This window comes from Streptosporangium sp. NPDC053982 (assembly GCF_055585205.1).
Genome location: NZ_JBVJKQ010000018.1, coordinates 1 through 220,332, shown reverse-complemented (window position 1 = coordinate 220,332; position 220,332 = coordinate 1). Strand labels below are relative to the sequence as shown.

Here is a 220,332-nt window from a genome sequence, read left to right as displayed (position 1 = left end):
GGTCTCCCGGAACGGCAGGGGGGGAGGTGCCCCCCGCGGGGGGCCAGCCGCCCCCCACCCCCCCCCCCCCGGGGCCCCCCCCGGGGGGCCCCCCCCCCCCCGGGGGGGGGGCCCCCCCCCCGCCCCCCCCCCCCCCCCCCCCCCCCCCCCCCCCCCCCCCCCCCCCCCCACCCCGGGCCTCCCGGCTCCCCATGAAAGCGGAATCCCAAAAGCCATGGAATATCTCTGATACCGGTATAAGCGGCCTGGAAAGCATCGAGCGGCAAAAGTAAAACCTGTGTGATCCTTCCCCAGGAAATGGGGTGTGATGTGTGGCGACGGCCCGATTTGTTGTTCACTGCGGCAGTGAGCCCAACCCAAGTGATGACAGTCCCCTTCAACCGGACGTATATCTCAGAAAACGAGTTCGACTATCTCGCGGAGGCCGTGCGCGGGGGATCGACCTCCGGAGACGGGCCGTTCACCCGCCTGGCCGCCGGCCTCCTGGAGAAGCTGACCGGGTCAGGCCGTGCGCTGCTGACCACCTCCTGCACGCACGCGCTGGAGCTGTCGGCGATCCTGCTGGACCTGCGGCCCGGCGACGAGGTGATCATGCCGTCGTTCACCTTCGTGTCGACGGCCAACGCCTACGCCCTGCGCGGGGCCGTACCGGTGTTCGTCGACTGCAGGCCCGACACCCTGAACCTCGACGAACGCCTGGTCGAGGCCGCGATCACCGACCGCACGCGGGCCGTGGTGGCCGTCCACTACGCGGGTGTCGGCTGCGCGATGGAGGTCATCGGCGGGCTCGCGGAACGCCACGGCCTGGCTCTCGTCGAGGACAACGCCCACGGGCTGGGCGGGTCCTACCGGGGCCGACCCCTCGGGTCGTTCGGGAGCATGTCGGCGCAGAGCTTCCACGAGACGAAGAACGTCCAGTGCGGGGAGGGCGGCGCGCTGCTCCTGAACGACGCCGGCCTCGTCGCGCGGGCCGAGATCGTCCGGGAGAAGGGGACGGATCGCAGCCGGTTCTTCCGCGGCCAGGTGGACAGGTACCGGTGGGTCGACATCGGTTCGAGCTATCTGTCGTCCGACGTCCTCGCCGCGCTGCTGACCTCCCAGCTGGAGTCCTTCGAGGAGATCCAGTCCCGGCGGCACGCCGTGTGGCGGAGGTACCACGAGGAGCTGGCGGACTGGGCGGCGGAGAACGGGGTCTCCCAGCCGATGGTCCCGGACGGCTGTGCGCATCCCGCGCACCTGTACTACCTGCTGCTGCCGGACCTGGACGACCGCCAGGCGTTCATCGCCCACCTTTCGGGCAGGGGCGTGCAGGCGGCGTTCCACTACCAGCCGCTGCACACCGCCCCCGCGGGCGTGCGGTACGGGCGGGTGGCGCCGGGCGGCTGCCCGGTCACCGAGGACGTCGCGGACCGTCTCGTACGGCTGCCGCTGTTCGCCGGCCTGGACGAGGCCGGCGTGACCCACGTGATCGACGCCGTCCGGGCCCACCGGGTGCGCTGATCCCGCTCCCGTCTCCCGACCACCGTTCGGAGTGACCGCCGTATGGTCGAAACCGCAAGTCAGCAAGCCCGCGACGGGACCGCGCGTCCCGGACGGCGGGCTCCGATCCCCGCGCTCGGGGGACGTCGCGCCGGATATCTGGCGGCCGGCGCGATGACGGCCGTGATCTATCACGTCCTCCTCGGCCTGGAGTTGCTCGCCACCGACGGCGCGGTTCCCTACGTGGTCCTGCTCATGACCGGCCACCTGGCCACCTCGTTGATCGTCTATCCCTGGTACAGGCTGGTGGTCTTCCGGGCCTCCGGAAGCTCGTGGGTCATCGGTTACCTGCGGTTCTACGCGGTGGGGCTGGGTTTCCTGGCGGCATCCGTCGTCGGCGTCCCGCTCCTGGTCGAGCTCGCCGGCGCCCCGGTCCTGGTGGCGCAGGGCCTGATCCTGATCGCGAGCCCGCCGCTGGGCTACGTCGTCCACCGGACCTGGACCTTCTCCGGTGGCGGGGAGGCCCGGCCCTGGAAACGCATCCCATGCTCTTCGACGGAACGCAGGGCGTCGTCGAGCCGTCTGCCGGAACCGCACGGACATCCGGACGGGCGGACCGTCCTGCGCCCAGGAATCCCTCACGGAAGGACCCAAGGATCATGAAGGCGCTCGTTCTGGCGGGCGGAAAGGGATCGAGGCTGCGTCCGCTGACCTATACCTCGGCGAAGCAGTTGGTCCCCGTCGCCAACAAACCGGTGCTCTACTACGGGCTCGAAGCGATACGGGACGCGGGCATCCACAGCGTCGGCATCGTCGTCGGCGACACGGCTCACGAGATCCGGGAATCGGTCGGGGACGGCTCGCGGTTCGGCCTCGACGTGACCTACATTCCCCAGGAGGCCCCCCTGGGCCTCGCCCACTGCGTCCTGATCGCCCGGGAGTTCCTCGGCGACGAGCCGTTCGTGATGTATCTGGGGGACAACTTCCTGGTGGACGGCATCGCCGGCCTGGTGGATGCCTTCCGCGGGTCGGGCAACGACGCCCAGATCCTGCTCACCAAGGTCGCCGAACCGCAGTTCTACGGGGTCGCGGAGCTCGGGCCGGACGGTGAGATCATCGGGCTGGAGGAGAAGCCGGAGCACCCGCGCAGCGACCTCGCGATCGTGGGGGTCTACACCTTCTCCCCCGCCGTCCACGAGGCGGTCCGGGCGATCACGCCTTCCGCCCGCGGCGAGCTGGAGATCACGGACGCGATCAAGTGGCTCATGGACAACGGCGGCCGCGTCCGCTCACACTTCGTCAGCGGATACTGGAAGGACATCGGGCGCCTGCAGGACATGCTGGAGTGCAACCGCATCGTCCTTGAGGCGATCGAACCGAACGTCCGGGGAACCGTGGACGGGTTCTCGGAGATATCGGGACGCGTCCTCATCGAGCCGGGGGCACTGGTGGAGAACTCGGTGATCCGGGGGCCCGCGGTCGTCGGGGCCGACAGCAAGATCATCAGCTCGTACATCGGCCCCTACACCTCGATCGGCGCGAGGTGCGTGCTGGAGAACGCCGACGTGCAGTACAGCATAGTTCTGGAGGACTCCGCCATCAGAGGCGTCCCGGGGCTCACCTACTCCCTGATCGGCCGGAACGTCGAGGTCAGCCGGGCCAGGGGGGTTCCCAACACACATCAGCTCATGGTCGGCGACCACAGCAGAATCCAGGTGCGGGCATGAAGATCCTCGTTTCGGGCGGCGCCGGATTCATCGGCTCCCACTACGTGCGCTCACTGCTGTCCGGCGAATACCCCGGCTACGAGAACGTCCAGGTGACGGTGCTGGACAAGCTCACGTACGCGGGCAACCCGGCGAACCTGCACCCGGTCGCCGGGCATCCGCGCTTCACGTTCGTCAGGGGGGACATCACCGACGTCGGGCTGCTCGCCGACGTGGTGCCCGGCCACCACGTGATCGTCAACTTCGCGGCCGAGACGCACGTCGACCGCTCGATAACCGGCCCCGAGGACTTCGTGGTCACCAACGTCCACGGCACGCAGCGGCTCCTGCAGGCGGCGCTCGACACCGGCGTGCGCACGGTCGTCCAGGTCTCCACCGACGAGGTGTACGGGTCCATCGCCGAGGGGTCCTGGACCGAGTCCGAGCCCCTGCTGCCCAACTCCCCCTACGCGGCCTCGAAGGCGGGAGCCGACCTGCTGTGCCGCGCCTACCACCGGACCTACGGGCTCGACGTACGGGTGACCCGCTGTTGCAACAACTACGGCCCCCACCAGTACCCGGAGAAGCTCATCCCGCTCTTCGTCACCAACCTGATCGACGGGCGGCGGGTGCCCCTGTACGGCGACGGCCGGCACATCCGTGAATGGCTGCACGTCGACGACCACTGCCGGGGCATCCAGCTCGTGCTGGACAAGGGTTCGGGCGGCGAGATCTACAACATCGGCGGCGGCGTCGAACTGACCAACCGCGAGCTCACGGAACGCCTGCTGGCCGCCTTCGGCGTGGGCTGGGAGATGGTCGAGCCGGTGCCGGACAGGCTCGGGCACGACCGGCGCTACGCCCTGGACAGCGGCAAGATCGAGCAGATCGGCTACGCGCCCCTCGTCGGCTTCGACGAGGGACTCGCCCGGACCGTGCGGTGGTACCGCGACCACCAGGAATGGTGGCGCCCGCTGAAGAGGGCCGACTGACGGCCGCCGGGCCACCCCGGCGGCCCCGATGCCCCGGTCACGTCTCCCGGGTCCGCCGCGCCCCGGGTACCCAGGCGCGCCTGGCAAGGCCGCGGCTACCTGTCGTCTGTACGGTTCCCGGAAAGGTGTGGGTCATGGAGGCCACTCAGATTCGCCGCACGGTCGAGGTGGAGGACCGGCACTGGTGGTATCGCGAGCGACGCGCCATCCTCGCGCGCGAGCTCCGCCGGATCGGCGTGCCCGGCAGGGCGCTCGACATCGGCGCGGCCGGGGGCGGCAACACCCGCGTGCTCGTCGGGCACGGGTGGGACGCGCTGGCCGCGGACTACTCGGAGACCGCGGTGGAGCTCGCCCGCGCGCGCGGTCTGCAGGCGGTCCACGCCGACGCCCGGGACCTGCCGCTGCCCGACACGCGGTTCGATCTCGTCCTGGCGTTCGACGTGCTGGAGCACATCAGGGAGGACCGTGAGGCCGTCCGCGAGATCGTGCGCGTGCTCCGGCCGGGAGGGACCGCGCTGATCACGGTTCCGTGTGACATGGCCCTGTGGTCGGCGCACGATGTCGCCTCCTCCCACGTCCGCCGGTACACCCGGGAGGGCCTGAACACCCTGCTGACCGGGGAGGGCCTGGTCATCGACCGCCTGTGGAGCTGGAACGTCCTGCTGAGACCGGTCGTCGCCTGGCGCAGGAAGCGCCTCACCGGATCCGACGTCACTGAGACGTCGCACCTGGTCAACATGAGTCTCGGCGCCGTCGTCATGGCCGAGAGGTACCTGCCGGTCAAGTCGCTTCCCGGGGTCTCCCTCATCGCGAGGGCGCACCGTCCCCGGACGGCCGCGGGACACCCGCCCCGCTGACGCCTCCCCGGCCGGCTCCGCGTCACCGGGTGCCGCCGCGTGGCGGCACCCGGTGACGCGGAGCCCCCGGGCTCACCGGTCCGGGCGCAGCACCGAGTAGAGGGCCTGGTCGTGCCAGCGGCCGTCCCGCCACTGGGCACGGCGCAGGATCCCCTCGCACTCGAATCCCGCCTTCTCCAGGGCGCGCCGCTCGCCGTGGTTGGCGACGTCGGTGAACGCCTGGACGCGCTCGGCCCGGGTGTGGGCGAACAGGTAGTCCACGAGCTCGCCCTGGGCCCGGGTGCCGACCCCCTTGCCGCGGAAGCCGGAGAAGACGCAGATGCCCAGCGCCCAGCACCAGCAGGTGGAGTCGGGCCCCCAGCTGGTCATCCACCACACCACCCAGCCGGCCGGGTCGCCGTTGACGTCGATGGTGAGGCGCCCGGAGCCGGAGCCGAGGAGTCCGTTCTCGGCGAACTCCCGGCGTAGCGCGTGCGGGGAACGGTGCCCGTACCACTGGAACTCGCCCCTGAGCTCCGGGGTGGCCCGTTCCGTCTCGAAGGCGTCCAGGTCCTCCTCGCGGACCGGCCGCAACATGATCTCCATGACCTTCCTCTCAGGGACGAGCCGGTGCCCGCTGCGGCGTGCCCGGCGGAGCGGTCTTCAGGTGCTCGGCGGCCTTCGGCCCGGTGTTGAGGATGAGGTCGAGGACGCTCACCTGGTGGTCGAACGGCGGATGGAGTTGCGGGTACTCGGGGTAGCCCGAGTAGTCGAACCACCGGACGCCGATTCCCGCTCTCCGGAAGAGGTCCTCGTCGAGGTAGGCCCGCGCGGCCGGGCCGGTGACGTACTGGGTGGCGCCCGCCTTGCGGCACAGGTCGACGAGGCGCTCGGTCCTGGTCCCCACCGCGCGGTAGTCGGCGGACCGGCGCAGTTCGGTGCCGATGCCGAGGATCGAGCAGATCCCCTCCAGGAAGTGCCGGTTCACCTCGGACAGCCGGTCGCCTCCGCATTCGAGGTAGAGCCTTTCCAGGACCGGGGCGAACTCGTCGAAGCAGGGAGCCTTCCGGTAGCTCTGCGCGAGAATCCGCCAGTGCGCGGCGTTCCAGCCCGGGTCGGCGACCGTCATCTCGCTGATCAGCCGGCCGCGGGGGCCGCTCCTGAGCGGGATCGAGAGCCACCGGGGACCCGTCGCCGTCTTTATGCGGTTACGGTTGCGCCAGTCCCGGTCGGTGTACTGCACGTCGTCGAGGAGGATGAACTCGTCGACGCCGGCGATCAGATCGAAGTACCCCTTCCACGGGATGTAGTTCGACTGCACTATCGCGACGCGTTTCATGCGCTCCACCCCTCCGGCCCGTCCGGGCACCGCGTTCGTCCCCGCCGGGGTCACCGGGCGGGTCCCAGCGTCCGTGAGTGCCGGCCCCCGGGTGGGCTGAGGTGCCTCCCGTCGGCGTCGGAGGTCATCGACAGACCGGGGCCGTGACTTTCGGATCGTTCGCGGATGATGTACGTCGGGCGTCCCATCCGCTCCGCGTGGATTCGGCCGAGGTACTCCCCGATCACGCCGAGGGCGACCATCTGGGCGGAGGCGAACAGCGAGATCATGGTCGCCGTCGAGGTGAACCCCTTGACCGTGGTGTCCCCGCACCAGTAGCTCCAGAGGAAGACCGCGAGAAGGACGGTGCCGAGCGCCCCCGTCAGCAGCCCGCAGTAGGTGACCAGGCGGAGGGGGATGCTGCTGTAGGCGACCAGGACGCCGATCGCGTGCCGGACGAGCATCGGAACGGTGTAGTTGGAGTGCCCGACGGACCGGTGCTCCACGTTCACCCGGACGGTCCCGATCCGCGTGGTCGCCCACGAGAACGCGATGTCGATCTGGGTGTACGGTCCCGTGACCCCGTCCAGCGCCTCCCGGAGAAAGCTGCGGAAGGCGCGGAACGAGCAGATGTCCCCGCTGTTCTCCCCGCCGAACCGCCCGGAGAGCCCGATCTTGAGGGATCTGGAGGCGAGGTCGCGCAGGAGTCCGTGGGTTCCGGAGCGCGGGACCGCGTAGACGAGGTCGAGGTCGGGCCGGAGGGCCGCCAGGAGCCGGGGGACCTCCTCCGGCGGATGCTGGAGATCGTCGTCCATGGTCACCACGACGTCGTAACGGACGCTGCGGATACCGGCGACGAGGGCGTTGTGCTGCCCGTAGTTCCGGGCCAGCAGCAGCGCACGGACCGTTTCATGCCGGTCGGCGAGCTCTTGGGCCGCTTCCCACGTGTTGTCCGGCGAGCCGTCGACGACGAGCACCACCTCGAACGCGGAGGTCACGTCCGGCAGAACGGCGAGGAGGCGGCCGACCAGTGCCGGAAGCGTCTGCGCCGATCGATAACACGGGATCACGACGGATACGCGGGTCATGGCGGCAGTCTCACGAATGTCGGACCGGCTTACCGGGAGCGCAGGTTCGGATTTACCTTATATTGGCGAAGCCCGGGATGAATCCGAGTTGTTTCACATCACCGGAAAGGCGGGCTGGGGGCCGCGACGAACCGGGGTCTTCTGGTGATCGCCGCTCCAGAGGAATTTCACGTCAGATGTCCGTCGAATATGGGAATCGCCGCTTCTACCAGTAATACCGGCCAGAGGGTGATCTCGTTATTTTTCGCTTACCGGCCTCACCGGTGAAGGCCCATCCAGGTACGCGAGCGGGGGTTGCACATGCGGGACGACGAGAAGAGACGCGGCGCGAGACGGCGGTGGACGGTTCCGGCCGCCGTACTGGTCCTCGGCGTCTGCGTCGCGGTCGCGATCGGCCTGCCCCAGGCCGCCTGGGCGCAGTCCCGCACCCCGGGCGCCGAGCGGGGCGCCGACCGGGGCACGGCGAGGGCCGACTGCCCCCCGACCTCCGAGATCTGCCTGGAGAACAGCCTCCCCGGCAACCCCTACAGCGAGTGGAACGTGCCCGGGGCCGGCAGCAGCAACATCCAGGGCTACCCGGTCCAGATGAGCGTCAACAAGGGGGAGACCGCGCAGTTCAAGGTGAGCACCCCCGCGACCGCCTACCGCATGGACATCTACCGCGTCGGATACTACGGCGGCATGGGGGCGCGGAAGATCACCACGATCAGGCCCTCCGTGCCGCTGCCCCAGCAGCAGCCGGCCTGCCTGAGCGACGCGGCGACCGGGCTGATCGACTGCGGCAACTGGAGCGTGTCCGCCTCCTGGGCGGTGCCGGGTGACGCCGTCTCCGGGGTCTACCTCGCCAACATGGTCAGGGAGGACGGGGTGAGCGGCGTCAGCCAGCTCATATTCATCGTCCGGGACGACTCGGGCGGCTCGGACCTGCTGGTCCAGACCGCCGACGCGACCTGGCAGGCGTACAACACCTACGGCGGAAACAGCCTGTACGTGGGCAGTCCCGCCGGCCGCGCCTTCAAGGTCAGCTACAACCGCCCGGTCATCACCCGCGCCAAGTGGCCGGAGACCTACTTCTTCGACTCCGAGTACCCGATGGTCCGGTGGCTTGAGGCCAACGCCTACGACGTGAGCTACACCTCCAGCATCGACACCGCCTCACGGGGCGCGGAGCTGCTGGAGCACAAGGTGTTCTTCGCCATGGGCCACGCCGAGTACTGGTCCAACGACATGCGGGACAACGTGCAGAACGCCCGGGACGCGGGTATCAACCTCGCCTTCTTCACCGGAAACGACATCTTCTGGAAGACGAGGTGGGAGAACGGCATCGACAGCAGCGGCACGCCGTTCCGCACGCTCGTCTGCTATAAGGAGACCCTGGCCAACGCCAAGATCGACCCGAGCCCCCAGTGGACCGGCACGTGGCGGGACCCCCGTTTCTCCCCGCCCTCGAACGGCGGCAGACCGGAGAACGCCGTCACCGGCACCCTGTACCGGGTCAACGGCAACGTCAGCGACTCGATAGTCGTCCCCGCCGAGTACGGCCCCATGCGTCTCTGGCGCAACACGTCGATCGCGACCCTCCAGCCGGGTGAGCAGGCGGTGTTCCCCGCCGGAACGCTGGGGTACGAGTGGAACGAGACACCGGAGGACGCGTTCACCCCGCAGGGGCCGGTGAAGTTCTCCGAGACGACGCTGGCCAACCCCACCAAGATCCTGCTCGACTTCGGCGGCACGTACGGCGCCGGAGTGGCCACCCACCACCTGACGCTCTACAGGGTCACGAGCGGCGCGCTCGTCTTCGGCGCGGGGACCATCCAGTGGTCGTGGGGCCTGGACGCCAACCACGACCGGGGAGCCGGAACCCCCACGGACATCCGGATGCAGCAGGCGACGGTCAACCTGCTCGCCGACATGCGGGCCCAACCGGCGTCCCTCCAGGCGGGCCTGGTCCCGGCGGTCCCGTCGACGGACGTCACCCCCCCGACCTCGGCCATCACCTCCCCGTCGAGCGGCGCCTCGGTGGCGGGCCAGACACCCGTCTCGATCCAGGGGACGGCGGTCGACGCCGGAGGCGGCGTCGTGGCGGGCGTCGAGGTCTCGGTCGACGGCGGCAGCACGTGGCAGCAGGCGACAGGCCGCGCGAACTGGAGGTTCGACTGGACGACCGGCGCCCCCGGCCCGGTGACGATCCTGTCCCGGGCGGTCGACGACATCGGCAACGTGCAGAAGACCCCGACCGTCCTGAACGTCACCGTCAACGCGGGATGCCCCTGCACCATCTGGCCGCCGGACGCCACGCCCGCCGAAGCCTCGAAGAACGACCCCAAGGGGATCGAGATCGGGGTCAGGTTCCGCTCGGCGAGCGAGGGCTTCATCACGGGGATCAGGTTCTACAAGGGCCCGACCAACACCGGAACGCACATCGGCAGCCTCTGGACCAACACGGGGACGCTCCTGGCGACCGCGACGTTCACCGACGAGACGGCGGACGGCTGGCAGCAGGTGAACTTCCCGACGCCCGTCCCGGTACGCGCCGGCACCACCTACGTCGCCTCCTACTTCGCGCCCGCGGGGAACTACGCGGTGACGAGGGACTACTTCAACAAGGCCTACTCGAACGGCCTGCTCACCGCGCTCGCGAACGGCACGGACGGCGGCAACGGCGTGTACACCTACAGCAATGTGAGCACCTTCCCGACCAGCACCTACAGAGCGACCAACGCGTGGGTCGACGTGGTGTTCACCGCGTCGAGCAGCCTCTGGGACGACACGACGGTGCCGGCCGTCCCGTCCCAGCCCGATTCAAAGGCGGTCGCCCTCGGCCTGAAGTTCCAGGCGTCGGTGCCGGGCTTCATCAGGGGGATCAGGTTCTACAAGGGCCCGCAGAACACCGGGCTCCACACCGGAAGCCTGTGGACCCTCGACGGCCAGCTGCTCGGGAGCGTCACCTTCACCGGCGAGACCGCGTCCGGGTGGCAGCAGGCGATCTTCCCCACGCCCATCCCGATCGACGCGAGCACCACCTACGTGATCTCCTACCACACGACGTCGGGGTACTACTCGGTCACGAGACCGTATTTCACCACGCAGTACTCGCGCGGCCGGCTCACCGCCCTCGCCGACGGCGCGGCCGGAGGAAACGGCGTGTACACCTACAGCGGGACGAACGTCTTCCCGACCAGCACCTACAAGGCCGCCAACTACTGGGTCGACGTGCTCTTCGACGGCACCCAGACCCCGGCCGCCGCCGCGGCGGCCGCGGCCGCGCGCCGGAGTTCCGCCCCGGACCCCGCGGGGCCGTCCGCGGCGGGCGTCGGCGGCTCCCGCGACGCCGCGCCGGAGAGCGGCCGGCCCTCGCCGCGGAGGGCCGGCGGACCGTCCGCCGCCCGCCTCGCGTGACCGGATCGGAGTGCGCGCATGAGAATAGTCCGGGTGAGCTACCGGGTGCCGCCCGAGCGGGGCGGCAAGGAGCGGCACGTCGACTGCCTCACCCGGGAACAGCTGGGTCGCGGCCACGAGGTGACGCTCGCCTTCCGGCGCGGGAGCACCGTGCCGGAGGGGGCGGCCGTGCTGCCGCTCCGGCCGACCGTGCTGTCCCGGGCGCTCGCGGCGAGGTCCGACGTCCTCGCGTTCGCGGCGGAGGTGACGCACGCGCTGCGGCACGCCGGTCGGGCCGACCTGGTGCACCTGCACGGGGACCACATCGAGGCGGCCGTCCTGGGGCCGTTCTGCCGGCGACGCGGCGTGCCGCTGATGCTCACCGTGCACGGCGCCCTCTCCCGGCGCCACCACCGGGCGGCGCGCATGGCGCTGGGCACGGTCGACGCGTTCATCGCCCTGGGGTCCCGGCCGGCGCGCGACCTGGTCGAGCTCGGCGCCGACCCGCGCCGCGTCCTGACCATGTCGAGCGGACTGGACCTCGCGGGCATGCCGTGCCCCGGGCCCCCGGCGGCGCGGGAGCCGGGCCTGGTGGTCAGCGTCGGTTCCCTGGACCCGGTGAAGAACCACGATCTCGTGATCGAGGCGGTGCGCCTCGTCCGCCGTACCAGGCCGGAGGTCCGCCTGGTCATCGCCGGTGACGGCCCGGAGCGGAGCAGGCTGTCGCGGCTCTCGGAGGCGGGCGGCCCGATCGAGCTGGCCGGCCCGCTCTCCCGGGACGAGGTGTACGGGCTGCTCCGGCGGGCGCAGGTCTTCGTCCTCGCCTCGCGCCGCCTTCCCGGCAAGGGAGAGGGGGTACCGACCGCGGCGCTGGAGGCGCTGGCCCTCGGCACCCCCGTGATCCTCTCGTCCGAGGCGTCCCTCGACCCGGTCGTCCAGGACGGCGGAGCCTACCGCACGTTCGGATCCGGCTCGCTGGACGGGCTGGTCTCGGCCCTCGGCGCGGTGCTCGACGACGAGGAGGAACGCGACCGGATGAGCGCGCGCGGGCCGCGGGCGGTGGCGGGCCTGGGCTGGCCGGCGGTCGCGGACCGGGTCGAGGAGTGGTACCGCGTCGCCCTGGACGTCGCCCTGGACACGGCGCGGCCGGGCGGCGGGCGGTGAGGCCCGCCGCCGGTCACGGCCGCCGTGCGAGCGCCGTCCGGACGCCGCGCCCGGCACAGGAGAGCAACGAGATCACGGAACGCAGGTCGGAGAGCCGGGGCAGCAGGTCCCGCGCACCGGCTCCGGCCGTCCGGGCGAACCACAGGACCTCGATCACCGCCATGGCGGTGTAGCTCACGCTGGAGGCCAGCGCGGCCCCGGCGGCGCCGTACCGCGGTATCAGCACGGCGTTCATCCCGAGGTTCGCCGCGAGGGCGCCCACGGCGACGGAGGCCATCGCCATGGGGCGGCGCAGCCGTACCAGGTACTGCTCGACCGGCCGGAGAAGCGACCACGCGACCATCCCCGGGGCGAGGACGAGCAGCGGCGTCACGCTCCCCGCGAAGGGGGCGCCGTACAGCAGGGGGATCAGCGTCGGCGAGGCGATCGCCAGCGCGCCGACGCCGGCCGAGGAGAGCAGCAGGTTGAGGCGGATCGTGCGCAGGGTGGCCCCCTGGGCGGACGGTTCGTCCTCGACCGCCTGGTGGGGCAGCGTGACCTGTGCCATCGCGTCCGTCGGGATCCTCGCGAGGGACAGGAACGCCATCGCGGTGGTGTACAGGCCCACCTCGGCCGGTGACACGAAGGCGTTCAGCAGCAGCACGTCGATGGTCAGCAGCAGGTGGAAGGCGACCGGCCCTATGTGGTAGCGGCCGGACAGCGAGAGCTGCTCGCGGGCGAGCGCCGCCTCCCCGCGTACGGCGGAGCGGCCGAGCGACCGGACGAACAGCGCGAAGGGCACGACCGTGGAGGCCGACCAGCAGACGACCACGATCGGAAGGTTGAGTTGCCCGATGACCGCGAGCGTCAGGATCGGGATGTACAGGACGAGCGCCGCCATGACCACCGATCGATTGACCAGCCCGTTCTGGGACCGCAGGAGCAGGATTCCCTTGAGGTTGACCGCCGCGACCCCGAACGGCACCGTGACCAGGGCCATGATCATGAGGTGCGGCGCCGGGAGGGGGATGAGGGCGAGCACGACCCCGAGGGCGACCAGGCCGGCCGCGAGGCCGAGGGCCAGCCCGAGGATCAGGGCGTTGCCCGCGAGGAACCGGCGGCGTTCGCGGACCGGCCAGAGCACCATCTGGGACCTTCCCACCGAGAGGTGGCCCAGGGCGATCGCTATCCCGGCGGTGGTCGTGATCGTCGCGTAGACACCCCGGCCCTCGGGCTGCAGGGCACGTGCCAGGAAGACCCCCGCCATCGCCGCCAGGGCGAGCGGCAGCGCCTGGCTGACCATGGTCTGGACGACCCTCGCGAGGTGGTCCTCGTTCATGACCGGGGCGGGGAGGACGGGCCGCCCGGGGTCGCGTGTCCGGCTACCGCCCACGGCCGGCCCTCAGGAGCCTGCGGTACAGGCCGATGTGCTCCTCGGCGACGACGTCCATGTCGAGGTTCTTCCGCGCCCAGGCGCGTGCCGCGTTCCCCAGCGACACGGCGAGTCCGGGGTCGTCGAGCAGCCGGACGACGCCCTCCGCCAGGGCCGCCGGATCCGCGGGCGGCACGAGGACGCCGCGGCTCTCCAGCAGTTCGGGGGTGCCGCCCACCGCGGTCGCGACGACCGGCCGGCCCGCGGCCATCGCCTCCATGACCGCGTTGCTCAACCCCTCGGAGACCGACGGGAGGACCACCACGTCGGCGCGCGCCAGGAGTCCCCCGGTGTCCGCGCGGAATCCCAGGAACCGGACGTCCACCCCGAGCGCGCTCGCCTGCTCCTCAAGACGCCGGCGCTCGGCGCCGTCCCCGACGAGCACGAACGTGCACGGGCGGCCGCTCCGGGAGAGCAGCGCGGCGGCGTCGATGAGGAACCGGTGGCCCTTGTTCCCGCTGAGCCGCGCCACGCACAGGACCACGGGGAGCGCCGTGTCGACGTGTTCCGGCTCGACCGGATCGAACGCCGGGGCCGGAAGCCCGTTGTAGATCACGCTCACCTTGCGGGCCGGTACGCCCTCGACCTCCCGGGTGCCCTTCGCGATGGCCACCGCGTTGGCGACGACCTGGTCCGTGATGGCCGTCACGGCTCTTTCGAGGGCGACGCGCCCCGGGTGCCGCGGCTTGAGGTAGCCCTGCGTGCGCCGCCCCGCGACCACGACCGGAACCCGCGCCGGCCGCGCGGCGAGGGCCCCCAGGACGTAACCCTCGTAGAGGAACCCGTGCAGGACGTCGGGTCTGAGCCGTCTCAGCAGCCTGACGAGACCGAGGAACGCCCACAGGTTCCGGGCGAGGCCCGGCGGGCCGGGCGAGCGGCGGGAGAAGCCGAGACGGTGCACCGCGATCCCCTCGGCGAGGAGGGCCGCCTCACGCGGCCCGCCCTTCGACAGGACGAACACGTGCGTCTCGACGCCCCTGCGGTGCAGCTCCCCCGCGAGCAAGACCAGTTGTTTCTCCGCGCCTCCCAGCCCCAGGTGCCCGGTGACGAGTACGACACGCTGGACCTCGGTTGCGTCTTCCACCGCCATGACAGGACCTTCGCTCGGAACGACATCGACCTTCGCTTCTTTCGCGGGAGGCGCCGTCGCGTCCCGCGACGAGCCCGGGGCGGGGCTCATCTCCGTGAACCCGGGACGGCGGACGCCGCCGCGTCCGCGGCCGGGGCGGGAGGATCGTCCTCCCGGAACGGCGTCCTGGTCCACGCGATCGCGGACAGCAGGCTCGTGACCATCACGATGGGCATGCGCTGGCGGAAGATGAGACCTATGTTCGACATGGTGGTCGCGTACGCGACCGTGCCCGGAATGATGAAGAGCATGATGATCAGCAGCATTCTCCGGTCGTGGCGCCACAGCCGGCGGAAACCTTCGGCCGCGCAGTAGAGGAGGTAGTACCAGAGCACGGTGTCCACCTTCCCGAACTGCAGCGTCGGGCTGCCGGACATCCAGGGGAACGGGGCCAGGACCGTGTAGGCGATCTTCGGGCCGAGCGCGTTCCAGGCGTCGCCGCCGTCTTCGAAGACCACCCCCGAGCCGCCCTCCGCGTTGGCGGACCGGACCTGTGCCGACTGGCCGCGCTCCAGTTGCTCCTGCAGGATCTCGGCGGCGGGAAGCTCGCCGGTGCCCTGGATGGCGACCAGGGCGGGCACGGCGAGCGCGGCCACGACGAGAAGGGTCCGTGGGGAGACGGCGCGCCTGATCCGGGCGACGCCGAGGAGCAGCGGGAGGCCGCACATGAACACCATGTACGGGCGCACGTGCCAGAGCGCCCACAGCAGCGGGGTGAGCAGCAACAGCTTGCGCATGCCGAAACGCTGCATGTTCGAGGCGGCGAGGGCGAGGCAGGCCAGGACGAGGAACGCGTTGAGACCGTCCTTGAACGTGTCGGACGTGTGCAGCAGGAATCCCGGGAGGAAGGCCGTGATGACGAGCAGCCGGAACGCCGCGCGCTCGTCGGCGCCGACGAGCCGCGCGAACCTGTACATGACGACGCACAGCCCGCAGGCGATGAGCGCGACGACGGCCGTGCACGCCAGCGGTGCCCGCCCACCGCACAGGTACACGACGATCGCGAAGAGGTGGCAGGGCACCGAGATGGAATATATGGGGCCGACCTGCTCGGAACCGACGAACTGTACCCCGTAGTGTCTCCAGTACTCGGCGATCTCCACGGCCTTGGCCTCGTAGTAGAGGTTGTCCCCGCCGTAGTCGATGAGGCCGGACCGCGTCACCATGACGTTGACGGCCAGCCGGACGACGAAGGCGGCCATCAGCACGGAGAGGATCCTCCCTGCCAGCCGCGCCTCGAAGCTCGCGTGGACCATGAGAATGAGCGTCACCGCGACGACGGCGACGACGATGTACTCCATGACGGATCACCTGGTATTCGTCGGCTCGCTGGGCGCGGTCCCGGCCGGGGACATCCGGTTCCGGGACCCGAGGCGATTCGGGTGGCGGACCGGGAGGGTCGCGTAAGGCTCACGACGGACGCCGCGGCGTCCCGGCGCGCGGCCGGCGGTCACGAGCAGACCTCGTCGTACAGCCTGTCGAACCATTCCGCCGCCCGGCCGATGTCCATGAGCCCGGCGCTGTCGCGGGCGCCCTCGCGAAGACGCGCGTGGACTTCGGGGCGCATCGCCCGCAGGATGCCCGCGGCGAGGGCGTCCGGGTCCCCGGGCCGGGTGAGCAGGCCGTTCCGCTCGTGCTCCACCAGGTCGGGCACTCCGCCGACGGCGGTGGACACCACGGGCACCCCCGCGGCGAGGGCCTCCATGACGACGACCGGGAGGCCCTCGTAGTCGGAGCTGAGCACGAGGAGGTCGGCGGCGGCGACCAGGTGACCGGCCTCCGCCACGTGTCCCACGAGTCGCACGCCGTCCAGTCCCAGTTCGGCGACGCGCCGGGCCGTCGGCGCGTGCAGCGGGCCGGACCCGGCGAGCAGGAACATCGCGCGCGGCTCCCGGGCGATCACCTTCGCCGCGGCCTCGACGAGCAGCGCGTGGTTCTTCTGCGGGCGGAGATTGGCCGCGTGCACGATGAGGAAGGCCCCCTCGGGAACGTCCCACTCCCTCCTGGTCCGTTCCGCCTGCAGCGCCCGGCGGCGCTGTTCCTCGACCCGGACGCCGTGCACGCGGATGGACAGGTTCCGCGCGCGGGCGCTGGTGCGCGCCGCGGCGACCTGCGGAGAGACCGCCACGGTCCGGCTGTCCAGCCATGCGGTCGCCTGGTGGAGCACCATCGTCAGGGGCCGGTACCGGACGTTGTGGACGGTCGAGATCAGAACCGGGCGGGTCCTCCACAGCCGGGACGACGGCCGGAGCAGCGACGCCGGAAGGGGAGAGTGGATGTTGAGCACGCCGGGCTCCAGCCGTCTGACCTCCCGTATGAGGTGAACGGGGCGGAGCAGGCGGGGGCGGGAAGTGAGGTCGACGACACGGATGCCCGCCGCCCACAGCCGCCCGATCAGCTCCGCGGTGGCCGCCGTCATGCACACGACGGTGTAGCGCCTGCCCGAGGGAGGCGTGGCGAGCAGCCGCTCCACGAGCAGGACCTCGGCGCCGCCCACATTGAGTGTTTTGATCACCTCGCAGACGTGTGCGCCGCTCACCGCGCCGCCCCGGGTGGGCGGGTCTTCTCTCTGCTCTCTCATGTCTCGAACAACCTCTCCGTGTGGCCGCGGCCGCGGGCCAAAGGTCTCCTGGTCAGGTTCCACGCCGTCCCGCGGCCGCGGAGGGGTGGCGCACCGCCTCGGGCGCCGTCCATGTCCCCCGCCGCGTCCCCCGCGGACGCCGGGACGGTCACGCGCCGGAGCCGTCCGGCAGCGAGTAGACGGCATAGGCGCCGGAACGGAACCGGAGCCGCGCGAAGTCCCCGATCCGGGACCCCGGGTCCAGGCCGCTCTCGTCCGCGAAGAGCCAGCGCACTCCGTAGCGGTCGCGCAGTGACCGGATCGCGGCCTCCGACGGGGTCCGGAAGGCCGCGTCGTTCGACCGGATCCGGTCGGCGTCCCAGAACGGGAGGTTCTGGGAGCGCTGCCCCGGGTGCCAGCGGCCCAGGTTCGTCGTCGTGTACGCCCATCCCTCGACCAGCACGCGCCGTTCGGTCAGCGCGCTCACCCAGAAGTGGCGGCTGTCGCACGGACTCTCGTACCCCCAGCGGCAGTGCGCGTTGGTGGCGACCAGGTCGTCCGGGTCCGAGTGGTCGCGCAGCCACCGCCCCGCGACCAGGGCGCCCGGCGGGACCGCGCTGACCGGCACCCAGCGGCCCGCCTGCCGGTCGACGCCCTCCACGCCGCCGGCGGTGGAGAGCGCGCGGGCGCCCCAGGCGGCGGGCATGCCCGCGGCGGAGACCGCGAAGATCACGAACGCCCAGACGCGGACTCCGCGCCGTCCGATGGCGAACAGGACCGCCACCGCGAGGGCGACAGCGGCCAGCAGCGCGAGGTAGGGCCGGTACAGGGCGGTGTACGGCAGGCCGGAGGCCAGGGGAACCCGGACGCCGCAGAGAACACGGATCAGCCAGGCGGCCGACAGCCCGGCGGCGACCGCGGCGGCCACCCGACCGGGGGACGTCCGCGCCCGTCTCCCGATCACGACGAGTCCGTAGGCGGCGACGGCCGTCAGGTAGGGGTAGGCCCCGCCGAGGAAGTAGACCTGGCTCATGGAGCAGTGCCCGAACACGAAGAGCACGCCGATCCCGGCGGCGCCCATGCCGAGCATGAGGACCACTCCCGGCTCGGCGAGCGTGCGCCGCCTGCCCAGCAGCCCCAGGACCCCGCACCAGATGACGGCCCAGCACATCAGGTACAGGAGCGCGACGCCCAGCACCGAGGTCCACGCCGGCTCGGCGGTCTCCCCCAGGCCGGTCAGCTCGCGCCAGGTGACGCGCATCAGGGCGAAGGGGTCGACCACCATTCCCTGCCGTGCCTGACCGAACAGCACGAAGCCGGCGTAGAGGGAACACACCGCGGTCATCCCCAGCGCGGCGAGCGTGGGCCAGGGCGGCCGGCGCCGCCTGATCGCCTCGACCGTGCCCGCCGCCACCAGTCCCGCGGCGAGCAGGGGAAGGTATATGGCCTTGGCCCCCATGACGGCCACGAGGAAGAGGCCCAGCAGCAGCCACCTGCCGGCGCCCCGCCGTCGGCGCCCCAGGAGGTCGAGCAGGAGAAGGACGACCGGGGCGAACAGCAGCGCCCCGAACGTCTGGGACGGGCTCGTCCACGACTGGACCTTCCAGGTGAACACCCCGACGCTCGGGCCGAGGTAGAGGTCGGGGGCCGTCACGAAGAACGTTCCCGTGACGGTCAGCAGGGCCCCGGCCCACGATCCCGTGACACGCCTTCCGATCATCCCCAGGATGACCGCGAGTGCGGCCAGCATGGGCAGCATGGCCAGCCGGAACAGCAGCACCAGCGGCTCCGTCCCGGTCACCCAGCTCGCCGCCGCGAGGTGGGCGTAGACGAACCAGTGGTAGAGGAGGGGTTCCCCGGCGACCATCGGCGCCGTGGGCGGCATGTGGTGCTTCACCTCGCCGACGAGGGCCAGGTGGAACGGCAGGTCGGTGTTGGATCCGCCGATCCGCGGCCAGGTGAGGCCGTACTTGAAGAAGGTGAGGGCGCTCCAGGCGAGCAGGGACGCGAGGATCATCGAGAGGGACCACGACCACCAGAGCGGCGTACGGATCCGGGGCGCGCCGGTCCAGTGTCTCCGCAGCCGGGGGACCGCGAGGAAGACCGCGTAGGTGGTGACCGGCCACGCCAGGACGAGCAGCGGCGCGCCCAGGGAGCGGGCGGCGATGTAGGCGGGCACCTCCACGGCGTAGCCGAGCGTCACGCCCAGGGCGATCTCCTCCGCCGCCGTACGGCGGCCTCTGTACAGCGCCCGGAGCAGCAGTACCCCGGGAAGCGCAAGACACAGCGCGATATAGACCCCGAAAAACGCGATGTCCCGGACGGAGACTCCGTAAATCCACAGCACGGCCACCGTGCAGGCGGTCAGCAGCACGGCCGGCAGAAACGCCGAAACCCGCCCCGGCGTCCGACGCCATGGAGAACGCCGCTTTTCCGGAGGAATCCTGCTCGTTCGAGCTTCTTCCAGCGATTCGCGCGGCGCGGATGTGAAACCCTGAGGCGGCGAAGCGTTGACCATGGGGGCAATCCTCGCGGTCCGCCCTTGTCCGGAGCACCGGGAACACTCGCGTACGGAATGTCCTTGCCACTCCTTTATGCGGAGCCGCCGGTCCGGCCCTCGCCGGGGGCGGGGCCGTCGGATCGGCCGGCCACCTGCCGGAAAGACCGGGGTGCGGCCTCCGCGGCGGGCCCGCGCCCGATCGGCCGGGACGGACAGGGCAATACACATGAAGCGCAAGAAAGACCCAGAAAGAATCAATAAATAACTATGTCCCTTTTTTCGCCCTTCGCATGCTTTGCAGGGAAAGGCTAAGAGCTAACCGCCCTGATCATGCACAGGTAGGGAATGTGGAAACTTTTCGTCGCCAGCGCGACACGAGCGGCGAACGGATCAAACATCGAGCTAGCTTCTTCGGGTGACCCAGGTCCACCACTGAGGAGCCCGCATGAAGCCGGACGCTCGAATTCGTGTCATGGAAATCATCGCGCGCATGAATGTCGGCGGCCCGGCCACCCAGGTCGTGGGACTGTGCGAGCGGCTGAACGCCGAGGAGTTCGACCACCGCCTCTACACCGGTCACACCGACGGCGGTGAGAGCGACCATCTCCGGCTGCGGGACGTCGCGGTGCCGGTGCACCAGGTTCCGGGCCTGGGCCGGTCCATCAGGCCGTCCGACGACTACCACGCGCTGATCCACCTGGTTAGGGCCATGCGGGCGTTCCGCCCGCACATCGTGCACACCCGGACGGCCAAAGCCGGCGCCCTCGGGCGCACCGCCGCCGGCCTGGCACGCGTCGGCTCGGCCCGGGTGCACGTGTTCCACGGCCACCTCCTGCACGGCTACTTCTCCCCCGCCCGGCGCCGCCTCTACGTGCAGGCGGAACGGTTCCTGGCGTCCAGGTCCGACCGGCTGGTGACCGTCGGAGCCCGGGTCCGCGACGACCTGCTCGCCGCCGGGATCGGCCGCCCGGAGCAGTACACCGTGATCGCGCCGGGAGTGCGGCTGGGGCCGGTCCCCACCCGTGAGGCCGCCCGCGCCACCCTGGGGCTCCCGCAGGACACGCCCGTCGTCGCGTACGTGGGCCGGCTCACCCGGGTGAAACGGCCCGACCGCTTCCTCGCCGTGGCCGGCGAGGTGCTCCGGCGCCTCCCCGACTGCCGGTTCGTCGTCTGCGGAGGCGGCGAACTCAGGAAGGACGTCGAGCAGGGCATCGAGCCCATACGGGACTCCGTCCGCCTCCTGGGATGGAGGAGGGACGTGGAGACGGTCTACGCCGCGGCCGACGTGGTCCTGCTGACCTCCGACAACGAGGGCACTCCACTGAGCCTCATCGAGGCGGGGATGGCGGCGACCCCCGTCGTCTCCACCCGTGTGGGGAGCGTCGACGAGGTCGTCCGGGACGGGCACACCGGCCTGCTCGCCACGACCGACGCCGGCGAACTGGCCGCGCACACCGTCCGGCTGCTCTCCGACCGGGCGCTCGCACACCGGATGGGCGAGTCGGCCCACCGGTGGACGACGGCCTCGTTCGGAGTGGAACGCCTGGTCGCGGACACCGAAGCCCTTTACCGGTCGCTGCGCGGCGCGCCCCGGTACCGCCATACCTCGAAGGGGACGAACAGATGAGAATCCTGGTCACGGGCGGCGCCGGCTTCATCGGCGCGAACACATGCCGGGCGTTCACCGCCCGGCCGGAGGTCGAACGCGTCACGGTGCTGGACGACCTGAGCAGCGGAGACCTCGCCAACCTGGACGGCGTCGGGGTGGAGTTCGTGAAGGGCAGCATCCTGGACCGGGACCTCCTGGCCGACCTCGCCGCCGACGCCACCACGGTGATCCATCTGGCCGCGCGGCCCTCGGTGCCCCGGTCCCTGACCGATCCCGTGGCCTCGCACACCGTCAACGCCACGGGCACCCTCAACGTCCTGGAGGCGTGCCGCGAGACGGCGCCACAGGTGATCCTCGCCTCGTCGTCCTCGGTGTACGGGAACCGGCCGGAGCCGTACAAGCACGAGGACCTCCCCACCCGGCCGCTCAGCCCGTACGGCGCGAGCAAGCTCGCCGCCGAGGCCTACGCCCTGGCGTACGCGGAAAGCTACGGCCTGCCGGTCCTGCCGTTCCGGTTCTTCAACGTCTACGGCCCCATGCAGACCGCGGACCACGCCTACGCGGCCGTCATCCCGGCGTTCGTCTCCGCGGCCCTGCGCGGCCGTCCGGTGCCGATCCACGGTGACGGGAACCAGGCGCGGGACTTCACCTACGTGGGGTCGGTGACCGACGTCCTCGTCGACGCGGCCGTCCGCCGGGTCACGAGCCGGAGGCCGGTGAACCTCGCCTTCGGGACCCGGGTCTCCCTGCTGTACCTGAGGCGGCTCCTCTCCGAGGTCCTGGACAGGCCGATCGAAGCGGACTTCCTGCCGCCCAGGACGGGCGACATCCGGGAGTCCCAGGCCTCCCCCGACCTGCTGCGCGACCTGTTCCCCGATGTGCGGCCGGTGCCGCTCGAAGACGGGCTCCGCCTGACGGCGGCCTGGTTCGAGCCGGCGGCGGTCCCGCCCACCGGGACATGACCCGGCGCACGCACCTGATCCACCCTTCTCCCCCCGGCCATAGAAATCTCCAGCGCGTAATAGGGGAAGCCGTGAGCAAGCTAACAGGGAGCACCTATCTGATAACGGGCGGCAGCGGGTTCGTGGGATCGCATCTCACCGACGCGCTGCTCGCCCGCGGTGACTCCGTCATGATCCTGGACAACCTGTCGACCGGGCGGCTGGACAACCTCCGGCCGCATCCCCGCCTGCACTTCGTGCAGGGGTCGGTGCTGGACGAACTCGTGGTCGACGAGCTGGTCCACCGCTGCGACGTCGTGGTCCACCTGGCGGCCGCGGTCGGCGTCAAGTTGATCGTCGAGCAGCCGCTGAGATGCCTGACGACGAACATCCGCGGCTCGGAGAACGTCATCGAGGCCGCGCACCGGTACCGGAAGAAGATCATGATCACCAGTACGAGTGAGATCTACGGCAAGAACTCCGGCGGGCCGCTCCACGAGCTCTCCGACCGCATCCTGGGCAGCCCGGCGGTGGTCAGATGGGCCTACAGCACGGCCAAGGCCGTCGACGAGATCCTGGCCAACGCCTACCACAGGGAGCGCGACCTCCCGACGGTCATCGTCAGGCTGTTCAACACGGTGGGGCCGCGGCAGAGCCCGGCCTACGGCATGGTCATCCCCCGCCTCGTCAGGCAGGCGCTCAGCGGCGCGCCGCTCACGGTCTTCGGCGACGGCACCCAGACCCGGTGCTTCGCCCACGTCAAGGACGTGGTCGACGCGCTGCTCCGGCTCCTCGACCACGAGGACGCGATCGGCCAGACCTTCAACGTCGGCGCCAGCGACGAGGTGAGCATCCTGGAACTCGCCAAGCTGATCATCGAGTTCACCGGGACCACGTCCGGGATCGACCTCATCCCGTACGCCGAGGCGTACGAGGCGGGCTTCGAGGACATGGCACGCCGGGTCCCCGACACCACGAGGCTCCGCGCGCTCACCGGGTGGGTGCCCCGGCTGTCACTGGACGACATCCTCGCGGACACCGTCGCCGAGGCCCGCGCTGATCTGGCGACGTCGCCGCGGTGAACGGCGTCACCGTCCTCGGCTCCGGGGTGGCGGCCTTCCTGCTGACCGCCGTGTCCACCCGGCCGCTGGGGCGTCTCGCACTGCGCTGGGGCATCACCGACCGCCCGGGGGGCTACAAGACGCACGAGCGGCCGATCCCCTACCTGGGCGGTGTGGCGATCATGCTGGGCACGATCGTCCCGTTCGCCGCCGTGGCGGGCCTGGACGACGTCCGGGTCACCGCGCTCGTGCTCGCGGCCGCCGCCGTGGCGTTTCTGGGCCTGGTCGACGACTTCTCGCCGCTCTCGCTGCTCGTCCGGCTGGCCGTCGAGGTGGTGGCCGCCGCCGGGGTCGTGGTGGGCGGGGTCCAGGCGTCGCTGACCGAGACGTGGGCGGACGGGCCGCTCACCGTGCTGTGGATCGTTGTGATCACCAACTCGTTCAACCTGCTCGACAACATGGACGGCGCCCTCGGCGCCATCTCGGCGGCCGGCGCGGCCTGCCTGGCGGGGACGGCCTTCGTGTGCGCCCAACCGGCGGCCGGGGTGCTGCTGGTGGCCCTGGCCCTGGCCAGCCTGGGATTCCTGCCGCACAACTGGGCGCCGGCGCAGGTGTTCATGGGGGACTCCGGGTCGTTGTTCATCGGATTCGTCTTCGCCTGCTCATCCGCCCTGCTGGTCACCGGGAAGGGGGCGGGCGCGGTGATAGCGGGCCTGCTGCTGTCGACCTTCGTCGCGACCGTCGACACCGGGGTCGTGCTCCTGTCACGCCAGCTGGCCGGCCGCCCGCTGCTCCAGGGCGGCAACGACCACATGTCCCACCGCCTGCGCCGGATCGGCCTCGGCACGAGGGCGACGGCCGCCGTCCTCGCCCTCGTGACGGCTCTCACCGGCGTGCTCGGCCTGGCGACGGCCCTGAACTGGATCTCGCCGCTCACCGTGGCCGTCGCCGTCGCCGGGGCCGTCCTCATCCTCATCGGCCTGCCGCAACGAGTGCGGGTCTACTCCTCCGACCGGGCGCGCAGCCGCCCGGCGACCATCCTGGAAAGGCGGCGATAGACCGGTGGAACTGCTCTACTACGTACGGCTCGCACGCAGGAACTGGACGCTCATCCTGCTGGCACTGGTCATCGCGGTCCCTGCGGCTCTCGCCGTGACCGCGAACACCCCGCCCAGGTACACGGCGACGATCTCCATGATGGTCTACAGCGAGGACCGGGAGGGCAGCCTCTCCACCGCCTACCAGGCGGGGATGCTGTCCCAGCAGCGGGTGCAGTCGTACGCCCGGCTGCTGACCAGCCGCCGCATGATCGGCAGGATCGCCGAAGGCGGTGACGTCCGGCGCCTCCAGGAGAACATCACCGCGGAGTCCATCCCCGCCACGGTGCTCATCCGGGCCACGGTCGCCGACACCGACCCCGCGCGCGCCGCGCGGCTGGCCAACGCCCTGGGAACCGGCTTCCCCAAGCTGATCAGCGAGATCGAGCGGCCGATCTCCCCCGGGCGTCCCGTCGTCAGGGTGACCATGGTGGACCCGGCGGACGTCCCCACGGAGCCGGTCAGCCCCAGGCCGCTGGTCAACCTGGCGCTCGCCCTGGTGGCCGCGCTGTTCCTCTCCGTCGGCTCGATCATCCTGCGTGACCGCCTGGACACGACCGTCAAGACACACGAGGTGCTGCGGCTGGCGTCGAAGAGCTCGATCCTCGGGACCATCGGCTACGAGCGGAACGCGCGGCGCCAGCCGCTCATCGTCCGCGACCGCGGCCGTTCGTCCAGGGCCGAGGCGTTCCGCTCGTTGCGCACCAACCTGCAGTTCATCGGCGTCGACCGGCAGCCCCGGTCGCTGGTGGTCACCAGTTGCCTGCCGGGTGAGGGGAAGTCCTCGATCGCCACCAACCTGTCGATCGCACTCGCGCAGGCCGGCTGGCGGGTGATCCTGGTGGACGGCGACCTGCGCCGCCCGCGCGTCCCGCACTACCTCGGCATCGAGGGCGCGGTCGGCCTCACGGACGTGCTGATCGGGAAGATGGCGCTACGGGACGTCGTCCAGACCTGGGGGGAGCCGGGCCTGTCGGTCCTGCCGAGCGGTCGGATCCCGCCGAACCCGAGCGAGCTGCTCGCCTCGCAGGCGATGCGCACGCTGCTCGGCCAGCTCATGGAGAGCCACGACATGGTGATCATCGACGCGCCGCCGCTGCTGCCCGTGACCGACGCCGCGGCGCTCGCGGCGATCTGTGACGGCGCGCTGCTCATCGCGCGGTACGGCAGGACCCGGCGGGAGCACCTCGTCCGCGCCGTGGAACTGCTGTCGTCGATCAACGCCCGCCTGGTGGGAGCCGTCCTGAACTTCGTCCCGGTCAGGAGGAGCAACTACCACGGTTACGGCTACGGTTACGGCTACGAACCCGAGACGAACACCGAGGTCAAGACTCCCGCGGGTGTGTGAGCAGCCGGAGCGGGACGGCGAGCGCCTCGGCGATCATCCGGCTCACCGTCCTGTGGGCCCGCCGGGAGCCGCCGTGGGGGTCGGGGATGTCGGGCCGCTCCACCGGGACCAGCCCACGCAGGGCCCGCGCCTCGGCGACCAGCGTGTGCGCCCGCCGCACGAGGTCCCGGTGGCGGAGGGCCGTCCCGGGCGGCACGGCCCGGGACAGGACCCCGAACTCGGCGATGGTGAAGGCCCGCGTGGCACTCGCGGGCAGCAACTGCACCGCCCGGGCGCGATGCTCTGAGGCGGCCGTCAGCACGAGATCGGCGGCGGCCACCAGCTCGGGGGTGAGCGGCCGGGCGGCGAAGCCGCCCGGATCACCGCCGAGCCGGACCAGTGACTCCCGCGCGCGTTCGGCCATCCGGCCTCCCGGCTCGGCGTGGGTTCCCGCGCTGCTCACCCGGATCGGTGAGGCCGGTCCCAGGATCGACCTGGCCAGCCGCTCCGCCACCGGGGAGCGGCAGATGTTGCCCGTGCACACGAACAGGATGTGGAACCCGGCGTCGTCCCGCGACATCGTCACCGCTCGCACGTCCCTCCACCGTCATGAGGAGCAGCCCCGCCGGTCCTCGGTGATCCGGGTGCGCTGCGGATGGACCAGCGGCTGCACCGGGACCACGGGAGGCTCGGCGGAGACGGGTTCGGCCAGTTCGAACTCCAGCGTCCTCGTCTGCCGGGGGGCGAGCTCCACCAGGGCGGAGTAGACCGGGTGGGACCGCTCCTCGTTCCGGGTGACCGGTATGCGCTCGCCGTCGAGCCGCACCGCCCTGACCTTCGTGCCGACCGCCGCGTAGAGCGACACCCATGACAGGTTGGTCCCGGGGGTGTACCGGTCCCGCGTGGAGTCCAGGCGGTCGGTGACGTAGGGGGGCAGTTCTCCCCCCGGCACGTCGTTGGTGAGCCGGACCCGCACCTCGCTGAGGCGCAGCCCGATCTCGCCCAGGCAGCGTCCCAGCTCGTAGCCGACGGAGCGCTTCAGGTAGTAGTCGAGCTTGCCGCCGGCCGAGTTGTTGACCACCAGCCCGGCGAAGGGTCCCGGCCGGCGCGGCAGCACGCCGCCGACCGGCGTCGCGGCCAGCAGCCGCTGCTCGTCGTCCCGGCGGCTCCACACCTGGATCCGCCGCTCCCGCACCATCCGGGTCATGACCGGCAGCAGTCTCACCGGGTCGGTGAACGCGGCGGGCAGCCTACGGCCGACGGCGGCGGCGATCCCGAGGAGGAACCGCTTGCGCGCCGCCGGGTCGGGATAGCGGGCGTAGGCCTGCCGCTCGGTGAGGTCGACGACGTTGGCGGCGGTCACCGTCTCGCCGCCGGGCAGGGCGACCGGGCCGATGAGTCCCAGCAGGTGGGACAGGCCGACCGGGTCGGTCGCGACGGCGCCGTCCAGCCGCTGGTGATGCCGCCGTTCCCACAGACCGGTCCAGGCGGCCGCGGCGTAGGGGAAGTGGGGGGAGAGGTTGGAGACGGACAGCAGCTTCGTTGCGTACGGCCCGTAGTGCGCCTGGAACCGCGCTCCGTGCTCGACGACGGGGACGGGGCTCGCGATGGTTCCCGTCTGGGCGGAGAACCGGCCGGCGCGGACCTCGCCCGCGTCGGCCGTCAGGATGCCGAACGCGCCGACCATGCCTCCGGTGCCCCGCGCCTCGGCGTTGGTCTGGAAGGCCAGGAAGTAACGCCGCGGGCCGTGGCCGCCCAGCAGCGGGGGCAGCAGGGCGGCCGCCGTCGCGGCGTCGCCGAGACCGTCACGCAGCCGGTCGATCTCCCGCAGGGCGGTGCTCCGCGCCCGGTCCAGTTCGTCGACTCCGGTGTCGGCCGGGGTCGCCGCCAGGCGGGCGCCCGCCCGTCCGAGCCGGGTGACCGAGTCGTCCAGGACCGGCGCCGCCCCGTCGAGCGCCGTCAGCAGACGTCCCGTGTCACCCGTGCGGGTCCCGGCCGTGAGGACCGCGGCGCCCGCCTGCCGCACGTCCGCCAGGACGTCGGTCAGCTCCACCGCGCTCTCGGCCAGTCCCCGCACGGTCGTCGCGATCCCCCCCACCACCGGGGCGTGCGCGATCAGCGACCAGTCCGGGCCGCCGGTGAGCCGGTCCGCCTCGGCGGCGTGCCATCGGGCGTCCCGCAGCGGCCCGGCCGTCAGTTCCAGGTCGCCCGACGCCGCCACCGCGCGCAACCGGAGAAGCGCGTTCCTCGCCGCCTCCAGATGGTCCCGGGCGCCCAGTCCGAGATGAGCCGCCCAGCCTCCGGCGGGCACGGTGACGGCGGTGAGAGCCAGCAGGCTCATCACGGCTGTCCGGCGGTGTCTCCTATCCGGCATCGGAGGATCGGCGGCGCCTCACGGAGAGCAGGACGCCCGCCGCTCCGGCGGCCAGCAGGCCGCCGCCCGCGGCGGCGATGAGCCCCACGGGCGCTCCGGTGAACGGCAGTTCCGCGGCCTGGTTGCTCACCTCTTTCCGCGCCTCGCATCCCGGGCCGCACCCGCCGCCCCCGCAGCCCCCGCCGCAGTCGTCGTCATCGTCATCGTCGTCGTCATCGCCGCCGAGACCGCGGGTGGGATCCCATCCGGTTCCCTGCGGGGCGTCGTCCGCGTCCTCCGTCGGCCTGACCAGCAGGTTCAACGGATCATCGTCATCGTCGTCGTCATCGTCCCTTTCGTCCGCGTTCGCCAGCGCGTTCAGCAGCGCCGCGTCCGCCAGGTCGTCGAAGAAGTCCCCCGGCCCGAAAGGACGCGGCGGGTAAGGCTTCATCTCATCGCCGGGCGACTGTGCCGCCGAGGCGGCGGCGGCCACCGCGCCGACGGTCCCTAAGACGGGCGCGCCCGCGAGGGCGGCCGCCAGCAGGATGGGCACGGCGTGTCTTCTGGTCATTCCGAATTCCCCCGTATCGTCGATCCAGGCCCCGGTTCCACCGTCGGAACACGAGCGACATGTCCCCGCAACCCGTTATATTCGCCCAGACATCACACGAACGGCGCGGCTCACGGCGCTTGCCGAACGATCGGCGGTTGTTCTCCGTTATTTGACGGTCGGCGGGACCACGCATCGACCCGGAAGGCGGCGCGCTCCGGCCGGACGGGACGCGCGGCGGCGTGATCTCTAGACTGCGTGCATGCCCACCGCACTGATCACCGGCGCGACGGCCGGCATCGGCGCCGCGTTCGCCCGCCGCCTGGCCGCCGACGGCTTCTCACTCGTCCTGGTCGCCCGCGACGAGGAGCGCCTGAGCGCCTCCGCCGAGACCCTCCACCGCCGCTACGGCGTCAAGACCGAGACGCTGCCCGCCGACCTCGCCGTCGACGAGGACATCGCGAAGGTCGAGGAACGACTGCGCGAGGGGGTGGACCTGCTCGTCAACAACGCCGGATTCGGCCACCCCGGCTCCTTCCTCGACGTCCCGGTGGCCGACGAGGTGCGGATGCTGAAGGTGCACTGCGAGGCGGTGCTGCGGCTGACGCTGGCCGCGCTGCCGGGCATGCGCGAGCGCGACCGCGGCGCGGTGGTCAACGTGGCGTCGGTGGCGGCGTTCTTCACCCGTGGCACCTACAGCGCGTCCAAGGCGTGGGTCGTGAACTTCAGCGAGTCCGCCGCCGCGGAGCTGACCGGCACCCGCGTGCGGGTGATGGCGCTGTGCCCGGGGTTCGTGCGCACCGAGTTCCACGACCGCGCCTCGATGGACACCTCCGGCATCCCCGGTTTCCTGTGGCTGTCGGCGGACAAGGTGGTGGCCGCGGCCATGCGCGACCTCGCCCTCGGAGCGCGGGTGAGCGTCCCGGACATCCGCTACAAGGTGATCGTGGGGGCGGGCAGGCTGATCCCCCGCGGCCTGGCCGGCCAGGTCTCCCGCCGCCTCGGCCGCCGCTAGTCTCCGCGGGTCTCCGCGGGCCGGCCGTGCCCGGCGTGTTGCCGGGATGATCTCCGGGGGCCGCCCGCTAACGTTCCGTCAATGGGCGACCACCCCGCGGGCGACGTGATCTGGCTGTTCGGCGTCGCCCCGGCCGCCTTCACGGTGACGCTGGCGCTGTCGGCCCCCCTGGGGTGGCTGGCGCTGCGCTGCGGGCTGACCGACCGCCGCCGCAGCCGGGGCGCCCACGGGCGGCCCACCCCCTATCTGGGCGGGGTCGCCGTCGCCCTCGGCACGCTCGTCGCCGCGCCGTGGGTGCTGCGCGACCCCGTGAGCGGCGTGGTGCTCGCCGGGGCGCTGACGCTGGCCGTGGCCGGTCTGGTGGACGACATCGCCCCGCTGCCCCCGGCGCTGCGCCTGGCGGTCGCGGGGGTCGCCTCCGCCGCGGTGGCCGCGTGCGGGGTGCGGGTCACGGTGACCGGCGGGTGGCTCGACCTCGCGATCACGGTGGCCTGGCTGACGGTGACGACCCGCTCGTTCAGCCTGCTCGACAACGCCGACGGCGCGCTGGCCGCGATGGCGGTGGTCGCCGGGACGGGACTGGCGATGGCGGCGTTCCTCACCGGGCGGGCCGTCCCCGGGGTCCTGCTCATCGCCGTGGCGGCGGCGGGGCTGGGGTTCCTCTGGCACAACTGGGCGCCGGCCAGGGTGCTCATGGGCAGCGCCGGTTCCCTGTTCACCGGGTTCCTGCTCACCGCCTCGGCGGCTCTCCTGGTGACCGGCCGTCCCGCGCCGCACGCCGCGGCGGGCCTGGTCCTGCCGTCCCTCGTCGCGCTCGCCGACACCGCCGTGGTGCTGACGGCCCGCCTGGGCGGTCGGCCGGCGCGGGACGCCGCCGGCCACTTCTCCCACCGCCTGCGCCGGATCGGGCTGCGTCCGTGGGCCGTCGCCGCGCTGCCGGCGAGCCTGACCGCGGTGACGTGCTCGCTGAACCTGGCCGTGGCGACGGGCGTCGCCGAGCCGTTCACCGCGGTCGTGGCCGGAGCGGGCACGTGCCTCGTCCTGACCTGCGGGCTGCTGCTGGCCGGCCCCGCGCCGCGTCCCGCCCCGCCGCGTCCCGCCCCCCCGCGTCCCGCCCCGCCGCGCGCCTGAACGGGCGCGGGCAGGCGAAAGGGCCCGCGCCACGGGAGGGGGTCGTGGCACGGGCCCTTTCGGTCTATCCGGGGTGGCCGGATTCGGCCCGCCGGGGGTCAGACGCGGGCGTGGGCCGGGTGCCCGATCGCCAGGCCGGAGGACGGGTCGAAGAAGTGCAGGTTGTGGGTGTCGACGACCAGCTCGATGTTCTGGCCGGGACGGACGTGGCTGCGGGAGTTGACCCGGGCGGTCCACAGCGACTTGTCGCCCACCAGCGGCAGCGTCGCCTCCTCGTCGTCGCCCGCGTCGGCGGCGGCGACGGTGTCCTGGTGCTGGACCGGCGGGGCGTCGATGAGGAACAGGACGTTGATCTCCGAGCCCAGCTCCTCGGTGACCTCGGCGCGGACCGGAAGCCGGGCCCAGCCTCCGGCCTGGCCGTTGGCGACGACGGAGTCGTCGAAGTCGGAGGGGCGGATGCCCAGGATGAGCTTCTTGCCGATGTACTGGTCCAGGCCGGGCTTCTCGGTGAAGGTCTCCTGCGGCACCGGGAGGTTGAAGCCGGCGAAGGCGACCGAGGCGCCGCCGTCGCCGCGCACCAGCTCGGCGTTGACGAAGTTCATCGACGGGGAGCCCATGAAGCCCGCGACGAACAGGTTGACCGGGTTGTCGAAGAGGTTCTGCGGGGTGTCGACCTGCTGGAGCAGGCCGTCGCGCAGGACGCAGACGCGGTCGCCGAGGGTCATGGCCTCGACCTGGTCGTGGGTGACGTAGACGGTCGTCACGCCGAGCCGCTCGTGCAGGGTGTTGAGGGAGGCGCGCATGGAGACGCGGAGCTTGGCGTCCAGGTTGGACAGCGGCTCGTCCATGAGGAATGCCTGCGGCTCACGCACGATGGCGCGGCCCATCGCGACACGCTGGCGCTGACCGCCGGACAGGGCGGCGGGCTTGCGCTTGAGGTACTGCTCCAGGCCGAGCATCTTGGCGGCCTCGTTGACCCGCTTGGAGATCTCCGCCTTGGGCATCTTGCGGAGCTTCAGACCGAAGGCGAGGTTCTCCTCGACGGTCATGTGCGGGTAGAGCGCGTAGTTCTGGAAGACCATGGCGATGTCGCGGTCCTTCGGCGGCAGGTGGTTGACCACCCGGTCGCCGATGACGATCTCGCCGCCGCTGATGTCCTCGAGCCCGGCGATCATGCGCAGCGCGGTCGACTTGCCGCAGCCGGAGGGGCCGACCAGCACCATGAACTCGCCGTCCTTGATCTCAAGGTTGAGGCTGTTCACGGCTTTCACGCCACCCGCGTAGATCTTGTCGACGTTCCTGAGAACGATGGATGCCATCACAGTCCTTCGCGCCTCGGGCCAACCCCGCGTTCACCCGATGTGGATACGTTTTCATGCATCTCACCGGAACCGGACATCCCTGTCAAGGGTTTGCCCGATTTCAGCTTGTCCGGCGGCCTGAAGGTGTCGCTCCGCACTGGATCGGATACGGAAAACATGATGGAATCGTTTCCATGAGTATGCGTCGCACGACCATCAAGGACGTCGCCGGGGCGGCGGGGGTCGGGGTGGCCACCGTGTCGCGGGTCCTGTCCGGCGGCTCGGCCAGCCCGGAGACCAGGGAGCGGGTGCTGGCCGCCGCGACCCAGCTCGACTACCGTCCCAGCGCGCTCGGCCGCAACCTGCGCCAGCAGCGCTCCGGAGGGATCGGCCTGCTGGTGCCCGACATCACCGACAGCTTCCACGGCCGTCTGGCCGACGGCGTGCTGGCCTGCGCCCGCTCGGCCGGTGAGCCGGTGATCCTGGGCGCCACCGGCGACGACCCCGAGCGCGAGGCCGAGATGGTCGGCATGCTGCTGGAACAGGGCGTGGGCCGGATGATCGCGGTCCCCTCCGGGAGCGGGGAGATCTGGGAGCCCACCCTGCGCACCGGGCTGACCACGGTGTTCGCCCACCGGGTTCCGGCCGGGCGCGGCGACGTGCCCGCCGTCCTGGCCGACGACCGGGCGGGCGTGCGGACCGCGGTGGACTACCTGACGGGGCTGGGCCACCGCCGCATCGCCTATCTGGGCGGCCCGGGGCAGGAGCAACGGGTGGCGGCCTTCCGAGAGGCGCTCGGCCCCCTGGTGGACGAGGACCTCCTCGTCTTCGCCCGCGGCAGCCGCGACTCCGCCTACGCCGCCGCGGCCGGGCTCCTCCAGCACCGCCCCGACCTCACCGCCGTGCTCGCCGGGGGCAACCTGCTGGGCGAGGCGGCCGTGCTCGCCGCCCGGGAGCTGGACCTGCGGGTGCCCAGGGACCTGTCGCTGATCATGTTCGACGACGTTCCCTGGGCCGAGCTGTGCGCTCCCCCGCTGACCGTGATCGCCCAGCCGGCCCAGGACATCGGGTACCGGGCGGCCGAGCTGGTGCTGCGCGGGGACGGCCGGCGCCCTCGCGGCGTGCTGCTGCCGACCGAGCTGGTCGTGCGGGGCAGCTGCGCCCCTAAAGGGACTTCTCGATCGCCGCGATGACGGCGGGGTCCCCGGGCTCGACGCGGGGCCGGAACCTCGCCAGCACCTCCCCCTCCTTCGAGACCAGGAACTTCTCGAAGTTCCACTGCACGTCCCCGGCCTCGCCGTCGGCGTCGGCGGCCGTGGTCAGCGCGGCGTAGAGCGGGTGGCGGTCCTCGCCGTTGACGTCGGCCTTGGCCAGCAGCGGGAAGTCCACGCCGTAGGTGACCGAGCAGAACTCCTGGATCTCCTCCGCGCTCCCCGGCTCCTGGCCCATGAACTGGTTGCACGGCACCCCGACGACGGTCAGGCCCCGCTCGCGGTAGGCGCGCTGGATCTCGACGAGACCGGCGTACTGGGGGGTGAGGCCGCACCGGGAGGCCACGTTCACGACGAGGGCGGGCCCGTCGCCGGCCAGCTCGCCGAGCGTGGTGGAGGCGTCATCGAGCGTACGGACGGAAATATCACGAATACTCATGATCTGCAGCCTATTCCTGCTGTCACATCCGAGAGTTATGACGCCCGCTTTGGGAAATGTGACACAGCTCATAGGCGGTGCGCCCACCCCCTCGCCGATATCTTGATCGAACTCTAACCGATCTTTGACATGGATCTTGACTTCCCCTGTCGGCTTGGTCCGTCCCGGGGTGACTGCGGCATCGTGTCGGAGTCCCCCAGCCAGACGAACCAGACGAAAGGGATATGCCTATGCCGACGCTCCGCCGTACCGGTGTCCTGCTGGCCTCCTCCGCCCTGGCCCTCAGCGCCGGGGTCGCCACCCAGTCATCCCCCGCCCTCGCCTCCGCCTCCCGCACCTCGGCGCAGGCCAACAAGGCCATCGGCGCCTCCATGGTCGCCGCGCGGGGATGGAGCAGGACGCAGTTCGGCTGCCTGAGCCTGCTCTGGGCGAGGGAGAGCGGCTGGAACCACCGGGCCCACAACCGCTACTCCGGCGCCTACGGAATCCCCCAGGCCCTCCCCGGAGGGAAGATGGCCGGCGCCGGCCGCGACTGGCGGACCAACCCCAGGACCCAGATCAAATGGGGCCTTTCGTACATCAAGCAGCGTTACGGCACGCCGTGTGGCGCGTGGGGCCACTTCCGCTCCCACGGTTGGTACTGATCGAAACCCCATCCCGGGCTGATCTTCATTCCTTCCCCTCGCACAGCGGAACGGCGTCCGGCAAGGAAGCCGTCGCCGAACCGCCCGGGTACCGGTAAGAACCCGCAAACATCTTTCCTCCGCGCGCCGCAGTCGGCGACCGGCGCTCTTCGCGCGTACTAGAAAGCGCCGTAGAGAGATCGCCGCGGGCCTCATGCCGGAATCGGGCCGGCGAGACCGCGCGGGCTTCCGCATCCGAGCCACGGGTGCCGGAACGCCGAGCGGCGAGGGAGCACCGTCTCCCCCGCCGCCTCCCGCACGCGGCCAGCGAAGAAGGACGGATGTGGACAGTTATCGCGTTCTGCGTAACGCAGTTGTGACCATGCTCGCCACCTCGACCATGGTCGGCCCGGCGGCGATCGGGTGGGCCGAGGAGCTCGCGGAGCCCGTCCTGCGCAAGCAGGCCGGGGCGATGATGCACCGCGGCACCTGGTTCACCCGGGCCAGGCCGGTCAGACTCGCCGTGAGGACGGCCAGCAGCAGGAACAGGGCGATCGCCTTCCGCCTGCTGGCCCGGCGCGCGTGGTCATACGACCAGTTCCGATGTCTCGACAGCCTGTGGACGAGGGAGAGCGGCTGGAACCACCAGGCCCACAACCCCGCCTCGGGCGCCTACGGCATTCCCCAGGCGCTGCCGGGCTCGAAGATGAGCGGCAGCGGCGGGGACTGGCGGTCGAACCCCGCGACCCAGATCCACTGGGGTCTGGGCTACATCAAGAACCGCTACGGCACGCCGTGCGGCGCATGGGGTCACTTCCAGGCGAGCAACTGGTACTGACGCGGGCGAGGAGTGCCCAGGGGAAGGGAGCACTCCCGCCGGAGCCGGACCACCGGCGCCCGGGGCTCACGAGGCCCCGGGCGTCACCCCGCCGACGACCTCAGCCGCACGGCGACGGCCTGGATGAGCATCTCCAGGCCGAACTCGAACTCCGCCTCGTGGTCGCAGTCGGCCAGCGGCCCCGCCAGCTCGCTCACCTGGGGGAACAGCAGCGGATCCGCGTCGGCCACCGCGATGTCGGGCCGGTGCACCGGCGCGAACGTCGGGGTGACGCCGACCTCGCGCAGCAGCGAGCCCACGATGTAGGCGATGAACACCCGCAGGACGCGCACGGCCTCCCGCCCGCCGAACCCGGCGTCGCGCAGCGTGGACAGCGCCCGCTCCACCGGCAGCAGTCCGGCGGCCGAGCTCAGCTGGCGGCTGACCACCACCATCGTGCAGCGCGGGTAGTGGTGGGCGATCTGCCGGAACGCCCGCGCCTGCATCCGCACCCGGTCGGTCCACTCGGCGTCCGGGTCGTCGGCGAACTCGATCTGCGAGAGCACCGCCTCGGCCACGCCGTCCAGCAGGGCCGACTTGCTGGGCACGTGGTTGTAGAGCGACATCACGCCCACGCCCAGGTCCGCGGCGATCCTGCGCATGGACACGGCGTCGGCGCCCTCGCGCTCGATCAGGTCGACGGCGGCGGCGACGATGCGCGGGCGGGACAGCGGCTGGGCGGGCATGGCGCCATTGTCTCCTTCTCCTGGTTCTCCCGGCGCACGCGTCTCTTCGTCTCTTGACGCGCGCGCGGCACGGGTGCCAGTCTCGCAGTGTACGTACGGTGTACGTCCCTGGAGGCCAGATGTCGACGCACGACCTGTACGCGATCCCCGCCGAGCTTTCCACGTGGGACGTCGAGGCGGCCGGAGCCGCCCGCTTCACGTGGGAGTACGACGAGGGCCGGGACCGCATGCTCGCCCTCTACCAGAAGGGCAAGGACAAGCAGTGGGACTCCGTCAAGCGCATCGACTGGGACCTCGAGGTCGATCCGTACGACGTGCTCGGCGTCCCCGACACCACCATCGCCATCTACGGCACGCCGCTGTGGGACAGGATGGGCGAGCAGCAGCGCAAGGACGTGCGCCTGCACAACGCCTCGTGGCAGTTCTCCCAGTTCCTGCACGGTGAGCAGGGCGCGATGATCTGCTCGGCGCGGATCGTCGAGTCCGTCCCCGACCTCGACTCGAAGTTCTACGCCGCCACCCAGACCATGGACGAGGCCCGGCACGCCGAGACCTACGCCCGCTTCCTGCAGGAGAAGGTCGGCCACGCCTACCCCATCAACCCCCACCTGAAGTCGCTGCTGGACAGCACGCTGAGCGACTCCCGCTGGGACATGCCCTACCTCGGCATGCAGGTGCTCATCGAGGGCCTGGCGCTGGCGGCCTTCGGGGTGATGCGCGACATCACCACCAAGCCGCTGCCCAAGCAGATCCTCGCCTACGTGATGCAGGACGAGGCCCGGCACGTGGCCTTCGGCCGGATGGCGCTGCGCGACTACTACCGCCAGCTCAGCGAGAGCGAGCTGCGTGAGCGCGAGGAGTTCGTCATCGAGGGCTGCTACCTCATGCGCGACCGGCTGCGCGGCCGGGAGACGTGGGAGACCATCGGCCTGAACAAGGCCGAGGTCGCCCAGGCCATGGAGTCCGTGGACCAGTCGGAGTACATGAAGCTGTTCCGCTCCCTGCTGTTCAGCCGCATCGTCCCCTGCGTCAAGGACATCGGGCTGTGGAGCCCGCGCCTGCAGCAGGCCTACGCCGACATGGGCGTCCTGGACATGGCGGGCCAGAGCCTGGACGCGCTCATGAAGCAGGACGAGGACATCGCCGAGCGGCTCGACGCCGAACGGTTCGCCGCCGAGGAGGCCGAGCGCCACGACGAGGTGGCCGAGACGGTGGCCCTCGGCGGCTCCTCCTGACCTCTCCCGTACGGTGCCCGCCCCGCCTCCCCTGCCGGGAGGCGGGGCCGTCGCGCTCGGCCGCCGCCTCCCGCCGGGCGAGGCCGGCTGTGCCCGGCCCCGCCCGGTTCCGTCCGGCCCCGCCCGGTCAGGCGGGCAGGGCCGGGTAGTCGGTGTATCCGGCCGCGCCGCCGCCGTAGAAGGTGGCCGGGTCGGCGGTGTTGAGGGGGGAGCCGGTCGCCAGCCGGCGGGGCAGGTCGGGGTTGGCGAGGAAGAGCCGTCCGAAGGCGATCAGGTCGGCGGTCCCGTCCTGGATCAGCGCGAGTTCCTCAGGGCCGGTCGGACGGTCGCCGGTGTACGGGTTGAGGATGAACGCGCCGGGGAAACTCCGGCGCATGGCGTGCGTCAGGTCCCGGTGACCGGCCTCCATGACGTGCAGGTACGCCAGGTCCAGGGTGGCTACCCGCTCGACGAGCGCCTGGTAGACGGGGTGCGGGTCGGGCTCGTGGATGTCATTGCTCGTTCCTCCCGGCGAGAGGCGCAGGCCGGTGCGGTCGCCGCCGATCGCGGCGGCGACCGCGGAGACGGCCTCCACGGCGAACCGGATGCGTCCCGCGACCGAGCCTCCCCAGCCGTCGGTGCGCCGGTTGGTGCCGGGGGCGAGGAACTGGTGGATCAGATAGCCGTTGGCGCCGTGCAGTTCCACCCCGTCGAAGCCCGCCTCGACGGCGTTGCGGGCGGCGCTCGCGTGGTCGGCGACGATCTGCTCGATCTCGGCGGCCTCCAGCTCGCGCGGGGTGACGAAGTCCTTCATGCCGTCGGGGGTGAACAGCCGTCCCCGCGCGGCGACCGGTGACGGCGCCACCGGGACCAGGCCGCCGGGCAGCAGGACGGGGTGGCCGATCCGGCCGGTGTGCAGCAGCTGGGCGAAGATCTTTCCGCCCTCCGCGTGCACCGCGTCGGTCACCTTGCGCCAGGCGGAGACCTGCTCGGCGGAGTGCAGGCCGGGGGTGAACGGATACCCCTGGCCGGTCACCGACGGCTGGGCGCCCTCGGTGATGATCAGTCCCGCGGAGGCGCGCTGGACGTAGTACTCCGCGGTCAGTTCCGTCACCAGTCCGCCGGGGGCGCGGCTGCGGGTCATCGGCGCCATGACCACCCGGTTGGCGAGTCGCGTGCCGCCGACGGTGATCGGATCGAATGCGCTGGTCATGCTGTCTCCTCTTCGCCGGCCGGCCTGTCGGCCGACCCATCAGCCGATCCGCCGGGCACGGGCCGGCGGGTCGTACGTACGGGTGTCATACGGGGTCGTACGGGGGTCGTACGGAGGTCACGGTGAGCGGCGTCGCCGCGTCGCGGGCGACCGGCCTCATCGGCGCCGCGGCAGGAGCAGACCGGCCGCCGCGATGGCCAGGCCGAGCCCGGCCGCCAGAAGGAAGACCAGGGCGTAGCCGGAGGCGAGGGCGGTCACCGGGCCGCTGCCGGCCTCGGAGGCGGCTCTGGCGCCGGCGGCCGTCGCGAGCACCGCCAGGCCGATCGACCCGCCCACCTGACCGGCGGTCTGGGCCAGGCCGCCGACGATCCCCGCGTCGCCTTCGGGGGCGTCGGCGGTCGACGCGGCCATGAGGGTGGGGAAGGTCAGCCCGATGCCGGCCGCGACGAGCAGCATGGGCCCGAGCACGCCGGTGAGATAACCGCTGCCGGTGTGGGCCTGGGCGAGCCACCCGAAACCGGCCAGGAGGAAGGCGCCGCCGGCCATCACGGGAAGGCGTGCCCCGAACCGGGGCAGCAGGACGGCCGCCCATCGCGTGACCAGCAGGAACGTCACCGCCGCGGGTGTCTGGGCGAGCCCGGCCTGGAGCGCGCTGAAGCCGAGGACGTTCTGCAGGAAGAGCGACGTGAAGTACCACATCGCGATGGTGATCCCGCCGAACAGCAGCAGCGTGCCGCTGCCGGCGGCGACCCCCCGGATCCTGAACAGCCGCAGGGGCACCATGGGCCGGTCGGCGAGACGCGCCTCCACGACCGTGAAGACGACGAGCAGGAGCAGTCCCGCGGCGATCGGCCCGGCGACCGGTACGGACGCCCAGTCGCCGTCGGCGCCCCGCATGACCCCGTAGACCAGCGCGGCCAGCCCCGCCGTCCCGGTGACCGCGCCGGTGAGGTCGAGCGATCCGCGCCGGCCGGTCCGCGTGCCGGCGAGCGACATCACGGCCGCGCCGATCAGCACCGCGCCGATCGGCACGTTGATGAGGAAGACCCACCGCCATGAGACGCCGGTCGTGATGGCGCCGCCGGCGACCGCGCCGACCGTCCCGCCCACACCGCCCGAGGCCGACCACGCGCCGAACGCCCTGGCTCGCGCGCCCGGCTCGGTGAACGAGGTGTTGATCACGGCCAGCGTCGCCGGGGCCATCATGGCGGCTCCGGCACCCTGCGCGACCCGGGCCGCCACCAGCACCTCCGCGGTGGCCGCCAGGCCGGCGGCCAGGCCGGCGACCGAGAACAGGAGCAGCCCGGCGACCAGCATCCGGCGCGGGCCGAACAGGTCGGCGGCGCGCCCGCCCGGCAGCATGAAACCGGCGAAGGTGAGCAGGTAGCCGTTCACGACCCAGGCCAGGCCGACGGGGGTGAAGCCGAGGTCCTCGCGGACCGAGGGCAGGGCGACGTTGATGATGGCCGAGTCCAGGATGACCATGAACTGGCAGGCGCACGCCAGCGGCAGGACCAGCCAGGTCGCGTACGGCCTGGCCCGTGGGGTCGTGGTGCGGGTGCTCGTCATGGGTTCTTCTCCCTTGCCGTCCCGCCGCTCACGCGGACGGGGAGATCGTCGCGGTCCCGGCTCCACAGGCGGCCCGGCCGCGGTTCCGCAGGCGGCCCGGTTCCGGCTCCGCGGACGGTCCGGTTCCGGCTCCGCGGACGGTCCGGTTCCGGCTCCGCGGACGGTCCGGTCGTGGGCGGACGCGCAGGCCCCCGGCGTCACAGCGGATGCGCCGGTCCCTCGGTGTCGAGTAGGATTAGTTAAGCAGATAAATATTATGCGCATAACTAATATGTCAAGGAGGGCCCATGGACTTCGAGGAAGCGGACGCGCTCAACCAGGCCATCCGCCTGCTGAGCCTGCGTCACCGTGCCAGGGCAGCGGCGCTGCTCGCCCCGCTCGGCCTGCACCCCGGGCAGGAGGCGCTCCTGCTCGAACTCGCCCGGACCGGCCCGAGAATCCAGGCCCAGCTCAGCGAGGCACTCGGCTGCGAGCCGCCCAGCGTCACGCTCATGACCCGCAAGCTCGAAGCCGCCGGCCACATCCGCCGCACGCCCGACCCCGCCGACAGGCGCGCCAGCGTCGTCGAACTCACCGACAGCGGCAGAGCCCTGGCCGACCGGATCAAACTGCTGTGGTGCGCCCTGGCTGAGGAAACCGTGACCGGTCTGCCCGTCCGGACCGTGACGGAACTGCCCGGCGTCCTCCGGACGCTGACCGACAACGTCGACGCCAGACGCCCCCGCCCCCACGGCCCGGACGCCGGATCATGAGAGGCCGGGCACGCCGGCCGGGGCGTGACGCAGGGCGGTGGACGCGCATCCGGACCATGTCGGCCACCGGCGCGGGACCGGCCGTCACGCGGGCCCTCCCCACACGGGCCCTCCCCACATGAGCCCTCACACGCGGGCCCTCCCCACACGGTCCCTCTAACGGACGAGGACGAAGCCGATCGCGCCGGCGGCGACGGCCATCGTGCCGAGCCAGGCGATGACAGCGTCGGCGCGGTCGTCGAGGGGGCGGCCCTCGTGCAGGGCCCGCTGCACGCGCCGGTAGCGGACGCCGACGCGGGACAGCAGCAGCGCCCCGCAGAGGGCGGCCAGGACGAAGGGGATCGCGACGACCGGCCGGATACCGGTGCGCAGGACGATCCCCCCGGCGCCCAGGCCGCCGACGGCGAGCGTGGCGGCGGTGCGCATCCAGGCCAGCCGGGTGCGCTCGTTCTGCAGGCCCTCGTCCCACAGCTGGTTCATCGGGTCACCTCCGGCGCGGGCTCCGGCCTCCGGTGCGGCGGGCACCGGGTCAGCGGCCCAGCAGGATGAGGATCAGGGCGAGCGCCGCCACGGCGGCCACGCCGTACCCCAGGACGGGGGCGAGGGCCGGCGCCGGGAGCGGGGAGGCGTTGCGCAGCGCGTGCTGCACGCGACGCCAGCGCGGGTAGGCCATCGCGGCCGACACCGCCGACAGGAACACCAGGAGGACGGCGAGGGCCGTCCGCATCCAGGGCACGAACACGTCCTCGGGTACCGCGGCCATGGCGACGCCGCCCGCGCTCAGCGCCAGCGAGGTGCTGAGCCAGGTCAGGAAGGTGCGTTCGTTCGCGAGTGTGAACCGGGGATCCGGTTCGTGACCAGGGGCGCTCATGCAATCGACGGTATTTCCCCGATATTTCCCATAGAGAACCCGGGATCCCGTTGGAGCCCGGCTCGGGGGTTTCCTCGCGCGGACCGGCCTCCTCATCGACGGATCGCGGGCACCGTGAGAAGCCGGGATCTCCGCCACGCGGACCGGACGTTTCCGCCCGGCCCGCCGGACCCCGGGCAGCGGACCGGCGGGCAGCGGACCGGCGGGCTTTCGCGCGGCAGGCCGGGAAAGGCGGGTCAGGAGCAGGCGGAGCCCAGCTGCTCGATCCAGCGCACCGAGTCGGTCGCGGTCTTCTGCGCCGCGTCGACGGCGCTGTTGGCGTCGGTGACGTTCACCTTCCGCAGGTCGGCGGCCACCCCGTCGGCGGCCTCCTTCAGCGTGGTGTTGGCGGCCTGGTCGGCGAGGCCGCTGAGCTTCGAGGCGCCGTCGTTCAGCGCCTTCTCCAAGGCGGCGGGGTCGTCGGTCAGGCCGGAGATCTTGCTCACCGTCTCGGTGACGATGCCGGTGGCCTGCAGGCACTGCTGCGCCTTGTCGACGCCCTGGCTCACCTCCTGCAGTTCGGAGCATCCCGTGGCGAACAGGGCGGCGGCCAGCGCGGCGGCGGCGAGAGCGGGGACACGTCGCGTAAGGGGTCGCATGCGAAAGACCCTACCCGGCGGACCCGTACGGCGAGCGGTGCCGCCGGGACGCATGTCCCGCCGGGGCGGCCGGTCCGGCGGCGGGGACCGTACGATCGGTCCCCTCGGCGGGGCCGGCCGGTCACCGCCGGACCGCCCCGGCGGTGGCCGCGTGGCCGCCGCCGGACGTCCCGGGCGGTGACCGTACGATCTCCGTGAGGCGTCTTCGACCAAGGGGGAACACATGACCACCTGCGAACACCTGACCAAGGCCGGGGATCCGTCCCCTCGCACCCCCGAGGGGTGCGAGGAGTGCCTGAAGACCGGAATGCGCTGGGTCCACCTGCGCAGGTGCCTGGACTGCGGGCACATCGGCTGCTGCGACTCCTCGCCCGGCCGGCACGCCACCGCCCACTTCCGGGACGAGGGCCACCCGGTCATCGCCTCGTTCGAGCCGGGCGAGACCTGGCGGTGGTGCTTCGTCGACGAGACGCTCGGTTAGGTCCCGTCCTGCGGATCCCCGCCACGGAGAGGATCCGCGAAGGAGAACCAGGTCCCGTTCCGCGGTTCCCCGCGGCAGGCGGGACGGTCCGCGAGAACGGGACCCGGGGGCGCGCCCCCGGGTCCCGGAGGCCCGGGGCCGGGGGCGCGCCGTCAGGCGTCCTGCGGAGCCCCCTCCTCCAGCAGGCGGCCTTCGGCGAGCCGCAGCCGGCGGTTCACCCCGATCTCGGCGAGGAACCGCTCGTCGTGACTGACCACCACGAACGCCCCCCGGTACGCCTGAAGCGCGCTCTCCAGCCGGCCGACGCTCACCAGGTCCAGGTTGTTGGTGGGCTCGTCCAGCAGCAGCAGCTGGGGCGCCGGCTCGGCGTACAGGACGCAGGCCAGCGTGGCGCGCAGCCGCTCGCCGCCGGAGAGCGCCCCGACCGCGAGGTGGGCGCGGGGGCCGCGGAACAGGAAGCGGGCCAGCAGGTTCATCCGTTCGGCCTGCGGCATCGCGGGCGCGAACGCCGCGAGGTTCTCCGCCACGGTGCGGTCGAGGTCGAGCAGGTCCAGCCGCTGGGACAGGTAGGCGACGCGGCCCGCGGCCCGCGTGACCCGGCCGCCCTCCGGCTCCACGTCGCCGCCGAGCACGCGGAGCAGGGTGGTCTTGCCGGCTCCGTTGGGCCCGGTCAGCGCGATGCGTTCGGGGCCCCGGACGGTCAGGTCGATCCCCTGCCCGGCGAAGATCGGCCGGTCGCCGCGGCGGACCCGCACGTGCTCGCCGTGGAAGACCGTGCGCCCGGCCGGCACCTCGGTCCCCGGCAGGTCCAGCGCGATCCGCTGGTCGTCGCGCAGGGCCCGGCTCGCCTCGTCGAGGCGTGTCCTGGCGTCCTCGACCCGCGTGGCGTGCGCCTGCCCCGCCCGGCCCGCCGACTCCTGCGCGCCGCGCTTCATGTTCCCGGCGAAGATGCGCGGCAGGCCGGCGTTCTTCAGGTTGCGGGCGGCGTTGCCCGCCCGGCGTTCGGCCCGCTCACGGGCCTGCTGCATCTCCCGCTTCTCCCGCTTCAGCTCCTGCTCGGCGCTGCGGACGGTCCGCTCGGCGGCCTCCCGCTCCGCGCGCACCGCCTCCTCGTACGCGGTGAAGTTCCCCCCGTAGGAGCGCAGTTCCCCCCGGTCGAGCTCGGCGATGCGGTCCATCCGGTCGAGCAGCGCCCGGTCGTGGCTGACCAGCAGCAGGCAGCCGGTCCAGTCGTCGAGCACGCCGTGCAGCCTGCGGCGGGCGTCGAGGTCGAGGTTGTTGGTCGGCTCGTCGAGCAGGAGCACGTCGGGCCGTCGCAGCAGCTGTGCGGCGAGTCCCAGGGAGACGGCCTGACCGCCGCTGAGCGTGCGCAGGCGGCGGCCGAAGTCGAGGCCGGCGAGACCGAGCCGGTCGAGCTGGGCGCGGGTGCGCTCCTCGACGTCCCAGTCGTCGCCGATCACGGTGAAGTGCTCCTCGGCGGCGTCGCCGGACTCGATGGCGTCCAGGGCCGCGATCACCGGGGCGATCCCGAGGACCTCGGCCACGGTCAGGTCGCCGGACAGGGGGAGGCTCTGCGGCAGATAGCCGAGCACGCCCCCGACGGTGACGCCGCCGCCGGTCGGCCGGTACTCGCCGGCGATGAGTTTGAGCAGGGTGGTCTTCCCGGCGCCGTTGGGGGCCACCAGGCCGGTACGGCCGGGGCCCGCGGTGAAGGACAGCCCCCGGAAGACCGGGGTGCCGTCGGGCCAGGAGAAGGACAGGTCGGAGCAGACGACGGAAGCGTCGGACATGAGAGATGACCTCGTACGGAAGCGGGCGCGTCAGCGGACGCCCGGCGGACGGCAGGGATCGATGAGACGACGACATGGCCCCGGCGGCGGCGGATGTCACACGCCTGCCGCGGGCCGGCCACTTCCGGTGTCACCCGGAGATGTCGAGGTCCCCTGCCATTCCCGGTCTCCTCATCGATCGCGATCACGGGTCCCGTCCACGATAGCACCCGCGTACGGAAGCCGTCCGGGCTCCGGAGCCGTGCGGCCTCGTACGGCACGCCGGCGGCCTCCGGGAACGGGCCCCTACTCGCGCTCCAGGTTGGCCTCCTCGAAGTCGAGTTCCCTGATGACCCGGTGCAGCACCTCGTCGTCGAGGCGGCCCTCGTCGCGGAGCCGTACGAGCACGTCGCGTTCGACCGCCAGCATCTCCCGGCGCAGCCGCCGGTAGAGCCCGCTGGGCGTCTCCTCGCCCTCCTGGCCGGTCCCGCCGCCGAGCCGCTCCCAGGCGGCGAGCGGCTGGTGCTCGGTCCGCTTCCTGAGCAGCCGCACCACGTGCTCGCCGGACTCGGGGACCCCCTCTCCGACCAGCTCCTCCAGCCGGGCGAGCGAGGCGGTGGCGGCCTGCTGCTTGGCTCCGGCCTCGGCGAGGTTGTCGGCGAAGATCTCCTGCTCGTTGGAGACCCGCAGCCGGCTGATGAGCGCCGGGAACGACAGGCCCTGGATCAGCAGCGTGCCGATCACCACCGTGAACGTGAGGAAGAGGATGGTGGGCCGGCCGGGGAAGTCCTCGGGCAGGGCGAAGGCCGCGGCGAGCGAGACCACCCCGCGCATGCCGGCCCAGCTCACGATGAGCGTCGCCGGCCAGGACGGCGGCTTCGGCTCGTTCCGCCGGATCCGGGCCGACAGCCTCCTCGGCAGGTGGAGGCCGGGTACGACCCACACGGCCCTGGCCAGCACCGTCGCCACGAAGACGGCCAGCGCCATCCCGGCGAGCCTCAACGGGTCCTCCCCGCCCAGCGCGCTCATGATCGGCCACAGCTGCAGGCCGATCAGCATGAACACGATGGTCTCCAGGAAGAACCCCATGACCCGCCACACCGCGCCGGACAGCAGCCGGGTGCCGAAGCCCGCCGAGGGCATCCTGTGCCCGATGGACAACCCGACGATCACCACGGCGACCACCCCGGAGGTGTGGGCGACCTCGGCCGCCAGGTAGACCCCGAACGGGATGAGCAGCATGACGGTGTTCTCGGTGAGCGGGTCGCGCAGCAGCCGCAGCAGCCGGTTCAGCAGCCAGGAGAGCGCGACGCCGATCACCACGCCGCCCACCGCGGCGTACAGGAACCTGCCCACCGCCTCCGGCCAGGTGATCCCGGCGCCCAGCGCGGCGGAGACGGCCACCCGGTAGACGGTGAGCGCGGTGGCGTCGTTGAACAGGCTCTCCCCCACCAGGATGGAGACGATCTTGCGGGGCAGCCCGAGCCTGCGGGCCACCGCGACCGCGGCGACCGCGTCGGGCGGCGCCACGATCGCGCCCAGCGCGAAGGCCGCCGCCACCGGAAGCTCGGGCAGCAGCAGGTGGGTCACCCAGCCGACGACCAGGGTGGTGAACAGCACCAGCCCGACCGACAGCAGCCCGATCGGCCTGCGGACGGCCTTGAGCCTGGTGTAGGAGCTGTCGATCGCGGCGGAGTAGAGCAGCGGGGGCAGGAACACCAGCAGGATCAGCTCGGGATCCAGCTGGTAGCCGGGCACCAGCGGCGAGAGCACCAGCCCGGCCAGCACCAGCAGCAGCGGCGCGGACCACTCGCGCCGCCTGGCGACGGCGGCCACCGCGATGGCGATGACCGGAACGAGCAGCAGCTGGAGTACGGACTCCTGACTCATGGCTCCCCCGAGCGCGGTGATCCCGAATGTCCTTCCCGGGATCACCAGTCGTGACGGTCGTCCCGCTCGTCGCGGCGGTGCTCCTCGTACCCCTGGTCGGGGCGGAGCCGCTCACCGGTGGAGTGCGGCGGGTCCGGGACGTACGGGCGCGACATCCGCGGATCCTGCCGGCCGTGCAGGCCCAGCGGGTCGGGGTCGGGCTGCCGGCCGCGCAGGCCGAGCGGGTCGGACGGGTCCACCCCCTGCTGGTATCCGGCGGGCGGCGAGCCGTACAGGTCGCGCAGGTCGGCGGGGTGGCCGGCCGTACCCGGCTGCGGGGCGCCCGGGACGCCGCCGGCGTACGGGTCGGACTGCGGCGCGGGGTGGCCGTAGGGGTCGGACAGCTCGGGCGGGCCGGCCTCGTAGGCCGGCTGCCGCTGCTGCGCCTGCTGTGCCTGCTGCGCCGCGAAGCCGAACGGGTCGGTGGAGTGCTGCCCCTGGGACGCCGCGTCCGGGGAGGCGTAGTGGTCGGAATGCCCGGAACGGGATGGGTACCGCTCGTCGTGCGGGGCGTACTCGTCGTGCGGGGCGTGGGAGCCGGGCCGCCGGCGGGGCGCTGGGGAGTCGTACGGGCCGGGCTGCGTGGACGGCCCGCCGTAGAGGTCGGGCTCGGGCGCCGCGCCGTACGCGTCGGATCCGGCGGGCGGGACGGCGAAGGGGTCCGGCTGCCGGGGCTCGTAGCGGTCGCCGCCGGGCAACTGGTAGGCGGGGTCGCCGGAGGCCGGGCCCAGCGGGTCGGCGGGATACCCGCCGTACGACAGCGAGTCGCCCACGATCATGTTCTCCCGGGGTACCGCGTCGCCGGAGCCGTACTCGTAGTCGGCGGCGCGGGCCGCGGGACGGTCCGGCGGCGCCGGCACGGCTCCGCGGGCCACCAGCACGTCGTTGGGTCCGTGGGCGGGCACCGGGCGCTCGTCCGGCGGCTCGGGCTGGGCGGCGGCGTCGGGGTACCGCCGATCCGGGTCGGGATACGGCCGGTCGGGGTCGGGGTACGGGTGCGGCTGGGCGTACTCCTCGGGGCGGGGACGGGCGTACTGCCCCGTGCCCGGCAGCTCGCCGGCCGCCGGGAACTCTCCGGAGACGGGGAAGCCCCCGGGATCGCCGTGCCCGGCGGGCGTGGCCGGGACCTCCTGGCCGGTCCGGGCCGCCGGGGGCGCGGCCTGCCGCTGGTCGTCCACCTCGTCGGGGTACTGGCCCCCGGCCTGGATGAACCCCTCGTCGAGGGCGTCCACCAGGCGGCCGACGTCGTTCAGCGGCATGCGGAAACTGGCGGTGCACATCTCTCCGCGCCACAGGCTCAGGACCAGCGTGCCTTCGTGCCAGGTGACCCGTAGAACCCGCTCCTGGCCACGCTCGTCAAAGAACACCTCGCCGAATGACGGCAACGGGACAACTTCCGACATGGAGGACATCGTGCTTCAACCAGCCTTTATTCGTCCACTCGACCCCGGGAAACTCTACCGAACCGGTCCTTCCGTCCCCATCTTTCGCCCCGGTGACACCGAAACGGACGATCTCCTTTCGACCGAGGACGTTCCGGCGGCCGGGTGCCGGTGCCAGTCTGCCACGCGACATGGGACATGGCTTCCGGAATGCCGGGACGGGCCCGCGCGCTCCCCGCCCGGAGCGGCGGCGGCCGTCGCGAGGCTCGCCGCCCGGAACCGCCCGGAGCGGCGGCGATCGTCGTGGGGACCGAGTACGGTTGGCTGTCGTGCCGACCGACTCCATCGCCCACGCCGAAGCCGACGACGACTCCTCGCAGGAGCTCCTGCCGCCCGTCGAGGAGTTGCTGAGCACCGCCGTCAAGGCGGTCGGAGGGGTCGAGCGGCCCGGCCAGCTCACGATGGCGCGGGCCGTCCAGCGGGCCATCGACAAGGGTGAGCACCTGGCCGTCCAGGCCGGCACCGGCACCGGCAAGTCCCTCGCCTACCTGATCCCCTCGGTCCGGCACGCGATGACCTCCGACGGCGCCGTGGTGGTCTCCACCGCCACCATCGCGCTCCAGCGCCAGCTCGTCGACCGCGACCTGCCCCGGCTGGCCGACGCGCTCGCCCCGCACCTGCCGCACGAGCCCGCGTTCGCGATCCTCAAGGGCCGCCGCAACTACCTGTGCCGGTACAAGGCCACCGCGGGGTGGCCCGAGGACGAGCAGGACCAGCTCTTCGACCCGCGTGAGGTGAGCGCGACCGGGCGGATGGTCCAGCGCATCCAGGAGTGGGCCGAGGAGACCGAGACCGGCGACCGCGACGAGCTGGTGCCCGGCGTCAACGAGCAGGCCTGGCGGCAGTTCTCGGTGAGCGCCAGGGAGTGCCTGGGCGCCACCCGCTGCCCCAGCGGGGCCGAGTGCTTCGCCGAGCTGGCCCGCGCCCGCGCCGGGGAGTCCGACATCGTCGTCACCAACCACGCGCTGCTGGCGATCGACGCGATGGAGGACTTCCCGCTGCTGCCCGAGCACGAGGTGGTCGTGGTGGACGAGGCCCACGAGCTGGTCGACAGGGTCACCTCCGTGGTCAGCGGCGAGCTGTCGGAGACGATGGTCACGGCTGCCGTGCGGCGGGTGGGGCGGCTGATCGACCAGCCGACCTCCGACCGCCTCATGGAGGCGGGCGAGGACCTCAAGGCCCTGCTGGCCGCCGCGCCGCCCGGCCGGCTCGACGAGCTGCCCCAGGTGCTCGGTATGACCCTCGCCCTGGTCCGCGACGCGGCATGGGCGTGCATCACCTCCCTGGGCCCGCGCCAGGGCGGCGACAAGGACGACCCCGAGGGCGCGGGGCTGCGCAAGGCGGCCTTCACCGCCCTGGACGAGGTCCACGACACCGCCCAGCGGATGCTCGACGCCTTCGGCCACGCCGAGGAGATCGACCGGGCCGAGGTCGTCTGGCTGGACGCCGGCACCGACCGCCGCCCGCCCATGCTGCGGATCGCCCCGCTGACCGTGGCGGGGATGCTGCGCGACAAGCTCTTCGGCGACCGTACGGTGATCCTGACCTCCGCGACGCTCGCGCTGGGCGGCGCGTTCGACGGCCTGGCCCGCCAGTGGGGCCTGGGCACCGGCGACCGCTCCAAGGACGACGCCGAGGGCGACTCCGGGGAGGGCGCCGGCGGGGCGGACAAGATCGCCGGGAAAGCCGCCGGGAAGCCGGACAAGAAGGGCGGGAAGCGTGCGAAGGGCTGGACCGGCCTCGACGTCGGCTCGCCGTTCGACCACCCGCGCAGCGGCATCCTCTACGTCGCCAGGCACCTGCCCCAGCCGGGCCGCGACGGCCTGCCCGAGGCGTACCTGGAGGAGATCACCGAGCTGATCGAGGCGGCCGGCGGCCGGACCCTCGGCCTGTTCTCCTCGATGCGCGCCGCCAAGGCCGCCACCGAGGCCCTGCGCGACCGGCTGAGCGTGCCGCTGCTGTGCCAGGGCGACGACTCCACCATGCTGCTGGTCAAGCAGTTCGCCGAGGACGAGCCGACCTGCCTGTTCGGCACCCTGTCGCTGTGGCAGGGGGTGGACGTGCCGGGGCCGTCGCTGCGGCTGGTCATCATCGACCGCATCCCGTTCCCCCGGCCGGACGACCCGCTGACCTCCGCCCGCCAGCGCCACGTGGCGGCCAAGGGCGGCAACGGCTTCATGGCGGTCGCCGCCACCCACGCCGCCCTGCTGCTCGCGCAGGGGGCGGGCCGCCTGCTGCGCAGCCAGCACGACAAGGGCGTGGTCGCGGTCCTCGACCCCCGGCTGGCCACCGCCCGCTACGCCGGCTTCCTGCGTGACTCCCTGCCGCCGTTCTGGCCCACCAACGACCCGGAGAAGGTCCGCCAGGCGCTGCGACGGCTCGCGGCCCCCTGACGACCCGCCCCCGGCCCCGAGTACGGCGAGCGCTGACGGCCCGTGCTCAGCCCCGGGTACGGCGGGCGCCGCGCCCCGGTCCCGTCACGGTCCCGCGCCGGGCCGTACCGGCGGGCGGCCCCTCAGCCGCGGAGGATCAGCGGAACGGCTCCAGACCGGGGCGCTTGGGGTCGAGTCCGTCGCCGGATGAACGCCCGCGGATCCGGCGGACCACCCACGGGCCGAAGTGCTCGCGCAGCCACTGGACGTCCTCGCGGCGCTTGGCCGCCGGATCGACGCGGCCGAGCGGCGGCCAGGTCTTCCGCCAGTCGTCGTCGCAGTCGATCCCGAGCACCTCGCACACCTTGGCGGCCACCATCCGGTGGCCCTCCTCGTTCATGTGCAGGCGGTCCGCGCTCCAGGCACGCCAGTCGCGCAGCCCCTGCATCGACCACTGGTCCACCAGGTGGCAGCCGTGCAGGTCGGCGATGGACCGGAGGTGCATGAAGAAGATCGCGAAGGTGCCGCGGGCGCGGCGCATGATCGGGGTGTCGCGCGGGTCCACGCCGGTGAACAGCAGGACCTCGGCGCCGGTGGCCCGCAGCTCGCGCACCGCCCCCGCGACCTTCTTGGCCATCCGGTCGGGGTCGCTGCCCGGCCGCAGCAGGTCGTTGCCTCCGGCGCAGAAGCTGACCAGGTCGGGGCACATCTCGATCGCCCGGGGCAGCTGCTCGGCGATGATCTGGTCGATGAGCTTGCCGCGGACGGCCAGGTTGGCGTAGCGGAACTCCGGGTCGAGCACGGCGAGCCGCTCGGCCACCCGGTCGGCCCAGCCGCGGAAGGCCCCGCCGGTCCCGGGGTCGTTCATGCCCTCGGTGAAGCTGTCGCCGACGGCGACGAAGGAACGGTAGCCCATCACGCCTCCTCGGTGATCTCGGCGACGGCCCGCAGCGCGAGCACGTAGGACCGCAGGCCGAAGCCCGCGACGGTTCCGGTGGCCACCGCCGCGACGACCGAGTTGTGGCGGAACTCCTCCCGCGCGGCCGGGTTGGAGATGTGCACCTCGACGAGGGGCGCGGTGCGCTGGGCGATGGCGTCGCGCAACGCGTAGGAGTAGTGGGTGAACGCCGCCGGGTTCAGCACCACCGGGGTCCGCGAGTCGGCCGCCTCATGCAGCCAGCCCACCAGCTCGGCCTCGTCGTCGGTCTGCCGGACCTCCACCGACAGGCCCAGCTCCCGGCCGGCCTCCCGGCAGAGCTCCACCAGGTCCTCGAAGGTCTCCGCGCCGTAGACGTCGGGCTCTCTCGTGCCGAGCCGCGCCAGGTTGGGGCCGTTGAACACGTAGACGGATCTCATGAGGTCGCTCACCGGGAGATCTCGTGGTAGGCGGCCTCGAGCAGCTCCTCGGGCGGATCCTCCAGCGGGGACACCTCAGCCAGGTCGTCCAGGACGACGAAACGCAGCCTGGCGCCGCGGTTCTTCTTGTCCAGCCGCATGTGGTCGCGCAGCTCCGGCCAGGCATCCCGGCGGTAGGTCGTGGGCAGTCCGACCGACGTCAGGATCGAGCGGGTCCGTTCCACGATCGCCGTGCCGATCCGGCCGTCCAGCCGGGACAGCTCGGCGGCGTAGACCATGCCGACGGCCACGGCCTCGCCGTGGCGCATCCGGTAGTCCTCGACCCGCTCGATGGCGTGGGCGAGGGTGTGGCCGTAGTTGAGGATCTCCCGCAGGCCGCTCTCGCGCAGGTCGGCGCCGACGACGTCGGCCTTGACCCGCACCTTGCGCTCGATCAGCTCGCGGGTGTGCCGCCCCTCCGGACGCCGGGCCCCCTCGGGGTCGTCCTCGACGAGCGCCAGGATCTCCGGGTCGGCGATGAAGCCGCCCTTGATGACCTCGGCGAGGCCCGCGACGTAGTCGTCACGGGGCACCGAGGCCAGCGTGGTGAGGTCGCACAGGACGCCGGCCGGCGGGTGGAAGGAGCCGACGAGGTTCTTGCCCTCGGGGGTGTTGATCCCGGTCTTGCCGCCGACCGCCGCGTCGACCATGCCGAGCAGGGTGGTCGGCACCTGCACGACCTTGACGCCGCGCAGCCACGTCGCGGCGGCGAACCCCGCGAGGTCGGTGGTCGCTCCCCCGCCGACGCCGACCACGGCGTCGGACCGGGTCATGCCGTGCCGGCCGAACTCCGACCACAGGGCGGCGGCCGTCTCGGCCGTCTTGGCCCGCTCGCCGTCGGGCACCGGCAGTGCGACGACCTCGTACCCGGCCGACTCCAGGGCGTCGCGGACCGGGCTCGCGATCTCCGGCAGGCCCACGGGGTGGACCACCGCGACGGTGCGGACCCCCGCGCCGAGCAGGCCGCTCAGCTCGCCGAGCACGCCGGCGCCGATGACGACGTCGTACGGGGCCGCCCCGCCGACCCTGATCCTGGAGGCGGTCACGGCTCCAGTCCCTTCGCGATCTCGTCGGCCACCTCGGCCGGCTCGCGGTCGTCGGTGGCCACGACGACGCCTGCCAGGCCCTCGTAGACCGGGCGGCGCTCGTCCATGAGCTTCTTCAGCCGGCTGCGCGGGTTCAGCACGAGCAGCGGCCGCGCCGAGGCGAGGCCCACCCGCTGGACCGCCTGCGACAGGCCGACCTCCAGGTAGACCACCGGGTGGCCGGCCAGCAGCTCCCGCGTCTCCCCGGCCAGGACCGCGCCGCCGCCGAGGGCCAGCACGCCGTCGTGCTCAGCGAGGGCCCGCCGTACGGCCTCGGCCTCCAGCTCGCGGAAGCGCTCCTCGCCGTCCTCGACGAAGATGTCGCCGACGGGCTTGCCCGCCACGGCCTCGACGTCGGCGTCGGTGTCGCGGAAGGCGACGCCGAGCCGCCCTGCGAGCAGCCTGCCGACGGTCGACTTGCCCGCTCCCGGGGGGCCGATCAGAACTGCGCGGGGACTCACCGTGCCTCCTTCTCCGTGGCCGTCTCCCTGCTCATCTCCATGGTCATCTCCACGGTCTCCCTTCGGGCCTTCCGCGTGGCCCCGTGAGCGGCCTCCGCGGCGCGGCGGGCCGTCCCGTGCGCGGCGGTCCGTCCGGTCACTTGATCACCAGCGAGGACAGGTAGCCGGCGAGGTTGCGGGCGACCTCCTCGACCGAGTCGCCGCCGAACTTCTCCAGCGCGGCGTCGGCCAGGACCAGCGCGACCATCGCCTCGGCGACGATCGCGGCGGCCGGCACGGCGCACACGTCGGACCGCTCGTGGTGGGCCTTGGCCGCCTCGCCGGTCAGCACGTCGATCGTGGCCAGCGCCCGGGGGACGGTGGAGATCGGCTTCATCGCCGCGCTGACCCGCAGCGGCTCGCCGTTGGTCATGCCGCCCTCGACGCCGCCGGCGCGGTTGGTGATCCGGCGGACCCCGCCGGAGGTGTTCTCGATCTCGTCGTGGGCCCGGGAGCCGGGGCGGCGGGCGGTCTCGAAGCCGTCGCCGAGGGCGACGCCCTTGATCGCCTGGATGCCCATCAGCGCGGCGGCGAGGCGGGCGTCGAGGCGGCGGTCCCAGTGGGTGTAGCTGCCCAGGCCCGGCGGCAGGCCGTAGGCGACGACCTCGACGACGCCGCCGAGGGTGTCGCCGTCCTTGTGGGCCCGGTCGATCTCGGCGACCATGGCGGCGCTGCCGGCCGGGTCGGCGCAGCGCACCGGGTCGGCGTCGACCCTCGCCAGGTCCTCCGGGCCGGGCAGGACGTCGGAGTCCGTGCCGGCCCCGCCGATCGACAGGACGTGGCTGACGATGTCGACGCCGAGGGCCTGCTTGAGGAACTTCTTCGCGACCTGGCCGAGGGCGACCCGGGCCGCGGTCTCGCGGGCGCTGGCGCGGTCGAGGACCGGGCGGGCGTCGTCGAAGCCGTACTTCTGCATGCCCGCCAGGTCGGCGTGACCGGGGCGCGGGCGCGAGCGCGGCGCGTTGCGGGCCTGGCCCTCCAGCACCGCCGGGTCCACCGGGTCGGCCGCCATGACCGTCTCCCACTTGGGCCACTCGGTGTTGCCCACGCGGACGGCGACGGGGCTGCCGAGTGTGCGGCCGTGCCGTACGCCGCCGGCGATCGTCACCACGTCCTGCTCGAACTTCATCCGGGCGCCGCGGCCGTAGCCGAGGCGGCGTCTGGCCAGCGCCTCGTCGATGTCGGCCGTGGTCACCTCGACCCCGGCGGGCAGGCCTTCGAGGATCGCGACGAGCTCGGGGCCGTGGGACTCTCCTGCGGTCAACCAGCGCAACATGACGACAAGTCTTCCATGTGCCGCCCACTGGAATGGCCGCAGCTCACCAGGTGAGACATCGGCCCCGTACAGCGGGCCGCGCCGTACGGACCTCCGCGCGTGGAACGTCCGGTTCCGGCACACGGCCGGCGATCCGGGCGGGGCCGCTCGCGGTCCGGCGGAGGAAGGTGCTCACCCACCGGCGGCTCCAGGCGCCGGGGCCGCCGGTGGGACCGGCCCGGCGTCTCCCGTCAGGTGGATCTCCCCCGGAGGGGCGGAGCGGCGAGGCCGCCGCGAACGTCAGAGGAGCGGCGCGGCGAGGATCGCCGCGAACGTGCCGAGGACCATGAACGGGCCGAACGGGATCTCGCTCCGGCGGCCCGCGCGGCGCGTGACCAGCAGGGCGACGCCGTAGACGCCTCCCGCCAGGAAGCCGAGGAACGTGCCGCCGACGAGGACGCCCCAGCCGAGCCAGCCGAGCGCGACGCCGAGGCCCGCGGCGAGCTTGACGTCGCCCAGCCCCATCCCCGCCGGGTTGACCAGGAAGAGCAGCAGGTAGAAGGCGGTCAGCGCGAGCCCGCCGAGCCCGGCTCGCAGCAGGTCGTCCCACCGGTCCCCGGCCGCGGCGGCCACCGTCAGCAGGGCGCCGGTGCCGAGGCCGGAGGCGAGCGTGAGCCGGTCGGGCAGCCGGCGGACGGCCGCGTCGACGAAGGCCAGCACGACGCAGACCCCGGCCAGCCAGCAGAGCGCGAGGAACTCGGCGGCCTGGGCGGCGGCCGGTGCGCCGCCGCTCCATGCGCCGCCGGTCCACAGGCCGGCGGTCCACGGGGGTCCCGGAGTGCCCGTACGGCCGGCGGGGCCGGCGGGGCCGGGCGTGACGGCCCGCCAGGCGAGCGCGGCGAGGACCAGCCCGGTGACGGCCTCCACGGTGAACGGCGGCGGCCCGGACCGGGCGGAGCACCTGCGGCACCGGCCGCCGAAGGCCGCACGCGGGCCGGGGTCGCACAGGCCGGGGTCGCACGGGCCGGGGTCGCACGGGCCGGGTGGCGAGGCGGCGCACCCGTGGCGATCACGCCGGGGAGGTTCCCCCTCGGGAACGGAGTGCCGTACGACCAGGACGCGCGACCACAGCCCGATCAGCGCTCCGGCGAGGGCCGCGGCGGCGGGGAGGAGGACCACCGCTCGACCATAGTCCGGACGAGCCGGCCACGCCCGCCGTACGCCGAGGTCGGGGCCGGGGGCAGGCCCGCCGTGTCCGCCAGGCGGTCGCGGCCCACCGCGCGCTGCGCCCGGTGCCCGGCCTGTGCGGCCCACCGGCCGGACGGTCGCACGCCGGAGTCCGGGGGCCCGGCGTGCGGCCGGGGTCAGGCGCGTCTGCGCCAGGGCAGGCCGAACCGCCCGCGCCCGGACGCCCCGGCGATCCGCACGGGTTCGCGGGCCTCGGACGACTCGGGCGCTTCGGAGGCCTCGGGGGCCTCGGGCGTATCGGGGGCGGAAGGGACGTCCGCCATCCGGGCCACGGTGACCTCCGGGCCCAGCCCGCCGACGTCGCCCGACGCGACCGCGGCGAGGGCCCGCAGAACCGCTCCCTCGACCACGAACGGCACGGGCCCCGCCACGTCGAGCACCACCGCGGCGGCCCCCTCGTGGACCGCGGCCTGGCAGACCAGCGGGGCGGTGGTCTGGATGGGCCGGGCGTCCGGGCGCCAGAGACGGAGCGGCTCGGCCCCGGTGAAGGCCGGCACGGCCTCCCGTCCGTCCTTGCCGACGAGCTTCGGCAGGGCCATCTCGCTCTCCTTCTCCTGGCGCAGCCCGTGCTCGCCGACCTCGGAGGAGGTCAGCAGGGCCACCACCGGGACGAGCAGCCGCGCGCCGGACAACGCCGTCACCACCGCGCCGGCGTCGGCGGCGCCGGACGCGAACGCGGCGAGCGCGGACGCCAGGGCGGCGTCGGCGGCGCCGTCGTCGTCGGGGACCAGGGGCTGCGGGATGCTCGGCACGAACCCGGAGCCTACCCGCGCCCCCGGCCGGCCAGGACGGCGGGCGGCACCGGCCACCCGGGCCTCCAGGGCCGCCCGCCTGGACCACCTGGGCCGCTTAGGCCGCTTGGGCCACCCGCCTGGGTCGCTTGGGCCGTCCGAACCGCCGGGCCTCCGGCCACCGGGCCATTGGACCTCCGGGTCACCCGGCCGTGACCGGGCGGCGCGCCGGATCCGGGCGACGCGGCCGTGACCGGAGCTATCCCAGGTCCGCGATGGCCGCCACCGGGCCGCCACCGCTCGGACCCTGGTGGACCGCGGCGACCGAGACGAAGACGGCAGGGTCGCCGGTGACGGAGGCTGCGACGCCTCCGACCGCCGCCTTGATCTGGCGGTGCCAGTGGACGTCGGAGTCGTCCAGCATGATGTTGCGGCGTCCCCGCACCCTGCCCGACGGGTCGGCCTCGCACTTCATGAACACGTTGACCAGCCTGCCGCCCAGGTCGGACGGATGCGGGCGCTCGGGCAGCTCGATGCCACTGGACCGGATGGCCGCCCAGATGCCGTCGGCGTCGAGGGCGTCCCTCATGACGGAGTGGCCGACGCGGTAGCGGCCGCCGATGCCGCGCACGTTGCCGACGACCACGATCTGCGCGCGGTCCAGCTCGACGCCGGAGGAGCAGGAGGCGACGGAGGAGTACAGCGACAGGTCGCGGTGGATCCGGTCGGCGGAGGGCATCTCGATCTCACCGAGGGCGACCGCCACGCCGAGCGCGGTGGTGGAGTTGGAGATGTCCATCGACGCGCCGGTGTCGTCGGTGACCACCTCCTTGCCGCGGGAACGGGCGTCCTCGATGGTGGCCAGGGTCAGCAGGGGGGTCTTGGTCTGCACGTAGTGGACGTCGGCCGGGTCGTCGATCCCGGCGGTCTTCATCGCCTCCCGCACGCCGGCGGCGACCTTCTCGATCATGGCCGGGCGGCCGATGTCCTCGGGGAGGATGACGTCGCTCATCGCGACGCCGACGCTGAGGCGTGGCTCGTCGCCCGGTTCGGCGTCGGCCGTGGTGGCGAAGACGGTGGCGTGCGGGCTGAGCACGCCGTCGGTTCCGCCGGACCACACCAGCGGCACGCTCTCGGGCGAGGGGTGGCCCTTGGCCGCCAGGACCTCGCGGAAGGCTCGGTCGGCCAGGATGCGGGTGTAGTCGTTCACCCCTCCGTTTCCCTCGGTCTTGCCGATCACCGCGAGCACCCGGTGGGCCTCGATCACCCCGTCGTCGATGAGCCGGGCCAGCCCGGAGGCGTCGGTGACGCTCTCGATGGCGACCTTCCGCACTTCGATGGGTTCCGGCATCCCTGCCGCCTTTCCGTCGGGTCGTGTCCGCGTCCGTGCCGCGACTTCCATGCTGCCCCCGGCGGCCCGGCCGCGGTGCGCGCCACGCGCGGCCGGGCGCGGCGGGGATCGCCCGGCCGGGGCCGGCGGGGGTTCGCCTCCGCCGGACCGTCCGCCCACACCGCGACGCTAACGGCCGGTACGGCCAGGCTCATGGGCACTCCTTGCCCAAGGCGGGACCGCTCTTCGACAGAACTCACCGAGGCTCACCGGGGTCGTCCGCGGGTCGGCCGGGTTCTCCGTCCCGGCCGCCCCTGCTCCACAAACACCCATATACCGGGTTAAACACCTCATATCAGGGCAAAACGGGTAATACGGTCGCACAGCGGAGGGGAGCCAGGAGCGATGACGACACCGGGACCCGCCCCCTCGACGGGTGATGTTCACTGAGGTCGGCCACTGGCTGGAGGCCCGTACGAGCCTGTCGGGCGGCTGGCCCCCCGAGGCGGTGACGGCGGCCAAGGGGCGGCACCGGGTGAGCGTCGTCCTGCCCGCCCGGAACGAGGAGCGCACCGTCGGGGAGATCGTCGGACTGATCCGGCGTGACCTGCAGGAACGCCTTCCGCTGGTCGACGAGCTCGTGGTGGTGGACTCCCACTCGCACGACGCGACCGCGCGGAGGGCCGCGGACGCGGGGGCCCGCGTCGTCTTCCAGAACGCCCCGCTGCCCCGCTACGGCGCCATGACCGGCAAGGGCGACGCCCTCTGGAAGGCGCTCGCCGTCACGACCGGCGACGTGGTCGTCTTCGTGGACGCCGACCTGCGCGGCTTCTCCTCGCACTTCGTCACCGGGCTGCTCGGCCCGCTGCTGTCGGACCCCTCGGTGGCCTACGTCAAGGGCTGCTACGACCGGCCGCTCACCGAGGGCGAGGCCCTCCGGCCGCACGCGGGCGGGAGGGTCACCGAGCTGGTCGCCCGGCCGCTGATCAACCTGCACTGGCCCGAGCTGGCCGGTTTTCGCCAGCCGCTGGCGGGCGAGTACGCGGGCCGGCGCGCCGTGCTGGAGCGGATCCCCTTCGTCACCGGGTACGGCGTCGAACTGGGCCTGCTCATCGACCTGCTCGGCCTGGTGGGGCTGGACGCGCTCGCACAGGTGGATCTCGGTGTGCGGGCCCACTCCCACCAGCCGCTCGACGCGCTGGGGCGGATGGCCGCGCACATCATGCTCACCGCCTGGACGCGGCTGGAACGCCAGGGGCGGGTGTCCGCGGCTCCGCCGTACCACGAGATCCTGCAGTTCCCTACGGCGGGCGACGACCGGTGGCCGCGGGTGAGCGACGTGAGCGTGCACGAGCGACCGCCGCTGATCACCGTGCCCGAGTACACCGGGAGCCTCCACCCGAACCCGAACCCGAACCCGAACCCGAACCCGAACCCGAACCCGAACCCGGAACCGGAGCCGGGGTGAGGGCGGAACCCGGAACCGGGGCCGGGGCGAGGGGCCGCGTCCGGAACCGGGGCGAAGGCGGGGCCGGGGGCTGAGGGGGCCGCGCCGGACACCGCCCGTCCACCGGCGGTCCGGCCCTTGTCCGGCTCTTGCCCGGCCCGGCGTGGTTTCATAATTTCTGAGCAACTGTTCAAGTGTTGACGAGACGGGTCTTGGAATGGGTCACGGACACGGTCACGGCCACAGCGCCGGCTCGGACCGCCGCCTGCTGACGGCGGCGCTGGTGCTGCTCGTCGTCTTCATGGCGGCGGAGGTCGTCGTGGGCGTCATCGCCAACTCCATCGCGCTGATCTCGGACGCCGGGCACATGCTCACCGACGCCGCCTCCATCGCGCTCGCCCTGTTCGCGATGCGCCTGGCCGCCCGCCCGGCCAGCGGCGCCTACACCTTCGGCTGGAAGCGCGCGGAGATCCTGTCGGCGGCGGCCAACGGGCTGACGTTCGTGCTGCTCGTCGCCTACTTCGTCTACGAGGCGGTGCGGCGGCTCATCGAGCCGCCACAGGTGGCGGCCCCCCTGGTGGTCGGCACGGCCCTGACCGGGATCGCGGTCAACGCGGTGGCCACCTGGCTCATCTCCCGGGCCGACCGGACCAGCCTGAACGTCGAGGGCGCCTTCCAGCACATCCTCAACGACATGTACGCCTTCATCGCGACCGTGGTGGCGGGCGTCGTCGTCTGGGTCACCGGGTGGTCCCGGGCCGACGCGGTCGCCGCACTGGTGGTGGCGGCGCTGATGGCCAAGGCCGCGTACGGCCTGCTGCGCGAGGCCGGCCGCGTGCTGTTCGAGGCCGCGCCCTCGGGTGCGCCCCCGGCCGAGGTCGGCGCCGCGATCTGCGGCCACCCCGACGTCACTGGGGTGGAGGACCTGCACGTGTGGACGGTGACCAGCGGCTTCCCCGCGCTGTCGGCCCACGTGTCGGTACGGCCCGGCGGCGACTGCCACCGGGTCCGGCGCGAGCTCGCCGAGCTGCTGCACGAGCGCTTCCAGATCGACCACACCACGTTGCAGGTCGACCACGTCCCCGGCACCACCTGCCGGATCGCCGGGGCCAGGCCGTAACGGTCCCGCCCGGACGGCGGAGGACCGGGCCGCGGAGAACCGGGCCGCGGAGAACCGGGCCGCAGGGAGCCGGGCCCGCGCCGCAACGGACCGGGCCCGCGCCGTGACGGACCGGCCCTGAGCCGCGACGAACCGGATCCGGGCCGCGGCCGGCCGGGGTCAGGGCGCCAGGCACGCCTCGAAGACGGCGGTGAGCCGCCCGACCACGGCCTCCCGGTCCGGCGTCTCCAGCTCGCCCTTGCCGTAGAGCTGGCTCAGCATGCTCACCCCGGTGATCATCGCGGTGGCGGCGGTCGCCCGGAAGGCCGCGTCGCCGCCGGGCAGCCGCGCGGCCAGCGGCTCCAGGATCGCCGAGCCGACCCGGTCGCGGATGATCTCGTGGGTCTCGGTGCAGCCCGACGACCTGACGAGCGCCGACATGATCAGGCTGCCCTGGTCCGACCTGAGCCGGTCGGCGACGTACTCCGCCAGGCGGCGGGGAAGCTCCGCGGGCGGCACCTCCAGCACACCTGGGAAGCGTCCCTGCATGGCCAGAACCTCGGCGAACAGCTCCCGCTTGCTGCCGAAGTAGCGGTTGATCAGCGCGATGTTGGCATCGGCCTCGGCGGCGATCAGCCGCATCGTCACCTGGTCGTAGCCGAGTTCGGTGAACAGCCGGCGGGCGGCGTCGAGGATGCGCCGCCGGGTGCCCTCCCGGTCTCGCTGCCGTGTCTCGTCCACCTCGGGTCCTTCCGATTTGACCAGTAAACAAGCGTCTACTAACTTCATATGTATCGTACATACATTGGGGGCTGCTTCATGCTGACTGGACAACAGGTCCAGGCCGAGACCGCACCGCACTTCACACACAAACAGGTGCTGGAAATTCTGGCCGGGCTGATGCTCGCCATGCTGACGTCGATGATCTCGACCTCCGTGGTGGGAACCGCGCTGCCGACCATCGTCGGCAAGCTCGGCGGTCAGGAGCAGCTCTCCTGGGTCGCCAGTGCGACCCTGCTGACCATGACGGCGTCCACCCCGCTGTGGGGCAAGCTGTCCGACCTGTACGGGCGCAAGTTCATGTTCCAGGCCGCCCTGCTGGTCTTCCTGTTCTCCTCGGTGGCCGCGGGCTTCTCCCAGGACATGGGACAGCTCATCGCGGCCCGTGCCGTACAGGGTATCGGCGCCGGCGGCCTGGCCGCGCTGCCGCAGATCATCCTCGGCGACGTGGTGGAGCCCCGCGAGCGGGGCCGCTACTCCGGGTACATCGGCGCCGTCTTCGGCGTCTCCACCGTGGCCGGGCCGCTGCTCGGCGGCTTCATCGTCGACAACATGTCCTGGCGCTGGACGTTCTGGATCTGCGTGCCGCTGGCCGTGGTGGCGTTCGTCGTCATCCAGAAGGTGCTCAAACTGCCGTTCGTCCGCCGCGACACCAAGGTCGACTGGTGGGGCGCCACCTTCATCACCGGCGGCACCACCGCCCTGATGCTGCTGCTGTCCCTCGGCGGCAAGGAGTTCGCCTGGAACTCCGGCTGGACCTACGCCCTGGGCGGGCTCAGCCTGGTCATGTTCGTGGTCGCCGTCTTCGCCGAGCGCCGGGCCGCCGACCCCATCCTGCCGCCGCACCTGTTCCGCAACCGCACCTTCGTGCTCACCAGCGTCACCTCCCTGCTGGTCGGCGCCGCCATGTTCGGCGCGCTGATGTTCCTGCCGCAGTACCTGCAGATCGTCAAGGGCATGAGCCCCACCGGCTCGGGCCTGATGACCCTGCCCATGGTGCTCGGCCTGCTGACCGCCTCGATCTCGACCGGCCGGGTCGTCACCCGGACCGGCAGGTGGAAGATCTTCCCGATCCTCGGCATGCTGCTGGTCGCGGCCGGCCTGTTCATGCTCTCCCGCCTGCACGTGGACAGCTCGCTGGTGGTCGTCGGCGTCGACGTGGCGGTGCTCGGCATCGGCCTGGGCGCGACGATGCAGATCCTGATCCTGGCCGCGCAGAACTCCGTCCCCCGCCGCGACATGGCCTCCACCACCTCGGGCGTGACGTTCTTCCGCTCCCTCGGCGGCGCGGTCGGCGTGGCGGCCTTCGGCGCCATCCTGACCAACCGGCTCAGCGCAGAGATCGTCGCGCTGGCGCGTGAGGCGCACCTGCGCCTCACCGGCGGCGCCACGCCCAACCTCGGCGCTCCCGCCGACATCCGCAGGCTGCCCGCCCCCGTGCTGGACGTCATCCTGGAGGCCTTCACCCGGGCCATGCAGATGGTCTTCCTGGTCGGCGTGCCGATCGCCCTGGTCGCCGTGGTGACCGCCCTGCTGCTGAAGGAGGTGCCGCTGCGCTCGGCCCGGGGCCCCCGCCCCGACACCGCCGACCCCTCGGCTCCCCCGGTCACGGTGGAGTGACCCGCGTCTGACCCGCGTCCCGTGAGACGCGAAAGGGCGGGCGTCCTTCGAAAGGACGCCCGCCCTTCCCGCGTGCGGGAGGAGGACCTCAGACGGCGGCCAGGGCCGCCTCGGTCTCCAGCGTCGCGGCGACGGCGTTGACCACCGCGGCGATCCGGATCGCCTCCTGGATCTGCTCGCGGGGCATGCCGGACTGGCGCAGCACCTGCTCGTGCGACTCCAGGCACCGGCCGCAGCCGCCGATGGCGGAGACCGCGAGCGACCACAGCTCGAAGTCGATCTTCTCCACGCCGGGGTTGCCGATGATCGTCATCCGCAGCCTGGCCGGCATGGTGGCGTACGTCTCGTCACCGATCAGGTGCGTCGACCGGTAGTAGACGTTGTTCATCGCCATGATCGCGGCGGCGCCCTTGGCCGCCGTGAACGCCTCGGCCGACAGGGCGCCGGCCGCCTCGGAGGCGATCTCGGCGATCACCCGCTGGGACCGGGTGGCCGCCGCGCAGGCGAGCAGCGTCCCCCAGAGCTGCTGCTCGGTCAGCGAGGAGGTCGTGACCAGCGACCCGAGGTTGAGCTTGACGTCCTTGGCGTAGGCCGGCAGGGCGTCCTTCAGGTTGTCGATCGGCATCAGGCGCCGGCCATCAGCTTCTTGGCGTCGAGGCCCGACTCGCCCTTGTTCCAGTTGCAGGGGCACAGCTCGTCCGACTGCAGCGCGTCGAGGACCCGCAGGACCTCCTTGACGTTGCGGCCGACCGAACCCGCGGTCACCATGACGAACTGGATCTCGTTGTTCGGGTCCACGATGAAGGTGGCGCGCTGGGCGACGCCGTCCTCGCCCAGGATGCCCAGGGACTCCGACAGCTCCCGCTTGATGTCGGACATCATCGGGAAGGGCAGGTCACGCAGGTCCGGGTGGTCCTTGCGCCAGGCGTGGTGGACGAACTCCGAGTCCACGGAGAAGCCCAGGACCTGGGCGTCGCGGTCGGCGAACTCGCCCTCCAGCCGGCCGAACTCGGCGATCTCGGTCGGGCAGACGAAGGTGAAGTCCTTCGGCCACGCGAAGTAGACCTTCCACTTGCCCTCGTAGGACTTGTGGTTGATATCGGCGAACGCGTTGTCGGCGTCCAGGGAGACGCACGCGGTCAGTTCGAACTCAGGGAAGTGGTCACCGATGGTGAGCAAGTCCGGATCTCCTTTGAAGACGACTTCGTTGTCGGGGCCCTACCCTGCCGCATCTAGCATTGATCCGTGAAATCGAACGGCTGGACCAATCCGAGAGGTGTTTCCTATCAGTGATCCCGCCCCCACCCTCGCCCAGCTGCGCGCCTTCCTCGCCGTGGCCGACCATCTGCACTTCCGGGAGGCCGCCGCGTCGCTCCGGATGAGCCAGCCCGCTTTGTCGGGGGCCGTCTCGGCGCTGGAGGAGACTTTGCAGGCCCGGCTGCTGGAGCGCACCACCAGGAAGGTGCTGCTGACCCCGGCCGGCGAGCGGGTGGCCGAGCACGCCGCGAGGGTCATGGCGGCGGTGGAGGGCCTGATGGCGGAGGTGGCGCAGACCCGGGAGCCGTTCCGCGGCCCGGCGCACCTCGGGGTGATCCCCACGGTCGCGCCGTACGTGCTGCCCGTGCTGCTGCCGATGTTCGCCAGGGAGTTCCCCCGGCTCAAGCTGACCGTGCACGAGGCCAGGACCGAGACCATCCTGGAGGAACTGCGCGAGGGCCGCCTCGACATGGTGCTGCTCGCGCTGCCGGCCGACGCCGCGGGACTGGTCGAGGAGCCCCTCTACGAGGAGGACTTCCTGCTCGCCGTGCCCGCGGACCACCCGCTGGCCGGGGGGTCGGGACCGGTGGACCGCGAGACGCTCAAAGGGCTGGACATCGTTCTGCTCAACCAGGGCCACTGCCTGCGCGAGCAGGCCATCGACGTCTGCCGCGAGGTCGGTGCCCGCGCCACCGCCACGACGTACGCGACCAGCCTGCCGACGCTGGTGCAACTCGTGACGGGCGGGCTCGGGGTGACCCTGCTGCCGGAGTCGGCGGTCCAGGTGGAGACGGGCAGGCGCTCACGGCTCGCGCTGCGCCGCTTCCGCGACCCGGCTCCGGGCCGCACCATCGGCCTGGCCTACCGCGCCAGCTCCGCCCGCACCGCCGAGTACGCCCGGATCGCCGCCGCCGTCCGCGCGGCCCTCCGCTCCCGCCGCCTGCCCATCCGCATCACCCCCTGACCACCCGGCCGGATGAGCTACCTCGCGAAGCTCCGGATCGCCTCGGCGATCTCATTGATCTCGGTGAGCTTGCCTGAGGCGATCTCGATCACGAAGTCATAGGCTGCGTCGTCGTCCTCCGGGTCGACCTCGACGCCGTTCTTGGCGCAGAAGGCATACATGGTGAGCCATGCCGCGCGCTTGTTACCGTCGACGAACGGATGATTGGTGACGATCGAGTGGAGCAGCGCCGCCGCTTTGGAGAACAGATCGGGATACGCGTCCTGACCGAACAGAGAGGTCTGCGGACGAAGCAACGCCGCCTCAAGAAGCCCGATATCACGGACCTGGATCGGCCCTCCGACCGACCGACGTGCGATCCGCAGCCCCTGTTCCAGGGTGATGAAGACCGTCATTCCCCGAGCCTGCGCAATAGGTCTGCAAAGCGACGGGCCCCCCGCTCTGCGATCTCGTCGGTGAGGTCGTCGTCGGCCGCCCGCGCGAGGTACTCCTCAATGGCATGCAGTGCCACCTGCTGCATGCTCCGTCCTTCCTTGTCCGCTCGCCGCCGGAGAGCTTCAGCCTGGTCGTCCGAGAGTCGCAAGGTCATAGCCATGCCTCCCATCGTAAAACGTGCCTGGTATCAGTGCGATACCAGGCACGGAAAGTATAATCACGATTACCCATCGTCGCCTTCGGTTTTGCCGAGGCGGGTGAGGCGGTGGACGGCCTCGTCGATGACCTCGTCCTTCTTGCAGAAGGCGAAGCGCACGAAGTGGGCGCCCCGTTCCTGGCGGGTGTAGAAGACCTGGGTGGGGACGGCCACCACCCCGGCCAGCGACGGCAGCTCGCGGGTGAGGGCCAGGCCGTCGGAGAAGCCGAGCGGGCGGATGTCGGCCTGGACGAAGTAGGTCCCGGCCGGGCGGTAGACGTCGAACCCGGCGGCGGCCAGCCCGGCGGCCAGCCGGTCGCGCTTGGCCTGCAGCCCGTCGCGCAGCGCGGCGACCCACTCCATCTCGTGGCGCAGGCCGTGGGCCACGGCGAGCTGCCAGGGGGCGGCGGCGGTGAAGGTGAGGAACTGCTTGACGGTCTGCACGGCACGGACCAGCTCCGGCGGCGCGCACACCCAGCCGGTCTTCCAGCCGGTCACCGAGAAGGTCTTGCCCGCCGAGGAGATCGTCACGGTGCGCTCGCGCATGCCGGGGAGGGTGGCGAGGGGGACGTGCTCGACGCCGTCGAAGGTGAGGTGCTCGTAGACCTCGTCGGTGACGGCGACCAGGTCGCGTTCCCGGCACAGTCCGGCGATCTCTTCCAGCTCCGCGCGGGTGAGGACCGTGCCGGTCGGGTTGTGCGGGGAGTTGACCAGGATCACCCGGGTACGGGGACCCACGGCGGCGCGCAGCTCGGCCGGATCGAAGGTGAAGCGCCCGCGGTCCGGGCGCAGCGTGACCGGCCGCAGCACGGCCCCGGCCAGGGAGATCGCGGCGGCGTAGGAGTCGTAGCAGGGCTCGAAGGCGATCACCTCGTCGCCGGGCTCGCACAGCGCCAGGACCGAAGCGGCGACCGCCTCGGTGGCCCCGACGGTCACCAGGATCTCCCCGTCGGGGTCGTAGGCGAGGCCGTAGTGCTCCTTGCGGTGCTCGGAGACGGCCTGGCGCAGCTCGGGGACGCCCGGACCGGGCGGGTACTGGTTGTGCCCCTCCCGGATCGCCGACGCCGCCCGTTCCAGCATCGCCGCCGGGCCGTCGGTGTCGGGGAAGCCCTGCCCGAGGTTGATCGAACCGGTCCGTACGGCCAGCGCCGACATCTCCGCGAAGATCGTCGTGCCGAACCCGCGCATCCGCGCCACCAGGGGATCGTTCATCCGCCCAGGGTAACCGGCGCCGGATCCGCCGATCGAGTACGAACCGGTCCCCGGGCCCCGGTACGGTCACCACATGATCATTTGGCTGAACGGCACCTTCGGCGCGGGCAAGACGACCACCGCCGGAGAGCTCGTCAAGATCGTCCCGGACGCGCGGGTCTTCGACCCCGAGGTGGTCGGTTTCATGCTCCGGTACCTCAAGGTCCTGCCCGAGGTGCCGGACTTCCAGCAGTGGCCCGCCTGGCGCGACCTGGTCGTGGAGACCGCCGTCCGGCTGCTCGACCACGTCGGCGGGGTGCTCGTCGCCCCGCAGACGGTCCTGGTCGAGGGGTACTGGGCGGAGATCCGCGACGGCCTGGGGAAGGCCGGCGTCCCCGTCCGCCACTTCCTGCTCCACACCGACGAGGACACCCTCACCCACCGGATCGAGACCGACCTCGTGGAGACCGGTGCCCTGCGGTGGCGCCTGGACCACCTCCCCCGCTACCGCGACGCCCTGCCCTGGCTGCGGCGGGCGGCGGAGGTCGTCGACACGACCGGGATCGCGCCGGAGCGGGTCGCCCGCCTGGTCGCCTCCGCGGCGGGGTACCGGTGACCGGCGCCGGCCGCACCCGGACGCGGACTCGGGGCTTCCACCCGGATGCGAGACCCCTTGGGCGCCCTCGGGCGGTCCCCCCGGGCGCGGACCCCGTCCGGGACGGGGAGGCTCAGGCGCGGCCGGCGATGACGTCGCGGTACCAGCGGTAGCTGGCCTTGGGCGTGCGGGCCTGGGTGGCGTAGTCGACGTGCACCAGGCCGAACCGGGCGGCGTATCCCCGGGCCCACTCGAAGTTGTCCAGCAGCGACCAGCAGAAGTACCCCCGCACGTCCACCCCCTCGTCGAGGGCGGCGCGGGTGGCGTCCAGGTGCGCGGCGAGGTAGGCGACGCGGCCGGTGTCGTCGAGGTCGCCGTCGTCGCCGTAGCCGTTCTCGGTGACGAAGACCGGCGGCAGGCGGGGGAAGCGGGCGGCGAGGCCGGTGAGGGTGTCGCGCAGGCCGTCCGGCTCGATCCGCCAGCCCAGCCCGGTGACCGGCGGCCCGTCCGGTGTGACCGTGCGGACGCCGATGTCGAAGGCGGGGCGCAGCGCCGGGTCGGGCTGGTCGTACGGCGCGGCGGCGGCGTGGATCGGGTAGTAGTAGTTGACCCCGAGGAAGTCCAGCGGCGCCGAGATCACCGCGAGGTCGCCGTCGCGGCGGAAGGAGAAGTCGCTGATCTCCCCGTAGACCTCGGCCATGTCCCCGGGGTAGACGCCGCCGAGCAGCGGCTCGGTGAACTGCCGGTTGACCATCAGGTCCATCCGGCGCGCGGCGGCCGCGTCCTCGGCCGACGGGCTCGCCGGCACGGCGGGCGACATGTTGAGCGTGATGCCGATCCGCTCCCCCGGGCGGGCCCGCTCCCGCAGCCGGGCGGCCGCCAGGCCGTGCCCGAGCAGCAGGTGGTGCGCCGCCGCCAGGGCCCCGTGCCCCTCGCGGGCGCCGGGCGCGTGGCGGCCCTCGGCGTATCCGGTGACGGCGGAGCAGTAGGGCTCGTTCAGCGTGGTCCAGTACGGCACGCCCTCCAGCGCCTCGTGCACGACGGCGGCGTAGTCGGCGAACCGCTCGGCGGTGTCGCGGGCCCGCCAGCCGCCCCGCTCCTCCAGCGCCTGGGGCAGGTCCCAGTGGTAGAGGGTGACGAACGGCGTGATGCCGCGCTCGCGGAGCGCGCCGACGAGGCGGCGGTAGAAGTCGAGGCCGCGCCGTTCGGGACGGCCGCCTCCCTCGGGGAGGATCCTCGGCCAGGCCACCGACAGCCGGTAGGCGCCGACGCCGAGACCGGCGAGGAGCTCCACGTCCTCGGGCCAGCGGCGGTAGTGGTCGCAGGCGGGGTCGCCCGACTCCCCCGCGGCCGTCGCGCCGGGGACCCGGCAGAAGACGTCCCAGATCGACGGGCCCCGGCCGTCGGCGTCGACGGCCCCTTCGATCTGGTAGGCCGAGGTGGCCACGCCCCAGACGAACCCGGCCGGGAAGCCCCCGGCCGCCGGGGCGCGCTCTTCGGTCGCCGTCATCGAGAAACCCCCTGGAAGACCCGGTCGCGGAAAGGTCGGAGAAGGAGAGGAAGGGGAGCCGGCGGCCCTGACCGCCCCCGGCTCCCCCGGCCCACCCCGGCTCGCCCTGCGACGGAGTCACCGCCCCCTGGAGAGGACGCGACCGGCCGTCCCGGCGGGCGGGGCGTTCCGGAGAACGCGCCTGCCCGCCGGAAAACGAGCGACTCATTGAATTTCATATTTGGAACGCCCCGTTTGTCAACCCTTTTCACCATTCCTGACCGATCTCCCGAACCCGTCGTGATCAGCGGAGTCGTCTCTCCGTCCCTGGCCGCTAGTTTCTCTGTAACCGGTTACATGTAACCGGTTACAGAGATGGGGTAGCGTGCGGGGGTGGCAACGATCCGAGACCTGGCCCGCCAGTGCGGCGTGTCGGTGGCGACCGTCTCCCGCGTCTTCAACAACCCCGACGCGGTGACCCGCGAGACGCGCGAGACCGTCCTGCGCGCCGCCGCGCTCCTGGGCTACACCCCGAGCGCGCCGGCGCGGACCCTCGCCACCAAGCGGTCGGACATGATCGGCCTCGCGTGGGACACCGGCCACCGCGGCCCCGGATGGCGCCACCCCTTCCTCCAGGAGATCCTCGTCGGCCTGAAGACCGCGCTGAACGAGCGGGGACGGCACCTGCTGATGCTCGCCTCCAGCGAGGACGCCGACGGCCACCTGCGGGCCGTACGGCGGCACAGCCTCGACGGCGTGGTGTTCATCGACGACGGAACCGCCGACCCCACCCTCAACCGGCTGGCCGGGGCCGGCGTGCCCTGCGTCTCGCTGGACCGCCCGGTCACCGGCCGCCGGGCGACGTACGTCACCTCCGACAACGCGGGGGGCGCCGCCGCCGCCGTACGGCACCTGCACGAGCGGGGCCGGCGGCGGATCGCCACGATCACCGGGCCCGGCCGCACGCACCCGGGGACCGAGCGGCTGGCCGGTTACCGTGCCGCGCTCGCCGCCCTCGGCCTGCCGGTCCGCGACGAGTACGTCGTGGAGGGCGACTTCTACCTCGACGGCGGGCACGCGGCGATGCGGCGGCTGCTGGCACTGGACGAGCGTCCCGACGCCGTCTTCGCCGCCGGGGACGAGATGGCGGTCGGCGCCGTCCGGGCCGCCGCGGAGGCGGGGCTGGACGTCCCCGGCGACGTCGCGGTGGCGGGCTTCGACGACATCGAGCTGGCCTCGCTGGTCCGGCCCGCCCTGACGACCGTCGCCCAGGACAAGGCGGGGTTCGGCGAGGCGGTCGCCGCCGCGCTCATCTCCATGATCGACGACCCGGCCGCCCCCGCGCCGCCGCCCACGGTGCTGCCGGCCCGGCTGGTCGTCCGCGAGACGAGCGGGCCGCCCCGCGCCGGGTGATCCCCGTACGACGCGCCCGGACCCACGCGGCCCGGCCGGGCACGCGGGACGTTCCCTCCGGGCGGCCTCCCCGTACGGCGGGCCGGTCTGGTTGTCTGGATCGCATGAGCGAGACCCGACCCGCCGGGACCTCCCCGGCCGCCGCGGCGCGCAGGCTGCACGAGCTGGACGTCCTGCGCGGCTTCGCGGTGTGCGGGATCATGGTGGTCAACGCCTGGCAGCACACCCGCGCGCGCCTGCCGTCCGCCGGCCGCGACGCGGTCGACTGGGGCGTGGAGAACCTGCTGCAGGCCAGGTTCTATCCGATCTTCTCGTTCCTGTTCGGGCTGAGCTTCGTGTTGTTCCTGCGGTCGGCCGCCGGGCGGGCGCGGCATCCGCGGGCGGTGCTGCTGCGCAGGCTGGCGGTGCTGGCCTGCTTCGGCGCGCTCCACCAGCTGGTCAACCCCGGTGAGGTGCTGCTGCCGTACGCGATCTTCGGCGCGGCCGTCCTGCTGCCCGCCTCCTACCTCCCCCGGGCCGCGGTGGCGGCGCTGGGCGCGGCGGCCACCGCCTGGGCGGCGCAGGAGGGCGGCGGGCTGATCCTGGTGCCGGGGCTGTTCCTGCTGGGCGCGGCGCTGATGCGCTACGCCCCGCCGGAGCGGCTGCTGCCGCCCGCCTTCGCCGTCTCGGCGGTCCTGGCGGTGACGCTCACCGCCTGGTGGGTCCGCACCGCCGCCGACCCGGCCCTGTTCCACCGGGCCGTCTACCCGGCGGCCGGGCTGGCCGCGGCGGCGGCCTACTGCACCGGTCTGCTGCTGCTCCTGCGGACCCGGGCCCGCCGCGCGCTGCTGGCGGCCCTGGCGCCGCTCGGCCGGATGGCGCTGACGAACTACCTGCTCAGCACCGCGGCGATCCTCGCGGCGCTGCCGCTGCTGACGGCCGATCCGACCAGGGCCGGTGTGCTCGCGCTGTCGGCGGTCGTGCTGGCGGCGCAGATCGTCCTCAGCCGCCTGTGGCTGCGGCGCTTCCGCTACGGCCCCGCCGAATGGCTGTGGCGGTGCCTGACATGGCTGGAGCGGGTGCCGAACCGCCGGGTAGGGTCGCAGTCGTCAACGGTCCCCTCCTCCCGGGACCCCTCGTGTGACTCCCCGCCGTAGCGGGGATCAACCCGGCGGGTCCCGGCGAGCGGGGCCACATCCGAGCAGGAGGCAACCGGTGACGCGCATCGCCCTGTGCCAGATCCCCGTCGATGAGGAGCCCGCCGTCAACCTGCGCCGCGCGCGCGAGGCGATGGAGCGGGCCGCCGCCGACGGCGCCGAGCTGGCGGTCTTCCCCGAGGCGACGCTCACCCGGTACGGCAAGCGGATCACCGACCTGGCCGAGCCGCTGGACGGCCCCTTCGTCACCGGGCTCGCCGAGGCGGCCCGCGCGCACCGCATGGCCGTGATCGCGGGCGTGTTCGAGCCGGGCGCGCCGGACGGAGCGGGCGGGCCGGCGGGGCCGGGGACCCGCCTGGTGCACAACACCGCGGTGGCGCTCGGCCCGTCCGGTGAGATCGCGGCCGCCTACCGGAAGATCCACCTGTTCGACTCCTTCGGAGCCCGCGAGTCCGAGCTGGTCGCGCCGGGTGACGCGCCGGTCGTGGTGGAGCTGGCCGGCCTGCGGGTCGGCCTCGTCACCTGCTACGACGTCCGCTTCCCCGAACTGGGCCGCGCCCTGGTGGACCGGGGGGCCGAGGTGCTGGCGGTGATCGCGGCATGGGGGTCCGGCCCGATGAAGGAGGATCACTGGGCGACCCTGGTCCGGGCCAGGGCGATCGAGAACACGGTCTGGGTGGCGGCCGTGGGCCAGGCCCCCGACCCCGCCTACCGTGACGGCTTCGGCGTCGGCCGCAGCATGCTGGTCGACCCGATGGGCGTCGTCCGCGCCGGCCTGGGGCCGGCCCCTGGGGTGCTGACGTCCGTACTCGACCCTCAGATCACGATTGACACCCGGAATGCCCTGCCGTGCCTGGAACACCGGCGGCTCGGAGCCGGCGGATCGTAAAATGCGACCGTGAGTGATCCACCTGGGCGCAGAACGCAGATGCAGAAGGTCATCCCGCCTCGGCTGCTCGTGCCCTACCTGTCAGGCAGGCGGACCGTCATCTCGGGATACGTCTACCGGGTGCAGGACTGCGCCCGCCTGACCACCCCCGCCCAGCTCTTCACGGGTCTCGACCTGGGATTCGAGGGCTCGGAGCTGACCGCCACGACCCCGGAGATCTACCTCATGCGCTGGTTCGCCCGCGACATCGACGACTACGTCGTGCCGTACGGCCCGCACATGGGCGGTGACTGGAACGATGCACCGCCGTTCACCGGGAACGGCTTCACGACCTCGCGCGAGCACGGCATACCGCAGTTCCACACCTTGCCCGCGCCGATCCCGGCCGGAGCGGAGATCGTCCACGTGACCTCCGGCGGCGAGCGCCCGTTCGGCGTCTACGACGGCCTGACCTGGCGGCCGGCGGCATGAGCGACGAGATCGAGCCGGTGGCGTCGGGTTTCGTCGCCCACTACGGCGGGCGGACCCACGTCGCGGCCCTCGGCCCGGGCGCCTCGGAGGTCACCCTGTTCGACGAGGAGGCCCTGGAGGGCTTCGAGCCCGCCTCCGGGTACTGGCGGGCCGTGGTGGAGCGCGAGGACCTCGAACGGCTGACGCTGGTCCGCACGGTGGGCTCGTTCGGCGGCGAGCCGTGCCTCATCCTCGACGTCTCCGAGGAGAACGGCGAGGAGAGCCTGCACATCGCCTACACCGGCCACAGCGGCCTCAAGGCCGAGGCGCTGGGCTACTGGATGGTCGACCACGGCGCCTACGAGGTCGTCGTGCCGCGCGAGGAGGTCTTCTCCGTCCGTGTGGAGCGCGTCCCCATCCCCCTCACCCTCCCCGCCGCCGAGGAGTGACCCGAGGCCCAGGAGTGACCCGGGGCCGGCCCAGCCCGGCCCCGGCGGCTTCTCCCGGCCGGTCCTGACACCTCGGCCCCGGCTCCCGGCATGACCCGGCCCCGGTGGTCTTTTCCCGGTGGGGTCCTGTCAACCGGCGGGCCCTCCGGGTGTCTCGCTACCGTGATCGACGTTTCCGACATCCCAGGCGTCTCGTCCGGGACGCCGCCCTCGTTCGCCGAGTTGTTCGCGGCGCACCATCCGTCGATGGTGCGCCTGGCCGGGCTGCTCGGCGCCGACGACCCCGAGGACATCGCCCAGGAGGCGTTCGCCCGCCTCCACGCGCGGCGGGCCCGGCTGCGCGACGACGGCGCGGCCGTCGCCTATGTCCGGTCCACCGTCTGCAACCTGACCCGCAACCGGCTGCGTCACCTGCGGCTGGCACGGCTGCGCCGCCCCGAGCCGCCGCCGGACGCGCACAGCGGGGAGCACCTCGCCCTGGTCGCCGAACGGCACCGGGAGCTCCTCGCCGCCGTCGACCGGCTCCCCCGCCGCCAGCGCGAGGCCGTCGTCCTGCGCTACTGGCTGGACCTCTCGGAACGGGAGATCGCCGACGCCATGGGCGTCTCCCCCGGTTCCGTCAAGACGCACACCAGCCGGGGGCTGGCCGCCCTCGGCAGGGCTCTCGGGGAGGAATCATGAACGATCTGGAGGAGCGGCTGCGCGCCGCACTCGACGCCCGCGCCGGAACCTACGGCACCGCCCCCGACGCCTACGCGAAGACCGTCTCCCGCGCCCGCAGGACCGCTCGCAGGCCACTGCGCCGCAGGCTCGTCCTGGTCCCGGTGGCCGCCGCCGCGGCCGCGGTGACCGCCGTGGCGGTGTTCCTGAACGCGGGCTCCGGTCCCGGGGTGAGCGTCGCCATCGGAGCCGCCGGGGGACAGGACCTCTACCGGCGGGCCGTCGCCGAGAACCCGCCGGTCGGCGAACCGATGACGGTCGGCGATCCGGTGGAGGACAGGCCGGTGATCATGTGGTTCGCCGGAGGGGCCGCCCCGGGCGGCTACCGGTTCTGCGACATCGTCCAGCAGGCGTCCGGTGGGGCGTCGAGCGGTTGCTCGAAGGTGCCTCCGGAGGGTCACGAGCGGGAGAGCGCCTGGCAGCTGGACCGCTTCCACTCGCGCTGGCCGCGCCGGCCGGCCGAGCTGACCTACGGCGCCGCCCGCCCTGCCGTGACGCGGGTCGAGGGTGTCACCGGGGACGGCGCCCGGATCCCCGGTGTCATCCACCGGCCCGGCGGCGCGCCGCTGGCCGTATGGACCCTGTCCTTCCCGGCCGGCACCGAGGTGACGCGCATCGAGTTCCTCGACGGTGACGGCAGGGTCGTGCAGCGGATCAGGCAGGACGCCCCCATGCTGCCCCCCGAGGTCGCGGGGCGGCCCATCGGGCCCGCCGCCGGCATGCCCGGCGGCCTCACCGCGCGCCTGTACGCCGACGACGCCGACCGGACCGTCGTCTGGTGGCGCGGCGGCGAGGTCACGGGGATGGACCTCATCGGGTCCAGGTATCCCCTGGCCGGTCCCCCGGGCGGGAAGGCACCGGTCGGCCTGGGGTTGTCCGACGGCCTCTGGTACGGCGTCGCCCGCGCCGGAACCGCCCGGGTCGCGCTGGTCTTCCGGGACGGCACGTCGGCCGGCGCCGACGCGGTCGCCGACCCGTGGGGCGGCGGCGTCGCCCTGTTCTCCGGCGCCTACCGGCGCTCCGACCCCTACTTGGAGGGCTTCGAGGTCGTCGGCTACGACGCGGCGGGGGCCGAGGTCTGGCGGCATGCGGTGCCGGCCGTCACCCCGATCCGCCCGGAGCCCGCCCCCGAGATCTCCGGGGCTCCCAGGGAGACGGAGCCTCCTCAGCCCACCCCGAGCCGCCGGTAGCGGGCCAGGCGGGCGGTGAGGCGGTCGGCGGGCGGGGCGGCCAGCAGGCCGGCGATCTCGTGTTCGAGGGCGGCGGACAGGCGGCGGCAGAACGCCTCCGGCTCGTAGGCGGCGTCGGGGAGCTCGGGGATGACCCGGTCCACGATGCCGTCGCGCCGCAGGTCGGTGGACTTCACACCCTGGGCGGCGGCGATCTCGGGGGCGAAGTCCACGCTGCGGTACAGCAGCGCCGAGGCGCCCTCTGGGGGCAGCGGGGACAGCCAGGCGTGCTGGGCGCACAGCACCCGGTCGGCCGGGAGCAGCGAGAGGGCGGCGCCCCCGGCCCCCTCGCCGAGCAGAAGGCAGACGGTCGGGGCGTCGAGCGTCACCAGGTCGGCCAGCGACCGGGCGATCTCGGCGGCGAGGCCGCCCTCCTCGGCGGCCTTCGACAGCGCCGCCCCGGAGGTGTCGACCACGGTGACCAGCGGCAGTCCCAGCTCCGAGGCCAGGCGCATGCCGCGGCGGGCGACCCGCAGCCCGGCCGGGCCGAGCTGGGCCCCCGACCGCCCCCGCTCGCGGTCCTGGCCGAGCACGACGGCGGGTGCCTCGCCGAAGCGGGCCAGGGCGATGAGCAGGCCGGGGTCGTTCTCCCCCTCGCCGGTGCCGTTGAGCGGGGTGACGTCGGAGGCGCCGTGGCGCAGCAGGGCCCGCACCCCGGGGCGGTCGTCGCGGCGGGAGCGGATGACCGAATCCCACGCCTCGACCGGCTGGACGGGCTCGTCCGCCTCGGGCTCCTTGATCCGCACCTCGCGCGGCGCGCACAGCACCGCCAGCACGCCGATGGCGACCTTCCGGACGTCCTCCGCGGAGACGACCGCGTCGATCAGGCCGTGGGCGAAGAGGTTCTCGGCGACCTGGACGCCCTCGGGGAACGGGTAGCCGTGCAGCGACTCGAACACCCGGGGCCCCAGGAAGCCGATGAGCGCGCCCGGCTCCGCCGCGGTGACGTGCCCGAGCGATCCCCAGGAGGCGAAGACCCCGCCGGTGGTGGGGTGGCGCAGGTAGACGATGTACGGCAGGCCCGCGGCGCGGTGCGCGGCGACCGCGGCGGTGATCTTCACCATCTGGGTGAAGGCCAGCGCGCCCTCCTGCATGCGGGTGCCGCCGGAGGCGGGCGCGGCCAGCAGCGGGAGCCGCTCGGCGGTGGCCCGCTCGACGGCGGCGGTGAGCCGCTCGGCCGCGGCCACCCCGATCGACCCGGCGAGGAAGGAGAACTCGCAGGCGACGACCGCGACCCGGCGGCCGTCCAGCAGTCCCTCGCCGGTGACGACCGACTCGTCGTATCCGCTCCGGGCGCGGGCCGCGGCCAGTTCCTCGGCGTAGTCGGACCCGTGCCCGGCCGGTTCGGCGGGCGGGGCGTCCCAGGACCGCCACGTCCCCGGGTCGAGGACGATGCCGATCATGGTGCGGACGTCGGGACGGTTCGGGCTCATCGGATTCCCCCGGTCCGGGCCGGGAGGAGGGCGTCAGCCTTCACGGTCCTCCAGCCACGCGAGGACCTCGTCGTTGTGCTGGCCCAGTGTCGGCGGGGCGGTGTGCCGGGCGGGCGGCTCGCCGTCGAAGCGCAACGGCGGGCCGGGCAGTTCGATGGCGCCGAGCACGGGGTGGTCCACCTCGACGAGGAGGCCCTGCGAGCGGGTCTGCTCCCAGGCGTAGACCTCGTCGATGGACCTGATCGCCCCGGCGGACACGCCGGCCGCGTCGAGTGCGGCCAGCCAGTGGGCGCGATCGTGCGCGGCCAGTGCCCGCTCGATGTCGGCGACGAGCTCGTCGCGGTGCTCGCACCTGTCGCGGTTCGTCGCGTACCGGGGGGCGGCGGGGTCGAGGCCCAGCAGCGCGGCCGCCTTCCGCCACTGCGCGTCATTGCCCGCGGCGATCTGGATCATGCCGTCGGCGCAGCGGAACGCGCCGTAGGGGGCGATGGAGGGGTGGTGGTTGCCGACGCCCGCGGGGACCTCGCCCGCGACGGTCCAGGCGGTGCCGTGGTAGGCGTGCACGGCGGTCACCGAGGCCAGCAGGGAGGTGCGCACGACCTTGCCGCGCCCGGTCCGCTCCCGCTCGTAGAGGGCGGCGGCCACGCCGTAGGCGCCGTGGATGCCGGCCAGCAGGTCGGCGATGGGAGAGCCGACCCGGTACGGCTCGCCGGGCGGGCCGGTGACGCTCATCAGCCCGGCCTCGCCCTGGGCGATCTGGTCGTATCCGGGGCGGCCGCCCTCGGGGCCGTCGTGGCCGAACCCGGTGATCGACAGGATGACCAGGCGGGGGTTGAGCTCGTGCAGCCGCGTCACGGGGAAGCCCAGGCGGTCCAGGACCCCGGTGCGGAAGTTCTCGACCAGCACGTCGCTCCGCCGTACCAGGCGTTCGACGAGGGCTCTGCCCTCGGGTGTCTTGAGGTCGGCGGTGACCGAGCGTTTGTTGCGGTTCGCGGCGAGGAAGTAGGTGGAGACGTCGGCGTCCGGGCCGACGAACGGCGGACCCCAGCCTCGTGACTCGTCGCCGCCGCCGGGGTGCTCGACCTTGATCACCTGGGCGCCCAGGTCGCCGAGCATCTGCGCGGCGTGCGGCCCCGCGAGCGCGCGCGACAGGTCGAGGACGACGATGTCGCCGAGGGCTCCGTGCAAGATCAACCTCCGTCGGTGGTGGTCGAGCCTAGTCGAACCGAGGCGGGGAAATCATTCTCCGCCATCGGCGGGGCCGCTCCGTACCCCGGATCGCCGCGGCTTCCCACTAAACCATGACAGAAGTGAAAAATGTTGTCAGAAACCGCGGCCTCTCTGGGGATCCGCAGGTTTTTCCCCGGCTTTCCGGTGGTTTCTAATGGAAAGGTGGATGTCATCTCCTTCGAGAATCTCGCCCGGACGGTTCTGGAACTGCCGCCGTCGTGCGGCCCGGTCCGCGTCGTCGCGGTGGACGGGCCCGGAGGGTCCGGCAAGACGACCTTCGCCGGACGGCTGGCACGGACCCTGAACGCCCAGGTGGTCCACAGCGACGACTTCCCGGTGCCGTGGAACGAACCGCCGGTGGCGTGGTTCCGGCACGTGGAGGAGGGGGTGCTCACCCCCCTGGCCGCCGGCGAGCCGGGCGGGTACCGCCGCTACGACTGGGTCCGGGAGACCTACGCCGACTGGGTGGCGGTGCCGGTCGCGCCGGTGCTGCTCCTGGAGGGGGTGAGCACGGCCCGGCGCACCACCCCGGCCGCCCTCACCGTCTGGGTGGAGGCGCCCGGCGACCTGCGGCTGGCGCGCGCCCTCGCCCGGGACGGCGCCGGGTTCGCGCCGCAGTGGAAGCAGTGGACGCGGTCCGAGCAGGAGTGGTTCACCGCCGACGGCACCCGCGAGCGGGCCGACCTCCTCATCGACGGCGCCGCCGTGCCGGGTGAGTTCGTCCTGCTGGACCCGGCCGGCGAGGACTCCCCCGGCTGACCATCGGCTCAGTCCCGGGCCGGCGCGGTCGTGCAGGGGGCGTCGCCGCAGACGTCGACCACCAGGCCGTCCCGCAGGAAGTGGGCCTTCTGCACCCGCGCGCGGACGTCGTTGCGCGGATCCTCGTGCGGATCGTGACCGTACTGCGGGCCGAGCGGGGGGACGTTGACCGTCGGCGGGACGGGCGTGCCGCTGTCCCAGACCACCAGCGCCGACCCCTCGTACGGCTCGCGGGGCAGCGCCCGCAGCCCCCAGAACGGCACCACGTCCGGGCTGCGGTCCGCGGCGAGCGCGGGCCGGTGGATCCGGGCCCCGATCGTGCGGGCCTCCACCTCGGCGGTCACCGTGGAGACCTGGTGGTCGCCGAAGGCGGCGTGCAGCAGCACGCGGTGGCGGGGCGAACCGGGCAGCGGGTCGTCGGTCAGGTGCTGGGCGTAGCCGTTCGTCTCGGCCCGGTCCCACAGCATCTGCATCAGCGCGAAGCAGACCTGCTGGGTGAGCTTGTCGGGGTAGGAGGCGTCCATGAGCCGCTGGAACGGCTGGAAGTCGACGCTGCGGTTGAGCAGCGTGCTGTAGTTCATCCCCGGCACTCCCAGCACGGCGTTGCGCACGTCGGGCGAGACGGCGACCAGCGCGCCGCCCGCGATGGCCCCCTGGCTGTTGCCGTCGTAGGCGAGACCGGCCCGCCGGTCGATCAGCGCCCTGCCGTGCCCGTCCTGGAAGGCGTCGTGGCCCGCGAAGCCGTCCCCGGCGGTCATCGCCCGGCCGAGGAGGACGAAATCCAGCAGGCTCTGCTGGAGGCGGTCGGTGACCGTGCCGAACCGGGAGAGATCGGAGAAAACGCCCGCCACGTGCTGGACGTCCTCCTCCGCCATGCCGATCCACTTGGTCGCACAGAAGACGAAGCCGTGCTCGGCGGCCATCGCCCGCACGTTGGCCGCGCGCACCTCGGTGGCCCGGCCCAGCAGGCCGTGGCCGTACAGGGCGGCTCTGGCGGGCCGCCGGAACGCCGAGCGCGGGATCTCACACTGGTACTGCGCCTTCAGCGTGTCGCCGAGCGGGCGGGGCAGCCCGTCTGGGCCCCGGTTGAGGCTCGACCCGGGCGGGCCGCCGGGCCTGTCGAGGTAGTTGGGGACGGAGATCTCTCCGGTGACCTCGCGGGCGATGCCCGGGTCCTGCTCGGGCGTGAGGTCGGTGACGGAGCCGACCGTGAACTCCGGCGAGCGGCCGCGCAGCGAGCGCAGCGTCCGGTCGCGCATGGCGAGCACCGGCCCGGCGATGCCCTGCTCGCTGGCGACGGTGAAGTCCCAGGCCAGGTAGAGGTCCCCGGCGTCCACCCCGGCCCGCCCGAGATCCTCGACCGTACGGCGCAGCGCCCGCTGCCGGGCGGCGAGCGGGTCCCGCGCCGGCAGATCGTCGCCGAGGAGCCGGGCGAAGGTCTCCGGCGCCGGGAGGTCGCGCCCGTCGGCGTCCTTGAGCCTGCGCAGGGCGACGGCGTAGCGGTGCCCCTCCCGGAAGTTGCGCGCCGGCCGCACGATCAGCGCCCGCCGGGCGGGGTCGGCGGCGTTGGCGTCCAGCTCCGCCCAGTACGGCCAGCGCTCCCCGGTGCGGGTGTCCACGATCACGACGGGGGCGTCGCGGCGCAGCGACCACCCGATGTCGGTGACCGGCGCGGCGCCGGTCCTGCCCAGGTCGATCCCGGGGGCGTGGGCCAGCAGCATGGACCCGGGTGAGAAGCCGTCGGCGGCGTTCCACTGCGCCGGATCGACGGGGACGCCCGCCGCGTTGCGCGGCATGGCCTCGGCCGCGAGGTTCACCCGCAGGCCGGTACGGGTGCGTGCCCGGGTGGTGAACCAGTCGTTGGGGAACGGCAGCAGGCATTCGACGCCGGCGACGGGATCGCATCCGGCGGTTCCCGGGGCGGGCGTCGCGGGCCGGACGGGCTCGGCGTGCGCGGCGGTCTTCGAGAGGGACTTCGCGACGGCCTTCGAAAGAGACCGCGCGGCGGTCTCGGAGAGGGACTTCGCGACGGACTCCGGGAGGGTCCGCGCGGTGATCTGCGGAAGGGTCCTCGCCGGGGCCCTCGCGGCGGTCTCCGAGGCCGACTCCGAGACGGACGCCGCGGCGGCCTCCGAGACGGTCTTCGTGACGGACCGGGCGGCGGCCTTCGCCGGGACGGGGCCGGTCTCCGCGGGGGCGGGAACGGCCGTGATCGTCAAGGACGCCGCGGCCAGCGCGAGGCTCGCCGCCACCGATCGAAGGCGCATGCGCGTCCCATCCCGTCTCCCGGATCGTCCCTGGCCCGGCGACGATCACAAATGTCCAACCGAAGCAGAACCCAGGACGATCTCCCCGTCAATGGGAGATCACAGGATGACGTCAAAGCGTGTCGAACCCGTTGTAAGAGACCGCAAGGGCGAAGGCGTGGCTTGACACGCGCCGGGAAGGTCTCCACTATTCCCCTAATCCATTAGTGAAAGGTGGCGGCGTGATCGAATTCCGCCTCGACCGGGGGTCGGGGGTGGCGACCTACCTCCAGCTCGTCCAGCAGGTACGGCACGCCCTCCGCCTCGGCGTCCTGCGGCCCGGCGACCGGCTGCCCACCGCCAAGGAGGTCGTGGCCCAGCTCGCGATCAACCCCAACACCGTGCTCAAGGCGTACCGCGAGCTGGAACGGGAGGGCCTGGTCGCCGGGCGGCCGGGCCTCGGCACGTTCGTGCAGCGGTCGCTGGGCCAGACCTCCATGGACGACCGCGCCCGGCTGCGCACCGAACTGGTCCGCTGGGTGCGCGACGGCCGCCAGGCCGGTCTGACGCTGGAGGACCTGGAGGCGCTCATCGCCTCGGTCCTGACCGACTCCTTCCGGCAGGAGACCGCATGAACCCGCCGGAGAGCGCCTCCCTTCGTCAGGAGAACCGGCGGGAGATTCGGCGGGAGACCGCCTTCTTCCGGGAGGAGACCGTATGAACGCGCTGGAGACCACCGGCCTGGGCATGCGCCACCGGCGCACCTGGGCGCTGCGCGACTGCTCGGTGGCGGTCCCGGCCGGCCGGGTCGCCGCCCTGGTCGGGCCGAACGGCGCGGGCAAGACCACCCTCCTGCGGCTCGCCGTGGGCCTGCTCACCCCGACCACGGGGCAGGTGCGCGTCTTCGGCCGCCCGGCCCGCGAGAACGGGGAGAGGATGGCGTTCGTGGCCCAGAACAAGCCGCTCTACCCCGGGTTCCGGGTGTCGGAGATGCTGCGGTTCGGGCGCGGGCTCAACCCCCGCCGCTGGGACGACGCGGCGGCCCGGCGGCGGCTGGCCGAGCTGGGCATCCCGCTCGACCGCAGGGTCGGCCGGCTCTCCGGTGGCCAGCGGACCCAGGTGGCGCTGACCGTCGCGCTGGCCAAGCGCCCCGACCTGCTGGTGCTGGACGAGCCGCTGGCCGACCTGGACCCGCTGGCCCGCGACGACGTGACCCGCGGCCTGATGGGCGCGGTGGCCGAGACCGGGCTGACGGTCCTGCTGTCCTCGCACGTCGTCTCCGAACTGGAGGGCGTCTGCGACTGGCTGGTCGTGGTCAACGGGGGCCGGGTCCAGGTCAGCGGCGACATCGACGACCTGATGGCCCGGCACAGCCTGCTGACCGGGCCGTCCGACACCGCCGGCGCGCTCGCCGCCCGGCTGCCGACGGTCTCCCGGGGCGGCACCGGGCGGCAGGCCACCCTGCTCGTCCGCGACGCCGCGCCGCCGGCCGACCCGCGCTGGAGCGCCCGCCCCGTGACGCTGGAAGAGATGGTCCTGGCCTACTTGCGCGCCCCCGACGCCGCGGCGCTCCCCCGTCCCGCCCTGTCCCCCACGCCCTGACCTCGAGTCCCTTCGAGAGGAACCCCCCTTGTTCTGGCTGACCTGGCGGCAGCACCGCGCGCAGATCCTGGTGACGGGCGGGCTGCTGCTCGCCCTGGGAATCCTGCTGCTCGTCTCCGGCCTGCGTGCCTCCGCCTACATCGCCGGGCACGCGCCGCCCGGCTGCCCCGGCTCCGGCGTCGCGTGCCGGAGCGTCAACTCGGTCCTCTACGAGGAGTACTACAACCCCGTCTACCTGGTCTTCGGGCTGCTCCCCTTCCTCGGCGCCGGGCTGGTCGGGGCGTTCTGGGGCGCGCCGGTGCTCGCCGCGGAGTTCGAGCGCGGCACCAACGCCCTCGCCTGGACCCAGTCGGTGCCGGTCCGGCGGTGGCTGGCCGTCAAGCTGACGACGCTCGGCGGGATCGTCGTGGCCGCCGCGCTCACCGTGTCGGTGATGATCAGTCTGTGGCTGACGGTGTTCGAGGACGCCGTCGGCGAGCGGAAGCTGCAGGCGGGGACGTTCACCATGATCGGAGTCGTCCCGGCCGCGTGGTGGCTGTTCGCCTTCATGCTGGGCACCGCCGCCGGGGCGCTCGTGCGCCGCACCCTCGCGGCGATGGCCGTGACGGTTGCGGTGATCGCCGTCGCCATCCCGGCCGTCTTCTTCTCCAGGGACGCCTACGCCGAGCCGGTGCGGACCGTCACCGCCGAGCGGACGGCGCTCTACGAACGCGGCGACCTGCTGGTCGAGGAGTCCTGGGTGGCCCCCTCGGGCAGGGAGATCGCCGCTCCGCCGCCCGCCGCCTGCCCACCCCCGGCGGGGGTGGACGTCCGCTCCGAGCGGGCCCAGATCCTCAGGGAGGATTGCCTGGCCGCCGGGGGCTACCGCCGGGCGGTCTACCACCACCCCGTGGACCGGTTCTGGCGCTTCCAGTGGACAGAGACGGCCATCCTGCTCACCGCCGCCCTCGCCTTCGGCGCCCTCGCCGTCATGCGCATCCTCCGCCACCGCGGCTGAACCGCCCCGCGCAGGCACCCTGATCGCCCGGAGCCGTCACCCGAAGTCCACGTCGGCGTGCGGCAGGCCGCCGGACAGTGACGGGAAGCCGGGGCCGCGGTCGAAGAAGGGGGCGGTTCCGGGGAGCAGGGCGCGGAGCTCGGCTCGGCGGCGGGCGGTGGCCTCGGCGTCGACCGCCGGCGCGTCCACGGGGCCCGGGCCATCCGTGCCGTCCGCGCCACCCGCGCCGGGTGAGCCGTACGGGCCGCCCGAGCCGAACAGGTCGTCCGGGGTGCCGGCGGCGCCGGACCCGCCGGGGAGGCGCAGGATCACCCCGTAGTCGTCGCGGGCGCTCTCCGGCGAGACCTTGCCGTCGCGGACGTCTGCGGCCACCGCCTCCGGGTCACGGTCCAGCGGGCAGCCCCAGCCGCCGCCCCCGGTGGTGCGCACCCGGATGACCTCGCCCGCGCGGACCGGGGCGTCGTCCACCAGGCCCTCCATCGCCCGGCCCTCGATCTCCACGGAGAACGGCCGCCCGGCCCGCCCGCCGTTCACCCCCCAGCACGACAGGATCGACCGGTCGGCGATGGACATGAACGAGGCGTCGCGCAGCATCCGGATGTGCTTGTCGTAGCCGAGGCCGCCCCGGTGGAGGCCGGGGCCGCCGGAGTCGCGCGCCAGGCCCAGCCGTTCGACCCGCAGCGGCCAGCGGGACTCGGCGAACTCCACCGGGATGTTGCGCGAATCGGGCACGACGTGGATGGTGTCCTCGCCGTCGGCGTACCACCGGCCGCCCGAGCCGCCGCCGAGGACCTCCCGCATCAGGTACGGCGCGCCGTCCGCGCCGGTCCCGTGGACGCCGGTGTAGCGGATGGTCTCCTGGTCGGCCGGCATCCGCCCGCCGGTCGCCTTGGCCAGCACCCCGGCCAGCACGCCGAGCAGCCGCAGGATCACGAACGTGCGGGCGTTGGTGGGGGCGGGGAAGATCGGGGTGAGCAGCGTGCCCTTCTCCGGGAAGCGCATCCCGATCAGCGGGACGACGCCCTCGTTGACGTCCAGCCCGGCCATCCGCTCGGGGGTGTCGGCGAGGTTGCGCAGGATCGGCGCGAGCCACTTCTTCAGGAACACCCCGTCGGCGTAGTCGCCGGCGTGGTTGATCGGCCCCTTCGCCTGCGGTGAGGTGCCGGTGAAGTCGATGACCAGCGGCACGGCGGCGGAGTGGTCGACGGTGAGGGTGATCCGCTGGGCGTGCAGCCGGGGCGGGTCGACGCCGTCGTGCTCGGCGTAGTCCTCCCAGACGTGGACCCCCTCGGGGATCTTCGCCAGCAGCTCCCTGCGGAACGTCTCGGTGGTGTTCGCGATGATCGCGTCGAAGCACGCCTCGACCGCCTCGCGCCCGTAGCGGGCGAACAGCTCCGCCAGCCGCCGGGCGCCCATCAGGCAGGCCGAGCACTCGGCGTCCAGATCGCCGGCCAGCGAGTCGGGCATGCGGGAGTTGCGGGTCATGATGGTCAGCGCGGCCCGGTTGGGCACGCCCCGGTCCCACAGCCTGATCGGCGGGACCATGAGGCCCTCCTCGAACACGCTGCGCGCGTGCGAGGGCATCGACCCCGGGACCGCCCCGCCGATGTCGTCGTGGTGCCCGAACGCCTGCACGAAGGCCACCACGGCGCCGTCGTGGAAGACCGGGACCGTCACGCACAGGTCGGGCAGGTGGCCGATGCCGCCCTCGGACAGGTAGACGTCGTTGTGGAAGAACACGTCGCCGGGGTTCATCTCCGCGACCGGGAAGTCGCGGACCACGGGCTGGACCAGCGCCGAGTACGACCTGCCGGTGAGTTTGCGCAGCCGTACGTCGTGGATGCCCGCGCGGAAGTCGTGGGCGTCACGGATCATCGGCGAGCGGGCGGTACGGGCGATGGCGGTCTCGACCTCCCGCTCCACCGAGGCGAGCGTGCCCTCGACGATCTCCACCAGCACCGGATCGGCCGCGCTCATCGGTCGCTCACCACTCCTCGCCCGCGCCGCGGGCCGCTCGTCCCTCGCGGACCACTCCACTCTCCGCGCCGACCCCGCCCCCGCTCATCGGTCGCTCAGGGTCCACGGCGCACCTCCAGGTTCCCGTACTCGTCCATCCGCGCCGTGAAACCCGGGTGCAGCGGCAGCGTGGAGCCGTACTCCTCGATGACGGCCGGGCCGCGGACGGTCGTCCCGGGGGCCAGCGCGGCGCGACGGTGGATCGGCACCCGCGCCCACCCGTCGTAGAAGACCTCCCGGACCGCCGCCGGCGGCGGAGGTTCCGCGGCGCCGTACGGCCTGCGCCGGATGGCCGGGCGGGTGATCGGGCCGATGCCGGAGACGCGGAGGCTGACCCATTCGACGCCGTGGCGGGGGTCGCCGGGGTAGCCGTACCCGTACAGCCGCCGGTGGGCCTCGTGGAAGCGGGCCAGCACCTCGGCCCGCCACGCCTCGTCCGGCGGCCCGGCCGGTACGGGCACCCGCACCTCGTACGCCTGGCCGTAGTAGCGCAGGTCGGCGCTGCGGGCGTAGACGTGCCGGTCGGCGGGGAAGCCCTCGCGGGTCAGGGCCTCGGCGGCCCGTTCCTCCAGCTCACCGAAGACGTCGGCGGCGTCGGCGAGGGAGAGGTCCCGGGTCACGAAGGTGCGCACGTAGTCGTCCTTGACGTCCACGGTGAGCAGGCCGAACGCCGACACGTTGCCCGGGTCGGGCGGCACCAGCACCGACGGCAGTCCGAGGATGTCGATCAGGCGGCACGCGAGCAGCGGGCCCGAGCCGCCGAACGCCACCATGGGGAAGTCGCGCACGTCCAGGCCCCGCCCGACGGTGATCCGGCGGATCGCGTTGGACTGGTTGAAAGCGCTGATCTCCAGGATGCCGGCGGCGGTCCGCTCGGCGCTCAGCCCCAGCTTGCCCGCCAGCTCCTCGACGCCCCGCCGCGCGGCGCCGGCGTCGAGCGGGATCTCCCCGCCCAGCAGGTACGGCGGGACCCGGCCGAGGAAGACGTGCGCGTCGGTGACGGTGACGTCGGTGCCGCCGCGGCCGTAGCAGAGCGGCCCGGGGTCGGCCCCGGCCGACCGGGGCCCGGCCTTGAGCGTCCCCTCGGGTGAGATCCACGCGACGGAGCCCCCGCCCGCGCCGACGGTCACGATGTCGATCATCGGGATCTTGCACGGGTACCGGCCGACGGAGCCCTCCGTGGTCAGCGACGGCTCGCCCTCGATCACCACCGCGACGTCGGTCGAGGTGCCGCCGCCGTCCAGGGTGATCACCGACGGGTGCCCGGCGGTGGAGGCGATCAGCGCGGCGCCGAGCGCGCCCGCCGCCGGGCCGGAGAGCACCGTGGTGACGGGCCGGTGCACGACCTCGGCCGCCGACAGCACGCCGCCGTTGCTCTTCATGACCGAGAACGGCATGCCGAGCCGTTCGGCGAGCCCGGCGATGTAGCGGCGCACGGTCGGCTTGACCGCGGCGTCCACCAGGGTCGTGACGGACCGCTCGTACTCGCGGTACTCACGCAGCACGTCGCTGGAGATCGAGACGACCGCCTCGGGGTGCTCCCGCGCCAGGATCTCGCGCATGCGCAGCTCGTGCGCGGGATTCGCGTAGGAGTGCAGGAAGCACACGCCGATCGCGGTGATCCCCCGCTCCCGGAACCACCTGGCCGCCGCCACGGCCTCCTCGTCGTCGAACGGCCGGACCTCGGCGCCGGTGTGGTCCAGGCGCCCTCCGACGGTCCTGACCCGGTGCACCGGGACGATCCTCGGCGGTTTCACCCAGAAGTAGGAGTTGCCGTAGCCGTCCGGGACGCTCTGCCGGGCGATCTCCAGGATGAACTCGAACCCCTCGGTGGTGACGAACCCGAGGCCGGAGACGCGGTCCTCCAGGAGCTGGTTGGTGGCGACGGTCGTGCCGTGCACGACCGCCGTCACGCCCTCCAACCCGTCGGCCCGGCCCTCGGCCCCGCTCCCGACCCCGTCCTCGCTCCCGACCCCGTCCTCGTTCCCGGTCCCGATCGCGGCCCCGACCTCGGCTCCTGTCTCAGCTTCGGCCTCGGCTCCGGCCGCGGCGAGGACCTTGCGCACCCCCTCCATGAACCCGTCCGCCGGGTCGGCGGGCGTGGAGGGGGTCTTGACGGTGGTGATCTCCCCGGTCCGCTCGTCCACCGCGACCACGTCGGTGAACGTGCCGCCGGTGTCGACCCCGATACGGACGCTGCGCATGCTCCCGTGTCTACCCAGTACGGCGGTCCCGGCGAATCGGCGGAGAATGCCGAAGCGACCCGGAGCGGTTGGGCACTCTTCGGCGAACCGGCGGGGAACCCACGGGCGGACCTTCGTCGACGACCACGGCGATGACGAGCCCGGCCTTCGATCCCAGCTGTTTCTCCACCGGCGGGAACTTTCATGCCTTGAGATGGGGCCGGTGTCCGGGAGCGTGGCGGTCATCCCGATCGATTGAACCGCTCCATCAGCAGGTCTTCGACCCGTTCCGACAGATCACCTTCTCCGGATGAGCCGATCCCGGCGATCGACAGACGACGTCGAACCGGCTCAGGCGGTTCGGGATCTGCCTTCACCGAAGGCAGAAGGCGACGCGCCTGGGCCGGCGAAAACCGGTCCACCAGACGACGAAGCTCCTCATCGGCGTGTCCGGCCCCCATGACCACGAGCCTACGACTTCAGGCCTTGATCGAACCGGCTTCTTTCCATTCGCCGCTTCACGATTCGAGGCCGGCAGAGAAGCATGTGAGGCGATCTTGGGCCAGTCGTCGGCGTTCCGCTGGAAGGCGGCACGCGTTCATCGCCGTCCGCAGGAGATCAGGATCGAATCCGTGGGAGCCCATGTGGTCGAGGAGAGGTTCGTAGCGATCGGGCCGATCCCGTAGGAGCTCCGTGGCCAGCCGGAGCTCCAGACGGACCGCGGGGACGCGGTGAGAGCCGCACGGGATCACGACGTAGTGCCGCCATGGGCCGGGACCGACGCATTCCAGCCCGTCCGAGTCGGTCCGCCGCTCGACGGTGCTGATCTCCGTCGTCACCCCGTCGATCTCGTATCTGGTGAAGTACTGGGAAGACTCCGGAATCCAGGCGGCCGGGTAGAGGCATGGGAACGATGAGAGGGCCGTGGCGAACGTGTCCACGTCCTCCCGCCGGGCCACCAGGAGATCGATGTCCCCTGCTGGGAGACGGACGCCCTGCAGGAGAGCGGCGCCGGTGCCGCCCACCCGGTAATCGAGATCGGCGCCTGTGGCCCTCAGGGCCGTGAGCGCCGTGTCCAGCGTGGTCATGACGTCCGTCAGCCGCAGGGATGGTTCGCCTTCGCCCATGAGCGCCACAGTATTGGTCACGGCGGGAGACCAGAAGCCCCACGGGCTCGGGCAGGAGCCGCGCGTGTGCGTGACGGCGGATCTTCGCCGGGCGGTGGCTTCCCGGAGACCGGCGGGAACTCCAGGGCCGTCGCGATCGCTGAACAGGTGACCGTCGTCTCCGACGCATCCCCGACGCGGAAGGCATCGCCCGTGCGCAGCTCGTTCTTCGGCAACCTGGACCAGGACCAGGTCCCCGGCCACTTCGTCCTGCAGAACGCCAAGATGCTGCGGGTCCAGCTCAACGGTGAGGTGCTCGCGCGCCAGGGGTCGATGGTGGCCTTCCAGGGGAAGATGGACTTCGACTACGAGGGCGGCGGGGTCGGCAAGCTGCTGAAGAAGATGGTCACCGGCGAGGGCGCGCCGCTGATGCGGGTCCGCGGGCAGGGCATGCTCTTCCTCGCCGACAACGCCCAGGACGTGCACCTGTTCTACCTGGAGAACGACGCGATCACCGTCAACGGGACGAACCTGCTGGCCTTCGACCCGCAGCTCTCCTGGGACATCCACCGGGTGCAGGGCGCGGGCATCGCGGCCGGGGGCCTGTTCAACACGACGCTCACCGGCACCGGCTGGGTCGCGGTCACCGCGCACGGCACGCCGGCGCTGCTCGACACCTCCTGGGGGCCGACGTTCGCCGACAGCCAGTCGGCGGTGTGCTGGAGCGCCGGGCTGGGCGTGGGGATCAACCGCACCTTCAAGGCGGCGGCGCTCATCGGGCGCGGGAGCGGCGAGGCCGTACAGCTCGCCTTCCAGGGGCAGGGGTTCGTCCTGGTCCAGGCGAGCGAGGGCCCGATCGTGCCGCAGCCGCGAGGCTGACCCGCCGGAAGGCGGCAGGGCCGGGAAGGGGCGAGGGGCCCGGAAGGCGGCAGGGCCGGGAAGGGGCGAGGGGCCCGGAAGACGGCGGGCGGCCCCGGCAGGCGCGGGGCAGGGGTGAGCGGCGCCGGAAGACGCCCGGAAGCGGCGAAAGGGCCGCCCGGTGGGAACCTCTCCCGCCGGGCGGCCCTTCACGCGAAGGTCCGCGAGGGGCGGGTCGCGGCCCGCCCCCGGAACCGACGCGCGGTCAGCGGCGGCGCGGGCTCATGATCGAGCCGATCACCGCGTCCGCGTCGTGCGCGTGGACCTTCGCGGCCAGCCGGATGGCCATCTCGTTGGTACGGCGCAGCTCCGCCTCGGCCCGGTCCTTGCCGGACTGGCCGACCTGGACGCCGAAGTAGGCGCCGATGATCGCGCCCGACACCCCGACCAGGCCGGCGAACGGTGCGGCGCTCTCACCGGCGCGCAGGGCGATCACGACGAACGCGACGAGGATGACCAGCAGTCCGGTGAGGACGACGTAGAACCCGTAGCGCCAGCGGGCCGCCTCGGCCTTGGCGGCGACGACCTCGTCCTCGGTCATCATCGCGGTGAGCGCGGGGATCTCCCCGGTCTCGGCGGCCCTGGCCGGACCGGCGCCCGAAGGCGCAGGGGCGGTCGCGGCGGGTTTCCGGCCCGTGGAGTTCCTGTCGACGCCGTCGACGGGGGGCATGGAGGGTTTCGTGGTCGTCACGGGCTCTCCCACTCTCTCAAGGTCAAAAGGGGATCTCCCTCTCTGTTCACATGGTGCCGGATCCGGCCGGACTCGGCCGTACCGGCAAAGGACCTGTTAATTCCTACCAGCGCACCGTCCGCCCAAACACCCCGCCCCGACCCACTAGGCTGGCGGCCCGTGACCGAATCGTCCGCGCTTTCGACCGTTCCCCCCAGAACCCGGGACGGGGTGCTGCGCTTCTACTTCGGCCCGATGGACTGCGGCAAGTCCACCCTGGCCCTGCAGATGAACTACAACCACGGCCGTCAGGGCAGGCGCGGTCTCGTGCTGACCAAGCACGACCGCTCGGGCGGGCCGAAGGTCACCAGCCGGATCGGGCTCGACAGCGAGGCCATCGAGGTGGAGGACGACCTCGACCTGATGGCTCTGGTCCGGCGGCACGAGCCCGTCGACTACGTCATCTGCGACGAGGCGTGCTTCTACACCGTGGACCAGATCGAGCAGCTCGCCGACCTCGCCGACCACCACGGCGTCGACGTCTACGCCTTCGGGCTGGCCTCGGACTTCCGGTCGCAGATGTTCCCCGCCGCCCAGCGCCTGTTCGAGCTGGCCGACGAGATCAGCCGTCTGCAGGTCGAGGTCCTGTGCTGGTGCGGGCGTCCCGGCCTGCTGAACGCCCGCGTGGTCGGCGACAAGATGGTCCACACCGGCGAGCAGGTCGTCATCGGCGACACCGACGCCGCCCCGATCCGCTACCGGGTGTTGTGCCGGCGGCACCACCGCGCGGGCGACCTCGGCGGGAGCTGACCGGGCCCGGCGTCCTCACCGGGCCACCAGACCGCCGGGCCACCGCCTCCGGGTCGCCGGGGCCGCCTCTCTCCGTGGCCCCGGCGGAAGGGGCGGGTCAGCCCTTCTCGGCGCCGCTGGTCAGTCCCTCGGTGAGCAGCCGCTCGGTGAACAGGAACAGCAGGACCACCGGCACCGTGATGATGACCGATCCGGCCATGAGCGTGGTGGTGGGGACCTCCGCGCCGCCGGACAGCTGGGACAGCCCCAGCGACACGGTCCACCGTTCCCGGCGGTCGACGAGGAAGAGCAGGGCGAACAGGAACTCGTTCCAGGCGATCATGAAGACGAACAGGGCGGTGGCGATGACGGAGGGCATGGCCAGCGGCAGGCTGATCCGGCGGATGACGCCGAGCCGGCCGAGGCCGTCCACCAGGCCCGCCTCCTCCACGCTCTCGGGCAACGCGTCGAAGTAGTTGCGCAGCATGTAGACGGCCACCGGCACCGTCTGGGCGACGTAGACGAGCACCAGGCCGGCCAGCGAGCCGCGCAGGTGCAGGCGGGTGAGGAGCACGAAGAGCGGGATCGCCACGACGATGCTCGGGAACAGGTAGACGGCCAGGAACAGGACGCCGACCTTCCGGCGGCCGAAGAACGGCAGCCGGCTCACCGCGTACGCGCCGGGGATGGAGACCAGGAGGGTCGCCAGCACGCAGCCGACGGCGACGAGGGTGCTGTTGCCCAGCAGGCCGAGGAAGCCCTGCCCTCCGGCGTCCACCGGGGCCAGCACCTGCCGGTAGGTGGACGTCGTGAGGTCGCCGAGGGCGGTGAACACCGCCAGCGGGTCCCGCAGCAGGTCGCTGATCGGCCGCACCGACAGCGCGAGCATGTAGGCGAACGGGACCAGGGTGGCGACCAGCGCCAGGACGATCACCACCGGGCGGGCGACGCCCAGTGCCGTCCGCTCGACGCGGTCCCGGCTCCAGGGCCGGCGCGCCGGGCGGGCGGGGGCGGCCGCCCGGCTCTCCTCTGCGGTCGTCACGGTGACTCCTCTCCGCGGCGCCGCAGCAGCCACATGTAGGCGCCGATGAGGACGACGAGCACGGCGGCCAGGACCACGGACTGGGCCGCGGCCGCGCCCACGTTGCGCTGCACGGTGAGCAGCTCGTAGACCCGCACGCTGACCACCTCCGTCCCGGCGCCGCCTCCGGTGAGGAGGAAGACGTCGTCGAACTCGTTGAACGTCCAGATGGTGCGCAGCACCACCAGCACCGCGATGACGGGCATCAGCTGCGGGAGGATCACATGGCGGAACGACTGCAGCGGGGTGGCGCCGTCCACGGTGGCGGCCTCCTCGACGCTGTGGGGCATCGCCTGCAGCCGGGCGAGCAGGAACAGGAACGCGAAGGGGAAGTACCGCCACCCCTCGAACGCGATCAGCGTGAGCAGCGCGGTCGGCACCGTGAGGTGCAGACCCAGGAGCGACAGCTCGCCCGTCGGCTGGGACAGGAACGCCACCGGGTCGTCCCACCCCAGCAGGCGTGTGCCCACGGCGTTGACGATCCCGAACTCGGGGTTGAGCATGACGCGCCACACGAAGGTCACCGCCACCACCGGGGCGATGTACGGCAGGAGCATGGCGGCCCTGACGAGTCCCCGGCCGCGGAAGGGCCGCCGGAGCGCCAGGGCCACAGCCAGCCCCAGTGAGACGGACAGCGCCGTGGCCCCGGCGGTGTAGGCGAGCGTGGTCACCAGGCCCTCCCCCAGCTCCCCGGAGGTGAGGACCCGCTGGAAGTTGGCCAGGGTGAGGTTCTCGAACAGCCCGACCCGCCCGATGCTGAGCAGGCGCATCCGCTGGAACGCGATGAGCAGCGACCACAGCAGCGGGACGACCACGATCGCGAGCACGATGACGAGGGTCGGGGAGATGAGCAGGAGCCCGGTGCGCGCGTCCCTCCTGCGGAGGCCGCCCGCCGGTTCCTCCGGGCGGTTCTTTCTCATGGGGTCGCCTCCCGGGCGCGTCAGGAGCCGATCTCTTCCTTGAGGGACCTGACCTTGCGGGCGGCCTCGTCGGCCGCCTTCGCCGGGTCACCGCCCGAGCCGATGAGGTCGGCCAGCGCCCTGGGGACGATGAACTGGCCGGCGGCGGCCCCGGCGAGTTCGCCCTGTCCCTGGGAGACGCCCCAGCGGGCGAAGGACTCGGGGCTCTTCATCACCGATTCCAGGACGTCCTCGCCGTAGAAGCGTGAGAGGGGCTCCTTGCGGTCCACGCCCGCCTTCATGTCCTTCCAGGCGGTCAGGTAGCGCCGCGGGTCGTCCTCGGTGCCCTGCCGTACCGGGACCTTGCCCTCGGGGGAGACGGCGAGCCACTTCTCGTAGCCGTCGCCCATCATGTATCCCACGAACTTCCGCGCCTCGGCGCTCGGGGCGCCCTTGACGACCGCCCAGGAGACGATCTCGCCGAAGGTGACGGGGGCCGTGCCCTTCGGGCCGCGCAGCGCGCTGACGACGCCGGTGTTCTTCGCCAGGAAGGTCTTGTCGTCCTTGCACTCCGGGCAGGAGGGCAGGGCGTCGTCGCGGAGCCCGGCCAGCTCGTCGAGCAGGAAGGACGACCAGATCGTCATCGCGGCCCTGCCGGAGAAGTAGGACGCCCTCGTGGTGTCGGCGTCCTGGTTGCCGCGCACCGAGTGGTCGCGGAGCAGTCCGGAGTAGAACCCGAACGCCTCGGCGCAGCCGGGGCTGTCCAGGGCGACGTCGCCGTTCGCGCCGACCAGGTCGCAGCCGTTGGCCAGGGCCAGCGACTCGAAGCTCTGCTGGGTGAAGGAGTCGCCGGGCGCGGTGCCGGCGACGATACCCGTCGTGCCGTCCCTGCCGAGCGTCCGGGCGGCCTTGCTGATCGCGTCGTAGGTGTCCGGGGCGGCCAGACCGGCCTTGTCGAAGAGGTCCTTGCGGTAGAAGAGCAGCTGCGCCCATCCGTCGCTGGGCACGGCGAGCTGGGCGCCCTTGCCACGGGTCAGTTTCAGGGCCTGCTCGGTGAAGGTGCCCTCCCCCAGGTCGCCGACGACGGCGGCGGCGGTCTCGGTGTCGAGCAGGTCGTCGGTGAGCAGGCGGTTGACGGCCGTCAGCGGGAGGGCGCCGATCACGTCGGGCAGGTCGTCGGCCGCGGCGGCCGACGACAGGACGCTCGTGAGCTGGTCCTCGGCGACCGGCACCAGCTTGGCCGGAACCCCGGTGGCCTTGGTGAAGTCGGCGAGGATGCGTTTCTGCGCCTCCACCCGGTCGGCGACGTCCTCGACCGTCCAGACCGTCAGTGACCGGTCGGAGCCGTCGCCCTCCCCTCCCTCGCCCCCCTCTCCTCCGCAGGCCGACAGGAGGACGGCGACCGGCAGGGCGAGGGCGAGGAGTCGTGTCCTTCGGCGGAACATCGTCATGTTGTCCTTCCGGCCGCCGCCTCCGGCGGACGGCCGCCGCGCGGCGCGGCCCGCGGACACCGGACGGAGCGCGAGAGATGGGGTGAGGGAGCGCTCCTCTGCCCGGCGTTCCACCGATGAAACGGACAGCCGCTATCAGGACATGTCAGCGATGTCCGAAAGCCGGGCGGCGAGCCGGTCGACGTCTCCGTCGACCAGCGCGGACACGGCCCGCCACCAGGCGAACCACTCCCCGCTGCGCCACATCCAGTCGACCCGGTCGACCGCCGCCACCACGTCGCCCCTGGTCCGCCACGGCTCACCGGCCTGCCGCGCGGAGGCGCCGTTGTCCAGGGCCCAGGCGCGCAGGGTCCGGGCGGCGTCGTCGTCGACGGGCTCGGCGTAGGGGTCGGGGTCCTCCCCCAGCGGGTGCGGGCCGAGGCCCGCCGCCACACCCCAGCTCCACTGGGCCTCGGCGGGGCGGGAGTAGCGCAAAGAGTCGAAGTCGAGGTTGGAGCCCAGTTCACCGTCGGGGCGCCTGACCACCAGCGCGTCGAGCCGGCCGCCCGCGTCGAAGGCGACGACGAGGCGCCGGCCGGGCTCGGCGTCCCGCGGCAGGCCGACGCGGTCCTCGGCCTGCCAGGAGTTCAGGTCGGCCGCCCCCGCCGGCGGGCCCCACGCCTCGTCGGCGGCGTCGTCGGCGATCCAGGCGGCGAGCATCTCCAGCACGGTCAGGTCGGTCCACGGGTCGATGGCGGTCGCGGCCGACAGCGCCTCGTCCGGCGCGGGCAGCTTGTCGCCGCGGGCCCGCCGCCACCACTCCTCCCCCAGGTCGCGGGTGCCGACCAGCAGGGCGGCCACCGCCGAGAGCTCGGTGGAGCGGCGGGTGAGCGGCGCTCCGCGCGCCAGTTCCGCGCATCGCTCGACACGACCGGCCCCCAGCGCCGTCTCCGCCTCGCGGAGCAGGGCGCCGGCCTGGGGTCTCTCCGTGCCCAGCAGACTCGTGACGAGCCTTCTGGCCTCGGTCCGGGCATCCTCCGCACGTGCCTCCCGCATACCCGCCACGTTACGCCGGAGGACCCTCAGGCGCGAGGCTCACCGGGCGGGATGGCCGTGCCGTCCTCCGGTGCGCCGCCGCGGTAGGCGGCGCGGCCGACCATGTAGGCGGCCACCGCCGCCGTGATCACCTGGAAGACCGCGGCCAGCAGCAGCGGCCCGGCCGTCGCCCAGGTGGGACGGCGCAGCCACATGGCGAGCAGCACCAGGTGCAGGCTGAGCACCTGGGGTTTGGTCGCGGCGTGCATGCGGGCGAGGGTGGCCGGGAAGCGGACCATCCCCACCCCGGCGACGAACGCCAGCGCGGCGCCCAGCAGCAGGCACGCCGCGGCGGCGGCGTCCAGGACGGTCACCGCGCCCGCCCGGCTGCGAAACCGGCCGTGATCACCGCGGCGGGGGCCGCGACGGGGACCGCCCGCCCCCCGGCCGCCGTCACCGCGCCCGCCCGGCGAAGAACCTGGCCAGCGAGACCGATCCGACGAACCCCAGCAGGGTCAGCACCGGCAGCAGCGGCAGCGCCGAGTACTGGCCGCGAGCGACCGCCGCCGCGCCGATCACGCACATCACCACGGCGGTCATGACGTCCAGGGCGATCGCACGGTCCAGCATGGACGGGCCGCGCACCAGCCGGTACAGCGTCATCGCCGCCGCGCCGCCGAGCAGCGCCAGTACCACCGGGTACACCATCGCCGTCATCGCAGTTCCTCCCTGTCGGCGGTGGTGCCGAAGGCCGCCACGATGCGCGCCTCCAGCTTCGCCACATCCGCCCGTACCATCCCCTGCACATCGCCGGTGGGCCCGAGGACGTGCAGGAGCAGTTCCCCCTCCGTCAGGCGGGCCTCCAGCACGAGGCTGCCGGGCAGCGCCGACAGCGCCACCACGGTCAGCACCGCCATCACCTCCGATGAGGTGCGCAGCCGTACCTCGACGATCTCCATCGGCGGCACCGTGCCGAAGCGCAGCGCCCAGAACGCGACCCGGGCGCTGGAGACCACCAGGTCGGCGGCGAAGCCGGTCAGGAAGACCAGCAGCCCGACCGGGTGGACGCGCAGCGCGGGCTCGCGGGCCGGCAGTGGCAGCAGCCAGACGACGGCCAGCGCGGCGAGCAGGCCGCCGAGGATGTTGGCGACGCTCAGCTCGCCCCACAGCAGCAGCCAGACCAGCGTCAGCCAGGCCACCGTGCGGGGCGGGACGGGCCTGCCGAGCAGCCGGGGCGCGCGGCCGCCGTCCGGCCGGCTCACCGGCCGCCCCCCAGGACGGCCGAGACGTACGGCTCACGGGCCAGCAGCTCCGCGGCGGTCCGTACGGTGAACGCGCTCAGCGGCCCGGCCAGCACGGTGTAGGAGAGGCCCAGCGCCACCAGCGCGGCCGTGGCGCCGATCATCGGGAGAGGCATCCGCACGCTGGTGACGATCTCCCGGCCGGTGATCCCCTCGGTGCCCCGCGCCCGGCCCGCGCCCGGCTCCCCGGAGCCGGGTCCGCCGGGTCCGCCGGAATCGCCGGCACCGCCCGGCCCCCCGCGTTCCCCGGCGCCCCCGAAGCCTCCCGCGCCCTCCGAGCCCTCCGAACCCTGGGAGCCCTCTGAGCCCTCCGGACCCTCTGAAGGCTCCTCCCCCTCCAGCACGACGCCCGCCCCGGTCACGTCCGGCGGAGGCGTCCGCCAGAAGGCCCTGTTCCAGGTCATGGCCACCGCGTACAGGGTGAGCAGGCTGGTCACCAGCCCCCCGGCGACCAGGATCAGCGCCACCGGGCTCCCGTCGGCCACCCCCGCCCGGACCAGCGCCAGCTTGCCCAGGAAGCCCGACATCGGGGGGATCCCGGCGAGGTTCATCGCGGGGACGAAGAAGAGCACCGAGATCAGCGGCGCGAGGCCCAGCAGCCCGCCCAGGCGGTCCACCGAGGTCGTGCCGGTGCGGCGCTCGATCATCCCGGCCACCAGGAACAGGCTGGTCTGCACGGTGATGTGGTGGACCGCGTAGAGGACCGCGCCGGCCACCCCGCCGACGGAGAAGAGCGCGACGCCGAACACCATGTAGCCGATGTGGCTGACCAAGGTGAAGGAGAGCATCCGCTTGATGTCGGTCTGGGCGACCGCCCCGAGCACCCCCAGCAGCATGGTGGCCAGCGCCGCCCACATCAGCAGGCCGCCCACCGGGCCGCCGGGGAACAGCAGCGCCTCCAGCCGGATGATCGAGTAGACGCCGACCTTGGTCAGCAGCCCGGCGAACAGCGCCGTCGCGGGCGCGGGCGCGGTCGGGTAGGAGTCGGGCAGCCACCCCGACATCGGGAACACCGCGGCCTTGACCACGAAGACCAGCAGCAGCGTCAGCTCCACCAGCAGCCTCACCGAGCCCGGCAGCGGCGTGAACCGCTCGGCGAGCTGGGCCATCGAGACGGTGCCGGTCGCGCCGTAGGTCACCGCGATGGCGACCAGGAACAGCATCGACGACACCAGGGCCACCACCGCGTAGGTGGCGCCCGCCCGGACCCGCGACTCCGTCCCGCCGAAGGTCAGCAGCACGTACGACCCGCTGAGCAGCATCTCGAAGGCGACGAAGAGGTTGAACAGGTCGCCGGTCAGGAACGCGTCGGACACGCCGGCGGACATGATCAGGTAGGCCGGGTGGAAGATCGCCAGCGGTGCGGCCTGCTCCTGGTCGGCGTACGCCTGCGCCTGGGCGAAGATCATCACGCACAGTGTCACCGCCGAGGAGACCGCCAGCATGACGGTGGCGAGCCGGTCGGCGACCAGTGAGATGCCGAACGGCGCCGGCCAGCCGCCGGCGTCCGTCACCAGCGGCCCCCGCCGGTCGGCCGCCACCAGCAGGGCCAGCGACACCGCCAGCACGATCGCGAGGGTGCCCACGCTGATGAGCGCCTGGGTCCGGCGCAGCCGGCCGCCGATGGCCAGCTTCAGTCCGGCGGCCAGCAGCGGCAGCACCACGGGCACGGGGATCAGGGCCTCCATCAGTCCTCGCCCTCCAGGTCCGGGTCGTCGGCCCTGGCCTGCCGTGACCGGTCGGCCCGGATGGCGGCCCGCATCGCCTCCCGGGCCTCGCGGCGGCGAGCCTTGAGCCGTTCGCGGACCTCCCGCTCGCGCTCGGCGAGCTCCCGTTCCCGGCGGGCGAAGTCCTCGCGGATCCGGCGGACCCGCTCACGGCGTTCGCGGCGGGACTCCTCCTCGGCGCGCCGGGTCTCGGCGCGCCGTTCGGCGATCCGCTCGGGGGACTGCGCCTCCCCGTGCTCGCGGACCCAGCGGTCGAGCTCGGCGCCGGCCTCGTCGATCCGCTGCCGCATCTCCCGGGCCTCGCGGCGTTCGCGCTCGTGCCGGGCGGTGTCCAGGCGGGCCAGCTCGGCGCGCTGCCCGGCGACCAGCCTGCGGTAGGCCCTCCGCCGTTCGCGCACCGCCTCGGCGATCTCGCCGCGCCGGGAGCGCAGCCGCACCCGGCGGTCCTCGGTGTCGTCCTGCACCTCGTCGCCGCCGGTGAGCTGCCAGGACCGGTGGACCATGGACAGCAGGAACGCGGTGACGCCCAGGGTGATCACGATGGCGGTGAGCACCATCGCCTGCGGCAGCGGGTCGGCCATCCGGGCCGGATCGGAGACGCCGAGGATCGGCGGTTCCCCCGGCGGGCCGGAGACCGTGACGATCAGCAGGTTCACCCCGTTGCCGAGGAGGATGACGCCGGCCAGCAGCCGCACCAGGCTGCGTTCCAGAAGGAGCGCCGCCCCGACCGCGATCAGGATCGCGGAGGCGGCGATCGGCAGCAGCGGGACGCTCACCGGGTCTCCTCCTCCTCGATCTGCCGGTCCAGCTCGGCGCCCAGGCTGCGCAGGATGTCCTGGACCATGCCGAACACCGTCAGGTAGATCCCGAGGTCGAACAGCAGGACGGTGGACAGGTGGACCTTCCCGACCAGGGGGACTGCCAGGTCGGCGGAGAACGCGCGCAGCGGCGCGCCGCCGAACGCCAGGCCCAGGACCGCGGACACCACCGACAGCACCAGGCCCAGCCCCATCAGCACCCCGGCGCCGGTCGGCGCGGCGACGGCCAGCTCGTACCGGCCCCCGGCGAGATAGCGGACGACCAGGGACAGCCCGGCCACGATGCCGCCGGCGAACCCGCCGCCCACCGAGCCGTGCCCGGTGAACAGCAGGAAGACCGAGACGAGCAGCAGGGTGTGGAAGATCATGCGCGCGATGACCTCCAGGACCGCCGCCCGCTCCCCCGGCGGCAGGGTCGCCGTCAGCCAGTAGGTCCGGCCCGGCGGCCTGCGGTGCCCGGCGGGGGGCCGTTCCAGCGCGTAGGTGCGGCGGCGCAGGAAGACCAGGCTGGTCACCCCCAGGGTGAGGACGACGAGAACGGTGCTCTCCCCCAGGGTGTCCCAGGCCCTGATGTCCACCAGCAGCGCGCTGACGATGTTGGAGGCTTTCGCCTGCTCCGTCGGCCCGGCCAGCAGCGTCCCGACCGGCGTCTCCGACCGCGCGTTGACCGCCAGTGTCCCGGCGCCGGCCGCGACGAGGCCGGTGACCGCCCCGAGCACGGCGCGTACGGCCAGCGGCACCCTGGGCCGCTGCTCCTCCTGCGGGACGATCGGGAGCCTGCGCAGCACCAGCACGAAAGCCACCAGGCTCAGCGTCTCGACGAGGAGCTGGGTCAGTGCCAGGTCGGGTGAGCCGTGGGAGAGGAACAGCAGCGCGGTGCCGTACCCGGTGAGCCCGACCAGCAGCGCGAGCACGACGTGGGAGCGGGCGAACGGCGCGAGGACGGCGGTGACGGCGAGGAGGAGCCCCACGACGGGCTGCTCGGCGCGTTCCCACAGGACGACGGCCGGTCCCACCGTGGTGACGGGCCCGTACAGCAGCGCGAAGACCGCGATGCCCGCCAGGGTGATGAACGCGATCATCAGGTAGTCGGGGAGGGACCCGCGCTGGACGACGCCGGTGAGCTGCCCGGCGAAGCGGTTCATGCCGCGTACGAGCGCCCAGTAGACCCGTCCGGAGTCGATCGTGCGCAGCAGCCGCCCGGCCCGCGCCCCCCGGTCCCCGGCGGCGAAGATCAGCGCACCCCCGGCCAGGGCGGCGGCGGACAGCAGCAGCGGGACGGGCGCGCCGCTCCACAGCGCGAGGTGGGCCTCGTGGCCGGGGTCGGCGAAGGTGGCGGTGTAGGGCTCCACGGCATGGCCGTACCGGGAGGCGAGGAGGGCGGCGACCGGCCCGAGCGCGGCGAGCAGGGCGGGCGGCAGGAACGTCGCGACGCCGTAGGGCGCCATCGGGGTCGGTTCCCGGCCCGGCGGGCTCCCGAAGGCCCCGGCGAGGAAGCGCAGGCTGTAGGCGGCGGTCAGCGCCGAGCCGAGCACCACCCCGGCCAGCGTCACCACCTGGGCGGGCCCGCCGCCGAGCAGCGACTCGAAGGCAGCCTCCTTGGCGGAGAACCCGAAGAAGAGCGGCACGCCCGCCATGGAGGCCGCGGAGGCCGTCGCGACCGCGCACAGCCAGGGCGCCGAGCGCCGCAGGCCGCTCAGCGCGCGCAGGTCGCGGGTCCCGGCCGCGTGGTCGACGATCCCGACGACCAGGAACAGCGACGCCTTGAACAGGGCGTGCGCGCCCAGCATCGCGGCGCCCGCGAGCGCGGCGCCGCGGGTGGCGGCACCGAACAGCACGGTCAGGAAGCCGAGCTGGCTCACCGTGCCGTAGGCGAGCAGCCGTTTGAGGTCGTTCTCACGCAGGGCCCGCCAGCCGGCCGGCAGCATCGTGAGCAGGCCGAGCGACACGGCCGCCGCCCGCCACGGGACGTCCTCGCCGAAGGCCGGGCCGAGCCTGGCCAGCAGGTAGATCCCGGCCTTGACCATCGCCGCGGCGTGCAGGTAGGCCGAGACCGGGGTCGGCGCGGCCATCGCGGCGGGCAGCCACATGCTGAACGGGAAGATCGCCGACTTCGACAGCGCCCCGGCCAGGACGAGCGCCAGCGCGGCCGGCACCGTCCCGCCGGCCGGCGGATGCGCGAGGAGCCGCGAGACCCGGTAGGTGCCGGCCGCCTCGCCCAGCATGACGAACCCGGCGAGCATGGCCAGCCCGCCGAAGGTGGTGACGGTGAGCGCCTGCAGCGCGGCCCGCCGTCCGGCCCGGCTCGCCGGGTCCTGGCCGATCAGCAGGTAGGAGAAGATCGTGGTCAGCTCCCAGAACACGTACAGCAGGAGCAGGTCGTCGGCGGCCACCAGCCCGAGCATGGCCCCGGCGAAGGCCGTCAGCGACCCGCCGAACCTCCCGAGCCCGTCCTCGCCGGCGGAGAAGTAGCGGGAGCAGTACAGCAGCACCAGCGCGCCGATCCCGGTGACCAGCGTCATCATCAGCAGGCCCAGCGCGTCGGCGCGGAAGGACAGGCTCATCCCCAGGGCGGGCGCCCAGTCGTGCCGCGAGGAGACGGGCGCGCCCGTGACGACGGCCCACAGCGTGTAGGCGAACCCGCAGGCGGGCGGGAGGGCGAGCACGAGGAAGGCGTCGCGGCCGAGCCTGCGCACCAGGGCCGGGGCGCACACCGCCGCGACGGCGTGCAGGATCAGCAGCGGCTCCATGGTCTCCCGGGCCCGTCGTCGGCCGACGACCCGACGGTGCCACCGGATCCGCCGCGCCGCCGTACGGGCGCGCGGCCGCTTGACGGGAAAAGTCCCGGTCCTTCACCGGGACATGAGACCCGCCGGGTACGGCTCAGCGGCGGCCGGCGCGGCCCAGCAGCCAGCCGATCACCGCGCTGCCGAGCGCGACCCCGGCGCCCATCCCGAACGCGGCGAGGACCGGCCAGGCGGGGCCGTTCGCGGCGGGTCGCGGGGCGGGGCGGGCGGCGGGACGCTCGAAGACCCGCGGCGCGGCCTGGGCCTGCTCTCCGGCGGGGACGACCGCCGGGCCGGGCCGGGCGGCTTCTCCGGCGAGGGCCGCCGGGCCGGCCTGGACGGGGATCGCGGCTGTCTCCGGGACGGTCGCCGTGGTCCCGGCGGTCCCGGCGGTCCCGGTGACTCCGATCACGGAGGCGGCGGGGACCGCGGGGGCCGTCACGACGGCGGCGAGGTGGTTCTCGACGGCGGTGAAGAACTCTCCCGCGGTCTTCCTCGCCACCGAGCCGAGCATGCGCTGGCCGACGCCCCCGATCATGCCGCCGACCACCGCCTCGGCGTCGTAGTCGACCCGGGTGCCGTCCCCGGCGTCGCTGAGGCGGATCTCGACGGTGGCGTCCACCGTGCCGGGGGCGCCCTGCCCCCGGGCCCGGAGCACGAACCGCTCCGGCGCGTCCGGCTCGGTCAGCGTCACCTCTCCCTGGTAGACGCCCTTGATCGAGGCGACCCCGGCGGTGACCGTCATCCGGTAGGCGCCGGGCCCCGTCTCCTCCAGGCGCTCACAGCCCGGGATCGTGCGCACGAGCACGGCCGGGTCCTGGAGCGCGGACCACACGCGGTCCCTGTCGACGCCGAGCACGGCGCTGCCTGCGACCTTCATCCCAGTACTGTAGGCATCCGCCCGCCGCGCCGGTAGGGCGTGTGCCCTCGGCGCGGCGGACGGCGAGACGGCGGAACCCCGCTAGGCGGTCAGGACCACCTTGTTGCACTCGTTCTCCTTGTGCTTGAACATCTCGTAGGCCCGCGGGGCGTCCTCCAGCCGCATGCGGTGGCTGATCACGAAGCTGGGGTCGATGTCGCCGTTGCGGATCCGCTCCATCAGCGGCCTCATGTACCGCTGCACGTGGCACTGGCCGGCCCTCAGGGTCAGCGACCGGTTCATGATCGATCCCATCGGGAACTTGTCGACCATGCCGCCGTAGACGCCGATCACCGAGACGGTCCCGCCGTTGCGGCAGGCCATGATCGCCTGGCGCAGGGCGTACGGCCGGTCGGTCTCCAGGCGGGTCGCCTGCTTGGTGCGGTCGTAGGCGTACATGGCCGGGTTGCCGTGGTGGGCCTCCATGCCGACGGCGTCTATGCAGGCGTCCGGGCCGCGGCCGGCGGTCATGTCCCGCAGCGCCTCCATGACGTCGACCTCCTCGTAGTTGAGCGTCTCGGCGCCCGCGCGCTCGGCGTGGTGCAGCCGGTAGGGGAGGCGGTCGATGGATATGACCCGTTCGGCGCCCATCAGGCGGGCGCTGAGGGCCGCGAACTGGCCGACCGGCCCGGCCCCCCAGACGGCGACGACGTCGCCGGGCTTGATGTCGCACATCTCCGCGCCCATCCAGCCGGTGGGCAGGATGTCGGACAGGAACAGCACCTTCTCGTCCGGCAGGCCGTCCTCGACCTTGATCGGCCCCACGTCGGCGAAGGGCACCCGGGCGTACTCCGCCTGGCCCCCGGCGTAGCCGCCGAGCATGTGCGAGTAACCGAAGATCCCCGACGGGGAGTGACCCAGGACCTTCTCCGCGACGCCCGCGTTGGGGTTGGAGTTCTCGCACACGGAGTACATGCCGTTCTGGCAGGACAGGCAGTTGCCGCAGGCGATCGGGAACGGGACGACCACCCGGTCGCCGACCTTGAGGTTGCGCACCTGCGGGCCCACCTCCACCACCTCGCCCATGAACTCGTGGCCGAGGATGTCGCCCTTCTTCATCGTGGGCATGTACCCGTCGTACAGGTGCAGGTCCGAGCCGCAGATCGCGGTCGAGGTGACGCGGACGACGGCGTCGCGGGCGTTGACGATCCCCGGGTCCGGGACGTCCCGGACCTCGACGGTGTTGCGGCCCATCCAGCATGTGGCTTTCATGTCTTCCCCTCACCCCACCGGCTGGGCGGGACGCTGTACGGCCTGCCGGAGCGCGCGGGTGCCCTCCGGGCTGCCCTCGGAGCGCACCACCTCCCCGGTCTCCATGACCTGCTTGAACCGCCGCAGGTCGTCGTGGACCTGCTGCTCGGGGTGCTCGCCCAGCAGCCGGGCCAGCGCCAGGCCCGCCTTGCCGCCCGGCGGGTCGTAGCTCAGGCTCACCCGCACCTCGGTGCCGCGCCCGCCCGGGGCGTCGGCGAACCGCACCGTCCCGCTGTTGGGCACCGTCGCCCGTCCCGTGGACCGCCACGAGATCAGCTCACCCGGGCGGTCCTCGACGATCTCCGCGTCCCACTGCACGCTTTTGCCGGCCGGGCCCCGCGCCGTCCAGTGCGACCGTCCGTCGCCGGTCACCTCCACCGACTCCAGGTGCGTCATGAACCGCGGAAGGTGCCCGAAGTCCCGCCAGTACCGGTAGACCTCCTCGCAGGGATGGTTGATCGTCACCGCCGCCCGCAGGTCCCGGATCCGATCGCCCAGTTCACGGCCCTCCCGGCCCTCAGGGCCCCGGGTGGCCGTGGTGCGCCGGCCGGCCCGCATCGCGGCGTACACGGCGGCGGCGAGCCCGGTGGCCGCCGTGAGGGTCCCGATGCGGCCGCCTCCGCCGCCGGAGCGGCCGCCCCGGCCGGTCTTCGCGCGGCCGGGCGCCATCATCCGCATCGCGCCGCCCAGGCCGTGCCCGGACGCCGTCATCCGCCTCATCCCGCCGATGCGGCGGCCCGGCGCCATCATGCGCATCGCGCCGCCCATGCGGTGGTGGTCCCCCATCCCGCGGGCGTGCCCGCGGCCTCCCGGGTACGGGATCACGTGCAGGAACTCCCGCCGGCCGGTCGGCGCCAGCATCGCGCGGATCCGGCCGGCGATGCCGCGGCCCGTGCCGGGCGGCGTCATGTGGAGCAGACCCCGCGCCCCGTGCTGCGGGATGACGTGCAGGAATTCCCGGCCGCCGGTCGGCGCCAGCGTCCGCCGCAGGCCGCGGGGAAGTCTCCGGCCGCCCGCCATCGGCATCCCGCTGAGCATGCCCCCCGCTCCGCGCGACGGGAGCGTGTGCAGGAACTCCCGGCCGCCGGTGGGCATGAGCCTCCGCCTCGGGCCGCGACCGGGCGTGCCGCCCATCATCGGCATGGCCTGGATGAACTCCCGGCCGCTCGTCGGCGTCAGCCTCCGGTGGATCCGCTCGGCGGTCTTCGGCGCGACGACGTGCGCCAGGCCCAGGCCGAGGCCGGCCCAGCCCAGCACGCGGGCGAGCGGGTCGGCGGTGTGCTGATGTTCATGGGTCATATGGTCCTCGCATGGCTGGTCGCTTCTCCGATTCCGGCCCGCCGTCGGCTCGGCCCCGCGGCCGTTTCCGGCCGCCACGCCGCACCGGCGCCGCCGCCGTCCGGCGCGGCCCGGCAGGCGGGAACGGCCGGTGGCGAACCTCCCGGTAACCGCAGGTATTACCCCTCTGACATGGGAAGACGCTGATTCTCCGGTCCGGAATGGGTCAGGAGATCCCAACATCGCCGGACTCTCCGCCGGCCCCGGCCGCCGGATCTCGTCACCGACAAATGCCCCATATGGCCATTTATGCGATTACCGGTCCCCGGCCCCTGGCAGGATGGTGCGCCATGGCATCGGGGAGATCACGAATGGCCGGGGCGGCGGTCGCGCTCGCGGTCGTGACGGCGGGCGCGGGCTGCGGCCAGGGGAGCACGGGCGCGGACGGCGGCGCGGCGGACGGCAGGGACGGCGCCGCCCGCGCCCCCTCCCCCGCCGTGTCCGCCTCGCCGTCCCCCACCGGCCCGCCCGGGGTGCTGCCCAGGCCGGGCGAGGTGGCCCGGATCCCCGTGCCCGCCGACGGACTGCCGCCCGTGATCAGCTCCATCCCGACCAAGCGAAAGGTCGTCTTCCTCACCATCGACGACGGATGGGAGCAGGACCCGGGGTTCCTGGCGCAGGTCCGCGAGCGGCGGATCCCGATCGCGGCCTTCGTCACCCGCGACGCCGTCGAGGCCAGGGGCGCGACCGACCCGACCGCCCAGGGAGGGAGATACCTCGGCGCCGGGAAGTGGGACTACGTGCGCGACCTGCGCGAGGCCGGGGCGACGATCGAGGACCACACGCTCACCCATCCCAGCATGCCCACGCTCGGCTACGAGCGGCAGAAGGCGGAGATCTGCGGCACCGCCAAGCTGGTCCGCAGGCACACCGGCGAGTCGCCCAGGCTGTTCCGCCCGCCGTTCGGCGCCTTCAACACCCTGACGCGCAGGGCGGCCAAGGCGTGCGGCATGGACGCGCTGCTGCTCTGGACGGCGACCGTGCAGCCGGGCGGGAAGATCGCCTATCAGGTGCCGGACAAGAAGCTGCGCCCCGGCGACGTGCTGCTGCTGCACTTCCGGCCGAACCTGTCCCGCGACTTCCGCGTCCTGGTCAAGAAGATCCAGCGCCGGGGCTTCGAGCTCGGCAACCTCCACGCCTACCTGGAGGCCGCGGGCCGCCGGTCCTGACCCGGATCCGAGCCGGAGTGCGGTCCGGACCGGCCGTGTGACGAAGATCGCATCAGCTCGCGGCACCGGCGCCCCCCTTTGCTCTACACGTTGTAGTACTACTGGAGGTAGCACTACCGCTTGTAGAGCTTTGACCCGTGAGGGGAAGATGGACGCACTGGACCTGGCGCGGTGGCAGTTCGGGATCACCACCGTCTACCACTTTCTTTTCGTACCCCTGACCATCGGCCTGGGCGTCTTCGTGGCCGGCTTGCAGACCGCCTGGCACCGCACCGGCAGGGAGCAGTACCTGACGCTCACCAAGTTCTTCGGGAAGCTCTTCCTGATCAACTTCGCGATGGGCGTGGTGACCGGCATCGTGCAGGAGTTCCAGTTCGGGATGAACTGGAGTGAGTACTCCGTCTTCGTCGGCGACGTCTTCGGCGCCCCGCTGGCGCTGGAGGCGCTGCTGGCGTTCTTCCTGGAGTCGACGTTCCTGGGCCTGTGGATCTTCGGGTGGGACCGCCTCCCCAAGCGCGTCCACCTCGCCACGATCTGGGCGGCGGTGATCGGCTCCAACCTCTCGGCCTACTTCATCCTCGCCGCCAACGCCTGGATGAAGCACCCGGTCGGCTACGAGGTGGTCGGCGGCCGGGCCCGCATGACGGACCTGTGGGCGGTGCTCACCAACCCCACGGCCCTCGCCCAGGTGCCCCACGTGGTCGGCGCGGCGTTCGTCGTCGCCGGCGGGTTCGTGCTGGCCGTCTGCGGCTACCGCGTCCTGCGCGAGCGGCGTCCGGGCCCCGGCGGCACCGTTCCCGTACGGCGCGGCGAGGAGGGCATGTGGCGTGCCCCGATGCGCGCCGCGCTGGTCATGACGGCGATCGCCGGGGCCGTCGTCGCCTTCACCGGCGACGCCTCCGCCAAGCTCCTGAACGAGCAGCAGCCGATGAAGCTGGCCGCCGCCGAGGGACTCCGGCACAGCACGGCGGGCGCGCCGTTCTCCCCCGTGCCCGGGGTGGAGCTGCCCGGCGTGCTCAGCTTCCTGTCCACCGGCGACTTCGGCGCCGTCATCCGGGGCACCGAGGACCTCCAGGCCGCCTACGCCCGGCAGTTCGGCCCGGCCGACTACGTCCCCGACCTGACCGTCGTCTACTGGTCCTTCCGCGTCATGATCGTCTTCGGCATGACGACCGTGGCCCTCTCGGTCCTCGGCCTGTGGCTGACCCGCCGTCGCCGCCGCGACCCGCGCCCGGTGCCCTCCTGGTTCGCCCGCGCCTGCCTGCTCGCCCTGCCACTGCCGACCCTCGCGATGATCGCCGGCTGGCTGCTCAGCGAGATCGGCCGTCAGCCCTGGACCGTCCAGGGCGAGCTGCTCACCGCCGCGAGCGTCTCCCCCGGCGTCAGCCTCGCCGAGGTCGCGATCTCACTGACGGTCTTCACCGTCCTGTACGGCGCGCTCGCCCTGGCCGAGGCCGTACTGCTGGTCCGGCACGTCAAGGCGGGCCCCGAGCCCGCCGCCCCCGGCCCCCTCGCCCCGCCCTCGCGCGACGGCGACGAGGACCGCACCGCACTGCTCCAGCCGACCCTGATGTACTGAGCGGACAACGGACATGGAACTGACGACCTTCTGGTTCATCGTCATCGCCTTCCTGTGGACCGGTTTCTTCGTCCTGGAGGGCTTCGACTTCGGCGTCGGCATGCTGGCCCCGGCGCTGTCGCGGAACGAGGCCGAGCGCAGGCAGGTGCTCGGCACCATCGGCCCGGTCTGGGACGGCAACGAGGTGTGGCTGATCACCGCGGTCGGCGCGATGTTCGCCGCGTTCCCCGCCTGGTACGCCGGTCTGCTCAGCGAGTTCTACCTGCCGCTCACGCTGGTCCTGGTCGGGCTGATCGTGCGCGGCGTCGGCCTGGAGTGGCGGGGCAAGGTGCACCACGCCACGGACCGCCGCTGGTGCGACCTGGGCATCGTGGCGGGCAGCGCGCTCCCGGCGTTCCTGTGGGGCGCCGTCTTCGCCGACCTGCTGCGGGGCGGCGCGGCCGCCGCGCTGGCCGGCGGGATCCTCTCGCTCTCGCTGTTCGCCCTGCACGGCGCGGTCTTCGTCGCGCTGAAGATCACCGGCCCGGTACGGGCCCGCGCCCGCCGCGCCGCGATGGCCGCCTCGGCGGTGGCGCTGCCCGCGGCCGTGGTGGCGCTGCCGGGCATCCCCCCGGCGGGCAGCGGCTGGGCCGCGGCGCCGTGGCCGTGGGCGGGCGCGCTGGCCGCGGTCGCCGCCCTGGCCGCCGGGGTCGCGCTGACCTGGCGGGGCAGGGACGGCTGGGCGTTCACCGCCACCGCCTCCGCCATCGTCCTGACCGGCGCCGCGCTGTTCGCCACCCTCTTCGAAGCCCCCATGCCGGGCATGACCGTCGCCGGGGCCGCCTCCGGCCCCTACACGCTGGGCATGCTGACCTGGATCGGCCTGATCGCGCTGCCGTTCGTGCTCGGCTACCAGGCGTGGACCTACTGGGTATTCCGCAGGCGCCTGGTCGCCGAGGTCTCCCGGGCCTGACTCCCCGGCCCGGGTCTCCCGGATCAGGCCCCCGCTCCGGAGCCTCCCGGACCGGCCCTCGCGTCGGGGTCTCGCGGCCCGGGTCGCCCGGGCCGGGGCGTCCTGACAGCGGGCGGCGCGCCGCCCTCCCCGTCCGCCGCGCCGCCGACGCCGTACCGGGAACACCGTGGCCACGGCCGCCACCGCGGCCGTGGCCGTCTCCACGAGCCCGGCGGCCACCGTTATCACTGTGAGATCTGACATTTTCCGGGCGGTGGAGTTGGGAAACAGAGGCATTGACTTCCAGTGAAAAGATCGCAAACATGCCTCGGTGACCACCCCCAGTCTGTTCCGGCACCGGAACTTCTCGCTCCTGTTCGGAGCGGACACGATCAGCCAGATCGGCACGCAGGTCAGCACCCTCGCGCTGCCGCTGGTCGCGGTGCTCGCGCTGCACGCGAGCCCGTTCGAGACCGGCCTGCTGGCCGCCGCGCAGACGGCGGCCTTCCTGCTGGTCGGACTGCCGGCCGGGGTGTGGGTGGACCGGATGCCGCGCCGGCGGATCCTGGTCGGTGCCGACGTGGTCCGGGCCGTGCTGCTGGCCTCGGTGCCGCTCGCCTGGTGGCTCGACGCGCTGAGCCTGCCCCAGCTGTACGGCGTGGCGCTCGGCACCGGCCTGGCCACGGTCTTCTTCGACGTCGCCTACCAGAGTTACCTGCCGAGCCTGGTCGGCAGGGACCGCCTGATGGAGGGCAACGCCAAACTGGAGATCGTCCGCAACTCCGCGCAGATCGCCGGCCCGGCCGTCGGCGGCGGTCTGATCCAGCTGCTCACCGCGCCGGTCGCGGTGGTGCTGGACGCCGTCAGCTTCCTGGGCTCGGCGCTGATGCTGGGGCGGATCGACGCCACCGAGCAGGTCCCGGACCGCAGCGAACGGCGGGGACTGCTGAAGGAGATCGGCGAGGGCCTGCGGTACGTGGTCTCCCACCGCATCCTGCGGCTGATCGCCGCCTCCACGGCCCTGGCGAACTTCGCCAACGGCATGATGGTCGCCGTCGAGATGATCTTCCTGGCCCGGGTGGTCGGCCTGTCCCCCGGCGCGATCGGCGTGCTGTTCTCGGTGGTGTCCGTCGGCGGCCTGACCGGCGCGGCGCTCGTGGGGCCGATGAGCCGCCGGATCGGCTCGGCCCGGATCATCTGGCTGTCCATCATGGTGACGTCGCCGTTCACCGCCCTGGTGCCGCTGACCGAGCCGGGCTGGCGGGTCTCGCTCTTCGCGATCGGCGCGTTCATCCAGTCGATCGGCGTGGTGCTCTACAACGTCGGCCAGGTCACCTTCCGTCAGAGCGTCACCCCCGAGCGCATGCTCGGCCGGATGAACGCCACCATGCGCTTCCTGGTGTGGGGCACGCTGCCCATCGGCGGCCTGGTCGGCGGTCTGCTGGGCGAGCAGTTCGGCGCCCGCGCCACGCTGTGGGTCGTCGTGGGGGTCACCCTGCTGGCGGTGGTGCCGCCGGTGCTCTCCCCGCTGCGCACCATGCGCGACCTGCCCGAGGTCCCGGACCCGGACGGGCCCGGGGCGGAGGACCCGGCGGCCGGTCCGATGACGGAGCAGCCGGCGGCGGAGGAGCCGGAGGCCGGCGACCCGGCCGCGGAGGGCCCGCCGAGCGGGAGACCGGCGAAGGAGCGGGCGGCGGGCGGCGGCACCGTGACGGAGGACCAGGCGACCGGGGAGGCGGCGGAGGTTCCGCTGATCGGAGAGACGGTGGCGGGGATCCCCGTGACCGAGCGGCCCGCCCCGGCGCACGACCCCGCCTCAGGCCCGGTCCCCGGCTCCGCGCCGGCGCACGACCCCGCCTCCGTCCCGGCGCACGACCCCGCCTCCGATCCGGTCCCCGGCTCCACGCCGGCCGGCGACCCCGGCCGAGACGGGACCTCCGTACGGGACGACACCGGACGGCCGGATCCCGCCGACGGCTCCTGACACCGGCCCCGGCCGGGACGAGCGACGCGGCGACCGATCCCGCCGGGCACCGGTTCCGGCGCGGACGGCCCGGCCCGCACGGCACGGCACGGGCGGCGCGGGCGGCGCGGGCGGCACGGCCCGGCGCGGATGTACGGCGGTGGCTATGATCGCTCCGCGGTTCCCGGGCCGCACGCGAGGAGGGCGGATGCGCGAACTCGAGGTCTCCCACCACGACCTGCTGGGCTCGGCCTCGGGGCTGGCGGACGCGGCGGAGGTCCTGCGCGAGGAGCTGCGGATCCTCGGCGACGGGTTCGCCGGTGACGGCGACCCCTGGGGCGAAGGCGACCTGGTCGGCCAGATCGGGGCGGCCTACCGGCACCTGGTCGGCAAGGCCCTGGCCCGGGGAGAGGCCATCGCGGAACGGTACGAAGCGGCCGCCGAGGAGGTCGCCGCCGCCTCCCGGACGCATCGCGCGGCCCAGACCGGCGCCGAGGAGGTGATGGCCGCCCTCGCCCGCCGGCACTCGTCACCGGCCTGAGGCGTCACGGCGGGCCGGGCGTCACCTCCGGCCGCCTCCCCGGGCCGGGCGTCACCCGCCCCGCGCCCGCCTCCCCGGGCCGGGCGTCACCCGGTCGCCGGTCAGTCCGGGGGACGCTCGTACCACCGGTGGTTGCGGAAGAACATCCCCGCCTCCGACGGATGGACCCCCGGCGGGTAGAGCCCCGCGATGTGACGCCGGTCGATGCCTCCGCCGAAGACCACGCGGCCCTCGACCGCCGGGCCGGCGGGCAGTCCCAGGGCCCGCAGCGTCTCCGCCTCGTGGATGCCGCCGGGCGGATCGACCTTGACCAGGTAGTAGTCACCGGGGGCGGCGTGGGGCCTCGCCCGGACGACGGCGTCCGAGTCGATCCCGCCCGGCACGAAGTCGATCGGACCGTGCGGGTCGGCGGGCCGCAGGCCGTTTCTGAAGATGTCCTCCGGCGACTGTCCGGGGCGGACGCCCACCCACAGGGGCTCGCGGCCGGTACGCCAGACGATCTCCTCCGGCGCCACCTGCCGGGAGGACTCCCCGGCGGCGGACGACGGGCGCCGCAGCTGCTCCGGGCCGACGCGGGTGGCGGCCCCATGGAAGGGCCGGGCGTGGTCCACGGGCGTTCCCACGCCCTGGGGCGGGGAGCGGGGGCGTCCAGCAGCCGGCCGGCCCTGGAGAAGGCCGGCCCGACCTCGCGGCCGAGTCGCTCCAGGACCTGGCGGTGGAGCCGGCGCAGCAGGACCTGGGCGGACATGACGCCTTCCACCGCCGTCACGGCGGCTCAGGGACCGACGTTCCTCGTCAGGAGCCGCAGCAGCAACCGGAAGAGCGTCCTGATCATGGAGACCTTGAGGACGAAGACGAGCATGGCCGACAGCACCAGTGCCCCGGCCAGGATCCGGGCCGCCCTGGCGGCGTCGTCGGCCTGGGCGCCCGGTCCGTCGGCGGCGGTCCACCGCGTCCGGAAGGCCGCCACGTCCTGCCCGGAGTTGCTGGTCCAGACGGGAGCGGCGTGGTCGTCGGCGGTGTGCCCGGCGTGTTCGAACGTCCCGGCGAGCGCCAGGCACCGCACACCCGCGCCGCACAGTGTCTCCTCGTCGGACGCGGGCCACGGGATGCCCACCAGGTGGAGGACGGCGACGAGTTCGCCGGGCGGCTGCAGGCCCATCAACGGACCCCGGAACCGTGCGGGCCGCGGAGGCCGCCGGGTTCAGGGGCCCCGGTGGAGGCGGCGGGAGCGGGGGCTCCGGCGGGCCGCCGGTCACGATGCCGGGCGGGGGGAATGACCATGTCTCTCCTCGGCGAGCGGTTCCGCGGGATCATGATGGCGCACTCCGCCCGCCGCGACCGGACGGGCGGGCCCCTCACCGGCGGCGCAGGTCGAACAGTTCCGACGGGGAGATCGGCATCCGGTCGATCCGGATGCCCTCGGCGTCCTCCACGGCCGAGGCGATCACCGCCGACACCGGGATGACCCCGGCCTCCCCCGCGCCCTTGATGCCCAGGGGGTTCAGCGGGGACGGGGTCTGCAGGTGCGCGGTCTCGATCCGCGGCACCTCGGTGACGTAGGGCATCAGGAAGTCCATGAACGAGGCGTTCAGCAGCTGCCCGTGCTCGTCGTAGACCATCCGCTCGTACAGCGCGCCGCCCACGCCCTGGGCGACGCCGCCGTGGATCTGCCCCTCGACGATCATCGGGTTGACCAGGTTGCCGCAGTCGTGGACGACGGCGTAGCGCAGGACGCGGATCTCGGCGGTCAGCGGGTCGGTCTCGACGATCGCCGCGTGCATGCCGGAGGCGAAGGTCGAGCGGACCGGCGAGTAGTAGTCGCGCCCCTCCAGCCCCGGCTCGTCCCCCTCGGCCACCGGCGGCCGGTCGGGGGAGGCCGTCCCGGCGAACTGGGTGGCGCGGGCCGCCTCGGCGTCGAAGGCGTAGCGCAGCGGGTTGGCCAGCACCGCCACCGTGGCCAGCGGCACCGCCGCACCGGGCGTGCCGGCCACCCGGACCTCACCGTCGACGATCTCCAGGTCGCCCGGGTCGGCCTCCAGCGCGTCGGCGGCGATCCGCAGCGCCTTCTCCCGCACCCTGCGGCAGGCCAGCGCGATCGCGTTGCCGCTCATCACCGCGGCCCGCGAGGCGAACGTGCCGACCGCGTAGCCGAACCTGCGGGTGTCGCCGGTGACCACCGAGACCCGCTCCAGCGGCACGCCCAGCTCGGACGCGGCGATCTGGGCGAACACCGTCTCGTGGCCCTGCCCCTGGGACGTCAGGCCGGTGGAGACGTGCACCCGGCCGTCGGAGGTGACCTGGACGTGGCCGCCCTCGTAGGGGCCGACGCCGGTGCCCTCCACGTAGCAGCCCAGCCCGATGCCCAGGCGCCGCCCCCCGGCCGCCGCGCGGGCCTTCAGCTCGCCGAAGGAGTCCCAGCCGATGAGCTCCTTGAGCATCCGCAGCGACTCGGGGTAGTCGCCGCTGTCGTAGATCAGCGGCCGGCCGTCCTGGAAGGTCAGTCCCTGGTCGTAGGGGAACTCGCCGGGCTGGATGAAGTTGGCCTCGCGCACCGCCGTACGGTCCAGGCCGAGGTGGGCGGCGATGCGGTCCATGGTCCGCTCCATGCAGAAGGCCGCCTGCGGCCGTCCCGCCCCCCGGTACGGCGTGACCTGCACGGTGTTGGTGTAGACGGAGGAGAACTCGACCCGGTAGGCGCCGATCCGGTACGGGCCCGGAAGCTGGGTGGCGGTGATGATCGGCACGATGATCCCGTACGGCGTGTAGGCCCCGTGGTCGTGCAGGATCGTCACGTCCAGGCCCAGCACCCGCCCGGCGTCGTCGAAACCGACCCGCACGTGCTGCACCTGGGCCCGCTCGTGGGCGGAGGAGACGAAGTGCTCACGCCGGTCCTCGGTCCACTTGACCTCGCGTCCGAGCAGCACGGCGGCCCAGGGGACGAGGACCTCCTCCGGCCACGGATGAACGATCTTGACGCCGAACCCGCCGCCCACGTCGGGGGCGATCACCTCGACCTTGGTCGGCGGCAGGCCAAGCCGGGCCGCGATCGCCATCCGGACGCTGGTGGAGGTCTGGGTGCTGGAGTAGACCCGCAGGGAGCGGTCGTCGGCGTCCCAGCGGGCGTAGACCCCGCGGCCCTCCAGCGGCATGGAGGCGCTGCGCTCGATGTCGAGGCGGAAGGACAGGACGTGCGGGGCCGCCTCGATCGCCTCCCGGGCGCCGAGCCCGGCCGCCGAGGGCACCTCCTGCACCAGGTGCGCGCCGACGTTGCCCGGCACGTCGTCGTGGACGAGCCTGTCGGACCGCGTCGCCTCCTCCACCCCGACGACGGCCCCGGCGACCTCGTAGTCGACCCGGATGAGCGCGCAGGCGTCCTCGGCGAGGTAGCGGTCACGGGCGACGACCATCACGACCGGCTCGCCGACGTGCCGGACGACGTCGCGGGCCAGGGGGCGGGCGGTGCGGCCGTGGGTCAGGGCCGGGTGCGGGATGAGCAGCGGCAGCGGCGCACCGACCTCCTCCGGCAGGTCCTCCCAGGTGTAGATCGCCACCAGCCCCTCGACCTCGATCGCCGCGGAGACGTCGATGTCGAGGATGCGGGCGCGGGCGTGCGGGGAGCGGACGAAGGACGCCTCCAGCGCGCCCGCGCCGAGGTCGTCCAGGTAGCGGCCCCGCCCGGTGAGCAGACGGGGGTCCTCGCGGCGCGGCACCGGCTCGCCGAACAGCCTGGTCGTCATGCCCCCTCCGCCCCGGCACGCTCCCCGGTGGATCCGGCGGGACCTGCGGATCCGGTGCCGGCGAGGCCGGTGGTCCCGGCGGGTCCGGCCTCCCCGGCGGGTCCGGTGTCCCGGAGGGACGCGGACGGCCATCCGGCCGGGGCGTCGTCGCCCTCCCCGGCGATGAGTTCGGCGGCGCGGTGGACGGACCTGACGATGTTCTGGTAACCCGTGCAGCGGCAGAGGTTGCCGGAGAGCCCCTCCAGCACCTCCTCCTCGCTCGGCGCCGGGTTGTCCCGCAGCAGGGCGGTGACCGTGCACAGGAAACCCGGGGTGCAGAAGCCGCACTGCAGGCCGTGGCACTCGGCGAAGGCCCGCTGCACCGGCGACGGCTCCCCCTCCGGCCCGGCCAGCCCCTCCACCGTGGTGATCTCGTGTCCGTCGGCGGTGGCGGCCAGCGTCAGGCAGGAACGCACCGGCTCGCCGTCCAGCAGCACGGTGCAGCAGCCGCAGACCCCGTGCTCGCACCCGACGTGGGTGCCGGTCAGTCCGAGGTCGTGGCGCAGGAAGTCGGACAGCAGACGCCTTCCGGGCGCCTCGGCCCTCCGGACCACCCCGTTCACGGTCAGTGTGACCGCGATGTTCGTCATCGGCTCACCGCTCCTCACCGCTCGCCGCGGACAGCGCCGCCTCCCGCAGCGCCCGCTCGGCCAGGACGCCGGTCAGGTGCCGCCGGTAGCCGGCGCTCGCGTGGATGTCGTCCTCCGGCTCGGCCCGCTCCGCCACGGCCCGCGCCGCCGCCGCCCACCCGTCCGCGCGGGCGTGGCCGGTGACGTCCACCACGACCGGGACCGGGCCCGCGCTCACGCACGCCGCCCGGGCGGCGGTGACGCGCAGGCCGTCGTCCAGGCGGACCAGGGCCGCGACCCCGGCCAGGGCGTAGTCGCCGTGCCGCCGGGCCACCTCGTGGAAGGCGGTTCCGCAGCGCGGGCCGGACGCGGGGAAGAACGCCGAGACGGCCAGCTCGCCCGGCTCGGCGGCCGACTCCAGGGGGCCGGTGAAGAAACCGGCCGCCGGGACGTCGCGGACCGCGCCGGGCCGGGCCAGCCGTACCGAGCCGCCGAGGAGCGCCAGCACCGCGGGCAGCTCGGCGGCGGGGTCGGCGTGCACCAGGCTGCCGACGACCGTGCCCCGGTTGCGGATCACCGGGTGGGCGACCAGCCGCAGCGCCTGGCGCAGCAGCGGCTGGGCGGCGGCCGCCTCGGCCGAGCGCTCCACGCGGGCGTGCCGGGCCAGCGCGCCGACCCGTACGCCCCCCGGTTCGACCTCGACCGTGTCCAGCGCGGTGAGCCGGTTGACGTCGACGAGGTGGCCGGGGGCGGCCAGCCGCATGTTCAGCAGGGGGATCAGGCTCTGGCCTCCGGCGAGCACCTTGCCCTCCGGCCCGGCCGCGGCCAGGACCTCCATCGCCTCGGCGACGGAACGGGGGGCGTGGTATTCAAACGGAGGCGGCTTCATCCGGAGGTCTCCCGCGCCCGCGCGCCCGGCCCGGAACCGCCCGCGCCCGGCCGTCCGGGCCGGGACCCGCCGCGCCCGCCGGTCATCCCGACGTCTCCCGGGTCTGCCCGGCCTCCTCGGCGGGGACCTCCACGGCCCCGGTCTGCCGGGAGACGACCCGCAGCAGGTGGTAACCGCCCACGACGACGATGGTGCCGAAGGCGATGCCCTCCAGCGCGAAGTCGGAGCCGAACATCTGCTTGACCGGGCCGATGGCCAGGATGATGCCCGCCCCGATCGGGACCATGTTGACCGGGTTGGAGAAGTCGACGCGGTTCTCGATCCAGATCTTCGCGCCGAGCAGGCCGATCATGCCGTAGAGGATCACCGTGATGCCGCCCAGCACGCCGTTGGGGGTGGCCGCCACCAGCGCGCCGAACTTCGGGCACAGGCCGAAGAGGATCGCGATGGCGGCCGCGATGTAGTAGGCGGCCGTGGAGTAGACCCGGGTGGCGGCCATGACGCCGATGTTCTCGGCGTAGGTGGTGGTCGGGGAGCCGCCGAAGGCGGTGGCGACCGCTGTGGTGACGCCGTCGGCGGCGATCGCCCGGCCCAGGTAGGGGTCGACGTCGGTGCCGGTCATCTCGCCGACCGCCTTGACGTGGCCGACGTTCTCGGCGATCAGCGCGATCACCGCGGGCAGCACCAGCAGCGCGGCCGAGACCTTGATGTCGGGCAGGTGCATGTGCGGCAGGCCGATCCAGTCGGCGCTCGCCACCGCGTCGAGGTTCACCCGGGGATGGGTGTCGATCTTCCCGGTCCCGGCGTTGAAGGCGGTGATGTCGCCGAAGACGCGGTCGGCCGCCCAGGACAGCGCGAAGCCGATGACCAGCCCGAGGAGGATGCCGATCCGCCCGACGAACCCGCGGAACGCCACGATGATCACGAATGTGACGATCATGGTGATCAGCGCGAGCCACTGGTCGCTGGGCCAGTAGACGTCCGCGACGACGTAGGCCAGGCCGAACCCGATCAGCATGACGACGCCGCCGGTGACGACCGGCGGGAACACCCGGTTGATGATCTGCACGCCCACGAAGTGGATGGCCAGGCCCACCAGGGCCAGCACCAGGCCGACCAGCAGGATCGCCCCGGTGACCACCGCGTCCCCGGCCGGGGTGTCGCCGCCGTACAGCGCCCGGATGGCCAGCACGCCGCCCACGAACGAGGCGCTGGTGCCGAGGTAGCTGGGGATCTTCCCGCGCACGATGAGCAGGAACATGATCGTCGCCACGCCCGAGAACATGATGGCGACGTTGGGGTCGAGCCCCATGACGAGGGGGAAGACGAACGTGGCGCCGAACATCGCGATGACGTGCTGGGCCCCGAACCCGATCATCCGCGGCCACGACAGCCGCTCGTCCGGCCGTACCACCTCGCCCGGCGCGAGGTGTTTGCCGTCACCGTGCTTGGTCCAACCTGCAACCATCAAGCCCTGCCTTTCAACGGGCGGTCGGTCGGTGGCCGCCCCGTAGGCATCCCTCCCGAATCCCAAGCTGTTCGTTGCGGGCACCTTAGGCCCGTCCTGTCACTTCTCGCACTGGCACGAACTGCCGAAACCGATCATCCGAGTCGGCAGGCGGACCCCCGGCCGCCGGGCGGATCAGGTGGGTCTCGCGGGCCGTGACGACCTCACCGGGCGGCGATCACCCGGATCTCGAAACCCTCGCCGGCCACGACCTGACCCTCGCGGATCTTACGGGTCTTGCGGGTCTCGACCTCACCGTCGACCATGACGTTCCCCTCGGCGATGAAATGCTTGGCCTGGCCCCCGGTGTCGGTGACGGCGCAGTACTTCAGCAGGTCGCAGAGCGGGATGTAGTCGGTTTCCAGCTCGAAGGTCTCGTTCACCCTCCAGAGTCTAGATGCCGCGCATCCGCAGGACGTGCAGGGCCAGCGTGAGGTTCAGCCGCAGGTGGGCGTCCTCGGTGAAGCCCCCCAGCAGGCGTTCCAGCTTGCCGATGCGGTAACGCAGCGTGTTGTAGTGGAAGTGCAGCCTGCGGGCCGTCTCGGCGACGTTGAGGTTGGTCTCCAGCAGCACCTGCAGGGTCCGTCGCAGGTCGGCGTTCTCGGCGTCGTCGTCGGAGGCGAGCGGGCCGAGGGTCTCACGGACGAAGGCGTGCAGCTCGTCGGTGTCGCCGACCAGCGACAGCAGGCGGTAGACGCCGAGCTGGTCGAAATGGGCGACCGCTCCGGAACCGTGGAGCTGCCGGCCCACCCGGGCCGCCTTAAGCGCCTGGCCGTACGCGCCGGGCAGCCCCTCCACGGCCGGCGCGGTACGGCTGGCGCCGGTGGAGAAGGTCGCGGGCGCACACTCGGCGAAGGCCGCGGCGGCGTCCTTCGCCAGGCGCGCGACGTCGGCGGCGGCGTCCACGACGGCGACGACCTCGTGGGAGAAGCCCGCCACCGCGCCGCGCGGGTCGTGGCGGCGCACCGCCGCGGCCCAGCAGGCCGGCAGGCGGTCCTGGACGGCGCGCTCGTCGCCGCCGGGGTCGAGCTCGGCCACCAGCACGGTCACCGGGCGCTCCAGCTCCCAGCCGAAGGTCCGGGCGCGCGCCGCGACGCGGGCGGGGTCGCCGTCCCGGCCGGTCAGCACGTCGCGCAGGAAGTCGGCGCGGTACTTGCTCTCCACCGCGTTGACCGCCTCCTGCCGGGTCACGACCAGCGCGGCGACCGTGGCGGCACGTTCCAGGATTCCGACGTCGCTGTCGGCGATCGAGCCGACCGGCCCGCAGGCGACGATGCGGCCGTGATGGTGGCCGCCCGCGACGACGGGGACGGAGGTGCGGCTGCCCTCCGGGGCGCTGCGCAGCGCGGTCAGGTACTCGGCGGGCCCGGCGGCGGCGAGCGTGCGGTCGCCCCGGTCGAGCACGGCCACGGCCACCCCGAGCAGCCCGGCGACCTCCGCCGTCACCTCCCGCAGGCCGCCGCCGGCCAGCACGACCTGCACCAGCGCCCGGTGGGCCTCCTCGGCGCGGGCCAGCACCGCGGCCTGCCGGTTGAGGATGTCGGTGAGGACCTGGTTGAGGATGTCGTCGAACCCGACGCCGTCGGGGAGCCGGATCAGCGGGAACCCCAGCCGGTCGGCCTGCTCCACCATCTCCGCGGGCAGCCGGTCGAGGTAGCGGCCCGGCTTGACGGCGAGCGCCGCCAGGCCCCGCTCGTCGAGGTCGGCCACCAGCCGCCCGAGCGACTGGGGGGTGTTGCGCAGCGGGTAGCCCGTGGTGAGCAGCAGCTCGTGCGGTTTCACCCAGGCCAGGATGTCGGGTACCTCCATCACGTTGAGCCGCTGCACGATCCGGCCCAGCCCGCTCTCCCCGGCGATCAGCCGCGCCCCGGCCAGCGCGGAGACGCCCAGCACCTCGCCGACCGCGACACCGTGGATGATCGTTCCGGTGCTCGCCGGCCGCACGGGAGGTTCCATGCGCTGATTCTGACCGATGTGACCTCTGTCAGGAAGAGCCAACTCTCCGTCCGAGCATTGGCATCTTTACCCGTACGGCCCGGCTCACCTGCCGTTCTACGGTCGGCTCGACGAGGGGGACGGCCGGCGGGGAGGCGGGATGATCGTCACGGCACGCCCGAGGAGACCGCGACCGGCTCCGGCGTGGGCGGACGCGACATGAGCGTCACGGCACGCCCGAGGAGACCGCGGCCGTTCCCAGTGCGAGTGGACGCGACCGGCGCGGCGAGCGTGGCACTGCGGCCGGTGCTGGATCCGCCCCGGCGGCCCGCGCGGGTGCTGGCGGTGTTCCCCTCGGCGATCTATCTGGAGGTCCGCGCGGAGCTGGAGCCGCATGTGGTGGCGGTGACGACCGGCGCGGCGGTCCGGCTGCCCAACGCGCTGGTGACCGCCGGGGCGCTGCCGCAGGCCGCCGTGGGCGACGAGGCGTGGGTGGGCGACGGCGCGGTGGAGCTGGGACGGCTGCGCCTGCGGGTGCGGCGCTGGTGGGATCCGGCGCCGCCGCCGGAACGGGCCGGCCCGGCGAGGCTGGCCGCCGCGCTGCCGGTGCTGGCCGGGGTGTGCGACCGGTCGCCGCGGCGGCCGGGGCTGGAGGGCTCCGCCGCCGCCGGGCTGCTGGCCGCCGGGTGCGCGCGGGCCTCGCTGCTCGACTGCGTCACGGCCGCCGAGCAGCTCGTCGGGCTGGGTCCCGGGCTGACCCCGAGCGGCGACGACGTGCTCGCCGGGACGCTCGTGACGCTGCGTCACCTCGGAACGGCGTCCGGGACGCCCCGCGCCGTCTGGCTGGCCGACTGGCTGGGCGCCGCGGTCGCCTTCGACGCGCGCGACCGGACCACCGCGGTCTCGGCCACGCTGCTGCACTGCGCCACCAGGGGCCAGGCGTGCGCGGAGGTGCTGGCCGTCCTGCGGGGCGTGACCGGCGGGAGGTCCCCCGAGCCCGCGCTGGAGCGGCTGCTCGGGCTCGGCCACACCTCCGGGGCCGATCTCGCCTGGGGCCTGCGCATCGGCCTGGCCGCCGTCGTCGCGCTCTCCGGAAACCTCGCAGGAGATCTTGCAGGAGATCTCGCCCGGGACGGAGGGCGGGTCCGATGAGCGCCGATCTGGTCCGGGTGCGCGCGGGCGCCTACCACGACTCGGTCACCCTGATGCGGGTCAGCCGGACGGCCGCCGAGCTGCCCGGCGTCGAGGTCGCCCTGGTGGCGATGGCCACCGGCCTCAACCGCGGCGTCGCCGCCGACCTGGGTTTCGGCCTGCCCGAGGCCGGTCCCGGCGACCTGCTGGTCGCGCTGCGGGGTGAGGACCACGCCGCCCTGGATGCCGCCGCCGCCGAGCTGGACCGGCTGCTGGCCGGTCTCGCGAGCCGTACGGCGGGCGGCGGGGGTGGTGGCCCGGACGATCCCGGCGGGTTCGGCGGCGCGGCGGTGTACGCTCCGCGCACGGTCGGCGCCGCCGCCCGCGCCCTCGCCGCCGGCCCCGGCTCGGCGCTGGCCCTGGTCTCGGTGCCGGGGCCGTACGCCTTCGCCGAGGCGATGGACGCGATCGAGGCCGGCCTGCCGGTGATGATCTTCAGTGACAACGTGCCCGTCGAGCAGGAGGTGCTGCTCAAACGGCGGGCCGCCGAACGGGACGTGCTGGTCATGGGGCCCGACTGCGGCACCGCGGTGATCGGCGGGACCGGCCTGGGCTTCGCCAACGTGCTGCGGCCCGGCCCGGTCGGGATGGTCGCCGCCTCGGGCACCGGCGCGCAGCAGATCGCCTGCCTTCTGGACCTGGCGGGCGTGGGCGTGCGGCACGTGCTCGGCGTGGGCGGCCGGGACCTGTCGGCGGAGGTCGGCGGCCTGTCCACGCTCCGGGCCCTCGCCGAGCTCGACGCCGACCCGGCGACCGAGCTGATCGTCCTGGTCTCCAAGCCGCCGGCCCCGGAGGCGGCCCGGACGGTGCGGGACGCCGTCGCCGGGCTCGCCACGCCGGTCGTCAGCGCCCTGCTCGGCCCCGGCGGCGGCGACCTGACCGCGGCGGCCGAGAGCGCCCTGCGCGCACTCGGGGCGGCGGTCCCCGCCTGGCCCTCCTGGTCCTCCCGGCCCGACCTCGAACCGGCCCGCGGGGGAACCGGGAACGGCGGGGCGCCGGAACCGGGCGACGGGACGACCGTCTCGCCCGGAACAGACGGAACGGGTGGAACGAGCGGCCTGAACGGCCCCGGCGGACCGGCCCGCCGGGACGGCGCGACGCTGCACGGCCTGTACGCGGGGGGCACCCTGTGCGCCGAGGCCCGGCTGGTGGCCGGGACCGGGCGGTTCACCGACTTCGGCGACGACGCCTACACCCGCGGCCGGGCCCACCCGATGATCGACCCCACGCTGCGGCTGGAGGCCCTGGCCGGCGTGCCGGCGGGCGACGTCGCGCTCCTGGACGTGGTCCTCGGGCACGGCGCCGACCCCGACCCGGCGGAGCGGCTCGCCCCCGCCGTCGCCGCGGCCGTCGCCCGGGGGACGGCGACGGTGGTGGCGCTGGTCGGCGCCGAGGGCGACCCGCAGGGGCTGTCCCGGCAGGCCGAGGCGCTGCGTGCGGCCGGGGCGGCGGTGTTCGCCTCCAACGCGCAGGCGGCCCGGCACGCCGCGGACCTGACGGCGGGTGCCCGATGAGAACCCGCGGGCCCGGCGACCACCCGGTGGGAGCCCACCGGCCCGGTGACCGGCTCGCGAGCCGTTCCGCACGCGGAGGACGCCCATGACGACGCCACCGACACCGACGACGCCCGTGACGACGCCGCTGCTCTCCGGGGAGCTCCGCGTGATCACCGTCGGAGCCGAGCCGCTCGGCGAGGCGCTGGACGCGCAGGCCGTGCCGAGGGTCCGGGTGGACTGGCGCCCGCCGATGCCGGGCACCGGCGACGCCCTCGCCCGGGTGCTGGCCGACCCGCGCAGGACGAGGGCCAACGAGATGGCCGTCGGCCGCCTGGTCTCCGCCCGCCCCCACCTGGTCACCGTACGGCCGGCACGCGAGGCGCTGGACCTGCCGCCGGGCGTCTTCCTGCACGCCGGGCCGCCGATCACCTGGGAACGGGCCTCCGGGCCGATGCGCGGCGCGCTCGTCGGGGCGGCGCTGCTGGAGGGGCTGGCCGGCGACCCCGAGGAGGCCGGGAGGCTGCTGGCCGCCGGGCGCGTCCGGCTGGAGCCCTGCCACCGGCATCGGGCGGTGGGGCCGATGGCCGGGGTGGTCAGCCCGTCGATGTGGATGCTGGAGGTGCGCGACGCCGAGCACGGCGGCACCGCCTTCTGCTCGCTCAACGAGGGGCTCGGCAAGGTGCTGCGCTACGGCGCCTACGGCCCGGAGGTGCTGCGGCGGCTCACCTGGATGGGTGAGGTCCTGGGCCCGGTGCTGCGGGCCGCGCTGGAGCTGACCGGACCGCTGGACCTCGGGACGCTGATCGCCCAGGCCCTGCAGATGGGCGACGAGCTGCACAACCGCAACCGCGCCGCCACGTCGCTGCTGGTGCGCGAGCTGGCCGCGGCGATCGTGGACGCCGCGCCGGGCCGGGCGGCCGAGGTGCTGCGCTTCGTGCACGGCAACGACCACTTCTTCCTCAACGCCGGCATGGCGGCCTGCAAGGTGAGCGCCGACGCCGCCCGGGACGTGCCCGGATCCACCGTGGTCGTGGCGATGGCCCGCAACGGCACCGACTTCGGGATCCAGGTCTCCGGGCTGGGCGACCGCTGGTTCACCGGCCCGGCGGGCGTGCCGGACGGGCTGTACCTCGGCGCGTACGGCCCGGCCGACGCCAACCCCGACATCGGCGACTCCACCATCACCGAGACGGCCGGCCTGGGCGGCTTCGCGATGGCCGCGGCCCCGGCGATCGTCAGGTTCGTCGGCGGCGACGTGCCGGACGCGATGCGGGCCACCCGGTCCATGTACGAGATCACCCTCGCCGAGCACCCCGTCCACCGGATCCCCGTCCTCGGCTTCCGCGGCACGCCGGTGGGCGTCGACGTCACCCTGGTCGCCCGGACGGGGCTGCTGCCCGCGGTCAACACCGGCATCGCGGGCCGGGTCGCGGGCACCGGACAGGTGGGCGCCGGCCTGGTGAGCCCGCCCGCGTCGGCCTTCACAACGGCCCTGACAGCCCTCGCCGAGGCGGCCGGGCCAGGCGGCGGCGCGGGAGACTGATCTCAGGGGCCGGGAACGCGGCGGCCGGACCCGCGGGCCGCCCCGGGCCGCGGCGCGTCGTACGACGTCAGCCCGACCGTGCCGGAGGCGGCGTGCCGCAGCGGACGATCACCGGGCGATGCCACCTGCGAATGGTTTCCCAAACATCAACTTCCATTACTGAATGTAAGACTTATATTGTGTCCAGCCTCATAAATCAGGCTGCCTCCGGGGGGACTGGATACGATGACCGATCGCTTGACCGGTGACGCCCCTGCCGGACCGGACGGCGGCCCTGTCCCGCCGGGCGCGGCCCCGGGACCCGACAGGCTGATCGGCAGGCGCTACCGGCTGGTGTCACCGGTGGGCCGCGGCGGCCTGGGCCGGGTGTGGCACGCCTACGACGTGCTCCTCGACCGCGACGTCGCGGTCAAGGAGCTGATCCTGCCCCCGGGCCTCGATCCCGCGGGCGCGCGGGCCGCCCACCGGCGCATGATCCGCGAGGCCCGTTCGGCGGCCCGGCTCAACCACCCGGGCATCGCCGCCGTCCACGACGTCGCCGAGGAGGACGGCCGCCCCTGGATCGTGATGGAGCTGGTCCGCGGCTGGTCCCTGGAGCAGGCCGTACGGCAGGGCGGGCCGCTTCCGGTGGCGCAGGCCGCCGAGATCGGCGTCCGGGTCCTCGACGCGCTGCGCCAGGCCCACGCCGCCGGGATCCTGCACCGCGACGTCAAGCCCGGCAACGTGCTGCTGACCGCCGACCGGGTGGTGCTCACCGACTTCGGCCTCGCCGCGCTGGAGGACGACGGCGGCGCCCCGCTGGCCGGCCTGCTGGTGGGCTCGCCCGCCTACGTCCCGCCGGAGCGCCTGACCGGCCGGGCGGCCACCCCCGCCGCCGACCTGTGGGCGTTCGGCGCCACGCTGTACACCGCGGTCGAGGGCCGCCCCCCGTACGAGGGGCCCGACGCGATGACGGTGCTCAACGAGATCCTCTCCGGCGAACCCGCCCGGCCGGTGCGGGCCGGTTCGCTGACCCCGGTCCTGGAGGGGCTGCTGCGCAGGGATCCCGACGGCCGGATGACCGCCGCCGAAGCGGCCCGCCTGCTGGAGCGGGCGCTGCCCGTCCCGTCCGGCCCACCCGCCCCGTCCGATCCCCCCGGCTCGTCCGGTCTGCCCGGTCTGCCCGGTCTGCCGGGCCGCGACGCCGAGCCGTCCGGCCACGGCGCCGCGCGGGCGCCGCTGCCCGCCCCCACCCCGCAGGATCCCTTCCCCGCCTCCCCCTCGCCCTCCGCCCAGGACCCCTTCCGCGCGGCTCCCGGGCAGGCGTCCTTCCCCTCCCACTCCTCCCAGGACCCCTTCCCCGCCTCCTCCCGGCAGGCGCCCCCCGCGCAGGACCCCTTCTCCACCTCCTCTGAGCGGCTTACCGCCTTCGGCTCCCAGCCGTCCTTCCCCCCCGACGTCCCGGCGGTCCGCCCCGCGTCCTCGCGGACCCCCTCACCCGGGCCGATGCCGTCGCGGATCATCGAGACCCCCTCCGGCCCGGTACGGGTGCCCTACGACCCGCAGGCCGCGTCCGGCGCCGAGACCGCCCCCTTCCCGGGCCCGCCGTCCGACGGCCCCGGAGGCCCTCCGGCCGGGATGCGCGGCTACGACGCGCTGCGCAGCTCCTCCGCCGACTTCTCCTCCCCCTTCTTCGGCGACCCCCCGCCCGACGCCCCCGCCGGTACGGCCGGCGCCTCCCCGCGGCCGTCCGGGGGGAACGCTCCAGCGGTCCGCGGGGCCGCCGGAGCGTCCCCGCGCGGCCGGCGGCACGCGGCGCCGGAGGACCCCGACCCCCTCGGCGTACGGCGGAACGGCCGATCCGGCGGCCGCCTCACACCGCGCACGCTGGCCGCGGGCGGGGCCGTGGCGCTGCTTCTGGTGATCGTCGCGCTGGTCCTGCTGCTGCCCCGCTCATCCGATGCCCCGGAGTCTCCGGCCACCACCGCGGGCCCCGGCGCCTCCGCCGCCGTCTCGACGCCCGCCGACCCCGGTGACACCGCCGACCCCGCGGCCCCGGACCGGCCGCGGACCGAGGTCCCCGACGGATACCGGCGGCTCAGCGAGGCCGGCGTCGCGGCGGCGCTGCCCAAGGGCTGGACCGCCAAGCCGGGTGACGACGGCGGCGCCGTGTTCACCGGCCCCCGGGACAGCGGGCGGAGCGTCACCGTCACCCCCGTCCCGGTGCTCGACCCGATGACCGCGCTGCGCCGCGCCGACCGCAACGGCCTGGACGAGTACACCGAGATCGGACTCTCCCGGGCCCCCTACCGCGACTGGAAGGCCGCCGACCTGGAGTACACCTACGCGGTGTCCGGCGGCGCCGTCCCCATGCACGGGCTCACCCGATACGTCGCGGTGGACGACGCGACCGCCTACCGGATCACGTTCGCCGTGCAGGACCTCGACTGGGGGAAGAGCTCGGCGTTCCGGCAGGTCTTCCTCGACACCTTCACCCCGAACGCCTGACCGCCCGGCCACCCGCCCCGTCGTCCCGCCCGTTCATCCGCCTCGTCGGCCGTCACCGGCCGCGTCCCGCACGCCCGCCGCCCCGCCGCCCGCGTCCCGGTTCCCGGGCGGGCGTCCGGGCCCGCGAGCCTCGGGAGACCGGAATATCGCTTCAGATGGAGTCATGAGTGATGGCAGACTTCACGCGTGACACGCACCCCCTCCCCCACCCCCGAAAAAGACGCCGTTCCCCTTGAAAGCCCTGCCGACCTAGCGGCGGTGCAGCGGCGGACCCTCGTGGTGCTGTCCGCCGCGCAGATCACCGGCGGGATCGGGGTCGCCGTCGGCACGGCCCTCAGCTCGCTGCTGGTCGCCAAGCTGTCCGGCTCCGTGGCGCTCAGCGGCCTCGCCGGGACCTCCACCGTGCTCGGCGCCGCGCTGCTGGCCCTGCCCACCGCGGGCGCCGCGAGCCGCGGCGGGCGGCGGGCCGGGCTGACCCTGGCCTACGCCTGCGCCGTGCTCGGCTGCCTGGTCGCGCTGCTCGGCATCGCCACCCGCGTGTGGCCCATCCTCCTCGTCGGCCTGACGCTGTTCGGCGGCGGCAGCGCGGGCAACCTCGCCTCCCGCTACTCCGCGACCGACCTGTCGGCCCCCGGCCACTCCGCCCGGCACCTGGCGTGGGTCGTCTGGGCGGCCACGATCGGATCGGTCACCGGCCCCAACCTGGCCGAACCCGCCGAACGCCTCGGCCGCCGGATCGGCCTGGCCCCCGACGCCGGCCCCTTCGCGCTCTCCCTGCTGGCGTTCGCGATCGCCCTGGCCGTCGTACTGGTGGCGCTGCGGCCCGACCCGCTGCTGCTGGCCCGCACGATCTCCCCCGGCTCCCCCGGCTCCCCGGTCTCTCCGGACTCCCCGGTCCCTCCCAGCCCTGTTCCCGGCTCCCCGGTCTCTCCGGGCTCCTCGGCTCCGGCCTCTTCGGCCTCCCCCGCCGCACCCGGGACCACCCCGGCCGGCGCCCGGGGCCGGGGCGGCCTGCGCGCCGGCTGGCGGGCCCTGCGCGAGAGCCCCGCCGCCTCCCGGGCACTGGTGGCGATCGCGATCGCCCACACCGCGATGGTGTCGGTCATGTCCATGACCCCGGTCCACCTCGACCACGACGGCGCCGGCTACCGCACCATCGGCCTCGTGCTCAGCGTGCACATCGCCGGGATGTTCGTCCTGTCGCCGGTCGTCGGCTGGCTGGCCGACCGGATCGGCCGGACCCGCGTACTCGTCCTCGGCATGGGCATCCTCCTGGCCGCCGCCCTCCTCTCGGGCGGAGCCGGGCCGCACGACATCGGCCAGGTGACCGTCGGCCTCGGCCTGCTCGGCATCGGCTGGTCCTGCGGCCTGATCGCGGGCTCGGCGATGCTCACCGAGGCCGTGCCGCTGGAACGCCGCCCCGCCGTACAGGGCCTGTCGGACCTGCTGATGAACGTCTGCGGCGCGGGCGGCACGATCATCGCCGGACTGATCGTGAGCGGCCTGTCCTACGGCACCCTCGGCACGGCCGTGGCCGTCATGGTGACCGTCACCGCCGCCTGGCTGGCCCTCACCAGCCGCCCGTCACGCACCGCCTGACCTCCCGGCCCGCCGTACGGGCACCGGCCCTCGGCATCCGCGCGGCGCCGCGCCGCCGGCCGGACCCGTGGAGCACCGTGAGACCTCCCGGACCGCCGGCCGGAGCACCGCCCCCGGACCCCTGAGCCGCCGCACCGGCCCTCGCGGCGCCGCGCCCCTCGTCATTTGGCCTCGGCGTAGCAGCGCACCGCGGCCGCCTGCATCGGGAAACGCACCGGCGTCGCGCCGAACAGCAGGCGCGACGCCTCCCCGGCCGCCCGGCCCACCGCCGCCACCACCTCATCGGCCAGCTCGGCCGGGCAGTGCACCATCACCTCGTCGTGCTGGAAGAACACCAGCCGCGCCGGATCCGGCAGCAACCCGCGCAGCACCGCCAGCAGCGACAGCGCCCACTCCGCCGCCGTCGCCTGGACCACGAAGTTACGGGTGAACCGCCCCCGGTCACGCGCCGCACGCCTGCCCTCCGGACCCGAGACCAGCTCCCGCCACCGCGCCGACGGCGGCGGACAGGTACGGCCGAGCCACGACCGCACCAGCCGACCCTCCTCGCCGCTGCGCGCCGCCTCCTCCACGAACCGGTACGCCTGGGGGAAGCGCTGCCGCATCACGGCCAGCAGTTTGGGGGCGTCACCGCTGGTCCCGCCGTACATGGCCGACAACAGGGCGATCTTCGCGTGGGCCCGGTCACCGCCGAACGCCCCCGACAGCGCCTGGTACAGGTCGGCCTCCCCGGCCGCCCGCGCCAGCCCGCCGTCCCCCGCCATCGCGGCCAGCACCCGCGGCTCAAGCTGCGCCGCGTCGGCCACCACCAGCACCCACCCCTCGTCGGCCACCACCACCCGGCGCATCACCTTGGGGATCTGCAACGCCCCGCCGCCACTGGTGGCCCACCGGCCCGACACGACCCCGCCGACGACGTACTCAGGCCGGAAACGGTCACCGCGCACCCACTGGTCGGCCCACGCCCAGCCGTGGAAGCTGTGGAGCCGCGCCAGCTCCTTGTAGGCCAGCAGGGGCTCGACCCCCGGATGGTCGACCTTCCTGATCTCGTGGGCCCGGGTGGACGCCACCGGCACCCCCGCCGCCTTGAAGGCCCGGACGATCTGCTGCGGGGAGTCCGGGTTGAACGGCGTGCCGAACGCCGCCGACACCCGATCCGCCAGCGCCTGCAGCTTCGCCGGGCGCATGCCGTGCACCGGGCGCGGGCCGAGCAGCTCGGTCAGCAGCGCGTCGTGCACGTCACGCCGCCAGGGCATGCCCTCGCGGCTCATCTCCTCGGCGACCAGCGCCCCGGCCGACTCGGCCGCCACCAGCAACCGGAACCGGTGCGGGTCGGCGGTGGCCTCGATCCGCCGGAGCTGGTCGGCGAGGACCTCCGCCACCGGACCGGCGTCCGGCGGGGGCGGCTCCTCCTCGAACAGAGCGGCCTGACGCGCCCGCTCCCCACCGGGCGCGTGGTGGTCGTCGCCGGGCACCGGCAGACCGTGCAACCGGGCGTACGCCGCCGCGGCCGACCGCGGCTCGCCGTAGCGCCCCTCGTATCCCAGCAGCAGGCCCTCGGTCAGCGCCAGGTCATGACAGCGGCCCACCCGTGCCCCGGCGCCGAGCAGGGCGGGATAGACCGCGCGGGTGTCGGCCCAGACCCAGCGCGGACGCCCGCCCACCGGCCCGGCCACCGTGCCCGCAGCCGCCTCCCGACCGGCGCCGGACCCTCGAACGGCCCCCGCGCCGGACCCCGGAACGGCCCGCGCACCGAGCCCCGGCGCGCTCGTACCGGGCCCCGCCCCGGACCCCGTCTCAAGCTCCCGCACGGCCGCCGCCAGATCCGCGACGGCCCGCGCCTCACCCCCCGCGGGCAGCAGGACGCCCCCGCCCCCCGGACCGGCCGCCACTGCCACGTACATGAGGCCAGCCTGCCACGCCGCCCCGACACTTCCGCTCAGACGAGCGGTATCACCACCTCGTCCTCGAGCGGGGGTTCGAGTTCCTGCTCCAGACAGCCCGTCGCCGCGAAGCACCGGATCGTCAGCGCCTCCGGAGTCACCGAGACGTGCAGGAAGCTCTTGAAGAACGGCGGCGTGTCCCAGTCCGACAACTCCGACAGATAACGGTGGAACGTCCGACCCACCGGCAGCCGGAACGGCATCGGCAGACCCCCGAGGATCCGCGCCGCCCACCTCATCCGCGCCGTGACGGGCACGGAGGCAGCCCCCCGGACCGGGGTGACGCCGATCCGCTCCGACATCACCGCCGCGCTCTCGGCCGGCGTGAGGTAGAGCCGGCGCATCCGCAGCCGGTCGCTGTAGAGCCTGCTGTAGAACGACAGCGAGTCACCGCGCAGCGGATAGCAGCGGTAGTCGTCCTCGCTGACACCGCCGACCGTGACCCTGGGGATCGTGTGGGTGGCGTGCATGAACGCCCCGGAACCCCCGGCCACGATGTACTGGATCGTCCGCCCGCCCCTCTTCACCGGGAACCGCTGGTAGTTGTGCACGTCCCCGCCGATCACGGCGACGTAGCCGTGCGCGGGGTCGGCGACGATGTCGTCGATCGTGCCGCCCCCCTCCAGCGCCGACGGCAGGTACTCGTTCCGGACGTAGACGGGCTTGCCGGTGACCAGCATCTTGGGCCGCGGATCCCGCGAGACCTCGCGCAGCCACCGCGTCTGCCCGGCGTCCAGCGCGCCGCGGATCCCGGTGTCCACCCCCACGACGAGCAGCGAGGGCGTCTCCAGCACCCAGTACGGCCCCGGCTGCACGGCCCGCTGCCCGGGCTCGGACCGTCGCCCGCGCGCCCGCTCCAGCGCCGCCTCGTCGATCACGTCCGGCTCACGCCACAGCAGACCCCGCAACCCCGGCGGCGACAGCCGGAAACCCCGCCGCTCGGCCTTCAGCGCCGGGGCCTCACAGAAGACGCGCATGAAACCGCCGAGCCCGTCGTACCAGTCGTGGTTGCCGGGGACCGCGTAGATCGGAGCAGGATAGTCCTGGTACGGGCGGAAGAACTTGACGTCGTAGTCGTTGCCCGACCCGGCGGGATAGATCACGTCACTGGCGATGACGGCGAAGGCGGTGTCCCGCCCGATCTTCAGCATCCCCGGGACGACCGCGTACTGCGAGGCGTCCCCCTCCCCCGTGTCCCCCAGGACCAGGAAGGAGAACTCCGGGCCGACGTCCACCGGGATCCGCATCCCCGGGTCCGCGCCCCGCTCCCGCTGGGCCGCCACCCAGCGCGCGCGCACCTCGCCGGACGGATCCCCGAACAGGATCGCCAGGACCTCGTTCCTCGACCGCCACAGCGTGCGCGGGTTCAGCCAGGAGAAGCTCGCTCGGCCGGGGAGCATGTCCTGGAACGTACCCGTCCGGGCGCATGACCAGCCCGCCCCCTCCTCCGACACCCGGGAGGAACCGTCACGCCCGCGACTCGCGGCCCGACCGATATCAACCATGACCATATCTTGGCGTTGATCTCGGACAGGTGCAGCGATACCGGGGTACGGAAGACCTTCGATGCAGACCTTCCTTCCCTATCCCGACTTCGCCGCCACCGCCCGGGTCCTCGACCCCCGGCGGCTCGGCAAGCAGCGCGTGGAGACCATCCAGGTGCTGCGCGCCCTGACCGTCCCGGGGTACGGCTGGCGCCACCACCCCGCGGCGCGGATGTGGACCGGGTACGAGGAGGCACTCGTCAGGTACGGGCTGGAGATCTGCGAGCGATGGCGCGCCGGAGGCCGGGCCGACACCTGCGCGGACACGCTGACGCGGGAGATGTCCGGCCTCCTCGGCGTCGCAACGCCCCGCCCCCAGGCGGAACTCGCCGCCGCCGACGAGCTGCCGCCCTGGCTGGGCGACCCGGAGCTGCACCTCAGCCACCGGTCGGCGCTGCTGCGCAAGTCCCCGGAGTTCTACCGCCCGGTCTTCGGCGACGACTTCGGTGACGACTCGAACGACCTGCCGTACGTCTGGCCGCTCTCCGACCGGCCGTCACGGCTGTATCCCGCGTGACGAGCCCTCGCCTTTACAAAGTAGATTTTTCGGACATGTCCGTTTCGCTGGGCGGGACCCCGAACAGGACCGCCAAACCCTCGTCCCGATCCGCCGCGCACTCGCGACCAGGTGTTCGCGCCGGTCTCGGGTCGGCGCACCCGGTTCAGGGCAGCGAGCCGATCTCGAAGTCGTCGAAGTAGGTCCGGGTCTCCTGGTCGTCCCCGGGCAGCTTTGCCACGCTGAGCCCGAACCGGGGTTTGCCCGTGGCCCCGCCCGCGTCCTCGTCCACGGCCTCGACCACGAGGTGGTCGTCGATCCAGAGCGCCAGGCGCACCTCGTCCCCGTTCCGGGAGCACTCGGCCCGGAGCGTCGCCTTCTTCTTGGAGAAGGCGGGCGCGAGGACGTCGGGCGTCATGTCCCACCCGGTCGCCTGGGTGGTCTTGTGGATCCTCGCGCGCCCGTCCGGACGGACCTCCAGGGTGTAGTAGTGAGCGTGATCGTCGTCGGGCTTGTAGTCACAGTAGATCCCGGTCCACGCCTTGCTGGGCCTTCCACTCTCGATGTCGACCCGGACGGTGACCAACGCGTGTTCGACGGGCTCCGCGTTGATGGGCGCCTCGACCATGTGGGAGTCGTTGGAGATGTCGGTGACCATCGTGTAGCGGCCGTCCCCGGTGTAACCACGGGAGGTGTCCGTTCGGGTTCCGTCGTTGAACCAGCCCGATTTGTCGTTGCCGAAGTCGTCCCGGTACAGCACACCGGTGGGCTCAGGCGGAGCCGGAGGGAGGGTGCGGGCCCAGAGCACCCCGGCCGCCGCCAGCAGGAGTACCCCGGCCGCCGCGCCGCCCACGACCGCCGGGCGCCGCCACGGTGCCGGAGCCCGGCCGGTTCCGCGCTCCTCACGCTCCCCCGGCTCCCCCGGCTCTCCGGGCTCGCTCCCCCGGACGGTCGGCGCGAGGAGGCCGGGGAGGTTCAGCCGCAGGGTGCCGGCCACCTTGGCGGTGTCCTCCGCGTCGTTCTGCCCGACCAGCTCCGACAGCAGTTCCTTGGCGGTCGGCCGGGAGGCCGGGTTCTTGTCGAGCGCCGCCTCGACCAGGCCGCGCAGCCCGTCGTCGATCCCGCCGAGGTCCGGGGTGTGGTTCAGGACGCGGTAGGGGATCTCGTGGACGCTCCCGGCGGCGAAGGGCGAGCGGCCCGTCGCGGCGGCGGCCACCACGCACCCCCAGGCGAAGACGTCCGCCGGCGGACCCGCCGACTGCCCGGCGAACCGCTCCGGGGCCATGTAGGCGGGGGTGCCGATGAGCTGGTTCGTCGCGGTGTGCCCGTCACCCGTGTCCAGGGCGCGGGCGATACCGAAGTCGATCACCCTGGGCCCCAGCGGGGACAGCAGCACGTTGGCGGGCTTGAGGTCGCGGTGCACGACCCCCGCGCCGTGGATCGCGGTCAGGGCGGTCGCCACCCCGACGGCCAGCGCCTCCAGGTCGGATCCGCGCAGCAGCGCCTCCCGGCGCAGCACGCGTTCGAGGTCGGGTCCGGCGACGTACTCGGTCACCAGCCAGAGCGGATCCCCGTCCAGCCGCGCGTCCAGGACCGGCGCGGTGCAGAACCGGCTGACCCTCCGGGCCGCGGCCACCTCGTTGCGGAACCGCGCCACGAACTCCGGATCGGCGGCCAGGACCGGGTTGATCACCTTGATCGCCACCGGCCCGGACGCGCTCTCCCCGAAGTAGACGGTCCCCATGCCCCCTCGGCCCAGGCGCCCGGCGACGCGGTAGGGGCCGAGCACGGTCGGATCGGAGGGTTCGAGACCGAGCACGGGAGGCGGACCGTAAGCCGTCACGGCAGACGATCATAGATCGGCCCGTTCGGCGGAGGGGGACATTTCCCTGGAAAATACGGGGAAGTCCGAACCGGCCGGCGCCGGACCCCGCGCCCGACCGGCACCCGGCCCGGCACCGAACCAGGCGCCCGGCCCGGCGCTCAACGAGCGCTCGACCCGGCGCCCGGCCCGGGACTCGACCAGACGTCCAGCCCGACGCCCGGCCCGGGGGCCCGACCATGCGCTCAGCCCCGCGCCGGGGCGACCAGCGCGCCGGGGTTGAGGACGCCCTCCGGGTCCAGCCGATCCTTGATCGCGCGGAGGATCTCCACGCCCAGTTCGCCGATCTCGGCGGCGTGGGCGTCCCGGTGGTCGCGGCCGACGCCGTGGTGGTGGGAGATCGTGCCCCCGGCCGCGACGATCGCCTCGTTCGCCGCCTTCTTGGCCGCCTCCCACTGTCCCAGCGGGTCGGCCGACTGGGCCGTGACGACCGTGAAGTACAGCGAGGCGCCCGTGCCGTACACGTGGGAGACGTGGCACATCACCAGCGGCGAGCCCAGGGAGCCCTGGAGCGAGCCCCGTACGGCGTCGTAGAGGCCGGGCAGGGCGGACCAGAAACCGGCCGTCTCCAGCGTCTCCACGGTGGCCCCGGCCGCGAGCAGGGAGTCGCGCAGGTAGGGCGCGGAGTAGCGGCCCCGGGCCCACGACTCGCCCGGGGCCGTGCCCAGGCAGACGCCGCCGAGCCCGGCCAGCACCGCCGCCGCGCCGTCCCGCCGCGCGCGCGCCTCCCCCGGTTCGCCCTCGTAGCCCGCGACGACCAGGCAGCCGGCGTCCGGGGCGACGTCGCCCAGCTCGTCCGGTCTGGCCAGGCCGACCATCGTCTCGGTCTCGTCGGACAGGCGCAGCACGGTGGGCACGGGGCCGTCCTGGGCGAGACGCCGCAGCGCGGCCGTCCCCTGCGCGAACGACGGGAACCGCCAGCCCTCGTAGAGGCGCTCGGCGGGGATCCGGCGCACCCGCAGTCGCAGCGAGGTGATCACCCCGAACGCCCCCTCGGAGCCCAGGATCACCTGGCGCAGGTCGGGCCCGGCGGCCGACTTGGGCGCGCGGCCCAGCTCCAGGGTGCCGCGCGGGGTGGCCACGGTCATGCCGACGACCATGTCGTCGAACCGGCCGTAGCCGGCCGACGCCTGCCCGCTGGAGCGGGCCGCGGCGAAGCCGCCCAGCGTCGCGTACTCGAACGACTGGGGGAAGTGCCCCAGCGTGAACCCGTGCCCGGCCAGCAGCTCCTCGGCCTGCGGCGCGCGCAGCCCCGGCTCCAGCTCGGCGACCATGGACTCGGCGTCCACCGACACCAGCCGGTTCAGCCGTGTCACGTCCAGCGCGACGACCCCGGCGAAGCCGCGCCGGTCGGCCGCCAGGCCGCCAACGACCGAGGTGCCGCCGCCGAACGGCACGACGGCCACCCGGTGCGCGGCGCAGATCCGCAGCACCGCCAGCACCTCGTCGTGGGAGCCGGGCAGCACGACGGCGTCGGGGGCGTCCGAGCCGTCCCCGGCGCGGAGGCGCAGCAGGTCGGGGGTGGACTTGCCCCGGGTGTGCCGGACGCGGGTCTCGTGGTCGCGGCGGACGTGCCCGGCGCCGACGGCCTCCTCCAGCTCGGCCGTGACCGGCGCGGGGAGCGCCGGGCCGGGCAGCCGCACCTCACCGAGGGTCGCGGCGGGGGTGTCCGGCGCGCGGACGCCCAGCAGGTCGCCCAGCAGGCGGCGGACCGGTTCGGACAGCTCGGCGGCCCGTGCGGGGTCGCCCCAGCCGGACCAGAGCATCGGTTCGGCGGCGGTCGTCGGAGTTTCCACGTCTACACTGTGACAGATGACGTCCATTCGTCACAATACGGTCATGGACCCCGGCGAACCCGCCCGCGATCCGGCTCCCGGCGACGCCTCCGCGCCCGGCGCCGGCGAACCCGAATCCGCACCCGCCCTGCCACCCGCCCACGGCCCCGCCGCCGGGCCGGCGCGTGAGACGGCGCGCGGCCCGGCCCCCGATCCCGTGCTCGATCCGGTCCTCGACGCCGCCCGCGAGATGGTGCTCGCGGTGGGCGTGCGGCGCACCACGCTCACCGACGTGGCGCGGCGGGCCGGGGTGTCCCGGATGACGCTCTACCGCCGCTGGCCCGACGTCCGCGCCCTGGTCGCCGACCTGATGACCCGCGAGTGGACGCTCGTCGCCGGCCGGTTCGCCGGGGACGACCCGGTCGCCGCGTCGGTCGGGGCGGTGCGGGCCCTGCGCGGACACCCGCTCTGGCGCAAGATCGTCGAGGTGGACCCCGAGCTGCTCCTGCCGTACCTGCTGCACCGCCGGGGGGCCAGCCAGGACGCCATGCTGGCGCTCGTGGCGGAGTCCGTCGCGCGCGGGCAGGAGCTGGGCGCCGTACGGCCCGGCGACCCGGCGCGGCTGGCCCGGACCGTGCTGCTGACCGCCCAGTCGTTCCTGCTGTCGGGCCCGGCCGTGCTCGCCCCGGCCTCCCCCGGCGAACTGGACGACGAACTCGCCGCCATCCTGGAGAGGTACCTGCGCCCGTGAGCTTCCCCGCCCTCCCCGGCCCCTCCTTGCGGGGCTCCTCCCTCAACGCCGCCCGCCGGGCGCGCGAGCTGGCCGAGGCGCGCGGCCTCGTGGTCGACGTGCTGGTGGTCGGCCTGGGCGCCACCGGCGCCGGGGCGGCGCTCGACGCCGCCTCCCGCGGCCTGTCGGTGGCCGCGATCGACGCCTGCGACCTGGCGTTCGGCACCTCCCGGTGGAGTTCGAAGATGATCCACGGCGGGCTGCGCTACCTCGCCAGGGGGCAGGTCGGGGTGGCCCGGGAGAGCGCGGTGGAACGCGGCGCGCTGCTCGCCCGCACCGCCCCGCACCTGGTGCGGGCCGCGCCGTACCTGCTGCCGCTGACCCCGCGGGTCTCCCGTGTCCAGGCGGCGACGGTGATGGCCGGCTACCGGCTCGGTGACGGGCTGCGGGCGGCGGCCGGCACGCCCCGCGCCCTGCTGCCGGGCCCCGCGCGGATCTCCGCCCGGCGGGCGCTGGAACTGGCCGCCCCCCTGGCGCCGGACGGCCTGCGCGGCGCGCTGCTGTCCTGGGACGGACGGCTGAGCGACGACGCGCGCCTGGTGGTGGCGCTGGCCAGGACGGCCGCCGCGCACGGGGCCCTGATCCTGACCCGCTGCCGGGCACTCGCGCTGTCCGGGGACGGCGCCGAGGTCCGCGACGAGCCGACCGGCGACGTCTTCACGATCCGCGCCCGGTCGGTGATCAACGCCACCGGGGTCTGGGCCGCCGGGCTCGATCCGGACATCCGGCTGCGGCCCTCGCGCGGCACCCACCTCGTGCTGCGCCCGGAGTCCCTCCCCGGCCTGCGGGCCGGGCTGCACGTGCCGATCCCCGGGGAGGGCAACCGGTTCGCGCTGGTCCTGCCGCAGGACGACGGCCGCGTCTACGTCGGCCTCACCGACGAGCCGGTGGACGGGCCGGTCCCCGACGTGCCGGAGGCGCCGGAGGAGGACGTCACGTTCCTGCTCGGCGTGCTCAACTCGGTGCTGGCGGCGGGGATCCGGCGCGAGGACGTCGCCGGGGCCTTCGCCGGGCTGCGCCCGCTCCTCGATACGGGCGAACGGGGCCGGGACGGCCGGACGGACGGGAGCGGCGGGCGGGGTGGGAAAGGCGGGCGCACCGCCGACCTGTCGCGGCGGCACGCGCTGCTGGTCTCCCCCGGCGGGGCGGTCACGGTCGTGGGCGGCAAGCTGACCACCTACCGGCGGATGGCCGAGGACGCGGTCGACCTCGCGGTGCGACTGCGGGGCCTGACCGCCGGGGCGAGCCGTACGGCGCGGCTGCCCCTCGTCGGGTACCTCCCGCCGGGCACGGCGGTGCGGGGACGGCTGGAGGCGCGGTACGGCGCCGAGGCCGCGGCGGTGCGGTCCCTGGCGGCCGGCGACCCGGCGCTGGCGGAGCCGCTGCCGACCGGCGTCACCGGCGCCGAGCTGGTCTGGGCGGTCCGGCACGAGGGGGCGCTGGACGCCGGGGACCTCCTCGACCGCCGCACCCGGATCGGCCTCGTCCCCGAGGACCGGGCGGCGGCCATGCCCGCCGCCCTGGCCGCCCTGGAGCACGGGACCGGCTGACCCCCTTCCCTGCCCTCCGGACCCGGAAGGCAGGGAAGGCAGGGAAGGCCGGCGGGCACCCGGCGGCCGCTCCGGGGCACGGAACCGGCGAAGTCCCGGCCCTCAGACGGCATACGGATTCCCCTCCATCCCTTGACAGGCTCTCCTGACCGTGCTTGCGGCGGGAGATTTCTCACAGGGATCTCTCAGCCCCGGGGCCTTGACACCGGACCTCCGCTCGCCTCCTCCGGCTCCGGCCGGTCGCCGCGCGGCGGAACAGAGCACATTCACATCTCACGCCACACCCGCCGATCAATTAGGTTAGTCTCACCTAAGTCGAAGGAGGGGTGCGTGAGCTCGGGGTGCGGTTCGGGGACGGACAGACGGGCATGGGCCGGAAGTTGCTCGCATCCTGCGGGCTGTCACACCGGTGACCTGCCGGTTCTCGCCAGCGCCACGGTGGGGGCCCGCTTCTGGCTGCTCATCGAGCACTCCGGCCCGTGGGCCTCGCACCTGGAGGACTGCCGGCTGCGCGAGGAGATTCACGCGCTTATCAGACGGGCCCAGAGCCTCGGTGTCCGGCCCCAGCTCATCCGCCGCCCGGGGCACCGGAAGCCCGTGCCCGGCGGCATCCACGTCATGGTCGCCGACGCCACGGCCCCCGAGCCGTGGATCGCCGAGGGCGTCATCGCAGGTCCAACCGATCTTGACATGGACGCGCTGGTGGCAGGAGTGGTCCCGGAGTCCTGCATACTTGTGAGTGAGCCGGTTTTTCTGGTGTGCACGCATGCCAAGCGCAACGCGTGCTGCGCCCGCATTGGACTTCCCCTGGCTCGGTCCTTGGCAGAGGTTTTGCCGGACAGAATATGGGAAACATCACATGTTGGCGGCGATCGCTATGCCGCCAACCTCGTGTGCTTGCCACACGGGCTTTACTACGGCAGCATGTCTCAGGCTGCTGCGATCGCGGCAGTCGATGCGTACCGGTCCGGCGAGGTCATCCTCGACCGTTTCCGGGGACGCGCGGGCATCCCCGAGCCGTCGCAGGCCGCTGAGCATTTCGTCCGTGCCCACACGGGTGAGCTCTCGGTCGGCGGAGTGGCCGTGGAGTCCTCCAGGTCGGACGGCGTCACCACCGAAGCCTTCGTGCGCGGTGGCGACGCTCGTTTCCGGGTGGTGGTCGAGCCCATGACGCTCACAACGCCATGTGGTACGGCTTGCGCCGAGACGGTCACCACCTATCGGCTGGTCACGCTGGACAGGCTCACGCCTGTGCGGTACGCCACCCCCGCTCTCGCCTGACCTGAGGGAACATCACGGGCAATACCGGCGTTGGACTCAGGGACGCCACAAACGTCCAATGCGGCATCAACCCGAATTACCTCTCACGTAAAAGGTGGTTTTCTCATGTCTCAGGTACGTCGGCAGACCGCCCGTCCTCGGCCCAGCTGGGGCTGGCAGGATGACGCCGCGTGCCGGGGTGAGGACCTCGTGCTCTTCTTCGGTCCCGACGGCGAGCGCCAGCCTGAGCGCGACATCCGCGAGCGGAAGGCCAAGGCCATCTGCGCCCAGTGCCCCGTCCGCGCCGAGTGCCTCGACTACGCGCTGTCGCGTCCGGAGAAGTACGGCACCTGGGGCGGCCTGAACGAGGACGAGCGCGCCTCCGAGCGTCGCCGTCGCATGCGCCGCGCCGCGAGCGCCGGCATCAGCGCCGTCGCCTGAGCAACACCTCCACCCGGCTTCCCCCGCGTGTGGTCCCGCCGTTCCGGCGCGGGATCACACGTCGCCGCACGATCAGGGTGTTCCGTCCTCGGGCGGGGCACCCGGCAGGTAAGTCCCTCCCCGGTGCCCGCCTCCCGCGGCTCCTTCTCCGGCGATCCCGCCGGATTCGCCTCGCACGCCTCCCGCGGCCTCCGGCCCGGCGGTCGCACCGCCGGACCTCCCCGCTTCCCGGAGCCCCCGCCCGGCCATCCGCCGGACGGGGGCTCCGGCGTCTCACCCCGGGTCAGGCCGCCCGGACCGGTCCTCGCCACGGCGAGGACCCGCGGAGTAGAACCTAGGGCCGGTTCCGGCCGGGCCTGCGCATCTCCTTGTGGATGGCCTTCCACCTGTTCTGCAGTTCCTTGCGCAGCTTCGGATCACTCCGCGACGCCATCCAGACGGCCTCACGCCGCAGCTTGTGCCAGCTCTCCAGCCGCCGCTCGGACAGCGTGCCGTCCTCGATGGCGGCGATCACGGCGCAGCCCGGCTCGGCCCGGTGCGCGCAGTCGGCGAACCGGCACCGCGCGGCGAGGTCCTCGATGTCGGAGAAGGCCATGTCCACCCCCTCGGCCATGTCGTACAGGCCGATGCGCCTGATCCCCGGGGTGTCGATGATCAGCCCGCCGTCGGGGAGCCGGAGGAGCTCGCGGTGGACCGTGGTGTGACGGCCGCGGCCGTCACCCGCCCGGACCCGCTGGGTCTCCATGAGCTCCTCCCCCGCCAGCGCGTTGACCAGCGTCGACTTACCCGCGCCTGAGGCGCCGAGCACGACGGCGGTGCGCCTGCCGTCCAGGTGGCCGCGCACGATGTCCACCCCCTCCCCGGTGACGGAGCAGACCGCGTGCACGTCCACTCCCGGGGCCGCCGCGGCGACCTCCTCCAGCAGGTGGGGCAGGGCGTCCCCGATGAGGTCGGACTTGGTGACGAGCACCACCGGCCGCCCCCCGCTCTCCCAGGCCAGCGCCAGCAGGCGCTCGATCCTGCCCAGGTCGGCGGTGTCGGTGGCGTGCAGGGCGGGCTCGGCGACGAACACGACGTCGACGTTGGCGGCGAGCACCTGCCCCTGGGAGTCGCCGGACAGGCCGCCCCGCGACGTCCTGCCGACACCGCCGCGGACGAAGGCGGTACGGCGGGGCAGCAGCGCCGCGAGTTCGAAGCGGCCCTCGGGCAGCCGGCGCAGCCCCGCCCAGTCGCCGACGCAGGGCAGCGCGACGGGATCTGCGGCGGCGGCCCGCCGTACGGAGGCGCCGTAGTGCGCCTGGAGATGGTCCTCGGCGGTCAGCACCTCGGCGGCGCCGCGGTCGACGCGGGCCACCCGGGCGGGCAGCAGGCCGTCGGGGAGGTCGGCGGCGAGGGAGTCGTCCCAGCCGAGGCGGGACAGCGACGCCGGAGAAGCGGAAGAAGCAGAAGAAGCGAACAGGTCCGGAGCGGACAACGTGGGTACACCCTTTGCGGAAAGAGGGCGCCCGCGGCAAGATCGGTCAGGCGGGCACCCGGAGGTCGGTTGACGGCAGGCTGCTCAGAAAGGCCCGCATAGTCCTCACCTCCGTTGCTCGTGGCCGCCCGTCCCCGGGCGGCGCCGTGACCGGAACCCACCGGTTCCGTCGCGCGGACGATCCGCATGACGGAACATACCGCGAAACCCGCCCCCCGGCGCAAACCCTTTTTCCGTCCCGTCCCCGCGTGTCCGTCTCCCGCCCGGGAACCCCCGGGGGCGGCCGGGACGGCCGGGAGCGCCGAAGGTCCCCGGGAGGGAGCGGGTGCCCCCTCCCGGGGACCTTCGGGAGGACGTCCGGCCGGCGCGGCGCGGGCGACCTACAGGCCCGGAGCCGGGAAGCGGGAGGTGAGCTCCCTGACCTCGTTCTGCACGCGGGCGATGACGTTCTCGGCCTCGTCCTGGTCCTTGGCGAGCGCGGAGACGACCTGGTCGATCCAGGCGCCGATCTGGCGCATCTCGGCGGCGCCCATGCCGCGGCTGGTCACACCGGCGGTGCCGATCCGGATGCCGGACGGGTCGAACGGCTTGCGCGGGTCGAACGGCACGGTGTTGTAGTTGGTCTCCAGCCCGGCCCGGTCCAGCGCCTGGGCGGCGGGCTTGCCGCCGATGCCCTTGGGCGTCAGGTCCAGCAGGATGAGATGGTTGTCGGTGCCGCCTGAGACGAGGTCGAAACCGCGGCCCAGGAGCTCCTCGGCCAGCGCCCGGGAGTTCACCACGACCTGGCGGGCGTAGTCCCTGAACTCGTCGGTCGCCGCCTCCTTCAGCGCCACCGCGATCGCCGCGGTGGTGTGGTTGTGCGGGCCGCCCTGCAGACCGGGGAAGACGGCCTTGTTCAGCGCGGTGGCGTGCTCGTCGGCGGTGGCCATGAGCATCGCGCCGCGCGGGCCGCGCAGCGTCTTGTGGGTGGTGGTGGAGATGACGTCGGCGTGGCCGACCGGCGAGGGGTGGGCGCCGCCGGCCACCAGGCCGGCGATGTGGGCGATGTCGGCCGCGAGCACCGCGCCGACCTCACGGGCGATCTCGGCGAAGGCCGGGAAGTCGATCGTGCGCGGGATGGCGGTGCCGCCGCAGAAGATCAGCTTGGGCCGCTCGCGCAGGGCGATCTCGCGGACCTCGTCCATGTCGACGCGGCCGGTGTCGCGGCGCACGCCGTAGCGGACCGGGTTGAACCACTTGCCGGTGGCCGAGACCGACCAGCCGTGGGTGAGGTGGCCGCCGAACGGCAGGCCCATGCCCATGACGGTATCGCCCGGCTGGAGGAAGGCGAGGTAGATCGCCAGGTTGGCGGGCGAGCCGGAGTAGGGCTGGACGTTGGCGTGGGCGACGCCGAACAGGGACTTGGCCCTCTCGACGGCGAGGGTCTCGATCTGGTCGATGACCTGCTGGCCCTCGTAGTACCGCTTGCCGGGGTAGCCCTCGGAGTACTTGTTGGTGAGGACGGTGCCCGTGGCCTCGAGAACCGCCTTGGAGACGTAGTTCTCGGAGGCGATCAGCTTGACGGTGTCGGCCTGACGCCGCTCCTCGGCCTTGATGAGCTCGGCGATCTGCGGATCGACGCTCGAAAGAGAACTCATGCGCCTTCACTCCCCTGTCGGCATTGACATCGCGCGGAGGACCCAGGCGCGCGGCCCTCCGCTTTCCGCTCCCCGGTGGTCGCTCCCACCCAATGCGCCAGTCGCGCTTCAGACGATAGCGGACTGACCGGTGCGAGTGGCCCGGCCTGCTCCGTCCACGGGCCACAGGCGGTCCACCTCGGCGTTCAGCGTGGCTCCGATGAGGACGGCCAGCGCCGTGATGTAGAGCCACAGCAGCACCGCGATGGGGGCGGCGAGCGAGCCGTACACCGACACCGGGGAGAACCAGGCGGCGAGGACCTCGCGCAGCACGGCGGCGCAGGCGATCCAGATGATCAGGGCGAGCAGGGCCCCCGGCAGCTCCCGCCACCAGCGCGTCCGCACCGGGACGCTCACGTGGTAGAGCAGGGTCAGGAAGATCACCGAGCCGATGACGACGACCGGCCAGTAGAGGCCGTCGACCAGGGAGGCGTAGTCGCGGGGCAGGACGCCGTGCAGCACCACCGGCCCGAGGACGAGGACCGGCATGATCAGCAGCCCGATCAGCAGGCCCGCGACGTAGAGGCCGAAGGACATCAGGCGGGTGCGGATGATGCCGCGCTCCTCTCCGAGGCCGTAGGCGACGGAGATCAGGTCCACGTAGACGAACAGGGCGCGCGAGCCCGACCAGAGGGCCAGCACGAAACCCACGGAGATCAGCGGGACCTGTTTCTGCGGATTCAGGACGTCGTCGACGAGCGGGGTGACGACGGTGTTCACGGCGTTGTCGGTGAACAGCAGGTGGGCCTGGGACTGGATCCAGGCCCGGACGTCCTGCACCGTCTCCGGGCCGAAGATCCCGGTGAGCCGGCCGACCAGGCCGATCAGGCCGAGGGTGAACGGCGGCAGCGACAGCAGCGCGAAGAAGGCCGCCTCCCCGGCCAGGCCGGTGACGCGGTAGGCGATGCCCGCGTTGGTGGTGGCGGTGGCGAGGGCCCAGGTGCCCGTGCCGCGCAGCCAGGTCAGCCCGGCCCGCAGCCGGGCCACGCGTCCACGCGATGTGGGCTTCTCCGGCCCCGGCCGGTGCGCCTGGGCATCAGTGGACGTCATGCCACACAACGGTATGCCCAGTGCCTCTTGATCACGAACCGTCCGGCCATGGTGCCGGCGCGTGTCCGGCGGTCTCCCCTCCCCGGTCCGGGGGCACGCCGGGTCCCGTCCACGGCGCCCCCGGGGCCGGGGGTGCATCACGGGACGCCGTCGGGACTTCAGTCCCCAGGGTTGGACCGGGGAGCACACTGGCTCGGGAAACCAGGGGTTCCCCAGACTCGATCGAACGGTCTTTCGCAGCTGCCAGCCTCCGCGGGCGCAACACCGTCCCGGTCATCGCCCGCCTGGTCCAAGCCGATGAAGACACCGTCCGTGATGTGATCCCACCACTTCAACGGGAGCGGGCTGACCTGCCGGAGCCTCAGCGGGCGGGAGACCGTCCCCGCCTGCTCAGTGACGACGAGGAAGCCTTCGTCGCCCAGACGGCCATCACGCGACCGGTGAAGCTCGGCCAGCCGTTCACCCGCTGGTCGATCCGCAAGCTCACCGCCTATCTGCAGGCGCTTCCCGGCCGGACGATCTGCATCGGCCACAAAGTCCTCAGGGCCTTGCCGGCGCGCCGGGGAATCACCTTCCAGCACACCAAGACCTGGATTGAGTACGCGCTGACCGGGCGCCCGGAGCGGACCTTCGCCTTCAATGAGTAGCGAGAAGGGCATGCGCGGAGAAAATCGCCCACTCAGGCAGACCGCCTGAGTCATTTACGGCACATCAGCCCTCCACAGGGACCTGGGTGATGGCAACGAAATTTTGACTCATACCCAGGATCGATGGCTCCGTCTCGAGCAGACGCAGTACGGCCAGTACCCGCTCTCGCTGCTCAGGCTCCTCCAGACGCTGGGCGAATTCGGGCAGTAGCTTGACACTGCCGCTGGCACCGACGAGCACACGCAGTTCCAGCCCGGCCTCCTCCACCTCCTCGGTGAGATCCTGCGGCCGGTGAAAGAACGAGGTGGTGAACTGCGCCGGGTCACCGCTTGGGTTCCGGTATTGGCCGTCGGTGAGGAACCTGACGTTCTCCTCGGAGCCGCCCGGCCCGATCGGCGTTCCCCGGGCGATGTCCTCGAAAAGCGGATAGAACCGGGACAGAGCCTTCGCCACGACGACACCGCCCGGCCTCACCACCCGCCGGGCCTCCCGCAAGGCCGTGATGCGGTCGTCCCTATTCGTCAGGTGATACAGCGGCCCGAGAAGCAGCGCGGCATCCATGCTGCACGCGGCGGCTTCCAGGGCACGCGCGTCTCCGACGGCCGCGCTGGTCAACGGAACGGAGGCGACTCGAGAGGCCGCCTCGGCCTGTTCGATGTGCAGCGGCACCGGATCGATCAAATGCACCTCGTACCCGGCCGCAGCCAGTGGCAACGCGTAGGCGCCAGCACCACCTCCAACGTCCAGTACCCGTGCAGGCGCCGGCGGCAGATGCCGCTCCAACAAGTCCCACACCCGCAAGAATTCGATCTGCCGCCCACCGGAAGCCAACCGGTTCTGCTCCAGGCCGTGCTCGTAGTACGCCAGCATCTCCGCATCCACCATGCTGCGACGCTAGATCAGAAGCATTCGTTCGGCCACTGAGATTCGACCAGCCAAACTGCGGACACCCCGAGACAGAACCCGGCGAGCCTTCGCAGTCAGAGCACTAGGCACCCAGCGACTCACAATCTCCGTGACGTGGTCGTAGGAATCGATCTGGACTCAGGCGCGTGTGTCCGTCTCCTGCCCCTGCTGCTCGGTCCAGCTCCGTAACTCCTCGCGCCCACCCGGAAGCAGCAGCAAGCCGCGAGTAATTCGAATACCATCGCCCGCATTGAGTGCCCCGGCGACGGCTGCAACCGTCCCGGGGCCGGCCGACTGTCCAGGAGTCGACATGACAAATCCAAGCACATGTCTATGCACAGCGACCGCTACGGTCGCCCACGCCACGATGCCGCAGGTCCTCAGGGCCGTGGACTACCTCCGGGTGAGCACCGAGGAGCAGAAGCTCGGCTACGGCATCGCCAGCCAGGCGCGCAAAAACAGCCGCCACATTGCGAACAAGGGTTGGCACCACATCGGCACGTACAAGGATGAGGGCATCTCCGGCTCAAAGGAGATGGGTGAACGCCCGGACTTCGACCGGCTGATGGAGCACGCGAAACTCAACGAGTTCGACCTTGTCGTGGTAGAGGGGGGCGACCGAATCGGCCGTATCGGTCGTGCCTTCTGGCGTTGGGTCTGGGCGTTGGAGGACATTGGAATCTTCGTCGCCATCACCAACCGGAACATCGACAACACCACTCCTGAAGGCCGGGCGCAGATGCGGCGGGAAGCTGACTACGCCGAGACCGAGTGGGAGAACATCCGGCTACGCACCCAGGGCGGTCTCCAGGAAAAAGCCGAGGACCTTGGCTCGCCGCACATCGGCGGCCGGCCCCCGTATGGCTACCGGATCGAGGCGAAGGGCATCAGGGGCGAATCGCGGTTGGTCGTCGACGAGGCCGAGCGTGCCCTCGTGCAGCGCGTCCACGACATGGTGGTGATCGAAGGGCTGAACCTGCGGCAGACCGCCATCCGGCTCAACGCTGAAGGGTTCACCTGCCGTTCGGGCCGTCCGTGGTCGGTGGCCAACCTCCGCGATCGGGTCATGTCCCGGGCGGTACTCGACGCCGAACTGATCTTTCGCGGCGCGCACGCCAAGACCGATGCCGACGGCAGACCGCTGTGGGGCGATTCAGTGACCATCGCGCTCCCCCGGATCCTGTCCGACAACGCGGCGGCCGCGCTCCGCCAGAAGGTCGCCGCCCGTGCGAGGACCAGCAGTCGTAACCGAGCGGTTTACCCGCTCACGGGTCGGCTGATCGGCCGCTGCACAGCGCCGTACACCGGCAGCAGTCGCGAGTCTCTCTCATACGGTCGCCGCAACTACCGTTGCAGCGGCAAAACTGACACCGTGCCCGGTCAAGGGGTCTGCGACTGCTCGTCCATGGACGCTGAGGCGGTGGAGAAGCACGTCTGGTTAAAGGTCGTCACCCTGCTCGGCAACTTGCGGAAGCTGAATGCGCTGGCCACCGAGCGGGTCGCTATGTCCGACGGCGATCAGGCGGCACACGCCGAGCGGATCGTCGGCCTCGACCAACAAATCGACGCGATGAGGGCGTCCATCACCGCCGTGGTCGTGGCTGCCGCCAAGCAGCAGCAGTCTGCAGACGCCATCGCCGCCGCAACAGTGGCCCTTAACGAGGAGCTACGACAGTTGGAGGAGATGCGCGCCGAGGCCGCCGCCTGGTTGGCCGAAGTCAAGGAGGCGGAGCACCGGGCCCACGGCCTCAAGTCCCTTGCCAAACTGGTTCAGCATCAGCTGATGGACATGAGGTTGGAGGAGCAGAGCAAGATTCTCCGTCTACTCGACGTGAAGGTGTTCATCGAGGGGCCGGTGCCGGTCCGAACCGGGGGCCACATCTGTACCGTGCAGTCCTGGTATAAGTCGGCCGGAGTGAACGTCCCGGCGGCCGACCTCTCGGATGAGCAGTGGGCGCTGGTCTCCCACCTGCTCCCCGCCGGACGACGCGGCCGCGTACGGCGTTCGGTCGACGCGATCTTCGCCAAGGCCCGGACCGGCGTTTCCTGGCCGACACTCCGCGAGGAGTACGGCTCGACGAGTACCGCCTCAAAGTACTTCAACGAGTGGGTGTCGCAAGGAGTTTGGGCCGAACTCGACGCGGCACTCGCGAAGGTGGAACGAGTATCGCTACCCGCGCTCAGACTCCTCCCGCCCATGCGAATCGAAGTACGGTTCGATCCCCGCGTGATGCTGGGCGCCGAGGAACGGTTCCGAACGGAATCGTGACGATCAGAACGCAACAGATGATGCCCGCGAGGACGTAACCGGCGGCCATCCAGATTCCGGCGAACACCAGCCAGATCACGTTGAGCAGGGTCCTCATATTTCGAGGATGGCAGGCCGGATCCGGACGGTTCCATCGGGTACGTCCCGGACTCCTCCCTGGGTCCCTCCGCGAAGACCCCGGGGAAGGGCCCCGGAAAGACTCCGGGGAGGAGTCCCGGAAAAGCTCCGTGAGAAACGCCCCGGACGCTTCCCGGACCCCCGCCCGGGGGCGCGGCGGGACCCGTCCTGGGGCGCGGCGGGACCCGGAGCCGGGGATTCCGGGGCCGCCCGGATGAAGACGGCACAATGGAAGAATGATCTGCGACCTGTGCAAGGAGCGTCGCCACGACGAGTGCCGGGGTGGCTCGTGGTGCGACTGCCAGCACAAGACCACCGAGCAGGCCGGGAAGGACAAGGAGTCGGAGCTGGGCTGGCCGCGCCAGGGGTGAGGCGGCGGCGCCCGCCGTACCGGGCGAACCGCGCGCCGTACCGGGTGGGTCGCGCGCCGTACCGGGCGAACCGCGCGCCGTACCGGGTGGGTCGCGCGCCGTACCGGCGAGCCACGCGCCGTACCAGGCGGGTCGCGGGCCGGGATGACGTCCGGGACCCGCGAGGGGCTCCACGGCGGGCCAAGGTTGGCCCTGGCGGCGGTCCAGAGTGTGGACCGCACATTGGACATCTCCCACCATCACGGTATCGTCAGAGACATGCCAGCGGACCCGTTGCTCGTCGTGCGACGCCACGTCGACCTCCTGCGTGTCCGCAGCGCCATCTGTTGTGACGTCCGTTGACCGACGCCCACCGCTGATTCCATCCGGCTGCGGGCGCGCGACAGGCGTCCTTCTTCCCTGAAGCGAAGCCTTCTTTCGAAGCGAAGCGACCCCCGTACTCGACGGCGAGGCGGGAGGTGCGCCGCCCGCGCGTGCCCGAGATCACCTCATCGATCGTGAAGGACGCGCGCATGACGACCCCGGCCAGGCCGGCAAACCGGCACCACAAGCGCCCGCGCGGCGAGGGTCAGTGGGCTCTCGGTTACCGCGAACCGTTGAACAAGAACGAGGAGAACAAGAAGAACGACGACGGGCTCAACGTCCGTCAGCGGATCATCGACATCTACTCCAAGTACGGCTTCGACTCCATCGACCCCGCCGACCTGCGGGGCCGGATGCGCTGGTACGGCCTCTACACCCAGCGCCGGCCCGGCATCGACGGCGGCAAGACCGCGATCCTGGAGCCGGAGGAGCTCGACGACCGCTACTTCATGCTCCGGGTCCGCATCGACGGCGGACGCCTGGACCTGCGGCAGCTGCGTGCCATCGCCGACATCTCCAACCTGTACGGCCGCGGCACCGCCGACGTCACCGACCGGCAGAACATCCAGCTCCACTGGATCGAGATCGAGTCCGTCCCCGACATCTGGGAGCGGCTGGAGGCGGTGGGCCTGTCCACCACCGAGGCGTGCGGCGACACCCCGCGCGTCATCCTGGGCTGCCCGCTGGCCGGGATCGACGCCGGGGAGGTGCTCGACGGCACCCCGCACATCCGCGAGATCCACGACGCCTACATCGGCGACCCGGCGTACTCCAACCTGCCGCGCAAGTTCAAGACCGCGGTGAGCGGCTGCCCGGCGCACTGCACGGTTCACGAGATCAACGACGTGGCGTTCGTCGGCGTCGTCAACGAGCGCGGCGAGGCCGGCTACGACCTGTGGGTGGGCGGCGGCCTGTCCACGAACCCGATGCTGGCCAAGCGGCTGGGCGTCTTCGTCACGCCCGAGCAGGTCTCGGCGGTCTACGGCGGCGTGATCGGCATCTTCCGCGACTACGGCTACCGCCGCCTGCGCCACCGGGCGCGGCTGAAGTTCCTGGTGAGCGACTGGGGCGTGGAGAGGTTCCGGGAGGTCCTGCAGACGGAGTACCTCGGGTACGCCCTGCCCGACGGCCCGGCGCCCGAGACGCCGCGCGGCGGCCGCCGCGACCACGTGGGCGTCTTCCCGCAGAGGGACGGCAACTTCTACGTCGGCTTCGCGCCCAGGGTCGGCCGGCTCAGCGGCGACACGCTGCACCTGATCGCCGACATCGCCGAGCGGCACGGCTCGGACCGGGTGCACACCACGGTCGAGCAGAAGATGGTCATCCTGGACGTCGCGCCCGACCGGGTGGACAGCCTCGTCGCCGAGCTGGAGGCCGCCGACCTGCGGGTCAACCCCTCGACCTTCCGCCGCCAGACCATGGCGTGCACCGGCATCGAGTTCTGCAAGCTGGCGATCGTCGAGACCAAGGCCGTCGCGTCCGACCTGATCGACGAGCTGGAGCGGCGGCTGCCGGACTTCACCGAGCCGCTGACCATCAACGTCAACGGCTGCCCCAACTCCTGCGCGCGCATCCAGGTCGCCGACATCGGCCTGAAGGGCCAGCTCGTCGTCAACGACGCGGGCGAGCAGGTCGAGGGCTTCCAGATCCACCTGGGCGGCTCTCTGGGGGTCGACGCCGGTTTCGGCCGCAAGGTCCGGGGCCTGAAGGCCACCGCCGCGGAGCTGCCCGACTACGTCGAGCGCGTGGCGCGCAACTTCACCAAGCAGCGCGACGAGGGCGAGACGTTCTCCGAGTGGGTGCGGCGGGCCGACGAGGCGGACCTCAAGTGAGACGCGGCGCCGTACGGCGAGGCTCCGGGAGGGGGCGGCGATGAGCGAGCGGATGGCCCCCTTCCACTGCCCGTACTGCGGCGAGGAGGACCTGGAGCCCTACGAGGGCGACGGGGGCTGGTACTGCCGCTCGTGCGCCCGCGCCTTCAAGCTGAAGTTCCTCGGGATCGGGGTGCGGTCGTGACCGGCCGCGGCACGGCGGACGGTACGGCGGGCGGGACGGGCCGGCGCGGGCCCGGCGCGGTGGACGGCGTCATGAACGGCACGGCTAACGGCACGACGAACGGCACGACGAACGGCTCGGCGAACGGCGTGACGAGCGGGGTGAACGGGGTGGCCGGTGCGGCGCGAGCGGCACGGGCGGCCCTCACGGCGGATTGGGAGTGATGAACGTGAGCATCGTTGACATCGAGATCGGCCTGAACCGGCAGCGGGCCGGGTTCGACCTGCAGGACATCGCCGAGTCCGCGGCCGTGTTCCTGGAGGACGCCCCGGCCCTGGAGATCATCCGGTGGGCGGCGGCCACCTTCGGCGACCGGCTCTGCCTGACCTCCTCGATGAGCGACGCCCTGCTGATCGACCTGGTCAGCCGGGTGAAGCCGGGGATCGACGTGTTGTTCATCGACACGGGCTACCACTTCGCCGAGACGATCGGCACCCGTGACGCGGTGCGGCAGGTCTACGACGTGAACGTGATCGACGTCAAGCCGTCCCGTACGGTCGCCGAGCAGGAGCGCGACCTCGGGCCGCGGCTGTTCGGCCGCAACCCCGACCTGTGCTGCTACCTGCGCAAGGTGGAGCCGCTCAACCGGGCGCTGGAGCCGTACCTCGCCTGGGTGTCCGGCATCCGCCGCGACGAGGCGGTCACCCGTTCGGACGTCAGGGTCGTGGAATGGGACACCAAGCGCCAGATGGTGAAGATCAACCCGATCGCCCGCTGGACGCAGGACGACGTCGACAACTACATGGCCGACAACGGCGTGCTGATCAACCCGCTGCACTACGACGACTACCCCTCGATCGGCTGCGCGCCCTGCACCCGGCAGGTCGCCCCCGGTGAGGACCCGCGCAGCGGCCGCTGGGCCGGGATGGGCAAGACGGAATGCGGGCTGCATCTTTGACGCCGCCCGGCCCCGGCGCCCCGCCGGTCACGCCGCTGGTCGCGGTGGCGCACGGGTCGCGTGACCCGCGCGCCGCGGCGACGGTGGAGGAGCTGCTCGGCCTCCTGCGGCGGGAGCGGCCGGAGCTTCCGGTGCGCGCCGCCTACCTCGACCACGCCGCCCCGACGCTCGCCGCGGCGCTGTCGGGGCTGGACGAGGCGGTGGTGGTGCCGCTGCTGCTCACCGCGGCCTACCACAGCCGGGTGGACATCCCCGGTTCGCTGGCCGAGATCACCGCCCGCCGCCCGGCGCTGCGCACCCGGGTCGGCGGCACGCTGGGGCCGCACCCGCTGCTGGTCACCGCCCTGGAGCGCCGGCTGGCCGAGGCCGGGGTCGAGCCGGGCGACCCGGACACCGCGGTGGTGCTGGTGTCGGCGGGCTCCAGCGACCCGCGGGCCAACGCGACGGTCGCCGCCGTCGCCGCGGACTGGGCCCGCCTGCGGGGCTGGTGGTCGGTGGGCGTCGCCTACGCCTCGGCGGCCGAGCCCGCCCCGGAGCGTGAGGTCCGCCGCCTGCTCTCGGCCGGCGCCCCGCGGGTGGCGGTGGCTCCTTACCTGCTGGCCCCCGGCCACTTCGCCGACCGGACCCGCGACGCCTCGCTCGCCGCGGGCGCGTCCGTCGTGGCCGGGGTGCTCGGCGCGGCCCCCGAGGTCGCGGCCGTCCTGGCGGAGCGCTACGACGAGGCCGTACGGCGCCGCCCGGCGTCCGCCTCGGCCTGACCTCCCGGTGAGACCTCGGCCTGGCCTCCCGGTGAGACCGGGACCCGCCGAGGCCGGGCCCGCGAACCTCGACGGTTCCCGTACCCCGAGGCCCCGAGACCTGCGATCCCGGAGTCCGAGGCACCAGGGGCCGGTGCCTCAGCCGCCGTCCCCGCCGCTTCCCGGGCTCGGCTTCGCGCCGTCCCGGCCGTCCCCGGGGCAGCGCACCGCGACGATCCGGCCGTCGAGCGGGTCCGTCACGACGACGGCGCCCGGACAGACGGGCCCGACCCCGATCTCGTCGGCGAAGCGGCAGCCGGGGCCGCCGTCGCAGGGCTCGGTCCGGGTGAGCGTGACGGTGACGCTGATGTCGGCCCGGGTCTTCGGGGCGTCCGCGACGACCTGCCGGGCGTCCCGGTCGCCGGCCAACGGGAGGCCCTGCCGCCGCACCGAGCCGGGCGGGACCACCGCGATCTCCAGCCGCCCGATCTCGGACTCCGGGAACAGCATGGTCATGCTCTTCGAGCGCTCCCGGTCCTCCAGCCCCTCGCGGCAGGTCTGGGCGTTGCGGTACTTCCCGTCCTCCCAGTAGAGGACCTCCGCGCCGAACGGGCAGTGGACCGCGACCTGCGTCATCGTCCCGTACGGCCGCGCGGGCAGGTCGAGGGACAGCCGCTCGCCCATCGTGGAGAACCGCTTCTCTAGAACGACATCGTCGACGTAGCGGGCGCCGTACCGGGGCGTCGGCTGGGCCATGACGCCGGTCCAGACGTCGTCGGGGACGACGGTGGCGCCGGTCCCCGGCAGGATGAGCGTCGCGACGGCGGCGAGGCCCGCCGCGAGGGTCCCGCCCAGCGCCGCGGCGCGGCGGCGTCTGATCCGCCGGACCCGCCGGTCGACGGCGGCGACGGTCACGCCCCCGCGGTGGCCGTCGTCGCCCTCGGCCGCCAGGATCTCGCGCAGTTCCGGCTCTGTGATCGTCAACTCGGCTCCCCTGAGGTGGTCGCGGCGATCGCCGCGGGATCGACGCGCAGCTTCGCCAGGGCCCGGCTGGCCTGGCTGCGGACGGTGGCCACCGAGCAGCCGAGGATCTCGGCGATCCGCGGGTCGGGCAGGTCGGCGAAGTAACGCAGCACGACCACGGCCCGCTGCCGGTCGGGCAGCGCCGCCAGGGCCTGCCGTACGGCCTCGCGCGTGCCGACCTCGCCGGTGCGGTCCTCCCCCGCCGTGTCGGGCAGCGCCCCGGTGGGCACCTCGCCCCGCCAGCGGCGCCGCCACCAGGAGGCGTGGGTGTTGGTGAGGATGCGGTAGACGTAGGGGTCGGGGTCGTCGCCCACCCGCCGCCAGGCGAGCCATGCCTTGGCCAGCGCGGTCTGCAGCAGGTCCTCGGCCGTGCCCCAGTCGCGGCACAGCAGGTAGGCGGCCTGCAGCAGGCGGGCCGAGCGCTGCTCGACGTACCGCTCGAAATCGGCTCTGTCTCGCACTCGCCGTCCTCGGTGTCTCGGTGACCTTCCACCGATCACTACGCTCCGGCCGTCCCGGGACGTTGCACGCCCCTGGAATGGATCTTCCCGGAAATGGGTCCGTCCCGGTCCGGAAGGGACCGGGACGGACACGGATCAGGACGGGCGCGGACCAGGACGGGCACCGGCCGGGGGCCTGAACCGGCCTGAGCATGGGCCGTCCCGGACGCCGCCCTCAAGCCGGTGCGGGCCGCGCGGTGTCCGGAGCGCCGGTCAGGTCGCCTGGAGCACGGCCTGCAGGAAGTCGCGGGTGCGCTGCTCCTGAGGGTCGTCGAAGATCTGCCCGGGAGGGCCGTCCTCGACGATGCGGCCCTGGTCGAACATGAGCACCCGGTCGGAGAACTCCTTGGCGAAGTGCATCTCGTGGGTCACGCACAGGATCGTCAGGTCGGACTCGCGGGCGATGTCACGCAGCAGGCACTGCACGCCGGCGACCAGCTCGGGGTCGAGGGCGGAGGTGACCTCGTCCAGCAGCAGGATCTCCGGCTCCATCGCCAGCGCGCGGGCGATGGCCACGCGCTGCTGCTGGCCGCCGGACAGCCGCAGGGGATGCTCGTCGGCCTTGTCGGCCAGGCCGACCAGCTCCAGCAGCTCGGCGCCCTTGGCCTCGGCCTCCTCGCGGGAGCGCCCGAGCGCCCGGACGGGCGCCTCGGTGAGGTTGCGCATGACCGTCATGTGCGGGAAGAGGTTGAACTGCTGGAAGACCATGCCGATCTTGCAGCGGACGCGCCGGAGGTACTTCTCGTCGGCGGGCACGAGCCCGCCGTTCCTCCTCATGTGGCTGAACGGCTCGCCGTTGATCTCGATCAGGCCGCCGGTCGGCTTCTCCAGGGTCATCAGCAGCCGCAGGATCGTCGTCTTGCCCGAGCCGCTGGGACCGATCAGGGTGACCCGCTCGCGCGGGCGGACGTGGAAGTCCAGTTCGTCCAGGACGGTGAGGGAGCCGAAGCGCTTCACCACCTTGTCGAAGCGGATCTTCCACTCATCTGCTGCGATGTGCGTTTCACTGGGCAAGACGGCGCTCCAGACGGCGGACGAGGATGGACGCGGGGATCGCCACGACCAGGAAGAACAGTCCCGCGATGGTGATGGGTTCGAGGTAGCGGTAGCTGCCGGAGGCGAGGATGCGGCCGGTGCCCAGGACGTCCACCACGGTGATCAGCGTCAGCTGAGGGGTCTCCTTGAAGACGGCGATCAGGTAGTTGCCCAGCATCGGCAGGACCCGCCGTACGGCCTGCGGCAGGACGACACTGGTCCAGACGCGGAACCGGGGCAGGTTCAGGGCGGTCGCCGCCTCCCACTGGCCTTTGGGCACCCCGTCGATGCCGGCCCGGTAGACCTCGGCGGTGTAGCTCGCGTAGTGGACGCCGAGGACGAGGATGCCGGTGGTCAGGGCGGACATCGTGATCCCCAGCGCGCTGGGGAAGACGAAGAACACGAAGAACAGCTGCGCCACGAGCGGGGTGCTGCGGATGAACTCGACGAACAGCCGGACCGGCGTCGCGATCCAGCGCCGTTCCGACCGCAGCAGCAGCGCCAGCACCAGTCCCAGGGCGAAGGCCAGCGCCGCTCCGGCGATGGTGGCCTGCGCGGTGACGACCAGGCCCCGGCTGAGCATCTCCGGGGCGATCCGCAGGGCGTAGTCCCAGTCCCAGTTCACGAGGAGCCTCCCACCGGTGCGGGCCGCCGGCGTCTGACGAACAGCGGCGGGACGTCGACGCCGGCCCTGGCGGCGGCGCGGCGTTCGAAGAACCGCATGACCAGCGTGACGATCATCGCGAGCGCGAGATAGATGACCATGACGAGGCTCATCACCAGGAGGGGGTCGTATCCGGTGTTGCGCAGGATCCGGCTCTCCGCGATGACGTCGGACACCGAGATCACCGAGACCAGGGAGGTTGCCTTGATCAGCTCGATCCACAGGTTGTTCAGCGGGGGGATCATGCCCCGCCACGCCTGCGGCAGGATGATCCGGACCATGCGCTGCCACGGGCTGAAGTTCAGCGCGAGCGCGCCCTCCCACTGCGCCCGGGGGACGGCGGCTATCGCGCCCCGGACGACCTCCGACCCGTAGGAGCCCAGGTTGAGCCCGACGGCGAGGACGCCGGCGAGGATCGGGTCCAGCCGGTAGCCGGTGAGCGCGGGCATCGCGAAGAAGATCCAGTACATCTGGACGATCACCGAGGTGCCGCGGAAGAACTCCAGGTAGCCGCGGGCGGCCCCGCGGATCCAGCGGCGCCGCGACGTCGACAGCAGCCCGACGGCGAAGGACAGCAGCAGGGCGAGCGGCGTCGCCCCCAGGGCGACCTGGACCGTGACCCAGGTCCCTTCCATGAGGTACGGCCAGATCTCGCCGACCGTGTCGAGGACCGGCTCGGCGGCCATTGCGGACAGGAGCATGACGGGGACCCGGTCAGGCGGCGCAGAGCTGCGCCGCGGTCAGCCCCTTGGCCTTGTCGATCTCGGCCTGCCCGAACCCGAACGGTTCCACGATCGGTAGGACGCCGCCGCCGTCCTGCAGTTTCTTCAGCTCGGCGTTGAACGCGGCCAGCAGGTCGCCGTCGTTCTTGCGGAATCCGAACGCGCCGGCCGCGAACTGCTCCTTGCCGTCGACCTCGGGCGCGAACGCCTCGGTCACCTCCAGGCTCCCGGCGTAGGAGGGGTTCTCCTTCAGCGCCCACCGCAGGGTGATCGCGGTGAGCGCGACGGCGTCGACCCGGCCGTCGGACAGGCCGCGGACGGCGTCGTTGGCCTTCTGGAAGACCCGGATCCGGTCCTGCTCCACACCGGCCTTGGTGGCGTACTCCTGCTCGATGGCACCCTCCAGCACCGCGATCGTCGCGCCGGAGGAGGCGGCGGTCTTGAACGTGGTGATCCCCTTGGGGTTGCCCTTCTTGACCATGAAGGCGTTCATGCCGGCGTGGTCGGGGTCGGAGAAGGCGATCTGGCCGCAGCGCGGAGGGGTGATGGACATCCCGGCCGCGATGATGTCGTACTGGCCGGCGGACAGGCCGGGGATCAGCGCGCCGAACGAGTCGACCAGCACGGGCTCCAGCTCGACGCCCCCCAGGTTCTTGAAGATGGCGCGGGCCAGCTCGGGGGCCTCACCGGTGAGCTTCCCCTGCTTGTCGCGGAAGCCGTACGGGGCCTCGTTGGCGAACCCGACCTTGATCTTCTTCGCGGCTCTGATCCGGTCGAGCGTCCCCTGTCCGCCTCCTCCCCCGGAGGGTGTGCCGTTGTCGACCGCCGTGCAGCCCGCGAGCAGGGCGGGAACCGCGGCGATGGCGAATCCGGCGCCGGTGCGCCGGAAGAAGTCGCGTCGGGTCAGGGGGCTGTGCGTCATCGGGGAGAACTCCTCGTCGGTGCCTGCTACGTGCGCGTTCGTGACCACTACTCATCAGGGCCCAGCCTGAGCCAGGCTAGTCCGGGCATGCGGATGAAGCATCCGTTCGGACCCGGCAGCCGGACACTCTGTGTGACGCTAGTCATCGATACGGACGTGATCAAGCCCGCGAAAAGGACGGCCTCTATGCGTCTCCCCAGGTCAGAGCAGACTAAACCCTCAAATCCCGGGCAACGTCTTTATCGCACCGTGATAAAATTCTTTACTCTCCGCAATGAACGGCACACCCGGCCACGCGGACGAGCCGTCCATCCCCGGCCTCCGGGTCACGTCCCGCGATCCCCACCGGGATCCGGATCCACCGGACGGGTATTCGCCCTCGGGGCCGGACGACATGGCGGAATCCCGCGCCGGGGACGGGCCGGACGGCACGGCCGGAGCCCGCGCCGAGGGCGGGCCGGAGGCTCAGTAGCGGCGGTCGCGCCGCTCGTCGCGCCTCTGGGCGCGGCGCTCCCACCGCTCCTCACGACGCTCCCACCGGTCCTCCCGGCGGTCCTCCCATCCGTGCGGGGGCAGGGGCGGCCGCGGCCGCTCCGGCAGCTCGCCGTACGCCCGCTGCCAGTGCTCCTTCCAGGCCGCCCACGCCTTCTCGATCGGGCGTGCCCGCGAGTCGCCGACCACCTTGATCTCGCCCATGAGCGCGTAGGCCCGCACCCGGACGAGCGGCGCCCGCATGCCCTCGGGAGCCTCGATGACCTGGACCTTCTTCTCCCCCATGATCGCGAAGCCGTCGATCTCGACGTCCACGCCGTCGGGAACGATGATCTTCACCGATCCCATGACCGCGGTGGCGATGATGTCGACCACGTCGGTGCGGACCTCGGCCTGGCGCAGGTCGATCACGACCTCGCCCATCACCGCGGCCGCGCCCAGCTCCCGGTCGATCCGCCACTTGCCGCGGCGCTTGGACTCGCTCATGACGGCCACGAGCCAGCGCCGCGCCCGGCCGCCCTCCGGCCGCGCCGGAGCCGGGAAGGGGGCCGGGGCCGGGGCGGGCCCGGAGCCCTGCGCCGAGGGAAGATCGGAGGTGAGGACGGCGAGGTCGGCGTGGGTGACGGCGGTATAGGCGGCCTCGGTGCGCTCGGTCAGCTCTCCGAGGGTGAGCCGTCCCTCGACGGAGGCGATGCGGAGCAGCTCGACCGCGGCCTCCCGCTCGGCGTCGGAGACTCGCATCGCACCCGGATCACTCATGAAACACAACATATCGCGATATAGGCGGTCCGTGGATCCCTCTGCGGCAGGAGAACGCGTCCGGCGCCTATCATCCGGAGGATGTACGCAGAACTTCTGGACGCGGTGACCGGGAACGACGCCGAGGAGGTCGGGCGTCTGCTCCGGGGCGGCGCCTCCCCCGACCCGGACGACGCCGGGGAGACGACCGCCCTCTACCAAGCCGCGACCGGCGGTCGCACGGCGATCGTGCGGGCGCTGCTGGACGCCGGGGCCGACCCGAACCGGATCAGCGGAGGCGAGGACGAAGGTCTGCCGCTGTGCGGCGCCGCCTCCTGGGGCCGCACCGAGACCGTGGAGGCGCTGCTGGCCGCGGGGGCCGACCCCGGCCGCAGGGAGAGCCACGGCTGGACCGCCCTGCTGTGGGCCGCGGCCGGCGGCCACGCCGGGACCGTCCGGGCCCTGCTGACGGCCGGCGCCTCCGCCGAGGACGCCAACGACGGCGGGGAGACCGCGCTGACCCTGGCCACCCGGCGCGGCGCGCTCGGCGTGGTGCGCCTCCTGCTGGACGCCGGGGCCGACCCCACCCGGGCCGACGGCGAGGGCGACACGCCCCTGTCCATCGCCTACGACTGGCTCGGCACCCACCTGGAGAGCGCGCTGCTGGAGCAGCTCGCCGAGCGGGCGCCCGAGGACTCGGACCTCACGGGCTTCACGGTGAGCCGCGCCCGCGCCGAGGACGGCACCGACCTGGTCACCGTCACGGCGCTGCGGCCGGACGGCGGGGCCTCCGAGATCGTGTGCCAGCGCGGCCACGCGGCCGTCGCGACCCTGCTGGAGGACGCGACCGATGAGCGCGTGCCGTTCGGGGACCTGGTCGAGCGGGCGCTGCCGTACCGGGACCTCGACGAGGAGGCCGAGACCTGGTGGACGGTGGCCGACTCGCTGGGCGGGCGGGCCGACGAGGAGACGTTCGAGGCGGCGGCGGAGCTGTGCGTGAGCGAGGACCCGCGCAGGCGGGAGTTCGCCGCCGACGTGCTGTCCCAGCTCGGCGCCCACAGGGACCACGGGTCCTCCCCGGCGGGGACGGACACGGACGGAGACGGGGACGACCGGCCGTTCCTGGAGCGGACGCTGTCGATCCTGCGGCGGATGGCCGTGACCGAGGGCGACGAGCGGGTGCTGCGCTCGGTGCTCGGCGCGCTCGGCGGCCAGGCCGACCCGCGCGCGCTGCCCGAGGTGCTGTCGATCATCACCGCGGAGGGCTGGACCCGTACCCAGGCCGACCCGGCCGCGCTGGCCGCCGTCCTGCCGCCGGGCCACGCCGAGGGGCTGGAACTGCTCCTCTCGATGACCGGGGACCCCGACGAGGAGGTGCGCCACTGGGCCTCCACGGGCCTGGCCGGCCTGGCGGAGCACCGCGAGGAGGTCCGCGCCGCGCTCGCCGCCCGGGGGCTCTGAGTCGCACGAGGACCTCCGGTCGCTCGGGAGGCGGGAGGCGGGAGGACCGAGCGGAGGCACCGCGAGGAGGTCCGCGCCGCACCGGCCGCGCGAGGGCTTTGAGATGATGCCGGGACCCGGCGAAAGGGCCGGTCCGGCACCCTCGGAGGCACCCGTGACCCCTGACGCGACCCACGAGGTCTTCAACCAGGCACCCCCGTTCACCGGCCACGACGTCTCGGCCGACCCGGCGCTCCTCGAAGGCGTGACGCGCGAGGGCGCCGGCTGGGCCGCGGGCGGGCTGGGCCGGCTCGGCGTGCTCGCCGGCTCCGAGGAGGCCGCCGAGTGGGGACGGCTGGCCAACGAACACCCGCCGGTGCTGCGCACGCACGACCGCTACGGCAACCGGATCGACGAGGTGGAGTTCCATCCCGCCTGGCACGAGCTGATGACGGTCGCCGTGGAGAACGGCCTGCACGCCGCCCCGTGGGCCGACGCCCGGCCCGGCTCCCACGTGGCCCGCGCCGCCGGGTTCTACGTCTGGAGCCAGGCCGAGGCCGGGCACGGCTGCCCGATCTCCATGACCTACGCCGCGGTCCCGGCGCTGCGCCACTCCCCCGCTCTGGCCGCCGAGTGGGAGCCCCTGCTGGCCTCGGGCCACTACGACTTCGGGCTGCGCCCGCCGCTCGGCAAGCGCGGCGTGCTCGCCGGGATGGGCATGACCGAGAAGCAGGGCGGCTCCGACGTGCGCGCCGGCACCACCCGCGCCGAACCCCTGGGCGACGGCTCCTACGTCCTGACCGGGCACAAGTGGTTCAACTCCGCCCCGATGTGCGACGCGTTCCTGGTCCTGGCCCAGGCGCCCGGCGGGCTGACGTGCTTCCTGCTGCCCCGTGTGCTGCCCGACGGCGCCCGCAACGCCATGCGGCTGATGCGGCTGAAGGACAAGCTGGGCAACAAGTCGAACGCCAGCGCCGAGGTGGAGTACCACCGCGCGCTCGCCTGGCCGGTCGGCGAGGAGGGGCGGGGCGTGCGGACCATCCTGGAGATGGTCAACATGACCAGGCTCGACTGCGTGATCGGCTCGGCGGCCGGCATGCGGTACGGCGCGACCCGGGCCGTGCACCACGCCGCGCACCGCGCCGCGTTCGGCCGGAGGCTGGCCGACCAGCCGCTGATGCGCAACGTCCTGGCCGACCTGGCGCTGGAGTCGGAGGCCGCGACCACGCTGATGACCCGGCTGGCCGGCGCCACCGACCGGGCGGTGGCCGGGGACGCCGCCGAGGCGGCGCTGCGCCGTACGGCGCTGGCGGCCGGGAAGTACTGGGTCTGCAAGCGCGGCCCGGCGCACGCGGCCGAGGCGATGGAGTGCCTGGGCGGCAACGGCTACGTTGAGGAGTCGCAGATGCCCCGGCTGTTCCGCGAGTCGCCGCTGAACGGCATCTGGGAGGGTTCGGGGAACGTGGCCGCACTGGACGTGCTGCGTGCCCTGCGGCGCGAGCCGGACGCCCTGGACGCCTTCCTGGCCGAGGTGGCGCTCGCCGCCGGGGCCGACCGGCGCCTGGACGAGGCGGCCGGACGGCTGGGCAAGACCCTCGCCGACCCGGAGGAGGCGGAGCTGCGCGCCCGCGCCGTCGCCGAGGACATGGCGCTGGTGCTGCAGGGCTCGCTGCTGGTGCGGCACGCGCCCGCGGCCGTCGCCGACGCCTTCTGCGCCTCGCGCCTCGCGGGCGAGGGGGGCCGGGCGTTCGGCACGCTCCCGGCGGGCCTGGACCTGGACGCGATCATCGACCGCGCCGCCGTACGGCCGGCCGCGCCCGGCGCCCCCGGCCCCGGGGTCTGAGCCGGACGTGCGCCGGGCCCCGCGACGGACGGGGCCGGATTTCCGGGGGCGGCGGGGCCCGGCCGCCCCCGCGGCGCGGAGTAGGGTCGATCGGGTAGCACCCATGATCGAAAGGACTATCGCCATGGCGACGACACGTACCGCGACCACGCAGTGGAAGGGCGCCCTCCTCGACGGTTCGGGCACCGTCTCGCTCGACACCTCGGGCGTGGGCACGTTCGACGTGTCCTGGCCCTCCCGGGCCGAGCAGGCGAACGGCAAGACCTCGCCCGAGGAGCTGATCGCGGCGGCGCACTCCGCCTGCTTCTCGATGGCCCTGTCGCACGGCCTGGCGCAGGCGGGCACCCCGCCGCAGACGGTCGCCACCAAGGCCGACGTGACCTTCCAGCCGGGCGAGGGCATCACCGGCATCGTCCTGTCGGTCCGCGCCCAGGTGCCGGGGCTGTCGGCCGAGGAGTTCCGGACCGCCGCCGAGACCGCCAAGGCGAACTGCCCGGTGAGCAAGGCCCTGGCGGGGACGACCATCACCCTCGACGCCGAGCTGGTGGACTGACGGCCGTCCCGCCCGGTCCGCCCGGTCCCGCCGCCCGGTTCCTTCCGGGCGGCGGGACGCGGGCGGGCGCATAGACTCTGCCGGAAGCTCTCCGGCGGCGCGCCGCGCGGGGGATCGGGCGCCCAGGGTCGTGCCCCCGGTCCCCGCGGCCCGGCCGGGGCCCGCCGCCCACCGGGGCGAGGAACGGGCGGCCGGGGAGCCCCCCGTGGGCGCGGCGCCGCCGCCGAGGACGGGCCACGACGGCGTGGCCGTCCGCCTCCCCTCATGCCTCTCTCGTGGCGCGAATGGGACACGGGTCCGTGACACCCTGCACACGAGGGTGTGATTGGAGGAGAATAGGGCTACATGCGCGAAATCTGGCCGGGAGAGCCGTACCCCCTCGGTGCCACCTGGGACGGTGCGGGGACCAACTTCTCCCTGTTCTCCGAGGTGGCCGAGCGGGTAGAGCTGTGCCTGTTCGACGACGACGGCCGCGAGGAGCGGATCGACCTCCCCGAGGCCGACGGTTTCGTCTGGCACGGCTACCTCCCGGGCGTCATGCCCGGACAGCGGTACGGCTACCGCGTCCACGGCCCCTACGAGCCCTCCCAGGGGCACCGCTGCAACCCCGCCAAGCTGCTCATCGACCCCTACGCCAAGGCCGTCGACGGCGAGGTCGAGTGGAACGAGGCGCTGTTCGCCTACGCCTTCACCGACCCGTCCGCGCGTAACGACGACGACAGCGCCCCGTTCATGCCGAAGAACGTGGTGGTCAACCCGTTCTTCGACTGGGGCGACGACCGGCTGCCCCGCACGCCGTACCACCAGACCGTGATCTACGAGGCGCACGTGCGCGGGCTGACGATGTGCCACCCGGCCGTCCCGGCCGAGCAGCGCGGCACCTACGCAGGGCTCGCCCACCCCGCGGTCGTCGAGCACCTGCGGAGCCTGGGCGTCACCGCGGTCGAGCTGATGCCGGTGCACCAGTTCGTGCCCGAGCACGCCATGGTCGCCCGGGGCCTGACGAACTACTGGGGCTACAACACCATCGCCTACCTCGCCCCGCACGCCGCCTACGCCTGCTCGGGCCGGCGCGGCGAGCAGGTGATGGAGTTCAAGGCGATGGTGCGGTCGCTGCACGAGGCGGGGATCGAGGTCATCCTCGACGTGGTCTACAACCACACCGCCGAGGGCGACCACATGGGCCCCACCCTGGGCTTCCGGGGCATCGACAACTCCGCCTACTACCGGCTGCACGACGGCGACCGGCGCTACCACCTCGACTACACCGGCTGCGGCAACTCCCTCAACGTCCGCTCGCCGCACGCGCTGCAGCTCATCATGGACTCGCTGCGCTACTGGGTGCTGGAGATGCACGTGGACGGCTTCCGGTTCGACCTGGCCGCCGCCCTGGCCCGGGAGTTGCACGACGTCGACCGGCTGAGCGCGTTCTTCGACCTGATCCAGCAGGACCCGGTGATCTCCCAGGTGAAGCTGATCGCCGAGCCGTGGGACGTCGGCCCCGGCGGCTACCAGGTCGGCAACTTCCCGCCGCTGTGGACGGAGTGGAACGGCAAGTACCGCGACACCGTGCGCGACTTCTGGCGGGGCAACGGCTCGGCGCTGCCGGAGTTCGCCTCCCGGCTGACCGGCTCGGCCGACCTGTACGCCTCCTCCGGGCGCCGCCCGGTGGCCTCCATCAACTTCGTCACCTGCCACGACGGGTTCACGCTGAACGACCTGGTCTCCTACGACCGCAAGCACAACGAGGCCAACGCCGAGAACAACCGCGACGGCACCGACGACAACCGGTCGTGGAACTGCGGCGCCGAGGGGCCGGTGGACGACGAGGGGGTCAACCGCCTGCGCCGCCGCCAGCGCCGTAACTTCCTGACCACCCTGTTCGTCTCGCAGGGGGTGCCGATGCTCACCGCCGGAGACGAGTTCGGCCGCACGCAGGGCGGCAACAACAACGCCTACTGTCAGGACAACGAGGTCTCCTGGGTCGACTGGTCGCTCGCCGGGCGCGAGCGCGACCTGCTGGAGTTCGTCCGGAGCCTGTCGCGGCTGCGGCGTGAGCACCCCGTCCTCCAGCGGCGCCGGTTCTTCCACGGCCGTCCGGGCGACGACGGCACACGCGACATCGTCTGGCTCACCCCGTCGGGCGAGGAGATGACGGCCTCCGACTGGCACACGGGTTACGCCAAGTCGCTCGCGGTCTTCCTGAACGGCGACGCCATCACCGAACTGGGTCCGCGCGGCGAGCGGATCACCGACGACTCGTTCCTGCTGCTGGTCAACGCCCACCACGAGGACATGACGTTCACCGTCCCCGGGGGACGATACGGGTGGCGGTGGGAGTCCGTGCTGGACACCGCCGAGGAGCGGCCCGGCGGGTCGGCCGGGGAGTCCTGGCCGGCCGACTCCAAGGTCGCGGTGACCTCGCGCTCGGTGCGGGTCCTGCGCCACCGCCGGGACCCGGAGGGTGTGCCAGGGTAGGGGGATGCGTCTCATCCATCCCGTCCCCGGCGGGGACACCGGGCTCCGCGACCCCGGCCTCTCGGAGCTCGCGGAGCTCTACGCCTACCCCGGCGACCGGTGGCTCCGGCTCAACATGGTGGCCAGCGCCGACGGCGGGACCTGGCTGGACGGGCTGTCCGGCGGGCTGTCCGGCCGGGGCGACCGGAAGGTCTTCGGGGTGCTGCGCGGGCTGGCCGACGTCGTCCTGGCCGGGGCGGCGACCGTACGGGCCGAGGGGTACGGCCCGGTGAAGCCCAGGAGGTCGTGGGAGGCGCTGCGCGCCGGCCGTACGGCCGCCCCGCCGATCGCGGTGGTCACCGCGAGCCTGGAGCTGGACCTGTCGGGCCCCCTCTTCGCCGAGGCCGGTCCGGACGCGCGGACCATCGTCGTCACCTGCGAGGCGGCCCCCCGCGGCCGGCGCGAGGAGGCGGCCCGGCACGCCGAGGTGATCGTCGCCGGCCGGGAGCGGGTGGACCTCGCCCTGGCGGTCGGGGAGTTGGGCGAGCGCGGCCTGGGGCGGGTGCTGTGCGAGGGCGGGGCGAGGCTCAACGCCCAGCTCGCCGCGGCCGGCCTGGTGGACGAGCTGTGCCTGACGGTGAGCCCGCTGATGATCGGCGGGGACGCCGCCCGGATCCTCCATGGCCCGGCCTCGTCGACCCGGCTGCGCCTGGCCCACGTCCTGGAGGACGAGGGGTTCCTGCTCACCCGGTACGTCAGGGAGGGCTGAGGGGCCGCGTCCCGGACGCCGTGCCGTCGACCGCCGGCCCCCGGCGGGCGGCGGGCTCCCGCGGGCGGCGGGTCCCCGCAGGTGCCGGGCCCCGTGGACGCCGGACTCCCGTGGACAGTGGGTGAAATAAGCGATATATCTCGCTCCATGGAGAAGAGATCATCCACCGGTGACGAGCTGCGCGCCGCCGTCGAGGCCCGCCGGGAGCTGGGTCCCGAGTACGAGGACTCCCTCATCGAGGGGTTCCTGGACAAGATGGGCCAGGAGATCGACCGGCGGGTGGAGGAACAGGTCGCCGCCCGCGTCCCGCAGCGGCAGCCGAAGGCCCCCGGGGTCCGGCCGGGCGTGGACGCCGGGCAGCGACTGGCCCTGGCGATCGTCTCCATCGTGCTCGGCGTCGGCAGCACGGTCGCCTTCGCCATCACCGGCGCGAGCGGGGGCCCGATGATCCTCGTCTGGCTCGGGATCGTCGTGGTGAACATCGCCTTCGCCGTCGGCTCCCGCCGCTGACCCCCCGCCCGGCCCCCTTCAGAGCGAGTCGGTGGACAGACCGGCCACCCGGAGGTAGGTCCGGCGGGCGTCCTCCCCGAAGTACGGCGACACCGACCGGTCGTAGCGGCCGTTCCCGTTGGCGTCCGCGAAGGCCGAGATGACGCCGCTGACGTATCCCGTCTTGCGGTCCGAGTCGTACCGGGTGATCAGCGGGCCGCCGTCGGCGCCGGGGGCCATCGGACACCCCAGCGCCTGTTCGGCACCCCTGGACGCGTCCAGAGGAGTGGTACCGAAGCACCGGAAAGGGGTGTCACCCGAGCGGGAGGGCGTCCCGTCGGGATGGGCCCCCTCCGGGTAGCCGAAGACGTCGGCCTTCTCACGACGTGATCCGTTCCACGCCAGCCCCTGCGCCCCGGCGGCCTCGGCCAGGCGCTTGCCGCCGGCGCCGTAGACGGTGACGAACGCGTAGTCGTGGCCGCGGTCGCCGCCGTCGACGAACTTCGGGTGGACGGCCGCGGAGGAGCCCGGGTAGATCCCGAAGAGGGCCTTGCCCCGGTAGTAGGCCGGCACGAAGACCAGTGAGGCGACGGCCTCGCGCCGCTTCGGATCGTAGAGGCAGTGCCCCGCGGTCACCAGGAGGTTGCCGGCCTCGGAGTTCACCGAGGTGGCCGAACACCAGTGGCGGAGCCTCCCCACCCGGAAGAACACCTTGCCGACCGTCTGGGGGACGTACGCCCCGATGTAGCTGGGTCTCTCCTCCCCCCGCAGCGGCTCCAGATCGTACGGGGGGACCGTTGCGGGATCACCCGTCTCCACCTCTTCGGCGCCGCTCCCCCGCGACTCGGATCCGACGGCGCCCTCGTACGGCTCGGCCGCCTCCAGCGCCTCCGGCGTCCACTCCGCCACGATCTTCTCGGCGGCCTGCCGGGAGCCCGCCAGGGTGATCAGGGAGGAGTCCGCGGCGGCCCCGCCGTCTCCGGGCGAGTCGCCGGCGGGCCGGCTGTTCACGTACAGGAAGACCGCACCCGCCACCGAGGCGGCGAGGACCGCCGCGGCCGGCAGGCGGAGCGGCGCGGCCTTCCCGCCGGACATGGTCCTTCGGGGGCGTCGGCGGCGGGAAGGGCGCGACGGCTCCGTCTCCGGCTCCCCGGGTCCGTCCCGGGCGGGTTCCTCCCGGACAGGTTCCTCCCGGATGGGTGCGCGCCGGACGGCCTCCTCCCGCACCGGCTCGTCCCGGACGGATCCATGCCGGACGGCCTCCTCCCGCACCGGCTCGTCCCGGACGGATCCGCCGGCGGGACCGGTCGCCTGCTCCGGGAGCCGGTCCGCGGCCGGATCGCCGCCGACGAGGGCCATCAGCAGTTCCCGGGCGGAGGGTCTGGCGGCCGGGTCCTTGTCCAGGCAGCGGGCGATCAGCGGCCGGAGGTCCGCGGGAAGCGCCGAGAGATCGGGGTCCGCCTGCAGGATCCGGTACATCACCGCGGGGAAGTCACGGCCGAAGGGGGGCCGTCCCGTGGCCGCGTAGACCATCGTCCCGGCCCAGCCGAAGACGTCCGACGCGGCGCCGACGTCGCCGCCGGAGAGCTGTTCGGGCGACATGTAGGCGGGGGTGCCGATCCCCCCGGTGGTCGACGCCGCGGAGTCCAGGGCACGCGCGATGCCGAAGTCGATCACCTGCGGGCCGCCGGGGCCGATGAGGACGTTGCCCGGCTTGAAGTCACGGTGGACGACTCCGGCGCGGTGGATGGCGGCCAGCGCGGCGGCCGTGCTCACCGCCAGACGGTGCAGCGCCCCGGCGCCGTAGGGCCCCTCCCCCTCGACGATCTCCGCCAGGGAGGGACCGTCGACGTACTCGCTGACCACGTAGGGCCGCTCGTGGTCGACCGCCGCGTCCAGCACCCTGACCGTGCTGAACTCCGCGACGCTGCCCGCCGTCCGGACCTCCCGGAGGAAACGTTCCACCGCGCGGGGGTCGGCGACCTTCTCCGGATGGATCGCCTTGACCGCCACCCGCTCCCCCGAGGGCGACTCGGCGAGGTAGACCACGCCCTGCCCGCCCTGCCCGATGCACCCGAGCAGGCGGTAGCCGCCCAGATGGCTGGGGTCCCCAGCGCGTAAGGGCCGGATCGTTGGCATGCGGTCTCCCCCGGGAACCGAATGGATCGATCCCGCAGACCATAGCAAAAGCCGCGATCATCGATTCCGGCACCGGAGAACACGCCGTTCCCGTCCGGTCATCCCGGATCACGCGAGAGGGGGTCGGGCGGTCCGTCCCGGAGTCACCTCGGCGGCGGGACCGGGCTCTCGACGGGGCGGACCGCGCGACCACCCGCCCGCTCACCGGCCCGGACGCTGGCGCGTCGTCCGGCCGACGGCCACCTGGTCGTCCTGTTGGCCCATGGACGGCCTGACGGGTGGTCTGACCCCTCAGCGGGAGGGAGAACCCTCCACATCTACTAAGACGCAAAACCCGACATAAATGGATGCTTCATCATAAAGATCTTTTTCCTGGCATTCCGGACACACGACCCCGGCGGGCACGTGGTCCCGGCGGGAACACCCGCCGCATAGGCTGGGGGGATGGACAAGGTGGTCAAGAGCGACGCCGAGTGGCGCGCCCAGCTCTCTCCCGAGGAGTACCAGGTGCTCCGCCAGGCAGGCACCGAGCGCCCCTTCACCGGGGAGTACGTCGACACCAAGACCGTGGGCGTCTACAGCTGCCGGGCCTGCGGCACCGAGCTGTTCCGGTCCGACACCAAGTTCGAGAGCCACTGCGGCTGGCCGAGCTTCTACGAGCCGTCGAAGTCGGACGCGGTGACCCTCATCGAGGACCGCTCGCTCGGCATGGTCCGGGTCGAGGTCCGGTGCGCCACCTGCGACTCACACCTCGGGCACGTCTTCCACGGCGAGGGGTACGGCACCCCCACCGACGACCGCTACTGCATCAACTCCGTGTCACTGCGGCTGGAGCCGGCCGACGGCTGACGGTCCCGCGCGGGCGGCCCCGCCGGAGTGGGCACCGCTCCCCGACCGGGCCCCCGGTACGGCGAAACCCCGCGAGGCGGGGCGCCTAGCCGCCGGGCTTGGGGTAGGTGACGCGGCAGTCGGAGTCGCCGGGGCCGAGGATGTTGGCCAGGACGGGATTGCCGTTCTCGCCGAACCTCGCCTGGACGAAGACGACGGGGTTCACCGAGCCGAGCTCCCCCACGAGATAGTCGAGACCGGTCTCGCACAGCTTGATCGCCTGCTTGGAGTTGTCCGCCGAGTCCGGCAGGTCGGTGTATATCCGCAGGTAGCCGCCGACGACGCGGATGTCCTTGACCCGCTTCGTCGCCTTGTGCGCAGCGAAGTAGGCGAACGCCCTCGGATCGCTGTGCTTGGACGGCCCGTCCGCCTTGGCCGCGTCGCCGGACCCGTGGCCGCTGCCCGCCTTGCCGCCGGGCAGCACGCCCACCGCCCTGCCGTCCCCGGCGCCCTGCTGCGGCGCGGCCAGGAGATGCTTCTGCGCCTCCGGGACGGGCGGCGGGTCCGCGGCGAGCATCGAGCGGCCCAGCGCCAGGACCGCGACCGCCAGCGCAGTCGCCCCGACCGAGATCTCCAGGACCCGCGGCCGGGCCCGCCTTCTGCGGCGTCCGCCCCCGCGCCCCGTGGACCGTGCCAGACCCGCGCCCATGTTCACCTTCGGCCTCACATAGACAGGTGTTTTCCCCGAGTATGACAACGCCCGGGAAACTAATCGAGCGTTTCACCGGATTCACCGGGCGTCCCGCATCGGACGGCCCCGAACCGGGGCCGGGCGCGGCCTACGGCAGCGCCGCCACCAGTTCGCCGACGGGCTTGCGGATGCCGGTGTAGAAGGGGATCTCCACCCGGGTGTGCCTGCGGGCCTCGGCGCCGCGCAGGGTGCGCATCAGGTCGACGATGCGGTGCAGGTCGTCGGCCTCGAAGGCGAGCATCCACTCGTAGTCGTTCAGCGAGAAGCAGGAGACGGTGTTGGCCCGCACGTCGGGGTAGTCGCGGGCCATCCGGCCGTGCTCGGCGAGCATGCGGCGCCGGTCGGCGTCGTCCAGGAGGTACCACTCCAGGGAACGGACGAACGGGTAGACGCTCACGTACCCGCGGGGCTCCTCCTCGGCGAGGAACGCCGGGATGTGCGACTTGTTGAACTCCGCCGGGCGGTGCAGCGCCATGACCGACCAGACCGGCTCGGTCAGCTCCCCCAGGGCGGTGCGGCGGAAGCGCGAGTAGGTCTCCTGAAGGTCCTCCGGGGTCGGCGCGTGCCACCAGAACATGAAGTCGGCGTCGGCCCGGAAGCCTGCCACGTCGTACAGGCCGCGGGTGACCACGTCCTTCTCCGCCGCCTGCGCCAGGAGGGCCTCGACCTCCTCGGCCATGCCCTCTCGTCCGGTCGCCGGGCAGCGCTCACGCATCCTGAACACCGACCACATCGTGTAGCGGATCACCTGGTTCAGGTCGCGCGCCTTGGGCCTCGGGTTCCCGTCCGTCGTCCTCACCCCTCCGGGAGCCCCACGGGGCTCCGTCGTCCTCGTCGTTCCCGACGTGTTCTTCGTGTTCGTCGTGTTCGTGTTCGTCGTGCCGGCCGTCTCGGGCCGCCCGGTCAGCGTGCCTTCGACGACTCCTTCCGCCATTCTCCCGTGGGGTCCAGGTGGTCCAGGATCCGGGCCGCCGCCGTACGGGCGGTGGAGACGACGGCCGGGATGCCGACGCCGTCGTAGGCGGCGCCGCACAGCGCCAGGCCGGGCCGGTCGGCGACGGCCGCGCGGATGCGGGCGACCCGGTCGAGGTGGCCCACCTCGTACTGTGGCAGGGAGCCGCCCCAGCGGGTCACCCGGGAGTCGAGCGGCAGCCCGCGCACGCCCATGACCTCGGCCATCTCGGCCGTCGCCAGGGCCACCAGCTCGGTGTCGTCACGTTGGAGCACCGCCTCCTCGCCCAGGCGGCCGATCGAGCAGCGCAGCAGGACGAGCCCGGAGGCGGTCTCGGTCAGGTGCGGCCACTTGACGGAGCTGAACGTGACGGCCTTGACCGGGCGGCGGTCGGCCGCCGGGACGAGGTAGCCGCTCCCCTCGGGCAGCCGGGGGAACGCCTCGCGCGGGTAGGCCAGGCTGACGATGGCCATGCTCGCGTACTCGATCCGGGCCAGCTCGGCGGCGGCCGCCGGGACCTCCTCGGCCAGCAGGCGGCTCGCCGGGGTGGCGGGGACGGCGAGGACCACGGCGTCGGCCTCGACGACCTCCGGCGCGGGCACCGGCCCGGTCACCAGCCGCCAGCCGTCTGCGGTGCGCCGCAGCTCCCGCACGGTGACGCCGGTCCGCACCCGCGCGCCGGAGGCGGCGGCGACCGCCGCGGGCAGGCTGCCCATCCCCTCGCGCAGGGAGGTGAAGACGGGCCCGGCGTCTTTCGGCGCCTCGGCGGCGATGTGGCGGGCGGCGTTGAGCAGCGATCGCTCCGAGCGGGCCGCCATGGCGATCTTCGGCATCGTCGCGTCCAGCGAGAGCCGTTCGACCCGGCCCGCGTAGACGCCGCCGAGCAGCGGCTCGACCAGGTGGTCGACCACCTCGGCGCCCATCCGGGCGCGGATGTAGGCGGCCACCGACACGTCGGTGTCGATGAGCGTGGCGGGCAGCACGAGGTCCAGCGGCACGCGCGCGAGGCCGCCCGGCGACAGGATGCCCGACCTGGCGAGCGCCCCCAGGTCGGAGGGGACGCCCATGACCTGTCCGGCGGGCAGCGGCCGGGGCGTGCCGCGGGTGAGGATGGCGCCCCGGGTGGTGCCGGGGTCCCGCAGTTCGTCGCCCAGGCCGGCCAGCCGGGCCAACTCCTTGCCCTCGGGCCGCCGGGCGAGCATCGCCTCGGCCCCGACGTCCACCTGGACCCCGGCGACCTCGGCGGTCAGGAGCTTGCCGCCGACCCGCGGGGCGGCGTCGAGCACCGTCACCTCGACGCGGTCCCCGGCCCGCCCGAGATGCCACGCCGCGGCGAGCCCCGCGATCCCCCCGCCGACGACCACCACGTGGTGACGCTTGCGTTCCATGGATGTCGACCGTATCGCCCGCCGCGGGCGGCCCGGCATCCGCCACCCCCGTGATCGCGCGGTGCGGAGAACGTGACGCCATCGTGACCGCGCGTACCCAACCGCGTTGGACAAACCTCCGTCAATCAGGACATGAACAGATTCCGGTACGGCTTACGGCCGGCGATCGCGCTGGCGGCCGCGGTGTTGGCGCTGACCGCGTGCGGCAGCGGTGAACGCGCCCAGATGGACTCGACGTCGGGCGAGGCCGCGCCCGCCGCGCCGCAGGCCGTCTCAGCAGACCAGGGCGGCGCCGACTCGGCGGCCTCCGGGGGCGACGCGGAGAGGAGCCGCGCGGCCGCCACGGGAGCGCCGGCCGAGCAGGTGAACCCGATCCCCCAGGACCGGCAGATCGTCTACACCGCCGAGCTGACGGTCCGGGTCAAGGACGTCGCCGCCGCGTCGGACCGGGCGCGCGCGCTCGTCGACACCGCCGGCGGCTACCTCGCCACCGAGCGGTCCGGCTCCTCCAACGGCGACCAGGGCAGCGCGAACCTGGTCTTCAAGGTCCCGCCGTCGGCCTACCCCGGAGTGCTGAACCGCCTGGGCAAGGAGCTCGGCGTGCGGGAGTCGGTGCAGCAGAACACCAAGGACGTCACCGAGCAGGTGGCCGACGTCGACAGCCGGGTGCGGTCGGCGAAGGCGTCGCTGGACTCGCTGCGCGCCCTGCTGAAGCGGGCGGACAAGATCGGCGAGGTGCTGGAGATCGAGCGGGAGGTCTCCAGCCGCGAGACGGAGCTGGAGGCGCTCCAGGCCCGGCAGCGGTCGCTCGCCGCCAAGACGAGCATGGCGACGCTGACGCTGAACCTGGTCGGCCCCGAGGTCGTGGTCCCCGAGCCGGAGGACGAGTCGTCGGGCTTCCTCGGGGGTCTGCGGACGGGCTGGCGGAGCTTCGTCGAGGCCCTGAAGATCGGCCTCACCGTGCTGGGCGTGCTGCTGCCCTGGACGATCGCGGCCGGGCTGATCTGGCTGGTGGTGGCGTTCGTGCTGCGCCGTACCCGCCGCAACCGTCAGCGCCGTCCGATCCCGCCGCCCGCGCCGCGGGAAGAGGAGCCCGCGGCCGTCGAGGAGACGTAGGGCGGGTCAGCGGGCGGACGTCTCGTGCACGAAGTCGGTGAGGCGGGTGAGCTGGCCGGGGTCGGCGGCGGGCGGCACGCCGTGCCCGAGGTTGAAGATGTGGCCCTCGGCCTTGGCGCCGCGGGCCAGGACGTCGGCTGCGCGGCGCTCGATGACCTCCCAGGGAGCGAACAGGACCGCCGGGTCGAGGTTGCCCTGCAGCGCCTTGCCCGGTCCCACGCGCCGGGCGGCCTCGTCGAGCGGGACCCGCCAGTCGACGCCGACCACGTCGGCGCCGGCCTCGCCGAGCAGGCCGAGCAGCTCGCCGGTGCCGACCCCGAAGTGGATGCGCGGGATGTCCAGGTCGGTCAGGCCGGCGAAGATGCGGCGGGTGTAGGGCATGACGAACTCGCGGTAGTCCTCGGGGGCGACCGCGCCCACCCAGGAGTCGAACAGCTGGACGGCCGAGGCGCCGGCCTCGGCCTGGACGCGCAGGAAGCCGAGGGTGATCCCGGTCAGGCGGTCCATCAGGGCGTGCCACAGCCGCGGCTCGCCGTACATCATCGCCTTGGTGCGGTCGTGGCTCTTGGAGGGGCCGCCCTCGATGAGGTAGGAGGCCAGGGTGAACGGCGCGCCCGCGAAGCCGATGAGCGGGGTGGCGCCCAGCTCGCCGGTCAGCGCCCGGACGGCTTCGGTGACGTAGGCGACGTCGCCGGGCTCCAGCGGGCGCAGCGTCTCGATCGCGGCGGCGTCCCGGATCGGGTCGGCCACCACCGGGCCGACGCCGGGCTTGATGTCGAGGTCGATCCCGATCGCCTTGAGCGGCACCACGATGTCGCTGAAGAAGACGGCCGCGTCCACGCCGTAGCGGCGGACCGGCTGCATCGTGATCTCCACGATGAGGTCCGGGGTGGCGCACGCGGTGAGCATCGGCACCCCCTCGCGCACGGCCCGGTACTCGGGCAGCGCGCGGCCGGCCTGACGCATGAACCACACGGGGGTGTGGGGGACGGGACGCCGGTGGCAGGCGCGCAGGAACGGAGAGTCGGCAAGCTCGGGATTCACCCTTCCAGGGTGCCATGCCGGGGTCCCGGTCCGTTCACCCAGGCCACCCGCGGGCGATCTAGGGCGAAATCGTCATTTATTCGCTGAGATCATCTATAACAACGCCCACGCACTTTCAAGTCATGATGACGATAGTGTTCGACCCGTTTGGGTTCTTCGTCCCTCGGTGGAGAGCCGGTCGGAAGCGCCCGGAGGGCGGGTCCGCCGCCCGGACGGCACGAAGCGATCATGTTTCCAGGTACAGTTCCTCCCATCGACGAACCTGGCCCGGCCCCCGGCTGTTCCAAATGTTCGCCAAGTCACCGCGCGGCACCGATTCCGGCACCACTTTCGGGACACGCCGAGCACGTTGCGGGGAAATGTCGGCGCGACGTGCCAACGTCGGACCACGACCCGACGAAAGGCCTGTGCGATGTCCACGATGTCCATAACGTGGCGTTCACTCGAACACCGCGATGAGCACTGTGCTTCCTGCGCCGGCGACCGGGTTTTCGAGCAACCTCCCTGCCCCGACGGGCACGATCCCGGCGAGTGCCCGGAGTGGGCGTGCGTCGAGTGCGGGCACGCGCTGTTCCTCGCGCCCCGGGCGTTCCCCGGGTCGTCAGGACCCGCCGGGTCCCGCGGCGGCGGGGTCTCCCGCGCCTCCCGTCCTCCGGCGGCGTCGGCTTGATCGCTTCCGATGGCTCCTACACCCACCCCAATGGTCCCCATGCGTTCACTTTCGACCTACGCTTCCGGTATGACCATCGGTGACGCCGCGCCCGCTCCCGCCGCCTTCCGGCGGGCGGCGGCCACACTGCGCCCCACGGAGGTCAGGCCGGAGATCGAGCTGGAGGACATCCCGGCCCCGCAGCGGCTGGCCCCGTACTCGGCCGCCGTCGGCGCGTCCGTCTACCGCGACGACGACGAGCTGGCCGTCGGCCGCCTCATCATGCTCTTCGACCCCGACGGCCAGCGCGGCTGGGACGGCCAGTTCCGGCTCGTCGCCTACGTCCGGGCCGACATGGAGCCGGAGATCACCGAGGATCCGCTGCTGGGCCCGGTCGCGTGGAGCTGGCTCACCGAGTCGCTCGACGCCCACGGCGCCGCCTACGCCGCGGCCGGAGGCACCGTCACCAGGGCGGTGTCGGAGGGCTTCGGCAACAAGGCCGAGGATCCGGTGACCACGGAGCTGGAGCTGCGGGCCTCCTGGTCCCCGCTGGAGGAAGACCTCTCCGGCCACGTCGCCGCCTGGTGCGACCTGATGTGCCTGGCGGCGGGCATGCCACCCCTGCCACCCGGCGTGGCGGCCCTGCCGCAGCGCCGTCGCGAAGATCCGGAGTCCTTTCGAACGTGACCGACGAGACAACCATCGTTCCGCTGCTCGAGCCCAGGGAGGGGATACCTCCCGTCGTCGAGACGCCCGCCGGGCTCGCCCGCGTGGTGCGCGACTTCGCCGCCGGCACCGGCCCCGTGGCGGTGGACGCCGAGCGGGCCTCCGGCTACCGCTACAGCGGCCGCGCCTACCTGGTGCAGCTGCGCCGGGTGGGTGCGGGCAGCGCGCTGATCGACCCGATCCGCTGCCCCGACCTGTCGGAGCTGGACGCGGCGCTGGCCGACGCGGAGGTGGTGCTGCACGCCGCCTCCCAGGACCTGCCGTGCCTGGCCGAGCTGGGCTTCCTGCCACGCGCGCTGTTCGACACCGAGCTCGCCGGCCGGCTTCTCGGCTACGAGCGCGTCGGGCTCGGCATGATGGTGGAGAACGTCCTCGGTCTCAGGCTGGAGAAGGGCTACTCCGCGGCCGACTGGTCCACCCGTCCGCTGCCCGAGGACTGGCTGCGCTACGCCGCCCTCGACGTCGAGGTCCTCGTCGAGCTGCGTGACGTGCTGTACGAGGAGCTGAAGACGGCGGGAAAGCTGACGTGGGCGCAGGAGGAGTTCGCCGCCGTCCTGGCGCACCGGGCCCCGGCGCCGCGCGCGGACCCCTGGCGGCGCACCTCCGGCATCCACAAGGTCCGCTCGCTGCGCGGGCTGGCCGTGGTCCGGGAGCTGTGGACGCTCCGCGACGGGTTCGCCCGCGAGGCCGACCTCGCCCCGGGCCGGGTGCTGCCCGACTCCGCGATCGTCACCGCCGCCCTGGAACTGCCCCGCACCACCAAGGCCCTCACCGAGATCCCCCCGTTCACCGGCCGCAGCGCCCGCAAGCACCTGCGCGAGTGGCTGGCCGCGATCGGCAGGGCCCGCACCCTGCCGGAGTCGGAGCTCCCCCAGCCGAGCACGCCGGGTGACGGGCCGCCGCCCGCCAACCGGTGGATGGACCGCGACCCCCTGGCCGCCAGGCGGCTGGCCGCCGCCCGGACCGTGGTGACCTCCCTGTCCGAGGAACACCACATGCCGGCGGAGAACCTCATCCAGCCGGACGCCGTGCGCCGCCTGACGTGGGAGCCCCCCTCCCCCGTAGACGAGGACGGTGTGGCGTCCCGGCTGCGCGAGCTGGGCGCCCGGGAGTGGCAGATCGAACTGACCGCGGCCCCCATCGCCAAGGCCCTGACGGAGCTCTCGGCCAAGGGCACGGACTGAGCGCCGCCGGGACGCCCGGCTGCGAGGGCGCTCCGGAACGCCTCCGCGCGTCCGGAGCGCTTTTCCGCGTGGTGCCCCGCCACGGGTGACCGGGAGGTCCCCGGCCGTGGACATCACCTCTCTGGTCAGGTGTCGTCCCGCCACGGGTGACCGGGAAAACCCCTCGGGGATTCTTGCCGAGAAGGCAGCGGCTGCCGTACGGTGATTCGGAAAGCGCTTTCCATAGGAGGCAGGAGAAGAATGTCCCACCGAAGCATCGGCGTCGTGATGAACGGCGTCACCGGCCGCATGGGCTACCGCCAGCATCTGGTCCGCTCGGTCCTGGCGATCAACGAGCAGGGCGGCGTGGCGCTGTCCGACGGCGGCCGGGTGAGGCTCAGGCCGGTGCTGGTGGGCCGCAACCCGGACAAGCTGGCCAAGCTGGCCGCCGACCACGGCATCGAGGAGTGGACCACCGAGCTCGACGCCGCCCTCGCCGACGACTCCAACCTGATCTACTTCGACGCCCAGGTCACCCAGGCCCGGGTGAAGGCCGTCCTGGCGGCGATCGAGGCCGGCAAGCACGTCTACGCCGAGAAGCCGACCGCCGAGAACCACGGCGACGCCGTGGCGCTGGCCGAGGCCGCCGCCGCCCGGGGCGTCAGGAACGGCGTCGTGCAGGACAAGCTGTTCCTGCCGGGCCTGCTCAAGCTCAGGCGGCTGATCGACGGCGGCTTCTTCGGCCGGATCCTGTCGGTGCGCGGCGAGTTCGGCTACTGGGTCTTCGAGGGAGACTGGCAGGACGCGCAGCGCCCGTCGTGGAACTACCGCGCCGAGGACGGCGGCGGCATCGTGCTGGACATGTTCCCGCACTGGACCTACGTGCTGGAGAACCTGTTCGGCCGGATCGAGTCGGTCTACGCCCGCGCCGTCACCCACGTCCCCGAGAGGGTGGACGAGCGGGGCGAGACCTACCCCGCCACCGCCGACGACGCCGCCTACGGCGTCTTCGAGCTGGAGGGCGGCGTCGTCGCCCAGATCAACTCCTCCTGGACCGTCCGGGTGAACCGGGACGAGCTGGTGGAGTTCCAGGTGGACGGCACGCACGGCAGCGCCGTCGCGGGGCTGCGCAACTGCCGGATCCAGCACCGGGCGGCCACCCCCAGGCCGGTCTGGAACCCCGACCTGCCCGTCACGGCGCGGTTCCGCGACGAGTGGCAGGAGGTGCCGGACAACGCCGAGTTCGACAACGGCTTCAAGACCCAGTGGGAGATGTTCGTCCGGCACGTGCTGGAGGACGCGCCGTTCCCGCACGACTTCGCCTCCGGCGCGCGCGGCGTCCGCGTCGCCGAGCTGGCCCTGCGCTCCTCCGCCGAGGGACGCCGCCTGGCGATGGAGCGGTGATGCGGATCGACCTCCCCGGCGGGGGGCACACCCTGCGCGAGCCGGTCGCCTGGGAGCGGCCCGCCGGCCCGCCGCGCGGCCGCGTCGTCTACGCCGCCGCGCACGTGGTGGCCGACCCGCTCGGCGACAACACCCCCGGCGCGCCCGCCGCCGTCGACTGGGACGCCACGCTGCGCTTCCGCCGCCACCTGTGGTCGTACGGCCTGCGCGTCGCCGACGCGATGGACACCGCGCAGCGCAACATGGGCCTGGACTGGCCGGCCACCCGCGAGCTGATCCGGCGCAGCGCCGCCGCGGCGGCGGAGCTCGGTGACCCGGCCGAGCTGGTGGCCTGCGGCGCGGGCACCGACCACGCGCCGGGCGCCGCGACCCTGGAGGAGGTCACGGCCGCCTACACCGAGCAGGCCGAGACCGTCCGCGAGGCCGGGGCCGGCGTGATCCTGATGACCAGCCGGCAGCTCGCCGCGATCGCGCGGGGCCCGGAGGACTACCACGCGGTCTACGGCAAGCTGCTGTCGCAGGCCGACCGCCCGGTGATCCTGCACTGGCTGGGCGAGATGTTCGACCCGAACCTCGCGGGCTACTGGGGTTCGCGGGACGTCGCCGAGGCCACCGCGTCGTTCCTGGAGCTGATCCGCGAGCACGCGCCGGCGGTCGAGGGCGTCAAGGTCTCGCTGCTGGACGCCGGCCATGAGGTGGCGCTGCGCGCGGCGCTGCCGGAGGGCGTGCGGCTCTACACCGGCGACGACTTCAACTACCCGTCGCTGATCGCCTCGGGCAGCCACGCGCTGCTGGGGATCTTCGACGCGATCGCCCCGGCCGCCGCGGCGGCCCTGGCCGCCCTCGACGCCGGGGACACCGCCCGCTACGACGAGATCATGGGCCCGACGGTCCCGCTCTCCCGGAAGATCTTCGAGACGCCGACGTACCACTACAAGACCGGCATCGTCTTCCTGGCCTGGCTCAACGGCCACCAGGACGCCTTCACCATGGTGAACGGCGCCCAGGCGGCGCGCTCGCTGCCGCACCTGGCCGAGGTGTTCCGCCTGGCCGACCGGGCCGGGCTGCTGGCCGACCCCGAGCTGGCCGTCCACCGGATGCGGTCGCTGCTGGCGGTGCACGGATGCTGAGCGGGCGGAAGAGCCGGACGCGGGCCGGGGCCCGGAAGGGGACGACACGATGAGCCGCCTGTCGCTGAACCAGTGGACCACCCGGCGGTGGTCGGTGGCCGAGGCCGTCGAGGGCTGCGTACGGCACGGCGTCGGGGCGATCGGCCTGTGGCGGCAGGACGTCGCCGCGCAGGGGCTGGACGAGACCGTGAAGCTGGTGGCCGACGCGGGCCTGCGGGTGTCGTCGCTGTGCCGGGGCGGCTTCCTGACCTCCGGGGACCGGGAGGCGCTCGACGACAACCGTCGGGCGATCGACGAGGCCGCCACGCTGGGCGCGGCGTGCCTGGTCATGGTGGTCGGCGGCCTGCCGGGTGTGACGCCGGGCGAGCCCTCCCCCGCGGTGGACCGCGACCTCGCCGGGGCCAGGGAGCGCGTCGCCGGGGCGCTGGCCGAGCTGGTCCCGTACGCCGCCGAACGCGGGGTACGGCTGGCGCTGGAGCCGCTGCACCCGATGTACTGCGCCGACCGGGCGGTGCTGTCCACCCTCGGGCAGGCGCTCGACCTGGCCGGGCCGTACCCGGCGGAGCGGGTCGGCGTGGTCGTCGACACCTTCCACGTGTGGTGGGACCCGCAGGTCCTGGCGCAGATCGCCAGGGCGGGCGAGCGGATCGCCTCCTACCAGGTGTGCGACCACCTGCATCCGCTCCCGGCCGACGTATTGCTCGGCCGGGGCGTGATGGGCGACGGCGTGATCGACTTCGCGCCGCTGACCCGTGCGGTGGCCGAGGCGGGCTACACCGGGGACATCGAGGTGGAGATCTTCAACGCCGACGTGTGGGCCGCCGACCCCGACGAGATCCTGGCCCGGGTGAAGGAGAGGTTCGCCGAGCTGATCGAGGACTGAGGCCGGCCCGGAGGACGGCCGGAGGCCGATGGTCGTCCGGCCGTCGGGCATGTCCCGCCACCCGAGCCGTTCCGCCGTCCTGTCGTCCGGTTTCGTCTCGTCACCCTGCCCGCCCCGCCGTCCGTGTGGCGGGACGGCCCGCGCGCACGGCCGGGGCGCTCCGAGCCGGGGCGGGCCGGCTCAGCCGAGGCGGCGGGTGCTCTCGCGGAGAACGACCTCGCCGGCCACGGCCTCGATCCTGGGCCCGGCGTCCGCGCCGTCCCCGGGCGGCGTGAGGGCCAGCTCCATCGCCCGCGCCCCCATGTCCGTCAGCGGCAGCCGTACGGTGGTCAGCTGCGGGACCAGATCCCGCAGGGTGGAGATGTCGTCGAACCCGGCCACCGACACGTCGCCGGGCACGCCGGCACCCCGGTCGCGGAAGGACGCCAGCGCGCCCACCGCCATCACGTCGTTGACCGCGAACACGCAGGTGGCGTCGGACACCTCGGCCGCCGCGGCGTGACCGCCGTCGCGGTCGAAGGAGCCGTGGACGACCTGCGGGGCGGGCAGGCCCAGCTCGGCGAGCGCCCCGGCGAACCCGGCCAGCCGGTCCTGGGCGGTGAGCAGCCGCTCGGGCCCGGCGAGCACGGCGAAGCGGCGGTGCCCCAGACCGGCGAGGGCCCGCGCCAGGTCGGCGGCGCCCTCGCGGTTGCCCGGCACCACCGTGTCGACGCCCAGCGCCTCCTGACCGACGCAGGCCACCCGGCCGCCGGTCTGCAGGTAGCGGTCGAGCTCCTGACGCATCCTGCGGGTCACGCCGGCGTCGTCGACCCTTGACCCGGTGAGCAGCACGGCGCGGACCCGCTGGGCGTTCAGGGTGGAGACGTAGGCGATCTCCCGTTCGGGGTCGCGGTGCGTCGTGCCCACCATGACCATGAACTCGTGGCTCTCGGCCACCCGCATCGCGCCGTCGGCGAGCGCGGCGAAGTAGGGGTCGGTGAGGTCGTGGACCACCAGGCCGATCACGTTGCTGGCGCCCCTGGCCAGCGTCTGGGCCGCCACGTTGGTCCGGTAGCCGAGCTGGTGGGCGGCCAGCTCCACCTTGGCCCGCAGCGACGCGCCCACCTGGCGGGTGCTGCCGTTGAGCACCCGCGAGGCCGTGGCGAGCGACACGCCGGCCTGCCGTGCGACATCTTCGAGAGTGACCATCGCGACCTCCAGGAAAACGATTTCCCAGTCTGCCGCAGATGCGGAGGGGGCGGGTCGTGTGAGATGTTGTTACCGACGAGTAGCATGGGGGGTGAAGCTACCCAGCAACGAGGAGCGAACCCGTGCCTTCGTCTCGTGACGTCGTATTCGTCGACGGTGTGCGCACACCGTTCGGCAGGTCGGGCCCCAAGGGCCTGTATGCCGAGACGCGCGCCGACGACCTGGTCGTCCGCGTCATCCGTGAGCTGATCCGGCGCAACCCGAACCTGCCGCCGGAGCGGGTCGACGAGGTGGCCATCGCCGCCACCACCCAGATCGGCGACCAGGGACTGACCATCGGCCGGTCCGCCGCCGTGCTGGCCGGGCTGCCCAAGAGCGTCCCCGGTTACGCGATCGACCGCATGTGCGCCGGAGCGATGACCGCGGTGACCACGGTCGCCGGCGGCATCGCCTTCGGCGCCTACGACGTCGCCATCGCCGGCGGCGTCGAGCACATGGGCCGCCACCCGATGGGCGAGGGCGTCGACCCCAACCCACGGTTCCTGTCCGAGAAGCTCGTGGACGGCTCCGCCCTGGTCATGGGCATGACCGCGGAGAACCTGCACGACCGCTACCCGTCCATCTCCAAGGAGCGCGCCGACGCCTTCGCCGTCGCCTCCCAGGAGAAGGTCGCCAAGGCCTACGCCGACGGCAGGATCCAGCCCGACCTGGTGCCGGTCGCCGTCCGGACCGCCGAGAAGGGCTGGGGCCTGGCCACCGCCGACGAGGGGCCCCGCCCCGGCACCACCATGGAGGGCCTGGCGACGCTGAAGACCCCGTTCCGCCCGCACGGCCGGGTCACCGCGGGCAACGCCTCCGGCATCAACGACGGCGCGACCGGCTGCATCGTGGCCGCCGCCGACGCCGCCGCCGAGCTGGGCCTCACCCCCAAGATGCGGCTGGTCTCCTACGCCTTCGCCGGCGTGGACCCCGAGGTCATGGGCGTCGGGCCGATCCCGTCCACCGAGCGGGCGCTGCGCCTGGCCGGGCTGTCGATCTCCGACATCGGGCTCTTCGAGATCAACGAGGCCTTCGCCGTACAGGTGCTGGCGTTCCTGGAGCACTTCGGCATCGCCGACGACGACGCCCGGGTCAACCCCTACGGCGGCGCCATCGCCTTCGGCCACCCGCTGGCCTCCTCCGGCGTGCGGCTGATGACGCAGCTCGCCCGCGAGTTCGGCGAGCGCCCCGACGTCCGGTACGGCGTCACCACGATGTGCGTCGGCATGGGCATGGGCGGAACGGTCATCTGGGAGAACCTCGCCTGGGAAGGTGCGAAGTGACGGACATCAGGGAAATCTTCAGCGACGAGGTCGTCACCCGCGCCATCGTCCGCGACGTGGAGCTGCCCGACGGCGCCGGCACCATGGCGCTGATCACGCTGGACAACGGCTTCGACCACACCAAGCCGTCCACGTTCGGCCCGGCCGGCCTCACCTCCCTGGCCGAGGCCCTCGACTCGGTCGAGGCCCGCACCGACCTCGCGGCCGTGGGCGTCACCGGCAAGCCGTTCATCTTCGCCGTCGGCGCCGACCTCAAGGGCGCCGCGCTGGTCGCCGAGCGTGACCAGGCGCTGGAGATCGGCAGGCTCGGGCACCGGGTGTTCCGCCGCCTGGGCGAGCTGAGCGTGCCGTCGTTCGCGTTCGTCAACGGCGCGGCGATGGGCGGCGGCCTGGAGGTCGCCCTGCACTGCGCCTACCGGACGATCTCCTCCGGCGTGCCCGCGGTCGCCCTGCCCGAGTGCTTCCTCGGCCTGGTGCCCGGCTGGGGCGGCACCCAGCTCCTGCCCCGCCTGATCGGCCCGGCCGCGGCGCTCAAGCTCATCATCGAGAACCCGCTGTCGCAGAACCGGATGATCAAGGGCCGGGACGCCTTCGCCGCCGGCGTCGCCGACGCGATGTTCGAGCCCGCCGACTTCCTGGAGGAGTCGCTGCGCTGGGCCGCCAAGGTACTGCGCGGCGAGGTGACGGTCTCGCGGACCGACCACACCGCCGAGGACTGGGCCAAGCCCGTCGCCGACGCCCGCTTCCTCGTCGACATGAAGCTGCGCGGCGCCTCCCCCGCCCCCTACCGGGCGCTGGAGCTGGTCGAGCTGGCCCGCACCGCCTCCCGCGACGAGGGCTTCGCCGCCGAGGACGAGGCCCTGGCCGACCTCCTCATGGGCGACGAGCTGCGCGCCGGCCTGTACTCCTTCGACCTGGTGCAGCGCCGCGCCAAGCGGCCCGCCGGGGCCCCGGAGGCGGCGCTGGCCCGCAAGGTCACCAAGGTCGGCGTCGTCGGCGCGGGCCTGATGGCCTCCCAGATGGCGCTGCTGTTCGCCCGCCGCCTGGAGGTCCCGGTCGTGCTGACCGACCTCGACCAGGCCCGCCTCGACAAGGGCGTCGGCTACGTCCACGGCGAGATCGACAAGCTGCTCGGCAAGGGCCGCGTCTCCGCCGACCAGGCCAACCGGCTCAAGGGCCTGGTGACGGGCTCGCTGACCAAGGACGCGTTCGCCGACGCCGACTTCGTCATCGAGGCCGTCTTCGAGGACATGAAGGTCAAGCAGCAGGTGTTCGCCGAGGTGGAGCAGGTCGTCTCCGCCGAGTGCGTGCTGGCCACCAACACCTCCTCGCTCTCGCTGACCGAGATGGCCTCCAGGCTGGAGCACCCCGAGCGGGTGGTGGGCTTCCACTTCTTCAACCCGGTCGCCGTGATGCCGCTGCTGGAGATCATCCGCGGCGCGAGGACCGACGACGCGACGCTGGCCACCGCCTTCGCCGTCGGCAGGACGCTGAAGAAGTCGTCGGTGCTGGTCAAGGACGCGCCCGCGTTCGTGGTCAACCGCATCCTGACCCGCTTCATGGGCGAGGTCATCGGCGCGGTGGACGAGGGCACCCCGCTGGAGACCGCCGACCACGCGCTGGACGGCCTCGGCCTGCCGATGAGCCCGTTCGCGCTGCTCCAGCTCGTCGGCCCGGCCGTCGCGCTGCACGTCGCCGAGACCATGCACCAGGCGTTCCCCGACCGCTTCGGCGTGTCGGAGAACCTCGCCCGGCTGGTGGCGGCGGGCAAGCCGGGCGTCTTCAAGCCCGACTTCACGCCCGACCCCGAGGCGGCCGCCTTCTTCGCGGGCGGCACCTCCCCGTCCACCGCGGAGGAGGTGCGGCTGCGCGCGCTGCGCGCCCTGGAGCAGGAGATCCGCATCATGCTCGACGAGGGCGTGGTGTCCGCGCCCCAGGACATCGACCTGTGCATGATCCTGGGCGCCGGCTGGCCGTTCCACCTGGGCGGCATCACGCCGTACCTGGACCGCGAGGGCGTCGCCCGGCCGCGGTTCCTGCCGCCGGGCGTGGCGTCGGTCCCGGCCTGACCCGGTTCTGACCCGTACGGCCGTGCGGCGCTCCCCGGGACGCCGCGCGGCCCATCCGGGCTTCCCGGCCGGTTTCCGGGACACCCGCGCGGCCGTACGGACGTCAGGACCGGACCCCGGTGCGGCCCGCGCGGCTCGCTTCATGCCCCGCCCTTTTCGACCCCTCATGTAGGGCTTTAAGGGGAAAGGCCGGGCAGATCTCCCGGCCCGGAGAGGGCGAGCGGGAAGATCCTTGGCCATGTCCCGGCCGGGTCCTTACCCGACACGGGGAACATCCCCGCCATGAGAACCGTCAAGATCGCTTCCGCGGTCATGCTGTTCGCCCTCGCCGTCATGTCGCACGCGGCCGAATCCTCCGCACCGGACGGCCCCTCAAGCGTCTCGGACGACCTCGCCGCCGCCCTCGGCGGCTCCTCCTCCGCCCAGGACCCCGCCATGGGCTCCGCCGGAGCCGGCCCGCCCATCACGCTCACCCTCTCCGTCGCCGGCGGCCCCGCCAAGAGCGTCGTGCTGCGCTGCGGCGACGGCGGAGACGGAAGCGCCGGAGACGGCGGCAGCCACCCCGACCCGGTCACCGCCTGTGGCCTGCTGCGCCAGGTGGACGGCGACCTGCCGAGGCTCACCTACGACATCGACCTGATCTGCCCGCCGGAGTACGACCCGCACACCGTCGGCGCGTTCGGCACCTGGGCGGGCAGGCCCGTCCGGTTCACCCGGACCTACGACAACGGCTGCGAGATGACCGCCCTCACCGGCCCGCTGTTCCGTTTCTGAGCCCGTCCCTAGGAGGCCGTCTTCCCGGCCTCCGCCTCACGGCCCGCCGCCCGGCTGTGGCGGTAGCCGAACACCGCGTAGACGACGATGCCGAGGAGCATCCACACCACGAACCGCAGCCAGGTCTCCACCGGCAGGTTCAGCATCAGGTACACGCAGGCCAGCACCGACAGGATCGGCACCAGCGGCACCAGCGGGGTGCGGAAGGAACGCGGCAGTTCCGGCCGGGTGCGGCGAAGGATGACGACGGCGATCGAGACGATGACGAACGCGAACAGCGTGCCGATGTTGACCAGCTCGGCGATCGCCGACAGCGGCACCAGCCCGGCCAGCAGCGCGACGATGACGCCCATCAGGATCGTGATCCGGTACGGCGTGCCGAACTTCGGGTGCACCCTGGCGAACCACCCCGGCAGCAGGTTGTCGCGGGCCATCGCGAACGTCACCCGCGACTGGCCCAGCATGAGGATCATCACGACCGTGGTGAGCCCGGCCAGCGCGCCGATGCTGATGAGCGTCGCGGCCCAGGTCTGGCCGACCGCCTTGAACGCGTCGGCCAGCGGCGCGGCCTCGCTGAGCCGCGAGTACGGCTCCATGCCGACGACGACCAGGGAGACCGCGACGTACAGGACGGTGCAGATGACGAGCGAGCCGATGATGCCGATGGGCAGGTCCCGCTGGGGGTTGCGGGTCTCCTCCGCGGCGGTGGCGACCACGTCGAAGCCGATGAAGGCGAAGAACACGATCGCGGCGGCGGTGAAGATTCCCATCACGCCGAAGGCGACCGGGCTGATGCCGAACACCACCTGGATCAGCGGCGCCGCCAGCCCCTCCACCGCCGGGGTCTGCTTGGCCGGCGGGATGAACGGGCTGTAGTTGGCCCCCTTGACGAAGAACAGCCCCGCCACGATGACCAGCAGCACCACGGTGACCTTGATGGCGACGACGATCAGGTTGAACCGGGACGACAGCTTGACGCCCGCGACCAGGATCGCGGTCAGGACCAGCACGATCAGCGCCGCGGGCAGGTTGAACGCCGCGCCCTCCCCGGCTATCGCGGTGGGCAGGGCCAGCCCCGCCGAGTCCAGCAGCGACGTCAGATAACCCGACCAGCCGACCGCGACGACCGCGGCGGCGAGCATCAGCTCCAGCGTCAGGTCCCAGCCGATGATCCAGGCGGGGAACTCGCCCAGGGTGGCGAAGGCGAACGTGTAGGCCGATCCGGCGACGGGGACGGTGGAGGCGAACTCGGCGTAGCACAGCGCGGCCAGCGCGCAGACGATCCCCGCCGCCACGAACGACAGGGCCACCGCGGGCCCCGCCAGGTCCCTGGCGACCCGGCCGGTGAGCACGAAGATACCGGTGCCGATGATGACGCCGATGCCGAAGACCGTCAGGTCGAGCGCGGACAGGTCCTTGCGCAACCGGTGCTCCGGCGCCTCGGTGTCCTTGATCGACTGCTCTACCGACTTGACGCGGAAAACGCCCACGGGATCCCCCTTGACCATCCAGAGCCGCTGCGTCCCATGGGTCAGGTCATGCCCACCGGATCAACTCCTGAACGGTCGCGATACGGGTTCTTCCCGGGAAAGCCCCGGCCGCTCCCCGGCGGCCCGGCCGCGGTCAGCGGGCCGGGTTGCTCTCCAGCGCCGGGGTCCGCCGCGCCACCGCCTCGGTGACCTCCCTGGCGATGTCCTGGGAGGTCAGCCCGATGTCGCTGAGGATCTTCGCCCGCTTGGCGTGGTCCAGGAACCGCTGCGGAACGCCGTAGACGCGGACCGGGACGTCGACGTCGGCGTCGCGCAGCAGGCGGGCGACCGCGTCGCCCACGCCGCCGACCCGGCCGTTGTCCTCGACCACCACGACCAGCCGGTGCGCCGCGGCGGCGGCCACCAGCGCCTCGTCCAGCGGCTTGACCCAGCGGGGGTCCACCACGGTGGCGGAGATGCCCTGCGCGTCCAGCAGGGCGGCGGCCTCCAGGCAGGTCTCGGCCATCGGGCCGACCGACATGAACAGCACGTCCAGCGGACCGGCGGCCGGGGCGTCGCTCTCCGCGGGCAGGCCGGGACCGCCCGCGCGCAGCACGTCCATCGTGCCGAGCCTGCCGACCGCCTCGACCTCGCCGGGCACCGGGCCCTTGGGGTAGCGCACGACGGTGGGGCCGTCGTCGACGGCCACCGCCTCGGCCAGCAGCTCGCGCAGCCGCGGCTCGTCACGCGGCACGGCGATGGACAGGCCCGGGACGACCTGGAGGATCGACAGGTCCCACATGCCGTTGTGGCTGGCGCCGTCGTCGCCGGTGACGCCCGCCCGGTCCAGGACGACCGTGACCGGCAGCCGGTGCAGGGCGACGTCCATCAGCAGCTGGTCGAAGGCCCGGTTGAGGAACGTCGCGTAGACCGCGACCACCGGGTGCAGGCCGCCCAGTGCCAGGCCCGCGGCGCTGGTCAGCGCGTGCTGCTCGGCGATGCCGACGTCGTACAGGCGGTCGGGGAACGCCTCGGAGAACGGGATCAGCCCGGTCGGGCCGAGCATCGCCGCGGTGATCGCCACGAGGTCCTTGCGCTCGGCGCCCAGCCGTACGATCTCCTGGCTGAAGACGTTGGTCCAGCCGTGCGGCTTGGGCTTCTCCTCGCCGGTCAGCGGGTCGAACACGCCGGGCGAGTGGAAGCAGTCCTCGCCGTGGTTCTCGGCGAAGGAGTAGCCGAAGCCCTTCTTGGTGAGCACGTGCACGATGACCGGGCGGCGGAAGCCCCTGGCCTTGCGCAGCGCGGCCTCCACCGCCTGCTCGTCGTGGCCGTCGACCAGACCGATGTACTTCAGGCCGAGGTCCTCGAACATCACCTGCGGGGCCAGGACGTCCTTGAGCCCCTTCTTCATGCCGTGCAGCGCGTCGTAGACCGGCGGGCCGACGACGGGCACCTTCGTCAGGTTGTCCTTGACGAAGTCGAGCACGTCCTCGTAGCGCTGGGTGGCGCGCAGCGCGGCCAGGTGGGAGGCGAGGCCGCCGATCGTCGGCGAGTAGGAGCGGCCGTTGTCGTTGACCACGATGATCAGCGGCAGGTCCTTGCTCGCCGCGATGTTGTTGAGCGCCTCCCAGGCCATGCCGCCGGTGAGCGCCCCGTCGCCGATCATCGCGACGACCGTGCGGTCGGCCTCGCGGCGCAGCTTGAACGCCTTGGCCAGGCCGTCGGCGTACGACAGGGCGGTGGAGGCGTGGGAGTTCTCGATGACGTCGTGCTCGGACTCGGCCCGGCTCGGGTAGCCCGACAGCCCGCCCTCCTGGCGGAGCGTGTCGAACCGGTCGGCGCGGCCGGTGAGCATCTTGTGGACGTACGCCTGGTGGCCGGTGTCCCACAGGAGGGTGTCGCGCGGCGAGTCGAACACCCGGTGCAGGGCGATCGTCAGCTCGACGACCCCGAGGTTGGGCCCCAGGTGGCCGCCGATGCGCGCCGTGGAGCTGACCAGCAGGTCGCGGATCTCGGCGGCGAGGCGGGGCAGTTCCTCGGGCCGCAGCTGCTTCAGGTCTCCCGGTCCCTTGACCGTTTCCAGAAGACTGCCAGGCCGTCCGGTCCGCTCGCTCACGGAATCATCCCCTCTGTCCAGTCAGCATCTGGGACGAGTCTAGTTCGCATGACGGCCCCTGCCTCCAAGACAGCGGATTCTGCACGTTCAGCGTGGGCTTTCCGCATGTTTTGTACACAGTTGGGCTAGCCTTTGCCTCACCATGAGCACTTTCCCCTTCAGACAACTCTCGTCACTGGTGGTCGCTCCCCTGGCGTTCGGCCTGGTCATGGCCACCGGCACCGCCGAAGCCGCCACCGTCACCGCCCCCGCCGCCGGAACCGCCGCCTCCACGGCGACCGCGGCCGCCACCACGGTGAAGGCACCCCCGCGCGGCCGTGCCGCCGTGACCGCCAACCCGCTCTACCGCACCGGTCTGCTCCCCAACGTCACCTGCGCCGCCGGACAGATCCGCGCGGGCAGCGCGGCCTCCTACCGGTCCTTCATGACCAAGGTCAACCGCTGCCTGAACCTGGCGTGGAAGACCCAGTTCCGCAAGGCCGGCCTGTCCTTCGCCCAGCCCAGGCTCCGCTTCACCACCACCAAGGTGGGAAGCCCCTGCGGCAGGTGGCCGGGCGGCGCCGGCGGCTACTACTGCTCCAGCAACCGCACCATCTACATCGGTGTGTTCCGCTCGGTGCTGAAGCAGCCGTACGCGCCCAACAACGCGCAGTTCATGGCCCACGAGTACGCCCACCACGTGCAGCAGCTCTCCGGGATCATGGGCTACTACGGCCAGAGCGTCTGGCGGGCCCGCACCTCCGCCAAGCTCGCCTACTCCCGTCGCCTGGAGCTTCAGGCCGACTGCATGGGCGCGGCGTTCCTCCGCCAGATCTCCGACGACCTGCCGGTCCCGCAGGACCACTGGGACGCCATGATCCGCTGGACCGTCCAGAACGGTCAGAAGGTCTGGCCGACCAACGACCACGGCAAGGGCAGCAGCCAGGCCTACTGGCTGAACCGCGGCTTCAACTCCGGCTCGCCGTCGTCCTGCAACACCTGGACCGTCTCCAGCTCCCGGGTCGCCTGACCCTTCTCCCGTTCCACCTGTTCCACCGTCCTCACCGCGCGGCCGTACCCCTTCTCCCAGGGGTACGGCCGCACGCGTCTTCCGGGCGCGGAGATCCCCAATCCGCTTTACCGGCGCTTTATGCCTCTATAGGGTTCGTGATCATGCGTACCCCCCTCATCACCCTGCTCTCGGGCGTGTTCGCGGGCCTGCTGTTCACCGGCACGGCCGCCGCGGGCGTCACCGGGCAGGCCGCGGCCCCCGCGCCCACGGGCACGAAGGCCCTCACCAGCAACCCGATCTACAGGACCGGCTCCCTCGACGCCACCTCCTGCCAGGAGCAGCCCGTCAAGCCGGACGACCTCGACTCCTCCCGGGTCTACCTGGAGTTCGTGGTCGAATGCCTCAACGACACCTGGAGCAGGCAGTTCGCCAAGGCCAAACTGCCCTTCTCCAAGCCCGGCTTCCAGACCACCTCCCGGCTCGGCTTCCCGACCGGCTGTGGACCGTTCCCGAAGGGCGCCCAGGCGGTCTACTGCGCGAAGACCAAGAGGATCACCTTCCTGCTGAACCCGTCCATCCTGTCGGAGTCGACCGAGCTGTTCCTGCTGGAGGTCGTCGCCCACGAGTACGGCCACCATGTGCAGCGGCTCTCCGGGATGACGGGCGCCCTCGACCACAGGAGGTACCGGACCAAGAAGGCCCTCCTCGCCGACATCCGGAAGATCGAGCTCCAGGCCGAGTGCCTCGGCGGCGCCTTCATCGGCAGCATCTGGCGCGACCTCGGCCGCAGCCAGTCCGACCTCCGCTACGTCGTCAGCTACGCCTACGACACCGTCAGCCACGGCAAGGCCCGCAATGTCGCCTACTGGCTGAACCGCGGCTTCGACCAGGAGAGCCCGGGAGCCTGCAACACCTGGACCGCCTCCCCCTCCAAGGTCGCCTGACCCTTAAGATCGCCTGCCCCGCGTCTACGGGATCGCCCGGCACGCGCCGACAGCGTAGAACGCTCCACCTCCACCGGGACCGCCCGCCGTACGCCCCACAGCCGTACGGCAGGCGGTCCCTCTTCTTCGGAGATCTGTCTTTCGCCGGAGGGCCATCCACAGGGAACGGTTCTTTTCCACCCGGAGGGGTCCCCGCCCTCCCGCGACCGCGTCCGCCGGCGACTCCGGCGGAAACCTCCGGCGACACGCCGCTCACCCTGCGTAAGCTGATCCCGCCTGGACGCCCTCCATGTCACACGTCAGGCATTCCCCCTATCGCGCGTGACAGCGAGGAGAAGACGCGTTGAGCACGAACACGGAAGCACGGATCTCGCTCCTGGAGCAGGACGTCGCCGACCTGCGCACCTGGTCCCTGGAACAGTCGAAGGTGTCGGTGACGATCCTTGCGGCCCTCGGTGACCTCCGGAAGGGTCAGGAGGACCTCCAGAAGAGTCAGGAAGAGCTCCGGAAGGGCCAGGAGGAACTCTGGAAGGGCCAGGAGGGACTCCGAAACGAGGTCGGAGGACTCCGGGAGGGCCAGGAAGCACTCCGGAAGGATCAGGAGGGACTCCGAAACGAGGTCGGAGGACTCCGGGACGAACTTCACGCCGAGGTCAGAGCACTCCGGAAGGATCTCTACACCGAGGCCAGAAGCCTTCGGGGTGAGATCGGAGTAGTCCGAACCGAAGTCGGAGGGCTCCGAAACGAGATCGGCGGGGTGAAGGAGGAGATCAAGGAGATCCGAGGAGACATCGGGGCGGTCAAGCGGTCCGTCGGCAACCTCGAATCCTCCATGAAGCGCGTCGAGGGCGACGTGGCCGAGGTCAAGGCCGGTCACATCGAACTGCGCAACCTGGTCGCCGGAATGATCAGGTAACGGCGAGGGCCGCCGTCCCGCTGGCCCGGCGGGAGGGCGGCCCGTCTCCTCACATCCCCTCGACGCAGCCTCTGCCCGCCACAACGCACCCCATGCACGAACGAAGCCTCGAATTTCCATAAAAGCCAAAAAGACCGATGCAAGGGTAAGGATCGGGCACGGCGACGGCCCGCATCCCCTCTCTCACCGCACCGGCACTCCCCCGCTCTCGTAGAGATCCGCGCAGCGCAGCATGACCCCGCGGACGGTGGTGGCCAGGTCGTGCACGCCGTACACCATGTAGAGGCGGCGGCCGGTCTTCGGTGACGTGCGGCCGGTCCACCACCGGTAGACCGCGCCGTCCGTCCAGACCACCAGGTCGGCCCAGAGCAGCACCAGAGCCAGGCCGTACCCGCCGTGAACGTCGCCCAGGACACCCCTGCCCGCCAGCTCGTCGCGAAGCCGCCACGCGGCCCGTACGGCCGGCGTCGTCACCAGCGCACCCTGCGCGTTCACCGTTTCCCGCCCCCCGAGAGATCCGTCGGGAACGCGGACGCGTTCCCTCCTGACAGTGTCGGGACGCCGCCACTCGGGGCAGTCAATTGATCACCAAGGGACCTGCCGATCTTGGTCCGGATCGGTTGTGGAACTCGGTACGGTTTCGTGGCGCTCTTTGCGGGACGGCCCGGCAGGATGCCCGTCTCAGAGCGGCCCGGCGGAGTGCTCACCGTGGGGGCAGTTCGGCCCAGACCGCGTGGCCCACCGCCTGCGTCCCCCGCACCCCGACCCGAACCGCCAGGCCGGCGACCAGCGCCAGGCCCCGGCCGTCCTCGGCGAACGGGTCGGCGTCGCGACGCGAGGCGAACCGCGGAGTCGCTCCCCAGCCGCAGTCGTAGACGGTGACCCGGATCGCGGTGGTCCTGCGGGCCACCTCCACGATGAAGGTGCCGTACGGCTGCCCGCTGGCGGTGTGCGCGACGGCGTTGGCGGCCAACTCGGCGACGATCTGCTCGGCGTCGTCGCGGCGGGGAGAGTCCTCCAGCAGGAAGCGGACGAAGCGGCGGGCCTCCGGGATCTGGTCGGCGCGGCCGGGGAAGGTCCGCCGGTAGGTCATGCCCCCGGGCCACAGCCCCACCATGGCGTCCACCAGCATCGGCGCCACCTCACCGCAGGCGAGGGCACCATCGCCGGGAGCAGGGATCGCCTCGTCGAAGACGGAACTCGCCTCAGCAGGAGTGGAACCCACCTCGTCAGGAGCAGGGCTCGCCTCGTCGGGGGCAGCGGTCATGTCGTCTCCTCGGGTGCGTGTTTCTCGGGTGGGTGTCCTTGGTGCGTGGCCTCGCGTGCGTGTCCTCGCGTGCGCGCGAAGAACCGTCCCGCACACGGTGACGCGGACCGCCCACCGCGCCGATCCCCATCCGCGCCCGCCGGACCACCCCACCCGAGCACCCAGCCGACCTGCGCCGACACCCCACCGACTGCCCGCGCATCCCCACTTCCCCGTACGTCTGTCACACAAAGTGACGGATCGTTTACGATTTCCGTACGGTACGGCTCGGCGAAGGAGGCGACCCATGACAGGCGAGGGCTACCGGACCCTGCTCGACTGCCGGCGACGCAGCACCGCCCTGCGCGCCCGCGCCTTCACCTACGACCAGATCGCCGACGTCCTGGCCCTGGACCACGACGTCAGCCCGTTGCGGCTGTACCGCTACGCCCACGGCCGCACCGCCGCCGACATAGTCGCCACCCACAACGACCTCGACCCCGCCGGTACGGCCGGCCTGCGCGAGGCCCGGCTCTACGACTACGAGTCCTGGCCCGCCACCGGCCGCCGCCCACCGGCCCGCACCCTGGCCATCCTCGCCCGCCTCTACCAGACCACCGCCCGCCACCTGGTCACCGAACAGGCCTACGCCACCTACCGCCCCCGCGACCGCGACCTCCTCGACCGCGCCGACCACCGCCACCTCGACGCCCACCACCGCCCTCCTCACGAGGCACCCGCCCTGTCAGGCGCCCCTGGGGCGACTCCCCTGCCAGGCATCGATCAGGCGGCTCTGCCGGGCCTTGCTCAGACCCCATGGGGGCTCGCCCACCCGGCTCTCCCGCAACCGGCCACGACCTCTGACATGACCCACCTGTCCCCGTGTAACGAAGCCCTCGCCCCGTGGCCTCTGGCGTCCGGCCCCGGTGAGCGTGCCAGCATGAACCCGCAGCCGCCCACCGCCTCCGGCCTCTTCCCAGGCGCCCCGGGCGGCCCGCCCGCGCGCTTCACCGGCGGCTCGTTCGCAGCCGCCTCCGGTGGTTCGTTGGCAGGTGCGGTGGACTGCACCGGACTGCTGCGCGCCCTCACCGCCGAGGAGGCCGACATCAAACGCCGCGACCTGCTCTTCGAACTCGCCCTGCTCCTCGGCGGCGCCCCCGCCCTGCCCCTGCTACGCCACCTGCCCGAGGGCGACCGCGACCGCCTCGCCACCCTCGCCCGCAGGCACACCGCCGTCGATGACAACGCTCTCGACCTGCTGGAACGCCTGACCGCCCGCCTGTGGGCACTGGACGAAGAACTCGGCCCCGCCAAGGTCCTGCCCGTGGCCGAGGCCAAACGCGCCCTCGTCGACGACCTGCTCCGCCACGCCACCCTCACCCCCGCACTGCGCACCCGCCTGCTGCGCCTGTACTGGAGCCTGTCCCACCTCACCGGCTGGAGCCGCTTCGACCTGCTCGACTACGACGGCGCCACCCGCCGCTACACCGAGGGCCTGGCCGCCGCCCACGAACTCCGCAACCCCGCCCTCCTGGCACACCTGCACGGCCTGCTGGCGAACATGGCGATCTACCAGAGAAGACCCACCATCGCCATGGACCACATCTATGCCGCCGAAGGCTGGGCCAAGGCAAGCGGTAATCGCCTACAGCAGGCCGCCACCTCTCTTGTGGCAGCCCGAGCCCTTTCTGCAGCCGAACATGACGAAAATGGTCTATATGTCCTGGAGCGGGCCATCGCTCAAGCAGAGACAAGCTCTCCTGAGGTCGATCTCCCCCACCTCTTCTGGTGTCGACCAGATGTACTCGATCGCCACAGTGTATTTTGCCTGGTCGAACTCAACCGGCCGGATAAGGCGATGATCCATGCGGATCGCATCATAAGAGAGATGGGTCCGACCTGGAGCCGTGAACGAGGCTTTCTACAGCTCGAATACGCCATCGCGCTGATCAAGAAGCGAGAGATCCCCGCAGCCGCCGCCATGATCGGCGAAGCCGCCCAGATCCTCACCGCCCACACCTCCACCCGTCTTGCCAACTCCGTACATGAGGCTCGCAGCCAGCTTCAGCCCCGGCAGGACAATAGACACATCCGAGAACTGAACGACAAGCTTTATACCCTCAATATTATCAATAATGCCTTTTCATATAAAATATGATCTCACCCCTGTTAATTTTTCTTTAGCAACCTTCCCACCACAGCAACAACATGCCCCCCTCCCTCTCTACACATCCATACCGCGCATTCATTACTGTCAGGCTCAAGATGGAGGCCAAGACGATGATTAGGGCATTCTGGCCACACCACCCAAAGAATTTCCATCAAGCACTCCTGAACCCCAATGGCAACGGATTGAAGTGCGCTGCATTCACTACTTGAGTCCACAGAAGTCCCCCCACTCCAGAATCTTCCATCACTTAATCCAACATATACTTCCCCGCCCGATCCTCCAGCAATAAACTGAAACTTACAAGATTCCCTAATCTCTACACTTAGATCTTCCTCCACCAAAGACAGAGCATTTTTAAGTCGCTTAGCCTGTATGGGATTAATATTATTCATAAATCATCACCTTCGGTGCCAGTGGATTGGAAATCATCAAAGCCGTGCCACGGAAATCAAATGTAGCCAAATATGGGCTCACGAAAGTTATTAGTTAAAGTACAATTCACTATCAAATTAATGCTAGATTATTGATTTATGCAGACCCCTTAACTGTGTCCATAAAAACTTCCATACCCAAAGAGGTGGCCCTCTTTTCCTCCCCTAAGTATTAGCTCTCCAGAGAATTCAATATAGATCTTAGAAGTAGGTGTCAGATGACAGTTGGAAAGCCTTAGGAAGCCACATCTATAGTCGCCTCTCCTTAAACCTTCTCTAGGGTTAGGAAGTCCCCAACTTCCATGGAAGTTATATGTTCCCTGCTCCGAGTGGCCGTAAGCTTGTGGCCTACCCTTACTTCCCTTAACGGCCACGCCGTTGATCTCGATGAAATAATTCAGCGAAACTGTATATGCATCCCTCGCCACCCCCATCAGCTTAATGCCCCAACTTAAGGAGCATCGGTTAGTGTCCCTCTCGCAGTATCGCTGCATATGAACACACCCGGCATTATTGCATTGAGGCTTATGAGTGATAAAATAATGGTCTCGAGTAGATTTGCTTTTTGTATTATTTGTTGACGCAGACAAAGGACGAGATGAAGCAATCGTTTTATTCGCCAGCCCTATTAGCTCTTTGATACTAACGATTGCCCAGTAATCGGTTATCTCTCTATCGCTCCAATCCAGGCCATACATTTGCTTAATGTTGTACATCAACAAAAAATCTTTTTGTAGTCCCTTGGTTGCCTTTTCCCAGTATTCGCTCTCCATCCTCTTTGGCATGGGTCTCCCATTTGGAAGAACATTTAGCCTTCGCGCCTCCTCGTCGGAGAGAAGTGGAAGTCGAGCGTAGTCTCCGAAACGCTCTTCCCACCACGTTAAATCTGCCTCACTGCTTCCATTGAACGAACAGCAGGTAGGCGAAATGTAAGGCTGGCCAACAGTAGTAGGGGCGCTCCAATCTGCTGCGCGCTGCTGGCGGGCTATAACTTCGTCGATGTAGTCGCTCCAGCTGAAGCTCCATCCCGAGGCCGCTCCCGCGCCTGATCCGCCGCTGGGTGCGGTGTTGACCACGCACGAGCCGCTGCATGTCGTGCTGTGCCCGGTGGGATCGATGCCGGCGAGTGGGCCGGCGTTGGCGTAGGTGTAGCGGTTGGCCTGGACCGATGGACTCGGCTCCAAGGTCGCGGTGTCACGGGACGCGAAGCTGCCGCTTCCGGGGCGGTACCAGCGGGCATGCATGTTCACCTTGCCGGTGTCCGGGTCGGTGTACTCACCCTGGTAGCCGAGGGTCCGCTGGGTGCCGGAGCGCTGGAGCACCTCGCCGAACGGGTCGTAGGCGGTCGAGTCGACCAGGGCGGTGCCGGAGAAGGTGCCCACCAGGTCGCCGTGCAGGTCGGTCATCGTGCCGAGCGCCGGGCCGCCGCCCTCCTGGAGGCTGAGCAGGCCGCCGACCAGGTCGCGGCCGTACTTGGCCTGGAGCGCGCCGGCCCCATCGGTGACGGTGGCGATGTCGTTGCTCAGGCCGGAGTAGACGAACCGCTGCTGGGCCGCGCCCTTGGTGCGGGAGGTCATCCGACCCAGGGCGTCGTAGCCGTAGGCGGCGTCCCCGTCGGAGACCATCTGGTCGAAGGCGTCGAAGACGAGGTTCTTGGTGACACCGCCGGTGGTCTCGGTGGCCACCGTACCGCGGGCGGTGTAGGTGTACTCGGTGCCGCCGCCGGACAGCAGCCGGTTGCGCTCGTCGTAGACGAAGGTCTTGTCCCCGGCCTTGGTGCGGTTGCCCGCGTCGTCCCACTCGTAGGCGGTGGCCTTGCCGTCCGGGGCGGTCCAGGAGGTCAGGCGTCCGGAGTGGTCGTAGCCGTAGGTGTTGACTCCGGCGCCCGCCGTACCGCTGGTGGTCTTGGTGACGAGGTTGTCGTCCTTGTCCCAGTCGTAGGCGATCTTCGACAGCTGGGTGCCGCCGCTGTTCTTCAGTGTGTGGGAGGTGAGCCGGTCCACGGCGTCATAGGTGTAGCTCTGCGTGTTGACCGGGTTGGCGGAGGTCTGGCTGGTCAGCCGGTCGGCGTTGTCGTAGCCGTAGGTCCAGGTGCGGCCGGTGACCGGGTCGGTGGCCGTCTTCAGCCGACTGGCGTTGTCGTAGGTGTAGGTGGACGTGCCGGCGGTGTCGACGCGCTGGGTGGTGTTGCCCAGGCCGTCGTAGGCGTAGGCGGCGACCTGGACGGTCGCCTTGGACACCTTGGTCAGCAGGCTGCGGTCGTTGTATTCGAGGGTGTAGTCACCGATCGCGGTCAGCCGGCCGGCGTCGTCGTAGGTGAGGTTCCGCTCGGGGGTGTTCACCCCGGCCCCGGCACCGGTCTGCTTGGTGACCTGGCCGAGGTGGTCGAAGACGCGGTCGATGCGCACCCCGCCCGGCTGCAACGTGGTCACGGCGTTGCCCGCCGCATCGTAGCCGGTGGTCCAGGTGCGGTCCGCCGCATTCGGATGGGCGGTGGTGGCCGGTTCGATGACCGACTCGGCCAGGCCGAGGACGTTGTAGGTGGTCCAGGTGGCGTTGCCGCGCCCGTCGGTGAGGCGGGTACGGGCGCCGGTCGCGTCGTAGCCGAACGTCGTGGTGATCGACTTGTCCGCGGAGACCGGCTCGACGAGCGAGGTCATCCGGCCCAGCGCGTCGAACGTCCGTCGCGTGACGTGCCCCTCACCGGAGGTGCCGCTGGTCGCGTTGCCGGCCGCGTCGTAGCCGAAGCCCAGCGTACGGACGACCGCGCCGGTGGCGTCGAGGTCCTTGGCCCCGGTCTGCCGTCCGGCCAGGTCGTAGACGGCCTCGGTGGCGTTCTTCAGCGGGTCGGTCACCTTGACCGTACGGCCCGCGAGGTCATAGTCGACGGTGGACCTATTGAGGTTCGGGTCGGTTGTGGCGGTGACCTCTCCGGCGGCGTTGACCTCGTAACCGGTGGTCTTGCTGCCCGGGGCGACGCTCTTGGTGAGGTTGCCCGCGGTGTCGTAGGTGAGGGTCGTGGTGTAGGCGGCGGTGGTCGGCCTGCGCTCGATCCGCGTCTGGGTGATCCTCCGGCCGAGGTCGTCGTAGGTGGCCTCGTCACGGGCGCCGGTCGGGTCGATCGTGGCCAGCGGCTCGCCCAGCAGGTCGAACTGGGTCACCCACTGCCCGCCCGGTCCCGAGGGGCCGGGGTCGGTGACCCGTACCGGGTTGCCCAGCGCGTCGTACTCGGTGGAGGTGACGTAGCCGCGTTCGTCGGTGACCTTGGTCTTCCGCCCCGCCGCGTCGTACTCGATGCCGACCTTGGGGGTGACCGCCTCGCCGCCCGGCGGGGTGTAGGGCGGGGAGGCCGCCGAGACGAGCCGCCCGGCCTTGTCGAAGGCGGAGGTGAGCCTGCGGCCCTCCGCGTCGACGGTCTGGGTGGGCAGGCCGGCGGTGTCGTAGCCATACTTCTCCGTCGGACGGCCATCGGCTGCCGACCCGGTCTTCTCGACCTTCACCCGCGGGGAGGTCTTCTCCACGAGCTGACTCGCGATGTCGTAGCGCATCTCGGTGGTGAAGTCGGCGGCGGTGGCGCCGGAGGCGTTGCCGCGCGGGTCGGTGGTCGTGACCAGCAGGCCGCGATCGTCGTAGGTGCTGGTGGAGACCAGGTCGTCGTCGCCGTTCTCCACGGTCTGCCGCGTCACCTGGTTCAGCGCGTTGTAGGCGTAGAGAGTGGACTCCGTCCGGGTGGTGCCCGCGCCGGTGAGGGTCTTCTTGGTGACGTTGTTCGCCTCGTCGTACTCAAGAGTGGTCTTGCGCTTGAGCGTCGCAGGGTCGAACGTGGTCGAGGTCAGGCGGCTCGCGGCGTCGTAGACGTACTCGGTGGTGGCCTTGCCGCCGCCCTTGACCTGCTTGGTGAGGTTTCCTGCCGCATCGTAGGTGTTGTCCTCCAGCACCACGTCGGTGGTGCTGGTCAGGCCGTTCAGCTTGACATCGTCGGCGATCACCTGGGAGAGCAGGTTGTCGGCGAAGTAGGTGTAGGAGGTCTTGCGGCCCATCGCGTCGACCTGGGCGGCCAGCCGGCCTCCGGGGTCGTAGGAGAGTGACTGGAGGACCACGTCCTTGGCGGGCTGTGGGCTGACCGGGCTGCCGGTCCAGTTCTTCAGCGTCGTGGTGGCCGGCTCGCCGCGCTTGGTGTAGCCGAAGGTACGGACGACACCCAGTTGGTCGGTCGTCGAGACACGGGCGCCGGTGGTGTCCCAGGCGGTGCGGACCACGCCGCCCTCAGGATCGGTCACCGTCTCCACCCGGCCGGAGGCATCGTAGGTGTAGGTGGTGACGCGCTCCGGGTCGCCGCCGGTCAGGTCGGACAGCGTCTCGGTCAGCTTGTTGCCGTCCGCGTCATAGGTGTAGGTGACCTTGGCGGTGTGGGTCACGTTGGTGACCTCGTTCTTCACGCCGGGCCCGGTCTGGGTGAGCATGCGCCCGAGACCGTCGTAGGTGAACGTCGTCGTCGCCCCGGTGGGGTGCGCCTCGGAGACCTCGGTGCGGGTGAGCATCCGGCCCACCGCGTCGTAGGTGAACTTCGTGACCAGGCCGGAGGGGCTGGTCTGCTCGGCCAGGTCACCGGCCGAGGTGTAGCGGTAGGCCGTCTCCTTTCCCCTGGCGTCCTTCATCGACTTCACCAGGCCGGCCGGAGTGTTCCCACCGCCGATCGCGGGCTCGGTACCGTCGGTGTAGGCGGTGAGCGTCGAGCGGCCGTTGGGGAAATCGGCGGTGACGGGAGTCGTCTCCTTGAGGGGCTCGCCGTACTCGTTGTACTCCCACTTGGTGGCGTAGGTGTTGTCGGTGGCGCTGGATGAGCGGGCGTCCCGGGAAGCGATGAGCCGGTCGTTGCGCGGGTCAAAATCATCGTCTTTGTTCAAATAGTACTGACGATAGCTGCTTTGACAGTTTCCTGTAGTCCGACATCGCTTTGATTCGAGGACGTTACCTCGCTTGTCGAAGAATAGATCGGTGACCAGCCCGTTGGGATCCGTCACCTTCTTTGGAAAACCACCAGTGCCATAGGCATATTTAGTGATCTTGCCAAGCTGATCAGTCTGGTTGACCAAGCGGTAACCGCGCCATTGGTCGTACTCATAGACCAGTTTCCCGTTTTGAGGATCGGTCACTTCAACATAGGAATATTCATAATCCTGCGAGTGGTCCAGTTTAGCAATTTTCCAAGTGCCGCCATGTTGATCGGTATGAGATTCGATCCGGTCGGAGACGGAGTTGTAAGTGTTGCTCATCCATACTCGGCCAGACGGCAACTCGATTTTTGTAAGCTTGTTGGCTACCTTCGCCCGCGCCCCATAGTGGGAGCTGATCTCAGCTTCAGTCAAAGGCTTACCGTAGAGCGCGAACTCATCGATTGAACCCTGAAAGGGGAATGCCCCTGAAGTGGCAGGGCCGCCAGGAACGTCACTCCATTTACTACCACGATCCCCACTACCGATATACGCATTGGATCGATATTCTGGATAGAAGTCGCCGGCCACTTCACCGACAGCTCGGCCATCCAGGTAAAGTTTCTGGGCGCCTTCGGAAACATTAAGAACCACATGATGCCATTGGCCATTATTGACCGGTTCAACAGTTGTGATCGGTGTGTATACCCAATTTTCGCTGGAGTCTCTCTTCGCACCCATCTGTCCGCGTAGCCGCCCATCCATGCCTACATACAGCACCGGAAAAGCGGCTCCGTACTGGTAACCGAACTCTCCAGCAGAGAAGATCACGCCGTTGCTCGCGGTTTTGAACCAGCCTTCGATCGATACCTGATCACGCAAGCGTGCCAAAATATTAGTTGGCAACTGCACAGTGGACTTCGTGAAGCCCGCGGAAGTGTCAGCGGTTCCCTCGAGTGCACCCGGCTGACCAACGGCCGCATTGGAGTAGATGCCTGGAATGCCGTTGGATCCTTCGTTGGCGGCAGGAGTGTAGGCGGGATCTCCAAGCCGGAAATACCCGACCGGCTCGGCATCGAGCACTGTGGTGCGATAGCGCGATCCGTCTTGGTAAGTGAACTTCGTGCAGTTCGGCGCTGTAGCGGGAGAACACACCTCGGTCAGGTTATCCCCGACATACCGATAGTTCCATGTCAGGACCTTCCCCTCAACGGGATCGGTAGACACCGAGGTTACATTGGTTCCCGTCCAGGAAAAGTACAGAGATCGGCCACCGGTAGCCGTGATCTGAGAGAGCTTGCCATCGCCCGCATACAGCAAGGTCTGGGTACGGCCCCGCTTGTCGCCGACTTTCAGTAGTCGACCTTGAGCATCGAAATAGTAGGTTGTGGAGGATTTATCCATAAGCTTCCAGCCGCCCGACTCAACCTTGACGAGGGTGGCGTACATCCCCGGAGGAGGTTGGAAGCTACCGTCTCCCTGTGCCGCGAACCGCACTTGACGCCCGTTGGGATAGGTAACCAACAGGGTCTCCGCTTCTCCAGTCCTCGCCTCAGGAACGATTTTCATGTCCCAGCGGGTCGACCACCCAGCACCAAAGATCCCATCAGTACGAGGATCCAGACTGTTGTAGGTCCGCACCACTGACAACGGCGGTCCGGCCGACGCTATCTGCACGTCAGTGAATTGAGTGGTGTAGTTACCGGACAGCTGATAGAACTCTTGACCGTTCGCTCCTCGCTCACCCAGCGTGGAGGTGGTGGCGGGCTGGTGCACGCCGGTGGTGAGTGACCTTTTGGGAGTTGTGGTCGCGGTGCCGCGCTCAGGATCAGTCACCCGCACCCACCATTCATACTCACTGCCCCAGGTGAGCTTTCCTGCCGGCACCCGCCAGGTGTTCGTACCGTCAAGCCCTCCCGACTCCACACATATGGGAACTGGAGCAGGGGTTGGTGGGATCGGGTTCTCGTCCTCAGCTTCTTCTGGCTTTTCGCATATGTTGAAGAAAAATCGGAACTGTGCCTGCGTCCCTCCGTTAAACCTCGTGGCTTCCACGCTCAGCAGGGGCGTCAACGACCCCGATAGATCGTAGTCGAGAGGGTGCATGTCTTCAATGAAAGGAGCTTCTCCTTCCATCGCAAGAGTGATGGCTTTGAGCCGCTCACTCTCAGACCGGTTCCTCTGCTCCACCGCGTCCAACTTCGCGTTTGCCCCCGGGTCATCGTCATACCGACTTTCCAGCGGAAACGCACCTTTAGGTGGCCTTGGATCGCGTTTACTCGTCCCGCGGTCGCCTTTCCGAGAGGTCTCGGTAAGCTTCGTGGAGACCAGCGAAGGCACCCTTTCCGCAGAACCAAACATCTGTTTCGGCGTCTCGGCAACTCCCGGAAACGGGACAGCCAAGCGAGCGGCAGCGGAAACGGGGAGTGATTGGAACGCCAGCAACCCCGGTGTCAACACAGTGATCAGTGCAGCCGTCGCCCATGCCTTCCCAGTGACCAAACGGACCCAAGCCGAACCACGGCGCATACGCCATCACCCTCCGAACAGTCCGCGCGACGGCGAAAGCCGTCGCGTTTCTCCAGCCCGTGCGGTGACCACGCGGGCGCGGGCCGACGGTTCGGAGGACAGCAGTCAGCAAACGATCAGAAGGTACACATGGAACGATCCGTTCCACAAGATCTAAATAAGGAGCAAATAAGAAAAACAGCGAGTTTGAAATCAGAAAGGAAGGATTGTCACATACGCGATCACGCAGGGTAAGGATTCCGGTGAACAGGGGGTCCGTAGAACGTATTAAGGGGTGACACTTTCAACCCCGAGCGTCTTCGGGTCGCATGGCCGCCTCCGGCTGACGGCGACGGCGACGGCGAACAACTACGGTGACAGCGCCATGCAGGCGCACGCGGTGCCGTACGGCGGACCCGTGCGAGCGGGCCTCGTGCCGGGAAGAGAGTCAGGAGCCCGCGCGGGACAGGACTTCCAGGGGGTCGGCGAGGACCTGGGCGAAGGCCAGTTCGGCGGCGCCCATCAGGGTCGCGTCGTCGCCGAGGGCGGCGGTGCGCAGGCGCAGGCCCTCGCGGGAGGCAGAGAGAGCGTCGACGGCGAGGCGGCTGCGGACCTGGGCGGCTGAGCCGAGGTAGACCTCGCGGAGCATGCCGCCGAAGATGACCATCTCGGGGTTGAAGATGTTGACGAGGTTGGCGACGCCCAAGCCGAGCCAGTCGCCGACCCGGCTGAGGGCCGCCTGGGCGACGACGTCACCTCGGTCGGCGGCGTCGACCACGGCCCGTACGGCGTCGCGGCCGATCAGATGCTCGTGGGGGTCGCCGGTCTCCGAGCCGGCCGTCTCGAATCCGCCGGGCTCCAGGCCCGACGTCTCGAACCTACCGGCTTCCAGGCCGGACGTCTCGAACCCGCCGCTCATCGGTCCCGGCGTACGAAGACCGCCGATCCCCGGTCCGGCGGCGACGGGGACGGCTCCCGGAGGCGTCCCCGTTTCTTCGCCCGCGCCGCGGAGGACGCCCGGCATCTGGTCCGCGCCCCACGGTCCGTCAGTGCCCCGCGGGCCGTCCGTACCCTGCGAAGCGCCCGTCCGCCGCGCGTTCTGTGACGAGCCCACTCCCCGGCCCGAGCCCTGCGGCATGCCGGGCATCCGGCCCGCCGCCTCCAGCAGCGTCCGCTCCCCCACCTCCGCCTCCAGGCAGCCCAGCGACCCGCACCCGCACAGGCGGCCCTTGGGATTGACGACCATGTGGCCGATCTCGCCGCCGAAGCCGCCGTGGCCGCCGAGGAGCTGGCCGTTGACGATGATGCCGCCGCCGACGCCGACGTCGCCGTGCATGTAGATGAGGTCGCGGCAGCCGATGCCGACGCCGCGGGAGTGTTCGGCGAGGGCGGCGAGGTTGGCGTCGTTGCCGACCTTGACCGGCATGCCGAACGCGAGCCGGCGGGTCATCTCCTCGGCGAACGGCACGTCCTTCGCCGGGCCCATGTTGGGCCCGAACCGCACGACGCCGTCGCCGCGGTCCACGCCGCCGGAGAAGGCGGCGGCGGCGCCGACGCACACGGTGTCGGGACGGGTCTTGCGGCGCATCTGCCGGGCGAACCCGGCGAGCGGGCCGACGATCTCCTCCAGGGAGAAGGGGCCGCGCCGCCGTACGGTCTCGCGGCGGTCGAGGATGGCGCCGCCCAGGCCGACGCGGGCGGCGACCAGCCGGTCGACGCCCACGTCGAAGGCGAACACGTAGACCCGCGCCGACTCGGGGCGCACCACCAGGGAGGGGCGGCCCGCCCGGCCGGTCTCCCTGGGCAGCTCCTCGCGGACCAGACCGGCGGCGGTCAGGTCGGCGGTGAGGGCCATGATGGTGCTGCGGTTGAGGCCCATCCGGCTGGTCAGCTCCGCGCGCGAGGTCGGGCCGCCGAGGTGGACGTGCCGGAGGAGGGCGCCGAGATTGTGGCGCCGGATCTCCTCCTGGGAGGGGCCAGCCCGCATCGCGTGGGTTTCCTTCGGGGGGTCGGGGTCGCTGATCACCTTAGACCAGTGGCGGCGGCCCTCTTGCGGGACAGGGCGTCGACCCCGGCGGCCAGCAGCAGGACCGCTCCGGTGACGACGTACTTGACGCCGGAGCTGTAGCCCATCAGGCCCATGCCGTTCTCGATGACGGCGACCACGGTGCCGCCGAGGATGGCGTCCAGCACGCGGCCCTTGCCGCCGAAGAGGCTGGTTCCGCCGATGACGGCCGCGCCGACCGCGTACAGCAGCACGTTGCTGCCGCCGGTGTTGGGGTCGACGGAGCTGGCGCGGGAGGCGGCGATGATGCCGCCGACGGCGGCCATGCCGGAGCAGATGACGAACGCGCTGATCTTCATCCGGTCGACGTTGATGCCGGCCCGGCGCGCGGCCTCGGCGTTGCCTCCGACGGCGTACAGGTGACGGCCGTACGCGGTACGGCGCAGCACGAACGTTCCCAGCACCAGCAGGACCGCGATGATCGGCACGACGACCGGCACGCCGGTCAGCGACACGACCGCGGGGTTGCGGCTGCGCTCCAGGTTGAGGATGTAGACGGCGACGCCGCCGAGCACGGCGAGGGCGCCGACCCGGACGGCGATCAGCGCGATCGGGTCGGTCGTCAGGCCGCGGGAGGCCCGCTTGCGCGCCCGCAGGAGCTGGAGCGCGGCGTAGCCGGCGACGCCGAGGACCAGCAGCGCCCAGCCCAGCGCGGGCGGGAGGTACTTGTTGGCGATGGCGACGATCGTCTCGTCGCGGATGGAGATGTTGGTGCCGCCCTTGACCAGCAGCAGGACGAGTCCCTGGAAGCCGAGGAAGGCGGCGAGGGTGACGACGAAGGACGGGATGCCGAGTTTGGCGACGATCGTGCCGAGGACGGTGCCGATCACCACGCCGGTGAGGATGGCCGCGGCGACCGCGACGTACCAGGGCAGGCCCTGCTCGGTGAGGAGGATCGCGAGGATCGAGGCGCAGACGCCGCTGGCGAAGCCCGCCGACAGGTCGATCTCGCCGAGCAGCAGGACGAAGATGAGGCCCATCGCGATGACGGTGGTCGCGGCGCCCTGGGTGAGGAGGTTGGCGAAGTTGCCGGGGGTGAGGAAGACGGGCCGCAGGATCGAGAAGACCGTGCAGAGCACGACCAGGCCGAACACCGCGGGCAGCGCGCCCATGTCGCCGCCGCGCACCCGCTCGGCGTAGCCGCGGACGCTGCCGCTGATGGTGGGGGCCTCGGACGCGCGCGGCGAGGCGATCGTGTCGGTCATGCGCTGACTCCGTTGGTGAGGCCGAGGTCGCCGCTGCGGCCGGAGGTGATCAGTTCGACGACCTGCGCGTGGGTGACGTCGGACGTCTTGACCTGCGCGGCCATCCGGCCGAGGTAGAGGGCGGCGATCCGGTCGGACACGGCGAACACGTCGTTCATGTTGTGCGAGATGAGCACGACGGCCAGTCCCTGGTCGGCCAGGCGGCGGACCAGTTCGAGGACCTGCGCGGTCTGGGCGACGCCGAGCGCGGCGGTCGGCTCGTCGAGGATGACGACCTTGCTGTTCCAGAGCACGGCCTTGGCGATGGCCACGGTCTGGCGCTGGCCGCCGGAGAGGCTGGAGACGTGCTGGCGGATGGACTTGACGGTCCTGACCGACAGGCTCTCCAGGGTCCTGGCGGCCATCTCCTCCATGGTGTCCTCGTCGAGGACGATGCCGCGCCGGTGCTCCCGGCCGAGGAACATGTTCTGGACGATGTCGAGGTTGTCGCAGAGCGCGAGGTCCTGGTAGACGATCTCGATGCCGAGTTCGGCGGCGTCGCGGGGGCTGTTGATCTGGACGGCCTTGCCGCCGAAGAGGTACTCGCCGGAGTCGACGGGGTGGATGCCGCCGATGCACTTGACGAGGGTGGACTTGCCGGCGCCGTTGTCGCCGACCAGCGCGGTGACCTCTCCGGCGTGTACGGAGAAGTCGACGTCGTGCAGGACCTGGACGGGGCCGAAGCTCTTGTCGATCCCGCGGATCTCCAGGACGGGGGTCATGAGGGTTTTCTCCCTGTGCTCGTTGCGCGCGGCCCGTTCGAGGCCCGGCCGTCAACCGCCGGTCCGTTCACGGCCCGGTCGGTCACCGCCGGGTCGGCGCCCGCCCGGCCGAGGGGTACGGCGGAGCCGCACCCGGACGGGGCGCGCCCGCCTCCCGTGAGGCGGGGCGGGCGCGCCCCGGCGCATCGTTACTGGATTCCGGCCTCGGTGCACTTGTCGGCGAACTCGCCGGTGCACAGCTCGTCCTTGGACACGTAGCCGTCGGCCACGACGTCCTTGACGTTGTCGAAGTAGATGGCCTGCGGGTCCAGCAGGACCGCCGGGACGTCCGCGTTACTCTCGGTGTCCTTGACGCTGCCGGTCGCGGCCGGCTTCTCACCCTTGGCGAGCGCGATGGCGAGCTGGGAGGCGGCGTCGGCCTCCTTCTTGATGGCCTTGTAGACCGTCATGCACTGGTCGCCGGCGAGGATGTTCTGCAGTCCCTGGACGGTGGCGTCCTGGCCGGTGACCGGGACCTTGCCGTTGAGCTTCTGCTTCTTCAGCACGGTGATCGCGGCGTTGCCGAGGCCGTCGTTGGCGGCGAGCACACCGGCGATCTTCGGCTGCTCGGTCAGCATCTGCTCGAAGATCGTGCCGGCCTGGGCGTTGTCCCAGTCGGGGACCGACTGGTCGGGGCCCTTCACGTACTCCTTGGAGTCGTACTTGGGCTTGAGCACGCCGTCGTAGCCGTTCTTGAACAGCGTGGCGTTGTTGTCGGTGGGCGAGCCGTTGAGCTCGGCGATGATCGGCTTGTCGGCCTTCTTATCGGTGAGGCACTTGACCAGGCCCTCGCCCTGCAGCGTGCCGACCTTGGTGTTGTCGAAGCTGACGTAGTAGGCGGCGCCGCCGCCCAGGGTGAGGCGGTCGTAGTCGATGGTGGCCACGCCCTGGGACTTGGCCTTGTCGAGCACGGCCTTGCCGGTGCCGCTGTCGAGGTTGACGATCATCAGCACGGTCGCGCCGTTGGTGATCATCTGGTCGGCGATGGTCTGGAACTGCGTCTTGTCGCCCTGGGCGTTCTGGATGTCGTAGGCGATGCCCGCGGCCTTGAACGCCTCCTCCAGGTACTTGCGGTCGGCGGTCTCCCACCGGGCGGAGGACTTGCTGTCGGGCAGGATGACGCCGACCTTGCCGGCGGCCTTGGCCCCGGCGTCTCCGGAGGCGGAGGCGGCGCCCTCGGGGGCGGCGGTGGTGCCGCCGTCGTTTCCACAGGCGGCGAGGCCGAAGGTGAGGAGCGAGGCGGCGGCGGTCAGGCTGAGGATCCCCTTGCGCATCGTGCACGGGTCCTTTCGTCAAGGAGGGCGGGGGGTATGGGTAGAGGCGTGCCGGGTCAGCGGGTACGGCCGGCCGGGGTCGGCCCGCCCTCCCGTTGAATGTTGTTTGCCGCAACGTATGCCGCCGTTGGCCTCAGCACCAGACCTTTCGTCGGTAAAGTTTGTTGTCTCCGGTAACAATCCAGAAACGCGGACTTAACCCAGCGCGGCGGTGACGATCAACGAGAGCGCGGAAACGGCGGCCAGCGCGAGGATCGCCGTCCTGACCCGCCCGCCGTCCAGGAAACGCCGCAGCGGCCGGGACACCGCGAACCCCGCGACCAGGAAGGGGATCAGCAGCGCGCCGAAGGAGAGCGCCCGGACCGGCAGCCGGTCCACGAACGCGAGGACGGCCAGCGACTGGCAGGCACTGATCATAAAGAACATCGCGAGGGTGGCCCGGATCTGCGGGCCCTTGGCGTTCTGGTAGACCAGGGCCATCGGCGGGCCGCCGATCCCGGTCGCGGTGCCGGTGATCCCGGAGACGAAGCCCGCCCCGGTGACGGTGCCGCCCGTACGGCGCACCGCCACCGCCCGCCCGGTCAGGCCGACCGCGAGCAGCACCATCGCCCCGACGAGGACGCCAAGGACCCGCGTGGAGACGTGGAGGACGACCAGACCGCCCAGGAGGCTGCCGGGCACCCGGCCCAGGAGGGCGAATCCCAGTCCCCGCCAGTCCACCCTGCGCCACTCGGCGGCCAGCGTGAACAGCGGCAGCGTGGCGTTCACGACCTGGGCGGCCCCGGGCATGAGCGTGGGGTCGAGCAGGGCGATCAGCGGGGCGGCCACCAGGCCCAGCCCGAAGCCGATCGCCCCCTGCACGACCGCTCCGGCGAAGACCGCCAGGCCCGCGCAGACGATGATGAGAGTCTCATGGGTCACGAGGCGACCGTAGCCCCGGTCCTCTCGACGCCGAAAAGGGATTTCCCGCCGAACCGCCGAACCGCCGGGCTCCCGGAGCGCCGGACCGCTGGGCCACCGGACCGCCGGGGCGCCGGGGCGCTGGAAGCCCCTCCGGCAGAGGCCGATGGAGGCCCGGAAAACGCCGAGCCGCCCGGCGGGAGGCGTCCCGCCGGGCGGCTCGGTACGAAGTGCCGCCCCGGCGCGGGGGCGGCGTCACCGCCCCCGCGCCCTCCCGGCTCAGCTCCTGGCGAGCAGGGAGCGCAGCACGTACTGCATGATGCCGCCGTGGCGGTAGTAGTCGGCCTCTCCGGGGGTGTCGATGCGCACGACCGCCTCGAACTCCCTGCCGTCGGCCCGGACCGTCACGGTCTGCGGGACGCCGCCCTCGTTGAGGGCCTCGACGCCGGTGATGTCGAAGGTCTCCTCGCCGGTCAGGCCGAGGGAGGCGGCCGTCTCGCCCTCGGGGAACTGCAGCGGCAGCACGCCCATGCCGATCAGGTTGGAGCGGTGGATGCGCTCGTAGGACTCGGCGATCACGGCGCGGACGCCGAGCAGCGCGGTGCCCTTGGCCGCCCAGTCGCGCGAGGAGCCGGAACCGTACTCCTTGCCCGCCAGGACGACGAGCGGGACGCACGCGGCCTGGTAGTTGACGGAGGCGTCGTAGATGAAGCTCTGCGGGCCGCCCTCAAGGGTGAAGTCGCGGGTGTAGCCGCCCTCCACGCCGTCGAGCAGCAGGTTCTTCAGCCGGATGTTGGCGAAGGTGCCGCGGATCATCACCTCGTGGTTGCCGCGGCGCGAGCCGTAGGAGTTGAAGTCCCTGACCTCGACGCCGTTCTCGCGCAGGTACTCGGCGGCGGGCGTGCCGACCTTGATGGCGCCGGCCGGGGAGATGTGGTCGGTGGTGACCGAGTCGCCCAGCTTGGCGAGGACCCGGGCGCCGGAGATGTCCGTCACCGGCTGCGGGTCGCGCGGCATGCCGTCGAAGTACGGGGCCTTGCGGACGTAGGTGGAGGCCGGGTCCCACTCGAAGGTGTCGCCGGTCGGGATCGGCAGCGACCGCCAGGTCTCGTCGCCCTTGAAGACGTCCGCGTAGTCGTGCAGGAACATCTCCTGGTCGATGGAGGACGCGACGACGGCCGAGACCTCCTCCGGCGACGGCCAGATGTCGGCGAGGAAGACCGGCTTCCCGTCGGTACCCGTACCCAGCGGCTCGGTGTTCAGGTCGATGTCCATGGTGCCGGCGAGGGCGTAAGCGACGACCAGCGGCGGCGAGGCCAGGTAGTTCATCTTGACGTCGGGGTTGATCCGGCCCTCGAAGTTGCGGTTGCCGGACAGCACCGCGGTGACCGCGAGGTCGTTCTCCTGGATGGCGGCGGAGATCTCCTCCTGCAGCGGGCCGGAGTTGCCGATGCAGGTGGTGCAGCCGTAGCCGACCAGGTTGAAACCGATCTTGTCGAGGTACGGCTGGAGGCCCGAGCGCTCGAAGTACCCCGTGACGACCTGCGAGCCCGGGGCGAGGGAGGTCTTGACCCACGGCTTGCGGGACAGGCCCTTCTCGACCGCGTTCCTGGCCAGCAGCGCCGCGCCCATCATGACGTAGGGGTTGGAGGTGTTGGTGCAGCTGGTGATGGCCGCGATGGTCACCACGCCGTGGTCGATCTCGAAGCCCGTGCCGTCGGACAGCGTGACCTGGACCGGCTTGCGCGGGCGGTCGCCGTTCAGCGCGGGGGCGTGCGGGGCGTCGCCGTCGCCGCCGTGCGAGATCGCCGGGGAGTCGGACGCGGGGAAGGACTCGGCGGAGGCCTCGTCCGTCGGGCCCTGGATGCTGGAGACGTAGTCCTTGACGGAGGCGCGCCAGGCGCTCTTGGCCTCCGACAGCGCGATGCGGTCCTGCGGGCGCTTGGGGCCGGCGATGGACGGCACGACCGTGGACAGGTCGAGCTCGAGGTACTCGGAGAAGACCGGCTCCTCGGCGGAGGGGTCGAGCCACATGCCCTGGGCCTTGGCGTACGCCTCGACGAGGGCGACCTGCTCCTCGGAACGGCCGGTGAGGCGGAGGTAGTTGATCGTCTCGCCGTCGATCGGGAAGATCGCGCAGGTGGAGCCGAACTCGGGGCTCATGTTGCCGATGGTGGCGCGGTTGGCCAGCGGCACGCTGGAGACGCCCTCGCCGTAGAACTCGACGAACTTGCCGACGACGCCGTGCTTGCGCAGCGTCTCGGTGATGGTGAGCACCAGGTCGGTGGCGGTGGCGCCGGCCGGGAGCTTACCGGTCAGCTTGAAGCCGACCACGCGCGGGATCAGCATGGAGATCGGCTGGCCGAGCATCGCGGCCTCGGCCTCGATGCCGCCGACGCCCCAGCCGAGGACGCCGATGCCGTTCTCCATGGTGGTGTGGGAGTCGGTGCCGACGCAGGTGTCCGGATAAGCCTTACCATCGCGGACCATGACCACGCGAGCGAGATGCTCGATGTTGACCTGGTGCACGATGCCGGTGCCCGGCGGGACGACCTTGAACTCGTCGAAGGCGGTCTGGCCCCAGCGCAGGAACTGGTAGCGCTCGCGGTTGCGCTCGTACTCGCGCTCGACGTTGCGCCGGAAGGAGTCCGGGCCGCCGAAGAAGTCGACGATGACGGAGTGGTCGATGACCATCTCGGCCGGGGCGAGCGGGTTGATCCGCGCCGGGTCGCCGCCGAGGTCGCGGACGGCCTCGCGCATGGTGGCGAGGTCCACGACGCAGGGGACGCCGGTGAAGTCCTGCATGATCACGCGAGCCGGGGTGAACTGGATCTCCACGCTCGGCGCGGCCTTGGGGTCCCACTGACCCAGGGCGCGGATGTGGTCGGCCGTGATGTTCGCGCCGTCCTCGGTGCGGAGAAGGTTCTCCAGCAGGATCTTCAGGCTGTACGGGAGGCGTCCCGACCCCTCGACGGCGTTCAGCCGGTAGATCTCGTATTCCGCGTCTCCGACGCGGAGCGTGTCACGGCTGCCGAAGCTGTTCGTGGACACGGTTCGCCTCCCTCAATCACCCTGTTGGTCTCGAAGCGCCACCTGGGGGGCGCACCTGAAATCCTGCCGCACCTGCGGAGTGCCCAGGCCTGTTAGGTATGCCTAACCCTGGGACACCTGCGGACCGCGGCGGATGTCTCGATATCAAGATATCGTGTCGGATATCTTGATATCAAGTTATTGGGCTCATGGCGGTTGTACTCATTGCGGCTGGGCTCATGGCGACACTGCGTGTCGCGGCTCGGGGGCTCTTGAGCCGGCGCCTTCCCTCGTCGCTCCGTCGCTGCGCTCCTCCGCTCCTCAGTCCAGACACCGGCGCCCCCTCGCGGGTCCCTGGCACCGATACGGCCGTAAGGCTCGGGGGTCAGAATTGGACGAAGCGGAGGTAGATGAGGCCCACGATGGCGATGGAGAGCACCGGGGCGAGGAGTTTCTGCTCGAAGGCCCGGCCGGTCTTGATGCCGATCTTCCATGGCAGCACCCACCGCCCGGGTACCGGCCACAGCACCGGACAGCCCTTCTCCGTGCAGCAGTCCCCGACGACATGGATGAGGCAGCCGATCCCGACCGCCAGCCCGAGCCAGGCGTAGCCCACGTTGTAGCTGCGGAACACGACGAACAGCCCGGCGGCCAGGCCGATGTCGACCATCGCGGTGGCCATCTTGTTGCCCGGGACGCCGATGCCGATCGCCCGGATCGCCAGGCCGATGAGCAGCGCGACCAGGATGTCCCGGCCGATGGGGTAGGTGTTGGCCAGGTAGTGGGCGCCGAACCCGGCGGCGGCCGCGAACACGAGCGAGTGGGTGGCGTGGCGGTGGCCGCCGCTCACCCATGCCACGGCCTTGCTCAGCAGCCAGGTGACCGGGCCGAACGTCTGGGCAATCGTCGCGCTGGGGTGGTCCAGATCGGGCAGCATCGCGGCCCCGGCGCAGATTATGGTCCCGGCGATGAACTCCGACGGGTTGAGCGCGTTCACCATGACACCGGTCTCCACGAACCGGGAGGAGTCGGTGAGCAGCGGCAGCGCGGCCAGCGTCGGCGCCACCCCCAGCCAGGCGACCGCCCCGGTGAGCGCGTGCGTGTGCCCCATCATCGGTCCAACACCCCTGTCAAGATCACTAGAGGGAGAGTACGGCAAAGCCTCTCAAAAGGAGCGGACAGTGCCATCTTCCGCCCGTGGCGTGTCGCCTGGGCGTGATCAGTGTCTTACCTGCGGGGCACCGGATGCGGCGGGACGGGGCGCCGGGAGCGGTGAGAAAGGGCCCTGGAAGGGCGAAGGGCCCGCCGGGAAACCCGGCGGGCCCTGCACCTTGCCCCTGGAACTAACAGACGGGACCGTTCCGTACCGGAAGCACCCCCCAGCCCTTCCGGCACGGAACGAATCCCGTCTATGTCCTTTGTAACGCCCAGGTCTCAGTGGTTGTTCCGAAATTCGCTGAGAATTGGGTGATCTACCTCACTTTTTTGCCCGGTGACCTCGATCCGGGCCTCGAAGCCCTCTCCGGCTGCCCGGAACCCCTTCTCCGGTCATGCACGAATCCCTCCTGCCGCCGCCGCGTCTCCCCGCCCCGCCTCGCTCCCCCACTCGCGGCGGAGCGGATCCGGCGGGGCGGCCGGCCGAGCCCCATCGTCGGTTCTCGCCGCTTCCAGGGGTTGTCGATCGAATAGTCTCGATATATCTTTGAAGCATCGAGAACATTCTGAAGACGATCGGTACGGAGGTGCACATGAGTTCCGCACACGCCATGGGCGGCCCCTGGGAGGGCGCCGACCCGCGACGGATCCGGCGCGAGATGAAGCGCGCGGCCAGGGAGGCCATGCGGGCGATGGCCGCCGGCTGGCACCAGGACGCGTCCCACCACGGCGGCCCCGGCCCACATGGGCCGCACGGGCACGGCCCCCGCGAGGGCGGGCCGCACGAGCACCGCCACCGCGGGCACCGCGGGCCCTTCCCCGGCGGTCCCTTCCCCTGGGACTTCGGCAGGCGCGGCCCCTTCGGAGGCGGGCCCTTCGGCGGCGGCCCGTTCGGCGGTGGCCGGGGCCAGTTCGGCCGGGGGCGCAAGGCCAAGCGCGGCGACGTCCGCGCGGCGATCCTGTCCCTGCTGTCGGAGGAGCCGCGCAACGGCTACCAGATCATCCAGGAGATCGCACAGCGCAGCCAGGGAGGCTGGAAGCCCAGCCCCGGCGCGGTCTACCCGGCGCTGCAGCAGCTCGCCGACGAGGGCCTGGTCCTGTCGGAGGAGAGCGACGGCCGCAAGTCCTTCCGGCTCACCGACACCGGCCGGGCCTACGTCGCCGAGCACGCCGACGAGCTACGCGCTCCCTGGGAGGAGATGACCCCCGAGGTCGACGACGACACCTGGGAGCTGATGGACATCGTCCGGCAGGCGGGGTTCGCCATGGTCCAGATCATGCAGACCGGCAGCGACGCCCAGATCCGCCAGGCCAGGCAGACGCTCGTCGAGACGCGGCGCAAGCTGTACCAGATCCTCGCGGACGGCGACCAGGAGGAGGAGTGATCGGGCGATGACGTCCCACGACGATCTCCGTATCGGAGACGCCGAGCGCGACGCGGCGGTGTCGGCCCTGCGTGAGCACTACGCGCGGGGCCGGCTGACCCTGGAGGAGTTCGGCGAGCGCGTCGACCTCGTCCTGGCCGCGCGCACCGGCCGCGAGCTGTCCCGGGCCGGCGCCGACCTGCCCGGCGGGTACGGCGGGCCCGGCGCGGGCCCCGTGGACCCCATGAGCCCCGCAGCCGGGCACGCCGGGCACGGGGACCCCGGCGGGATCCGCCCGCCGCGTCCCACCGCCTGGCGCCGCCACGGCCGGCCGCCGGCGTTCGTGTTCCTTCCCGTGTTGCTGGTGGCCGGGTTCGCGGCCGCCGGGTTCGGGATGCTCCGGATCCTGCTCACCATCTGGCTGGTGATGGCGGTGGCGGGGATGCTGCACCGGAGGCGGGGGCGGGCCTGGGAGCGGCGGCGGTGGCACCACCGCCAGGCGGCCCACCCGATGATGTGGGGACCGCACGCCGGGGACGGCGGCGCGTGGGGCCCGCACCGGGGCGGCCCGTGGAACCCGCACGCGGACGGCGCGTGGCCTCCGGGGCCCTGGAAGCACCACGCGTGGGGTCCGCACGCCGGGCACCGGGGACGGCGGCCGGGTCGCCGGCGGCCCTTCTGACACCCGCACGACCGGCGGCGCGTACGGCGGGCGCCCCGTGGGGCACGTGGGCCCCCGCGGGGCACGGGACCTCGGGCCCGGGGGCGTCACGGAGGACACGGTCCCCACGAGACGCGAGACGCCAGGTGCGGGGCGTCAGGTGCGGGGCGTCAGCAGGTGCCCGGCGTCGCGGAGGACGCCGGGCCCTCACGCGCGCAGCGTCTCCCGCAGCCTGCGCAGCTCCCCCACGATCCGGTCCAGGGGCCAGTGGGCGTTCAGCCCGCTGGGGTTGGGCAGCACCCACACGGCCGTGCCGCCGATCGCGGCGGCCTGCGGCCCGACGGCGGCCTTGGGGTCGCCGAACGCGGTGCGGTAGGCGGTCACCCCGGCCACCGCCAGCACGCGGGGCCGGATGTCGGTGACCAGCCGTACCAGCCGCTCGCCGCCCGCCCGAAACTCCTCCGGGGTCAGCTCCGCGGCCTGGGCGGTGGCCCGCGCCACGACGTTGGTGATGCCCAGGCCGTACGAGGGCAGCTCCGCCTGCTCGCTCGGGTCGAGCAGGCGGGGGGTGAACCCCGACAGGTGCAGCGCGGGCCAGAAGCGGTTGCCCGGCCGGGCGAAGTGACGCCCGGTGGCGGCGGAGTACAGGCCCGGGTTGATGCCGCAGAACAGCACGTCCAGCGACGGGCCGAGCACGTCGTCGACCGTACGGTCCCTGGCCGCCTCCAGCTCGGCCCGGGTCGGCGGCGATGTCCTGCGCGGCGTCCTCGGCGGCGCGGCCCCCCGCGGGGGCTGGGGACGCGCCGCCGGAGTGGGTTCTCCGGGGGTCACGGCCATGAACCTAACCCATCTCCTCAAGCCTGCGCCCCTTGGTCTCCCGCACCTTGAACAGCACGAAGGCGAAGGACAGGGCCGCGAAGCAGGCGTAGATGACGTAGGTGGCCGACAGGTTCCACTCCGCCAGGGAGGGGAACGAGACGGTGATCAGCCAGTTGGCCAGCCACTGGGCGGTGGCCGCCACCGACAGGGCGACGGCCCTGAGCCGGTTGGGGAACATCTCGCCGAGCAGCACCCAGACCACGACGCCCCACGACAGCGCGAAGAACAGCACGAAGACGTGCGCCGCGATCAGCGCGACGGTGCCCTGCGTCGCCGGCAGCGTGACGTTCTCCCCGGACGGCACACCGGCGCTGAACGCCCACGCGGCGGTGCCCAGCGCGAGCGTCATGCCCACGGATCCGACCAGCAGCAGCGGCTTGCGGCCGATCCGGTCGACCAGCGCGATGGCGATGAACGTGCCGATGATGTTGATGATCGAGGTGGAGAAGCTGATCAGCAGCGAGTTGCTCTGGTTGATGCCGACCGACTGCCACAGCGACGACGAGTAGTAGAAGATGACGTTGATGCCGACCAGCTGCTGGAAGGCCGACAGCAGGATGCCGATCCAGACGATCGGCAGCAGTCCCAGCGCGGGGCCCCGCAGGTCGCGCAGCCGGGTCCGCTGCTCGGTGTGCAGCGACTTCTTGATCTCCGCGATCCTGTCGTCCAGGTCGACGTCGTCGCTCTCCACCTCGGCGAGGACCTTGCGGGCGCGCTGCGTCTTGCCGGCTCCGATGAGATACCGCGGCGACTCGGGGATGATCGACGCGAAGATCAGGTAGAGCAGGGCGGGGACCACGCAGACGCCGAGCATCCACTGCCACGCCTGCAGCCCGAACAGGGTGTTGTTGACGTCGCCCCCGGCGAACTGCGCGATCCCGTAGTTGACGAGCTGGGAGACGGCGATGCCGAGCACGATCGCCAGCTGCTGGAAGGAGCCCAGGCGGCCCCGGTAGGCGGCCGGGGCGACCTCGGCGATGTAGGCCGGGCCGATCACCGACGCCATGCCGATCCCGACGCCGGCGAGGACCCGCCACAGCGCCAGGTCCCACGCGGCGAACGGCAGGGCCTGGCCGATGGAGCTCACCGCGAACAGGATCGCGGCCACCTGCATGGTCCTGGTGCGCCCCCACCGGTCGGCCATCCCCCCGGCGATCCACGCACCGACCGCCGACCCCAGGAGGGCGATCGCGACGACGATCCCGGTCTCGGCCGCGCCGATGCCGAAGTGTTTCTGGATGCCGGTGACCGCTCCGTTGATGACGGCGCTGTCGTACCCGAAGAGGAATCCGCCGATCGCCGCCGCGGCGGTGATGAAGACGACGTGCCCGAGGTTCTCGTTGGATGTACCCGATGACCCTGATGAGGTAGTACCGACCATGACGGTCCTTTCCCCCGAAAAAGACATATATCCGCAGATCAGCGTGGAGACATCGATCCGCTCTTGTCACGGGGGGTGGCACGGCACCGCGAAGGGTGATTCGGGCGTCCGGCGCCGCGAAGGGCGATGCCCCGGCGCGGTCCGGCGGAACGCCGCCCGTCCGCACGCGGCGAGGCGGCGCCCGGCGAATCCGATGGCACCGGCCGGACCGGCCGGACCGGCGGAACCCGCACGACCCGGCGGGCTCCGAGTGAAAGTCTCTCACGGTGACCGCGCGATGACCGGCCCGGGTCCATGGCCCGGACGGCTCGAGTCCGCGGCCCGGATCACCGGCGCGGCCCGGTCACCAGCGCAGGATCGCCCCGGCCCCGTCGACGTCGGCCAGGGCCGCGGCGGCCTCGCCGTCCAGGACGATCACCTCGGCGTCGATGTCCAGGGCCCGTTCGATCATACGCTCGCCCATCCTGGGCTCCTCGGTGACCTCCGGATTCCCCGGCGGGGTCGCGTGCGGCGGATAGAGCAGCCCGTCGGCGGCGCGCCTGCCGCTCCACTCCCGGGTCTCGTCCAGCAGGAGCTGAGCCACCCGGCCGTCGTTCAGCGCACCGAGCGTGTCGGCCAGGCCGAGCGCCCCGCGCCCTCCGGACAGCGCCCCGTCCCTGGCATGAGCCGCCAGCGACGCGCCCAAGCGGGTCCTGGCCTCCTTCAGCTGCGGCCGCACCCGCTCGACCAGCTTCGCCGGGGGCCCCGGCTCCGCCACCGAGGTCAGCTGGATGACGTCGCCGCCCAGCTCCCCGGCCAGGATCTCGCCCAGCGGGGGGTCGCCGAGCACCACGGTGGTGGTCCAGCCGCGGTTCACGGCCTCCTCGGCGACGCGCTGACCCGCCTCGCGCGCCAGGCGGGCGACGTTGTCGGCCACCCTTTTCTCGAACTTGTCGCGGTAGGGGGTGCCGTGCGAGGCGTACTCGGTGCGCGAGGGACCGCCGGGGTCGCGCCAGTCGTCGGAGTCCACCTCGAAGCGCATGCCGCCGAGGTCCTCGGCCTGGCCGTACCGGTAGTCGACCACGCGTGTCCCGTCCCTGGAGACGGCGACGATCCCGGCGGGCGGCGCGGTCTCCACGGTGTTGACCAGCGGGCGCACGTACGCCGTCGTCTCCAGCACCATCTGGTCGGCGACCGGCAGCTGGAAGGAGAAGGCCAGCGCCTCGTCCCCTCCGACCGGGGCGAACAGCACCCGCCCGACCCCCGGCCGGGACGGGTCGAGCAGTGTCTGGAAGTCGCGTTCCAATCCGTCCAGCCGCCTCAGGACGGCCGTGCGCCGCGCCCGGTCGGGGTCGGCCTCGGCCCGCTCGCGCAGGTCGCCCAGGTCGTTGGCGAACTTGATCCGCCAGGCGGGGCGGGACCCGGGATCGGCCCGGGGGTCCACGGTCACGTAGAACGACAGGACCCCCAGCTCATCGCTGATGGAGACGACCTCTCTCAGGGCAGCGCGGTCGAACCTCACGACGTCCCCCTCCGACGGGTCCGGGCCACAGACCTGATCCGGGCTACAAGCCTATGGACCGGCACGGAAAGGACTCGCCGCGCGGGCGGGGAACTGCCCCGCTCCTGCCCCGGTCTTTACCCGGGGATCACCGTCCTCCCCGAAACCCGCGGGCACGCCTCCCGCGGAACCCTCGGGCACGGGTCCGGCCGCGGGGGGCCCCGCCGGGGGGGGGGGGGGCGGGGCCCCCCCCGGGGGGGGCCCCCCGCCCCCCCCCCCCCCCCCCCCCCCCCCCCACCTCCGCGCCATGCCTGACCGGTCCGTACGGATGACCCGCCGTAGCTTCTT

The 220,332-nt window shown here is 72.4% G+C and carries 187 protein-coding genes, 1 pseudogene and 1 riboswitch; of the genes and pseudogenes, 84 read left to right on the top strand and 104 right to left on the bottom strand.

Annotated features, from left to right (window positions below; genetic code table 11):
- Window positions 1–363 precede the first annotated feature (363 nt).
- From rffA to ACZ6W9_RS30805, 5 genes are all read left to right on the top strand, one after another.
- A complete protein-coding gene (rffA, locus tag ACZ6W9_RS30825) occupies window positions 364–1,500 on the top strand; it encodes a dTDP-4-amino-4,6-dideoxygalactose transaminase (protein ID WP_389960790.1) in 1,137 nt (378 codons plus the stop codon).
- A 42-nt stretch (window positions 1,501–1,542) separates the two neighbouring features.
- Window positions 1,543–2,142 carry a GtrA family protein gene (locus ACZ6W9_RS30820; protein ID WP_389960788.1) on the top strand — a complete coding sequence of 200 codons (600 nt, stop codon included), beginning with the start codon at window positions 1,543–1,545 and terminating at the stop codon, window positions 2,140–2,142.
- Window positions 2,139–3,206, top strand: a complete 1,068-nt coding sequence (locus ACZ6W9_RS30815) for a glucose-1-phosphate thymidylyltransferase (RefSeq protein WP_389960786.1) — start codon at window positions 2,139–2,141, stop codon at window positions 3,204–3,206. The genes ACZ6W9_RS30820 and ACZ6W9_RS30815 overlap by 4 nt, the downstream gene beginning before the upstream one ends.
- On the top strand, window positions 3,203–4,177 hold the full coding sequence (gene rfbB, locus ACZ6W9_RS30810) for a dTDP-glucose 4,6-dehydratase (protein WP_389960784.1): 975 nt from the start codon (window positions 3,203–3,205) through the stop codon (window positions 4,175–4,177). Before ACZ6W9_RS30815 ends, rfbB begins: the two co-directional genes overlap by 4 nt.
- A 134-nt stretch (window positions 4,178–4,311) precedes the next feature.
- On the top strand, window positions 4,312–5,034 hold the full coding sequence (locus tag ACZ6W9_RS30805; RefSeq protein ID WP_389960782.1) for a class I SAM-dependent methyltransferase: 723 nt from the start codon (window positions 4,312–4,314) through the stop codon (window positions 5,032–5,034).
- Window positions 5,035–5,106: 72 nt separating this feature from the next.
- On the opposite strand, the gene ACZ6W9_RS30800 is transcribed toward ACZ6W9_RS30805, so the two are convergent.
- The 3 genes from ACZ6W9_RS30800 to ACZ6W9_RS30790 are packed head-to-tail and all read right to left on the bottom strand — an operon-like array spanning window position 5,107 to window position 7,419.
- Window positions 5,107–5,619, bottom strand: coding sequence for a GNAT family N-acetyltransferase (locus ACZ6W9_RS30800; RefSeq protein ID WP_389960777.1), 513 nt, complete (start codon window positions 5,617–5,619; stop codon window positions 5,107–5,109).
- A gap of 10 nt (window positions 5,620–5,629) precedes the next feature.
- On the bottom strand, window positions 5,630–6,352 hold the full coding sequence (locus tag ACZ6W9_RS30795) for a WbqC family protein (protein WP_389960775.1): 723 nt from the start codon (window positions 6,350–6,352) through the stop codon (window positions 5,630–5,632).
- A gap of 50 nt (window positions 6,353–6,402) precedes the next feature.
- Window positions 6,403–7,419 (bottom strand): glycosyltransferase family 2 protein, encoded by a 1,017-nt coding sequence (locus ACZ6W9_RS30790; RefSeq protein WP_389960773.1) that lies wholly within the window; start codon window positions 7,417–7,419, stop codon window positions 6,403–6,405.
- Window positions 7,420–7,719: 300 nt separating this feature from the next.
- On the opposite strand from ACZ6W9_RS30790, the gene ACZ6W9_RS30785 reads away from it, so the two are divergent.
- Window positions 7,720–10,818 carry a DUF4082 domain-containing protein gene (locus ACZ6W9_RS30785; RefSeq protein ID WP_389960771.1) on the top strand — a complete coding sequence of 1,033 codons (3,099 nt, stop codon included), beginning with the start codon at window positions 7,720–7,722 and terminating at the stop codon, window positions 10,816–10,818.
- Window positions 10,819–10,836: 18 nt separating this feature from the next.
- Entirely contained in the window at window positions 10,837–11,961 is a 1,125-nt protein-coding gene (locus ACZ6W9_RS30780; RefSeq protein ID WP_389960769.1) for a glycosyltransferase family 4 protein, read from the top strand.
- Window positions 11,962–11,974: 13 nt separating this feature from the next.
- On the opposite strand, the gene ACZ6W9_RS30775 is transcribed toward ACZ6W9_RS30780, so the two are convergent.
- From ACZ6W9_RS30775 to ACZ6W9_RS30755, 5 genes are all read right to left on the bottom strand, one after another.
- Window positions 11,975–13,279, bottom strand: a complete 1,305-nt coding sequence (locus tag ACZ6W9_RS30775; RefSeq protein WP_389960767.1) for a lipopolysaccharide biosynthesis protein — start codon at window positions 13,277–13,279, stop codon at window positions 11,975–11,977.
- A gap of 43 nt (window positions 13,280–13,322) precedes the next feature.
- On the bottom strand, window positions 13,323–14,462 hold the full coding sequence (locus ACZ6W9_RS30770) for a glycosyltransferase (RefSeq protein WP_470120859.1): 1,140 nt from the start codon (window positions 14,460–14,462) through the stop codon (window positions 13,323–13,325).
- An 86-nt stretch (window positions 14,463–14,548) separates the two neighbouring features.
- Window positions 14,549–15,802, bottom strand: coding sequence for a hypothetical protein (locus ACZ6W9_RS30765; RefSeq protein WP_389960763.1), 1,254 nt, complete (start codon window positions 15,800–15,802; stop codon window positions 14,549–14,551).
- 149 nt (window positions 15,803–15,951) lie between these two features.
- Window positions 15,952–17,082: a glycosyltransferase gene (locus tag ACZ6W9_RS30760; protein WP_389960761.1), complete on the bottom strand. Its 1,131-nt coding sequence runs from the start codon at window positions 17,080–17,082 to the stop codon at window positions 15,952–15,954.
- Window positions 17,083–17,230: 148 nt separating this feature from the next.
- Window positions 17,231–19,435, bottom strand: coding sequence for a hypothetical protein (locus tag ACZ6W9_RS30755; RefSeq protein WP_389960759.1), 2,205 nt, complete (start codon window positions 19,433–19,435; stop codon window positions 17,231–17,233).
- A gap of 598 nt (window positions 19,436–20,033) precedes the next feature.
- Between ACZ6W9_RS30755 and ACZ6W9_RS30750 the strand changes: the two genes are divergently transcribed.
- The 5 genes from ACZ6W9_RS30750 to ACZ6W9_RS30730 all read left to right on the top strand — a co-directional run bounded on the left by ACZ6W9_RS30750 (window position 20,034) and on the right by ACZ6W9_RS30730 (window position 25,617).
- A complete protein-coding gene (locus ACZ6W9_RS30750; RefSeq protein WP_389960757.1) occupies window positions 20,034–21,188 on the top strand; it encodes a glycosyltransferase in 1,155 nt (384 codons plus the stop codon).
- Window positions 21,185–22,132, top strand: coding sequence for an NAD-dependent epimerase/dehydratase family protein (locus ACZ6W9_RS30745; protein WP_389960755.1), 948 nt, complete (start codon window positions 21,185–21,187; stop codon window positions 22,130–22,132). The genes ACZ6W9_RS30750 and ACZ6W9_RS30745 overlap by 4 nt, the downstream gene beginning before the upstream one ends.
- A gap of 71 nt (window positions 22,133–22,203) precedes the next feature.
- Complete coding sequence (locus ACZ6W9_RS30740; RefSeq protein WP_389960753.1) at window positions 22,204–23,193, top strand: NAD-dependent epimerase/dehydratase family protein; 990 nt, start codon at window positions 22,204–22,206, stop codon at window positions 23,191–23,193.
- Window positions 23,190–24,230, top strand: a complete 1,041-nt coding sequence (locus ACZ6W9_RS30735; protein WP_389960751.1) for a glycosyltransferase family 4 protein — start codon at window positions 23,190–23,192, stop codon at window positions 24,228–24,230. Before ACZ6W9_RS30740 ends, ACZ6W9_RS30735 begins: the two co-directional genes overlap by 4 nt.
- Before the next feature lie 4 nt (window positions 24,231–24,234).
- Window positions 24,235–25,617: a tyrosine-protein kinase domain-containing protein gene (locus ACZ6W9_RS30730; RefSeq protein ID WP_389960749.1), complete on the top strand. Its 1,383-nt coding sequence runs from the start codon at window positions 24,235–24,237 to the stop codon at window positions 25,615–25,617.
- On the opposite strand, the gene ACZ6W9_RS30725 is transcribed toward ACZ6W9_RS30730, so the two are convergent.
- Genes ACZ6W9_RS30725 through ACZ6W9_RS30715 form a run of 3 tightly spaced genes read right to left on the bottom strand, consistent with a single transcriptional unit; the run spans window position 25,595 to window position 28,520 of the window.
- On the bottom strand, window positions 25,595–26,191 hold the full coding sequence (locus ACZ6W9_RS30725; RefSeq protein WP_389960747.1) for an arsenate reductase/protein-tyrosine-phosphatase family protein: 597 nt from the start codon (window positions 26,189–26,191) through the stop codon (window positions 25,595–25,597). The genes ACZ6W9_RS30730 and ACZ6W9_RS30725 overlap by 23 nt on opposite strands.
- A 12-nt stretch (window positions 26,192–26,203) precedes the next feature.
- Window positions 26,204–27,937: a DUF4012 domain-containing protein gene (locus ACZ6W9_RS30720; protein ID WP_470120854.1), complete on the bottom strand. Its 1,734-nt coding sequence runs from the start codon at window positions 27,935–27,937 to the stop codon at window positions 26,204–26,206.
- Between the two features lie 22 nt (window positions 27,938–27,959).
- Window positions 27,960–28,520: a hypothetical protein gene (locus ACZ6W9_RS30715; protein WP_470120852.1), complete on the bottom strand. Its 561-nt coding sequence runs from the start codon at window positions 28,518–28,520 to the stop codon at window positions 27,960–27,962.
- Between the two features lie 241 nt (window positions 28,521–28,761).
- On the opposite strand from ACZ6W9_RS30715, the gene ACZ6W9_RS30710 reads away from it, so the two are divergent.
- Window positions 28,762–29,514: an SDR family NAD(P)-dependent oxidoreductase gene (locus ACZ6W9_RS30710; RefSeq protein ID WP_470120850.1), complete on the top strand. Its 753-nt coding sequence runs from the start codon at window positions 28,762–28,764 to the stop codon at window positions 29,512–29,514.
- 81 nt (window positions 29,515–29,595) lie between these two features.
- On the top strand, window positions 29,596–30,645 hold the full coding sequence (locus ACZ6W9_RS30705; RefSeq protein WP_470120848.1) for a glycosyltransferase family 4 protein: 1,050 nt from the start codon (window positions 29,596–29,598) through the stop codon (window positions 30,643–30,645).
- A gap of 98 nt (window positions 30,646–30,743) precedes the next feature.
- Here ACZ6W9_RS30705 and ACZ6W9_RS30700 read toward each other — a convergent pair whose 3' ends face one another.
- Window positions 30,744–31,964 carry an ABC transporter ATP-binding protein gene (locus ACZ6W9_RS30700; RefSeq protein ID WP_470120846.1) on the bottom strand — a complete coding sequence of 407 codons (1,221 nt, stop codon included), beginning with the start codon at window positions 31,962–31,964 and terminating at the stop codon, window positions 30,744–30,746.
- Between the two features lie 176 nt (window positions 31,965–32,140).
- Here ACZ6W9_RS30700 and ACZ6W9_RS30695 point away from each other — a divergent pair, with 176 nt between their 5' ends.
- Window positions 32,141–33,139, top strand: coding sequence for a LacI family DNA-binding transcriptional regulator (locus tag ACZ6W9_RS30695; RefSeq protein ID WP_470120844.1), 999 nt, complete (start codon window positions 32,141–32,143; stop codon window positions 33,137–33,139).
- Here the strand turns inward: ACZ6W9_RS30695 and ACZ6W9_RS30690 are convergent.
- Entirely contained in the window at window positions 33,111–33,596 is a 486-nt protein-coding gene (locus tag ACZ6W9_RS30690; RefSeq protein ID WP_389960732.1) for a glutathione peroxidase, read from the bottom strand. The two genes, ACZ6W9_RS30695 and ACZ6W9_RS30690, sit on opposite strands and share 29 nt — an antisense overlap.
- A gap of 230 nt (window positions 33,597–33,826) precedes the next feature.
- Here ACZ6W9_RS30690 and ACZ6W9_RS30685 point away from each other — a divergent pair, with 230 nt between their 5' ends.
- The gene (locus tag ACZ6W9_RS30685; RefSeq protein WP_470120842.1) at window positions 33,827–34,240 is read left to right on the top strand and encodes an aggregation-promoting factor C-terminal-like domain-containing protein; all 414 of its coding nucleotides are present in this window, start codon (window positions 33,827–33,829) and stop codon (window positions 34,238–34,240) included.
- A 322-nt stretch (window positions 34,241–34,562) separates the two neighbouring features.
- Window positions 34,563–35,057, top strand: a complete 495-nt coding sequence (locus ACZ6W9_RS30680) for an aggregation-promoting factor C-terminal-like domain-containing protein (protein WP_470120840.1) — start codon at window positions 34,563–34,565, stop codon at window positions 35,055–35,057.
- An 83-nt stretch (window positions 35,058–35,140) separates the two neighbouring features.
- Here the strand turns inward: ACZ6W9_RS30680 and ACZ6W9_RS30675 are convergent, their stop codons facing one another.
- Window positions 35,141–35,782: a TetR/AcrR family transcriptional regulator C-terminal domain-containing protein gene (locus ACZ6W9_RS30675; protein ID WP_362929559.1), complete on the bottom strand. Its 642-nt coding sequence runs from the start codon at window positions 35,780–35,782 to the stop codon at window positions 35,141–35,143.
- A 119-nt stretch (window positions 35,783–35,901) separates the two neighbouring features.
- Between ACZ6W9_RS30675 and ACZ6W9_RS30670 the strand changes: the two genes are divergently transcribed.
- Window positions 35,902–37,017 carry a ferritin-like domain-containing protein gene (locus ACZ6W9_RS30670; RefSeq protein ID WP_389960725.1) on the top strand — a complete coding sequence of 372 codons (1,116 nt, stop codon included), beginning with the start codon at window positions 35,902–35,904 and terminating at the stop codon, window positions 37,015–37,017.
- Window positions 37,018–37,144: 127 nt separating this feature from the next.
- Here ACZ6W9_RS30670 and ACZ6W9_RS30665 read toward each other — a convergent pair whose 3' ends face one another.
- Together ACZ6W9_RS30665 and ACZ6W9_RS30660 are read right to left on the bottom strand one after the other, a co-directional pair.
- Window positions 37,145–38,209, bottom strand: coding sequence for an alkene reductase (locus tag ACZ6W9_RS30665; protein ID WP_389960723.1), 1,065 nt, complete (start codon window positions 38,207–38,209; stop codon window positions 37,145–37,147).
- A 156-nt stretch (window positions 38,210–38,365) separates the two neighbouring features.
- Window positions 38,366–39,778: an MFS transporter gene (locus ACZ6W9_RS30660; RefSeq protein ID WP_389960721.1), complete on the bottom strand. Its 1,413-nt coding sequence runs from the start codon at window positions 39,776–39,778 to the stop codon at window positions 38,366–38,368.
- Between the two features lie 287 nt (window positions 39,779–40,065).
- On the opposite strand from ACZ6W9_RS30660, the gene ACZ6W9_RS30655 reads away from it, so the two are divergent.
- Window positions 40,066–40,530, top strand: a complete 465-nt coding sequence (locus tag ACZ6W9_RS30655; protein WP_389960719.1) for a MarR family winged helix-turn-helix transcriptional regulator — start codon at window positions 40,066–40,068, stop codon at window positions 40,528–40,530.
- A gap of 156 nt (window positions 40,531–40,686) precedes the next feature.
- On the opposite strand, the gene ACZ6W9_RS30650 is transcribed toward ACZ6W9_RS30655, so the two are convergent.
- The 3 genes from ACZ6W9_RS30650 to ACZ6W9_RS30640 form a co-directional block, all read right to left on the bottom strand.
- Complete coding sequence (locus ACZ6W9_RS30650; RefSeq protein ID WP_362929569.1) at window positions 40,687–41,010, bottom strand: DUF202 domain-containing protein; 324 nt, start codon at window positions 41,008–41,010, stop codon at window positions 40,687–40,689.
- Window positions 41,011–41,059: 49 nt separating this feature from the next.
- A complete protein-coding gene (locus ACZ6W9_RS30645) occupies window positions 41,060–41,401 on the bottom strand; it encodes a YidH family protein (RefSeq protein WP_389960717.1) in 342 nt (113 codons plus the stop codon).
- Between the two features lie 236 nt (window positions 41,402–41,637).
- Window positions 41,638–42,039 (bottom strand): hypothetical protein, encoded by a 402-nt coding sequence (locus ACZ6W9_RS30640; protein ID WP_389960715.1) that lies wholly within the window; start codon window positions 42,037–42,039, stop codon window positions 41,638–41,640.
- A 223-nt stretch (window positions 42,040–42,262) separates the two neighbouring features.
- On the opposite strand from ACZ6W9_RS30640, the gene ACZ6W9_RS30635 reads away from it, so the two are divergent.
- On the top strand, window positions 42,263–42,520 hold the full coding sequence (locus tag ACZ6W9_RS30635) for a ubiquitin carboxyl-terminal hydrolase 14 (protein WP_389960713.1): 258 nt from the start codon (window positions 42,263–42,265) through the stop codon (window positions 42,518–42,520).
- Window positions 42,521–42,672: 152 nt separating this feature from the next.
- On the opposite strand, the gene ACZ6W9_RS30630 is transcribed toward ACZ6W9_RS30635, so the two are convergent.
- The 3 genes from ACZ6W9_RS30630 to ACZ6W9_RS30620 form a co-directional block, all read right to left on the bottom strand.
- Entirely contained in the window at window positions 42,673–44,310 is a 1,638-nt protein-coding gene (locus ACZ6W9_RS30630; protein ID WP_389960711.1) for an ABC-F family ATP-binding cassette domain-containing protein, read from the bottom strand.
- Between the two features lie 285 nt (window positions 44,311–44,595).
- Window positions 44,596–46,179 carry a Na+/H+ antiporter gene (locus tag ACZ6W9_RS30625; protein ID WP_470120835.1) on the bottom strand — a complete coding sequence of 528 codons (1,584 nt, stop codon included), beginning with the start codon at window positions 46,177–46,179 and terminating at the stop codon, window positions 44,596–44,598.
- 41 nt (window positions 46,180–46,220) lie between these two features.
- On the bottom strand, window positions 46,221–47,621 hold the full coding sequence (locus tag ACZ6W9_RS30620; protein WP_389960707.1) for a hypothetical protein: 1,401 nt from the start codon (window positions 47,619–47,621) through the stop codon (window positions 46,221–46,223).
- Between the two features lie 308 nt (window positions 47,622–47,929).
- Here ACZ6W9_RS30620 and ACZ6W9_RS30615 point away from each other — a divergent pair, with 308 nt between their 5' ends.
- Window positions 47,930–50,053, top strand: a complete 2,124-nt coding sequence (locus tag ACZ6W9_RS30615) for an ATP-dependent DNA helicase (RefSeq protein WP_470120833.1) — start codon at window positions 47,930–47,932, stop codon at window positions 50,051–50,053.
- Window positions 50,054–50,189: 136 nt separating this feature from the next.
- Here the strand turns inward: ACZ6W9_RS30615 and ACZ6W9_RS30610 are convergent, their stop codons facing one another.
- The 8 genes from ACZ6W9_RS30610 to bar all read right to left on the bottom strand — a co-directional run bounded on the left by ACZ6W9_RS30610 (window position 50,190) and on the right by bar (window position 57,597).
- Entirely contained in the window at window positions 50,190–50,948 is a 759-nt protein-coding gene (locus tag ACZ6W9_RS30610) for an SGNH/GDSL hydrolase family protein (RefSeq protein ID WP_389960703.1), read from the bottom strand.
- Window positions 50,948–51,388 (bottom strand): type II 3-dehydroquinate dehydratase, encoded by a 441-nt coding sequence (gene aroQ, locus ACZ6W9_RS30605; protein WP_389960701.1) that lies wholly within the window; start codon window positions 51,386–51,388, stop codon window positions 50,948–50,950. The genes ACZ6W9_RS30610 and aroQ overlap by 1 nt, the downstream gene beginning before the upstream one ends.
- An 8-nt stretch (window positions 51,389–51,396) precedes the next feature.
- Window positions 51,397–52,473, bottom strand: a complete 1,077-nt coding sequence (gene aroB, locus ACZ6W9_RS30600) for a 3-dehydroquinate synthase (protein WP_470120831.1) — start codon at window positions 52,471–52,473, stop codon at window positions 51,397–51,399.
- Window positions 52,470–52,973, bottom strand: coding sequence for a shikimate kinase (locus ACZ6W9_RS30595; protein ID WP_362929591.1), 504 nt, complete (start codon window positions 52,971–52,973; stop codon window positions 52,470–52,472). Before ACZ6W9_RS30595 ends, aroB begins: the two co-directional genes overlap by 4 nt.
- A 136-nt stretch (window positions 52,974–53,109) precedes the next feature.
- Window positions 53,110–54,288 carry a chorismate synthase gene (gene aroC / locus ACZ6W9_RS30590; protein WP_362929593.1) on the bottom strand — a complete coding sequence of 393 codons (1,179 nt, stop codon included), beginning with the start codon at window positions 54,286–54,288 and terminating at the stop codon, window positions 53,110–53,112.
- 279 nt (window positions 54,289–54,567) lie between these two features.
- The gene (locus tag ACZ6W9_RS30585; RefSeq protein WP_470120828.1) at window positions 54,568–55,446 is read right to left on the bottom strand and encodes a prepilin peptidase; all 879 of its coding nucleotides are present in this window, start codon (window positions 55,444–55,446) and stop codon (window positions 54,568–54,570) included.
- 185 nt (window positions 55,447–55,631) lie between these two features.
- Entirely contained in the window at window positions 55,632–56,267 is a 636-nt protein-coding gene (locus ACZ6W9_RS30580) for an SseB family protein (RefSeq protein ID WP_389960694.1), read from the bottom strand.
- Window positions 56,268–56,505: 238 nt separating this feature from the next.
- Window positions 56,506–57,597, bottom strand: coding sequence for a barbiturase (gene bar, locus ACZ6W9_RS30575; protein WP_389960692.1), 1,092 nt, complete (start codon window positions 57,595–57,597; stop codon window positions 56,506–56,508).
- Window positions 57,598–58,015: 418 nt separating this feature from the next.
- Between bar and ACZ6W9_RS30570 the strand changes: the two genes are divergently transcribed.
- Both ACZ6W9_RS30570 and ACZ6W9_RS30565 read left to right on the top strand, forming a co-directional pair.
- A complete protein-coding gene (locus ACZ6W9_RS30570) occupies window positions 58,016–59,044 on the top strand; it encodes a glucosyl-3-phosphoglycerate synthase (RefSeq protein ID WP_470120867.1) in 1,029 nt (342 codons plus the stop codon).
- A gap of 196 nt (window positions 59,045–59,240) precedes the next feature.
- Window positions 59,241–60,143, top strand: a complete 903-nt coding sequence (locus ACZ6W9_RS30565) for a cation diffusion facilitator family transporter (protein WP_389960690.1) — start codon at window positions 59,241–59,243, stop codon at window positions 60,141–60,143.
- Window positions 60,144–60,302: 159 nt separating this feature from the next.
- Here the strand turns inward: ACZ6W9_RS30565 and ACZ6W9_RS30560 are convergent, their stop codons facing one another.
- Complete coding sequence (locus ACZ6W9_RS30560) at window positions 60,303–60,863, bottom strand: TetR family transcriptional regulator (protein WP_362929603.1); 561 nt, start codon at window positions 60,861–60,863, stop codon at window positions 60,303–60,305.
- A 78-nt stretch (window positions 60,864–60,941) separates the two neighbouring features.
- On the opposite strand from ACZ6W9_RS30560, the gene ACZ6W9_RS30555 reads away from it, so the two are divergent.
- Complete coding sequence (locus ACZ6W9_RS30555) at window positions 60,942–62,522, top strand: MDR family MFS transporter (protein ID WP_389960688.1); 1,581 nt, start codon at window positions 60,942–60,944, stop codon at window positions 62,520–62,522.
- Window positions 62,523–62,610: 88 nt separating this feature from the next.
- Here ACZ6W9_RS30555 and ahpD read toward each other — a convergent pair whose 3' ends face one another.
- Both ahpD and ACZ6W9_RS30545 read right to left on the bottom strand, forming a co-directional pair.
- Window positions 62,611–63,147, bottom strand: a complete 537-nt coding sequence (ahpD, locus tag ACZ6W9_RS30550; protein WP_389960686.1) for an alkylhydroperoxidase, AhpD family — start codon at window positions 63,145–63,147, stop codon at window positions 62,611–62,613.
- On the bottom strand, window positions 63,147–63,701 hold the full coding sequence (locus ACZ6W9_RS30545) for a peroxiredoxin (RefSeq protein WP_470120824.1): 555 nt from the start codon (window positions 63,699–63,701) through the stop codon (window positions 63,147–63,149). The genes ahpD and ACZ6W9_RS30545 overlap by 1 nt, the downstream gene beginning before the upstream one ends.
- Window positions 63,702–63,798: 97 nt before the next feature.
- Between ACZ6W9_RS30545 and ACZ6W9_RS30540 the strand changes: the two genes are divergently transcribed.
- Window positions 63,799–64,743 carry a hydrogen peroxide-inducible genes activator gene (locus ACZ6W9_RS30540; protein WP_389960682.1) on the top strand — a complete coding sequence of 315 codons (945 nt, stop codon included), beginning with the start codon at window positions 63,799–63,801 and terminating at the stop codon, window positions 64,741–64,743.
- A gap of 17 nt (window positions 64,744–64,760) precedes the next feature.
- Here the strand turns inward: ACZ6W9_RS30540 and ACZ6W9_RS30535 are convergent, their stop codons facing one another.
- The 3 genes from ACZ6W9_RS30535 to ACZ6W9_RS30525 form a co-directional block, all read right to left on the bottom strand.
- Window positions 64,761–65,138: a type II toxin-antitoxin system death-on-curing family toxin gene (locus tag ACZ6W9_RS30535; protein ID WP_389960680.1), complete on the bottom strand. Its 378-nt coding sequence runs from the start codon at window positions 65,136–65,138 to the stop codon at window positions 64,761–64,763.
- Window positions 65,135–65,263 (bottom strand): hypothetical protein, encoded by a 129-nt coding sequence (locus ACZ6W9_RS30530; protein ID WP_268246277.1) that lies wholly within the window; start codon window positions 65,261–65,263, stop codon window positions 65,135–65,137. Before ACZ6W9_RS30530 ends, ACZ6W9_RS30535 begins: the two co-directional genes overlap by 4 nt.
- A 138-nt stretch (window positions 65,264–65,401) precedes the next feature.
- Window positions 65,402–66,586 carry a pyridoxal phosphate-dependent aminotransferase gene (locus ACZ6W9_RS30525; RefSeq protein WP_389960677.1) on the bottom strand — a complete coding sequence of 395 codons (1,185 nt, stop codon included), beginning with the start codon at window positions 66,584–66,586 and terminating at the stop codon, window positions 65,402–65,404.
- 73 nt (window positions 66,587–66,659) lie between these two features.
- Between ACZ6W9_RS30525 and ACZ6W9_RS30520 the strand changes: the two genes are divergently transcribed.
- Window positions 66,660–67,181 (top strand): AAA family ATPase, encoded by a 522-nt coding sequence (locus ACZ6W9_RS30520; protein ID WP_389960675.1) that lies wholly within the window; start codon window positions 66,660–66,662, stop codon window positions 67,179–67,181.
- Window positions 67,182–67,293: 112 nt separating this feature from the next.
- Here ACZ6W9_RS30520 and ACZ6W9_RS30515 read toward each other — a convergent pair whose 3' ends face one another.
- The gene (locus ACZ6W9_RS30515; RefSeq protein ID WP_389960673.1) at window positions 67,294–68,670 is read right to left on the bottom strand and encodes a GH1 family beta-glucosidase; all 1,377 of its coding nucleotides are present in this window, start codon (window positions 68,668–68,670) and stop codon (window positions 67,294–67,296) included.
- 372 nt (window positions 68,671–69,042) lie between these two features.
- Between ACZ6W9_RS30515 and ACZ6W9_RS30510 the strand changes: the two genes are divergently transcribed.
- The 7 genes from ACZ6W9_RS30510 to ACZ6W9_RS30480 all read left to right on the top strand — a co-directional run bounded on the left by ACZ6W9_RS30510 (window position 69,043) and on the right by ACZ6W9_RS30480 (window position 74,896).
- Window positions 69,043–70,062: a LacI family DNA-binding transcriptional regulator gene (locus ACZ6W9_RS30510; RefSeq protein WP_470120820.1), complete on the top strand. Its 1,020-nt coding sequence runs from the start codon at window positions 69,043–69,045 to the stop codon at window positions 70,060–70,062.
- Between the two features lie 104 nt (window positions 70,063–70,166).
- A complete protein-coding gene (locus ACZ6W9_RS30505) occupies window positions 70,167–71,198 on the top strand; it encodes a DUF418 domain-containing protein (RefSeq protein WP_470120818.1) in 1,032 nt (343 codons plus the stop codon).
- Between the two features lie 58 nt (window positions 71,199–71,256).
- Window positions 71,257–72,087 (top strand): carbon-nitrogen hydrolase family protein, encoded by an 831-nt coding sequence (locus ACZ6W9_RS30500; RefSeq protein WP_470120816.1) that lies wholly within the window; start codon window positions 71,257–71,259, stop codon window positions 72,085–72,087.
- A 9-nt stretch (window positions 72,088–72,096) separates the two neighbouring features.
- Entirely contained in the window at window positions 72,097–72,558 is a 462-nt protein-coding gene (locus tag ACZ6W9_RS30495; RefSeq protein ID WP_389960665.1) for a hypothetical protein, read from the top strand.
- A complete protein-coding gene (locus ACZ6W9_RS30490) occupies window positions 72,555–72,986 on the top strand; it encodes a hypothetical protein (protein ID WP_389960663.1) in 432 nt (143 codons plus the stop codon). Before ACZ6W9_RS30495 ends, ACZ6W9_RS30490 begins: the two co-directional genes overlap by 4 nt.
- 162 nt (window positions 72,987–73,148) lie before the next feature.
- Complete coding sequence (locus ACZ6W9_RS30485) at window positions 73,149–73,667, top strand: SigE family RNA polymerase sigma factor (RefSeq protein ID WP_389960661.1); 519 nt, start codon at window positions 73,149–73,151, stop codon at window positions 73,665–73,667.
- Window positions 73,664–74,896, top strand: coding sequence for a hypothetical protein (locus ACZ6W9_RS30480; RefSeq protein ID WP_389960659.1), 1,233 nt, complete (start codon window positions 73,664–73,666; stop codon window positions 74,894–74,896). The genes ACZ6W9_RS30485 and ACZ6W9_RS30480 overlap by 4 nt, the downstream gene beginning before the upstream one ends.
- Here ACZ6W9_RS30480 and ACZ6W9_RS30475 read toward each other — a convergent pair.
- Window positions 74,872–76,368, bottom strand: a complete 1,497-nt coding sequence (locus tag ACZ6W9_RS30475) for a carboxyl transferase domain-containing protein (RefSeq protein ID WP_470120814.1) — start codon at window positions 76,366–76,368, stop codon at window positions 74,872–74,874. The two genes, ACZ6W9_RS30480 and ACZ6W9_RS30475, sit on opposite strands and share 25 nt — an antisense overlap.
- 33 nt (window positions 76,369–76,401) lie before the next feature.
- Window positions 76,402–77,556, bottom strand: a complete 1,155-nt coding sequence (locus ACZ6W9_RS30470; protein WP_362929637.1) for a CaiB/BaiF CoA transferase family protein — start codon at window positions 77,554–77,556, stop codon at window positions 76,402–76,404.
- A 204-nt stretch (window positions 77,557–77,760) separates the two neighbouring features.
- Between ACZ6W9_RS30470 and ACZ6W9_RS30465 the strand changes: the two genes are divergently transcribed.
- Complete coding sequence (locus tag ACZ6W9_RS30465) at window positions 77,761–78,357, top strand: uridine kinase family protein (protein WP_389960654.1); 597 nt, start codon at window positions 77,761–77,763, stop codon at window positions 78,355–78,357.
- A gap of 8 nt (window positions 78,358–78,365) precedes the next feature.
- Here the strand turns inward: ACZ6W9_RS30465 and ACZ6W9_RS30460 are convergent, their stop codons facing one another.
- Window positions 78,366–80,624 (bottom strand): hypothetical protein, encoded by a 2,259-nt coding sequence (locus ACZ6W9_RS30460; RefSeq protein WP_389960652.1) that lies wholly within the window; start codon window positions 80,622–80,624, stop codon window positions 78,366–78,368.
- Window positions 80,625–80,845: 221 nt separating this feature from the next.
- On the opposite strand from ACZ6W9_RS30460, the gene ACZ6W9_RS30455 reads away from it, so the two are divergent.
- The 3 genes from ACZ6W9_RS30455 (at window position 80,846) to ACZ6W9_RS30445 (ending at window position 83,202) form a co-directional block, all read left to right on the top strand.
- Window positions 80,846–81,238 carry a GntR family transcriptional regulator gene (locus ACZ6W9_RS30455; protein ID WP_389960650.1) on the top strand — a complete coding sequence of 131 codons (393 nt, stop codon included), beginning with the start codon at window positions 80,846–80,848 and terminating at the stop codon, window positions 81,236–81,238.
- An 82-nt stretch (window positions 81,239–81,320) separates the two neighbouring features.
- Window positions 81,321–82,205 carry an ABC transporter ATP-binding protein gene (locus ACZ6W9_RS30450; protein WP_389960648.1) on the top strand — a complete coding sequence of 295 codons (885 nt, stop codon included), beginning with the start codon at window positions 81,321–81,323 and terminating at the stop codon, window positions 82,203–82,205.
- A gap of 28 nt (window positions 82,206–82,233) precedes the next feature.
- Window positions 82,234–83,202 carry a hypothetical protein gene (locus ACZ6W9_RS30445; RefSeq protein ID WP_470120810.1) on the top strand — a complete coding sequence of 323 codons (969 nt, stop codon included), beginning with the start codon at window positions 82,234–82,236 and terminating at the stop codon, window positions 83,200–83,202.
- A gap of 36 nt (window positions 83,203–83,238) precedes the next feature.
- Here the strand turns inward: ACZ6W9_RS30445 and ACZ6W9_RS30440 are convergent, their stop codons facing one another.
- The 4 genes from ACZ6W9_RS30440 to ACZ6W9_RS30425 form a co-directional block, all read right to left on the bottom strand.
- The gene (locus ACZ6W9_RS30440) at window positions 83,239–85,179 is read right to left on the bottom strand and encodes a hydantoinase B/oxoprolinase family protein (RefSeq protein WP_470120808.1); all 1,941 of its coding nucleotides are present in this window, start codon (window positions 85,177–85,179) and stop codon (window positions 83,239–83,241) included.
- A gap of 95 nt (window positions 85,180–85,274) precedes the next feature.
- A complete protein-coding gene (locus ACZ6W9_RS30435; RefSeq protein WP_389960642.1) occupies window positions 85,275–87,422 on the bottom strand; it encodes a hydantoinase/oxoprolinase family protein in 2,148 nt (715 codons plus the stop codon).
- Window positions 87,423–87,643: 221 nt separating this feature from the next.
- A complete protein-coding gene (locus ACZ6W9_RS30430) occupies window positions 87,644–87,862 on the bottom strand; it encodes a hypothetical protein (RefSeq protein ID WP_470120806.1) in 219 nt (72 codons plus the stop codon).
- Window positions 87,863–87,919: 57 nt separating this feature from the next.
- Window positions 87,920–88,489 (bottom strand): hypothetical protein, encoded by a 570-nt coding sequence (locus ACZ6W9_RS30425; protein WP_470120804.1) that lies wholly within the window; start codon window positions 88,487–88,489, stop codon window positions 87,920–87,922.
- 231 nt (window positions 88,490–88,720) lie between these two features.
- Here ACZ6W9_RS30425 and ACZ6W9_RS30420 point away from each other — a divergent pair, with 231 nt between their 5' ends.
- Complete coding sequence (locus tag ACZ6W9_RS30420) at window positions 88,721–89,386, top strand: AIM24 family protein (RefSeq protein WP_389960636.1); 666 nt, start codon at window positions 88,721–88,723, stop codon at window positions 89,384–89,386.
- Window positions 89,387–89,630: 244 nt separating this feature from the next.
- On the opposite strand, the gene ACZ6W9_RS30415 is transcribed toward ACZ6W9_RS30420, so the two are convergent.
- Window positions 89,631–90,116 (bottom strand): hypothetical protein, encoded by a 486-nt coding sequence (locus tag ACZ6W9_RS30415; RefSeq protein ID WP_389960634.1) that lies wholly within the window; start codon window positions 90,114–90,116, stop codon window positions 89,631–89,633.
- Between the two features lie 159 nt (window positions 90,117–90,275).
- On the opposite strand from ACZ6W9_RS30415, the gene ACZ6W9_RS30410 reads away from it, so the two are divergent.
- The gene (locus ACZ6W9_RS30410) at window positions 90,276–90,905 is read left to right on the top strand and encodes a thymidine kinase (protein WP_470120802.1); all 630 of its coding nucleotides are present in this window, start codon (window positions 90,276–90,278) and stop codon (window positions 90,903–90,905) included.
- 97 nt (window positions 90,906–91,002) lie between these two features.
- Here ACZ6W9_RS30410 and ACZ6W9_RS30405 read toward each other — a convergent pair whose 3' ends face one another.
- From ACZ6W9_RS30405 to ACZ6W9_RS30345, 13 genes are all read right to left on the bottom strand, one after another.
- Window positions 91,003–91,926, bottom strand: a complete 924-nt coding sequence (locus ACZ6W9_RS30405; RefSeq protein WP_389960630.1) for a carbohydrate ABC transporter permease — start codon at window positions 91,924–91,926, stop codon at window positions 91,003–91,005.
- The gene (locus tag ACZ6W9_RS30400; RefSeq protein WP_470120800.1) at window positions 91,923–92,885 is read right to left on the bottom strand and encodes a carbohydrate ABC transporter permease; all 963 of its coding nucleotides are present in this window, start codon (window positions 92,883–92,885) and stop codon (window positions 91,923–91,925) included. Before ACZ6W9_RS30400 ends, ACZ6W9_RS30405 begins: the two co-directional genes overlap by 4 nt.
- Before the next feature lie 20 nt (window positions 92,886–92,905).
- Entirely contained in the window at window positions 92,906–94,309 is a 1,404-nt protein-coding gene (locus ACZ6W9_RS30395; RefSeq protein WP_470120798.1) for an ABC transporter substrate-binding protein, read from the bottom strand.
- Window positions 94,310–94,450: 141 nt separating this feature from the next.
- Window positions 94,451–95,350: a hypothetical protein gene (locus ACZ6W9_RS30390; protein ID WP_470120796.1), complete on the bottom strand. Its 900-nt coding sequence runs from the start codon at window positions 95,348–95,350 to the stop codon at window positions 94,451–94,453.
- Between the two features lie 26 nt (window positions 95,351–95,376).
- Window positions 95,377–95,703, bottom strand: coding sequence for a monovalent cation/H(+) antiporter subunit G (mnhG, locus tag ACZ6W9_RS30385; protein WP_389960622.1), 327 nt, complete (start codon window positions 95,701–95,703; stop codon window positions 95,377–95,379).
- A gap of 79 nt (window positions 95,704–95,782) precedes the next feature.
- Complete coding sequence (locus tag ACZ6W9_RS30380) at window positions 95,783–96,046, bottom strand: MrpF/PhaF family protein (protein WP_362929673.1); 264 nt, start codon at window positions 96,044–96,046, stop codon at window positions 95,783–95,785.
- On the bottom strand, window positions 96,043–96,591 hold the full coding sequence (locus tag ACZ6W9_RS30375) for a Na+/H+ antiporter subunit E (protein ID WP_389960619.1): 549 nt from the start codon (window positions 96,589–96,591) through the stop codon (window positions 96,043–96,045). Before ACZ6W9_RS30375 ends, ACZ6W9_RS30380 begins: the two co-directional genes overlap by 4 nt.
- Window positions 96,588–98,318: a Na+/H+ antiporter subunit D gene (locus ACZ6W9_RS30370; protein ID WP_389960617.1), complete on the bottom strand. Its 1,731-nt coding sequence runs from the start codon at window positions 98,316–98,318 to the stop codon at window positions 96,588–96,590. The genes ACZ6W9_RS30375 and ACZ6W9_RS30370 overlap by 4 nt, the downstream gene beginning before the upstream one ends.
- Window positions 98,318–99,133 (bottom strand): Na(+)/H(+) antiporter subunit C, encoded by an 816-nt coding sequence (locus tag ACZ6W9_RS30365; RefSeq protein ID WP_389960615.1) that lies wholly within the window; start codon window positions 99,131–99,133, stop codon window positions 98,318–98,320. The genes ACZ6W9_RS30370 and ACZ6W9_RS30365 overlap by 1 nt, the downstream gene beginning before the upstream one ends.
- Window positions 99,130–101,925 (bottom strand): Na+/H+ antiporter subunit A, encoded by a 2,796-nt coding sequence (locus ACZ6W9_RS30360; protein ID WP_470120793.1) that lies wholly within the window; start codon window positions 101,923–101,925, stop codon window positions 99,130–99,132. The genes ACZ6W9_RS30365 and ACZ6W9_RS30360 overlap by 4 nt, the downstream gene beginning before the upstream one ends.
- A 133-nt stretch (window positions 101,926–102,058) precedes the next feature.
- On the bottom strand, window positions 102,059–102,841 hold the full coding sequence (locus ACZ6W9_RS30355; protein ID WP_470120791.1) for an SRPBCC family protein: 783 nt from the start codon (window positions 102,839–102,841) through the stop codon (window positions 102,059–102,061).
- An 81-nt stretch (window positions 102,842–102,922) separates the two neighbouring features.
- A complete protein-coding gene (locus ACZ6W9_RS30350; protein WP_470120789.1) occupies window positions 102,923–104,092 on the bottom strand; it encodes a zinc-dependent alcohol dehydrogenase in 1,170 nt (389 codons plus the stop codon).
- Window positions 104,093–104,101: 9 nt separating this feature from the next.
- A complete protein-coding gene (locus tag ACZ6W9_RS30345; protein WP_470120787.1) occupies window positions 104,102–105,430 on the bottom strand; it encodes an SRPBCC family protein in 1,329 nt (442 codons plus the stop codon).
- Between the two features lie 350 nt (window positions 105,431–105,780).
- On the opposite strand from ACZ6W9_RS30345, the gene ACZ6W9_RS30340 reads away from it, so the two are divergent.
- The 5 genes from ACZ6W9_RS30340 (at window position 105,781) to ACZ6W9_RS30320 (ending at window position 111,652) form a co-directional block, all read left to right on the top strand.
- Window positions 105,781–106,638, top strand: coding sequence for a polysaccharide deacetylase family protein (locus ACZ6W9_RS30340; RefSeq protein WP_389960605.1), 858 nt, complete (start codon window positions 105,781–105,783; stop codon window positions 106,636–106,638).
- Window positions 106,639–106,786: 148 nt separating this feature from the next.
- Entirely contained in the window at window positions 106,787–108,217 is a 1,431-nt protein-coding gene (locus ACZ6W9_RS30335; RefSeq protein WP_470120785.1) for a cytochrome ubiquinol oxidase subunit I, read from the top strand.
- Between the two features lie 13 nt (window positions 108,218–108,230).
- Entirely contained in the window at window positions 108,231–109,169 is a 939-nt protein-coding gene (gene cydB / locus ACZ6W9_RS30330) for a cytochrome d ubiquinol oxidase subunit II (protein WP_470120784.1), read from the top strand.
- A 310-nt stretch (window positions 109,170–109,479) separates the two neighbouring features.
- Window positions 109,480–111,132: an MFS transporter gene (locus ACZ6W9_RS30325; protein ID WP_389960599.1), complete on the top strand. Its 1,653-nt coding sequence runs from the start codon at window positions 109,480–109,482 to the stop codon at window positions 111,130–111,132.
- Window positions 111,133–111,319: 187 nt separating this feature from the next.
- Window positions 111,320–111,652, top strand: coding sequence for a hypothetical protein (locus ACZ6W9_RS30320; RefSeq protein WP_362929696.1), 333 nt, complete (start codon window positions 111,320–111,322; stop codon window positions 111,650–111,652).
- A 101-nt stretch (window positions 111,653–111,753) separates the two neighbouring features.
- Here the strand turns inward: ACZ6W9_RS30320 and ACZ6W9_RS30315 are convergent, their stop codons facing one another.
- The 8 genes from ACZ6W9_RS30315 to ACZ6W9_RS30280 all read right to left on the bottom strand — a co-directional run bounded on the left by ACZ6W9_RS30315 (window position 111,754) and on the right by ACZ6W9_RS30280 (window position 120,352).
- Window positions 111,754–112,263, bottom strand: a complete 510-nt coding sequence (locus tag ACZ6W9_RS30315; RefSeq protein WP_470120782.1) for a hypothetical protein — start codon at window positions 112,261–112,263, stop codon at window positions 111,754–111,756.
- A 164-nt stretch (window positions 112,264–112,427) separates the two neighbouring features.
- Window positions 112,428–112,814, bottom strand: coding sequence for a hypothetical protein (locus ACZ6W9_RS30310; protein WP_389960593.1), 387 nt, complete (start codon window positions 112,812–112,814; stop codon window positions 112,428–112,430).
- A gap of 196 nt (window positions 112,815–113,010) precedes the next feature.
- Window positions 113,011–115,392, bottom strand: a complete 2,382-nt coding sequence (cutA, locus tag ACZ6W9_RS30305; protein WP_470120780.1) for an aerobic carbon-monoxide dehydrogenase large subunit — start codon at window positions 115,390–115,392, stop codon at window positions 113,011–113,013.
- The gene (locus tag ACZ6W9_RS30300) at window positions 115,389–116,021 is read right to left on the bottom strand and encodes a (2Fe-2S)-binding protein (protein ID WP_470120778.1); all 633 of its coding nucleotides are present in this window, start codon (window positions 116,019–116,021) and stop codon (window positions 115,389–115,391) included. The genes cutA and ACZ6W9_RS30300 overlap by 4 nt, the downstream gene beginning before the upstream one ends.
- Before the next feature lie 4 nt (window positions 116,022–116,025).
- Window positions 116,026–116,889, bottom strand: coding sequence for an FAD binding domain-containing protein (locus tag ACZ6W9_RS30295; RefSeq protein WP_389960589.1), 864 nt, complete (start codon window positions 116,887–116,889; stop codon window positions 116,026–116,028).
- An 82-nt stretch (window positions 116,890–116,971) separates the two neighbouring features.
- Window positions 116,972–118,357 carry a uracil-xanthine permease family protein gene (locus tag ACZ6W9_RS30290; RefSeq protein WP_389960586.1) on the bottom strand — a complete coding sequence of 462 codons (1,386 nt, stop codon included), beginning with the start codon at window positions 118,355–118,357 and terminating at the stop codon, window positions 116,972–116,974.
- A gap of 203 nt (window positions 118,358–118,560) precedes the next feature.
- Window positions 118,561–118,779: an RNA-binding S4 domain-containing protein gene (locus ACZ6W9_RS30285; protein ID WP_362929706.1), complete on the bottom strand. Its 219-nt coding sequence runs from the start codon at window positions 118,777–118,779 to the stop codon at window positions 118,561–118,563.
- 10 nt (window positions 118,780–118,789) lie between these two features.
- The gene (locus ACZ6W9_RS30280; RefSeq protein WP_362929708.1) at window positions 118,790–120,352 is read right to left on the bottom strand and encodes a PucR family transcriptional regulator; all 1,563 of its coding nucleotides are present in this window, start codon (window positions 120,350–120,352) and stop codon (window positions 118,790–118,792) included.
- 246 nt (window positions 120,353–120,598) lie between these two features.
- On the opposite strand from ACZ6W9_RS30280, the gene ACZ6W9_RS30275 reads away from it, so the two are divergent.
- The 5 genes from ACZ6W9_RS30275 (at window position 120,599) to ACZ6W9_RS30255 (ending at window position 128,647) form a co-directional block, all read left to right on the top strand.
- Window positions 120,599–121,483, top strand: a complete 885-nt coding sequence (locus tag ACZ6W9_RS30275; RefSeq protein WP_470120775.1) for an oxamate carbamoyltransferase subunit AllH family protein — start codon at window positions 120,599–120,601, stop codon at window positions 121,481–121,483.
- Entirely contained in the window at window positions 121,480–123,036 is a 1,557-nt protein-coding gene (locus ACZ6W9_RS30270; RefSeq protein ID WP_470120773.1) for an FdrA family protein, read from the top strand. The genes ACZ6W9_RS30275 and ACZ6W9_RS30270 overlap by 4 nt, the downstream gene beginning before the upstream one ends.
- A gap of 85 nt (window positions 123,037–123,121) precedes the next feature.
- On the top strand, window positions 123,122–124,561 hold the full coding sequence (locus ACZ6W9_RS30265; protein ID WP_389960580.1) for a YlbE family protein: 1,440 nt from the start codon (window positions 123,122–123,124) through the stop codon (window positions 124,559–124,561).
- Between the two features lie 225 nt (window positions 124,562–124,786).
- Window positions 124,787–127,048 carry a serine/threonine-protein kinase gene (locus tag ACZ6W9_RS30260; RefSeq protein WP_389960578.1) on the top strand — a complete coding sequence of 754 codons (2,262 nt, stop codon included), beginning with the start codon at window positions 124,787–124,789 and terminating at the stop codon, window positions 127,046–127,048.
- 258 nt (window positions 127,049–127,306) lie between these two features.
- A complete protein-coding gene (locus tag ACZ6W9_RS30255) occupies window positions 127,307–128,647 on the top strand; it encodes an MFS transporter (RefSeq protein WP_389960576.1) in 1,341 nt (446 codons plus the stop codon).
- Window positions 128,648–128,808: 161 nt separating this feature from the next.
- Here ACZ6W9_RS30255 and ACZ6W9_RS30250 read toward each other — a convergent pair whose 3' ends face one another.
- Both ACZ6W9_RS30250 and ACZ6W9_RS30245 read right to left on the bottom strand, forming a co-directional pair.
- Window positions 128,809–130,551: a bifunctional 3'-5' exonuclease/DNA polymerase gene (locus tag ACZ6W9_RS30250; protein ID WP_470120770.1), complete on the bottom strand. Its 1,743-nt coding sequence runs from the start codon at window positions 130,549–130,551 to the stop codon at window positions 128,809–128,811.
- A 35-nt stretch (window positions 130,552–130,586) separates the two neighbouring features.
- Entirely contained in the window at window positions 130,587–131,990 is a 1,404-nt protein-coding gene (locus tag ACZ6W9_RS30245) for a metallophosphoesterase family protein (RefSeq protein ID WP_470120768.1), read from the bottom strand.
- Window positions 131,991–132,156: 166 nt separating this feature from the next.
- Between ACZ6W9_RS30245 and ACZ6W9_RS30240 the strand changes: the two genes are divergently transcribed.
- The gene (locus ACZ6W9_RS30240) at window positions 132,157–132,651 is read left to right on the top strand and encodes an MSMEG_6728 family protein (RefSeq protein WP_470120766.1); all 495 of its coding nucleotides are present in this window, start codon (window positions 132,157–132,159) and stop codon (window positions 132,649–132,651) included.
- Between the two features lie 145 nt (window positions 132,652–132,796).
- Here the strand turns inward: ACZ6W9_RS30240 and ACZ6W9_RS30235 are convergent, their stop codons facing one another.
- Together ACZ6W9_RS30235 and ACZ6W9_RS30230 are read right to left on the bottom strand one after the other, a co-directional pair.
- Window positions 132,797–134,473, bottom strand: a complete 1,677-nt coding sequence (locus tag ACZ6W9_RS30235; RefSeq protein ID WP_389960568.1) for a serine/threonine-protein kinase — start codon at window positions 134,471–134,473, stop codon at window positions 132,797–132,799.
- Between the two features lie 224 nt (window positions 134,474–134,697).
- The gene (locus ACZ6W9_RS30230; RefSeq protein WP_389961127.1) at window positions 134,698–136,278 is read right to left on the bottom strand and encodes an FAD-binding oxidoreductase; all 1,581 of its coding nucleotides are present in this window, start codon (window positions 136,276–136,278) and stop codon (window positions 134,698–134,700) included.
- 46 nt (window positions 136,279–136,324) lie between these two features.
- Here ACZ6W9_RS30230 and ACZ6W9_RS30225 point away from each other — a divergent pair, with 46 nt between their 5' ends.
- The 4 genes from ACZ6W9_RS30225 to ACZ6W9_RS30210 all read left to right on the top strand — a co-directional run bounded on the left by ACZ6W9_RS30225 (window position 136,325) and on the right by ACZ6W9_RS30210 (window position 140,328).
- Window positions 136,325–137,038, top strand: coding sequence for a TetR/AcrR family transcriptional regulator (locus ACZ6W9_RS30225; protein WP_470120764.1), 714 nt, complete (start codon window positions 136,325–136,327; stop codon window positions 137,036–137,038).
- On the top strand, window positions 137,035–138,627 hold the full coding sequence (locus ACZ6W9_RS30220; RefSeq protein ID WP_389960564.1) for a glycerol-3-phosphate dehydrogenase/oxidase: 1,593 nt from the start codon (window positions 137,035–137,037) through the stop codon (window positions 138,625–138,627). The genes ACZ6W9_RS30225 and ACZ6W9_RS30220 overlap by 4 nt, the downstream gene beginning before the upstream one ends.
- Before the next feature lie 330 nt (window positions 138,628–138,957).
- On the top strand, window positions 138,958–139,908 hold the full coding sequence (locus ACZ6W9_RS30215) for a sucrase ferredoxin (protein ID WP_389960562.1): 951 nt from the start codon (window positions 138,958–138,960) through the stop codon (window positions 139,906–139,908).
- A gap of 105 nt (window positions 139,909–140,013) precedes the next feature.
- Complete coding sequence (locus ACZ6W9_RS30210) at window positions 140,014–140,328, top strand: WhiB family transcriptional regulator (protein ID WP_012893126.1); 315 nt, start codon at window positions 140,014–140,016, stop codon at window positions 140,326–140,328.
- Window positions 140,329–140,662: 334 nt separating this feature from the next.
- Here the strand turns inward: ACZ6W9_RS30210 and rsgA are convergent, their stop codons facing one another.
- From rsgA to ACZ6W9_RS30195, 3 genes are all read right to left on the bottom strand, one after another.
- Window positions 140,663–141,802 carry a ribosome small subunit-dependent GTPase A gene (rsgA, locus tag ACZ6W9_RS30205; protein ID WP_389960560.1) on the bottom strand — a complete coding sequence of 380 codons (1,140 nt, stop codon included), beginning with the start codon at window positions 141,800–141,802 and terminating at the stop codon, window positions 140,663–140,665.
- Window positions 141,803–142,182: 380 nt separating this feature from the next.
- Window positions 142,183–143,439 (bottom strand): serine hydroxymethyltransferase, encoded by a 1,257-nt coding sequence (gene glyA, locus ACZ6W9_RS30200; protein ID WP_389960558.1) that lies wholly within the window; start codon window positions 143,437–143,439, stop codon window positions 142,183–142,185.
- 33 nt (window positions 143,440–143,472) lie between these two features.
- Window positions 143,473–143,554, bottom strand: a riboswitch (ZMP/ZTP riboswitch).
- Window positions 143,548–144,528, bottom strand: coding sequence for a YihY/virulence factor BrkB family protein (locus ACZ6W9_RS30195; RefSeq protein ID WP_389960556.1), 981 nt, complete (start codon window positions 144,526–144,528; stop codon window positions 143,548–143,550). It overlaps the preceding riboswitch by 7 nt.
- Window positions 144,529–144,845: 317 nt before the next feature.
- Between ACZ6W9_RS30195 and ACZ6W9_RS30190 the strand changes: the two genes are divergently transcribed.
- Window positions 144,846–145,175: a hypothetical protein gene (locus tag ACZ6W9_RS30190; protein ID WP_389960554.1), complete on the top strand. Its 330-nt coding sequence runs from the start codon at window positions 144,846–144,848 to the stop codon at window positions 145,173–145,175.
- A 64-nt stretch (window positions 145,176–145,239) separates the two neighbouring features.
- On the opposite strand, the gene ACZ6W9_RS30185 is transcribed toward ACZ6W9_RS30190, so the two are convergent.
- Window positions 145,240–146,061, bottom strand: a complete 822-nt coding sequence (locus ACZ6W9_RS30185; RefSeq protein WP_389960552.1) for a class I SAM-dependent methyltransferase — start codon at window positions 146,059–146,061, stop codon at window positions 145,240–145,242.
- 331 nt (window positions 146,062–146,392) lie between these two features.
- Here ACZ6W9_RS30185 and ACZ6W9_RS30180 point away from each other — a divergent pair, with 331 nt between their 5' ends.
- Entirely contained in the window at window positions 146,393–148,351 is a 1,959-nt protein-coding gene (locus tag ACZ6W9_RS30180) for a recombinase family protein (RefSeq protein WP_389960550.1), read from the top strand.
- On the opposite strand, the gene ACZ6W9_RS30175 is transcribed toward ACZ6W9_RS30180, so the two are convergent.
- On the bottom strand, window positions 148,263–148,448 hold the full coding sequence (locus ACZ6W9_RS30175; RefSeq protein WP_389960548.1) for a YccF domain-containing protein: 186 nt from the start codon (window positions 148,446–148,448) through the stop codon (window positions 148,263–148,265). The genes ACZ6W9_RS30180 and ACZ6W9_RS30175 overlap by 89 nt on opposite strands.
- Window positions 148,449–148,704: 256 nt before the next feature.
- Here ACZ6W9_RS30175 and ACZ6W9_RS30170 point away from each other — a divergent pair, with 256 nt between their 5' ends.
- From ACZ6W9_RS30170 to ACZ6W9_RS30145, 6 genes are all read left to right on the top strand, one after another.
- Entirely contained in the window at window positions 148,705–148,839 is a 135-nt protein-coding gene (locus tag ACZ6W9_RS30170; RefSeq protein ID WP_362929743.1) for a hypothetical protein, read from the top strand.
- 512 nt (window positions 148,840–149,351) lie between these two features.
- Complete coding sequence (locus tag ACZ6W9_RS30165) at window positions 149,352–151,034, top strand: nitrite/sulfite reductase (RefSeq protein ID WP_389960544.1); 1,683 nt, start codon at window positions 149,352–149,354, stop codon at window positions 151,032–151,034.
- A gap of 40 nt (window positions 151,035–151,074) precedes the next feature.
- Window positions 151,075–151,218 carry an Insertion element protein gene (locus ACZ6W9_RS30160; protein ID WP_470120759.1) on the top strand — a complete coding sequence of 48 codons (144 nt, stop codon included), beginning with the start codon at window positions 151,075–151,077 and terminating at the stop codon, window positions 151,216–151,218.
- A gap of 71 nt (window positions 151,219–151,289) precedes the next feature.
- Complete coding sequence (locus ACZ6W9_RS30155; RefSeq protein WP_470120757.1) at window positions 151,290–151,421, top strand: hypothetical protein; 132 nt, start codon at window positions 151,290–151,292, stop codon at window positions 151,419–151,421.
- Window positions 151,422–151,426: 5 nt separating this feature from the next.
- On the top strand, window positions 151,427–152,155 hold the full coding sequence (locus ACZ6W9_RS30150; protein WP_389960540.1) for a phosphoadenylyl-sulfate reductase: 729 nt from the start codon (window positions 151,427–151,429) through the stop codon (window positions 152,153–152,155).
- On the top strand, window positions 152,137–152,913 hold the full coding sequence (locus ACZ6W9_RS30145) for a sirohydrochlorin chelatase (RefSeq protein ID WP_389960538.1): 777 nt from the start codon (window positions 152,137–152,139) through the stop codon (window positions 152,911–152,913). Before ACZ6W9_RS30150 ends, ACZ6W9_RS30145 begins: the two co-directional genes overlap by 19 nt.
- Before the next feature lie 138 nt (window positions 152,914–153,051).
- On the opposite strand, the gene ACZ6W9_RS30140 is transcribed toward ACZ6W9_RS30145, so the two are convergent.
- The 7 genes from ACZ6W9_RS30140 to ACZ6W9_RS30110 form a co-directional block, all read right to left on the bottom strand.
- Entirely contained in the window at window positions 153,052–153,876 is an 825-nt protein-coding gene (locus tag ACZ6W9_RS30140) for a hypothetical protein (protein ID WP_389960536.1), read from the bottom strand.
- Window positions 153,873–154,376 (bottom strand): SigE family RNA polymerase sigma factor, encoded by a 504-nt coding sequence (locus ACZ6W9_RS30135; RefSeq protein WP_362929755.1) that lies wholly within the window; start codon window positions 154,374–154,376, stop codon window positions 153,873–153,875. Before ACZ6W9_RS30135 ends, ACZ6W9_RS30140 begins: the two co-directional genes overlap by 4 nt.
- A gap of 252 nt (window positions 154,377–154,628) precedes the next feature.
- Window positions 154,629–155,429, bottom strand: coding sequence for an ectoine/hydroxyectoine ABC transporter ATP-binding protein EhuA (gene ehuA, locus ACZ6W9_RS30130; RefSeq protein ID WP_389960534.1), 801 nt, complete (start codon window positions 155,427–155,429; stop codon window positions 154,629–154,631).
- Entirely contained in the window at window positions 155,419–156,075 is a 657-nt protein-coding gene (gene ehuD / locus ACZ6W9_RS30125; protein WP_389960532.1) for an ectoine/hydroxyectoine ABC transporter permease subunit EhuD, read from the bottom strand. Before ehuD ends, ehuA begins: the two co-directional genes overlap by 11 nt.
- On the bottom strand, window positions 156,072–156,815 hold the full coding sequence (gene ehuC / locus ACZ6W9_RS30120; protein WP_389960530.1) for an ectoine/hydroxyectoine ABC transporter permease subunit EhuC: 744 nt from the start codon (window positions 156,813–156,815) through the stop codon (window positions 156,072–156,074). Before ehuC ends, ehuD begins: the two co-directional genes overlap by 4 nt.
- A 13-nt stretch (window positions 156,816–156,828) precedes the next feature.
- Window positions 156,829–157,758, bottom strand: coding sequence for an ectoine/hydroxyectoine ABC transporter substrate-binding protein EhuB (gene ehuB, locus ACZ6W9_RS30115; protein WP_389960528.1), 930 nt, complete (start codon window positions 157,756–157,758; stop codon window positions 156,829–156,831).
- Between the two features lie 465 nt (window positions 157,759–158,223).
- On the bottom strand, window positions 158,224–159,009 hold the full coding sequence (locus ACZ6W9_RS30110) for a DUF1707 SHOCT-like domain-containing protein (protein WP_470120754.1): 786 nt from the start codon (window positions 159,007–159,009) through the stop codon (window positions 158,224–158,226).
- 81 nt (window positions 159,010–159,090) lie between these two features.
- Here ACZ6W9_RS30110 and ACZ6W9_RS30105 point away from each other — a divergent pair, with 81 nt between their 5' ends.
- The 6 genes from ACZ6W9_RS30105 (at window position 159,091) to ACZ6W9_RS30080 (ending at window position 166,560) form a co-directional block, all read left to right on the top strand.
- Window positions 159,091–160,449 carry an ankyrin repeat domain-containing protein gene (locus ACZ6W9_RS30105; protein ID WP_389960524.1) on the top strand — a complete coding sequence of 453 codons (1,359 nt, stop codon included), beginning with the start codon at window positions 159,091–159,093 and terminating at the stop codon, window positions 160,447–160,449.
- A gap of 154 nt (window positions 160,450–160,603) precedes the next feature.
- Entirely contained in the window at window positions 160,604–162,271 is a 1,668-nt protein-coding gene (locus tag ACZ6W9_RS30100) for an isovaleryl-CoA dehydrogenase (protein WP_389960522.1), read from the top strand.
- A 124-nt stretch (window positions 162,272–162,395) separates the two neighbouring features.
- Window positions 162,396–162,824 carry an OsmC family protein gene (locus ACZ6W9_RS30095; protein ID WP_362929767.1) on the top strand — a complete coding sequence of 143 codons (429 nt, stop codon included), beginning with the start codon at window positions 162,396–162,398 and terminating at the stop codon, window positions 162,822–162,824.
- A gap of 345 nt (window positions 162,825–163,169) precedes the next feature.
- A complete protein-coding gene (gene glgX / locus ACZ6W9_RS30090; protein WP_470120751.1) occupies window positions 163,170–165,302 on the top strand; it encodes a glycogen debranching protein GlgX in 2,133 nt (710 codons plus the stop codon).
- A gap of 4 nt (window positions 165,303–165,306) precedes the next feature.
- Window positions 165,307–166,050 (top strand): pyrimidine reductase family protein, encoded by a 744-nt coding sequence (locus tag ACZ6W9_RS30085; protein ID WP_470120749.1) that lies wholly within the window; start codon window positions 165,307–165,309, stop codon window positions 166,048–166,050.
- Between the two features lie 147 nt (window positions 166,051–166,197).
- Complete coding sequence (locus ACZ6W9_RS30080; RefSeq protein WP_389960514.1) at window positions 166,198–166,560, top strand: hypothetical protein; 363 nt, start codon at window positions 166,198–166,200, stop codon at window positions 166,558–166,560.
- Between the two features lie 18 nt (window positions 166,561–166,578).
- On the opposite strand, the gene ACZ6W9_RS30075 is transcribed toward ACZ6W9_RS30080, so the two are convergent.
- Window positions 166,579–168,678 carry a protein kinase domain-containing protein gene (locus tag ACZ6W9_RS30075; RefSeq protein WP_470120747.1) on the bottom strand — a complete coding sequence of 700 codons (2,100 nt, stop codon included), beginning with the start codon at window positions 168,676–168,678 and terminating at the stop codon, window positions 166,579–166,581.
- Window positions 168,679–169,122: 444 nt separating this feature from the next.
- On the opposite strand from ACZ6W9_RS30075, the gene msrB reads away from it, so the two are divergent.
- Window positions 169,123–169,527 carry a peptide-methionine (R)-S-oxide reductase MsrB gene (gene msrB, locus ACZ6W9_RS30070; protein ID WP_362929777.1) on the top strand — a complete coding sequence of 135 codons (405 nt, stop codon included), beginning with the start codon at window positions 169,123–169,125 and terminating at the stop codon, window positions 169,525–169,527.
- A gap of 85 nt (window positions 169,528–169,612) precedes the next feature.
- Here the strand turns inward: msrB and ACZ6W9_RS30065 are convergent, their stop codons facing one another.
- The 3 genes from ACZ6W9_RS30065 to hemG all read right to left on the bottom strand — a co-directional run bounded on the left by ACZ6W9_RS30065 (window position 169,613) and on the right by hemG (window position 172,597).
- Complete coding sequence (locus ACZ6W9_RS30065; RefSeq protein ID WP_389960509.1) at window positions 169,613–170,233, bottom strand: hypothetical protein; 621 nt, start codon at window positions 170,231–170,233, stop codon at window positions 169,613–169,615.
- A 112-nt stretch (window positions 170,234–170,345) separates the two neighbouring features.
- Window positions 170,346–171,056, bottom strand: coding sequence for a hydrogen peroxide-dependent heme synthase (gene hemQ, locus ACZ6W9_RS30060; protein ID WP_362929785.1), 711 nt, complete (start codon window positions 171,054–171,056; stop codon window positions 170,346–170,348).
- A gap of 104 nt (window positions 171,057–171,160) precedes the next feature.
- A complete protein-coding gene (hemG, locus tag ACZ6W9_RS30055) occupies window positions 171,161–172,597 on the bottom strand; it encodes a protoporphyrinogen oxidase (RefSeq protein WP_389960507.1) in 1,437 nt (478 codons plus the stop codon).
- A 132-nt stretch (window positions 172,598–172,729) separates the two neighbouring features.
- On the opposite strand from hemG, the gene ACZ6W9_RS30050 reads away from it, so the two are divergent.
- Entirely contained in the window at window positions 172,730–173,713 is a 984-nt protein-coding gene (locus ACZ6W9_RS30050; protein WP_389960505.1) for a DUF4349 domain-containing protein, read from the top strand.
- A gap of 6 nt (window positions 173,714–173,719) precedes the next feature.
- Here the strand turns inward: ACZ6W9_RS30050 and hemE are convergent, their stop codons facing one another.
- Window positions 173,720–174,757, bottom strand: a complete 1,038-nt coding sequence (gene hemE / locus ACZ6W9_RS30045; RefSeq protein WP_389960503.1) for a uroporphyrinogen decarboxylase — start codon at window positions 174,755–174,757, stop codon at window positions 173,720–173,722.
- Between the two features lie 739 nt (window positions 174,758–175,496).
- On the opposite strand from hemE, the gene ACZ6W9_RS30040 reads away from it, so the two are divergent.
- The 5 genes from ACZ6W9_RS30040 (at window position 175,497) to ACZ6W9_RS30020 (ending at window position 180,712) form a co-directional block, all read left to right on the top strand.
- A complete protein-coding gene (locus ACZ6W9_RS30040) occupies window positions 175,497–176,093 on the top strand; it encodes a DUF3000 domain-containing protein (protein ID WP_389960501.1) in 597 nt (198 codons plus the stop codon).
- Window positions 176,090–177,316: an HRDC domain-containing protein gene (locus ACZ6W9_RS30035; RefSeq protein WP_470120743.1), complete on the top strand. Its 1,227-nt coding sequence runs from the start codon at window positions 176,090–176,092 to the stop codon at window positions 177,314–177,316. The genes ACZ6W9_RS30040 and ACZ6W9_RS30035 overlap by 4 nt, the downstream gene beginning before the upstream one ends.
- Window positions 177,317–177,556: 240 nt before the next feature.
- The gene (locus ACZ6W9_RS30030) at window positions 177,557–178,699 is read left to right on the top strand and encodes a Gfo/Idh/MocA family protein (protein WP_470120741.1); all 1,143 of its coding nucleotides are present in this window, start codon (window positions 177,557–177,559) and stop codon (window positions 178,697–178,699) included.
- The gene (locus ACZ6W9_RS30025; RefSeq protein ID WP_470120739.1) at window positions 178,699–179,829 is read left to right on the top strand and encodes a dihydrodipicolinate synthase family protein; all 1,131 of its coding nucleotides are present in this window, start codon (window positions 178,699–178,701) and stop codon (window positions 179,827–179,829) included. Before ACZ6W9_RS30030 ends, ACZ6W9_RS30025 begins: the two co-directional genes overlap by 1 nt.
- 49 nt (window positions 179,830–179,878) lie before the next feature.
- Window positions 179,879–180,712 carry a sugar phosphate isomerase/epimerase family protein gene (locus ACZ6W9_RS30020; RefSeq protein ID WP_389960493.1) on the top strand — a complete coding sequence of 278 codons (834 nt, stop codon included), beginning with the start codon at window positions 179,879–179,881 and terminating at the stop codon, window positions 180,710–180,712.
- Between the two features lie 180 nt (window positions 180,713–180,892).
- Here ACZ6W9_RS30020 and ACZ6W9_RS30015 read toward each other — a convergent pair whose 3' ends face one another.
- Window positions 180,893–181,900 carry a LacI family DNA-binding transcriptional regulator gene (locus ACZ6W9_RS30015; RefSeq protein ID WP_389960491.1) on the bottom strand — a complete coding sequence of 336 codons (1,008 nt, stop codon included), beginning with the start codon at window positions 181,898–181,900 and terminating at the stop codon, window positions 180,893–180,895.
- 122 nt (window positions 181,901–182,022) lie between these two features.
- Here ACZ6W9_RS30015 and ACZ6W9_RS30010 point away from each other — a divergent pair, with 122 nt between their 5' ends.
- The 3 genes from ACZ6W9_RS30010 to ACZ6W9_RS30000 all read left to right on the top strand — a co-directional run bounded on the left by ACZ6W9_RS30010 (window position 182,023) and on the right by ACZ6W9_RS30000 (window position 186,065).
- Window positions 182,023–183,222: a thiolase family protein gene (locus tag ACZ6W9_RS30010; protein WP_389960489.1), complete on the top strand. Its 1,200-nt coding sequence runs from the start codon at window positions 182,023–182,025 to the stop codon at window positions 183,220–183,222.
- Complete coding sequence (locus tag ACZ6W9_RS30005; protein ID WP_470120736.1) at window positions 183,219–185,291, top strand: 3-hydroxyacyl-CoA dehydrogenase NAD-binding domain-containing protein; 2,073 nt, start codon at window positions 183,219–183,221, stop codon at window positions 185,289–185,291. Before ACZ6W9_RS30010 ends, ACZ6W9_RS30005 begins: the two co-directional genes overlap by 4 nt.
- Window positions 185,292–185,573: 282 nt before the next feature.
- A complete protein-coding gene (locus ACZ6W9_RS30000; RefSeq protein WP_470120734.1) occupies window positions 185,574–186,065 on the top strand; it encodes an SSI family serine proteinase inhibitor in 492 nt (163 codons plus the stop codon).
- Window positions 186,066–186,073: 8 nt separating this feature from the next.
- Here the strand turns inward: ACZ6W9_RS30000 and ACZ6W9_RS29995 are convergent, their stop codons facing one another.
- Together ACZ6W9_RS29995 and dxs are read right to left on the bottom strand one after the other, a co-directional pair.
- The gene (locus ACZ6W9_RS29995) at window positions 186,074–187,555 is read right to left on the bottom strand and encodes an amino acid permease (protein WP_389960483.1); all 1,482 of its coding nucleotides are present in this window, start codon (window positions 187,553–187,555) and stop codon (window positions 186,074–186,076) included.
- A 133-nt stretch (window positions 187,556–187,688) separates the two neighbouring features.
- Window positions 187,689–189,650, bottom strand: coding sequence for a 1-deoxy-D-xylulose-5-phosphate synthase (gene dxs / locus ACZ6W9_RS29990; protein WP_470120732.1), 1,962 nt, complete (start codon window positions 189,648–189,650; stop codon window positions 187,689–187,691).
- Window positions 189,651–189,792: 142 nt separating this feature from the next.
- Between dxs and ACZ6W9_RS29985 the strand changes: the two genes are divergently transcribed.
- The 3 genes from ACZ6W9_RS29985 to ACZ6W9_RS29975 all read left to right on the top strand — a co-directional run bounded on the left by ACZ6W9_RS29985 (window position 189,793) and on the right by ACZ6W9_RS29975 (window position 192,501).
- Window positions 189,793–190,659 carry a neutral zinc metallopeptidase gene (locus ACZ6W9_RS29985; RefSeq protein ID WP_389960479.1) on the top strand — a complete coding sequence of 289 codons (867 nt, stop codon included), beginning with the start codon at window positions 189,793–189,795 and terminating at the stop codon, window positions 190,657–190,659.
- A 143-nt stretch (window positions 190,660–190,802) separates the two neighbouring features.
- A complete protein-coding gene (locus ACZ6W9_RS29980) occupies window positions 190,803–191,585 on the top strand; it encodes a neutral zinc metallopeptidase (RefSeq protein ID WP_389960477.1) in 783 nt (260 codons plus the stop codon).
- A gap of 343 nt (window positions 191,586–191,928) precedes the next feature.
- The gene (locus ACZ6W9_RS29975; protein WP_470120730.1) at window positions 191,929–192,501 is read left to right on the top strand and encodes a hypothetical protein; all 573 of its coding nucleotides are present in this window, start codon (window positions 191,929–191,931) and stop codon (window positions 192,499–192,501) included.
- A gap of 183 nt (window positions 192,502–192,684) precedes the next feature.
- Here ACZ6W9_RS29975 and ACZ6W9_RS29970 read toward each other — a convergent pair whose 3' ends face one another.
- Both ACZ6W9_RS29970 and ACZ6W9_RS29965 read right to left on the bottom strand, forming a co-directional pair.
- Window positions 192,685–192,996 carry a hypothetical protein gene (locus tag ACZ6W9_RS29970; RefSeq protein ID WP_389960473.1) on the bottom strand — a complete coding sequence of 104 codons (312 nt, stop codon included), beginning with the start codon at window positions 192,994–192,996 and terminating at the stop codon, window positions 192,685–192,687.
- 208 nt (window positions 192,997–193,204) lie between these two features.
- A complete protein-coding gene (locus ACZ6W9_RS29965) occupies window positions 193,205–193,768 on the bottom strand; it encodes an ATP-binding protein (protein ID WP_470120728.1) in 564 nt (187 codons plus the stop codon).
- 286 nt (window positions 193,769–194,054) lie between these two features.
- On the opposite strand from ACZ6W9_RS29965, the gene ACZ6W9_RS29960 reads away from it, so the two are divergent.
- The gene (locus tag ACZ6W9_RS29960; protein ID WP_470120726.1) at window positions 194,055–195,905 is read left to right on the top strand and encodes a hypothetical protein; all 1,851 of its coding nucleotides are present in this window, start codon (window positions 194,055–194,057) and stop codon (window positions 195,903–195,905) included.
- Window positions 195,906–196,458: 553 nt separating this feature from the next.
- Here the strand turns inward: ACZ6W9_RS29960 and ACZ6W9_RS29955 are convergent.
- The 9 genes and pseudogenes from ACZ6W9_RS29955 to ACZ6W9_RS29915 form a co-directional block, all read right to left on the bottom strand.
- Complete coding sequence (locus ACZ6W9_RS29955) at window positions 196,459–201,255, bottom strand: RHS repeat-associated core domain-containing protein (protein WP_470120865.1); 4,797 nt, start codon at window positions 201,253–201,255, stop codon at window positions 196,459–196,461.
- A 453-nt stretch (window positions 201,256–201,708) separates the two neighbouring features.
- Window positions 201,709–203,388, bottom strand: a pseudogene (locus ACZ6W9_RS29950) (DUF6531 domain-containing protein); the annotation flags it as partial.
- Between the two features lie 850 nt (window positions 203,389–204,238).
- The gene (locus ACZ6W9_RS29945; protein WP_389960463.1) at window positions 204,239–205,777 is read right to left on the bottom strand and encodes an ROK family transcriptional regulator; all 1,539 of its coding nucleotides are present in this window, start codon (window positions 205,775–205,777) and stop codon (window positions 204,239–204,241) included.
- Between the two features lie 35 nt (window positions 205,778–205,812).
- Window positions 205,813–207,060, bottom strand: coding sequence for a sugar ABC transporter permease (locus tag ACZ6W9_RS29940; protein WP_389960461.1), 1,248 nt, complete (start codon window positions 207,058–207,060; stop codon window positions 205,813–205,815).
- A complete protein-coding gene (locus tag ACZ6W9_RS29935; RefSeq protein WP_389960459.1) occupies window positions 207,057–207,821 on the bottom strand; it encodes an ATP-binding cassette domain-containing protein in 765 nt (254 codons plus the stop codon). Before ACZ6W9_RS29935 ends, ACZ6W9_RS29940 begins: the two co-directional genes overlap by 4 nt.
- Before the next feature lie 188 nt (window positions 207,822–208,009).
- Window positions 208,010–209,134 (bottom strand): sugar ABC transporter substrate-binding protein, encoded by a 1,125-nt coding sequence (locus ACZ6W9_RS29930; protein ID WP_389960457.1) that lies wholly within the window; start codon window positions 209,132–209,134, stop codon window positions 208,010–208,012.
- A 195-nt stretch (window positions 209,135–209,329) separates the two neighbouring features.
- Window positions 209,330–210,055: a sulfite exporter TauE/SafE family protein gene (locus tag ACZ6W9_RS29925; RefSeq protein ID WP_389960455.1), complete on the bottom strand. Its 726-nt coding sequence runs from the start codon at window positions 210,053–210,055 to the stop codon at window positions 209,330–209,332.
- Between the two features lie 258 nt (window positions 210,056–210,313).
- The gene (acnA, locus tag ACZ6W9_RS29920; protein ID WP_470120722.1) at window positions 210,314–213,085 is read right to left on the bottom strand and encodes an aconitate hydratase AcnA; all 2,772 of its coding nucleotides are present in this window, start codon (window positions 213,083–213,085) and stop codon (window positions 210,314–210,316) included.
- A gap of 364 nt (window positions 213,086–213,449) precedes the next feature.
- Window positions 213,450–214,178 (bottom strand): metal-dependent hydrolase, encoded by a 729-nt coding sequence (locus ACZ6W9_RS29915; protein ID WP_389960451.1) that lies wholly within the window; start codon window positions 214,176–214,178, stop codon window positions 213,450–213,452.
- Window positions 214,179–214,812: 634 nt separating this feature from the next.
- Here ACZ6W9_RS29915 and ACZ6W9_RS29910 point away from each other — a divergent pair.
- Together ACZ6W9_RS29910 and ACZ6W9_RS29905 are read left to right on the top strand one after the other, a co-directional pair.
- Window positions 214,813–215,604 carry a PadR family transcriptional regulator gene (locus tag ACZ6W9_RS29910; RefSeq protein WP_389960449.1) on the top strand — a complete coding sequence of 264 codons (792 nt, stop codon included), beginning with the start codon at window positions 214,813–214,815 and terminating at the stop codon, window positions 215,602–215,604.
- A gap of 7 nt (window positions 215,605–215,611) precedes the next feature.
- Window positions 215,612–216,265, top strand: a complete 654-nt coding sequence (locus ACZ6W9_RS29905) for a DUF1707 SHOCT-like domain-containing protein (RefSeq protein WP_389960444.1) — start codon at window positions 215,612–215,614, stop codon at window positions 216,263–216,265.
- 186 nt (window positions 216,266–216,451) lie between these two features.
- Here the strand turns inward: ACZ6W9_RS29905 and mug are convergent, their stop codons facing one another.
- The 3 genes from mug to ACZ6W9_RS29890 form a co-directional block, all read right to left on the bottom strand.
- Window positions 216,452–217,075, bottom strand: coding sequence for a G/U mismatch-specific DNA glycosylase (mug, locus tag ACZ6W9_RS29900; RefSeq protein ID WP_470120719.1), 624 nt, complete (start codon window positions 217,073–217,075; stop codon window positions 216,452–216,454).
- A 10-nt stretch (window positions 217,076–217,085) separates the two neighbouring features.
- The gene (locus ACZ6W9_RS29895; protein WP_389960442.1) at window positions 217,086–218,504 is read right to left on the bottom strand and encodes a sugar porter family MFS transporter; all 1,419 of its coding nucleotides are present in this window, start codon (window positions 218,502–218,504) and stop codon (window positions 217,086–217,088) included.
- A 343-nt stretch (window positions 218,505–218,847) separates the two neighbouring features.
- Window positions 218,848–220,005, bottom strand: a complete 1,158-nt coding sequence (locus ACZ6W9_RS29890) for a VLRF1 family aeRF1-type release factor (RefSeq protein ID WP_389960440.1) — start codon at window positions 220,003–220,005, stop codon at window positions 218,848–218,850.
- Between the last annotated feature and the right edge of the window lie 327 nt (window positions 220,006–220,332).

Coding starts and splice junctions, on each gene's coding strand:
- ACZ6W9_RS30180 (WP_389960550.1), top strand. CDS start 146,393: ATGACAAATCCAAGCACATGTCTATGCACAGCGACCGCTACGGTCGCC.
- ACZ6W9_RS30425 (WP_470120804.1), bottom strand. CDS start 88,489: ATGACCACGCTGGACACGGCGCTCACGGCCCTGAGGGCCACAGGCGCC.
- ACZ6W9_RS30340 (WP_389960605.1), top strand. CDS start 105,781: ATGGCCGGGGCGGCGGTCGCGCTCGCGGTCGTGACGGCGGGCGCGGGC.
- ACZ6W9_RS30355 (WP_470120791.1), bottom strand. CDS start 102,841: ATGAAGGTCGCAGGCAGCGCCGTGCTCGGCGTCGACAGGGACCGCGTG.
- ACZ6W9_RS30040 (WP_389960501.1), top strand. CDS start 175,497: ATGACCATCGGTGACGCCGCGCCCGCTCCCGCCGCCTTCCGGCGGGCG.
- ACZ6W9_RS30225 (WP_470120764.1), top strand. CDS start 136,325: ATGACGTCCATTCGTCACAATACGGTCATGGACCCCGGCGAACCCGCC.
- ACZ6W9_RS30690 (WP_389960732.1), bottom strand. CDS start 33,596: ATGAGTATTCGTGATATTTCCGTCCGTACGCTCGATGACGCCTCCACC.
- ACZ6W9_RS30295 (WP_389960589.1), bottom strand. CDS start 116,889: ATGAAGCCGCCTCCGTTTGAATACCACGCCCCCCGTTCCGTCGCCGAG.
- ACZ6W9_RS30525 (WP_389960677.1), bottom strand. CDS start 66,586: ATGAACGATCCCCTGGTGGCGCGGATGCGCGGGTTCGGCACGACGATC.
- ACZ6W9_RS30805 (WP_389960782.1), top strand. CDS start 4,312: ATGGAGGCCACTCAGATTCGCCGCACGGTCGAGGTGGAGGACCGGCAC.
- ACZ6W9_RS30515 (WP_389960673.1), bottom strand. CDS start 68,670: ATGACGGCGACCGAAGAGCGCGCCCCGGCGGCCGGGGGCTTCCCGGCC.
- ACZ6W9_RS30050 (WP_389960505.1), top strand. CDS start 172,730: ATGAACAGATTCCGGTACGGCTTACGGCCGGCGATCGCGCTGGCGGCC.
- aroQ (WP_389960701.1), bottom strand. CDS start 51,388: ATGAGATCCGTCTACGTGTTCAACGGCCCCAACCTGGCGCGGCTCGGC.
- ACZ6W9_RS30555 (WP_389960688.1), top strand. CDS start 60,942: ATGCTGACTGGACAACAGGTCCAGGCCGAGACCGCACCGCACTTCACA.
- ACZ6W9_RS30460 (WP_389960652.1), bottom strand. CDS start 80,624: ATGCGCCTTCGATCGGTGGCGGCGAGCCTCGCGCTGGCCGCGGCGTCC.
- ACZ6W9_RS30085 (WP_470120749.1), top strand. CDS start 165,307: ATGCGTCTCATCCATCCCGTCCCCGGCGGGGACACCGGGCTCCGCGAC.
- ACZ6W9_RS30675 (WP_362929559.1), bottom strand. CDS start 35,782: ATGCCCGCCCAGCCGCTGTCCCGCCCGCGCATCGTCGCCGCCGCCGTC.
- ACZ6W9_RS30155 (WP_470120757.1), top strand. CDS start 151,290: ATGAACGGCACGGCTAACGGCACGACGAACGGCACGACGAACGGCTCG.
- ACZ6W9_RS30390 (WP_470120796.1), bottom strand. CDS start 95,350: ATGCGGGAGGCACGTGCGGAGGATGCCCGGACCGAGGCCAGAAGGCTC.
- ACZ6W9_RS30480 (WP_389960659.1), top strand. CDS start 73,664: ATGAACGATCTGGAGGAGCGGCTGCGCGCCGCACTCGACGCCCGCGCC.
- ACZ6W9_RS30265 (WP_389960580.1), top strand. CDS start 123,122: ATGACGACGCCACCGACACCGACGACGCCCGTGACGACGCCGCTGCTC.
- ACZ6W9_RS30695 (WP_470120844.1), top strand. CDS start 32,141: ATGAGTATGCGTCGCACGACCATCAAGGACGTCGCCGGGGCGGCGGGG.
- ACZ6W9_RS30640 (WP_389960715.1), bottom strand. CDS start 42,039: ATGCGACCCCTTACGCGACGTGTCCCCGCTCTCGCCGCCGCCGCGCTG.
- ACZ6W9_RS30610 (WP_389960703.1), bottom strand. CDS start 50,948: ATGGGCTACCGTTCCTTCGTCGCCGTCGGCGACAGCTTCACCGAGGGC.
- ACZ6W9_RS30655 (WP_389960719.1), top strand. CDS start 40,066: ATGGACTTCGAGGAAGCGGACGCGCTCAACCAGGCCATCCGCCTGCTG.
- ACZ6W9_RS30015 (WP_389960491.1), bottom strand. CDS start 181,900: ATGGTCACTCTCGAAGATGTCGCACGGCAGGCCGGCGTGTCGCTCGCC.
- ehuC (WP_389960530.1), bottom strand. CDS start 156,815: ATGCTCCTGTCCGCAATGGCCGCCGAGCCGGTCCTCGACACGGTCGGC.
- ACZ6W9_RS30320 (WP_362929696.1), top strand. CDS start 111,320: ATGCGCGAACTCGAGGTCTCCCACCACGACCTGCTGGGCTCGGCCTCG.
- ehuB (WP_389960528.1), bottom strand. CDS start 157,758: ATGACGCACAGCCCCCTGACCCGACGCGACTTCTTCCGGCGCACCGGC.
- ACZ6W9_RS30300 (WP_470120778.1), bottom strand. CDS start 116,021: ATGACGAACATCGCGGTCACACTGACCGTGAACGGGGTGGTCCGGAGG.
- ACZ6W9_RS30105 (WP_389960524.1), top strand. CDS start 159,091: ATGTACGCAGAACTTCTGGACGCGGTGACCGGGAACGACGCCGAGGAG.
- hemG (WP_389960507.1), bottom strand. CDS start 172,597: ATGGAACGCAAGCGTCACCACGTGGTGGTCGTCGGCGGGGGGATCGCG.
- ACZ6W9_RS29910 (WP_389960449.1), top strand. CDS start 214,813: ATGAGTTCCGCACACGCCATGGGCGGCCCCTGGGAGGGCGCCGACCCG.
- ACZ6W9_RS30000 (WP_470120734.1), top strand. CDS start 185,574: ATGAGAACCGTCAAGATCGCTTCCGCGGTCATGCTGTTCGCCCTCGCC.
- ACZ6W9_RS30345 (WP_470120787.1), bottom strand. CDS start 105,430: ATGACCCATGAACATCAGCACACCGCCGACCCGCTCGCCCGCGTGCTG.
- ACZ6W9_RS30745 (WP_389960755.1), top strand. CDS start 21,185: ATGAGAATCCTGGTCACGGGCGGCGCCGGCTTCATCGGCGCGAACACA.
- ACZ6W9_RS30400 (WP_470120800.1), bottom strand. CDS start 92,885: ATGAGAAAGAACCGCCCGGAGGAACCGGCGGGCGGCCTCCGCAGGAGG.
- ACZ6W9_RS29945 (WP_389960463.1), bottom strand. CDS start 205,777: ATGCGGGCTGGCCCCTCCCAGGAGGAGATCCGGCGCCACAATCTCGGC.
- ACZ6W9_RS30815 (WP_389960786.1), top strand. CDS start 2,139: ATGAAGGCGCTCGTTCTGGCGGGCGGAAAGGGATCGAGGCTGCGTCCG.
- ACZ6W9_RS30145 (WP_389960538.1), top strand. CDS start 152,137: ATGCGGGCTGCATCTTTGACGCCGCCCGGCCCCGGCGCCCCGCCGGTC.
- ACZ6W9_RS30020 (WP_389960493.1), top strand. CDS start 179,879: ATGAGCCGCCTGTCGCTGAACCAGTGGACCACCCGGCGGTGGTCGGTG.
- ACZ6W9_RS30790 (WP_389960773.1), bottom strand. CDS start 7,419: ATGACCCGCGTATCCGTCGTGATCCCGTGTTATCGATCGGCGCAGACG.
- ACZ6W9_RS30685 (WP_470120842.1), top strand. CDS start 33,827: ATGCCGACGCTCCGCCGTACCGGTGTCCTGCTGGCCTCCTCCGCCCTG.
- ACZ6W9_RS29930 (WP_389960457.1), bottom strand. CDS start 209,134: ATGCGCAAGGGGATCCTCAGCCTGACCGCCGCCGCCTCGCTCCTCACC.
- ACZ6W9_RS30185 (WP_389960552.1), bottom strand. CDS start 146,061: ATGGTGGATGCGGAGATGCTGGCGTACTACGAGCACGGCCTGGAGCAG.
- cydB (WP_470120784.1), top strand. CDS start 108,231: ATGGAACTGACGACCTTCTGGTTCATCGTCATCGCCTTCCTGTGGACC.
- msrB (WP_362929777.1), top strand. CDS start 169,123: ATGGACAAGGTGGTCAAGAGCGACGCCGAGTGGCGCGCCCAGCTCTCT.
- ahpD (WP_389960686.1), bottom strand. CDS start 63,147: ATGCCGATCGACAACCTGAAGGACGCCCTGCCGGCCTACGCCAAGGAC.
- ACZ6W9_RS30705 (WP_470120848.1), top strand. CDS start 29,596: ATGGGCGACCACCCCGCGGGCGACGTGATCTGGCTGTTCGGCGTCGCC.
- ACZ6W9_RS30240 (WP_470120766.1), top strand. CDS start 132,157: ATGCAGACCTTCCTTCCCTATCCCGACTTCGCCGCCACCGCCCGGGTC.
- ACZ6W9_RS30780 (WP_389960769.1), top strand. CDS start 10,837: ATGAGAATAGTCCGGGTGAGCTACCGGGTGCCGCCCGAGCGGGGCGGC.
- ACZ6W9_RS30620 (WP_389960707.1), bottom strand. CDS start 47,621: ATGTCGGAAGTTGTCCCGTTGCCGTCATTCGGCGAGGTGTTCTTTGAC.
- ACZ6W9_RS30435 (WP_389960642.1), bottom strand. CDS start 87,422: ATGCGCAGCGTCCGTATCGGGGTCGACACCGGCGGCACGTTCACCGAC.
- ACZ6W9_RS30635 (WP_389960713.1), top strand. CDS start 42,263: ATGACCACCTGCGAACACCTGACCAAGGCCGGGGATCCGTCCCCTCGC.
- ACZ6W9_RS30170 (WP_362929743.1), top strand. CDS start 148,705: ATGATCTGCGACCTGTGCAAGGAGCGTCGCCACGACGAGTGCCGGGGT.
- ACZ6W9_RS30475 (WP_470120814.1), bottom strand. CDS start 76,368: ATGAGCCCGAACCGTCCCGACGTCCGCACCATGATCGGCATCGTCCTC.
- ACZ6W9_RS30280 (WP_362929708.1), bottom strand. CDS start 120,352: ATGGAACCTCCCGTGCGGCCGGCGAGCACCGGAACGATCATCCACGGT.
- glyA (WP_389960558.1), bottom strand. CDS start 143,439: ATGAGTTCTCTTTCGAGCGTCGATCCGCAGATCGCCGAGCTCATCAAG.
- ACZ6W9_RS30165 (WP_389960544.1), top strand. CDS start 149,352: ATGACGACCCCGGCCAGGCCGGCAAACCGGCACCACAAGCGCCCGCGC.
- ACZ6W9_RS30350 (WP_470120789.1), bottom strand. CDS start 104,092: ATGAAAGCCACATGCTGGATGGGCCGCAACACCGTCGAGGTCCGGGAC.
- ACZ6W9_RS30370 (WP_389960617.1), bottom strand. CDS start 98,318: ATGGAGGCCCTGATCCCCGTGCCCGTGGTGCTGCCGCTGCTGGCCGCC.
- bar (WP_389960692.1), bottom strand. CDS start 57,597: ATGCCGGAACCCATCGAAGTGCGGAAGGTCGCCATCGAGAGCGTCACC.
- ACZ6W9_RS29980 (WP_389960477.1), top strand. CDS start 190,803: ATGCGTACCCCCCTCATCACCCTGCTCTCGGGCGTGTTCGCGGGCCTG.
- ACZ6W9_RS30535 (WP_389960680.1), bottom strand. CDS start 65,138: ATGACGGTCTTCATCACCCTGGAACAGGGGCTGCGGATCGCACGTCGG.
- ACZ6W9_RS30250 (WP_470120770.1), bottom strand. CDS start 130,551: ATGTACGTGGCAGTGGCGGCCGGTCCGGGGGGCGGGGGCGTCCTGCTG.
- ACZ6W9_RS30530 (WP_268246277.1), bottom strand. CDS start 65,263: ATGCAGCAGGTGGCACTGCATGCCATTGAGGAGTACCTCGCGCGGGCG.
- ACZ6W9_RS30195 (WP_389960556.1), bottom strand. CDS start 144,528: ATGACGTCCACTGATGCCCAGGCGCACCGGCCGGGGCCGGAGAAGCCC.
- ACZ6W9_RS30310 (WP_389960593.1), bottom strand. CDS start 112,814: ATGGGCCTGCAGCCGCCCGGCGAACTCGTCGCCGTCCTCCACCTGGTG.
- ACZ6W9_RS30270 (WP_470120773.1), top strand. CDS start 121,480: ATGAGCGCCGATCTGGTCCGGGTGCGCGCGGGCGCCTACCACGACTCG.
- ACZ6W9_RS30490 (WP_389960663.1), top strand. CDS start 72,555: ATGAGCGACGAGATCGAGCCGGTGGCGTCGGGTTTCGTCGCCCACTAC.
- glgX (WP_470120751.1), top strand. CDS start 163,170: ATGCGCGAAATCTGGCCGGGAGAGCCGTACCCCCTCGGTGCCACCTGG.
- ACZ6W9_RS30440 (WP_470120808.1), bottom strand. CDS start 85,179: ATGAGCGCGGCCGATCCGGTGCTGGTGGAGATCGTCGAGGGCACGCTC.
- ACZ6W9_RS30625 (WP_470120835.1), bottom strand. CDS start 46,179: ATGAGTCAGGAGTCCGTACTCCAGCTGCTGCTCGTTCCGGTCATCGCC.
- ACZ6W9_RS30110 (WP_470120754.1), bottom strand. CDS start 159,009: ATGAGTGATCCGGGTGCGATGCGAGTCTCCGACGCCGAGCGGGAGGCC.
- ACZ6W9_RS29960 (WP_470120726.1), top strand. CDS start 194,055: ATGACAGGCGAGGGCTACCGGACCCTGCTCGACTGCCGGCGACGCAGC.
- ACZ6W9_RS30395 (WP_470120798.1), bottom strand. CDS start 94,309: ATGTTCCGCCGAAGGACACGACTCCTCGCCCTCGCCCTGCCGGTCGCC.
- ACZ6W9_RS30025 (WP_470120739.1), top strand. CDS start 178,699: ATGCGGATCGACCTCCCCGGCGGGGGGCACACCCTGCGCGAGCCGGTC.
- ACZ6W9_RS30075 (WP_470120747.1), bottom strand. CDS start 168,678: ATGCCAACGATCCGGCCCTTACGCGCTGGGGACCCCAGCCATCTGGGC.
- ACZ6W9_RS30650 (WP_362929569.1), bottom strand. CDS start 41,010: ATGAACCAGCTGTGGGACGAGGGCCTGCAGAACGAGCGCACCCGGCTG.
- ACZ6W9_RS30800 (WP_389960777.1), bottom strand. CDS start 5,619: ATGGAGATCATGTTGCGGCCGGTCCGCGAGGAGGACCTGGACGCCTTC.
- ACZ6W9_RS30095 (WP_362929767.1), top strand. CDS start 162,396: ATGGCGACGACACGTACCGCGACCACGCAGTGGAAGGGCGCCCTCCTC.
- rffA (WP_389960790.1), top strand. CDS start 364: ATGACAGTCCCCTTCAACCGGACGTATATCTCAGAAAACGAGTTCGAC.
- ACZ6W9_RS30660 (WP_389960721.1), bottom strand. CDS start 39,778: ATGACGAGCACCCGCACCACGACCCCACGGGCCAGGCCGTACGCGACC.
- ACZ6W9_RS30770 (WP_470120859.1), bottom strand. CDS start 14,462: ATGGCGGTGGAAGACGCAACCGAGGTCCAGCGTGTCGTACTCGTCACC.
- ACZ6W9_RS30520 (WP_389960675.1), top strand. CDS start 66,660: ATGATCATTTGGCTGAACGGCACCTTCGGCGCGGGCAAGACGACCACC.
- ACZ6W9_RS30360 (WP_470120793.1), bottom strand. CDS start 101,925: ATGGAGCCGCTGCTGATCCTGCACGCCGTCGCGGCGGTGTGCGCCCCG.
- ACZ6W9_RS30715 (WP_470120852.1), bottom strand. CDS start 28,520: ATGACCAGAAGACACGCCGTGCCCATCCTGCTGGCGGCCGCCCTCGCG.
- ACZ6W9_RS29935 (WP_389960459.1), bottom strand. CDS start 207,821: ATGACCCCCGTCCTGGAGATCCGCGGGATCGACAAGAGCTTCGGCCCC.
- ACZ6W9_RS30785 (WP_389960771.1), top strand. CDS start 7,720: ATGCGGGACGACGAGAAGAGACGCGGCGCGAGACGGCGGTGGACGGTT.
- ACZ6W9_RS30645 (WP_389960717.1), bottom strand. CDS start 41,401: ATGAGCGCCCCTGGTCACGAACCGGATCCCCGGTTCACACTCGCGAAC.
- cutA (WP_470120780.1), bottom strand. CDS start 115,392: ATGACGACCAGGCTGTTCGGCGAGCCGGTGCCGCGCCGCGAGGACCCC.
- ACZ6W9_RS30750 (WP_389960757.1), top strand. CDS start 20,034: ATGGAAATCATCGCGCGCATGAATGTCGGCGGCCCGGCCACCCAGGTC.
- ACZ6W9_RS30175 (WP_389960548.1), bottom strand. CDS start 148,448: ATGAGGACCCTGCTCAACGTGATCTGGCTGGTGTTCGCCGGAATCTGG.
- ACZ6W9_RS30290 (WP_389960586.1), bottom strand. CDS start 118,357: ATGGTTGCAGGTTGGACCAAGCACGGTGACGGCAAACACCTCGCGCCG.
- ACZ6W9_RS30710 (WP_470120850.1), top strand. CDS start 28,762: ATGCCCACCGCACTGATCACCGGCGCGACGGCCGGCATCGGCGCCGCG.
- ACZ6W9_RS30630 (WP_389960711.1), bottom strand. CDS start 44,310: ATGTCCGACGCTTCCGTCGTCTGCTCCGACCTGTCCTTCTCCTGGCCC.
- ACZ6W9_RS30260 (WP_389960578.1), top strand. CDS start 124,787: ATGACCGATCGCTTGACCGGTGACGCCCCTGCCGGACCGGACGGCGGC.
- ACZ6W9_RS30430 (WP_470120806.1), bottom strand. CDS start 87,862: ATGGGGGCCGGACACGCCGATGAGGAGCTTCGTCGTCTGGTGGACCGG.
- ACZ6W9_RS30720 (WP_470120854.1), bottom strand. CDS start 27,937: ATGAGCCTGCTGGCTCTCACCGCCGTCACCGTGCCCGCCGGAGGCTGG.
- ACZ6W9_RS29965 (WP_470120728.1), bottom strand. CDS start 193,768: ATGACCGCTGCCCCCGACGAGGCGAGCCCTGCTCCTGACGAGGTGGGT.
- ACZ6W9_RS30380 (WP_362929673.1), bottom strand. CDS start 96,046: ATGACGGCGATGGTGTACCCGGTGGTACTGGCGCTGCTCGGCGGCGCG.
- ACZ6W9_RS30665 (WP_389960723.1), bottom strand. CDS start 38,209: ATGACCAGCGCATTCGATCCGATCACCGTCGGCGGCACGCGACTCGCC.
- ACZ6W9_RS29915 (WP_389960451.1), bottom strand. CDS start 214,178: ATGATGGGGCACACGCACGCGCTCACCGGGGCGGTCGCCTGGCTGGGG.
- ACZ6W9_RS29940 (WP_389960461.1), bottom strand. CDS start 207,060: ATGACCGACACGATCGCCTCGCCGCGCGCGTCCGAGGCCCCCACCATC.
- ACZ6W9_RS30760 (WP_389960761.1), bottom strand. CDS start 17,082: ATGAGAGAGCAGAGAGAAGACCCGCCCACCCGGGGCGGCGCGGTGAGC.
- ACZ6W9_RS30670 (WP_389960725.1), top strand. CDS start 35,902: ATGTCGACGCACGACCTGTACGCGATCCCCGCCGAGCTTTCCACGTGG.
- aroC (WP_362929593.1), bottom strand. CDS start 54,288: ATGTTGCGCTGGTTGACCGCAGGAGAGTCCCACGGCCCCGAGCTCGTC.
- ACZ6W9_RS30230 (WP_389961127.1), bottom strand. CDS start 136,278: ATGCTCTGGTCCGGCTGGGGCGACCCCGCACGGGCCGCCGAGCTGTCC.
- ACZ6W9_RS30565 (WP_389960690.1), top strand. CDS start 59,241: ATGGGTCACGGACACGGTCACGGCCACAGCGCCGGCTCGGACCGCCGC.
- ACZ6W9_RS30335 (WP_470120785.1), top strand. CDS start 106,787: ATGGACGCACTGGACCTGGCGCGGTGGCAGTTCGGGATCACCACCGTC.
- ACZ6W9_RS30570 (WP_470120867.1), top strand. CDS start 58,016: ATGTTCACTGAGGTCGGCCACTGGCTGGAGGCCCGTACGAGCCTGTCG.
- ACZ6W9_RS30450 (WP_389960648.1), top strand. CDS start 81,321: ATGAACGCGCTGGAGACCACCGGCCTGGGCATGCGCCACCGGCGCACC.
- ACZ6W9_RS29895 (WP_389960442.1), bottom strand. CDS start 218,504: ATGGTCGGTACTACCTCATCAGGGTCATCGGGTACATCCAACGAGAAC.
- rfbB (WP_389960784.1), top strand. CDS start 3,203: ATGAAGATCCTCGTTTCGGGCGGCGCCGGATTCATCGGCTCCCACTAC.
- ACZ6W9_RS30210 (WP_012893126.1), top strand. CDS start 140,014: ATGTCTCAGGTACGTCGGCAGACCGCCCGTCCTCGGCCCAGCTGGGGC.
- ACZ6W9_RS30080 (WP_389960514.1), top strand. CDS start 166,198: ATGGAGAAGAGATCATCCACCGGTGACGAGCTGCGCGCCGCCGTCGAG.
- ACZ6W9_RS30820 (WP_389960788.1), top strand. CDS start 1,543: ATGGTCGAAACCGCAAGTCAGCAAGCCCGCGACGGGACCGCGCGTCCC.
- ACZ6W9_RS30505 (WP_470120818.1), top strand. CDS start 70,167: ATGAGCGAGACCCGACCCGCCGGGACCTCCCCGGCCGCCGCGGCGCGC.
- ACZ6W9_RS30030 (WP_470120741.1), top strand. CDS start 177,557: ATGTCCCACCGAAGCATCGGCGTCGTGATGAACGGCGTCACCGGCCGC.
- ACZ6W9_RS30775 (WP_389960767.1), bottom strand. CDS start 13,279: ATGAACGAGGACCACCTCGCGAGGGTCGTCCAGACCATGGTCAGCCAG.
- ACZ6W9_RS30160 (WP_470120759.1), top strand. CDS start 151,075: ATGAGCGAGCGGATGGCCCCCTTCCACTGCCCGTACTGCGGCGAGGAG.
- ACZ6W9_RS29985 (WP_389960479.1), top strand. CDS start 189,793: ATGAGCACTTTCCCCTTCAGACAACTCTCGTCACTGGTGGTCGCTCCC.
- ACZ6W9_RS30795 (WP_389960775.1), bottom strand. CDS start 6,352: ATGAAACGCGTCGCGATAGTGCAGTCGAACTACATCCCGTGGAAGGGG.
- ACZ6W9_RS30245 (WP_470120768.1), bottom strand. CDS start 131,990: ATGCTCCCCGGCCGAGCGAGCTTCTCCTGGCTGAACCCGCGCACGCTG.
- ACZ6W9_RS30700 (WP_470120846.1), bottom strand. CDS start 31,964: ATGGCATCCATCGTTCTCAGGAACGTCGACAAGATCTACGCGGGTGGC.
- ACZ6W9_RS30765 (WP_389960763.1), bottom strand. CDS start 15,802: ATGGAGTACATCGTCGTCGCCGTCGTCGCGGTGACGCTCATTCTCATG.
- ACZ6W9_RS29905 (WP_389960444.1), top strand. CDS start 215,612: ATGACGTCCCACGACGATCTCCGTATCGGAGACGCCGAGCGCGACGCG.